Origin of the sequence: Sporomusa sphaeroides DSM 2875 (genome assembly GCF_001941975.2) — a bacterium.
Lineage (GTDB): Bacteria > Bacillota > Negativicutes > Sporomusales > Sporomusaceae > Sporomusa > Sporomusa sphaeroides.
The window spans coordinates 2630172-2860857 of sequence record NZ_CP146991.1 but is presented as its reverse complement, the minus strand read 5'-3'; the positions used below and the strand labels follow the sequence as shown (position 1 = coordinate 2860857).

At 45.9% G+C, this 230686-nt stretch carries 212 protein-coding genes, 2 pseudogenes, 4 riboswitches and 1 other annotated feature (2 of these 219 only partly in view); of the genes and pseudogenes, 156 read left to right on the top strand and 58 right to left on the bottom strand.

Annotated features, from left to right (window positions below; genetic code table 11):
* The 18 genes from SPSPH_RS13485 to SPSPH_RS13400 form a co-directional block, all read left to right on the top strand.
* Positions 1-361, top strand: the 3' end of a protein-coding gene (locus SPSPH_RS13485; RefSeq protein WP_075756671.1) for an acyl-CoA dehydrogenase family protein. It extends 779 nt beyond the left edge of the window; the window shows 361 of its 1140 coding nt (coding positions 780-1140); its start codon lies off the left edge, out of view; its stop codon occupies positions 359-361.
* Between the two features lie 64 nt (positions 362-425).
* On the top strand, positions 426-1202 hold the full coding sequence (locus SPSPH_RS13480; protein WP_075756672.1) for an electron transfer flavoprotein subunit beta/FixA family protein: 777 nt from the start codon (positions 426-428) through the stop codon (positions 1200-1202).
* Positions 1203-1223: 21 nt separating this feature from the next.
* Positions 1224-2156, top strand: coding sequence for an electron transfer flavoprotein subunit alpha/FixB family protein (locus SPSPH_RS13475; protein ID WP_075756673.1), 933 nt, complete (start codon positions 1224-1226; stop codon positions 2154-2156).
* Positions 2157-2183: 27 nt separating this feature from the next.
* Positions 2184-3467: an FAD-dependent oxidoreductase gene (locus SPSPH_RS13470; RefSeq protein WP_075756674.1), complete on the top strand. Its 1284-nt coding sequence runs from the start codon at positions 2184-2186 to the stop codon at positions 3465-3467.
* On the top strand, positions 3464-3754 hold the full coding sequence (locus tag SPSPH_RS13465) for a ferredoxin family protein (protein WP_075756675.1): 291 nt from the start codon (positions 3464-3466) through the stop codon (positions 3752-3754). The genes SPSPH_RS13470 and SPSPH_RS13465 overlap by 4 nt, the downstream gene beginning before the upstream one ends.
* Before the next feature lie 44 nt (positions 3755-3798).
* Entirely contained in the window at positions 3799-4617 is an 819-nt protein-coding gene (locus tag SPSPH_RS13460; protein WP_075756676.1) for a methyl-accepting chemotaxis protein, read from the top strand.
* Positions 4618-4888: 271 nt separating this feature from the next.
* A complete protein-coding gene (locus SPSPH_RS13455; RefSeq protein ID WP_075756677.1) occupies positions 4889-6172 on the top strand; it encodes an MFS transporter in 1284 nt (427 codons plus the stop codon).
* Between the two features lie 75 nt (positions 6173-6247).
* On the top strand, positions 6248-7705 hold the full coding sequence (locus SPSPH_RS13450) for an S-layer homology domain-containing protein (protein WP_075756678.1): 1458 nt from the start codon (positions 6248-6250) through the stop codon (positions 7703-7705).
* Positions 7706-7813: 108 nt separating this feature from the next.
* Positions 7814-9175 carry an MFS transporter gene (locus tag SPSPH_RS13445; RefSeq protein WP_075756679.1) on the top strand — a complete coding sequence of 454 codons (1362 nt, stop codon included), beginning with the start codon at positions 7814-7816 and terminating at the stop codon, positions 9173-9175.
* Between the two features lie 119 nt (positions 9176-9294).
* Positions 9295-9852 (top strand): DUF2284 domain-containing protein, encoded by a 558-nt coding sequence (locus SPSPH_RS13440; protein ID WP_075756680.1) that lies wholly within the window; start codon positions 9295-9297, stop codon positions 9850-9852.
* 264 nt (positions 9853-10116) lie between these two features.
* On the top strand, positions 10117-10920 hold the full coding sequence (locus SPSPH_RS13435; protein WP_075756681.1) for a methyltetrahydrofolate cobalamin methyltransferase: 804 nt from the start codon (positions 10117-10119) through the stop codon (positions 10918-10920).
* 66 nt (positions 10921-10986) lie between these two features.
* Positions 10987-11616, top strand: coding sequence for a cobalamin B12-binding domain-containing protein (locus SPSPH_RS13430; protein ID WP_075756682.1), 630 nt, complete (start codon positions 10987-10989; stop codon positions 11614-11616).
* 66 nt (positions 11617-11682) lie between these two features.
* Positions 11683-11949 carry a hypothetical protein gene (locus SPSPH_RS13425; RefSeq protein WP_075756683.1) on the top strand — a complete coding sequence of 89 codons (267 nt, stop codon included), beginning with the start codon at positions 11683-11685 and terminating at the stop codon, positions 11947-11949.
* A 160-nt stretch (positions 11950-12109) separates the two neighbouring features.
* Positions 12110-12706, top strand: coding sequence for a GTP-binding protein (locus tag SPSPH_RS13420; protein ID WP_158027095.1), 597 nt, complete (start codon positions 12110-12112; stop codon positions 12704-12706).
* A complete protein-coding gene (locus tag SPSPH_RS13415; protein WP_075756685.1) occupies positions 12699-13094 on the top strand; it encodes a hypothetical protein in 396 nt (131 codons plus the stop codon). The genes SPSPH_RS13420 and SPSPH_RS13415 overlap by 8 nt, the downstream gene beginning before the upstream one ends.
* A gap of 122 nt (positions 13095-13216) precedes the next feature.
* Entirely contained in the window at positions 13217-15052 is a 1836-nt protein-coding gene (locus SPSPH_RS13410) for an ASKHA domain-containing protein (protein WP_075756686.1), read from the top strand.
* A 230-nt stretch (positions 15053-15282) separates the two neighbouring features.
* Complete coding sequence (locus SPSPH_RS13405; protein WP_198930942.1) at positions 15283-15654, top strand: CidA/LrgA family protein; 372 nt, start codon at positions 15283-15285, stop codon at positions 15652-15654.
* Positions 15645-16334: an LrgB family protein gene (locus tag SPSPH_RS13400; protein ID WP_075756688.1), complete on the top strand. Its 690-nt coding sequence runs from the start codon at positions 15645-15647 to the stop codon at positions 16332-16334. The genes SPSPH_RS13405 and SPSPH_RS13400 overlap by 10 nt, the downstream gene beginning before the upstream one ends.
* Before the next feature lie 27 nt (positions 16335-16361).
* Here SPSPH_RS13400 and SPSPH_RS13395 read toward each other — a convergent pair whose 3' ends face one another.
* Positions 16362-17243, bottom strand: a complete 882-nt coding sequence (locus SPSPH_RS13395; RefSeq protein WP_075756689.1) for a LysR family transcriptional regulator — start codon at positions 17241-17243, stop codon at positions 16362-16364.
* A gap of 186 nt (positions 17244-17429) precedes the next feature.
* Here SPSPH_RS13395 and SPSPH_RS13390 point away from each other — a divergent pair, with 186 nt between their 5' ends.
* The 3 genes from SPSPH_RS13390 (at position 17430) to SPSPH_RS13380 (ending at position 20227) form a co-directional block, all read left to right on the top strand.
* A complete protein-coding gene (locus SPSPH_RS13390) occupies positions 17430-18767 on the top strand; it encodes an aspartate aminotransferase family protein (protein WP_075756690.1) in 1338 nt (445 codons plus the stop codon).
* 17 nt (positions 18768-18784) lie between these two features.
* Positions 18785-19600, top strand: a complete 816-nt coding sequence (locus SPSPH_RS13385; protein ID WP_075756691.1) for a 3-keto-5-aminohexanoate cleavage protein — start codon at positions 18785-18787, stop codon at positions 19598-19600.
* Positions 19601-19732: 132 nt separating this feature from the next.
* A complete protein-coding gene (locus SPSPH_RS13380; protein ID WP_075756692.1) occupies positions 19733-20227 on the top strand; it encodes a YajQ family cyclic di-GMP-binding protein in 495 nt (164 codons plus the stop codon).
* 92 nt (positions 20228-20319) lie between these two features.
* Here SPSPH_RS13380 and SPSPH_RS13375 read toward each other — a convergent pair whose 3' ends face one another.
* Complete coding sequence (locus SPSPH_RS13375) at positions 20320-20646, bottom strand: STAS domain-containing protein (RefSeq protein ID WP_083945615.1); 327 nt, start codon at positions 20644-20646, stop codon at positions 20320-20322.
* Positions 20647-20680: 34 nt separating this feature from the next.
* Positions 20681-22624 carry a methyl-accepting chemotaxis protein gene (locus tag SPSPH_RS13370; RefSeq protein ID WP_075756693.1) on the bottom strand — a complete coding sequence of 648 codons (1944 nt, stop codon included), beginning with the start codon at positions 22622-22624 and terminating at the stop codon, positions 20681-20683.
* A 247-nt stretch (positions 22625-22871) separates the two neighbouring features.
* On the opposite strand from SPSPH_RS13370, the gene SPSPH_RS13365 reads away from it, so the two are divergent.
* Positions 22872-24083 (top strand): divergent polysaccharide deacetylase family protein, encoded by a 1212-nt coding sequence (locus SPSPH_RS13365; protein ID WP_075756694.1) that lies wholly within the window; start codon positions 22872-22874, stop codon positions 24081-24083.
* Positions 24084-24105: 22 nt separating this feature from the next.
* Positions 24106-24756: a DUF3786 domain-containing protein gene (locus tag SPSPH_RS13360; protein ID WP_075756695.1), complete on the top strand. Its 651-nt coding sequence runs from the start codon at positions 24106-24108 to the stop codon at positions 24754-24756.
* A gap of 86 nt (positions 24757-24842) precedes the next feature.
* Here the strand turns inward: SPSPH_RS13360 and SPSPH_RS13355 are convergent, their stop codons facing one another.
* The 4 genes from SPSPH_RS13355 to SPSPH_RS13340 all read right to left on the bottom strand — a co-directional run bounded on the left by SPSPH_RS13355 (position 24843) and on the right by SPSPH_RS13340 (position 28130).
* Positions 24843-25280, bottom strand: coding sequence for a hypothetical protein (locus SPSPH_RS13355; protein ID WP_075756696.1), 438 nt, complete (start codon positions 25278-25280; stop codon positions 24843-24845).
* A gap of 101 nt (positions 25281-25381) precedes the next feature.
* Positions 25382-26170 carry a tRNA 2-thiocytidine biosynthesis TtcA family protein gene (locus SPSPH_RS13350; RefSeq protein ID WP_075756697.1) on the bottom strand — a complete coding sequence of 263 codons (789 nt, stop codon included), beginning with the start codon at positions 26168-26170 and terminating at the stop codon, positions 25382-25384.
* 3 nt (positions 26171-26173) lie between these two features.
* Complete coding sequence (locus SPSPH_RS13345) at positions 26174-26941, bottom strand: DUF4130 domain-containing protein (protein WP_075756698.1); 768 nt, start codon at positions 26939-26941, stop codon at positions 26174-26176.
* A complete protein-coding gene (locus SPSPH_RS13340; protein WP_233139096.1) occupies positions 26904-28130 on the bottom strand; it encodes a putative DNA modification/repair radical SAM protein in 1227 nt (408 codons plus the stop codon). The genes SPSPH_RS13345 and SPSPH_RS13340 overlap by 38 nt, the downstream gene beginning before the upstream one ends.
* Positions 28131-28350: 220 nt before the next feature.
* On the opposite strand from SPSPH_RS13340, the gene SPSPH_RS13335 reads away from it, so the two are divergent.
* Genes SPSPH_RS13335 through SPSPH_RS13325 form a run of 3 tightly spaced genes read left to right on the top strand, consistent with a single transcriptional unit; the run spans position 28351 to position 32015 of the window.
* On the top strand, positions 28351-30720 hold the full coding sequence (locus SPSPH_RS13335; RefSeq protein WP_075756699.1) for a cache domain-containing protein: 2370 nt from the start codon (positions 28351-28353) through the stop codon (positions 30718-30720).
* The gene (locus SPSPH_RS13330) at positions 30717-31013 is read left to right on the top strand and encodes an Hpt domain-containing protein (protein WP_075756700.1); all 297 of its coding nucleotides are present in this window, start codon (positions 30717-30719) and stop codon (positions 31011-31013) included. Before SPSPH_RS13335 ends, SPSPH_RS13330 begins: the two co-directional genes overlap by 4 nt.
* Positions 31014-31031: 18 nt before the next feature.
* Positions 31032-32015 (top strand): GGDEF domain-containing response regulator, encoded by a 984-nt coding sequence (locus tag SPSPH_RS13325; RefSeq protein WP_075756701.1) that lies wholly within the window; start codon positions 31032-31034, stop codon positions 32013-32015.
* Positions 32016-32028: 13 nt separating this feature from the next.
* Here SPSPH_RS13325 and SPSPH_RS13320 read toward each other — a convergent pair whose 3' ends face one another.
* The gene (locus tag SPSPH_RS13320; RefSeq protein ID WP_075756702.1) at positions 32029-32916 is read right to left on the bottom strand and encodes a LysR family transcriptional regulator; all 888 of its coding nucleotides are present in this window, start codon (positions 32914-32916) and stop codon (positions 32029-32031) included.
* A 331-nt stretch (positions 32917-33247) separates the two neighbouring features.
* Between SPSPH_RS13320 and SPSPH_RS13315 the strand changes: the two genes are divergently transcribed.
* From SPSPH_RS13315 to SPSPH_RS13240, 16 genes are all read left to right on the top strand, one after another.
* Positions 33248-33484 carry a DUF3343 domain-containing protein gene (locus tag SPSPH_RS13315; RefSeq protein WP_075756703.1) on the top strand — a complete coding sequence of 79 codons (237 nt, stop codon included), beginning with the start codon at positions 33248-33250 and terminating at the stop codon, positions 33482-33484.
* Positions 33485-33605: 121 nt separating this feature from the next.
* On the top strand, positions 33606-35828 hold the full coding sequence (pcrA, locus tag SPSPH_RS13310; protein WP_075756704.1) for a DNA helicase PcrA: 2223 nt from the start codon (positions 33606-33608) through the stop codon (positions 35826-35828).
* Between the two features lie 24 nt (positions 35829-35852).
* Positions 35853-37883: an NAD-dependent DNA ligase LigA gene (gene ligA, locus SPSPH_RS13305; RefSeq protein WP_075756705.1), complete on the top strand. Its 2031-nt coding sequence runs from the start codon at positions 35853-35855 to the stop codon at positions 37881-37883.
* Positions 37884-37975: 92 nt separating this feature from the next.
* A complete protein-coding gene (gene gatC, locus SPSPH_RS13300; protein ID WP_075756706.1) occupies positions 37976-38266 on the top strand; it encodes an Asp-tRNA(Asn)/Glu-tRNA(Gln) amidotransferase subunit GatC in 291 nt (96 codons plus the stop codon).
* Between the two features lie 17 nt (positions 38267-38283).
* Positions 38284-39744 (top strand): Asp-tRNA(Asn)/Glu-tRNA(Gln) amidotransferase subunit GatA, encoded by a 1461-nt coding sequence (gene gatA / locus SPSPH_RS13295; protein ID WP_075756910.1) that lies wholly within the window; start codon positions 38284-38286, stop codon positions 39742-39744.
* 4 nt (positions 39745-39748) lie between these two features.
* Positions 39749-41185 carry an Asp-tRNA(Asn)/Glu-tRNA(Gln) amidotransferase subunit GatB gene (gene gatB / locus SPSPH_RS13290; protein ID WP_075756707.1) on the top strand — a complete coding sequence of 479 codons (1437 nt, stop codon included), beginning with the start codon at positions 39749-39751 and terminating at the stop codon, positions 41183-41185.
* 346 nt (positions 41186-41531) lie between these two features.
* Positions 41532-43856 (top strand): pyridine nucleotide-disulfide oxidoreductase/dicluster-binding protein, encoded by a 2325-nt coding sequence (locus SPSPH_RS13285; RefSeq protein WP_075756708.1) that lies wholly within the window; start codon positions 41532-41534, stop codon positions 43854-43856.
* A 9-nt stretch (positions 43857-43865) separates the two neighbouring features.
* Entirely contained in the window at positions 43866-44081 is a 216-nt protein-coding gene (locus SPSPH_RS13280; RefSeq protein ID WP_233139099.1) for a DVU_1557 family redox protein, read from the top strand.
* Between the two features lie 14 nt (positions 44082-44095).
* On the top strand, positions 44096-44557 hold the full coding sequence (locus SPSPH_RS13275; RefSeq protein WP_075756912.1) for a DVU_1555 family C-GCAxxG-C-C protein: 462 nt from the start codon (positions 44096-44098) through the stop codon (positions 44555-44557).
* Between the two features lie 8 nt (positions 44558-44565).
* Positions 44566-44871 carry a hypothetical protein gene (locus SPSPH_RS13270; protein WP_075756709.1) on the top strand — a complete coding sequence of 102 codons (306 nt, stop codon included), beginning with the start codon at positions 44566-44568 and terminating at the stop codon, positions 44869-44871.
* A 32-nt stretch (positions 44872-44903) separates the two neighbouring features.
* Positions 44904-46304: a radical SAM (seleno)protein TrsS gene (gene trsS / locus SPSPH_RS13265; RefSeq protein WP_075756913.1), complete on the top strand. Its 1401-nt coding sequence runs from the start codon at positions 44904-44906 to the stop codon at positions 46302-46304.
* 233 nt (positions 46305-46537) lie between these two features.
* Entirely contained in the window at positions 46538-47212 is a 675-nt protein-coding gene (locus SPSPH_RS13260) for a CPBP family intramembrane glutamic endopeptidase (RefSeq protein WP_075756710.1), read from the top strand.
* Between the two features lie 250 nt (positions 47213-47462).
* Positions 47463-49874 (top strand): Lon protease family protein, encoded by a 2412-nt coding sequence (locus SPSPH_RS13255; RefSeq protein WP_075756711.1) that lies wholly within the window; start codon positions 47463-47465, stop codon positions 49872-49874.
* Positions 49875-49929: 55 nt separating this feature from the next.
* Positions 49930-51399, top strand: coding sequence for a 23S rRNA (uracil(1939)-C(5))-methyltransferase RlmD (gene rlmD / locus SPSPH_RS13250; RefSeq protein WP_075756712.1), 1470 nt, complete (start codon positions 49930-49932; stop codon positions 51397-51399).
* Positions 51400-52055: 656 nt separating this feature from the next.
* Positions 52056-53768: a methyl-accepting chemotaxis protein gene (locus SPSPH_RS13245; RefSeq protein WP_075756713.1), complete on the top strand. Its 1713-nt coding sequence runs from the start codon at positions 52056-52058 to the stop codon at positions 53766-53768.
* 572 nt (positions 53769-54340) lie between these two features.
* Positions 54341-54637 carry a carboxymuconolactone decarboxylase family protein gene (locus tag SPSPH_RS13240; RefSeq protein ID WP_075756714.1) on the top strand — a complete coding sequence of 99 codons (297 nt, stop codon included), beginning with the start codon at positions 54341-54343 and terminating at the stop codon, positions 54635-54637.
* A 400-nt stretch (positions 54638-55037) separates the two neighbouring features.
* On the opposite strand, the gene SPSPH_RS23545 is transcribed toward SPSPH_RS13240, so the two are convergent.
* The gene (locus tag SPSPH_RS23545) at positions 55038-57695 is read right to left on the bottom strand and encodes a LuxR C-terminal-related transcriptional regulator (protein ID WP_075756715.1); all 2658 of its coding nucleotides are present in this window, start codon (positions 57693-57695) and stop codon (positions 55038-55040) included.
* A gap of 573 nt (positions 57696-58268) precedes the next feature.
* Entirely contained in the window at positions 58269-58871 is a 603-nt protein-coding gene (locus SPSPH_RS13225) for a hypothetical protein (protein ID WP_075756716.1), read from the bottom strand.
* A 1062-nt stretch (positions 58872-59933) separates the two neighbouring features.
* On the opposite strand from SPSPH_RS13225, the gene SPSPH_RS13220 reads away from it, so the two are divergent.
* The 8 genes from SPSPH_RS13220 (at position 59934) to SPSPH_RS13185 (ending at position 68468) form a co-directional block, all read left to right on the top strand.
* Entirely contained in the window at positions 59934-61352 is a 1419-nt protein-coding gene (locus SPSPH_RS13220; RefSeq protein WP_075756717.1) for a putative bifunctional diguanylate cyclase/phosphodiesterase, read from the top strand.
* A 235-nt stretch (positions 61353-61587) separates the two neighbouring features.
* Positions 61588-62964: a sensor domain-containing diguanylate cyclase gene (locus SPSPH_RS13215; protein WP_083945619.1), complete on the top strand. Its 1377-nt coding sequence runs from the start codon at positions 61588-61590 to the stop codon at positions 62962-62964.
* Between the two features lie 493 nt (positions 62965-63457).
* A complete protein-coding gene (locus tag SPSPH_RS13210; protein WP_075756718.1) occupies positions 63458-64261 on the top strand; it encodes a penicillin-binding transpeptidase domain-containing protein in 804 nt (267 codons plus the stop codon).
* Between the two features lie 270 nt (positions 64262-64531).
* Positions 64532-64666: a hypothetical protein gene (locus SPSPH_RS13205; protein ID WP_269147946.1), complete on the top strand. Its 135-nt coding sequence runs from the start codon at positions 64532-64534 to the stop codon at positions 64664-64666.
* 287 nt (positions 64667-64953) lie between these two features.
* Positions 64954-66024: an acyltransferase family protein gene (locus SPSPH_RS13200; protein WP_075756719.1), complete on the top strand. Its 1071-nt coding sequence runs from the start codon at positions 64954-64956 to the stop codon at positions 66022-66024.
* Complete coding sequence (locus SPSPH_RS13195) at positions 66021-66620, top strand: alpha/beta hydrolase (protein ID WP_075756720.1); 600 nt, start codon at positions 66021-66023, stop codon at positions 66618-66620. The genes SPSPH_RS13200 and SPSPH_RS13195 overlap by 4 nt, the downstream gene beginning before the upstream one ends.
* A gap of 248 nt (positions 66621-66868) precedes the next feature.
* Positions 66869-67858 carry a CobW family GTP-binding protein gene (locus SPSPH_RS13190; protein WP_075756721.1) on the top strand — a complete coding sequence of 330 codons (990 nt, stop codon included), beginning with the start codon at positions 66869-66871 and terminating at the stop codon, positions 67856-67858.
* Positions 67842-68468: a GTP-binding protein gene (locus SPSPH_RS13185; protein ID WP_075756722.1), complete on the top strand. Its 627-nt coding sequence runs from the start codon at positions 67842-67844 to the stop codon at positions 68466-68468. The genes SPSPH_RS13190 and SPSPH_RS13185 overlap by 17 nt, the downstream gene beginning before the upstream one ends.
* 130 nt (positions 68469-68598) lie before the next feature.
* Here the strand turns inward: SPSPH_RS13185 and SPSPH_RS13180 are convergent, their stop codons facing one another.
* From SPSPH_RS13180 to SPSPH_RS13135, 10 genes are all read right to left on the bottom strand, one after another.
* Positions 68599-70023, bottom strand: a complete 1425-nt coding sequence (locus tag SPSPH_RS13180) for a Na+/H+ antiporter NhaC family protein (RefSeq protein ID WP_075756723.1) — start codon at positions 70021-70023, stop codon at positions 68599-68601.
* 403 nt (positions 70024-70426) lie between these two features.
* Positions 70427-71560, bottom strand: a complete 1134-nt coding sequence (locus SPSPH_RS13175) for a YibE/F family protein (RefSeq protein WP_075756724.1) — start codon at positions 71558-71560, stop codon at positions 70427-70429.
* Between the two features lie 99 nt (positions 71561-71659).
* On the bottom strand, positions 71660-73141 hold the full coding sequence (locus SPSPH_RS13170) for an alkaline phosphatase (protein ID WP_083945620.1): 1482 nt from the start codon (positions 73139-73141) through the stop codon (positions 71660-71662).
* Positions 73142-73481: 340 nt separating this feature from the next.
* Entirely contained in the window at positions 73482-74384 is a 903-nt protein-coding gene (locus tag SPSPH_RS13165; protein WP_075756725.1) for a nickel/cobalt transporter, read from the bottom strand.
* An 11-nt stretch (positions 74385-74395) separates the two neighbouring features.
* The gene (locus tag SPSPH_RS13160) at positions 74396-74941 is read right to left on the bottom strand and encodes a DUF1007 family protein (protein ID WP_075756726.1); all 546 of its coding nucleotides are present in this window, start codon (positions 74939-74941) and stop codon (positions 74396-74398) included.
* A gap of 404 nt (positions 74942-75345) precedes the next feature.
* Complete coding sequence (locus tag SPSPH_RS13155) at positions 75346-76410, bottom strand: alpha/beta hydrolase (protein ID WP_075756727.1); 1065 nt, start codon at positions 76408-76410, stop codon at positions 75346-75348.
* Between the two features lie 148 nt (positions 76411-76558).
* A complete protein-coding gene (locus tag SPSPH_RS13150; RefSeq protein WP_219930488.1) occupies positions 76559-77080 on the bottom strand; it encodes a cyclophilin-like fold protein in 522 nt (173 codons plus the stop codon).
* Positions 77081-77091: 11 nt separating this feature from the next.
* Complete coding sequence (locus tag SPSPH_RS13145) at positions 77092-77631, bottom strand: flavodoxin family protein (protein ID WP_075756728.1); 540 nt, start codon at positions 77629-77631, stop codon at positions 77092-77094.
* 25 nt (positions 77632-77656) lie between these two features.
* Complete coding sequence (locus tag SPSPH_RS13140) at positions 77657-78787, bottom strand: MFS transporter (protein ID WP_422397035.1); 1131 nt, start codon at positions 78785-78787, stop codon at positions 77657-77659.
* 648 nt (positions 78788-79435) lie between these two features.
* Positions 79436-80764: an IS30 family transposase gene (locus SPSPH_RS13135; protein ID WP_075756731.1), complete on the bottom strand. Its 1329-nt coding sequence runs from the start codon at positions 80762-80764 to the stop codon at positions 79436-79438.
* Between the two features lie 211 nt (positions 80765-80975).
* Here SPSPH_RS13135 and SPSPH_RS13130 point away from each other — a divergent pair, with 211 nt between their 5' ends.
* The 9 genes from SPSPH_RS13130 to SPSPH_RS13090 all read left to right on the top strand — a co-directional run bounded on the left by SPSPH_RS13130 (position 80976) and on the right by SPSPH_RS13090 (position 96338).
* A complete protein-coding gene (locus tag SPSPH_RS13130) occupies positions 80976-82109 on the top strand; it encodes a DUF362 domain-containing protein (RefSeq protein WP_075756732.1) in 1134 nt (377 codons plus the stop codon).
* 414 nt (positions 82110-82523) lie between these two features.
* Positions 82524-85160, top strand: coding sequence for a rifamycin-inactivating phosphotransferase (gene rph, locus SPSPH_RS13125; protein WP_075756733.1), 2637 nt, complete (start codon positions 82524-82526; stop codon positions 85158-85160).
* Positions 85161-85285: 125 nt separating this feature from the next.
* On the top strand, positions 85286-86185 hold the full coding sequence (locus tag SPSPH_RS13120) for a macrolide 2'-phosphotransferase (protein WP_075756734.1): 900 nt from the start codon (positions 85286-85288) through the stop codon (positions 86183-86185).
* 225 nt (positions 86186-86410) lie between these two features.
* On the top strand, positions 86411-86812 hold the full coding sequence (locus SPSPH_RS13115; protein ID WP_198930946.1) for a DUF4180 domain-containing protein: 402 nt from the start codon (positions 86411-86413) through the stop codon (positions 86810-86812).
* 562 nt (positions 86813-87374) lie between these two features.
* Positions 87375-88673, top strand: coding sequence for a group II intron reverse transcriptase/maturase (ltrA, locus tag SPSPH_RS13110; protein ID WP_075753482.1), 1299 nt, complete (start codon positions 87375-87377; stop codon positions 88671-88673).
* An 864-nt stretch (positions 88674-89537) separates the two neighbouring features.
* Positions 89538-90626: a sugar phosphate nucleotidyltransferase gene (locus SPSPH_RS13105; protein WP_083945622.1), complete on the top strand. Its 1089-nt coding sequence runs from the start codon at positions 89538-89540 to the stop codon at positions 90624-90626.
* Positions 90627-90643: 17 nt separating this feature from the next.
* A complete protein-coding gene (locus tag SPSPH_RS13100) occupies positions 90644-93133 on the top strand; it encodes a glycogen/starch/alpha-glucan phosphorylase (protein ID WP_422396892.1) in 2490 nt (829 codons plus the stop codon).
* A gap of 447 nt (positions 93134-93580) precedes the next feature.
* A complete protein-coding gene (gene ald / locus SPSPH_RS13095; protein ID WP_075756735.1) occupies positions 93581-94696 on the top strand; it encodes an alanine dehydrogenase in 1116 nt (371 codons plus the stop codon).
* A 241-nt stretch (positions 94697-94937) separates the two neighbouring features.
* Positions 94938-96338: an amino acid permease gene (locus SPSPH_RS13090; RefSeq protein ID WP_075756736.1), complete on the top strand. Its 1401-nt coding sequence runs from the start codon at positions 94938-94940 to the stop codon at positions 96336-96338.
* On the opposite strand, the gene SPSPH_RS13085 is transcribed toward SPSPH_RS13090, so the two are convergent.
* From SPSPH_RS13085 to SPSPH_RS13075, 3 genes and pseudogenes are all read right to left on the bottom strand, one after another.
* Entirely contained in the window at positions 96335-97891 is a 1557-nt protein-coding gene (locus SPSPH_RS13085) for a sigma 54-interacting transcriptional regulator (RefSeq protein ID WP_075756737.1), read from the bottom strand. The genes SPSPH_RS13090 and SPSPH_RS13085 overlap by 4 nt on opposite strands.
* Positions 97892-97990: 99 nt before the next feature.
* Positions 97991-98203, bottom strand: coding sequence for a hypothetical protein (locus tag SPSPH_RS13080; RefSeq protein ID WP_075756738.1), 213 nt, complete (start codon positions 98201-98203; stop codon positions 97991-97993).
* Positions 98204-98492: 289 nt separating this feature from the next.
* A pseudogene (locus SPSPH_RS13075) lies at positions 98493-99032 on the bottom strand (IS1634 family transposase); the annotation flags it as partial.
* 1284 nt (positions 99033-100316) lie between these two features.
* On the opposite strand from SPSPH_RS13075, the gene SPSPH_RS13070 reads away from it, so the two are divergent.
* From SPSPH_RS13070 to SPSPH_RS13050, 5 genes are all read left to right on the top strand, one after another.
* Positions 100317-100844, top strand: a complete 528-nt coding sequence (locus SPSPH_RS13070; RefSeq protein ID WP_075756740.1) for a hypothetical protein — start codon at positions 100317-100319, stop codon at positions 100842-100844.
* Between the two features lie 277 nt (positions 100845-101121).
* Positions 101122-101466: a GIY-YIG nuclease family protein gene (locus SPSPH_RS13065; protein WP_075756741.1), complete on the top strand. Its 345-nt coding sequence runs from the start codon at positions 101122-101124 to the stop codon at positions 101464-101466.
* The gene (locus SPSPH_RS13060; protein WP_075756742.1) at positions 101463-101921 is read left to right on the top strand and encodes a DUF6530 family protein; all 459 of its coding nucleotides are present in this window, start codon (positions 101463-101465) and stop codon (positions 101919-101921) included. Before SPSPH_RS13065 ends, SPSPH_RS13060 begins: the two co-directional genes overlap by 4 nt.
* 8 nt (positions 101922-101929) lie before the next feature.
* Positions 101930-103963, top strand: coding sequence for an AAA family ATPase (locus SPSPH_RS13055; RefSeq protein ID WP_075756743.1), 2034 nt, complete (start codon positions 101930-101932; stop codon positions 103961-103963).
* Positions 103964-104166: 203 nt separating this feature from the next.
* Entirely contained in the window at positions 104167-105714 is a 1548-nt protein-coding gene (locus SPSPH_RS13050; RefSeq protein ID WP_075756744.1) for an IS1182 family transposase, read from the top strand.
* Between the two features lie 265 nt (positions 105715-105979).
* Here the strand turns inward: SPSPH_RS13050 and SPSPH_RS13045 are convergent, their stop codons facing one another.
* From SPSPH_RS13045 to SPSPH_RS13035, 3 genes are all read right to left on the bottom strand, one after another.
* Positions 105980-108376 carry a glycogen/starch/alpha-glucan phosphorylase gene (locus tag SPSPH_RS13045; RefSeq protein WP_075756745.1) on the bottom strand — a complete coding sequence of 799 codons (2397 nt, stop codon included), beginning with the start codon at positions 108374-108376 and terminating at the stop codon, positions 105980-105982.
* Positions 108377-108531: 155 nt separating this feature from the next.
* A complete protein-coding gene (locus tag SPSPH_RS13040; protein ID WP_075756746.1) occupies positions 108532-109848 on the bottom strand; it encodes a lipase family protein in 1317 nt (438 codons plus the stop codon).
* Between the two features lie 188 nt (positions 109849-110036).
* Complete coding sequence (locus SPSPH_RS13035; protein WP_233139105.1) at positions 110037-110609, bottom strand: TetR/AcrR family transcriptional regulator; 573 nt, start codon at positions 110607-110609, stop codon at positions 110037-110039.
* Positions 110610-110849: 240 nt separating this feature from the next.
* Here SPSPH_RS13035 and SPSPH_RS13030 point away from each other — a divergent pair, with 240 nt between their 5' ends.
* Positions 110850-110978, top strand: coding sequence for a hypothetical protein (locus tag SPSPH_RS13030; protein WP_269147947.1), 129 nt, complete (start codon positions 110850-110852; stop codon positions 110976-110978).
* A 656-nt stretch (positions 110979-111634) separates the two neighbouring features.
* The gene (ltrA, locus tag SPSPH_RS13025; protein WP_075756749.1) at positions 111635-113053 is read left to right on the top strand and encodes a group II intron reverse transcriptase/maturase; all 1419 of its coding nucleotides are present in this window, start codon (positions 111635-111637) and stop codon (positions 113051-113053) included.
* 44 nt (positions 113054-113097) lie between these two features.
* On the opposite strand, the gene SPSPH_RS13020 is transcribed toward ltrA (SPSPH_RS13025), so the two are convergent.
* From SPSPH_RS13020 to SPSPH_RS13005, 4 genes are all read right to left on the bottom strand, one after another.
* The gene (locus SPSPH_RS13020) at positions 113098-113619 is read right to left on the bottom strand and encodes a CBO0543 family protein (RefSeq protein ID WP_075756750.1); all 522 of its coding nucleotides are present in this window, start codon (positions 113617-113619) and stop codon (positions 113098-113100) included.
* Positions 113620-114151: 532 nt separating this feature from the next.
* Positions 114152-114496: a L,D-transpeptidase gene (locus SPSPH_RS13015; protein WP_223226318.1), complete on the bottom strand. Its 345-nt coding sequence runs from the start codon at positions 114494-114496 to the stop codon at positions 114152-114154.
* Positions 114497-114672: 176 nt separating this feature from the next.
* The gene (locus tag SPSPH_RS13010; RefSeq protein ID WP_075756752.1) at positions 114673-115680 is read right to left on the bottom strand and encodes a zinc-dependent alcohol dehydrogenase family protein; all 1008 of its coding nucleotides are present in this window, start codon (positions 115678-115680) and stop codon (positions 114673-114675) included.
* A gap of 82 nt (positions 115681-115762) precedes the next feature.
* Positions 115763-116893, bottom strand: coding sequence for an HD-GYP domain-containing protein (locus SPSPH_RS13005; protein ID WP_083945623.1), 1131 nt, complete (start codon positions 116891-116893; stop codon positions 115763-115765).
* Positions 116894-117300: 407 nt separating this feature from the next.
* On the opposite strand from SPSPH_RS13005, the gene SPSPH_RS13000 reads away from it, so the two are divergent.
* The 5 genes from SPSPH_RS13000 (at position 117301) to SPSPH_RS12980 (ending at position 119931) form a co-directional block, all read left to right on the top strand.
* Entirely contained in the window at positions 117301-117975 is a 675-nt protein-coding gene (locus tag SPSPH_RS13000; protein WP_075756753.1) for a TMEM165/GDT1 family protein, read from the top strand.
* Between the two features lie 67 nt (positions 117976-118042).
* Positions 118043-118372 (top strand): TIGR04076 family protein, encoded by a 330-nt coding sequence (locus SPSPH_RS12995; protein WP_075756754.1) that lies wholly within the window; start codon positions 118043-118045, stop codon positions 118370-118372.
* 5 nt (positions 118373-118377) lie between these two features.
* Complete coding sequence (locus SPSPH_RS12990) at positions 118378-118914, top strand: pyruvate kinase alpha/beta domain-containing protein (protein WP_075756755.1); 537 nt, start codon at positions 118378-118380, stop codon at positions 118912-118914.
* A 298-nt stretch (positions 118915-119212) separates the two neighbouring features.
* Positions 119213-119578, top strand: a complete 366-nt coding sequence (locus tag SPSPH_RS12985) for an MBL fold metallo-hydrolase (RefSeq protein ID WP_198930954.1) — start codon at positions 119213-119215, stop codon at positions 119576-119578.
* Positions 119575-119931, top strand: coding sequence for an MBL fold metallo-hydrolase (locus SPSPH_RS12980; RefSeq protein WP_198930955.1), 357 nt, complete (start codon positions 119575-119577; stop codon positions 119929-119931). The genes SPSPH_RS12985 and SPSPH_RS12980 overlap by 4 nt, the downstream gene beginning before the upstream one ends.
* Positions 119932-120033: 102 nt before the next feature.
* Here the strand turns inward: SPSPH_RS12980 and SPSPH_RS12975 are convergent, their stop codons facing one another.
* Positions 120034-120396 (bottom strand): EamA family transporter, encoded by a 363-nt coding sequence (locus SPSPH_RS12975; protein ID WP_075756756.1) that lies wholly within the window; start codon positions 120394-120396, stop codon positions 120034-120036.
* A gap of 235 nt (positions 120397-120631) precedes the next feature.
* On the opposite strand from SPSPH_RS12975, the gene SPSPH_RS12970 reads away from it, so the two are divergent.
* Positions 120632-121042 (top strand): cupin domain-containing protein, encoded by a 411-nt coding sequence (locus SPSPH_RS12970; protein WP_075756757.1) that lies wholly within the window; start codon positions 120632-120634, stop codon positions 121040-121042.
* Positions 121043-121181: 139 nt separating this feature from the next.
* Here SPSPH_RS12970 and SPSPH_RS12965 read toward each other — a convergent pair whose 3' ends face one another.
* Complete coding sequence (locus SPSPH_RS12965) at positions 121182-121319, bottom strand: hypothetical protein (RefSeq protein ID WP_158027097.1); 138 nt, start codon at positions 121317-121319, stop codon at positions 121182-121184.
* Positions 121320-121361: 42 nt separating this feature from the next.
* Positions 121362-121694 (bottom strand): CGGC domain-containing protein, encoded by a 333-nt coding sequence (locus SPSPH_RS12960; RefSeq protein ID WP_143559012.1) that lies wholly within the window; start codon positions 121692-121694, stop codon positions 121362-121364.
* A gap of 470 nt (positions 121695-122164) precedes the next feature.
* On the opposite strand from SPSPH_RS12960, the gene SPSPH_RS12955 reads away from it, so the two are divergent.
* The 5 genes from SPSPH_RS12955 (at position 122165) to SPSPH_RS12935 (ending at position 127247) form a co-directional block, all read left to right on the top strand.
* Positions 122165-122776, top strand: coding sequence for a DUF1836 domain-containing protein (locus tag SPSPH_RS12955; protein WP_198930956.1), 612 nt, complete (start codon positions 122165-122167; stop codon positions 122774-122776).
* 168 nt (positions 122777-122944) lie between these two features.
* On the top strand, positions 122945-123370 hold the full coding sequence (locus tag SPSPH_RS12950) for a MarR family winged helix-turn-helix transcriptional regulator (protein ID WP_075756759.1): 426 nt from the start codon (positions 122945-122947) through the stop codon (positions 123368-123370).
* Positions 123371-123609: 239 nt separating this feature from the next.
* A complete protein-coding gene (locus tag SPSPH_RS12945) occupies positions 123610-124341 on the top strand; it encodes a DUF169 domain-containing protein (RefSeq protein ID WP_075756760.1) in 732 nt (243 codons plus the stop codon).
* 688 nt (positions 124342-125029) lie between these two features.
* On the top strand, positions 125030-126319 hold the full coding sequence (locus SPSPH_RS12940; RefSeq protein WP_075756761.1) for an ArsB/NhaD family transporter: 1290 nt from the start codon (positions 125030-125032) through the stop codon (positions 126317-126319).
* Between the two features lie 97 nt (positions 126320-126416).
* Positions 126417-127247, top strand: coding sequence for a nucleotidyltransferase domain-containing protein (locus SPSPH_RS12935; protein WP_075756762.1), 831 nt, complete (start codon positions 126417-126419; stop codon positions 127245-127247).
* Between the two features lie 28 nt (positions 127248-127275).
* Here the strand turns inward: SPSPH_RS12935 and cydB are convergent, their stop codons facing one another.
* Together cydB and SPSPH_RS12925 are read right to left on the bottom strand one after the other, a co-directional pair.
* Positions 127276-128520 carry a cytochrome d ubiquinol oxidase subunit II gene (cydB, locus tag SPSPH_RS12930; protein ID WP_075756763.1) on the bottom strand — a complete coding sequence of 415 codons (1245 nt, stop codon included), beginning with the start codon at positions 128518-128520 and terminating at the stop codon, positions 127276-127278.
* Positions 128521-128533: 13 nt separating this feature from the next.
* On the bottom strand, positions 128534-129883 hold the full coding sequence (locus SPSPH_RS12925; RefSeq protein WP_075756764.1) for a cytochrome ubiquinol oxidase subunit I: 1350 nt from the start codon (positions 129881-129883) through the stop codon (positions 128534-128536).
* 336 nt (positions 129884-130219) lie between these two features.
* On the opposite strand from SPSPH_RS12925, the gene SPSPH_RS12920 reads away from it, so the two are divergent.
* From SPSPH_RS12920 to ppsA, 3 genes are all read left to right on the top strand, one after another.
* Complete coding sequence (locus SPSPH_RS12920; RefSeq protein ID WP_075756765.1) at positions 130220-131497, top strand: Y-family DNA polymerase; 1278 nt, start codon at positions 130220-130222, stop codon at positions 131495-131497.
* A 356-nt stretch (positions 131498-131853) separates the two neighbouring features.
* On the top strand, positions 131854-132501 hold the full coding sequence (locus SPSPH_RS12915) for a Vat family streptogramin A O-acetyltransferase (protein ID WP_075756766.1): 648 nt from the start codon (positions 131854-131856) through the stop codon (positions 132499-132501).
* A gap of 88 nt (positions 132502-132589) precedes the next feature.
* Positions 132590-135241, top strand: coding sequence for a phosphoenolpyruvate synthase (gene ppsA / locus SPSPH_RS12910; RefSeq protein WP_233139108.1), 2652 nt, complete (start codon positions 132590-132592; stop codon positions 135239-135241).
* A gap of 5 nt (positions 135242-135246) precedes the next feature.
* On the opposite strand, the gene SPSPH_RS12905 is transcribed toward ppsA, so the two are convergent.
* The 3 genes from SPSPH_RS12905 to panC form a co-directional block, all read right to left on the bottom strand.
* Positions 135247-137970 (bottom strand): PAS domain S-box protein, encoded by a 2724-nt coding sequence (locus SPSPH_RS12905; RefSeq protein ID WP_075756767.1) that lies wholly within the window; start codon positions 137968-137970, stop codon positions 135247-135249.
* A 257-nt stretch (positions 137971-138227) separates the two neighbouring features.
* A complete protein-coding gene (gene panD, locus SPSPH_RS12900; protein WP_075756768.1) occupies positions 138228-138611 on the bottom strand; it encodes an aspartate 1-decarboxylase in 384 nt (127 codons plus the stop codon).
* Positions 138602-139462, bottom strand: a complete 861-nt coding sequence (gene panC / locus SPSPH_RS12895; protein ID WP_075756769.1) for a pantoate--beta-alanine ligase — start codon at positions 139460-139462, stop codon at positions 138602-138604. Before panC ends, panD begins: the two co-directional genes overlap by 10 nt.
* 512 nt (positions 139463-139974) lie before the next feature.
* Here panC and SPSPH_RS12890 point away from each other — a divergent pair.
* From SPSPH_RS12890 to SPSPH_RS12875, 4 genes are all read left to right on the top strand, one after another.
* A complete protein-coding gene (locus tag SPSPH_RS12890) occupies positions 139975-140301 on the top strand; it encodes a DMT family transporter (protein WP_075756770.1) in 327 nt (108 codons plus the stop codon).
* A gap of 174 nt (positions 140302-140475) precedes the next feature.
* Positions 140476-140655 (top strand): hypothetical protein, encoded by a 180-nt coding sequence (locus SPSPH_RS12885; RefSeq protein WP_075756771.1) that lies wholly within the window; start codon positions 140476-140478, stop codon positions 140653-140655.
* Positions 140652-141134, top strand: coding sequence for a hypothetical protein (locus tag SPSPH_RS12880; RefSeq protein ID WP_181382922.1), 483 nt, complete (start codon positions 140652-140654; stop codon positions 141132-141134). Before SPSPH_RS12885 ends, SPSPH_RS12880 begins: the two co-directional genes overlap by 4 nt.
* Positions 141127-141234, top strand: coding sequence for a TMEM165/GDT1 family protein (locus SPSPH_RS12875; RefSeq protein ID WP_075756772.1), 108 nt, complete (start codon positions 141127-141129; stop codon positions 141232-141234). The genes SPSPH_RS12880 and SPSPH_RS12875 overlap by 8 nt, the downstream gene beginning before the upstream one ends.
* Before the next feature lie 145 nt (positions 141235-141379).
* On the opposite strand, the gene SPSPH_RS12870 is transcribed toward SPSPH_RS12875, so the two are convergent.
* The 5 genes from SPSPH_RS12870 to SPSPH_RS12850 are packed head-to-tail and all read right to left on the bottom strand — an operon-like array spanning position 141380 to position 145440.
* Entirely contained in the window at positions 141380-141655 is a 276-nt protein-coding gene (locus tag SPSPH_RS12870) for an arsenic resistance protein (RefSeq protein ID WP_269147948.1), read from the bottom strand.
* Between the two features lie 52 nt (positions 141656-141707).
* On the bottom strand, positions 141708-142907 hold the full coding sequence (locus SPSPH_RS12865; protein ID WP_075756773.1) for a tungsten cofactor oxidoreductase radical SAM maturase: 1200 nt from the start codon (positions 142905-142907) through the stop codon (positions 141708-141710).
* Positions 142908-142950: 43 nt separating this feature from the next.
* Positions 142951-144687 carry an arsenical pump-driving ATPase gene (gene arsA / locus SPSPH_RS12860; RefSeq protein ID WP_075756774.1) on the bottom strand — a complete coding sequence of 579 codons (1737 nt, stop codon included), beginning with the start codon at positions 144685-144687 and terminating at the stop codon, positions 142951-142953.
* A 35-nt stretch (positions 144688-144722) separates the two neighbouring features.
* Positions 144723-145097, bottom strand: coding sequence for an arsenite efflux transporter metallochaperone ArsD (arsD, locus tag SPSPH_RS12855; protein ID WP_075756775.1), 375 nt, complete (start codon positions 145095-145097; stop codon positions 144723-144725).
* Positions 145098-145116: 19 nt separating this feature from the next.
* Positions 145117-145440, bottom strand: coding sequence for an ArsR/SmtB family transcription factor (locus SPSPH_RS12850; RefSeq protein WP_075756776.1), 324 nt, complete (start codon positions 145438-145440; stop codon positions 145117-145119).
* A gap of 570 nt (positions 145441-146010) precedes the next feature.
* On the opposite strand from SPSPH_RS12850, the gene SPSPH_RS12845 reads away from it, so the two are divergent.
* From SPSPH_RS12845 to SPSPH_RS23540, 15 genes are all read left to right on the top strand, one after another.
* Complete coding sequence (locus tag SPSPH_RS12845) at positions 146011-146793, top strand: hypothetical protein (RefSeq protein ID WP_181382923.1); 783 nt, start codon at positions 146011-146013, stop codon at positions 146791-146793.
* 18 nt (positions 146794-146811) lie between these two features.
* Positions 146812-147348, top strand: a complete 537-nt coding sequence (locus SPSPH_RS12840; protein WP_075756777.1) for a hypothetical protein — start codon at positions 146812-146814, stop codon at positions 147346-147348.
* Complete coding sequence (locus SPSPH_RS12835) at positions 147329-148126, top strand: hypothetical protein (protein WP_075756778.1); 798 nt, start codon at positions 147329-147331, stop codon at positions 148124-148126. Before SPSPH_RS12840 ends, SPSPH_RS12835 begins: the two co-directional genes overlap by 20 nt.
* A gap of 482 nt (positions 148127-148608) precedes the next feature.
* On the top strand, positions 148609-151272 hold the full coding sequence (gene mgtA, locus SPSPH_RS12830) for a magnesium-translocating P-type ATPase (RefSeq protein WP_075756779.1): 2664 nt from the start codon (positions 148609-148611) through the stop codon (positions 151270-151272).
* A 15-nt stretch (positions 151273-151287) separates the two neighbouring features.
* On the top strand, positions 151288-151791 hold the full coding sequence (locus SPSPH_RS12825; RefSeq protein ID WP_075756780.1) for a winged helix-turn-helix domain-containing protein: 504 nt from the start codon (positions 151288-151290) through the stop codon (positions 151789-151791).
* Positions 151792-151971: 180 nt separating this feature from the next.
* Positions 151972-153033 carry a GNAT family N-acetyltransferase gene (locus tag SPSPH_RS12820; RefSeq protein WP_075756781.1) on the top strand — a complete coding sequence of 354 codons (1062 nt, stop codon included), beginning with the start codon at positions 151972-151974 and terminating at the stop codon, positions 153031-153033.
* The gene (locus SPSPH_RS12815) at positions 153030-153908 is read left to right on the top strand and encodes a hypothetical protein (protein WP_075756782.1); all 879 of its coding nucleotides are present in this window, start codon (positions 153030-153032) and stop codon (positions 153906-153908) included. Before SPSPH_RS12820 ends, SPSPH_RS12815 begins: the two co-directional genes overlap by 4 nt.
* A gap of 40 nt (positions 153909-153948) precedes the next feature.
* Positions 153949-154692 (top strand): MtnX-like HAD-IB family phosphatase, encoded by a 744-nt coding sequence (locus SPSPH_RS12810; RefSeq protein WP_083945625.1) that lies wholly within the window; start codon positions 153949-153951, stop codon positions 154690-154692.
* Between the two features lie 2 nt (positions 154693-154694).
* Positions 154695-156080 (top strand): aspartate aminotransferase family protein, encoded by a 1386-nt coding sequence (locus tag SPSPH_RS12805; RefSeq protein ID WP_075756783.1) that lies wholly within the window; start codon positions 154695-154697, stop codon positions 156078-156080.
* Between the two features lie 22 nt (positions 156081-156102).
* Complete coding sequence (locus tag SPSPH_RS12800; RefSeq protein ID WP_075756784.1) at positions 156103-157059, top strand: alpha/beta hydrolase; 957 nt, start codon at positions 156103-156105, stop codon at positions 157057-157059.
* Positions 157056-157421 (top strand): hypothetical protein, encoded by a 366-nt coding sequence (locus SPSPH_RS12795; RefSeq protein ID WP_233139112.1) that lies wholly within the window; start codon positions 157056-157058, stop codon positions 157419-157421. Before SPSPH_RS12800 ends, SPSPH_RS12795 begins: the two co-directional genes overlap by 4 nt.
* Positions 157418-157816: a DMT family transporter gene (locus SPSPH_RS12790; RefSeq protein ID WP_075756785.1), complete on the top strand. Its 399-nt coding sequence runs from the start codon at positions 157418-157420 to the stop codon at positions 157814-157816. Before SPSPH_RS12795 ends, SPSPH_RS12790 begins: the two co-directional genes overlap by 4 nt.
* 617 nt (positions 157817-158433) lie before the next feature.
* A complete protein-coding gene (gene mgtA / locus SPSPH_RS12785; protein ID WP_075756786.1) occupies positions 158434-161193 on the top strand; it encodes a magnesium-translocating P-type ATPase in 2760 nt (919 codons plus the stop codon).
* A 17-nt stretch (positions 161194-161210) separates the two neighbouring features.
* Complete coding sequence (locus SPSPH_RS12780; RefSeq protein WP_075756787.1) at positions 161211-161399, top strand: conjugal transfer protein; 189 nt, start codon at positions 161211-161213, stop codon at positions 161397-161399.
* A 183-nt stretch (positions 161400-161582) separates the two neighbouring features.
* Positions 161583-161735: a DUF6440 family protein gene (locus tag SPSPH_RS23540; RefSeq protein WP_219930484.1), complete on the top strand. Its 153-nt coding sequence runs from the start codon at positions 161583-161585 to the stop codon at positions 161733-161735.
* 431 nt (positions 161736-162166) lie between these two features.
* Here SPSPH_RS23540 and SPSPH_RS12775 read toward each other — a convergent pair whose 3' ends face one another.
* Positions 162167-162748: a cyclase family protein gene (locus tag SPSPH_RS12775; protein ID WP_075756788.1), complete on the bottom strand. Its 582-nt coding sequence runs from the start codon at positions 162746-162748 to the stop codon at positions 162167-162169.
* A gap of 178 nt (positions 162749-162926) precedes the next feature.
* Between SPSPH_RS12775 and SPSPH_RS12770 the strand changes: the two genes are divergently transcribed.
* The 5 genes from SPSPH_RS12770 (at position 162927) to SPSPH_RS12750 (ending at position 167067) form a co-directional block, all read left to right on the top strand.
* Complete coding sequence (locus tag SPSPH_RS12770; protein WP_075756789.1) at positions 162927-163436, top strand: MarR family transcriptional regulator; 510 nt, start codon at positions 162927-162929, stop codon at positions 163434-163436.
* A gap of 101 nt (positions 163437-163537) precedes the next feature.
* Positions 163538-164077 carry an HlyD family secretion protein gene (locus SPSPH_RS12765; RefSeq protein WP_075756790.1) on the top strand — a complete coding sequence of 180 codons (540 nt, stop codon included), beginning with the start codon at positions 163538-163540 and terminating at the stop codon, positions 164075-164077.
* Positions 164031-164492, top strand: coding sequence for a hypothetical protein (locus tag SPSPH_RS12760; protein WP_075756791.1), 462 nt, complete (start codon positions 164031-164033; stop codon positions 164490-164492). The genes SPSPH_RS12765 and SPSPH_RS12760 overlap by 47 nt, the downstream gene beginning before the upstream one ends.
* A gap of 102 nt (positions 164493-164594) precedes the next feature.
* Complete coding sequence (locus tag SPSPH_RS12755; RefSeq protein ID WP_075756792.1) at positions 164595-165188, top strand: rubrerythrin family protein; 594 nt, start codon at positions 164595-164597, stop codon at positions 165186-165188.
* 517 nt (positions 165189-165705) lie between these two features.
* Positions 165706-167067 (top strand): hemolysin family protein, encoded by a 1362-nt coding sequence (locus tag SPSPH_RS12750; protein ID WP_075756793.1) that lies wholly within the window; start codon positions 165706-165708, stop codon positions 167065-167067.
* Between the two features lie 20 nt (positions 167068-167087).
* Here SPSPH_RS12750 and SPSPH_RS12745 read toward each other — a convergent pair whose 3' ends face one another.
* Positions 167088-167363: a hypothetical protein gene (locus SPSPH_RS12745; RefSeq protein ID WP_075756794.1), complete on the bottom strand. Its 276-nt coding sequence runs from the start codon at positions 167361-167363 to the stop codon at positions 167088-167090.
* A 130-nt stretch (positions 167364-167493) separates the two neighbouring features.
* Here SPSPH_RS12745 and SPSPH_RS12740 point away from each other — a divergent pair, with 130 nt between their 5' ends.
* The 4 genes from SPSPH_RS12740 to SPSPH_RS12725 all read left to right on the top strand — a co-directional run bounded on the left by SPSPH_RS12740 (position 167494) and on the right by SPSPH_RS12725 (position 170287).
* Entirely contained in the window at positions 167494-168711 is a 1218-nt protein-coding gene (locus SPSPH_RS12740) for a benzoate/H(+) symporter BenE family transporter (protein WP_338735577.1), read from the top strand.
* A 113-nt stretch (positions 168712-168824) separates the two neighbouring features.
* On the top strand, positions 168825-169124 hold the full coding sequence (locus SPSPH_RS12735; RefSeq protein WP_075756796.1) for an MGMT family protein: 300 nt from the start codon (positions 168825-168827) through the stop codon (positions 169122-169124).
* Between the two features lie 51 nt (positions 169125-169175).
* On the top strand, positions 169176-169523 hold the full coding sequence (locus SPSPH_RS12730; protein ID WP_075756797.1) for an antibiotic biosynthesis monooxygenase family protein: 348 nt from the start codon (positions 169176-169178) through the stop codon (positions 169521-169523).
* A gap of 224 nt (positions 169524-169747) precedes the next feature.
* Entirely contained in the window at positions 169748-170287 is a 540-nt protein-coding gene (locus SPSPH_RS12725; RefSeq protein ID WP_075756799.1) for a MarR family winged helix-turn-helix transcriptional regulator, read from the top strand.
* A gap of 181 nt (positions 170288-170468) precedes the next feature.
* Here SPSPH_RS12725 and SPSPH_RS12720 read toward each other — a convergent pair whose 3' ends face one another.
* Positions 170469-171146, bottom strand: a complete 678-nt coding sequence (locus tag SPSPH_RS12720) for a hypothetical protein (RefSeq protein WP_075756925.1) — start codon at positions 171144-171146, stop codon at positions 170469-170471.
* 458 nt (positions 171147-171604) lie between these two features.
* Here SPSPH_RS12720 and SPSPH_RS12715 point away from each other — a divergent pair, with 458 nt between their 5' ends.
* The 7 genes from SPSPH_RS12715 to SPSPH_RS12685 all read left to right on the top strand — a co-directional run bounded on the left by SPSPH_RS12715 (position 171605) and on the right by SPSPH_RS12685 (position 179815).
* Complete coding sequence (locus SPSPH_RS12715) at positions 171605-172474, top strand: LysR family transcriptional regulator (RefSeq protein ID WP_075756801.1); 870 nt, start codon at positions 171605-171607, stop codon at positions 172472-172474.
* Positions 172475-172834: 360 nt separating this feature from the next.
* On the top strand, positions 172835-173725 hold the full coding sequence (locus tag SPSPH_RS12710; protein ID WP_075756802.1) for a LysR family transcriptional regulator: 891 nt from the start codon (positions 172835-172837) through the stop codon (positions 173723-173725).
* Positions 173726-173912: 187 nt separating this feature from the next.
* Positions 173913-175514: an IS1182 family transposase gene (locus SPSPH_RS12705; RefSeq protein WP_109298165.1), complete on the top strand. Its 1602-nt coding sequence runs from the start codon at positions 173913-173915 to the stop codon at positions 175512-175514.
* Positions 175515-175935: 421 nt separating this feature from the next.
* On the top strand, positions 175936-176883 hold the full coding sequence (locus tag SPSPH_RS12700) for a metal ABC transporter solute-binding protein, Zn/Mn family (RefSeq protein WP_075756803.1): 948 nt from the start codon (positions 175936-175938) through the stop codon (positions 176881-176883).
* Positions 176884-176891: 8 nt separating this feature from the next.
* Positions 176892-177602 (top strand): metal ABC transporter ATP-binding protein, encoded by a 711-nt coding sequence (locus SPSPH_RS12695; protein ID WP_075756804.1) that lies wholly within the window; start codon positions 176892-176894, stop codon positions 177600-177602.
* A 154-nt stretch (positions 177603-177756) separates the two neighbouring features.
* Positions 177757-178788, top strand: a complete 1032-nt coding sequence (locus SPSPH_RS12690) for a metal ABC transporter permease (RefSeq protein WP_075756805.1) — start codon at positions 177757-177759, stop codon at positions 178786-178788.
* A complete protein-coding gene (locus SPSPH_RS12685) occupies positions 178682-179815 on the top strand; it encodes a metal ABC transporter permease (RefSeq protein WP_075756806.1) in 1134 nt (377 codons plus the stop codon). The genes SPSPH_RS12690 and SPSPH_RS12685 overlap by 107 nt, the downstream gene beginning before the upstream one ends.
* Positions 179816-179829: 14 nt before the next feature.
* Here SPSPH_RS12685 and SPSPH_RS12680 read toward each other — a convergent pair whose 3' ends face one another.
* Positions 179830-180330, bottom strand: a complete 501-nt coding sequence (locus SPSPH_RS12680) for a metal-dependent transcriptional regulator (protein ID WP_075756807.1) — start codon at positions 180328-180330, stop codon at positions 179830-179832.
* A gap of 293 nt (positions 180331-180623) precedes the next feature.
* On the opposite strand from SPSPH_RS12680, the gene SPSPH_RS12675 reads away from it, so the two are divergent.
* Together SPSPH_RS12675 and SPSPH_RS12670 are read left to right on the top strand one after the other, a co-directional pair.
* Entirely contained in the window at positions 180624-180809 is a 186-nt protein-coding gene (locus SPSPH_RS12675; RefSeq protein WP_075756808.1) for a hypothetical protein, read from the top strand.
* Positions 180810-180825: 16 nt separating this feature from the next.
* On the top strand, positions 180826-181080 hold the full coding sequence (locus tag SPSPH_RS12670) for a spore coat protein (RefSeq protein ID WP_075756810.1): 255 nt from the start codon (positions 180826-180828) through the stop codon (positions 181078-181080).
* Positions 181081-181171: 91 nt separating this feature from the next.
* Here SPSPH_RS12670 and SPSPH_RS12665 read toward each other — a convergent pair whose 3' ends face one another.
* Positions 181172-181867: a YetF domain-containing protein gene (locus SPSPH_RS12665; protein ID WP_075756811.1), complete on the bottom strand. Its 696-nt coding sequence runs from the start codon at positions 181865-181867 to the stop codon at positions 181172-181174.
* Between the two features lie 186 nt (positions 181868-182053).
* On the opposite strand from SPSPH_RS12665, the gene SPSPH_RS12660 reads away from it, so the two are divergent.
* From SPSPH_RS12660 to SPSPH_RS12600, 13 genes are all read left to right on the top strand, one after another.
* Positions 182054-182176: a hypothetical protein gene (locus SPSPH_RS12660; RefSeq protein WP_269147949.1), complete on the top strand. Its 123-nt coding sequence runs from the start codon at positions 182054-182056 to the stop codon at positions 182174-182176.
* 202 nt (positions 182177-182378) lie between these two features.
* A riboswitch (Fluoride riboswitch) is annotated at positions 182379-182441 on the top strand.
* A 48-nt stretch (positions 182442-182489) separates the two neighbouring features.
* A complete protein-coding gene (locus SPSPH_RS12655; RefSeq protein ID WP_075756813.1) occupies positions 182490-183332 on the top strand; it encodes a hypothetical protein in 843 nt (280 codons plus the stop codon).
* Positions 183333-183395: 63 nt separating this feature from the next.
* On the top strand, positions 183396-183614 hold the full coding sequence (locus SPSPH_RS12650; protein ID WP_075756815.1) for a hypothetical protein: 219 nt from the start codon (positions 183396-183398) through the stop codon (positions 183612-183614).
* A 116-nt stretch (positions 183615-183730) separates the two neighbouring features.
* The gene (locus tag SPSPH_RS12645) at positions 183731-186676 is read left to right on the top strand and encodes a DUF5752 family protein (RefSeq protein WP_075756816.1); all 2946 of its coding nucleotides are present in this window, start codon (positions 183731-183733) and stop codon (positions 186674-186676) included.
* Positions 186677-187031: 355 nt separating this feature from the next.
* The gene (gene gdhA / locus SPSPH_RS12640) at positions 187032-188387 is read left to right on the top strand and encodes an NADP-specific glutamate dehydrogenase (RefSeq protein ID WP_075756818.1); all 1356 of its coding nucleotides are present in this window, start codon (positions 187032-187034) and stop codon (positions 188385-188387) included.
* A gap of 385 nt (positions 188388-188772) precedes the next feature.
* Positions 188773-189240: a hypothetical protein gene (locus tag SPSPH_RS12635; protein ID WP_075756819.1), complete on the top strand. Its 468-nt coding sequence runs from the start codon at positions 188773-188775 to the stop codon at positions 189238-189240.
* Positions 189237-189680, top strand: coding sequence for a DUF4280 domain-containing protein (locus tag SPSPH_RS12630; RefSeq protein ID WP_198930958.1), 444 nt, complete (start codon positions 189237-189239; stop codon positions 189678-189680). The genes SPSPH_RS12635 and SPSPH_RS12630 overlap by 4 nt, the downstream gene beginning before the upstream one ends.
* 92 nt (positions 189681-189772) lie before the next feature.
* Complete coding sequence (locus tag SPSPH_RS12625) at positions 189773-189952, top strand: transcriptional regulator (RefSeq protein ID WP_075756820.1); 180 nt, start codon at positions 189773-189775, stop codon at positions 189950-189952.
* A gap of 214 nt (positions 189953-190166) precedes the next feature.
* Positions 190167-190568 (top strand): MerR family transcriptional regulator, encoded by a 402-nt coding sequence (locus SPSPH_RS12620; RefSeq protein ID WP_075756821.1) that lies wholly within the window; start codon positions 190167-190169, stop codon positions 190566-190568.
* 232 nt (positions 190569-190800) lie between these two features.
* Positions 190801-190863, top strand: a riboswitch (Fluoride riboswitch).
* 76 nt (positions 190864-190939) lie between these two features.
* Positions 190940-191287, top strand: a complete 348-nt coding sequence (locus SPSPH_RS12615) for a DUF190 domain-containing protein (protein ID WP_075756822.1) — start codon at positions 190940-190942, stop codon at positions 191285-191287.
* Between the two features lie 36 nt (positions 191288-191323).
* Positions 191324-191698 (top strand): fluoride efflux transporter CrcB, encoded by a 375-nt coding sequence (gene crcB / locus SPSPH_RS12610; RefSeq protein WP_075756823.1) that lies wholly within the window; start codon positions 191324-191326, stop codon positions 191696-191698.
* 39 nt (positions 191699-191737) lie between these two features.
* Positions 191738-192211, top strand: a complete 474-nt coding sequence (locus SPSPH_RS12605; RefSeq protein WP_075756825.1) for an HAD family hydrolase — start codon at positions 191738-191740, stop codon at positions 192209-192211.
* Positions 192212-192304: 93 nt separating this feature from the next.
* Positions 192305-192814: a pyridoxamine 5'-phosphate oxidase family protein gene (locus SPSPH_RS12600; protein WP_075756826.1), complete on the top strand. Its 510-nt coding sequence runs from the start codon at positions 192305-192307 to the stop codon at positions 192812-192814.
* 328 nt (positions 192815-193142) lie between these two features.
* Here the strand turns inward: SPSPH_RS12600 and SPSPH_RS12595 are convergent, their stop codons facing one another.
* From SPSPH_RS12595 to spoIIP, 4 genes are all read right to left on the bottom strand, one after another.
* Positions 193143-193433, bottom strand: a complete 291-nt coding sequence (locus SPSPH_RS12595; RefSeq protein WP_075756827.1) for a zinc-ribbon domain containing protein — start codon at positions 193431-193433, stop codon at positions 193143-193145.
* 180 nt (positions 193434-193613) lie between these two features.
* Positions 193614-194480, bottom strand: coding sequence for a nickel/cobalt transporter (locus tag SPSPH_RS12590; RefSeq protein ID WP_075756829.1), 867 nt, complete (start codon positions 194478-194480; stop codon positions 193614-193616).
* A 20-nt stretch (positions 194481-194500) separates the two neighbouring features.
* Positions 194501-195055: a DUF1007 family protein gene (locus SPSPH_RS12585; protein ID WP_075756831.1), complete on the bottom strand. Its 555-nt coding sequence runs from the start codon at positions 195053-195055 to the stop codon at positions 194501-194503.
* Between the two features lie 342 nt (positions 195056-195397).
* A complete protein-coding gene (spoIIP, locus tag SPSPH_RS12580; RefSeq protein ID WP_083945627.1) occupies positions 195398-196438 on the bottom strand; it encodes a stage II sporulation protein P in 1041 nt (346 codons plus the stop codon).
* A 496-nt stretch (positions 196439-196934) separates the two neighbouring features.
* Between spoIIP and SPSPH_RS12575 the strand changes: the two genes are divergently transcribed.
* Genes SPSPH_RS12575 through SPSPH_RS12565 form a run of 3 tightly spaced genes read left to right on the top strand, consistent with a single transcriptional unit; the run spans position 196935 to position 197983 of the window.
* Positions 196935-197330 carry a hypothetical protein gene (locus SPSPH_RS12575; protein WP_075756832.1) on the top strand — a complete coding sequence of 132 codons (396 nt, stop codon included), beginning with the start codon at positions 196935-196937 and terminating at the stop codon, positions 197328-197330.
* Between the two features lie 45 nt (positions 197331-197375).
* Positions 197376-197828, top strand: a complete 453-nt coding sequence (locus SPSPH_RS12570; protein WP_233139118.1) for a Fur family transcriptional regulator — start codon at positions 197376-197378, stop codon at positions 197826-197828.
* Positions 197829-197839: 11 nt separating this feature from the next.
* Positions 197840-197983 carry a hypothetical protein gene (locus tag SPSPH_RS12565; protein WP_158027098.1) on the top strand — a complete coding sequence of 48 codons (144 nt, stop codon included), beginning with the start codon at positions 197840-197842 and terminating at the stop codon, positions 197981-197983.
* 134 nt (positions 197984-198117) lie between these two features.
* On the opposite strand, the gene SPSPH_RS12560 is transcribed toward SPSPH_RS12565, so the two are convergent.
* On the bottom strand, positions 198118-199011 hold the full coding sequence (locus SPSPH_RS12560; protein ID WP_075756834.1) for a LysR family transcriptional regulator: 894 nt from the start codon (positions 199009-199011) through the stop codon (positions 198118-198120).
* 126 nt (positions 199012-199137) lie between these two features.
* A riboswitch (cobalamin riboswitch) is annotated at positions 199138-199323 on the top strand.
* 410 nt (positions 199324-199733) lie between these two features.
* On the opposite strand from SPSPH_RS12560, the gene SPSPH_RS12555 reads away from it, so the two are divergent.
* The 10 genes from SPSPH_RS12555 to tyrS all read left to right on the top strand — a co-directional run bounded on the left by SPSPH_RS12555 (position 199734) and on the right by tyrS (position 212514).
* Positions 199734-201041, top strand: coding sequence for a hypothetical protein (locus tag SPSPH_RS12555; RefSeq protein ID WP_075756836.1), 1308 nt, complete (start codon positions 199734-199736; stop codon positions 201039-201041).
* Positions 201042-201080: 39 nt separating this feature from the next.
* Positions 201081-202703 (top strand): ABC transporter substrate-binding protein, encoded by a 1623-nt coding sequence (locus SPSPH_RS12550; RefSeq protein WP_083945628.1) that lies wholly within the window; start codon positions 201081-201083, stop codon positions 202701-202703.
* A gap of 86 nt (positions 202704-202789) precedes the next feature.
* Entirely contained in the window at positions 202790-203773 is a 984-nt protein-coding gene (locus tag SPSPH_RS12545) for an ABC transporter permease (protein WP_075756838.1), read from the top strand.
* Positions 203770-204636 (top strand): ABC transporter permease, encoded by an 867-nt coding sequence (locus SPSPH_RS12540; protein WP_075756840.1) that lies wholly within the window; start codon positions 203770-203772, stop codon positions 204634-204636. Before SPSPH_RS12545 ends, SPSPH_RS12540 begins: the two co-directional genes overlap by 4 nt.
* A gap of 12 nt (positions 204637-204648) precedes the next feature.
* Complete coding sequence (locus tag SPSPH_RS12535) at positions 204649-205584, top strand: ABC transporter ATP-binding protein (RefSeq protein WP_075756841.1); 936 nt, start codon at positions 204649-204651, stop codon at positions 205582-205584.
* Positions 205574-206185, top strand: coding sequence for an ABC transporter ATP-binding protein (locus SPSPH_RS12530; RefSeq protein ID WP_075756842.1), 612 nt, complete (start codon positions 205574-205576; stop codon positions 206183-206185). Before SPSPH_RS12535 ends, SPSPH_RS12530 begins: the two co-directional genes overlap by 11 nt.
* A gap of 241 nt (positions 206186-206426) precedes the next feature.
* Positions 206427-208130, top strand: coding sequence for a methyl-accepting chemotaxis protein (locus SPSPH_RS12525; RefSeq protein WP_075756843.1), 1704 nt, complete (start codon positions 206427-206429; stop codon positions 208128-208130).
* Between the two features lie 385 nt (positions 208131-208515).
* Positions 208516-208603, top strand: a riboswitch (cyclic di-GMP riboswitch).
* Positions 208604-208670: 67 nt separating this feature from the next.
* Entirely contained in the window at positions 208671-210350 is a 1680-nt protein-coding gene (locus SPSPH_RS12520; protein WP_143559013.1) for a PAS domain S-box protein, read from the top strand.
* 304 nt (positions 210351-210654) lie between these two features.
* On the top strand, positions 210655-211185 hold the full coding sequence (locus tag SPSPH_RS12515) for a TetR/AcrR family transcriptional regulator C-terminal domain-containing protein (protein WP_075756845.1): 531 nt from the start codon (positions 210655-210657) through the stop codon (positions 211183-211185).
* Between the two features lie 86 nt (positions 211186-211271).
* Positions 211272-211497, top strand: a binding site (T-box leader).
* A gap of 51 nt (positions 211498-211548) precedes the next feature.
* A complete protein-coding gene (tyrS, locus tag SPSPH_RS12510) occupies positions 211549-212514 on the top strand; it encodes a tyrosine--tRNA ligase (protein WP_198930959.1) in 966 nt (321 codons plus the stop codon).
* Here tyrS and SPSPH_RS12505 read toward each other — a convergent pair.
* The gene (locus SPSPH_RS12505) at positions 212504-213829 is read right to left on the bottom strand and encodes a hemolysin family protein (protein ID WP_075756846.1); all 1326 of its coding nucleotides are present in this window, start codon (positions 213827-213829) and stop codon (positions 212504-212506) included. The genes tyrS and SPSPH_RS12505 overlap by 11 nt on opposite strands.
* A 346-nt stretch (positions 213830-214175) precedes the next feature.
* Between SPSPH_RS12505 and msrB the strand changes: the two are divergent.
* The 5 genes and pseudogenes from msrB to SPSPH_RS12480 all read left to right on the top strand — a co-directional run.
* Positions 214176-214616: pseudogene (gene msrB, locus SPSPH_RS12500) on the top strand (peptide-methionine (R)-S-oxide reductase MsrB); the annotation flags it as partial.
* A 214-nt stretch (positions 214617-214830) separates the two neighbouring features.
* The gene (locus SPSPH_RS12495) at positions 214831-215814 is read left to right on the top strand and encodes a methionine ABC transporter ATP-binding protein (RefSeq protein ID WP_075756849.1); all 984 of its coding nucleotides are present in this window, start codon (positions 214831-214833) and stop codon (positions 215812-215814) included.
* Between the two features lie 39 nt (positions 215815-215853).
* The gene (locus SPSPH_RS12490; RefSeq protein WP_198930961.1) at positions 215854-216492 is read left to right on the top strand and encodes a methionine ABC transporter permease; all 639 of its coding nucleotides are present in this window, start codon (positions 215854-215856) and stop codon (positions 216490-216492) included.
* Between the two features lie 16 nt (positions 216493-216508).
* Entirely contained in the window at positions 216509-217330 is an 822-nt protein-coding gene (locus SPSPH_RS12485) for a MetQ/NlpA family ABC transporter substrate-binding protein (protein ID WP_083945629.1), read from the top strand.
* 27 nt (positions 217331-217357) lie between these two features.
* Positions 217358-218179, top strand: a complete 822-nt coding sequence (locus tag SPSPH_RS12480; RefSeq protein ID WP_075756851.1) for a DUF169 domain-containing protein — start codon at positions 217358-217360, stop codon at positions 218177-218179.
* Between the two features lie 97 nt (positions 218180-218276).
* Here the strand turns inward: SPSPH_RS12480 and SPSPH_RS12475 are convergent, their stop codons facing one another.
* Positions 218277-219068 carry a putative hydro-lyase gene (locus SPSPH_RS12475; protein ID WP_075756852.1) on the bottom strand — a complete coding sequence of 264 codons (792 nt, stop codon included), beginning with the start codon at positions 219066-219068 and terminating at the stop codon, positions 218277-218279.
* A gap of 238 nt (positions 219069-219306) precedes the next feature.
* On the opposite strand from SPSPH_RS12475, the gene SPSPH_RS12470 reads away from it, so the two are divergent.
* From SPSPH_RS12470 to SPSPH_RS12435, 8 genes are all read left to right on the top strand, one after another.
* Positions 219307-220530: an NRAMP family divalent metal transporter gene (locus SPSPH_RS12470; RefSeq protein ID WP_075756853.1), complete on the top strand. Its 1224-nt coding sequence runs from the start codon at positions 219307-219309 to the stop codon at positions 220528-220530.
* Between the two features lie 66 nt (positions 220531-220596).
* The gene (gene pxpB / locus SPSPH_RS12465; protein ID WP_075756854.1) at positions 220597-221349 is read left to right on the top strand and encodes a 5-oxoprolinase subunit PxpB; all 753 of its coding nucleotides are present in this window, start codon (positions 220597-220599) and stop codon (positions 221347-221349) included.
* The gene (locus SPSPH_RS12460; protein WP_075756855.1) at positions 221346-222377 is read left to right on the top strand and encodes a biotin-dependent carboxyltransferase family protein; all 1032 of its coding nucleotides are present in this window, start codon (positions 221346-221348) and stop codon (positions 222375-222377) included. Before pxpB ends, SPSPH_RS12460 begins: the two co-directional genes overlap by 4 nt.
* A gap of 2 nt (positions 222378-222379) precedes the next feature.
* A complete protein-coding gene (locus tag SPSPH_RS12455) occupies positions 222380-223150 on the top strand; it encodes a LamB/YcsF family protein (protein ID WP_083945630.1) in 771 nt (256 codons plus the stop codon).
* Positions 223151-223475: 325 nt separating this feature from the next.
* The gene (locus SPSPH_RS12450) at positions 223476-224324 is read left to right on the top strand and encodes a GNAT family N-acetyltransferase (protein ID WP_075756856.1); all 849 of its coding nucleotides are present in this window, start codon (positions 223476-223478) and stop codon (positions 224322-224324) included.
* A 98-nt stretch (positions 224325-224422) separates the two neighbouring features.
* Complete coding sequence (locus tag SPSPH_RS12445; protein WP_075756857.1) at positions 224423-225550, top strand: MBL fold metallo-hydrolase; 1128 nt, start codon at positions 224423-224425, stop codon at positions 225548-225550.
* A 290-nt stretch (positions 225551-225840) separates the two neighbouring features.
* Positions 225841-226245, top strand: coding sequence for a hypothetical protein (locus SPSPH_RS12440; RefSeq protein ID WP_233139120.1), 405 nt, complete (start codon positions 225841-225843; stop codon positions 226243-226245).
* Complete coding sequence (locus SPSPH_RS12435; protein ID WP_233139124.1) at positions 226191-227375, top strand: hypothetical protein; 1185 nt, start codon at positions 226191-226193, stop codon at positions 227373-227375. Before SPSPH_RS12440 ends, SPSPH_RS12435 begins: the two co-directional genes overlap by 55 nt.
* Positions 227376-227544: 169 nt before the next feature.
* Here SPSPH_RS12435 and SPSPH_RS12430 read toward each other — a convergent pair whose 3' ends face one another.
* From SPSPH_RS12430 to SPSPH_RS12420, 3 genes are all read right to left on the bottom strand, one after another.
* Positions 227545-228393 carry a serine hydrolase gene (locus SPSPH_RS12430; protein WP_075756858.1) on the bottom strand — a complete coding sequence of 283 codons (849 nt, stop codon included), beginning with the start codon at positions 228391-228393 and terminating at the stop codon, positions 227545-227547.
* A 51-nt stretch (positions 228394-228444) separates the two neighbouring features.
* The gene (locus SPSPH_RS12425; RefSeq protein WP_075756859.1) at positions 228445-229839 is read right to left on the bottom strand and encodes an MATE family efflux transporter; all 1395 of its coding nucleotides are present in this window, start codon (positions 229837-229839) and stop codon (positions 228445-228447) included.
* 141 nt (positions 229840-229980) lie between these two features.
* A protein-coding gene (locus SPSPH_RS12420) for a helix-turn-helix domain-containing protein (protein WP_075756860.1) crosses the window boundary here: on the bottom strand, positions 229981-230686 show its final stretch. Its footprint extends 1274 nt past the window's final position; the window shows 706 of its 1980 coding nt (coding positions 1275-1980); its start codon lies beyond the right edge, outside the window; the stop codon is at positions 229981-229983.

The window sequence follows — 230686 nt, the reverse complement described above, 5'->3', positions numbered from 1 at the left end:
TGCCGTGAAATACGGCAAGCAGAGAATTCAGTTCCGGCGTCCTATTGCCAGCTTCCCGGCAATTCAGACCATGCTGGCTGACATGGCTGCCAACATTCATCTGCTGCGCCTGGCTGTCTATGATGCTGCCAGTCTGCTGGAAAAAGGCGAACCGTTTGCCAATGAGGCGGCCATCATCAGGCTGTTTGCCGCCAGGGCCGGGCAAAGCGCGCTTATTGATGTTATTCAGGTGGAAGGCGGTTATGGTTACAGCCAGGAAATGCCGGCCTCCCGCCTGTATCGCGATGTCAAAGGCGTGGTTATTAAAGACAGTTCACTGGATTTCCCGGAAAAAATCATTGCCGGCAACCTGCTGGCCTGATATTGGCAAGTCGACTATGAATTGGAAGGAGAGGCTCTCTCCTGTATCAAGAAAGGGGTAAACCATGCAAAAGCTTCTTGTCTGCTACAAGTGGGTATTGGACGAACAAGATATAAAAATAGCGGGAGATCTGTCTCTCGACACCGGCAGGGCCAAATACAAAATCAGCGACTATGACAAAAATGCAATTGAAGAGGGTGTACTGTTAGCGGAAAAGCATGGTGCCGGCGTTGAAGCCCTTACCTTTGGGACTGAGGCGGCCAGACAATCACTGAAAGACGCTTTATCCAGAGGTCTTGACAAGGTGTATTGGATTGGCGATGAAGCGGGCAAACAGGCGGACGCCTTTGTAACGGCCAATATATTGGCCGCCGCTGTCAATAAAATCGGGTCCTTTGACCTGATTCTGTGCGGCGAAGGCAGTTCTGACTCCTATAGTCAGCAGACAGCCCCACGGCTGGCTGGTTTACTCGGGGTTCCGGCCATAACCTATGTTCAACAGCTTACTGTTGTTGACGGACGCATTGTGGCAATCCGTAAGCTGGGTGATTGCACCGAAGAAATAACTGTAACCGGCCCGGCCGTAATCAGCGTCCTGCCGGAAATTAACAAGCCGCGTATACCCGGTTTGAAGCAGGTTATGGCTGCCGCCAAAAAGCCTTCCGAGGAAATAAAAGTGACCGACCTGGGACTTGCCGCCGAAAAATTGACGCCTAAAGTGCGCTCTACCAGTCTCAAGGGCTACAGCATGGATCGGAAAAAGGTCATTTTTAAAGAAGCCAATCCAGCCGATAATGTCGCCAAATTAGTTGCCAGTCTTGCCCAAGAGGGACTGTGCTAAAGGAAAGGGGTAGTTTTGAACATGCCAGGAATTTGGATTTATTCTGAAGACAGCGCAGTTGTCAGGCAGCTTTTGACGGCAGGCCTGGAATTAAAACAAGTCATGCAGCAGCCTGTTAATGTAATTACACTTAACCCTGAGGCTGCGCCAGGTTTCGCTAATGCCGGCGCCGACAGGGTATATGTGCTTGCAGGCACCAATCCTTGGCCGGAAAGCTATGCTGCGGCTATCACCGGTATTTTGGAGCAAGAGCAGGCAAGTGTATTTTTGGCCGGGGCGACCATGCGCGGCAAAGATTTGGCCGCACAGGTTGCGGCAGGTCTCAATACCGGTCTGGTTACCGATGCGTTGAGCCTTCAATATCTTGACGGTGCAATTGAGACCACACGTTTGCTGTATGGCGGTTTAGCCGTGTGCACGGAAACGGCTGCCTTACCGGCCCTTGTGACCATTCCCCCCCGGACTTTCGCTGAAGCTGCGGCTCAGGCCGGACAAGGGGAAATACGTACCATTGAAGTCGAGAATACAGATGACAGAGTGACGGTCAGCAATGTCTGCCCGATCCTTCGCCAGGGCGCCGATATTGCCGCCGCCGGCCGGGTGGTGTGCGTGGGCCGCGGCTTGGCCAGACAGGAAGATCTGACAATGGCAGAGCAGCTTGCGGCTGCCGCCGGCGCCGAAATTGGCTGCACCCGCGGTATCGCGGAAGATTATCACTGGCTGCCCAGTGATCGCTATATCGGCATTTCCGGCCAGAAAATCAAGCCGGAGCTGTATATCGGGATGGGTATTTCCGGCCAGGTGCAGCATGTTGTCGGTATCAGGGACGCTAAAATTATTGTCGCCATTGATACTAATGAAAAAGCTCCGATTTTTGAAGCAGCCGATTACGGCATAGTAGGGGACATGTACGAAGTCGTTCCCTTGTTAACCGCCGCTTTGCAGAAAAAATAGAAACAGGGTTACAGTAGGGGGGATATTATGTCAGACGATGAAAAATTTGATGCCATAATTATCGGTGCCGGCCCGGCCGGCACCGCCTGCGCCTACGTTCTGGCGAAAAACGGAAAAAGTGTTTTGCTGGTAGAACGGGGCGTAAGCGCAGGCAGTAAAAATGTTACCGGCGGACGCTTATACACCTATGCACTGGAACTGGTTGAACCCGGCCTGTACAGGCACGCGCCGCTGGAAAGAATTGTGGTACGCGAGCAAATTATGATGCTGGGAGAAAATAGCGCAACAACTATTGATTATGTGAATTATGATTTCGGGCAAAATGTTCCCCAATCTTATTCTGTGCTGCGGGCGCCTTTCGACGAGTGGTTTGCCGCGCAGGCCGAAGCCCGGGGAGCCATGCTGGCGCCGGGAGTTCTTGTTGATGAGCTGATTGAAGCTGACGGTAAAATTGTCGGGATAAAGGCCGGTGAGGATGAAATTTATGCGACGGTAGTCGTTGCCGCCGACGGAGTAAATTCCTTTATCGCACAAAAGGCCGGACTGCGCCGGGATATTGACGCCCATACCGTCGGTGTTGGCGTCAAAGAGGTCATTGAATTGCCGGCAAACGTCATTGAAGACCGCTTCCAGGTAACCGGCGGCGAAGGTGCGGCCCGGGTGCTCATCGGCTGTTCGGACAATGTCCTCGGAGGCGGCTTTCTTTACACCAACAAAGAGAGCATTTCGCTGGGGCTTGTGCTGAATCCGGCCGACCTGGCCGGTCAGGGCAAACAAATTCACGAGATTATGCAGGAACTGAAAATGCATCCGGCTATTTATCCGCTGATTAAAGATGGTACAACCGTCGAATATAGTGCGCACCTTGTACCGGAGATCGGCTATCATGCCATGCCAGAAAAATTATACCGGGACGGTTTGCTGCTGGTTGGTGATGCCGCCGGCATGGTTGTCAATACCGGCACCATCATCCGCGGTATTGATTTGGCCATTGTGAGCGGTGTGGCGGCGGCGCAGGCAATCCTTAAAAATGAAAACAGCAGCAATGTCGGGCCGGCCTACCGTAAAGAACTGGAAACCTTGGAACTGCTGGCAACCATGAAGCTTTATGCGAAATTTCATGAACTTATGAGCAACCGGCGGATGGTATCCACCTATCCGGCCATGGCAAATGACATGCTGCAGGTTTTGTTTGCGGTAGACGGCAAGCTGCCTGAACGGATGGACAAGGCTATGCTGAAAGTATTGAAAAAGCATGTTACCTTCGGCCAATTGCTTGCCGACGGTTGGAAGGGGTTTAAAGCGGTATGACAGTAAAAAAACTTTCGCCGGAGGAGCTTCTTGGCATTAATAAGTTCGTCGTTGATGAAGAAGAACCTCACATTGTTCTTGATAAGTCTATTTGCGCAGGCTGTAAAGAAAAACCCTGTCTGGTTGTTTGTCCGGCGGTGTTATATACCCTGAAAGACGGTGAAGTCAACTTTGACTATGCCGGCTGCCTGGAATGCGGCACCTGCCGGATTGTCTGTAAAAATAAAGGGATAATCAAGTGGACTTATCCGCGCGGAACGATGGGAGTCTCTTTTCGCTACGGTTAAGGTTAAACAAAAGTGGAGAACACTTTTGTTTTGGAGATGATCTTATGAAAAATTTAGAAGCAGTAATTACTGCCGCAAAATTTTATCGAGATACTAGTGTGCTTGATTGTGATATTGTGGTCTGTGATTCGGAAGGACGATTTCTTCATCATGAACATCCAATAACTTTCTCAACTGCAAATATCAAAATCGGCAATATTGCTTCAGGCGGACCAATAAAGGAATGTATATCTACTAAGAAAGTCGTTAAAGGTATGATTCCCGAACATGTTTATGGAATAAAGCTATCTTCGATTATTTATCCGATTTTTGAGGATAATGGGGAATTTGCAGGAATCCTTGGTATAGCTACTAGTTACAAAACGCAAGCCATATTACAACAAGCTACTCGGTCTATTGCAACGACTTCCCAGGAAATAAATATGGCTTTGGCTGAACTGTCCAATTCAGCCAACCAATTGTCTGATTGTCTTCTTAATGTAAGGCAAGGCGGAGAGAATGTCCTGTCATGGGTTAATAAAACTAACAATATTTTAAAGTTTATTAGTGAAGTGGCGGACAATTCTAATTTGCTAGGACTTAATGCCGCAATTGAAGCTGCTAGGGCAGGCGAGCAAGGCCGTGGATTTTCTGTTGTTGCCAAAGAAATTCGGCAAATGGCTGTAAATAGTGCGCAATCGGTAAACGAAATTAAAACTATTTTGCAAAATATTCATAATGAGGCGAAATCAGTAGTTGATACAATGATGAATACTGCAGAATTAGGTGAAAGACAAGCGGCTTCTACAGAAGAAATATTTGCGTCGATGCAGCAATTAACAGCTTCATTAAACGAGATTGATCAAATTTCAAAAACATTGTAACGGTTCAGCAATAAGTAGCAATTATTTTGTAATACGGGAGAAGAGTTGTCTGCGTTAGCTAATGAGACTGCTTTTCTTTAAAGAAACATATTTTTCTGAAATGTCAGAGAAAGCGATTGACAAACATTCTGACATCGTATAGCATATACATATAGATGTATATACATAAAATGCATTTTAAATTGCCGGGATGGAATTTGTTCATCGTCTGCCCTTCATTGGCCAATAAGAGAGTTGCGCGCTGAAAAATTTTATTATGGGAGGTTTAATCATGGAGAATGAGCAAAAGTTTTATGGTTGGAAACTGGTTGGTGCCTTGTGGTTCCTGTATCTGCTGAATATGGGATTTCCACTGTATGGGGGGGCTGTAATTAACTCCTATATGATGAAGGAAATAGCAATGGACCGCACTACTTTTGGGTTGGGTTTTTCGCTCTTGAATTTATTTGTTGGTCTGTCTGCCATACTTGTCGGAATGACAATTACCAAATGGGGAGTTCGCAAGACATTTATAATTGGTTCAGGTTTACTTGTTATAGGGGCTTTCTGGTTATCTCAGGTTGCCACTCAACCTTGGCATTATTTAGTGGGTTTTGGCGTTCTGGTAGGCAGCGGTATTGGGTTTAGTACAATTGTCGCTCTGTCGACAACGATTACCCGCTGGTTTGTTAAATTCCGGGGAAGAGCAATGGCCATGGCTATGACCGCGTCCGGATTTGCCGGTTTTATCGGTGCCCCGGCTATGAACAAATTAATAGCATCAAGCGGGGGTGACTGGCGGTTAGCCTGGATGGTGGTAGCAGGAATTGCCGTTGTTAGTGCAATTGTCGCGTGGCTCTTTGTAAAAGAACGCCCGCAAGATCTTGGGCAAATTCCTGATGGAAAAGTTGCGGAGGAAACTTCAACCGCAGTAACTGCAAACAGTGCATTAGTTACAAAACATGTTTGGGAGCCGGCCGATGTATACAAATCAGTTACATACTGGATGACCGTGTTGGCCGCGGCGGCCAGTCAATGGCCATTTTTCTTCTTTACCGCTCACTGGATTATGCATTTAAAAGGCAAAGGAATTTTACCGGCAGATGCCGCATTTGCTATGGGCATGTTTACCATGGGCGGGATTTTTGGACGGTTGATCAGTGGTTGGTTAATGGACAAAATTGCTGCTCGTTATGTCTTTATGCTAGGTATGTGTTGTTATCTTGTTGGGTCATATCTCGCTGTGCAGGCTGGACCTGGTGCGATGCTGTCAGCTTATATAGCAGCTGTATTGTATGGTGCCGGTTTTGGCTGGACCTTTGTAGCCCAAAACACGATGCTGGGCAACTTCTTCGGTCCTGCCGCTTTTCCGAAAATTAATGGTTCGCTACAGGCAATCACCGCAGTCATTGTTTCTTGCGCCGGCGTAGTTGGCGGGAAACTATTTGATATGTTCCATAGTTATACTCCGGCTTTCCAGCTTAATTCAGCTATCGTTTTTCTAGGTGTAATTATAGTAATTTTTGCATCCATGCCTAAGCCGCCTACCAGTTCGCAATGTTCTAAAAGTGTATAAGTAGCTGTACTTTACACGTAAGGATAAATGAGGGAATGGCTTTTAGTAATTAAATGAAAAATGGGGGAGATTTTCATGAAGAAAACAAAATCATTGAAAAAATGGGCAGCTATCGTACCATTGGCACTTATGTCGATTACTATGGCTGGAATTCCGGTACTCGATAGCCCTGTTCATGCTGCTGTAGCGACATCTTTCAGCGATGTTCCGGCTGGCCATTGGGCTTATGGTGCAGTAGATGATTTAGTTAAGGCCGGTATTGTTGACGGATATGGCGATAATACCTTTAAGGGCGACAAAACCATAAGCCGCTATGAATTTGCCATCATTATTGCCAAAGCGATGGATAAATTTGAAACAGCGGATGAAAAGAATAAACAGCTTATTGATAAGCTTTCCGCCGAATTTGCCGGTGAACTCAACCGTTTGGGTGCCAGGGTGGCAAGAGTGGAAACCAAGACCAATACCTGGATCGGCGGCGAAACCCGCTTCCGGGTGGTGGGCAATGATCCTAGCATAGGCAACAAGCTGTCCGGTTCGGATACGTTTGAATTTAGGCAGCGGATTAAATTCTGGGGCAATGTCAATGATAATATGACTTTCTTTGGGCGTATCGCCACTACCGGCGGCAATAAATTCGGCAATGCCGAGTATGCTTCCGGCTCGGAAATCGCGCTTGATCAAATGACAGTGACCGCCAAGGATACGCTTGGGTTTGATTCCATCCGCGTCGGCCGCAGCGCGTTGGATTTTATCACCACCGGCCTGATTGGTAAGCCGATGAATGTGGACGGCATTTTGCTGACCAACAGCTGGGATAAGCTCAGCTTTAAAGGATGGACCGGCAATATTAAAACCAACAAATGGGATGCGGCTAATGCCAGATATGGCGATAATGACTCCTACCAGTTCACCACCGGCCAGTTAGGCTATAAACTTTCTAAAAACTTTACGCTCTATGGCGGCTACTACTGGGCGGATGTTCCGGGAAGCAGCGACCCGAGTGGCAAAGGCTTACTTAATACCAATCGCGGTTCTTTTGACAGTTCCCAAGGCTGGACAAGCTCTGTAGTTTATAAAATGGGCAAATACACGCTGCTGGGCGACTATGTGGGCAGCAAACTGGACAGAGCGGTCGATTTACCTGATAATCCCAAAGGCTGGGCTGTCCAGTTTAGCAACAGTCAGGCGCCACCGGCCATGTATCAGGCAGTCGGTCTGGTCAATCCGGCCAAAAAAGGCACAGATGCCTGGATGGTATCTTACCGCAGTGTGGATGCGGGCGCTCTGCCGTCCGGTGCGGGCGGTTTTGACACTACCTCGGTAGCTAACCCCGGCCAGCCTTACAACGTGTTTACTCACAGCACCGACAATGTTAATGCCTGGTTCCTGGCCTATCAAAAGGTTGTCGCCAAAAACGTGGTATTGTCTCTCGAATATCAGGATTACAAAATTAAGGATAGAGGCTTAACCTCCCTGACCAAGGACAGACTGGATAAAACCTACATGACGAAACTCGAATTCTTCTATTAAAATGCAATAAAGCCTGGCAAAGTGCAGCCGGGCCGGTTTAAGGGCCCCGACTTGTTCGGGGTCGTCTTCTGCCCCTATCACTAACGCTCAAAGGAGGTTTTAGAAATTTTGAAGAGCTTTACCGTTTCTGAGGTAATTGATTCTTTGGGGGTCAACAAGTTTACCTGGTCCGTATTTTTCTTTCTCGGCATGGCAATGGTCTTCGATGGTTATGATTACATGGTCGTATCCTACACTATGCCGCAAATATCTGCTGAATGGGGTTTAGACAAGATACAAACCGGTAGTCTGTCTTCCTGGAGTCTCTTCGGGTTGATCATTGGTGGAGCGCTGGCTGGTATCATCTCTGACAAAATTGGTAGAAGGAAAACTTTGATATACTCAATCGCCGCATATTCACTTTTGACCATTCCGATCTACTTTGTCCAGAGCTTTGAGTGGTTTGCGTTTTTCCGTGTGTTGACTGGAGTGGGATTAGGCGCTTGTATCCCTGTTGTTACTACAATATTTTCTGAAACTACACCGACCAATCGTCGGGCTTTGTTTATTACATTTGGTATGGCGTGGATGATTGTTGGTTGGGTGCTGGGCGGGCTTATACCCACCCTGCTTGTTCCCCTGTACGGATGGAGAATATGTTATCTGATAGGAGGGCTACCTTTTTTATATGCCATTTTCCTGCATTTCAGGATGCATGAAACTGCTCACTGGCTGGCCAATAATGGACAGAAGCTAGAAGCTGTAAGAGTTCTCCAGCATATTGAAAAAACTGCCGCAGGAAGAGTTACTGAGTGGGATCCTAATGCCTTAATAGTTCCGCCAAAGTCCAAGATTGTCGGCCCTAAAGCCCTTTTTTCCAAAGATTATAGAGTGGCAACTGCCGGTGTCTGGATCACCTATTTCTGCGGTTGCTTCATCGTTTATGGCATCAATGCTTGGCTGCCTTCTCTAATGCTGGAGAAAGGTTTAAAGCTATCGTCTGCCTATGGGTTGGCAATCGCCAATAATGCTGCGGCAGTAATCGCTAATTGTTCGACTGGCTTTGTCGCTGAAATAGTTGGTCGCAGAAAAAATCTCATTTTTAGCTATTTTATTGGTGGTGCTGCTATTCTTATTATGACCTTCGTTCCCAGTAATTTTGCTGCCATCCTGGCAGCCAATATTTTTATGGGTTTTGCTATTAACTATGCGATTACCGCTGTTCAACCTCTGATGGCAGAGAGTTACCCGACCGAATTTAGGAATACAGGGGTATCCTGGTGTCAGGCATTTGGTCGGCTTGGGGGGGCTTTGGCGCCTATTGTTGCCGGAATAATAATGACAATGAACCTAGGACCTCAGATGTCGTTTCTATTTTACATTATTCCGGCAGTTATTGGTGGGTTAGCAGCCTATGTTTTTGTTAAAAGAGAGACTAAGGGGAAATCCCTTGATCAACTAGCTCAGGAACACGTTAGTATTATACTATAAGAATAACAGGGCATATGAGCAAGGATTATCCGTTAGTTTTTTGCAAGGTACAACTTGCTATTTAGTTAGAGTGGGACAAGGGACCTGTCCCCTTGTCCCAAACGCAAAGGGGAAAATGTATGGAAACTGTTTATGATGAATTAGTGCAGGCGGCCTTAGCGGCTAAAGCCGATTATGCTGCCATTGCAGAAGTGTCAGCCATCAAATTTGTCGAGGAATTCCGGCAAGCCTGTGAGCAAAATGTATGCAGGAAATACAATACCAACTGGGTTTGCCCGCCGGCTGTCGGAGCTTTTGCCGAATTAAAAGCCCGGGCTTGCCGGTATGCACACGGACTGTTGTTTCAGACCGTGCATCAAATGAAAAGTTCATTTGACTGGCAAGGCATGATGGCGGCTAAGAAAATGCATGACAAGGTGTTCAGAGACATCCTGGCCGCTGTGAGAAACAAGCACAACCTCCGGGACATTCTGCCTTTGAATGCCGGCGCCTGTGAATTTTGCGCCAAATGCTCCTATTTGGACAACGAGCCCTGCCGGTTTCCGGAAGAAGCCTTTGCCTCGGTGGAAGCCTACGGAATTGATGTTATTCAATTGGAAAAGGCCTGCGGGATTCCGTACTATAATGGAAAAAACACTGTCTCATACGTTGGTCTTATCTTGTTTAATCCGATATGAAATCAAATAAAGATTTTTTCTACAGCAGGGTGTTAGTAATGTTTTGCCGCTGGCGTTTAACCGGCGCTCTTACTAACACTCTGCTGTAATCTTTATTGGCTTAGAATACTGGATAGTAAGTGCTTGTATGGTATGATTTGTTCCGCTTTTGCGGCAAATATGATTTATTTGAAATATAAGAAAATAGTGTTGACAAAATAGCAGAAGAGAGTTACTATACATATAGATGTATATACAACATACCGAATTGGAGGAACAGTTCATATGTTAATTATCGGAGAACTTATTAACACCAGCCGTAAAGCCATTCGTGAAGCTGTTGAAACAAGGAATGCCGCATATATACAAGAGGTTGCCAGACAGCAAGAGGCTGCAGGCGCCAATTATCTGGATGTAAACTGCGGTACCATGGTTGGGCAGGAAATTGAATGCATGGAGTGGCTGGTAAATACCATTCAGGAAGTTACCGACATGCCGCTTTGTATTGACAGCCCTGACGAAAATGCGCTGCGGGCCGGGTTGCTGCTGGCGAAAACGGCTAACGGCAAACGCATGATCAATTCCACAACAGCGGAAGAAAAGCGTTATCAGGCGGTGATTCCGCTGGTAAAAGAATTCAATGCCAAGATAGTGGCTCTTTGTATTGAGGATGCCGGTATGCCGGAAACGGCCGAAGACCGTTTGCGGATTGCCAGCAAGCTGGTCGACGATATGGCAAAAGAAGGAATTGCGCAGGATGATATCTATCTGGATCCCCTGATTAAACCATTAAGTACCAATGATAAATATGGAAAATCGGTATTGGATGCCATTTACGCCATCAAGAAAAAATACCCTGCCGTACATCTCACCTGTGGCCTGAGTAATATTTCCTATGGCCTGCCTAACCGGGCGGTTCTCAACCGGCTATTTGTGGTACAAACCATGACGGTAGGGATGGACGGCTATATCCTGAACCCGACCGATAAAGCCATGATGGGTGTGGTATATGCCTCCCGGGCGCTGCTTGGCAATGACAGATACTGCAGCAAATATTTGAAAGCCCATAGAAAGGGTCTGTACGAATAATTGCAGTCCGGTGAACTTACTTGCATGAACTTTGTGGGAAAAATTAAGAATATGGGGGAATGTAAAATGGCAAAAGTTGATTTGGTAAAAGCGGTAACCGAGCTGGAAGAAGATTTGGTAATTGAGGCAGTGAAGGCGCAGCTTGCCGACGGTGTGCCGGCGGTTGAAATCCTCGGCCAGCTGCAGGAAGGCATGGAAGGAGTCGGCAAGCTTTATGAAGCCAATGAGTATTACCTGTCCGAATTGATTATGTCTGCCGAAGTATTCTCCAATGCGGCGGCGCTTTTGGGTTCGGCCCTTGCGGAAGGCGGCGATCAAAAGGCAATTGGTACCGTCATCCTGGGAACAGTAAAAGATGATATACATGACATCGGTAAAAATATTGTATCAACAATTCTTAGCTGCAATGGATTCAAAGTAGTGGATATCGGTGTAGATGCTCCGATCGAGACCTTTGTTGAGGCGGTAAAAACCCATAAACCTGATGTAGTCGGCATGTTCTGCCTGCTGACAACTGCATTTGATGTGATGAAAGAAACTGTGGCGGCGGTAAAAGCCACCGGCACAAGTGCCACTGTTTTGGTTGGCGGCGGTCCTGTTGATCCCAATGTTGCCAAATGGTGTGCGGCCGACGGATATTGTAAAAATGCCTATGATGCTGTGGAAATGTCGAAACAGGCTTCCGGCGCTAACTAATACTGCAGTATCCTTAGGCATGTGCGGGTTTTACTAACTAAACTGATATAAGGGGGGATCACTGCTATGAAATATGAAGCACAAGCCGGCAAGCCCAAGGCTGCCGCCGGCAAAGCTGAATCAGGAAATACCGGTAATGCGGGCAGCGCCGATAAGCAGAAGATCCTGCCTGACGGTCAGAATGGGCAGGAAACGTGCGGCGCTGAAGAGGTACGCCAGATTATTGACAGGATGTTAACCATTGCGCAGGAAATTGGCTGGCTGAGTGAACGCAAAGTCCCGGTGGAAAATGATAACATGGAGACGGCAGCGCCGGTTACATCCCGACAGTGAAAATGTTTCTTTAGCAGGAATCCGGGTTGTATGGCAATCCGGATTCCTGCTAAGTGCAGTTACAAAGAATTTTTCTCAGTGGAATTTCCATAAATATAAATATGGTATACTTATTTTAATCGTGCAGGCTGCTTGCAATGCAAGCAATCAGGGGAGGGATATGATGCGTATTTTGCTTTTTGGCGGTTTCCTGGGCTCTGGCAAAACAACTACCATACTGCAAATTGCCAAATATATTACGGTAAACAAGCAGGAAACGGTGGCAATTATTGAAAATGAAATTGGCGAAGCGGGGATTGATGATCAGCTTTTGAATGATAGCGGCTTGCAAGTAAAACCGCTGTTTGGCGGGTGCGTATGCTGCCAGATAACCAGTGATCTCGTAACTGCCGTCAGAGAGATAAAAGAAACCATCCGCCCCGACTGGCTGATCATTGAGATGACCGGTTTAGCCATTCCGGGTAATATTGCCAAACTGATTCATGAATATTGCAACTTTTATACCGGTTTCAAAACAATAACCATTGCTGATATGGGACGCTGGCTGGAACTGAAGGAAATGATCGGGCCGCTGGTTACCGGGCAGGTGGAGAAAGCCGATCTTGTGCTTGTTAACAAAGCTGATCTTGCCGGTGCCGATGAGCGGGAAGTTATGGAGGACATCAGGGAAATTGCCGGTGGTGCGCCGGTTATGATTACCAGTGCGGCCGACAGGCTGGCGCCGGCGGTAATCGAGGAGGTCATTCGTTTTGAATAAGCTGGATGATGCGGTGGTGTTCAGTAAAAAGTACAATATTGTCTTTGCCAGGCTGGTTGCCAGGCCGGTTATTGAAAAGCTTGCCAATTGCCTGATTCAGGATATCGGCAGGCCTTTAGCCCACAAAGGGGTTATTATGGGGCATATTAAAGTACTGGCAAAGCTGACAGAGGAAGAATTTTTATTTTTGTCACTGACAAGAATGGACCGGGTGGATAGCAAAACTTCTTCCCGCTGGCCTGCTGGGGCAGATGATTCACGGGATGGTATTGATTTGGATATCAATGTCTTGGTTTTTGGGCATGATGACAAGACGATTGAAACAGTGGTGGAAGATTCACTGGCTGTTTTCCGCAAGAATGCGATTGGATACGGGCTTGCCAACTAAAAGCTGTTCCGATGCCTGCCTTAGACAGGCACGCTACATACATTTCACCAGAAAGAAGAACAATCATATAACAGTTCTTCTTTTTTGGTTTCTATTATACCGACCGAAAGAAGGCTGATCCAATGAACACAGATAAGAGGTATAAGCTGTTGGTGGAAGGCAGCGACCGGGTTCTGGCCTGCAGCCGGAACCAGACTGTTTTGCAGTCACTCATCGCCGGCGGCGTATTTGTAGAAGCTAACTGTGGTGGCAGAGGCACGTGCGGGAAGTGCAAACTGCAAGTGACCGGCGGTCAGGTGGCCGGTAAAGACAGGTCGCCTGTCGAGCCTGACGGCGAGAATAGCTACCTGGCCTGCCGGATTTATCCGCAAACTGACATCACTATCTGCCTGAAGCAGGCCGGGGCCAGTCAAAAAGGACAGACTGCCGAAATCGTTGTGGAAGAGGGCAGCCCGCTGATTAGTAAGGTGGTGCTCACTCCCGTATATCCTACGGTAGAACAGCATTATTCCTTGCAGGACATGCTTGCGCAGGCGTTGGCTGACCGGACAGGCGGCTCCGGTGATGCGTTCTTTGCAACCCCGGACCTGCTGCGCAGGTTAGACCAGGTGGCGGCAGAGAAGCCTGCGTGCATTACTCTTACTTTGCTTGACAGGCAGGTTATCACCATTGAAGCCGGTGATACAGCCGGCCGGCTCTATGGCGTGGCCTTTGACATCGGCACCACCACGGTTGTAGGTATGCTGGTGGATGTTAGTGCCCGCAAGGTGGTTGCCGTGTCTTCAAGAAATAACCCCCAAGCCTCAATGGGTGCGGATGTTATTTCCCGGATTCAGGCCACACACGAGCTGGAAGGCGGGCTGGAGCGCCTGTCCCAGCTTATCCGGCATTGCCTGAATCAGATTGTTGCCGATTTATGCGCGGCGGCTAACATCGTGTCACAGGATATTTACGCGGTAACCATTGCCGGGAATGCCACCATGGCGCATTTGGTATTGGAGATTTCACCGTCAACCTTGGTACGCAAGCCTTATGCGGCGCTGTTCAAATATATAGCGCCGCTCAGCCCGCAGGAGATAGAACTGGCGATAAATCCCCAGGGAAAAATTATCGTATTGCCCGGTATTGCCAGCTTTATCGGCTCCGATACAACGGCTGCCATTGTGGCTGTTGACCAGGATAGAGCGGCAGCTCCCCTGCTGCTGGTGGATTTGGGCACCAACGGCGAGATGGTTATCGGGGACGGCAGGAGCCTGTACGCCTGCTCCACTGCTGCCGGTCCGGCTTTTGAAGGTGCTCATATCCGGGACGGCATGCGGGCGGCAGAGGGAGCGATTACCGATGTGGTCATTAACCGGGATGAGGTTGTAATCCGAGCCATTGGCCATGCCAGGCCTGCCGGAATCTGCGGCTCAGGGATTGTCAAGGCCGTTGCCGAACTGGTAAAGCACAGGATAATAAATGCCGGCGGGCGGTTTGACAAAGCGGTGATGGAAACCTTACCGGCACAGCTGCGGCAGCGCCTGAAAAATCAGGATGGACAATGGGAGTTCGTGCTGGTTAACGGGGAAGACAGCGCTACCGGTACCGACATTTCGATTACTCAGGCTGATGTACGCCAGATTCAGCTGGTGAAATCATCTATATGCACAGGTATTCAATTTTTATTCGATAGGGTGGACGCGGACCGTGAACTAAAGGTATACTTGGCAGGCGCTTTTGGCAACTATATTGATATTGACAGTGCCTTGACAATTGGCCTGCTGCCGGGAATCAGGCAAGAACAGGTTTTCTCTGCCGGGAATGCTGCCGGGACAGGTGCTGTGCAAGCCTTGTTATCACGGGAAAGAAAAGAGCGCTGTATTGCGACTGCTGCCAAAACCGGCTATGTAGAACTGGCAGCGCAGCCAGGATTTCAGCAACGCTTTTTGGAAAATCTGAATTTCCCGCAAAGATAACCGGTTAGTGTCCATATTTACTGTAATCGAACAAATTAGCTGCTGAAAAAATGCACCTGGGCGGGCAGGTGCATTTTTTTTACTCCAACAGCTCACCATTGCCAAAGCCTGGTGCAAGCCGTGTTTTCTTTATGACGGTGTGATCAAATCAGTTGACAGAATTACCCGGCGTCATATACGCTACTATAGTAGGAATGTAAAAGCAATCACCATGACGAAAGTAGGAGGCTATGATGTTGAAACTACTGCAAATGACTGGACAAGTTATGTTGTTATGGATTATTTACTGGCTTGGCAATCAAATTACCGTCATTACCGGTTTGCCTATCCCCGGTACCGTATTTGGGATGGTGCTGTTATTTCTGCTGCTTTTGTGTGGAATTATTAAACTTAGTTATATTCAGGAGGCTGCTGATTTTTTACTTAAACATATGTTGTTTTTCTTTATACCGATAGCTGTTGGCTTAATGGACTGGGGAGCTATGTTTTACAAACATGCCGCAGTGTTGACGCTGGCCATAGTGGCCGGGGCGGTCTTGCCCTTTTTTACCGTAGGGATTATTACCCAGCTTGTATATAAGGAGGACAAGAAATGCAAGTAATGCTGTCTGCCGGATTTATTATTCTTACCGTTGGCATTTATTTGATTTGCCGCTATTTGTATTTTCGCTATAACCATCCGTTAATTAATATTGTGCTGTTGAGCGCTGCGGTGATTATCGCCATCCTGGTTGTGGGCAAACAGGATTATGCGGCATACACTCCGGCCAAAGATGTGATGACTTTTCTGCTGGGGCCGGCTACTGTTGCACTGGCGGTGCCGCTGTACCGGAACCGGCATCTGTTAAAGCAATATGGTATTGCCATATTCACTGGTGTTGGTCTGGGAACACTGGTGTCGATGGCATCAGTGCTGTTTATCACGCAAATCGGCGGTTTATCAAGGGAAATTATCGTTTCGATTATCCCCAAATCCTCAACCGTTCCTTTTGCGGTTGAAGTGGCGGCACTGGCAGGGGGAAATCCGGCGCTGGCGGTCGCTTTTGTGGTAGCTACCGGGACATTTGGCTCAGTTATTGGGCTAAGTCTGCTTAGCCGGTTCAAAATTTACAATCCTGTCGCCAGGGGGCTGGCTATGGGGACGGTGTCACATGGCCAGGGAACGGCCATGGCGCTCTTAGAGGGGGAGCAGCAAGGTGCCATGGCGGGAGTGGCCATGGCTTTGGCCGGCATCTTTACATCAGTGTTGGCACCAGTGCTTATCGCTTTGTTTGTAGGATAACAATTCTCTCTGCTGCTGCTTGGCTCCTTACTTTCCCATGGTCTCACATAACTCCAGGAATGCCTGGATGGCGGGCGACAGCCACTTATCCCGGTGATAGATTAATTGTGTTTTGACATCAAGTGGCGGGCCGAGCCAGTTAAGTTCGATAAGTTTTTTACGCAGCAGTTCGTCATGTACGGCGATTTTTGGCAATATGGCAATCCCCAGGCCGCAGGCAGTGCATTCCTTGATAGCGCCGACACTGGAAAGCTCCATGATGGCGCCGGGTTTAACCTGCTGATGTTCTAATGCGGCGAGCACAACCGGGCGGTAGCCGCAGCCTTCGGTAGTAAGAATGAGGCACTCTGCGGCTAAATCCACTGGTTCCAGCTTCTGTTGCTGTGCAAGCGGGTGGAGCGGGCTGATTACGACAGTCATTGCTTCCTCATAAAGGGTTCTCACGATCATATCCGGCTGCTGAATATTACCGGCCAGAGCTAAAGCAATGTCAACACTATTGGTCCGCAATAATTGAAAAAGCTGATAACAACTCTCGGTTTGAACTCTGATTTCAATCCGGGGGTATTTTTTTCGGTATTCCAGTAATATTTTGGGCAGGCGGTTTACACAAAGTGTTTCGGCTGCTCCGATGGTGAGCACTCCCTGAAATATATCAGGGGTTAGTTCGCTCTTGGCCTTTTCACATTGCTCCAGTATGTTTTCTGCGCTTTGGTGAAAATGTTTGCCTTCGCTGGTCAGACGGAGGCCTTTGCCAAACCGTTCGAATAGTTTTACCTGTAATTCTTCCTCCAACTGGCGAACTTGGCTGGTAATGTTTGACTGGGTATACCCTAGTTTCATGGCTGCCTTGGTAAAATTGAGGGTTTGCGCGGCAGTAACAAATATTTGCAGCTGTCTTAATTCCATAGCCATTCCTCTCAGGTATTAATAAAAGTAATTAATACCATAAAAAACAATAATTTTTGCTCATATATATAACATGATATACTGCCAGTAAACAGAAGTCTATACCAAAATGAAAGCAGAACAACAGGTCTTGGAGGATGTGGATTTTTTTAGATGTGGGGAATTTACCTGGAGGGAGGAAAAATAATGGATAATGTATTCTACCGGAATATCAATAAAAATTATCTGGAAGTTGAGCGTGGCGAGGGCATCTATCTGTATGATACTGAAGGCAACCGCTATATTGACGCTTGCTCAGGGGCTGCCGTAGCTAATCTGGGGCATGCCCATCCACGGGTTATTGAGGCTATGACGCAGCAAGCAAACAAAGTTGCTTTTAGCCACCTTTCCCGCTGGACTTCCGCCCCGATCAAGGAATTGTCCGCCTTAGTGGCCAAACTGGCCCCCGGTTCTCTTAATAAACTGTATTTGGTGTCAGGGGGTTCGGAAGCTACCGAAGCTGCTCTCAAGATGGCACGCCAGTATTACCTTGAGCGGGACGGCAAATCGGGTAAATACAGGATTATTTCCCGCTGGAAGAGTTTTCATGGCAATACCATCGGCGCTTTATCCATGACTGGCGATAAACGCCGCAAAAAATATACGCCGCTGTTATTAGATTTCCCCCATATTGCGCCTGCCTATTGCTACCGCTGTCCTTTTGGCAAAAATCAGGAAAGCTGCGGCGTCGAATGCGCTCTGGATTTGGAACGGGCTATTAAAATGGAGGGGGCCGACAATGTGGCCGCCTTTATTGCCGAAAGCGTCGGCGGCGCAGCCTGTGGGGCCATTGTTCCCCATAAAGACTATTTTAAAATTATCCGCCAGATTTGCGATCATTATGATATATTGTTTATTGATGATGAAGTCATGGCAGGTTTCGGGCGTACCGGCACTATGTTCAGCATTGAGGACTGGGATGTAATTCCTGATATGATTTGTGTCGCTAAAGGCATGAGTGCAGGTTACTCGCCGCTGGGCGGAGTCATTGCCAAAGAAGAAATTTACAATGCCTTTAAGCAAGGTTCGGGTATTTTTGTGCATGGACACACCTATGGCGGCAATCCGCTATCGGCGGCCGTGGCCGTAGCTGTAGTCAAAACTCTGGTTGAGGATGAGTTGGTAGAAAAATCACGGGTAGTCGGGGCTTATCTGCTGCGCCGGCTGCAGGAAGAATTGCTGCCTTTCTGGTATGTGGGCGATGTTCGTGGCAAAGGCATGATGCTTGGCGTGGAACTGGTCAGGGATAAGGTTACCAAAGAGCCATTTGCGGCTTCGCTGGGGATCGCGGAAAAATTAACGCTGACTCTGGTAAAGCACGGTGTGATTGTTTATCCGGGTACAGGCAATGCTGACGGTGAAAACGGTGATCAGTTCCTGTTGGCTCCGCCGCTGACCATGACGGCAGAACAGGCCGACGAGCTTGTGGCAGCCCTGGCTGCCGGGTTTGCCGAATTTGAGAAAAAAATTGCCCTTCCTATGTAGGGATAAGGAGACACGCTATGGAAAAACTGATTATTACAATAGCGCCAACCGGAAATGTGCCGACAAAAAGCATGACACCCTATGTACCGGTAACGGCTGACGAGATTGCCCGGGATATTTCAGCCTGTTACGCCCAGGGGGCTGCCGTAGCGCACATTCACGCCCGGGACGAAGAGGGAAAGCCTGCCTCGGAGCTGAAGTATTTTGCCGAAATTGTGCGGGCCATTGACCAAACGGCCTGTCCTGTCATTAAGCAGATATCTACCGGTGCCAGGGCGGGAAAAACAGCCGAAGCCCGTGCCGCGGCGCTGGTACTCAATCCGGTTTCCGCCAGTTTGTCCACCGGGTCGTCCAATTTCCCCAATTCGGCCAATCTGAATGAGCCTGCATTGGTAGAGTACCTGGCGAAAACCATGCTGGCAAGAAACATTAAACCGGAAATCGAAGTATTTGATGCCGCTATGATACATAATGCGCTGGAACTAAAGAAAAAAGGCCTCATTAAAGACCCGTTGCAGTTTAACCTGGTACTGGGCGTTAAAGGCTCATTGCCGGCTACGCCCAAAAACCTCTTCTTTCTGGTAGAGAGCCTGCCGCCTGCCGCTGTCTGGAGTGTCTCGGTCATAGGCCCCCAGCATGTTAATCTGTCGGTTATGGCTATGTCCCTGGGCGGGCATGTCCGGGTGGGAGTAGAGGATAATATCTATTATGCCAAAGGCATTCTGGCCACCAATGCTGCGTTAGTAGAACGCATAGCCAATATAGCCAAAGCCATGGGCCGGGAAATTGCCACCCCGGAGGATGTTAAAAGAATATGGGACATAGACCAATAAGTATGTTAGGGGCAGACATTATGTCTGCCCCGTGTTTATTGAAGCTTCCATTAGCAGGTTTTTTTGGACAAAATAGAGAAATATGGTATTATATTTTTGACTAATGTTTTTGGATGAAAGGGGTTACTGGTTATGGCGAAAGATTGTTCCTTTGATATTGTGTCAGAAGTGGATATGCAGGAGATGGATAATGCTGTCAATCAAACTACCAAGGAGATTGGACAGCGCTATGATTTTAAAGGCAGCAAAGCCGAAATTATTCTGGAGAAGGACTCTTTAAAATTATCGGCTGAAGATGAATATAAGCTGGGGGCCATGCTTGATATTCTGCGCACCAAAATGGTGAAGCGCAATGTTCCCTTGAAGTGTCTGGACCCCGGGAAAATTGAATCAGCTTTCAGCGGCACAGTCAAGCAGACGGTCATGATTCAAAAAGGTATCAGCAAGGAAAAGGGCAAAGCCGTAGTTAGCTACATTAAAGAACAGAAGCTCAAAGTACAAGCACAAATTATGGATGACCAGGTGCGGGTAATTGGTGCGAAGAAAGATGATTTGCAGGCTGTTATTCAAAAGCTTAAAGAAAAAGATTTTGGGATAGAATTACAGTTTATTAACTTCCGTTCGTAAATATGCACACACTAAGTAAAAAAACGGGATTGCAAGTAAGCAATCCCGTTCTTTTACTTTGAAGATACTGTCTGTATGAACTATACTGCTGTCTATACTATTGCATGCTGATCCTCAAAGATGTTAAAAGCACGGGTTAGGCGGGTACGTTCAAAAGCTGCTTTTACGATGCCTGTGAGACCGTGAATCATAACATCGCCACCGTTTTGGAAGGCTCGTTTTTGAATATTAACCAGCATACCCAAACCGGTCGAGTTAATGCCGTCAACGTTGGAAAAATCAAGCTGAAAAGTCGAGTAACCCTTATCGATATAGCTGAGGATCGCCTCTCTGATTTGAGCGGCCAATTCACCTTGCAGGTCGCCGGTCAGGTTAATAATGACCTGACTGTCCATAATTTGAAACTTTTGTTTTTCCATAAAGCAGTTCTCTCCTTTATTAACAATATAGTTATTACCGGTCAGCGTCGGTTTTAAATTGAGTCATGGCCAGTTTAAGATTGGTAGCCATATTATTGGTTTCAACAGAGTTAGCAGACAAAAATTCCATAACGGTTGAGGTCTGCTTAGTAGCAACGGAAACTTCTTTGGCCCGGTGAGCAGTGTTTTCAATTACTGTGGCAAGTGAATCAATCAGATCAATCAGTTGGTCGGACTGCGTAACTTCTTCATCGGTAATTGTCAGTACTGCTTCGATATCGGTAACTGTGTTGTTTACGGCGGTTAAAATGTTTTTTAACGCCTGACGGGCCTGAGTAGCGCTGGCAACTCCGCCATCAACCTCGATCCGGCTGCTTTGCATAGCTGCTACAGCAGCCGCTGTGCTTTGGGTCACCTTGCCAATCAGCGCAGCTACTTCAGTTGCGCCTTGTGTAGACTGCTCGGCCAGCCGCTTAACTTCTTTGGCTACTACAGCGAAGCCACGTCCCGCCTCGCCGGCGCGGGCGGCTTCAATCGCAGCGTTAAGTGATAAGAGATTGGTTTGGGATGCAATGTTGGTTATGGTGTCAGTGATAGCACTAATTTGCTTTATATATTGGTTGAGTGTGGCAATTTCCTGTTCTGTTTCCAGTGTTTTATTTTTGATATTGTCCATACAAGTTACTGTGTGAACAACGGTCTGCTGCCCTTCAAGCGCTGCGGTCAGTGTTTCTCTTGATCTTGCTGCACCAGAGGTTGCTTCCCGTTTGGCAATATCGGTCAGCGATGACAATTCCAGCAGGGATTTAGAAACTTCGACGACAGATACAGTACCGATTTCAGCGTCGCCGGCAAGCTCGGCGCTGCTAGCGGCTATAGCTGCGGCGGTGCCTGATACCTGCTCAACTGAAGCTGCCGTTTCTTGCGACGCGGCTACAACCTGTTCAGCAGATTGTGATACCGTTTGCACTACCGAACGCAGATTTACCACCATGGAATTGATCGCTGTACCTAGCCGGCCGACTGCGTCATGAGAGGTAACCTTAATTTCCGGTATTGCTAAGTTACCTGTGGCGACTTCTTCCACACAGGCGACCATGACATGAATTTCTCTGAGGGTCAGCTGCAGGATGAAGAAAGCTAAGCCAATGGCCATGATGAGTCCGGCAATAATGATAGTACTAAATAGGATTAGTAAAGAATGATATCTGTTATCTGCGTCTTGATATTCCTTATTGGCAAGAGTGAGCTGCAAACTCAGTAACTCGGACAATTTGCCGGATACCGGTTCAATACTTGAGTACATTTCCTCGACCATGAAAGCGGATAATGCATCTTTATCTTCTTTGACCATAATATCAGCGGCTTTGGCGATTGCGCCGTCAGCTATACCAAAAAAGCCGTCAATTTGGGCTACCATACGTTCTTCCTCAGCTGTAAGTGTTTTGTTTTTGTAAGCAGCCCATTGTTCTTTAATTATTGCGGTACCTTCGTTAAGTTTATTGCGTCCTAACGCCCAGGCCATGTGTCCGTTTTTTACTTTATGGCAGGTGTCCACAATGTTTACGGTGAAACTGTCTGACATTAGTTTCAGTTCCTGCAGTGACACGATGCGGTTGTTGTACATGGCTTTCAAAGAGTCATTGGAATTTTTTATTCCATGCAGGCCGATAACACCAACGCAAATTGTCAGCAAGGACATAATTGCTATAACTGTAGCTAACTTGGCTTTAAGGCTGAGGCTGTAAAAGCATCTTTCCAAAGGTTTCAGGCGGAAGCCTTTGTTATGTGCGCAAACAGCCAAGCTATTCCACATGCCAGTCAGTTTTCGGCGGTAGTTCGAAGCAGGTGCAGGTGGTTTCAATGATAATTTAAAGCCGCTAAGTGCTTTGGTGCCGAAGGGGTTAGGGAGTTTACGCAATTTAATTTTGTCACAAAATTTACCGAAAATGGCTGCGAGCTTTTTGAAATTTTTCACATTATACTCCTTATGGTATACTTTGTGGGATGGGACTTTTTACCTAGTGTCCTTAAAAGAATTAGTTCAGGATGAGTCGTTTTCCTCCCGGGGATTTTTAAGATTATGTTAAGATTATGTTAAGAATGGCACTGCGTGTGTTTAGGAGACAGTAGACAATAGGTAGTTTACAAATATATAATTTAGTTACCAGGTGAGTGGGTATGTGGGTATATTAATTTGATAAACGGTATATAAGGAGAATTTAATGGCAAAGAAACGAAGCAATCATTTTATCTGGATACTCGCGCTTATGGGTGTTTTGGCAGTTATTATGTATTATCAGTTCGGCCAAAAGCCGGCTCAGCCTCCTGAGCCCGGCTACAATATGGAAAAAACAGGAGCCGGGGTAATACTTGACTTTTCCGAGCAGTCATTAAAACTTCATGCGGCGGTTGACAGCGGTTTGGCAAATAGTAAGGTAACTCCCCGGGAGGTAAAGGAAGCCAAGCGGGAAGTTCCCCGGACAGGTGTAGAGGGGATTATCCGCTGGCACACCCGGAATATTTTGCTGGAACTGCCGGAAACCGTATCGCCTGAAACTCTGGAACAAGCCATCAAGCCGCTTGCTGCCAATGCCGGCGGCAAGGTCATCGGCACAGAACCGGACAACTATAACGGCACATCGGCGGTCCGCATTGATGTTGGCATTCAAGATAGCCTGAACAATGAACCGCTTACCTTAGTAACTGACCGGATATATATTATCAAAGAGAAAAAGGCAGTGCCGTCCAAACCTAAGCCTAAGGTTGAGCGGAAATCAGGCAGTATGGCCATTATCATTGACGATTTTGGCTATACCAGAGAACCGATTGCCGGTTTTGCCAACATGGGGCGCCCGATAACCTTTGCTGTGCTGCCCTATCGTGCGTACAGCAATGAAGCCGCAACACGCGCTTTGAGCGCCGGCCATCTGGTGATGCTGCATTTGCCGCTGGAACCGCTGTCGGCCGCCGAGGAGACTGAGCCCACAGTAATTACTGTTGCTATGAGTGATGCGGAAATCAAGGATAAGGTGGCAAAAGCCATTGCTGCCACACCTGGGGTGAAGGGCGTCAATAACCATCAAGGTTCGAAGGCTACGGCGGACCGCCGGGTAATGAAAACCGTGCTTGGGGTGATCAAAGCCAACAATCTGTTCTTTATCGACAGCCGCACCAACGGGCAGACCATTGCTGCCGAGACTTCGCGGCAGCTGGGGCTCAGGACCGGGGAAAACGAACTGTTTTTAGACAATAGTTCTGATATTGAACTGATAAAAGACCAACTGCGTAAAGCCGTGAAAATGGCGCAAAAAAATGGCAGTGTGACAGTTATTGGCCATGCCCGGCCCAATACGGTTACTGCCGTGCGGGAAATGATTCCCGAAATAGAAGCCGGCGGTATCCGGCTGGTATATGTGAACGAATTGCTTGATTAACTAACTAATGGAGGTGGGGAAGATGGCATCAAGCTATCAGTTTGCCTATGATAAGGCGGTCGCCGACTTAAAAGAAAAGAAGCCGGCAGTTGTATGTCATAATGCTGTGGCCGAGTATTCGGCAATTTCCGGAACCTATGTAGTTCCTTTTTTCCAAAAGCCTTATGTGGTGAATGTTGCCGGCGGTGAGGTTTATGAGCAGGCAACCGGCCGGCGTTGTGCCTTGGGCACCGGGATGCTGATTCTGCATTATCTGGCTTTTGCCCAGGATGTTGAACCGTCCGGGAAATGGATAACCTTAAAAGAAGTACCCAATGGCGGCATGGTTTTTTTTCCAGCCTTTAAAAAAGAGGTGCTGGACGGTCTGGTAAATACCTTTCAGCATGACTTGCCCGCCTTTGACCGCGCCGCCGCTGCCTTTGGCGGCGAAAAGCTAAAAATGGCGCATAGTGCTTACTCTTTCCAGGCTTTCCCCCGGGTGCCGCTGGCGGTATTGCTGTGGGAAGCCGATGAGGAGTTTGGCGGCAACGCCAATTTCTTATTTGACACCACGGTGGAATACTTTTCACCGGTGGAGACCATTATCTGTTTTGGCTATTATCTGGGGTATAAGCTGGCACAGGCATCCGGGCTGCCCATTGCAGGCCGAAAGGAAGACCCGTTATGGGATTAAACCGGTAGCTAAATAAAAGCGGAAAATACGGAAAATGCCCTGCCGGGTTTACGGCAGGGCATTTTCCATATTTTCCTATCAGGAGGTTAGGGGCGGGAACTCTCAAAATCGGCAGATGAAAAGGAGATTGACTGTGGTTCAGGCGCTTTTAGCACAATGGTAAAATTCGCATTGTTAGGAGAAACCCTGCGCTTGGAAACATAGGAGAGGGTTTGCAGTATGATGTCATCATGCTGCAATTGGATATTGAGGCGGGCATGATAGCCTCGCGGCACGTCAATTTCCAGGGTATCGGCATCAGTCATGGCCGGAATGGAAAAGGTTTTACCAAAGCTGGTAATTGTGATGCCGGTGAGTTGCTTTCCTAAAAACGGATACTGCCAGAAATAATCCGGCTTTTCGATTTTTACTGCGACTGTTACTTTGGTAAGATCACTGCTGCTGGCCGAGGCTGCTGCCGGCAGCATGCTTAAGCCTGCTATAATCATACAAAGCAATAAACAGAGTTTATTTTTCCAGGTCATAGACATCCCTCACAATCAGATAGTTTTGAAGTAGAGGTATTCTTCTATGCTTATCCAAACTTTTCCTCTTTTTTGAGGAATTTTACAAGCTTTTCTACTGTTTATTGCCGGTTTTGCCGCCAAAAGGCGTCATGCTTGACTTTGAGCTGGCGGCGCTCGGGTGGTTCCGGCCAGAGTTCGGCAGCCTTGCCGCCGCGCATGGCGGCGGCAAGGTGGGCGTAAAACGCCGGGTCGGCTGCTTCCAGCGCGGCAATCCGTTCTTTGATTTCCTGGCGTTTGGTTTTACCGTTCATCGGGCAGGGACTGGCAATGGGTGTTAAGCCGTGCAGGCTGACGCTTTCCCGGAGCTCTTTTTCCCGGAAGTATACCAGCGGGCGAATGACGGTAAGACCGGTACGGCTTAAATAGGTTACCGGAGCAAAGGTTTTTAAGTGACCGGCGTACAGCAGTCCCATATAGAAGGTTTCTACCGCATCATCGTGATGGTGTGCCAGAGCTACTTTGTTGTAGCCGTGTTGTTTGGCATAATTATTTACGGCACCGCGCCGGAAAAAGGCACAGGTGAAACAAGGGTCCTTCCCGGCGTTATTCTCAATGATACCGGCAATATTGGCTTGGCTGGTGCCAAAAGGAATCCCCAGCCTGGTACAAAAATCCAGCAACGGCGCAGGGTCAAAATCAGTAGTGAACAGGGGGTCAAGGGTAAAGGCGCCCAGCTCAAATTTTACCGGTGAAATGTCTTTGAGAACTGCCAGGGCATAGGTCAGAAACAGGCTGTCTTTGCCGCCGGACAGGCCGACAAGGATTTTGTCCCCGTCCTGGAGCATGTCAAATTCGATAATTGCTCTGACAAACCGGCTGAAGTACGGTTGCGGCAGGTGTTTATGCATGGGTTATTTAGAAGCCTCACTTTCCAGTATTTTGCCTTCGGCCAGCCAATTCCAGTATTTTTTCGGAATGACATGCTGGGCTAGTTTGATGTTTTTGCGGGCGGCAATATACTGTGACTGATAATAAGTTTCCCAGGCGGCGGCAAAATCCTGATTTTCCAGATAAGGCAAGTAAGGGGCGGCGGCAGTCTGTGTTAGCTTGCCCTCCATTAATACCAGTGCCGTATCTTCCAGCAGGAAAACAAGCCGGGTGTTCGGGTAACGGGCAACAAACTTTTTTAAAATGAGATCAGCGGTTTGATGAAACAGTTTTGGCCGTGCCACCAGGGTATTGTCCGGAGCCGGGTGAAAGCGGATAAACCCCAGCATCTTGTGCACTTCGTGCGATACTACCTTGGCGCGGGAAAGAAACATCCGGCTGATATCACCAATACCGCAGAAACAATAGGAATGTCCGTAACGGATAGCCTGTTCGGCTGCCGCAAAAATGACAGCCGACCGGTCGGCCGCCTGATAACGCAGATTGGCCGCCACCAGCCGTGTGAGCGTCTGCCCAGGGCTGTCCAGCAGCCAGGCGGCGTTCAGACCGCAGGTGTCAGATACCTGTTTGAGCAAGGCTGCCAGGGGTATTTCGTCCGCATTATATACGGTGGTATCCTTAAACAGGCCGAGACTATCCTGTTCGCTGTGGAAGCAAGGCAGGTCATTATGTATTTGAGCCAGCAGCGCGGCTTTAATGATCGGCCATGGCGACTGTGAGCAGATGATCACGTGTGTCCCCCCATAAACTGAGTTGCGTATAATTTTGGCGGTTGGGTTTGGCGAGTTTGATGCGGTCGCCATAAAACCGGCCATCGATGGTAATGAAGGATAATGCGCGTTTAAGCACTAACCCGGCATTTTTTAATTCTGCCGGCTGTGTGAAGCGGTATTCACGGCGGACCCGGACAATTTTGGCGGCCGAGCGCGGGCCCAGGCCGGGCACTTTGAGCAAGTCCTGAAACGAGGCCTTATTTATTTCCAGTGGAAAGATTTCAGGATGATGGAGCGCATAGGCCAGTTTGGGATCAAGGTCCTGATCCAGATTGCCGCAGGTATCAAAAACCAAATCACTGTAGCGAAACCCGTAGAGGCGCAGGAGAAAGTCAGACTGGTACAGGCGGTTTTCCCGCAGCAGCGGTGTCTGGCCCACGGTGGCAAGCGGTGTACCGTCTACCGGCTGAAAGGCGCTGAAATACGCGCGTTTCAGGTTGTACTGGTGGTAGAGGCTGGTTACCGACTGCAAAATATCTTGGTCGGCTTCCTGGGCAGCGCCCACAATATATTGGGTGGAATGACTGACTCCCGGATGATTTCTCAGGTGGCGGCTGATTTTGGCCATACCGTCAAGTATCTCGCCGGTAAAGTTCTTGCTGCTGCTAAGCCGGGCCAAATGAGCGGCGCTGGGAGCCTCCATATTCAGCGATACCCTGTTGGCAAACCGCATGGCGGCGGCCACATCGGCATCGGCGGCACCCGGCAAAATTTTAAGATGGATGTAGCCGCCAAATTTGTAGCGGCTGCGGAGGACTTCCGCCACTTTAAGGATTTCACTCATGGTATGGCCGGTGGAGTGGGTAACACCTGAACTTAAAAACAAGCCTTCCACATAATTGCGGCGGTAAAATTCCATAAATAGTCCGGCCAATTCATCGGCAGCAAACTTGGTGCGGGCGACATCGCGTCCGGCGCGGTTGGGACAATAGGCACAGTCTTTTTCACAGTAATTTGTCAATAGCACCTTAAACAGGGAAATGCAGCGTCCGTCAGGAGTAAAGGAATGACATATGCCGCTGGGGGCGGTTGCCCCAATATTCCATTGTCCGGGCTTTTTTACTCTGGTGGCGGTTGAGGCACACACATCATATTTAGCCCCTTCGCCCAAAATTTTCAGCTTAGCCAGTGGGTCCAGCGTTTTCATGGTTTCACCACCAATATGTATTGTAACGTACGGCGCGTACAAACTCAACGAATGTGAACGGAAATACTAGCATAATTATAACATAAGAACATATGTTCTGCAAACGTTTGTTCTTTCAACTGGCTGATAAATAAGCTAATACGGCAGGAATGGCAGGAATAATAGGGGTAATTGTCGAATTATCGAATGTAAGAAACATTTATTTTTTCCGGAGGCTGTTATGCAGGTACTTGGCCGTTTGTTTAATTGCATCAATGCTCTGCTTGGGCTTAATACCCTCAAGTCGTTGCTGCGGTTTTGGGGATTTATGCTGGTTTTGCTGCCTTGTATTACGTTAATGCTTATTTTTACTTATTACGAGCTGCAGAATACCAAGCGGGAAAGCGCCGAGAATCTCGAGCAGATGATTACGATGCAGCAGGATACCATTGATAAGTGGTTTCATGAGCGCGCTGCCGTCATTAGAGATATGGCCAACTGGCCGGTGCTTAAAGCCGAAACAGAGGATATTGAGTCTATCGATGCAAGAATCCGGCAGTTCCTGCAAAGTCAGGATGAATTTTCTGCTGTCATTTATGTAAATAAAGCGGGAGTTACGGTTGCTGCCCCGTTTGCGACGGCAGGAATTGATATATCTGACCGTCCTTATTATCAGAAAGCCGCCCAGGGACAGGAATATATAAGTGATGTGCTGACAGCACGGGGGGCCGCCGACGGGCAGCCTGTAGTTGTTTTTTCAGCACCTGTCTTTGACGAACACCGTCAATTTAAAGGTCTGATGCTGGGAGCGGTCAAGCTTGCCACCATTGACAAGATTATGAAGCAGTTTCAGTTTGGACGTACAGGAGAAACCTATCTGATTAATCAACAGGGGTTAATGATTACCGAGTCGCGGTTTATTGGTCAACTGGTAAAAAACGGGGTTGCCAAGGATAATGCCAGGCTGAGTTTCCCGATTAACGGCGAAACGCTGCAAGTGGTCAGCCAGGGCAAAACAGGTACTGCCGCCTATACCAACTACCGCGGCCAAGAGGTTATCGGTGCCTATCGCCAGCTGATTAACCGTGACTGGATTATCATTGGCGAGGTTGAAAAAGGGGAAATATTAGAGTCCTTTTACCGGCAAATCAGCATTATGCTTATCTGTTTCCTGGTATTAATGCTGGCGACCCTGCCATTAACCATGGTGCTGGAAAAGCGGCTGGCAACTCCCATCAGGCGGTTGATCGCCGGGGCAGACGCCATGCGGGCCGGTGATTATAGCTACCGGGTTGAGCAGAGCCTTATTGATGTTTCGGTTTCGGAGATCAAAACCCTATGCAATGTTTTCAATTATATGGCGGAAAACATCCGTACGAAAACAGAAACGCTGAATGATGCCAATCAGGCGCTTACTGTTGCCAGAGATGCAGCTCTCGCAGCCTCGGTGGCAAAATCACAGTTTTTAGCCAATATGAGTCATGAGATCCGCACGCCGTTAAATGCAATTTTAGGAATGGGCGAGCTGCTGGGAGAAACCCCGCTTACGCCTGAACAGGAAAAATATGTGCGGGTGTCCCGGTCGGCCGGAGAAAATTTACTTAATCTTATCAACGATATCCTGGATCTTTCCAAGATAGAGCTTGGGCATCCAACTTTAAATAAAAGCGAGTTTGATTTATTTATCGCGGTGGAAGAGACTTGTCAGATTATACTGCTGCAGGCCCAGCAAAAGGGCATTGCGCTTCACTGGCATATCAAGCCGGAAACACCTTCCCGTCTGGTTGGTGATCCGGTTCGCTTGCAGCAGGTGCTCATCAACCTGCTGGCCAATGCCGTTAAATTCACGGAAGCCGGTGAGGTTACGCTTGAGGTATCGCAAAGAAGCCAACCGGAAGCCGACTTTGTCGAATTGCTATTTGTTGTGCGCGATACCGGTATTGGCATTCCTCAGGACAAGCTCGGACCTATTTTCGAGAGGTTTACACAGGTTGACGCTTCCGATACCCGGAAATATGGCGGCACCGGCTTAGGGCTGGCCATTGCCAAGCGTTTGGTGGAATTAATGGAAGGCCGTATTTGGGTGGAAAGTATGCTGGGAGTGGGCAGTACTTTTTACTTTACCGTAATAGTTGGTCAGGGAAATGAAACTACAGAAGCCGCTCACCTGTCCTGCACCGGGTTTATCACCTGTCAGCAGCCAATGCCTGAAGCCATCCGGCAGGAGCCTCTGAATATTTTGCTGGTGGAAGACTCGGCAGATAACCAGCTGCTGATTGAGGCCTATCTCAAAAAGACTCCGTATAAGCTGGATATAGCTGACAATGGCCAGATTGCTGTGGAAAAGTTTATGGCCCGCCAATATGATTTAGTGTTTATGGATATGCAAATGCCGGTGCTGGATGGCTATCAGGCCACCAGAACCATCAGAAACTGGGAACAGGAACAGGGCCGTACCCGTACACCCATTATTGCCCTGACAGCGTATGCGTTGCAGGAAGATGGCATAAAAACACGTGATTCAGGCTGTGATGCCCATCTCACCAAACCCATTAAGAAGCGTGTTCTGTTGGATGCTATAGCACATTTTGCGAGGAGGAACCTGATGTGAAATACAGTGTTGTTATTGATCGTGATCTGGAGGATTTGATTCCAGGATTTCTGCAAAAGCGGCAGGAAGATATCAACGCTATTGTAACTGCCGCAGATAGTAAGGACTCTGAGACCATACGGGTGATTGGGCATACACTAAAAGGTATTGGCGGCGGCTATGGCTTTGACAGAATCACCGAGCTCGGGGCAGCCATTGAACAGGCCGGAAAACAACAGGAACCGGTTAGAGCCCGCGAATTAGCCCAGGAATTGAAGCAATATCTCGAGGTTGTTGAAATCTGCTATGAATAGGCAGGGAGGAGTACTCAGATGGCTATCTTAATTGTTGACGATTCGGCAGACAGCCGGGTATTGGTTAAACGCTTATTGGAGAAAAATGGGTTTAGTGAGGTAATTACCGCCGAAACGGCATTCGCCGCTTTTGACTTATTGGGAATGGACCAGCCGGCCTGTGTATCCACGCGCATTGATCTTATTCTCATGGATGTAATTATGCCGGACATGGATGGGATTGAAGCCTGCCGGCTGATAAAAGCCAATCGATGTTTAAAAGATATTCCGATTATTGTCATCACGGCCAGTGATATCACAGAGACGCTGGAAAGGGCATTTACCGCCGGGGCTATGGATTTTATCACCAAACCGGTCAAGCCGCTGGAACTCAAAGCAAGGGTGCTTTCGGCTTTGAAAATCAAATATGAAATCGATCAGCGTAAAGCGCGGGAGGCTGAATTGGTAAAGGTGCTGGAAGAACTGGAAAATGCCAATAGAGAATTAAGCCGCCTGTCTTCGCTGGACGGTTTAACCGGCATTGCGAACAGGCGGCATTTTGAACAAATCTATGATATGGAGTGGCGGCGGGCGGCAAGAACAGGCAGCGAACTGTCGGTTCTGTTTCTGGATCTTGATTTTTTTAAATACTACAATGACACCTATGGGCACCAGGAAGGCGACGATTGCTTGAAACAGGTGGCGGCAGCCGCAGGCCAGGTTTTAAAACGGCCGGGTGATTTAGTGGCACGCTATGGCGGTGAGGAATTTGTTGTTATTTTGCCGGAAACCTCCATTGCCGGCGCTGTCGAGGTTGCGGAAGCCATTCGGCAAGCTATCGAGCGGTGCAATATACCGCATAGCGCTTCGCCGGTGGCTGCGCATGTGACGGTGAGCGTAGGTGTGGCAGGCGGCCGTGTAACACTGGCGGACAAGCCGTCCGACTTTATTGCCCGGGCCGATAAGGCGCTGTATGAAGCCAAGCACAGCGGCCGCAACCGGGTCAAAGTGGCTGAATGCTAGTTCTGGAAGACTGCTAATTCTGTTTGATTAAATACTGCCAGAAGGTCTCCAGACATGCCGGGCGCAGCGGCTGACGGCTAAGGGCATAGAATTGGCGTTTGATGGCGGTACCCGGCAGTGGCAGTGCAATAAGCTGACCGGAGGCAAGCTCGCTCTCCACGGCCCAGGCAGAGATAAAGCCCACGCCGATTTTGTTCATAATGGCGGCTTTAATTGCTTGATTACTGCCGGCTTCCATCACGACAGTAAGGTCAGCGGCTGTTATGCCCAGCCGTGCCAGTGCATCCAGCGCCGAGCGTGCCGTGCCGGAGGATTCTTTGCGCAAAATAAACGGTAAGGCAGGCAGCCAGTCTTTGACCGGGGATGTGCCGCTGACCGGTTTAAAATCCGGATGGGCGGCAAGTACCAGGGCATCTGTCCATAAGGGCTGACTGATAAGGCTGTCATCGGGTTTCGAGCCGATGACGGCAATGGGAAATTCGCCCTGGGTAAACCTTTTCAAGATGGTTTGGCTGTCGCCTGTTACCAAAGACAGCGTCAGTCCGGGATGTTCGCTGAGAAACCTGGCCAATAGCGGCGGCAGGATATAATCTGCCGGGATTGTGCTGGCACCAAGCAGTATCCGGCCTCTGGAACCTTGTGTCATGGCCTGAATTTCACTATGGGTGCTGGCAACCAGGCCGTTAATTGTCCGGGTAGTTTCGTATAGCTTTTCTCCGTAGATAGTTAGTGATACCCCTTTGGAAGTCCGGGTAAATAACGGGCAGCCAAAATTTTTTTCCAGGTTGTCGATATGAAAGGAAACGGTCGGCTGGGTTAGGGCGAGTTTTTTTGCAGCGGCGGAAAAGCTGCCTTCTTCGGCTACTTGTAAAAATACGGTTAATGATTGAATATAGGACATATGCTCACCTCAGATATAAATAGATATTCCAAATGAAATTTTTAACGTGTGTTGTATAGCTGTATAATTCGGAAACTAAGATACAATTTCCTCTTAAACAATGTCTTAGCAGGAATATTATTATAAGCATGTAATATTTATTGTACCGATAAGCAAAGGAGTTTGATGGACTGTGGCGAATATATTTGATCTAAAGGACTTATTATTAAATTTGCCAAGTCGCAGAACTTCCGGCCGGAATGTTCTGAGGCCGGCGGTGAGTATACTATCCATATAACAAAATAATCTAATCATAGTATACTTTGCGAGTGCATAGGGAAAGGGTTAGTAAATGCTCAGTTGTGTAATTACATTTCCGTCAGTATATCACGCCTTCCGGGCGAAAAAGATTTTAAAAGAACACAGCATTGTCGCCGAGCTTGTGCCTGTACCGCGTGAACTGAGTGCCTCTTGTGAAGGTTTGGCAGCCCAGGTTGCGGAACAGGACGTTGACAAGGCTGTTGAAGTGTTGGGGGCCAAGGGAATCGTTATGCTGCAAAAAGGTGTCAAGCTGGTACAGGCGTATTGATACCGCATTTTTTAAAGAGTCTGCATAGGCAGGCTCTGTTTTTTTTCTAAAAATCAACAGGAAAAGGCAAACATATGGAGAAAATATTAATGTTTATCCTACTTAAGACTTGGAGGAAGCTATGAATAACATATTTGACCGCTTGAACCCGGCGCAGCAGGAAGCTGTTGCCCATGTAAACGGGCCGCTCCTAATCATGGCTGGAGCCGGTTCAGGCAAGACCAAGGTCCTGACAAGCCGGATTGCCAATCTCTTAGCACAGGGAGTGGCACCTTATAATATTCTGGCCATAACCTTTACCAACAAAGCGGCTGCCGAAATGAAAGCGCGGGTGGCCGGGATCGTTGGCCTGGTTGCCAAAGATATTTGGCTGAGTACCTTTCATGCCTTCTGCGCCAAATTCCTGCGGATGGAGATTGAAAACCTGGGCGGCTATACCCGCAATTTCGTCATCTATGATGCCGGCGATTCGCAGTCGCTGATCAAAACCTGTCTGAAGGAACTCAACCTTGACGAAAAGCAGTTTACGCCCGGCGGCGTGCAATCCACCATCTCTAATGCCAAGAATGCGCTGCAGGATGTGCGGGAGTTCACTTCGCAGGCCGACAATTTTTACAATCTCAGAGTAGCCGAAGTGTACAAGCTGTACCAGAGCAAACTCAAAGTCCATAATGCGCTGGATTTTGACGATCTCCTGATGTTGTCGGTGGAACTACTGGAATATAATGCCACGGTTCGGGAAAAATATCAGCAAAAATTTCACTACATCCTAATCGACGAGTATCAGGATACCAACCGTGCTCAATACCTGCTTGCCCGACGTCTGGCGGCCAAACATCGAAACATCTGCGTGGTAGGTGATGTTGACCAGAGTATTTATGCCTGGCGGGGTGCGGATATTCAGAATATCCTTGATTTTGAATCCGATTATCCGGATGCCAAAGTCATTAAATTAGAGCAAAATTACCGTTCCACCCAAACGATACTCGATGCCGCCAATGCTGTCATCGAAAACAATTGCAACCGCAAGCCCAAATCATTATGGACAGATAACCAGGCAGGCGATACCATAACTCACTATCTGGCAATGGATGAACGGGACGAAGCCCGGTATATCACCGATAATATTGTGAAACTCAATACGGTGTATCGTACACCTTATAAAGATATCGCCATATTGTACCGTACCAATGCCCAGTCACGCACCATTGAGGAAGGCCTGCGCAATGCCGCTATTCCTTATACCATGGTGGGCGGCCTCAGGTTCTATGACCGTAAGGAAATAAAAGACATCATGGCGTATATCAAGGTGCTTTTCAACCCGGCAGATGCCGTCAGCCTGCTGCGTATTATCAATGTGCCCCGCCGGGGGATTGGCAATACTACCATTGGCCGGCTGGAAGAATATGCGGCCGGGCAGGGTGTGCCGCTGTTCGATGCCGTGTCCAACCCTGACTTGGTGCCGGGACTTACTAAGCGGGCTAAGCATCAGCTGGAAGGGCTGGCCGAATTGATTTTCAATTTGATGTCCTGCCAGAATACGCTGCCGGTGCCCGAACTGGTGGATAAAGTCATGCGCGATTCCGGTTATCTGGCCGAGCTGGAAGCCGACAGCGACCCGCAGGCGATGAGCCGCATTGAAAACTTAAAGGAACTTGTCAGTGACGCCAAAAAATTTGCCGAGACCGAAGCGGAAAATACGCTGGAAGAATTTTTAAGCCATGTGTCGCTGCTGACAGATCTTGATAATAATGAATTCTCTGATGACAAGGTGACCCTCATGACCCTGCATTCGGCCAAAGGGCTGGAGTTCCCTGTCGTGTTTCTTGCCGGACTGGAAGAAGGTATCTTCCCCCATGTCCGCACCCTGATGGACGAGCGGGAAATTGAGGAAGAACGGCGGTTGTGTTATGTCGGTATCACCCGGGCTGAGCGCAAGCTGTATATATCCAATGCCCGGCAGCGCATGATTTACGGGAATACGGTATGCTATTCGCCGTCCCGGTTCCTGGATGAAATACCGCCTGAGCTCATGGAACGCTATGCGCCTGGGCGCCCTGCCTATTTGTCATCCATGCCCGGCAGCCGTCCGGTTGCCGCCGCTTCGCTGCCTAAGGCAGCGGTCAAACCAGAACTCACTATCCTGAAAAGCCCGGTGCAAAACCCGGCTAAGCCACAGAACCTGGAATGGAAAGCCGGGGAAAAGGTGTATCACGCCAAGTGGGGCACAGGCACGGTGGTGGCCGTCAGCGGCAGTGGTGACAATATGCAGCTTAGCATTGCCTTTCCTAATGAAGGCATCAAAAAACTGCTGGCCCAACTGGCGCCAATCAGCAGAGTCTAATATATTCTTCGGGGGTTTTACGACATGAATACCGCGATACCGGATAGCCTGACGGCTGCTGCGGAGGAAATTGAAAAATTAAAAAAAACCATCCACTATCACAGTCACCGCTACTACGTGCTTGACAATCCTGAAATCAGCGATGCCGAATTTGACAAACTGCTGAGGCAGCTTATTGACCTTGAAACCGCCTATCCTTCGCTGATTACCCCCGATTCCCCCAGTCAGCGGGTGGGGGGCGCGCCGGCCGGCGGTTTTGCGCGGGTGGCCCATTTGACGCCGATGCTTAGTTTGGGCAACGCCTTCTCCGCCGGGGAACTGCAGGCGTTTGACGCCAGAGTGCGGGTCAGCCTTGACGGCCAGGCTGTGGAATATGTTGTTGAACTCAAAATTGATGGCCTGGCCATGAACCTTGTCTATGAACATGGCCGGCTGACCCGGGGAGCTACCCGGGGTGACGGCGTTTATGGCGAAGATGTGTCAACCAATATCCGTACCATCCGCTCGGTGCCATTGGTGTTGAGCGAGACCGGCGGCATTCCGCCGCTGTTGGAAGTACGCGGGGAAGTGTATTTGCCCAGGCGGGAATTTGACCGGCTGAATACACTTAGGGAAGCTGCCGGTGAGCCGCTTATGGCCAATCCCCGCAATGCCGCCGCCGGTTCCATCCGTCAGCTTGACCCCAGGATCACGGCAGAACGGGCGCTGGATATTTCCATGCATGGTTTGGGGACCGAAGAAGGTCTTGGGGTCACTACCCACTCGGCCATGCTGGAGAAACTGCAGGCACTGGGTTTTAAAATCAATCCCCATTACCGGACCTTTGACAATATTGACGAAGTGGCACAGTACTGCGAAAGTTGGGCGGAAAAGCGGGTTGATTTGCCTTATGACATTGACGGCCTGGTAATCAAAGTCAATAGTCTGGCCCAGCAGCGCCTGCTTGGTTCCACCGCCAAAGACCCGCGCTGGGCCATTGCCTATAAATTTCCGGCAGAGCAGGCGACGACCATTCTGGAAGACATCTTTGTGCGGGTTGGCCGTACCGGGGCGCTGACACCCACTGCCGTACTGCGGCCTGTCAGACTGGCAGGGACTACGGTGAGCCGGGCTACCCTGCATAATGCCGATTTTATTCAGGAAAAGGATATTCGCCTTGGCGATACCGTCATTGTTCATAAAGCCGGGGAAATTATTCCTGAGGTGGTTGCGGTTGTGGAGAGCCGGCGCACAGGGCAGGAACAGCCCTTTATTATGCCTGCCAGCTGCCCCGAATGCGGCAAGCAGATTGTCCGCGAAACCGGAGAAGCAGCCCATAAATGCGTCAATCCCCGCTGTCCGGCGTTACTGCGGGAAGGACTTATCCACTTCGTTTCCCGTGATGCGATGAATATTGACGGACTGGGCCCGGCGGTCATCACCAGCCTGCTCGAGGCCGGACTGGTAAAAGACGCGGCAGATTTGTATACGCTGCAGCCGGCAACGCTGGCGGTGATGGAACGTATGGGCGAAAAATCGGCAGGCAATCTGGTGAAAGCCATAGCAGCCAGCAAAGAGGCCGGTTTATCCCGGGCGCTGTTTGCTTTGGGCATACGGCATGTCGGCGCCAAAGCCTCGGCACTCTTAGCCCGGTACTATGGTGATATTGACAGGCTGGCTGTGGCCGGCGTCGAAGAACTTACGACAATTGGTGAAATCGGCCCCAAAATTGCCGAAAGTGTGGTAAACTATTTTGCCGATCCCGATAATTTGGCGTACATTGGGAAGCTCAAAGCCGTGGGCGTGAAACTGACCGAAGAACGCCAGGAGCCTCTGAGTCAGGAATTGGCGAGCAAAACCTTTGTCCTGACAGGCACCTTGACCATGCCGCGCAAAGAAGCCGAAGCCCTTATTGCTGCCTGTGGCGGCAAGATATCCTCATCTGTCAGCAAAAAGACCAGCTATGTCGTAGCCGGTGAGGAGGCCGGCAGTAAGCTGGATAAGGCCAATGAACTGGGTGTTCCGGTCCTGAATGAAGAAGAGTTCCTGATGCTGGTACAAAAGCCGCAAGCATGATATAATAAAATTTATTGGAAAATGGTGACACACCCTGCCGGGTACTTGGGGTAAGGTGTGTTCTTACGTAACCTTATAGGAAGGTGATACTTATGAAAATAAACCGTCAAGATGTTGAAACCGTAGCCCTGTTATCCCGTCTGGAAATGACGCCGGAGGAACTGGAGGCATATGCCGTTCAGCTTAATGCAATCTTAGAGTATGCCGATATCCTCAATAAGCTTGATACCAAAGGCGTGGAACCCACAGCCCATGTGCTGCCGCTCAAAAATGTCATGCGGCCTGATGAAGTCAAGCCTTCGCTGCCGCGGGAACTGGCTCTGGCTAATGCGCCTGAGGCGGAAGACGGCTATTTCAAAGTACCTAAGATCATGGAAGGGTAAGGATGGGAGGTCAAGAAGTGGAATTATTTAAACATACTGCGCATGCTCTGCATGACATGCTGCAAAGCAAACAGATATCGGCAGTCGAACTGACCAATGCCGTATTCGCCCGCACCGATGCTGTCGAGCCCAAGCTGCGCTCTTACATAACAGAAACCAGGGAACAAGCGCTGGCTCAGGCCGCCGCCGTTGACAACAAGATTGCACGGGGCGAGCAAATTGCGCCACTGGCCGGTATTCCCGGCGCGCTGAAAGACAATATTTGCACCAAAGGCGTTAAGACTACCTGCGCCTCCAGGATTCTGGCCAATTTTGTGCCGCCCTATGATGCCACCGTTGTAGACAAGCTGGCAGCACAGGATGCTGTGCTTGTGGGTAAAACCAACTGCGACGAATTTGCCATGGGCGGTTCAACGGAAAACTCGGGCTTTTTCATTACCCGTAATCCCTGGGACACAGACCGGGTTCCCGGCGGTTCCAGCGGCGGTTCTGCGGCGGCAGTAACGGCCGGACAAGCCATCTGGGCGCTTGGCTCAGATACCGGCGGTTCTATCCGCCAGCCGGCAGCGTATTGCGGCAATGTCGGCCTTAAGCCAACCTATGGCCGTGTATCCCGCTATGGGTTGGTAGCCTATGCCTCGTCCTTGGATCAAATCGGCCCTTTTGCCAAAGACGTTACCGATTGTGCCCTGGTGCTTAATGCCATTGCCGGGCATGACGCCAAGGATTCCACCTCCATCAATGCCGCGGCGCCGGACTATACCAAGGCGCTGGTACAGGATGTCAAAGGTCTCAAAATTGGCCTGCCGAAAGAGTATTTCGCTGCCGGTATCCAGCCGGAAGTGGCGGCCGCTATTCAAAAGGCTGTTGACCAGCTTGTCGCCATGGGGGCGGAAGTCAGGGAGGTTTCCCTGCCGCATACCGAGTATGCCCTGCCTGCCTATTATCTCATTGCTCCGGCGGAAGCCAGCTCCAATCTGGCCCGCTATGACGGTGTCGGCTTTGGTCATCGCGCTTCTGGCAGTGATATTATCGATATGTACAAAAAAAGCCGGAGTGAAGGCTTTGGCCCCGAAGTCAAGCGCCGGGTCATGCTGGGAACCTATGCCTTAAGTTCAGGCTATTATGATGCTTATTATCTTAAAGCATTGCAGGTGCGCACCTTAGTGAAGCAGGATTTTGATAAAGCTTTTGCCGAAGTCGATGTACTTATTGCCCCGACAGCACCGACTACCGCCTTCAAAATCGGCGAACTCAGTGACCCGCTGGCCATGTATCTGCAGGATATTTGCACCATTCCCGTCAACCTTGCCGGTTTGCCCGGGATCTCAATACCCTGCGGTTTTGCTCAGGGCTTGCCTGTCGGCATGCAGATCATCGGCAAACCGTTGGCCGAGGCCACCATTATTCAAGCTGCTTACGCCTTCGAACAGGCCAACGATTATCATACGCGTTTTGCGCCGCTGGGGGAGGGTTAATGCCATGAAATACGAAACAGTCATTGGACTTGAGGTCCATTGTGAGCTTAAAACCGAATCGAAAATATTCTGCGGCTGCAGCACCAAATTCGGTGCCGATCAAAATACCAACGTGTGTCCGGTCTGCCTCGGCTTGCCTGGTGTATTGCCTGTCATTAATGAAAAAGTTGTGGAATTTGCCGTGCGGGCCGGCTTGGCTCTTAACTGCCAAATACTGCCGTTTAGCAAATTTGACCGCAAAAACTACTATTACCCTGATCTGCCGAAGAACTACCAGACCTCCCAGTATGATCTGCCGATTGCCGTTAATGGCTACCTGGATATCGAAGTCAATGGCGAAACCAAACGTATCGGCATTACCCGTGTCCATATGGAAGAAGATGCCGGCAAACTGGTGCATTCAGGCACAATCAGTAATAGCGAGTATGCTTTGGTGGATTACAACCGTACCGGCGTGCCGCTGATTGAGATTGTATCCGAGCCGGATCTCCGCTCGCCGGAAGAGGCCAAAGCCTATCTGGAAAAAATGAGAAGCATTCTTCAATATATCGATGTTTCCGACTGCAAAATGGAAGAAGGCAGCCTGCGTTGTGATGCCAACATTTCGCTCCGCCCGGCAGGTACCCAGCCGTTTGGCACCAAAGCCGAACTCAAGAACCTCAACTCCTTCCGGTCGGTGCAGCGCGGCCTGGAGTATGAAGTGGAGCGCCAGACCGACGTGCTGGAAGATGGCGGACGGATTATCCAGGAAACCCGTTCCTGGGATGAAGCCAAAGGTGTGACCCGGTCTATGCGCAGCAAAGAACAGGCCCATGACTACCGCTATTTCCCCGAACCGGAACTGGTTCCGATTATGGTTGATCCGGCTAAAGTAGAAAGCATCCGCGCTCAATTGCCGGAGCTTCCTGATGCGCGCAAAGCCAGGATGATGGCCGATCACGGCCTGTCGGCCTATGATGCCGAAACCATTACCGCCAGCCGCGCCATGGCTGATTATTTTGATGCTGCCGTCAAGGCCGGAGCCGAGGCCAAAGCAGCGGCCAACTGGCTGATGGGCGATGTATCCAAGCATCTTAATGCCGCCAATATACCTGTGGAAGCTTGCCCGGTTACCGCGGCAAAGCTTGCAGGGCTCATTGCCTTAATTGACAAAGGCACAATATCCGGCAAAATTGCCAAAACCGTGTTTGAAAGCATGTGGGAAAGCGGTAAAGACGCTGAGACTATCGTCAAAGAGCAAGGACTGGTGCAAATCAGTGATGAAGGCGCCATTGTTGCCATTGTTGACGGTGTTATTGCCGCTAACCCGCAATCGGTCGCTGATTTTAACGCCGGCAAGGAAAAAGCCATCGGCTTCTTAGTCGGTCAGGTTATGAAACAAAGCAAAGGCCGTGCCAATCCTGAACTTGTTAACAAGCTGTTAAAAGAACGTCTGACTTGAGGTTAAGATAAGCCTGACAGGGAGCTGTCGCACCAATTGGTGCGACAGCTCCCTGTTTTCATAGCTTCGGTTACTATTGTACCAAAGTGTACCGGGAATGAGGCAGTTTGATACACACCTGTATCTGCTGAGTGAATTCTGTGACTGTTGGATATTTTGAAGCGGTTTTCTCAATAGTGCAGAATGCTGCCAGTTAGGGTGTAAAGCAGCAGGGGAAACAGGGAGGCTTGTCTTTGGCATAGTATTTGCAAGGTCTACTAGTAGTGTTAGTCATATAGAGAGTGTTCTGCTTATATAGAATTACTGATTTTTACTATTCACAATTCTAACGAAACGGGAGGGGAAAATGGATTTACAGCAATTACATGCCATGGAAGCCAACTGTACGCAGGAAAACCTGCCTCGTTGCACCGCTGCCTGTCCGCTTCATGTTGATGTACGGGGAATGATGGCGGCCATTCGCAAGGGGGATTTTTCGGCGGGCTACGACTTATTTGCCAAAATGGCGCCGTTTCCGGGCATCATAAGCCGGGTTTGCGATCAGCCCTGTCAGGAGGCTTGCAAACGGGTGGAAGCGGGAGACGGGCTGGCAATTAATGCGTTGGAGCAGGCTTGCCGGAACTTCAATACCCAGCCGCTGCTTAAAAATAACCTGATTCCGAACAAAAATAAAAAAGTAGCGGTGGTGGGGGCCGGCATCAGCGGTCTGACGGTTGCTTTGAACTTGGCGAAGAAAGGCTATAAGCTGACAGTATTTGATACCGGGACCGAATTTGGCGGCCGTCTGCTGGAATTTCCGGAGGCTAAGCTGCCCAGGCAAATGATGGCCGATGATTTTGCGATACTGGCTAAGCTGGGCGTGCAGGCCAAGCTTGGGGTTACCGTAGGTAATCATGCCGGTGCCGGGGTATTGTTTAACGATCTGTTAGCGGAATTCGATGCCGTATATCTCGGTCTGGGGCAGATCAAGGCGGCCGATTTCGCCCTGGGACTGGAAATGGATAGTGATGGCTGTATATGTATTGATCCGGTAACCTTTGGCACCAGCAATCCGAAAGTATTTGCCGGCGGCAGTTATCGTCAGGAGCAGGGCAAGCTGTCTTTGATCCATTCGGTTGCCGCCGGTCAGTCGGCAGCGATTTCCATTGACCGGGCCTTGCAGGGGGTAGCGCTTACCTTCAGCCGTTCTCATGAAGGTCCGCAGCCGACCAGGCTTTTTACCAGCACGGAAGGCGTCGAACCGCGGCCGGTGGTGGTCATGGCTGATTCCGGCCTGGGCTATACCAGGGAAGAAGCAACGGCAGAAGCCGAACGCTGTCTTGATTGCCAGTGTATGGAATGTGTAAAGCTATGTGAGTATCTGAAGCATTACCGGGCTTATCCCCTCAGCTATGCGCGGCAGATTTATAAGAATATGACCAGTGTGGTCCGTAAATCTAATCAGATGATCAATTCCTGCAGTATGTGCCGGCTGTGTGAGGAAGTGTGCCAGGATAATTTCAGCATGGCGGATCTCTGCCGCGAGGCGCGGGAGACCATGGTCAGCACCGGGAAAATGCCGCCCTCGGCGTTCGGTTTTGCCTTGCAGGAGTTAAAATACAGTAACAGTGATCTAGCTGCCCTGACCAGACATGAGCCCGGGTTTTCTCAAAGTCAGGTTATGTTTTATCCCGGGTGTCAATTAAGCGGCTCCGCACCCGGGCAGGTTATACAGACTTATAATTATCTGCGGGAAAAAATCAAAGACGGCGTCGGACTTATGCTTGGCTGCTGTGGAGCTCCGGCAGACTGGGCCGGTGAAAAGGAAAAATTTATTGCTGCAATCCAGTCGATAAAGTCCGAGTGGGAGCGTATGGGAACCCCCAAAGTAATACTAGGCTGTCCGACTTGTTTTATGATCTTTAAAAATAATCTGCCGGATATTCCGGTTGAGTTTTTGTGGACCTTTATGGACCAAATTGGCCTGCCGGAGGTACCGTCGGCCGGGTCGTATACTCTGGCAGTGCACGACTCCTGCACCACCCGGCATGAGCGGGAAATTCACGACAGTGTCCGAAATATTTTACGGCAACTGGGACATCGTGTGGAAGAATTAAAAACCAGCCGGGAATTTACCGAGTGCTGTGGCTTCGGGGGGTTAATGCAAATTGCCAATCGAGAGTTGGCCCGTATGGTTGTGGACCGGCGGATTGACGAAAGTGACAAAGACTATGTGACTTATTGTGCCATGTGCCGTGATAATTTTACCAACCGGGGGAAAACGACCTATCATTTGCTGGATTTGATTTTTGGTGATAAAAACGGGAAAATGACTGCCCGCCCGCCGGTTGGGTATTCACAGCGGCACGAGGAGCGCGCCCGGTTAAAAACCACTGTGCTGCGGGAGATCTGGGGTGAAGCCGTACAGGATAAACCGGCGCTGGTAAACTTGGTTATTGCCGACGAGGTAAGAGCGCTTATGGAAGACAGTCTGATATTGACTGCCGATTTGCAGCAGGTAATCGAATATGCGGAACGCACCGGCAATAAGTTCCGAAACAGTACTAACGGTCATTTTCTTGCTTGCTATAAGCCGGCGTATGTGACGTACTGGGCAGAATATTCAGTTGGTGAAACCGGTTTTGTCATTCATGATGCGTACAGTCACCGTATGGAAATACTTGACAAGTGAGGGGTTTTTATGAGCAAAGAAGACGTGATGCTAGGCAATGGTGAAGATGTCATTTGTGCAAAATGTGATATTCCGCTTACTGTGGGGTATGTTACTCTCGGGTATTTGGGCCATACCTTTCCGGTTGAACTTTTTAAATGTCCGGAATGCGGGTTGACTTATATCCCGCCGGGCTTGGCGCGCGGTAAAATGTTACAGGTTGAGAAGGCCCTGGAGGATAAATGAGGGGAGACAGCCGGATGAATATACATACGGAAGACTATTTTCACTTATTAGAACTGGCTCATCAGGAATTTTCCTGTAGTCAGATTTTATTGCAGATGAGACTTGACGAGCAGGGTAAGGAAATTCCGGAATTAATCCGGGCTATGGCCGGATTGGTCGGCGGCCTGGGGTATTGCGGAAAAATCTGCGGGGCGTTAACCAGCGGAGCCTGTTTGTTGGCTTTGTACGCGGGAAAGGGTTCGGCCGAGGAAGTGGAGGACAGCCGGCTTAATGCCATGATTGAAGAGCTGGTGAAGTGGTTTGAGCAGGAGGTCGGTTCCCAATACGGCGGTACGGACTGCAGTATTATTTTGGAAGAGAATCTCCAGAACCGTATCCAGCGATGTCCGCAGATTCTTCTGAAAACCAATCAAAAGGTGAAAGAAATTCTTATCGCCAATGGTTATGACTTATTATCTGGCAAACTGGAGGCTTGAACAGCTGGATGAGTTCTTTTGAGTGCAAAAAAGTTGAAAACTGTTTTGTCAACAGCGCCAGTTTCCAATACCGACTGGGTTTTAAAGTAGATGATGAATTTTTAACCCGGCTGGAAAAAATAAGTGCCACCTTCAAATGCCGGCGTGATTTTCCCCGGCCGTATTTTAACGCGACTTTGGCTGACGGCACTCAGGTTAAAGGAGTAATTGGCGATATCGTTTTAAAGGCGGTGTATCCGGAAACCGATGCAGTGCTAAGTAAAGAAGCCTTTGAACAACTTTTGCGGCTAATCATAAATGCAAGAAACTCATAGTTGATGATAGCTTGCGGGAAAGGGTGTATTTTGTGGCACCAGATGAAAAGCTTTTAAAGCATACGGAAAGTGTGTGCCCCGAATGTCTTAAACGAATTCCGGCCCAAAATGTAAAACGCGGTAATGATGTTTATCTTATTAAGGAATGTCCGGACCATGGACGGTTCAGCACGGTAGTCTGGCGGGGGGAACCGGCTTATGAAAGCTGGGCTTATCCCCAAAAAGCTGCCCCGCCGCCGGTTTGCGCGACAGGAATGAACCGGGGCTGTCCGTTTGACTGCGGTGTGTGTTCAGACCATCAGCAACCGCCTTGCGGGGTACTCCTGGAGGCAACATCCCGCTGCAATCTGGGTTGTCCGGTTTGCTTCGCCGGCAGTGACGCGGAAACTGCCGGCGAAGATCCTGATATATCAGTCATCGAAGGCTGGTACCGCACCTTGTTTGCCAGCAGCGGACCCTGTAATATTCAATTATCGGGCGGCGAGCCGACGGTGCGCGATGATTTGCCGGACATTGTCGCCCTGGGGCATAAACTGGGCTTTCCTTTTATTCAGCTTAACACCAACGGGGTACGGCTGGGCACAGAGCCGGAATATGTTAAAAAGCTGAAAGCAGCCGGACTCAATTGCGTATTTCTACAGTTTGACGGTACTAATGATACGATATATGAACATATCCGGGGGGCGGCCTTGCTGGAACTGAAGGAAGCTGCAATCAGCCATTGCGCTGACAATGAAATTGGGGTGGTGCTTGTTTCCACTCTGGTACCGGGGATTAATACCGGTAATATTGGTGAATTGATACATTATGCGTTACAAAAAGTGCCTCACGTTCGGGCAGTGCACTTCCAGCCCATAGGGTATCTGGGGCGTTATCCTAAGGCGCCGCGGAATGAAGACCGTTTTACCATCCCGGAGGTCATCCGGGCTCTGGAAGCTCAGACCGGCGGTAAAGTAAAGGCGGCTAATTTTTTGCCGCCGGCTGGTGAAAACGCGCATTGCTCCTTTCACGGCAACTTTATTTTAATGCCGGATGGCAGTTTACTACCGTGGACCCTTGATCGTTCCGATTATTATTGCGTCAAAGAACCCCGCAGTGCAGGGGCGGTATATGCCCGGGATTTCATGAATAGACAGTGGCGGGCTCCGCAGGCGCCGTCAAAGTCAGTTGAGCGCCTTACCGCGGTCACAAAAAGCAAACCGGTAATCAATGTAAGCAGCCTGGATGATTTTTTGGAACGGGTAAACACGTATACGCTCAGTATTTCCGGCATGGCGTTTCAGGATGCCTGGAATTTGGATTTAGACCGGTTACGGGAGTGTCATATTGGTATCGTAAGCCCCGACCGCCGGGTTATACCATTTTGCGCCTATAATTTGACTTCCCGCGCCGGCCAGACTTTATACCGCGGTAAGGGAACAGAGAATGATTAATATTACCGATTGCTGTCAGGGGGGAAAGCTGCTGCCGATTGACTACTGTCAAGGTGGCGGCATTTTTTTTCCTGATAGAAAGTATAACTTTCGCCTGGATAAGGGCAACATCGGCTTTCGCCTTCGCTGGGCTCGGCGTAAGCCGTGTTTTCTTTATCGGAAAAGTTTTCTTGAATTAAAGCCGGTATCAGCGCGCATAATGGTATTGATACGCCAAAAAAAGAGGTTATGCCATGTTAAAAGCTACCTGGAATTTGAAAGCCGTCTTGGCTGTCCATGTTTTGCGGCTGGCTGCCGGAATCGTTGTTGTGCGCTTGGTGTATCCGTTGTTTTTTGAAGCCAGTCCGTTGGTTATTGAACTGACAGACCGGACCCTTGTACTGGTACTCGTGCTGTGGGCAATCCGCAATACCCGGGGTGATTTGGCAGCCTTAGGCTTGTCGCTGGCCAATTGGCCGCGCAATGTAGTGAAAGGGCTGGCAGGCGGGCTGGTGCTGTTATTTATCAGTCTCTATAGCGAGCGGTTGTATACCACAGTCTTATTAGTATCGCCCACCCAGCATCCGATAGTGCTGGAAGTGCAGGCCGCCATATCCTGGGAGCAGCTTCTAATCCCGCTGTTTCTGGCCGGGGTGGCCGCACCGGTTACCGAAGAAGTGCTGTACCGGATGTTTACTTTTTTGCCGTGCAAAGATAAATGGGGGCTCTGGGGGGGCGCGTTAATCAGTGCCGGCATATTTGCTCTTTTTCATTTTAATGCCTACTGGCTGGCAGAAATGATCATTGTCGGCATCGGCTTTGCACTGCTGTATTTTTGGACCGGGTCATTAATCACCTCCATCACGGCGCATTCTTTTATTAACACCAGCAAAATTGTCATGATGTATCTGGGTGTGCCGCTTTTGTAGCAGGAATTTTTCCTTGGACAATAGAATTCATCTGTGTGGAAAAATTTGCATAGATGGAGTGATAACAAATGAGTGACCAACAAGCAGTGAGCTGTCTTAAGCCTGAGGTGAACTGTCCGTGCCCCAAAACCGAATGCGACAATCATTCCCAGTGCTGTAAGTGCGTAACAGCTCACCGCAGCGCTGGCAGCCCGACAAACTGTATGGCCCAGCTTGTAAAAAACTAGTCACCCAAGGGAGGACTTTTTTCATGACCATAAGCCAAGGATTAACGGCCGAAAAGCTCCGCTTTACCTGTGATGAAAATGTTTTTGACTTTGACACAACCGAAACGGTGCCGCCGCTTGAAGTAATGATCGGTCAGGAACGGGCGGTAAAAGCTGTCGAATTTGGTTTGTTTACCAAAAACCCCGGCTATAATATCTTTATTTCAGGCTTAGTTGGTACTGGCAAAATTACTTATGCGGAAACGGCTGTTAAAAAGGTTGCCGGTAATCAGGAAGTCCCCAATGATTGGTGTTATGTAAATAATTTAGAAACTCCCGGACAGCCTATTGCCCTGGCATTACCTGCCGGGATGGGCTATAGTTTTAAACAGGATATGCAGGAACTGGTGGAAAACCTGAAAACCGACATTCCTAAAGTGTTTAGCAGTGAAGATTATGAACAGGCCAAGTCCGAATTGGTCAAACAATACCAGGAACAGCGGTCAGTCATGGTGGAGGAATTCACCCAGTATGCCGAAACCCAGGGCATTTCGCCGCAATGGAGTTCGACCGGGTTTGTCGGGCTGCCGATGGTGGATGGCAAAGCGGTAGGTCCGGAAGACTACCAGAAACTCGACAAGCAGCAACGGGATATTATTGAAAAAAACATGCTGGCCGTACACGAAAAAGGAATGGATGTTGTCCGGCGGGTGCAGCTTTTGGAGCGGAGTGTTCGCGAACAGCTGAAGCAGCTTGATATCAAAATTGGCCTGTTTGCCGCCGGTCACCTTATTGAGGAATTCAAAGAAAAGTACCGGGATTATCAGCCTGTTGTCGACTTTTTGGAAGCCATTAAACAGGATGTGTCCAAAAATATCAATGAATTTAAACCCCAGGCCGAGGAAGAAAATAATCCGCTCATGTTATTTAAGCGGCCGGCCCAGGATGCCAAAGATAAATATAATGTTAACCTGCTGGTAGATAATCGTGAAACCCAGGGTGCGCCGGTGATTGTTGAGATTAATCCGACATACTATAATCTGGTGGGCCGGGCTGAATACGAAACCCGCATGGGTGTTGTCAGCACTGATTTTACGATGATTAAACCGGGAGCCCTGCATAGGGCCAATGGCGGTTATCTGATTTTAAACGCCCGCGATGTATTGACCAATATTGGCGCCTGGGAAGCACTGAAACGGGTGCTCAAAACCAAGAAGCTGCAAATCGAGAATTTGGGAGAGCAGTATGGGGTGCTGGCCATGGCTTCGCTCAAACCGGAACCCATTCCCATCAATGTAAAAGTCATACTGATTGGCAATCCCTACATTTATCAGCTGCTATACAACTATGACGAAGACTTCCGGAAATTGTTTAAAGCCCACGCCGATTTTGACGTAGTGATGGAGAATAATCCGGTCAATATTCAAAAGCTTGCCGGTTTTATCAGTTCAACGGTAAGCCGGGAAAAACTCAAGCATTTTGATAAAGCAGCGGTGGCCCGGGTAGTTGAATACAGTTCACGCCTGACCGGCACCCAAACCAAACTTACCACCCGGTTCAACGAGGTTGTCGAACTACTGTGCGAAGCCGATGTCTGGGCTACTCTGGATAACAGCCAGGTAGTTACCACCGGGCATATCAAGAAAGCCATTGAAGAAAAACGCTATCGTGCCAACAAATACGAAGAACGCCTGCAGGAGATGTTTGCCGAAGGCCAGCTCCTGATTGACACCGAAGGGGAAAAGGTCGGTCAGGTAAACGGCCTGGCGGTACTGTCTGTCGGCGAATACATGTTTGGCAAACCTTCCCGTATTACTGCCAATACCTATCTTGGCAAAAGCGGTGTAGTCAATATCGAACGCGAAACCAAGACCAGCGGCACCAGCCATACCAAAGGCGTGCTGATTCTAAGCGGTTATCTTGGCCAGAAATATGCCCAGAAGCACCCGCTGACCCTGACTGCCAGTCTGACCTTTGAGCAATTGTATGACGGTGTTGACGGCGACAGCGCCTCCAGCACCGAACTGTATGCGATTTTATCAAGCTTATCCGGTTTGCCGATTAAGCAATATATTGCCATTACCGGGTCAGTTAACCAAAAGGGCGAGGTTCAGCCGATCGGTGGCGCAACCGAAAAAATCGAAGGCTTTTTCGCAGTTTGTAAGCTAAAAGGGCTGACTGGCAAGCAAGGGGTAATGATTCCTCATCAAAATGTCAGCAATTTGGCGCTAAGTGATGAAGTTATCGAAGCCGTGCGTCGAGGAAAGTTCCATATCTATCCGGTTAAGACCATCGATCAGGGGATTGAAATTCTGACAGGCACACCAGCCGGTGAGCCTGGTGCCGACGGCAGCTATCCGGCCGGTACGGTGAATGCCCTTGTCAGTCAAAAACTGAAAGAATATACCGATACGCTAATCAAGCTGAGTAAGTCTTCTGAGGATAAGAACGATTGAGCAAAGAGGGCGGATAATTCCGCCCTCTATTTAATGTAAAGAAAAGGTGAAACATGTGCCGAAACAGATTCATAAGCCGCCGGTAGAGACTGGCAAAACCTACACCATTGATATTACCGGTCTGGGGCATAGCGGCGAAGGCGTAGGGCGGTATCAGGACTTTACTGTATTTGTACCCAATGCCCTGCCGGGAGAGAAAATAACGGCAGTTATTACCACCGTCAAAAAAACATATGCTGTTGGCCGCCTTGATGCCGTACAAATCACGTCACCGCACCGGACAACCCCTGACTGCGGGATATACCGGGAGTGCGGCGGCTGTCAATTACAGCATCTGAGCTATCAGGAACAGCTAAAGGTCAAGCGCAGTCAGGTCGTTGATGCCGTAACCCGTATCGGTAAATTGCCTGACGTTATCGTCCACCCTACTATCGGCGCGGAAAATCCCTGGTATTATCGCAATAAAATGCAGTTTCCGGTGGGCCGCAAGAACGGCAAAGTGGTCATTGGCTGTTACTCACAGGGAAGTCATGATATTGTCGATACCGATAATTGTCTAATCCAGCATCAGACTAATAACGATATTGTCCGTGCAGTCAGGGGTGTTGTTGATGAACTCGGTATTGCCGCCTATGAGGAACAGACCGGACAAGGCGTACTTCGGCATGTCCTGGGGCGGGTTGGCACAGCCACCGGCGAGGTTATGGTGGTATTAATAACGGCAACCGAGCGTCTGCCGCAGCGCGGTGCATTGATTGAACGCCTCAAAAGCAAAATTCCCGGACTTGTCAGCATTGTTCAAAATGTTAACCCCCGGCGAACCAATATCATCATGGGGGATAAGACAATTACCCTATGGGGGCAGGATACCATAACCGATAAGCTGGGTGAATTTACTTTTGCCATATCGGCCAGGTCGTTTTTCCAGGTAAATACCGCTCAGGCTGAAGTCTTATACAGCCAAGCCGTTAAATACGCCCAGCTGACAGGCAGCGAAACCGTCATTGACGCCTATTGCGGCACAGGTACCATAACCTTATTCCTGGCCCGGCAGGCAGCCAAAGTGTATGGCATCGAGATTGTCAAGCCTGCCATCATCGACGCCCGGCAAAATGCTGTTAATAACAAGGTGGACAATGTAGAATTCCTTGTTGGCGATGCCGTCGATATTATGCCAGACCTGTTTAAACAAGGCATACGGCCTGATGTCATCGTGGTCGATCCCCCTCGCGCCGGCTGCGAGCAAAAAGTGCTGGAGACTTTTGTAAAGATGGAGCCTCAGCGTATTGTGTATGTATCATGCAACCCGGCTTCCTTAGCGCGTGACTTGGCTGTTCTGGACGGCTTGGGGTATATAACGCAGGAGATTCAGCCGGTGGATATGTTTGCACAGACGAGTCACGTGGAGTGTTGCGTTTGGCTGAAAAGAAAACCCAGCCTTGATGAAGCCAGGCGGGGACTGGGTTCAAGGGCTGTGGGGAATTATGGAATATATTCTCGCAGACAAAGGAAGAAAACATCATAAAAATGCAAATATAGGCGTTGGGGAAAACCTACGGTACGATTACCAAAGCACATATCACAACTTCCAGTAGAAAATTTGATATGTTTGATGATTGGGTCTTCGTAATAAAACCGCAAATACTTTTTGCCTATCATAACGGTAGAAATCGAAAGTGTTCAGATGAATTTTATTATGATATAAAACGGTAGGTGCATGACTGTACGTGCGGAAAAAGAGAAACTAAATGAGGCTATTTATTCAAGAGATTCGCGGGAACCCTGTCGTTTGGTACCGTCAAGATAGTTTCGCAAAATTGTTTGCAATCCACATTAAATAAAGTCAGGTTTTCTCTCTTTTTAATATCCGCTCCTCCGTAGAAATTAATTTCGAAATCTCGAAGTTACCCTTGCTGGATACCACCCATAACATATAATATCTTCCAATCAAATTTCAGAGAATTGCACATGTAAAAAAATTCTAAGATATTCCCTGATGGGGAATATCTTTTTTTTTGACAGAAGCCGATACTTTATAGAAAAGGATAAGTATTTTACAGAGCATGTTTGATAAAGGAGGGCTAACGATAAAAAACAACTAGAAACTCTGCCACATAACTTGAAATGCAGCAAGTAAATGTACCATTGTTTTGACAACGAAGATGAAGGAGTGAAGTTGACATGGGTTTTTTTTCTAAAATAAAAATCAGCACGAAACTAGCGATTGGCTATTTAATTTTATGTTTATTGTTGGTCGGCATCGGAACCATGGGCTTGCGCAAAATAGACAATATGGTCACCAACACGAATGCGCTGTATGATGATTCTTTATTGGGAATTAGCAATTTGAAAGATCTTGTTACTGAAATAGTAGAAGTGCGCTTGGCATTGCAGCGGATTGTCCTGCCAGAATACAAAGATCAGATTTCCACACTAATTGCTGATGTTGACAAACGTGCAGAACGCGCCAATCAATTGCTTATAGCGTATGAAAGTGCGATGACAGATCCGGATGACCGGGCGATGTTTCAAACGCTCAAACAAATTTTGGGCGACTATCGCAAAGTGCGCGTGCAAGCCATTGACGCGGCTGTAAGCGGTGACTACGTAATGGCGAACCAATTCTATCAAAACAACGTGCTGCCGACTATCGGCGAATTGTCGACCCACACGCACAAAATGGTTGAATGGAATGATCGTACAGGCAGGCAATATATCGAAACCTGTAAAAAGGACTATGAAAATGCACGATTGGAACTGTTCGTCCTAATGGGTGTCAGTCTTGTACTGGCAATTCTGGCAGCCATTCTCATCACTCGTTCTATCGTCAAACCATTGGGGGATTTGGTCAAGGTATCCAACCGCATCGCTAAGGGAGACCTTTCCGGTCAACTTATCGTCAAACGGCAGGATGAAATCGGCGAATTGGAAACAGCAGTAGGCAACATGTTGACCAACTTGCGTACCGTAATTCTTGGCGTGCAAAACGGTGCTGATAATGTAGCGGCTTCCTCGGAAGAACTCACCGCCAGCGCGGATCAGTCTTCACAAACTGCCAACAGTATTGCCGTTTCCATCATAGATGTCGCGCAGGGCATGGAAAGACAACGCAGCATTGTTGGCGATTCGGTTGACACTGCACAAAAAATATCGGCGGAAGCGAATCAAATCGCCGCCAACGCCAAGTCGGTTGAAGCAACTTCAGATAAGACGGCACAGTCCACAAAAGAAGGCTTGAAAGCGGTAGAGACAGCTACAAACCAAATGACTTCCATTCAAAAGACAGTCAAAAACCTGGAACACGAAATTACCGGTTTGGGTGTACGTTCCAATGAAATCGGCCAGATTGTCGAAACCATTTCCGGCATTGCCGGCCAGACTAACTTACTGGCATTGAATGCCGCCATCGAAGCGGCCAGAGCCGGAGAACAAGGGCGCGGTTTTGCCGTAGTTGCCGAAGAAGTGCGGAAATTGGCCGAGCAATCGCAAGAAGCTGCTAAGCAAATAGCAACTTTGGTGGGCGATATTCAACAAGACACCAATAAGGCGGTACAGGCGATGCAAGCCGGTACAAGAGAAGTAACGGTAGGAGCGGAACTGGTGGGCAGTGCCGGATCTGCCTTTAGAGAAATTGCGGAACTTGTCGGTCAGACCTCAAGTCAGGTCAGGGAAATCTCCGTACTGATTAGGGCGATGGCGACAGGCAGTCAGGAAATTGTCGTTGGAGCAGAAATCGTGAACACCGTCATCCAAGAGACAGCCGGCCAGACGCAGAGCGTTTCAGCGGCGACTGAACAACAATTGGCATCCATGCAGGAAATTGCTGCTGCTAGTCAGGCACTGGCCAAACGCGCAGAAGAATTGCAGGCAATTGTGCAAAAGTTTATTTTGTAGCGAAACGCAGATACATACATATTAAAAAATAAGGGGCTGCTCTGAAAACATAGCTCAACAAGAAAGTTACGAGAGTACACCAAAGACGGAGGAACCGTCCTGGCATCTTCCGGCGTCATTCCGCCAAGCTGGATTTCTGTGGCTGGTGGAACCTTCCTTGAACGGGTGGATTATGTGGGCGGACATAAAAGGAAAAGTGAATGATGTAAAAAGGACCGATTGCCTGACTCTCATCAGCACGATCATGTGACTTGAAAGAAATAAAGTGGAATAGCCTATGCCTTTGCACATGTAAAAAAACTCTAAGATATTCCCCGATGGGGAATATCTTTTTTCGACAGAAGCCGATACTTTATAGTGGGGATAAGTATTTTTACGGAGCAAAAACAGTGAGGATGATGTAAAAGTCTGTGTTGAGCTTTTTTCCGGCTTTGGGAAAGAAGCCTTTTATAAGAATTTTCGATTTTATAAAAAACTGGATGGGTTTGTAGTCTATTGGATGATGAATTTAGAATCAGGAGAGAAAAATGGAGTATAAACTATAGTCTAAATTTTATTTAGGAGAGTGTCTCATGAATAATAAAGCATTTGAGGTATTGCAAAAAGAGGCTCCAGAGGTAAGTGAAGTATGGCAGCAATTTCTGCTGAAAGCCAGTGCCTTAGATGAAAAAACACAGAATCTTGTATATCTTTCGGTGTTATCGGCATTTCACTTGGAGAATAGAATTCCCTTTCATGTAAAGATGGCTAAAATGCACGGAGCTACCAGAGATGAAGTCATTTCGGCGGTTCTTGTCGGGTTACCTGCTTTGGGCAATATTGTCACAACCGCATTATCTGTCGCAATTGAGGCGTTTGATAAAGACTAATGATTATCAAACTTGGTATGCCAGTCGATAAACACATGATATTTTTGTTCTCACACAAAGAGGTATCCGATAAAAATCCTGATTATTGCTGGAAACCCTCTATGGCAGAATAAGAACGCTCGCCGGTGTGATGGTTGAGGCGGTCAAAATGCCCTGCAAGCCATATCCACAAGTATAGGCAGAATAGGCAAGTTGGCAAATTTCCTGATGGGGGTAGTTCGTTGGTCTTTACGGCGGGCGCGTTCTACCACAAGCTAAAGACGAAAAACCGTGCGGTCATTGGCTGCATCATTGGCAGCGTGACTATAGATTAACTCAATATCAGAGCAAGGAAAAGAACCGGCCTGTGAAAACCACATGGCCAGTTCTTTTCTTTGGGATCATCCAGTGTGGGACAGAACTAAAAATCGATGTATTGTAGCTGAATGCGCGATGTCAGATTAAGCTTAGTAAATATATGTTTCATAAACTTTTTTACAGTTTCATCACCAATGGATAGCAGTTCCGCTATCTGGTGGTTGGATAACCCTTCCTTTGCCAATAATGCAACCTCCCGTTCTCTTTTGGTGAGCTCCGGGAAGCTTTCAAGGGAGAGTTTTTTGATTGTAGCGATTCCACTTCCAAGTGTCTGGGAGAGAGTTCGTATTTTTTGGATATCCTCTTTGTAGATCGCCTCAATTCCCTCCGTCAGCAGAGGGGTTATAACATCCCCATGCTCGGCAAAAGGCATGTATACTTTATCGGGGACTGCTAGAGCCAGCGCTTTCTGCAAAGCATCTTTCGCCTCCGCTCTCCGATTCAGCCGATTCAGGGATACTGCCCGGAAAATAGCGAAGTAGATGTTTGCGAGCTGAAAACGATCCGGCCTGGTGGCTGCCTCGCTAAAGATATCCAGCAGGCCAAGCAGCTCGGTATATCTTTTCTGTAAGAGCATCCATTTAGAATAGATGACAAACGCAAAGGGAATGGAAATAGCAGATACATTAGCCTTTATTTCCTCAACAGACATGAGACGCCGAATGACCTCGTCGTCTCCGAGCAATGTCATAATAAAAGAATGAGCCATTCTATAAACAACCTTATGCTTCTGTGTGTCATGTGCAAGCTGATACTTCTCCATATTTTTCAGAGATTGAGTCAGCATGGCGTAATCTCCCCTTAATATGGCGATCCGTGACAAGGTCAGCTCGGCCGCATAATAAACGTAGCTGCTGTCGGTAGAACCTGCATAATAAAAACATCTGTGACAGAGGATTTCTGCATCGACGTCATTTCCAAACAATAGTTGAGCTTCGGCCTGTATTGCAAAGTTTGCGCCCAAAGCCCTGTGGGGCAGCAAATTTTGAATGGCAGGGTTTGCACACTCATAGCCTCTCAGCGTATGCTGAAGCTCTCCAGGTTTTGCCCAATACAGATACAGCACCGAGGGCTGCTTGAAGACCCCCAACTGTTCGACGTACTTCAGTGGCAAAGGTCCCTTCAAAAGCTCATAGGCTTTTTTATACCCCTCTCCAATCTTATAGATGTCATTGAAACCCATGTATGCCCGCAGCACTGCGGTCACGGCTTTGATTTCATTCGTATCCGGAGCATCGTCATTCCACCGGGCGGTGTTTTGAAGCGCCAAGTCTATCACACGAAATATTTTGTCCGCTATCTTACGAAAATTTCTGCTGACCAACAAATGAAATGAAATTGAAAGCACCAGCAGAGGTTTCTCTGACAATATTTCTTCCGGACAGCCGATGATGATCTCCCGAATCAGATCGCCCGTTTCAGTACTGCTGTAGAGATTGAGATCGTCTTTTTCAAAGGGCAAGGCGAGAATAGAGGGATAATCCGGTATGCGGAAAAAGCATTGTGCTGCACGGAAGAACTTTTTTTCCTGTGCGAAAGCAGCGCCAGCCCGCTTCCACAACCTATCGGTCAAATTGGAGGACTGTTCCGCAAAAACGCTTTGGATGAAGTTGCATAGCAAATGATGCATCACATAGGTATCCGCATCGGACATATACCGGATGAAGCTATTTTCCCGGAGCATTGTTTGGATTTTGTCGGGAAGCGTGTCACAGCCGGATAAAATCTTCGCTTGGCTGGAGGTAAAGCCCTCCATCAAAGAAGCCGCCATCAAAAATTCCTGCTGCTGAGAATCAATCCGGCTCCAGATCATGGATTGGATCAGGGGGCCTACGGCTTTTGTTCCCAGCAGTTCTCTCGTTTCCGAATAGTGGATTCGCTCAAGCTTTAGCGCGGAAATCCAGCCCTTTGAGGTGTGGAGCAGATACTCCAGCTGCTCATCCCTGAGCTTTATATCTATCTTTTGAAAGTATAGATTGATGTCATTCTTGTTGAATGAAAAATAATTCTCCGGGATAAAATATATTTTTTCATTTTGCGGGGTACGGTTCGGTATAACATCATCCTGGCTGATGATAATTGTATGCAAATTGGTGGGGTGATATAGGGAAATCATATCTATGACCTTACCGGATATTTCTCTGATCACATATTGGTAGTTATCGATAATCATAAAGGTTTCTTTTTTACATACACAATCCTTGAAAATACAGGCGATCTCCCCAAGATTATCCATTTCAGGAGGCCCCAGCTTCGCTAATCGTTCAGCCGTTTTCTCGTTGAACTGCTTATACATATGACATAGCCCCTGCCAGAACTGTGTAAAAGGCTCGCCTAGGCAGGTATACCAATAGATATTGGCCTTGGGTGTGATCGTCTTGCAGTATTCCTCGACTGCGGTCGTCTTTCCAATCCCGGAAGGGCCGGTAACGATGGTGAGTGGATACATTGTGATTGCCTGCAACTGCTTTTTCAGTGCGGTGGGGATGTGGAGCGTCTCCTGCGCCTTTTTTATCGGCTGCCTGACGGTTGTCTGCAACTTGCGCCTCATCCCAGACGGCGGTTCAGCGTCAGCGGGAATCAGCCATAGGTTTCCCTTTTTGAATGCGCCTTTGATTTTGCTTGCCTGGCAATAATAGCTTACCATTCGGTCGCTGATTCCCCATTTGTGTCCTGCTTCTTTTAAAGTAATGTAGTCCAATAATAGACTCCTCCGGTGGAAATTAATTTCGAAATTTCGAAGTTACCCCTTCGATGTTACTATATGTGGGATAATTTCCAATCAAGAATTTCAGAGAATTACCCATATAAAAAAAAAAACAAAATATCCCCCGATGGGGAATTCTTTTTTTCGACAGAAACCGATACCTTATATTAAGGACAAGTATTTTTCAAGCAATAATTTGAATTGGACACAATACATATCTTCGATGATAGGGCTTAAAACGGAAGAAAATAAAATAGGCAGGTTTTGGGAGATGAAAAAGAACTGAGAGATCCCCGCTTTTGACAAACGCTCAGTTGGAGCTTACCCATCAGGTTCTGATTGCTCAAATGCGTAATTTGCAGGAGCTTTCTGCAATTTACGCAGCTTAGAATCACAGATTATAGCGATGGGACTATTTCAAACAATCCAAGCAGGGTCCAATTGATATGCTTTAATCTCAATGTGCGTGGAGACAAAGGAAGAAAACATCACTGGCTTTTTTAAATATTTTTGGAAGCATACCCCCGCTTTGTGTGCTTATGTAACAACCGATTTGTTTTCCCTAATCTATTTTATCTTCGCAAAAGAATTTATCATAGTCTGGAGAGTATTGATATGCCCTTCCTGTTGTTTCCTGAATCTTTCCGGGTCCATCCCGCTAGAGTTTCCTTGGCGTAGCATCTCTTTTTGCTCATCTAGTAATTCAATCAAAAGATCCTGACAAGAACTCGCGGAAGCCGAAAAAGAAGTGAAAGCCCGTGCTAGGCTGGTAAAATCCTCTATTGAAAGACCATTTTGTTCCCGCATTTGATGAATGACGCTCCATTTTAGGCCAGGTATTTCACTTTCTTTACCTTCGATCTCTAATTGCTTCAGCCCGTCGATCCACGCCTTCTTTACCGCATAAGGAGCGCTTTGAGGCGGAAAATATAAATCTGTTCCATCCGGCAAAGTCGCAATTCCACAATATTTTTCATATTCTGCCTGGCTGATTGCCTCTTCATTTTGATTAGAACAGGATTCTGGGGTCAAAGACACGTTTGTTTTCATATAGTAATCTTGCCGCTGTACGCCTGTGGTATTTTCCGCCTTTACCTGATTAGCAGACTGATACGTATTTTGGGGTGCTACTCTAAGCAGATAATTTAAACCATTAAAATATGGAATCATGGAAAACCATCCTTTTTACTTGATTTTATTTAATCATGCTTCTTCTATCAGCGTAGGGGAATAAAAATAACAATTACCGCTTTTAACGAAAAGCATTTAGTAATTGATTTTTTCAAACAAGACATTACAAACAACTTTATTTTACTATATTTCAGTAATTACTTATTTTCAATTGATCATTTGGTATAAAGTGGAAGGCTCAAAATTATATCAAGAGGTTATGTACACAAGCTATCTTGCCCTCTTGTTTTCGGAGTTAATACCAACGCTCACATATTTGCGCTTACTAAGCTGATAGTAGAGCGAATGAACAAAGAGAATTGAACACAAAGAATAGTAGGTTGAACGATATATTTTATATCAGACAGCAAATTGTAAATTAGGGCATTGTTCATTACAATGGCTAAATAGATTTTATGATGTATACAATTGTTCAGAGCCTGTCTGATAAAGGAGGGTTAATGATAAAAAAACAACTAGAAACTCTGTCATATAACTTGAAATACAGCAAGTAAAATGTACTCATTGTTTTGACAACGAAGATGAAGGAGTGGAGTTGACATGGATTTTTTTTCTAACAATGGCAAATGAAATTTATCAAAACAACGTGCGGCCAAATTAAATGCAAACGCAGGTGATTATTAGTTTGCTTGATGGTGATTGAGTGTAAAAGAAAAGCCGCCTAAGGTGGTTTTTCTGACCATCTTAGGCAGCTTTATTTTCATTCCAATTGGAATAAACTACCGCTTCCATCGGTATTTACACGGGACATATGTTCTGATAATGTGCAAGTGGCGGTGAATAGCGGTGAGTGAGCACACTCGATTGTACTCTGACCAGCAGCCCGAGGGTTAAATTGGAATATAATATTAACACTGGAAATCGACTCTTTGAAATTCCTAAGCCTTTGCCGATTATGGTAGTAGAGCCAAATATGGCACTATATATCAGCGTGAACCAGGAAATACAGATATATTCCGCCGATTCGTAACAAATGAAGAGCTACACGTTATAGCATAGACAGTATTGCGACACGTACCAAGGAGTAAGGAGAAATGTAAGGTGGAGAACATACAGGAAAAGCACAAGGCAGCAGTAGGGTACAAAGTTGAGAAAAATCAGACCATCGACTTTCTGACAAACCTGCCCAATCGCTACGCTTTTGTGCGAGAGATGGAAAAAGCGTTATATGAAGCGGAAACCGAATGTTTCGGTTATGTTATTCTCGTTGATATTGCAGACTTTAGGGCGATTAATCAAGGATATGGATATGAAACCGGAGATGATCTGATCATTGCTCTCGCGCAGTTTCTTATACACAATTTTTCTGCTGAAAACTATTCCATATATCGCATGAACAGCGATGATTTCATCGTGCTGTGTCATAACCCGGATCATCCCGGACAGCTCAATCAGGATATAGAGGCCATCATCAAGCGATTCCAGTTTTTGTGGGCAATTCAAGGCAGGGCCATTTACTGTTCCGTCAACATCGCGGCCGTCTATTATCCTGTCGACGGAAAATCAACCGAGGATATTTTTCGTAACCTGGATAGTGCCCTTTATCAGGCCAAAGAGAACGGGAAAAATGGATTTACGATTTATTGCGAGGAAATTGAAAATGTTTCCCATATTGTTTTGAAGAACCGGGAAATTGAGAAAATGCTCCGCATTGCGGTAAAAGAGAATTTTGAGGGGCTGGTGGTCCACTACCAGCCGATCTACAGTTCTGTTGCAAATAGTATGATTGCCTCGGAAGCCCTCCTGCGTTATATCACAGAAGAAGGGAGAATGATTTCGCCCGCTCAGTTTATTCCGATTGCGGAAAGGTCCGGCTTGATCATACCCATTGGCGAATTTGTATTGAGATCTTCCGCCCAGTTCTGTAAGGAAATGATTGAGGCTGGGAATCCAGATTTCCGTGTCTCAGTGAATGTGTCCATTCACCAATGGAAAATGCCCGGTTTTGATGAAGCAGTTATGCGGATTCTGGACGAGGTGAATGTCCCCTGTAAAAACATTGTCCTGGAAATTACGGAGGGGATGGCCGCAACCAACATCAATCGGATTTACGATGCCTGTAGGAAGCTGCGTGAGCAGGGCGTGAAAATTGCCCTGGATGATTTCGGAACCGGTTATTCTTCTCTGAATATGATACGCACCATGCCTATCGACCTTATAAAAATAGATCAGACATTTACAAACGACGTAGCGACGGACGAGTACACGCATCTGTTTATGCGGTTGATCACGATGCTGGGGCACCAGTTGGGAATCGCCGTCTGCGTGGAAGGCGTGGAGGAAGAGGATCAACTGGCAAGCTGCAAAGACATGGGGGTAGATTACATTCAGGGGTATCTGTATCACAAGCCGGTTCCAGCTTATGTGCTGATGGAAATGATACACAAAGAGCGAGGGCTAAACCTGGTACATATCTCCGATGATAGAAAGGGCTTAAAACGGAAGAAAAAAAGCAGGTAGGTTTTGGGAGATAAAAAAGAACTGAGAGAACCCTGCTTTTGACAAACGCTCAGTTGGAGCTTACTCATCAGGTTCTAAGTGCTCAAATGCGTAAATTGCAGGAGCTGTTTCTGCAATTTACGCGGCTTGAAATCACGGATTATAGCGAGGGGAACTATTTCAAACAATCCAAGCAGGGTCCAAACGCCGCTGAATGAGGATGTGGTGCATCTGAGGAAAGGAGGGGATTATCCTATTGAACAATACATGGAAGCTTAAAAAAATATCCAAACGGATAGTGTTGATGTTTTTTCTTACCGTAACGCTTTGTTCGACCATCATCATTATTTCGGTCAACAACCGGTACAGCGCAGACAAAATACTAATGGATCAACTGATACAGGAAAAGAGCAACCAGGTAAATACGGTGATAACGAGGCTATTGTATAAAACGGAAACTCTTTCGGCCTTGGTTGTTCAGGCTGATGGTAACACTCAAAATTTTGATAAAGTTGCGGCTATCATTTTTGACAGTCCTGCGCTTGTAAACGTCTTGCTTGCTCCAGACGGGATAGTGCGCGACGTATATCCACAAAAAGGAAACGAAGGCGTGATTGGTTATAACCTGTTTGGCGAAGGAGAAGGTAACATTGAAGCGACCATGGCAAAGGAAAGCGGAAATCTCGTATTCGGCGGTCCATTTAATCTCATGCAGGGCGGTCAAGCTTTGGTGGGCAGGCTGCCAGTCTATTTGGATGAACCTGATGGCAATAAACGTTTTTGGGGACTTGTATCCGTTACATTGGGATACCCCCAATTATTGGACGAGGTTCGTTTAAGCGAGTTTGAATCAGCGGGTTTTTTGTATGAAATATGGAGAATCAGTGCCGACACGAACGACAAGCAAATCATCGCCAAGAGCGCAGGAAGCATCGGTGAACATATCCATTATATTGAGAAATATGTGCCTATTCTGAATGCACAATGGTATTTTCGTATTGCGCCGGCTCGTCAATGGTATGATTATCCAGAAATATGGTTAATGATTATTGCGGGAATCAGTATTAGTTTTTTAGTAGCACTTACCTCGCAACAAAACGTAGAATTAAAACTGATGGGTACTGAATTGGAAAATATGTCAAGGATTGATGCAGTAACTCAGGTTTATAATAGACGCTACTTTATGGATATTGCTGCTATACAAGCGCAAAGATCAATGAGACTGAAAAATAGCTGTTTCATTGTCATGATGGACATTGATTACTTCAAAAAAGTAAACGATACATACGGACATACAGCAGGAGATAAAGTTTTAGAAACCGTTGCGCAAAGGATGAAACATTTAACCAGGCCCTATGATTTAATTGGCCGATATGGCGGCGAAGAATTTATCATGCTTATTTCGGATTTAGATAAACAAGCTTTGTTAAATGTTGTAGAGCGCATTCGGCTCAGTATAAGCGAAAACCCGATGGAAATTGAGGGGAACTATATAAACATTTCTGCAAGCTTTGGAGTTGCTGATGTCACGACGTTAAATGATCTTGATAATGGAATAAAGCTTGCCGATTCGGCACTATATACTGCCAAAGAAAGTGGAAGAAATGCAGTGATTTTTTACAAAGACGAATAGGAGTCGGTTGGTCCTTTCAACTGTAGACAAAAGGCCCTTCATTGTTTGCCCAGGCGGAAATCTGGCACAAGGATGATAAGACTGCATCACCTTTTCGGCTATGTATTTCTATTTTCAACATAATAGTTAGACGCTTGACAAAGGAAAAGTATACAAATTAGATAGGATGAGTCGGTTATTAGACAAATGCTGCAAAACGAAAAGCTCACCGGGGAAATGCTGTCGTTAGTTTGCCTATGGACCCTTGATTTATAAGGGCTATAGGCTTTTATATTTACGGGAAAGAAAACACATCAGACCAGGATTTGGCAAAGGTGCCGGCTGCTCTGCGTAAGCGGTCCTGCTTGCTCGCGTCAGTAAGGAGGTGCACCGCCACGGCGCCTGAACCCGCGCCGCCGACTGTACTCCTAACGCGTAACCCCTCTTCAACTAGTAGAATATACCAGGAAGTGCTATACTGAGCTTAATTAGCAAATTTGGGGAGGCATTTAGAGTGAAAAAGATATTTCTGGCGTTAATGATTACGGCGTTCTTTTTTATGAGTGGTGTAGCCAGTGTGGATGCGGCTGATTTCGTGGAGCGCCGCGACTTTGAAAAGTATGCTTCAGGCTTTACCGGTACGTTTATCCTGTATGATGAAGTGCAAGACCAATACACCGTGTTTAACCAAGTGCAAAGCACAGTCCGCTTATCCCCGTGTTCCACCTTCAAAATTTACAATTCCTTGATTGGCCTGGAAACGGGTGTCTTGGATATGGAAGATGTATACACCTTGTTTCCCTGGAATGGCAAGCAATATTCCTTTCCCTCCTGGAACCGTGACCAAACCCTTGCATCAGCCACGCGAGATTCTGTTGTCTGGTATTTCCAGGAGCTCGCCTCCCGTATTGGCGAACAAAGAATGCAGGAATATCTGGATAAGATTGAATATGGCAATCGGGATATTTCCGGCGGACTGACTACCTTCTGGCTACGTTCCTCGCTTCAAATTTCAGCGCGTGAGCAAGTGGAGCTATTACGTAAATTGTATGCTGGCGAATTGCCCTTTTTACCGGAACATATTGAGGTTGTCAAGAGAAATATCACGGTATCGGACAACAAGGAGATACGCTTGCTGGGCAAGACCGGATCGGGTTTTGAAGATGGAAAATGGGAGTTGGGCTGGTTTGTCGGTTGTGTGGAAAAACCAGAAAACCGGTATTTCTTTGCAATCAATATTCAAGCGCCCGATGGTGCAACCGGTGGTAAGGCCAGGGAAATCGCCAAAGCTATTTTAAGAGACCTGGAAATTTTATAATGCCCATATCAGAGTTAACATGGCGATTCAGCCCGTGAACCAGGCGGGGTCTGGGTTCAAGGGATGTGGGAAAAAATGGTTTATGTTTTTTCCGCAGACAAAGGAAGAAACCATCAGGTTAGAATCTTAAAAATACAATATGGTAATACCTTGTCAATCGCGAAAGAGTTATTACACAGCATTTGAGCAAGTTAGAAAAACATTCGTAAGGGTTTGGTCTTCGCCCATGATATGCTTTTTGCCCATCGGGGACTTGCCCAGAATTTCAGCATGGAAGGAATTACGAACGAAACCGATACCGCCAAACGTATTTATCCACCAGAGCATCCCTATTTAGAAAACACCATTGCGTCAATGGAAGCCGAAATTATGGACCGGGCAAATGCAGCCGAACAGCAGATCTGATATTACGAACCCCTGTCCGTACATTCTCTTCCCACCAACCGTCGAATACTGCTAGAGCAGGCGGAATATATTGCCATCCGCTCAAAATCAGTAAAGAAGAAAGCAATTGAGATAAACTCTAAGCCAATAAACGCCCTTTTATGAGCGGGCAAAAGTATTCAAAAGCCAAGGTGATATAAGAGGAGGCCGACTTAGCCGAGTGGTTACTATTGCATTGAACCGGGATGTGGGAAAAAGTATATGTTTCCTGACGAAAAACTAGAAACCATAAGGGAGGAAGAGAAATAATGTCCGGCAATACCGCTCTGCCAAGGAAAAAATACTTTGATAATATCCGTTCCGCAACAATTGTACTTGTGATCATTTATCATGTGATTTATATTTTTAACAGCGCGGGGGTTGTCAGCAATATTCCCATACAGGGAATCCAGGCGCTGGACAGTATATGTTATTTTCTTTATCCCTGGTTCATGTGCCTGCTGTTTGTGGTTGCCGGCATCAGCGCCAGGTATTCCCTGCTGACACGCAGCACCAGGCAATTTGCGCGGGAAAGGGTGCAAAAACTGATCGTTCCGTATTTAGGCGGCGCGTTTTTACTCGGCTGGCTCAACGGATGGGTCACGGCGCATTATGTGGATATGTTCGGCGGGCATGTGGTTCCGGGTTTTGTAAAATATCTGGTGTATAGCCTGAATATAGGCCCGCTGTGGTTTCTGTTGGAGCTGTTCGTGATTTCCATGATTTTGCTGCTTATCCGCAGGATTGACCGCCGGGACAGGCTTTGGACACTGGCGGGGAAAGCCGGCCTGCCGCTTATCATTTTGCTCGTCCTGCCGGTATGGGGTTCTTCGTTTGTGCTCAATCTACCTGTTGTCGTTGTCTTCCGCAACGGAATTTACTGGCTGATGTTCCTGCTCGGTTACTATGTATTTTCCCATGACACCGTTTTGGCGAAGCTTAAGCAACACGCCGTTCTTTTCTTCATCATTGCTGTCGGGTTAGGAATCGTTGAAGTCTGGTATTTCTTCGGGCAGAACTATGCATCCGATGCCTGCCTGCAGCATCCGTTCACAAACCTGTACCTGTGGATGATGATCCTCGCTGTTCTGGGATGTGCGCAGAGGTGGCTTGATTTCAGCAATTCCTTAACAAAGTATCTGCAAAAACGCAGTTTCGCGCTTTATGTGTTCCATTATCCGCTTCTGGTCACGGCGGCGTATTGGATCACGACTTATGCCGAGCTGCCCATGGCGGTAGTTTATCTGATTTTGCTGCCGTTCACTTTCGTTGCGACTATACTCTTCTATGAAATCATCAGTAGAATACCGGTCATCCGCTATCTTTTATTGGGAATATGAGGGCCCACTATGGCCGCATTTTCAAAGGCCATCAGCGCGGGCTGCACAGAGCTTCAACCAGTGACTACCCAGTGATTAACATTGATGTGCGGGGCCATGGAAATTCAAGACCCACAAGTGAATTTAGCGTGAAACTGGCGGCAGAGGATATTCATACCATCATAAATTCAGAAAAGCCTGGGCAATATTTACTGTGCGGGCTGTCCATGGGTGCCTTTGTCGTACAGGAATACGCCTTCCTTTTCGGGGGGGGGGCCGTTGGTTATATGCTGACAGGGGTTACGCCGTTATTCATACCTTACCCCAAGTGGGAAAAGATGCTGCTCGCATACTCCGGGGTAATGATGAAGTATCTTTACACCTGGAAGGGGCTGAAAAAAGCTATGGCCAAAGGCAGCACCTATACAAAACTGGCGTTGCTGCGTGTTACGCAGATGTTTGAGGAAATAGACCGGCAGGAGTTTCTAATTTCGTGGAAGGGTTTTACAACCTGCCTGCATGAAGAATCGTTCCAGTTCGACGCGCCTTTTCTGGTTGTTGCCGGTGAGCAGGATACGCGAGGAACCAAGGTATTACAGGAGGAACATGGCGATTAATCTCGGCTTTGTGACCGGGTTGTTAAACACAGATGGTTTCCGTATCGATTGACCGTGTGCCGTTAATTAGAGTTAAAGTGATACAATCCTTCTGAAACTAGATCAGGATGTGTACGGCTAGAATAGCAGCTTTTTGTTTAAAGGTCATTTGTTTTAGTCATAATTAGCAAGCTTTGGAAATAACATTAAATAAGAATGATACTATTTAGTATTTTTCTTATTTAATGTTATTTTTTAGGAGGAAAACCATGGGGCATAAAATACCATTAGATATTGTATCAGGATTTTTAGGAGCTGGTAAAACGACTTTGATATTAAAAATGTTAAAGGAACGTAAAGGGAATGAAAAAATATTCATTTTGGAAAATGAATATGGGAAGGCGGGCATTGACGGGAGTTTGCTGTCCGGCAACAAAGCCGAAATCAAAGAAATTTATTCCGGATGCATATGCTGCTCATTAAAAGGTGAATTTACACAGGTTTTAAAGCAGGCTATTTCTAGCATAAAGCCAGGGAGAATTTTGATTGAGCCAACCGGCATCGGCAAGTTGTCCGAGATATTGCAAATTGTCCAACAACCTTGCTTTCACGGAACGATCGTTACTGACCATGTGATAACCGTAGTGGATGTACACGAAGTACATAATTATTTGAAAAATTTTGGTGAGTTTTATAAAGACCAAATTTATCATGCCAAAATCATAGTGCTTAGCAAAACTCAGGAATTTCCATATCCTAAAATTCAAGAAATCGTAAATTTGATTCGGGAACATAATTCAACGGCTAAGATAGTAACCAGTCCCTGGGATCAGTTAGATATCCAGGAGATTTTACAAGAAGACAAACCATATGAGAAACTAAGCAAGAACGAGGATGTTATTTCCCCTAAAAAACTGAATTACACCAGAAAACAACCTGCATCTTCCCGAACTTGCCATCACCATTCAGGAGCGGATATATTCGATAATGTTTCATGGAAAGGGCTGCGCGTTTTTTCTATTTCCTCGCTAAATGCCGTGCTCTCGGCTGTTAGCACAGGACAATATGGTAAGATTTTGCGGGCCAAGGGGATCGTTGCCGGAAAAAAAGAATGGATTCATTTTGAGTATGTGAATGGACAATGGAAATGCAGTACTACGGAACCATTAAAGCTCGGCCAAGCGGTGTTCATAGGGCAAAATTTGCTTTCTGAGAAACTATTGGAGCTGGTTGAAGGGGCCAATGCCAAAAGTTGTTGATATTGTTCAGGGCTTTATTGGATCGGGAAAAACTTCACTGATAAACAGTCTTATTGAAAACGTTTTTCCGAATGAGAGCATTCTTGTTGTTTTAACTGAGTGGGGGAACACTCAGGTGGTCCAAATGGATTCACGGATTACGACGTACTCATGGAATTATGAAAAAGGGTTTTCTCCGGACGCAGTGCGGCAAATTGTTAGAACTGGATCCTACCAAAGGATAATCTTTGAGGTAAATAGACTGGCTACGGGGAATGAGCTCATTGATGTTTTACTGCAGCTAGCCCATGAGGGCCATATTTGTCTGGGCGCAAAGATGGCGGTTTTTGACGGGAGAAAACATGATCTATTAGGTGAATCTCTAAAAGATATTCTTTATCAAGCCGCAGTAACTAGTGATGGCTTTTGGATCAATCATGCCAATAAGAATATATGTAAGTGGTTGGCCTCAATTAACCCAGGGGCTCATCAAAGCACTGGAGATGACTTAACTAAGTGGTACGATCAAGTTGCAAACGCGGGACCTAAAAGTAGCATAAAGGAGCTTGCCTTATGTATTATTGTCCCTGTGGTAGTGTATTTAATTATTTACCTGTTAATCTTTAAATAAAAAGCAACTGTTGGCCTCCATGATAAATGTTAAATAAGATTACTATTAAGTATAAAAAAACAAGAATTGCTCGAAAGCGCATCTTGTTTTTTTATTATATTAGGAGGAGATTGCACTTGTGACAAGCTGGTCATAATAGATAGCCAGCGATCAGATAACCGCCTGCTGAAACAATAAATGCGAGCATTCCATAAGGAACACAGTAGCGTATATGATCGATCACGGGAATATCGATCGTGCTCGCCACTAAGATAGGGTCTTCCCCCAAAGGAGATATGTTGTCACCCACAGAACCACCGGCCATAACGGAGCCAAGTATTAACGGTAGATTAACGTCAGCGGCAACTGCGGTTGACAGTGCAACCGGTAAGAAGAGAGCCCACGTTGCCCATGAAGAACCGATAAAATACGATGTGATCCCCGTTGCCAAAAAGAATAAAACAGGTAGAAGTTGGCGGGGTAAATAAGAGTTAAACAAATTAGAGGCGATATCATAAAACTCCAAGTCGCGGGACACCAGAATCATTGCCCAGGCCAGGCTGATGATAATGATTGGCGGCAGCATTTCCACGCCGCCGGCAAAAAAGGCTTTTTGCAGCGACTTTGCCGGGACTTTTTGCATCAGATACAATAAAATAGTCAGGCTGAGGGTGATTATTGTGGCGTTTAAGACGGCCAGTTCGTAGTCGGCAAATATCAGGGCTTGACTTAAGGAGGTGCCTCCCCGGCTAACGCCGGAACGCCATACCAGGTAAAACAGGGCCGAAATCATAATCAGGAGTGGCAGGACGAGATTGAAAAGACGCGGTGGGAGTTTTTCTTCAAAGGTATGCTGATGCTCGGCTTCGCCTTGAGTATGTTTACCTTGTTCCGACAGCATTGGTTTATAGGCGGGTCGAAAAAGTTGCAGCGGTTTAATCTCCGTAAAAGTCAGCATTCCGCTGAAAAGAACCATAATGATGGAATAAAAATTATAGGGGATAGCCTGAAGATACAGTGTATAAGGGCTGGTGTTCACATTTAATTGCAGCAGCATTGGCAATAGCAACCCCAAAATATAGCCAATATACGTAGTGGCAAACGGAATCAGCGGGATTAGCTGGGACGAGCTGTTGATGATGAAGGCCAGCCGGTCTTTTGAACCGTTGGTTCTTTCCAAGACGGCCTTGGAAATAATGCCGCTGGAAATTATGCGAAAACAACAGTCGAGGAAGGTGAGGGGAGTTATCAGCCAAACGCTGAGGTAGGCGCTCCGCTCGGATTGCAGTCGTTTTTCTGCAAGTCTGGCAAAGGCTGAAATTCCTCCGCCTAGCTTGAATATTTCCGACAGAGCACCAAACCCGAATAAAAAGACCAGAATAATGGCATTGGATTCATCCGTAATAGCGCCGGTAATATATGAACTAAATAAGTCAAGTGCTTCCAACAGACTGTTGTCGGATCTTAAAAACGCCCCGATCATTAGTCCAATGATAATTGAAGGGATGATCCATCTAGTTAAAATGGCAAAAACTATAATGAATAAAAAAGGCATAAGGCTTAGGATAATTTCCATATAGTGCCCCCTAAATAAGAATATTCCTAGTTTGTACCAGACTATAGAAAACAATGTACAGACCTAGGTGAGGTGTACATGAAAAAATCCTGGGGTCTCAAACTATATGACTTTTATTGGCATACTGGTTTTTTAACCTAGTAATCGCGGTTTGTCGGTGTCAATAAGCTTAGAGTTATATGAATTTACATAAAACAAAAGCGACATACCAGGCTTTTTTAGCTGGTATGTCACTTTTGTTACTGGCCAGCAGGCAGTCATTTGCCTGTTTTTTTTATTGCCTCAGCCGTAAAGATGTGCCAACATGTTTGCATAACATGTTGGATTCGGCCTAAAAGGTGTATATTGAGCAAGTGGATAGAATAGCTGCGAGGGAGGGGCTGGCTTGCTCGAACCTCAATTTTTAAATTTCAGCTCCGGTGTCACCATGATGGACCAGCAGCCAACCAGATAGTAACGCAGTAAATGGAGCAACAAGCACGACTCCAAGGCTGCCGACAAGAGTGTGGAGAACCTCTGCTGCAATATAAGTCAGATTTAAAATGTTTATGACCGGTGTTCCTTGAGCCAGGAATACCATCATCAATGCAGTAAATGATCCGGAATACGCCAATAGCAATGTTGTCGTCATGGTTCCGACTACTGCCCGGCCCACATTCATACCTGAAGCAACAGCTTCTTTACGGGTAATATCCGGTCTTTTTTCTACCAGCTCGGCAACCGAGACAGCAATATCCACAGCCACATCCATCATTGCGCCTGAAGAGGCCAGGAATATTCCGGCTAAGAAAACCTTTGTTAAGTCGATTTGACTAAAACCTACATGGAGCAGTGTCTCCGCATAGGGAACTACCGCACCGTGTACCTTAAACAGTTTGCCGAATATGACGGCCATAATACATGCGGTAATTGCGCCGCTCATCGTGCCAAGAAAAGCGGCGAGCCCTTGCCGTGTAAGTCCGGTGACAAGAAAGATAACACAAGCGACAATTGCGCACACAGCAAGCAGTGAAACAATAATTGGGTCCCAGCCTTTTAAAAACAGTGGCCACAGTACTTTCCACAGTACTAAGATGGTAAAGATAAATGACAATAATGATTTTACGCCCGTCCAGCCGGCATACCAAAATAGCAAAAATGCAAACAACGCAAACAGGATTGCCTCAATATCCAGACGGTAATGATCAAGAAGATTGGCAGCTTCAATTTGTCCGGACTGTCCTTTTATTACCACTAAGGCTGTATCACCTGCTTGAAAGATTTTGTCAAGTTCAAGTTTGCCAAGCAGGGGATTGGTAGTTTCAATCTGCTGATCACGAAACGGTCCGTTGACTACTACCAATTGTACTACCTGTACTCCGGTTTTGACTACGCCGCGCTGATGGACATTGGCATTATCCACTGCCAGTACTCTGGCTTTACTGCGGACGTAATCGTCATTCTGATCAGGAAAACCGGTGGGGAGAAAATACAGGAGCATGGAAAGGATTGTTACCACTAAAACTAAAGTTTTATCGCGCGCAGTTTGCTGTATCATGGCAAGTTCCTTTCTGACCTATTATACAGATAAGAGTAGAGCGGAACAATCTTCCGCTCTACCTTACCTAATGTGAGAGTTGAATATTTTAAACTGTTATTACTGGAATTTAACACCCATAATACTCATCATTTTTTTTGCAATATCTGTATTGTCATAGTATCCCTGGAACATTTCTCCACCAGTGCCTTGAGCAAAAACCGGAATCGCAACGCCCGTGTGGGCATAAGTCGTCCAGCCAATGCCGGCTTTTTGGTTAAGAATATGGGTCACGGTCATCGAGAATGGTTCATAGCCGCCATATAAGAGATAACTTTTTTCGTCTTTGGTGCGTTTTTTTGCGTCCAGCATGCTTTGAGCAAGGGCATCGGCTAAGCGCTGCTGATCATAGGCAGTCAATTCGGTCAGTCCAAAATCCTTAGCGAGAATCGGCAGCCAATCTTGAAGGTTTGCGCCGTTTTCGCCAACAATTCCGCGATAGGCTTTGATTTTCTTGTCAAGTTCTTCGAAAGACATGGTTTGCTTGTTGATTTTATTATAAAAGGTTTCATATTTTGTACCGGAGAAACCTACAGACATACCACCTGTTTCATGGTCACCGGTAACGACAATAAGCGTTTCATTTGGATGTTTCGCATAGAACTTAAGAGCTTCAGCAATGGCATTGTCAAAAGCCATTACATCCCGGATGGTTGTTGCAGCATCATTGGCATGGCAAGCCCAGTCCACTTTACCGCCTTCGACCATCATAAAAAAGCCGTTAGGGTTATCTAGCAGCTCAATCCCTTTTTTAGTAAAGTCTGCTAACGACAATTGGTGGGTGCGGTCGATTTCATATTGCATAGCCTCCTCGTTTGCCAAGCCAGGCTGAATAGCAATTACTTTACCATCATTGCGGCTGAGATTCATAATCTCATTTTGATTATTGACTACCTTATATCCTTTTTGTTTAGCGATCTCCAACGCATCCGGGCGGTCTTTCTTCTTTCCGGTAGGTGCTAATAAGCCGCCGCCGGCAAAATAATCGAAACCGCTGTCGCTCATTGATAATGCAATTTCGTAAAAGTTATTGCGACTGGCTTCATGAGCATAGAATACGGCAGGAGTTGCATGGTCGAGAGATACACTGGAAACAATGCCAACTTTCATGCCTTTTTCTTTCGCCATTTCAGCCATTGATTTATATTTTATTTTGTTGGCAGGATCTACACCTAGCACGTCGTTGGCTGTTTTGTGCCCACTTGCCAGAGCGGTGCCGGCAGCTGCAGAGTCAGTGATGAAACTGCTGGTAGAGTGGGTTGTCTGCATCCCCTGGTGGGGAAAAACAGTAAAACTCAGTTTTTCTTTGTACATAGGGTCACTGCTGGAAAGAGTACCTTTGAAAATTTCAGTTGAATTAATCTGCGGCATCGCCATACCATCACCAATGAAATAAAATACGTACTTTGCTTTTTTCCCATAGTAGCCATTCTCTTCACCGGCAACTGCAGATGTAGGATTGGGTACTGCAAAACTTACCATTGCTACAACGAGAGCACCAACAACTGCAGCCAGGAAATACCAGCTCTTTTTCTTACTCACTTCAACAATTCCTCCTTACAATTTTTAAATATGTACAAATTCATTATCAAGTAAAAAACGCAGTTTATTGTTATCTTAATATTAAAATTGGGTTAATTTTACATACGGAGAAGAAATGAAGAACTTGTATCGTGCATTGTCAGCCTGTTCTGAATAAAGTAAACGGGGGTGTATCAATGTTATTGAGACACCCCCGTTCTTATTAACTGCGTATCAACAAGCGCTTCTAGAGAACTGAAGAGGGATGAGGAGGGAAAACATCAGCATCAATAGTAGAGCCAAGCAAAAGTCTTGTATCCGGTGATACACCGGATACAAGACTTTTGCTTGGCTCGTAATGTTATAACAGGGAATAGAGTATAGCCGACCCAATCGTAACCAGGAAGATTCCTCCGATTGCAGGAAAGACGTGGGTGACCACATGGTGAAATCCGGAAAGCTTTTTTGGCGTTATTTTTTCTTTACACGACCATACCAGAAAAGCAATGGTGATAAGACTTATTCCCATACCGGCAGCGAAAGAAAGGACTAGTAAGAGCCCCTGCCAAATGAGACCTAACGTCAGGCAGAATATTAGCACTACACTTGTAACGGGGCAAGGTACAACCCCAATAGAGAGAGCAACAACAGATGGACTTTCCCAGGGGCTGGGCAATGCTTGTCCCAGATCAGACCGGCTTTGGCTGAAACGTCCATGAACCAGGCGAATCAGCATTGCCAAACCCATCCCAATTATCAGGATGGCTGCAGCGATTTGCAAATAGACATTTAACTTTTGTGTACTTACTGTTGCAAATTTGCCCAATAGTACGTAAGTGCCACCCACGATCAGAGTGGCCGATAGTGCATGCGCGGCAGCGGCCAAGCCCGAAACAAAGATCACCGTACTTAATTTTCGCTGCTGTGCAATAATCCAGCTCGAAATAATGGATTTGCCATGACCAGGGCCGATAGCATGAACAATACCGTAGATAAAGGACATGAATAAAAGGGAAACAAGCAGCAACGGATCTTCTTGCTGTTTTAGTTCCTTTATTTTCATGGCAATATCTTTATTTAAACTCTGTTGTAACTTGGTAAGCTGAACAAGCAAGGCGTTATGCTGGAATACATCGCTTACTTGCTGTGAAATTGTGTCGACGTGCGGTTTGGCTTCCGCCTGGGAGAATAACGCAGGCGTTGCAATGACCAGGCAATAGATAAAAAAAACCAGTAAAAGAATAGAGGTTATTCGTAGTTTCATAATTTCTCATGCTACCATGACAGTAAAATTTTATCAATATAGTTTTCAGTCTGCTTTTCCAACACAGGAATGGCTCCATTTTGGGCAAGAACCTGAAAATTTCCTCTTTGTATATCGAAATCATTATAGTTTGTAGGATCGCTAAAACCAAGTTTCATTGTATTCCCGACCGTTTGGTTTATGTTGAGCGTGAATCGACAGCGTAAAACTTCATCGATAAATTCCGCTGTAAAACCAGTCGGAACTAAATTATCAATGATTCTCCCATCTATTTCGACATAGGCATAATATCCGGTTCGAGCCGTTTGACCGCCATTTGCCAGCAATTGTGTTTCGGGAAAGACTAGATTCCATATTTCTGTAGTGTTAGAACCAACACTTTCTAAAAACAGTGATGAAGACATAGCATCAAACTCCCATTCCACATTGATCTGTGAAACAAAATGATCATTTGTGATCAACGTTGCTTTCGGGGTAATGAACACGTGTGGGTGGGCTTGGGCGTGAGGAGTAATGAATAAGATTGTAAAAAAAACAGCAATTAGCCATGCTTTCAATAAAGTAGTCTCCAATCAATCGTTTTTTTATAAATCTGTCAGCTAATAAATAGGAATGTTACTATTTAAAAATTATACGCTAATAGTTTAGAACTGACAATATAAGAAAATACCAATTCAATTAAGTACTCGGCACAAATTGTATCGAACTATTCAAGTTAAAAGAAATTACCAAATACGTTGACGCATTTCCACAATGCGGAACATATTTTCTGGCATTGTGGAAATGGAGGTAGATACTCGGCAAAACCTTGTAAGGGTATGATGGCATGGGATAATTGAAGGACAAATGAAAAGAAAATACATCCCGTTAACAGGTATTAGTAAATTTATGTATCTTAGTGAACTGAATAGATGAATAAACAGGCACGCCGGAATTTATCCGGCGTGCCTGTTTATTCATCTTATTTCAGATACTGGGAAAAGAAGGAGGTAAGCTTATCAAAGGGGATAAGATTCACCCGGTCGTACAAATCTACATGACCTGCGCCAGGAACATAATATAATTCTTTGGGCTCAGCCGCACGCTTGTAAGCATCTTCGCTGAACTCCTTGGAATGGGCCTGATCGCCGGTGATGAACAGCATCGGACGGGGAGAAATGGTTTCTATGTCATTGAACGGATAGAAATTCATGAATTTGATGTTGCTGGTCAGTGTGGGGTGTGTCGTGAGTTTAGGTGACGAGCCTTTGGGAGTGAACTCACCCCTTGGGGTGCGGTAGAAATCAAAAAACTCTCGCTGGATGGGGTGGGTGTCTTCGTTCAGTTCATGCACAGTGCCGCTGGTGTATTTGGTTTCACCGCCTTTGAATTCCACATAGCGCTGCTCGGCTGCTTCGGCGATGATAGCTCTGCGCTGTTCAAGGGTTAAAGAATGGTTAAGAGCATTACGGTTGGCAGAACCCATATCATACATGCTGACTGTGGCAATGGCTTTCATGCGCGGGTCGATCTTGGCTGCGCTGATAGCGAAGCTGCCACTGCCGCAGATCCCGATAACACCAATTCGCTCTTTGTCAACAAACGGCTGGGTGCCCAGGAAGTCTACCGCAGCACTGAAATCTTCGGCATAGATGTCTGGCGAAACAACATTGCGAGGCTGTCCCGCACTTTCTCCCCAGAAAGACAAGTCCAAGGACAAAGTAACGAAACCTTGTTCAGCCATTTTCGTGGCATATAGATTGGCGCTTTGTTCTTTTACTGCACCCATGGGATGGCCGACAATGATTGTAGGATTTTTGGTGTTCTTACTCATAGCCTTAGGAATAAAAAGATTCCCTGCAACCTTCATATTGTATTGGTTTTTAAATGTAACTTTTTGCACAGTCACCTTGTCGCTTTTGTAAAAGTTATCTGCGCCATTTAACATGTCTGCAGCAGCTGCAATGCCAATGCTGGCAGTGGATAAAACCAAGCCCAGTGTCATTGCTGTGAGCATTTTGAACCCACGAGTAATCATTTTTTTCATTTTTATAGGACCCCTTTCCACGTTTTTGTGATTGTAATTATGCTTTTCTGAATTACATAATTTTTTACAAAAGGTATGTACAGGCATTCCCCCCTTTCAAGACAAACCTTTGCTTGTCTATATAAAATATATCTACTAAGTCTGGCATCTACGGTGCGCTAAAAGTTACCTGTACACTCCCACTGCCAAGCGCAGCCGCTAACCCGTTGGCATCTTCAACATACCCAAGCCTTGTATAGCTGTACGAAGTGGAAAAATTCTTATAGAACAGCACCAAACAGTCAGAACCATAGAGCATTAAATCACCGGTTTTGATACTTCCTCCTTGCTCGCTATTGGTAGGAAATTTTTCCGGAAAAAAGTAGAATTTTTCATTGCCATTCAGTTCGTCCATGTTCAAGGTCAGGGGCAGCTTCGCCGTGAGCGCCCGTGTAGAATCATTGTCATATAGGGTTGCTCTAAAATTTTTATTACCAACCCGTATAGTTATAGTCCGCATGGTATTACCTTTTGCTTGTGAAGTCTGCCCGGAGGGCAGCGGGTTTTTCAATATGCCCGGTTCTGGCGGAGGAGAAGAGGGCGCTAAAGGAGTGGTTGAACAGCCAGCCAAAGCAATCACACATAGAATGGAAAGCAATATAGATATTGTTTTTTCATTTCCTTCAGCCACTCCTTTACAGATTAAAGTGCCGTTCCTAATACATAGGCTTCCTGGAGAGCCGGTTTTTCGGCAATATCCCCGACATCTGTTACTCCGATGCTGCGCACAACACCTTTTAAGCTTGTTTTTGCAAAGCAATCAATCCAACCCGTGAGGCCCTTAATGGCACCGTCCATTGCACTTTCTTCATCCTCCGCCGCAGTTGCCAGCAAATAGATATCACGGAAAGCATAGTCGGCGGGGAATAGCGGATTGGAGCGATCCAGCATGGTTTTCATCTGCCCGCTCATTTCGTAAAAATAAATGGGTGTGGCAAAGGCAATGACCTCAGCGGTCAGCATTTTTTGTGCGATGATGTCGGCATCGTCATGGATGACACAACGCTGTGTTTTTTGGCAAGCAAAGCAGCCGATGCAAAAGCCAATAGTTTTATCATGCAGGCAAACTATCTCTACCTTGTGTCCTGCTGCTTCGGCACCGTTGGCAAACTCCTTTGCCAAGGTTTCAGAATTGCCGCCCTTACGGGGGCTTGTTGAAATAATCAAAACTTTTTTACTCACTGTTTTTCCTCCCATATCTTTATTGTTAACCGGCAAGCGGTTTTGCAGAACTCATGTGGACTTTTAGGAAGCTGAATACAGCGCCTACCAGTAAAAATAGAAGTCCCCCCAACAAGATGTATTGCATACCCATTTCTGATATGAATAATCCGCATACCGCCGCGCCAATGGTTGTTCCTAAGTTAACGGCTGTTAAAAATAAGCCGTTAGCAAAATCTGGAGCCTCCGGTGCTGCCGACATAATCAAATATTGTGTAACATTGGCGTTTATACCGGCTAAAATTCCCCAAACCAGGATAATTACGCCCATAGGCAGAGCGGTGAACGTCCCCATTAATAACAGGATGTAAACTGCTCCCAAGGCTAAAGGAATGAGCATTATCGTTTTCGCAGCACGTTTTACGAGCAGCTTTCCGGCGATAATATTACCAATAATATTTGAGCTGCCATATATTAGCAGCAGCAAACTAATGATATTCCAGGAAAGTTTCGTAACACTTTCAAGATACCCGGCAAGATAACTAAACACCCCAAATACTGCACCATTCATCAAAAGGGCAGCGGCGATGGAAACCCAGGTAATTGATTTTCTTAAAACACGCACTTGTTCTCCGTAAGAGAGTCTTTCGTGAACAGGCATAGACGGTACAAAAATAAGGGTAGCAATGAATGCTACAGCATTCACAGCCGCAAAGAATAACATCGCCATTCCCAAGGAAGTTGTACTGGCAATAAAGCTGCTGACCGGCACTCCCAGCACCATACCTGCTGATACGCCAATAAACACCTTGGAAACAGCTTTAGGAGCTTCTTCTTTATTGACTGACGCAGCAGCTACCGTAAAAGCCAAGGAAACATAGATTGGGTGAAAAAAGGCCGGAACCACGCGGGCAATTACTGCGATGGTAAAATCCGATGTAAATATTGAGACGGTGTTGCCTATAAGGAAGCCCCCCAACGCAAGCAGCATTACCTGTTTCCGGTTTATACCGGAAAACAACAACGGCAAAGTTGGGCCAGATATGGCAACCGCAAGGGCAAAGAGACTCACCAGGAGTCCTGCCTGGGATATACTGACATAAAAATGTTCAGCAACCAAAGGCAATACCCCAATAATCCCCATCTCAGTATTCAAAATACTGAAAACTCCTAACATCAGTATCATTATCAGTAAATTATTTTGCTTATCCACAGCATATATATATCCAATTCTGTTATAAATTTGATGCGATCACTCCTTTTGATTTATTATAGGTTGGCAGAATATAAATAACAAATACCTATAAAGAATACACTTCTATAGTTTTTAGGAATGGATTAAGATTGTATACTCTTACTAAGAACTATTGGGGGCGGATTTATGGAGCTCAGAGTTTTACGATATTTTTTGACGGCGGCAAGAGAAGAAATAATCTGATTTACAATGCCGCACTTATCATTTTTCCCGTAAGGATAATTGAGCTGCTCTATGAAGCGAAAAGTGACCAGCAGATTGGCGAAGAGCTATATAAACATTTGGGAATCTTATTCTCAGTATCTTGCCAGTTTCGGAAAGAACTATTTACTGATGGTTAAATGAAAAGGTAACTTCAAGAATCGATCAAAGCATTGAGAATGCAAGGCTAAGGTCAATTCAGTTTATTTACGAAAGAGAAAAAAATCTGGTATAATGCCATTAAAGAGATTAATTTTCCTGTTTTTACACAGGGAAAACAGACATCTGAAACAGCGTGCAAAACTCAGTTCCACATGTCGTTTTCGTGCAAGACTAAATTCGGCAGTGGATTTTCCTGTATGATGAGTGTTATTTTAAGAGTGAGGGTTTTAGAGTAACCTCGTCCGGAGGAATTGCAACTAGTTTCAGAAGTTCATGCAATTTTGGATTTAACAGCAAAAGAGACAGCCTGAACGGAGTGCAACCGTTCAGGCTGTCTCTTGCTTCACTGTTGATGTGGTTCATTAAACGAGTAGCATCACGCTGGTTATAAGTATCTAGGCTTTGCCCTTTGGGAATGACATAGCGCAGGTATTCATGGTTCTTCTCAAGCATCCCTTTCTGCCAGGAACTGTTTGGATTACAGTAAAAGATGCTTGTCCGACTTACGCCGTGACGATCGCATTCTAAGCGTTGCGGATTTTGAAACTCAGTTCCGTTGTCGGTAAGGATGAGCGGGAAAAGTTCCTGAAAGATTTGGATCCCCAGCTTTTCTGAAAGGGTATCAAAGACTTCGATGACGCATTCCTGCGTTTTTTCTGGGATAACAAAGATAAGCATCAGGGAACAGTTCCGGAAAAATAAAGTTAAAAAAGCCTGCTTACTATTCCCGCGTCCGCCCTCCACAGTGTCCATCTCGACCACCAGAGAAGAAGGAGCTTTTTTCAATAGGGCACAGAAATCGTCATACGTACGGTTGATGCAGAATTCTCTGGCCGAGAGGCTCACTCGGGTTGCTTTCTTCCGTTCTTTGCATTGATAACGGACGCGGCGTCTTAAATCAATATTTCTTGCGGTAAAGACTCCTTGATCGATGTAATTGTAAAGTGTTCTGCGGCAGCAAGGAATCTCATGTCCGTGATGGGCATAAATGTGAGCCAGAGATTGCCCTTGCTTTAATAAAGGTGAAATGAGGTCATTGAGCAGGGCGATGTCGGCCGGAGACTGGTTAATTCCACTGCGGCAGGAAACCAGAAGATCCTGGGCTGCTTCATCTGCCTGCTGAGCGGAATAGAAGGCATGCTGAAGCGAGCAGCGTTTAACCTTAGAGCAAGCATTACAGACATAAGGTGCTTTCTGGATTTTAGAGCAGACGGTAGCTGCGTAATCGGGGCAGATTTCATGACAATCAGCCTCACGCGAGGGATCATAACAGGTCTTGCAGAGTTTAACACAGTCCTTTTTGTCACAGAGAAAACGAAGCTGACAGCTTTTTTTAAAAAGGCAGGGAAGCTTTTTGGCAGAACATTCCCTCTCGGGAAAGTAGCGGTATTTTTTGATTTCCTTAGCCACAGTACTGGGATGTTTAGTGATTTTTCTAGCAATAGAAGCTAGAGATTCACCGTCCAATAACCCTTTCTCAATCTTAATGCGATGGGTGGTTGTCAAATGTTTGCCATCATAATTAGTTTTAGCCATAATGACCTCCTAGCTTGAGGAGGAATCCACTGCCTATTCATTGTACCAAAAAGTAGTGCAAGACTAACATCATGAAACACGAATTTACCCTTACAATCATGAAGTTACCTTTTCATTTTACGAACTATTTACTGATAAAAGCTTGACATGGAGTTAACACTAGGGATTAAAATAATGCATGAGAAGAAAGTAGCAAAAGGAGCAAATTAAAATGGAAAAAGCACAGGTTTATTTTACCGATTTCCGTACAGTGGCTTTCGGAGACGGACTGCCTGCCAAACTAAAAAAGCTAATCAAGCAAGCCGGTATCGGACAAATTGATATGGAGGGCAAGTTTGCCGCTATCAAGCTGCATTTTGGCGAGCTGGGCAATATCAGCTATCTTCGTCCCAATTATGCCAAGGCCGTGGCAGACGTAGTAAAGGAGTTGGGCGGCAAGCCATTTTTGACTGACTGCAACACTATGTACCCTGGCAAACGAAAAAATGCCCTGGAGCATTTGGAATGTGCATGGGAAAATGGGTTTACTCCGCTGACAGTAGGCTGTCCTATTCTGATCGGAGACGGGCTGAAAGGCACTGATGATGTCGCGGTACCTGTTGTGGGGGGAGAATACGTGAAGGAGGCCAAAATTGGCCGGGCCGTTATGGATGCAGATGTGTTCATCAGCCTGACCCATTTCAAGGGCCATGAGATGACCGGTTTTGGCGGTGCGATTAAAAACATTGGCATGGGCAGCGGCTCCCGCGCCGGAAAAACCGAACAGCACAGCAGCGGCAAACCCTACATAAAAGAGGATTTGTGCCGGGGCTGCAATAAATGTCATAAGGAGTGTGCCAACTCAGGTCTGCTGTTTGACACCTCCAGCAAAAAGATGACAGTTAATCCAGAAAACTGTGTTGGCTGTGCCCGCTGCCTGGGGTCGTGTAATTTTGATGCCATCAGGTTCAATCTCGACAATGCCAACGAACTCTTAAACTGCCGCATGGCAGAGTATACTAAGGCGGTAGTGGACGGACGTCCTTGCTTCCATATTTCTTTGGTGGTGGATGTGTCTCCCAATTGCGATTGCCACGGGGAGAACGATGCACCGATTCTGCCTAATCTGGGGATGTTTGCCTCTTTTGACCCGCTGGCATTGGATCAAGCCTGTGTAGATGCTTGTCTGAAGTCTGAACCGCTTCCGGGTAGCCAATTGAGCGATAACATAACAAAACCAGGCTTTGTTGACCGGCATAACCATTTCAATAACTCTTCACCTGAGTCCGAATGGCGTACCTGTTTGGAGCATGCGGAGAAAATCGGTTTGGGTACTCGGGACTATGAGCTGATTGTTGTTAAGTGAATTGAATATATAAAAAAACAAACAGGCACACGGGAATTTGTCCTGCGTGCCTTTCAACCCGCGAAGTTCGCGGGTTTTTTGATGACAATAGCGATTGCAATGGATTGGTCTATTCTACCCAGTGTATTGTAAAGAGCTTGGACTGAACAGTTTGACCTCTCTTTGCAGAACCAGGTTCATAGAATTGAAGCAATATAAATTTGAGCCGGTTGGTGGATGAAAATCATCTTGACCGGCTCAAATTTATACATTTTATTTAGGTATCCAGGATTACTAATAGGAGAATAGTATTACAGTGAGAATAGTCAACCTTTACAGAATAGAGGGTGTGGCTATTCTTGTGAAACAAGATGCCTTATAATTCTTTTAAGATATTAATTTTTAAGTCCACTATTGTAAGAAAGGAGTGCTAGCATGAATCAGTATGTGCTTTATTTCTCGGAAACGGATAAATCAAGTCTTGCCCTGGTTGGCGGAAAGGGAGCCAATCTTGGTGAATTGTGCCATATTCCAGGGGTTAATGTGCCTACAGGCTTTTGCATTACTACTCAGGCTTATACCGATTTTGTGAACCGAAGCGAGGAGTTCGCCAGACTACTAGAGGCTTTGCGGGACATAGAGGCTGAAGCGCTGGAAACCATCAAGGAAGCAGGCCGGCGTATAAGGACGTATCTGGAAAACCTTGATATTCCTTCCCCTATCAGCCAGGAGATTATTCAAGCTTGGCAGAAAACGGGCAGTCAGCATGCCTATGCCGTCCGCTCCAGCGCGACAGCGGAAGACCTGCCGGGAGCATCCTTTGCCGGGCAGCAAGATACCTATCTGAACATCAAGGGAGAAAATGAGCTGCTTGTCCATGTCCGCAAATGCTGGGCATCACTATTTACCGACCGGGCCATCACCTACCGGGCGAAAAACGGCTTCGATCATCGCAAGGTGCTGCTGTCGGTAGTCGTGCAGCAGATGGTTTTTCCCGAGGTGTCCGGCATTATGTTTACCGCTGATCCGGTGACAGGCAATCGCAAGGTGATTTCCATCGACGCCGCTTTTGGTTTGGGAGAGGCATTGGTATCGGGGCTGGTCAATGCCGACCTTTACAAAGTGCGGGCCGAGCGGATTGTTAAAAGACAGATTGCCGTCAAAAAACTGGCCATCTATCCTTTAGCCGGTGGCGGTACGGAAGAGCGGGACATCCCTTCGCAAGAGCAAAGCAAGCAAGCATTGCCAGATGAGGCCATTCTGGCGCTGGCCCAGGTTGGAAGGCGAATCGAGGAGCATTTCGGCAGGCCGCAAGATATCGAGTGGGGCTATACTGACGGTAGGATTTATGTCGTTCAGAGTCGTCCGATAACCACCTTATATCCTTTGCCGGAATTGCCCGACGCAACGTCGGGAGTATACGTTTCCTTTGGGCACGTGCAGATGATGACCGACCCGATCAAACCGTTAGGGATGTCTATTTGGGCGAAAACGATGGCGACGATCGACAGCCAGTACAGTATAGTGCCGGCAGGGGGACATCTGTACTTCGATATAACCGATACGCTGGCCTCGTGGCTAGGGCGGAAGACAGCGCCGGCCCTGTATAGCAAGTCGGACGTGCTACTCAGCAGCGCTATCGCCGAGGTCATCCGCCGTCGCGATTTCATCGCCACACTAAAGCCGCGCAAACGGGCCGCAGGTACGAAGTCGTATATGAGAAAAAGCATGGGTACGATGGCCGGAGGAATGTATGAGATGCTGTTCAGGGAGAAGCTCGAAGCTCCTGACGTGACGGCAATCAGCAGCCAAATCCTCAGCGAGTTGCAGAGTGAGCTATCCCGGCGCTCGGGCCGGGATAGGCTGGAGTTTCTTGCCAATCATTTCGGCAAGGTTTTTATGGTCTTTATGGACACGATAGGCAAGCCGGTGTTTGTGGCCTGGCTGGCGTCGCTATTGATCGGCCGGCTGGCGCGCCGCTGGCTGGGTGAATCCTCAGTACTGGACGAACTGACCAAGTCGGCGCCGGGCAACGTGTCGACAGAAATGGGCCTGGAACTGGGTGACCTGGCTGATGTTATCCGGCCTTATCCGGCCGCGCTGGAGTACATGAAGGGAGCGGATGACGCCACTTTCCTGGACGGCCTGGAGCGAGTCGAGGGGGGCGCGGCGATCCGGCCGGCATTCACAGCCTTTTTAGCTAAATACGGCATGCGTTGTCCGGGTGAAATTGACATCACCCGGCCCAGATGGCGGGAAAAGCCAACCCAATTGGTGCCATCCATCATAAGTCATATCCAGAGCACAGAGCCGGGCGAACATCGACTCAAGTTTGCTCAAGGAAGGGTGGAAGCCGAACAGGCAGCGCAAACGTTGCTGCTGCGGCTGCAACGGAAGCTGGGGGGCAGCTTCAAGGCCCGGCTTATGGGGAAACTCGTCAGAACGTATCGCGAGTTCATCGGTCTTAGGGAATACCCCAAATATCTGATGGTAAGTCTGCTCGATGAGTATAAGCGGGTCATCATGGAAGAAGCGGCAAGGCTGGTAGAGCGAGGCACGGTGGACCGGGCAGAGGATGTTTTCTACCTGACGCTGGAGGAACTGACGGCTGCGGTAGCCACCGGTCGGGCTGATCGGGATAAGATCACCGCGTTGAAGGAGAAGTATGCAAAATATGAGAAACTGAAGCCGCCGCGAGTACTGACCAGCGAGGGTGAGGCGATTGTCGGCTCGTACGCTCAGCGTGACTTACCTGAAGGAGCCCTGGCGGGAGCTCCTGTTTCAGCCGGGGTTGTGGAAGGACGGGCACGGGTTGTCACCAAGCTGGAAGAAGCCGTCTTAGAAAAAGGCGATATTCTGGTAGCCCCTTTCACCGATCCCGGGTGGACACCCTTATTCGTTTCGGCCAGCGGTTTGGTTACGGAAATCGGCGGGCTTATGACCCATGGTGCTGTAGTAGCCAGAGAATACGGTCTTCCGGCAGTCGTAGGCGTGGAAAATGCTACTAAGCTGATTAAAGACGGTCAAAAAATCCGGGTGAACGGAACGGACGGGTATGTAGAAATTCTGTAACAAGGCATTTTCCTGCGGCTGGAAGCATGGGGACGTTTTTTTGCTTGAATAGATGCATAATACAAAGTCACAATAGAACCTATATTAGGACAACTCTATTTAGATATTTGAGGATGTGAAGGCGGATGGGGAAAACCAAAGAACGAGTAATGGATATCATGGAGAACTATAAAATAAAACTAAAAGATGACACGCTGGTATTTAACGAATCAGGTCTTGATTTTCAGGTTGTGTTTGCCACTGACCATCTCGGAGATGAGTGGGTATTACGCTTTCCCAGGCGGCAGGATGTCATTCCACGGACCAAGATAGAGAAGAAGGTATTAGATATTGTAAATCAATGTATCAGTATTTTTCAGTCTCCACACTGGTCGATTTATACAGAGGAACTAATTGCCTACAAGAAGTTAAAGGGTGTTCCCGCAGGCACAATAGATACTGAAAAGCAGGCATATGTATGGGAGATTGATATAAATAATGTTCCAGCGGTTTTCCATCAGACACTGGGAAAAGCACTGGCAGCTTTACACCGCATTCCCAAGGAAAGAGCCATTGAAGCGGGATTGGTTGTTCATACACCGGCAGAAGCGCGTCAATCAATGAAAATGCGTATGGATACCGTGAAAGAAAAGTATGGAGTGGGTGAAGCCTTGTGGCATCGATGGCAGACTTGGCTGAATGATCATGAGGTTTGGCCTAAAGAAACCGGTTTTATTCATGGAGATGTTCATGCTGGTCATATTTTGATTGATAAAAAGGCAAGGGTAACGGGATTGATAGATTGGACAGAAGCAAAAGTAACCGATATATCGAATGACTTTGTTGCTCATTACAGGACATTTGGTGAAGAGGGGCTTGATTCGCTTATTGAGGCATATAAGCAATCAGGTGGATATGTTTGGCCCAGGATGAAAGAACATATCCTTGAGCTTGCAACCGCTTACCCAGTTGCGATCGCTGAGTTTGCTGCAATATCGGGGCTCGATGAATATGAGCAAATGGCAAGAAAAGTATTATTTGAATAATAACAAAGTTAAGATGATGCATGTAAAAAGGGTTATGCTGAGACGCAGTTTGACATAACTCTGATTTTTTTGTGGGGCTTAGATGTGTGTATATTGTAAACCGAAACGAAGAAATATATAGATGAATAAGCTATTAATTGAATAGGCCATATTGACAAATCCTGATTGGCCGTTGGCGAATATGCTTGATACGATTGCCTGATATAATGAAATTCGGAAGAATCCATGAAGCAGCAAGAAAGTGAATTGGAGGGAAATATGGAAATAAAAACAATAAAAAAGAATGATGTAGAAATTGCCATTGTAAATAGTAACGAGATACTTATAACTGATGTGCAGTCAGCACTAGACTTTATTGCAACAGTAAATTTTGAAACAGGTTGCAATTCTATAATTTTGAATAAATCGGCAATCTGTGAGGATTTCTTTCACTTGAAAACACGACTGGCAGGAGAAATTTTACAAAAGTTCATTAATTATCGCATGAAACTTGCGATAGTGGGTGATTTTTCTATGTATTCGAGTAAGAGTTTGAAAGATTTCATTTACGAAAGTAATAAAGGGAAAGCTATATTCTTCATGTTCAATGAAAAAGAAGCTGTTGAAAAACTAATATTGGCTAGCTGATAAGAGTGGGGCGGGAAGCGCGGGGACGTTCTTTTTGCTTCTTTTTTTATTGCATTTTGCGAAGCAAAATGTACGTCCCGTGCGCCAAGAAGCGCACGGAGTAAAGCGGGTGGAAATCCCGTCTGGGAAGGTCTAGCCAACCACCCAGTATCCAGCCTTGGGACTGAAGCGGTAACGCCAGGTCTAAGCGTAGGCAGGAAAGGTAGTAGGCCGAAAGCACAAGCTGAAGATGTAGAATCCCGAAATCATCAATGGTCAAGGTCGATGCATGGGACGAGCAGAAGACAACACCGCAGTTAGCGATACAGGCGAGCTAATCGCGGCAGCCCGGGATCGTAGGTCTTGGCATGCTACACACTGTTACTCCGTGTGAACTTGGGAGACCCTGCCGCTCTCAAAGGAGTATGGCGGACAAGTCGAAGATGAGGAAGCCAAATAAGCGACAGGGAGTCGGATTACGTCGTAGTACCGAAGAAGCCGGGTAATGCCAGCGGAGGGAAGGACGTAACATAGTAGTGGCCTTGGAAAAAGAAACAATGCTGCACTGGAGGCAGAGAACCCATTGGAAACAAAGCTGACAAGGATAGCTGAATTAGCCAAACAAAGACCGAGAGTCAAGTTGCAAACCCTTATCCATGCTATTGACGAGGAAAGCCTGAACGCGGCCCATAGTATTCTGTCAGCAGACAAGGCAGTAGGCGTTGATGGTGTAACCAAAGAAGAATACGGTGAAAAGCTACAGGAAAACATCAAGAATCTCCTGGAAAGAATGAAGCGGCAAGCGTACAAGCCGCAGCCAGTAAAGAGAGTCTACATCCCCAAAACGGATAAGAAGAAACGCCCACTAGGGATACCTGCCTATGAGGACAAACTGGTGCAGAAAGTACTTAATGAAGTCCTGACAGCCATCTACGAACCGGAATTTCTGGACTGCTCCTACGGTTTCAGACCAGAGAGAAATTGCCATGAAGCGCTGAAGGAAATCACCAAGATTCTCGAAAGCAAGAAGGTCAGCTATGTAGTGGATGCGGACATTAAAGGATTCTTTGACAACGTAGAACACGGGTGGATGGTGAAGTTTCTACAAGAACGAATCCAAGACCCGAATCTATTGAGACTGATAGTACGATTTCTTAAAGCAGGTGTCATGGAACAGGGGAAACTAGAAGAGGCGGACACCGGAACGCCGCAAGGGGGAATCATATCCCCAACCCTGGCGAACATATACCTGCACTATGTGCTCGACCTGTGGTTTATGGTAAAGATAAAGCGGGAATGCAGAGGCGAGGCCTATTTAATTCGGTACTGTGACGACTTTGTATGCTTCTTTCAATACCAAGAAGATGCCGAAGATTTCTACGGTAAGTTGATAGAACGATTGAGGAAATTCAACCTAGAAATAGCAGAGGAGAAAACAAAGACTATCGAATTCGGGCGCTTTGCTGAGGAAAGACGGAATAACCAAGGGGCCAGCAAACCGGAGACATTCGACTTTCTTGGGTTCACGCACTACTGTAGCAAGAGCAAGAAGGGAAAATTCCGCGTCAAAAGGAAAACCAGCCGGAAGAAATTGAGAGCAAAGCTAAAACATTTCGCTGGATGGCTCTATCAAAATATGCATACAGAGATAGGAAAATTGATTAAGCAGATAAACATCAAGCTGGTTGGTCACTTCCGCTACTATGGAGTAACCGACAACAGCAGCGCTATCAATACATTTGGATACTATATACGGCGTAAATTGTTTGAAGTACTTAATCGAAGAAGCCAAAAGAAGAGCTTGACCTGGGAAGGATTTGCAAAACTCAAAGATAGATTCCCGCTAGCTAAAGCGAGGATCTATGTAAATATCTATGGCTAAACGTAAGTAAATGCTGCTATGAAGAGCCGGATGCCTTAATAGGGCACGTCCGGTTCTGTGAGGGGGGCGTGCCGCGAGGCGCGCTTCTACTCGACTATGCTTCCGTCCCTTTGCTTCCGCGGACGGATAACAGGGTGCTGTGTTAATCGATAACACGGCACCTTCTTTTATATCCGGCAAGATTATGGTTCCTGTAGCTTTGGATATTTATTGCTAGATAAAGCAACAATTGGAATAGAAGAAACATAAAACGATAGAAAAAAAGATATGTTAAATCAAATTTGCAATAATAAATAGGCATTTTTTAATTATCAGTCGTCGTGACAACTATATAGTTATTGTAAATAGGCATATCCCATTGTTCCTATTATTGGTCAGAATATTTTTTAAACACGAGATAATACTACATTTACAGCTTCAGGTAGTATTGCAAATCGAAAGCTAAAATTGCACCTTAATTAAAGAGCGGATTGTGGTCACTATTGGCAGCTTTGGAAGTATATCTTAAAAGATAAATTGGTATTGGGAATAAAAGCCGAACGTCAAAGTCATTGGGGTTGAACCATGTTAAGAGATCGGTTCCGGTTGGCATCATAATTGTCAATACTTAAACAGGTGAGCATTGTATTAGGGTAGTATCAAATAATTGACTTTTACAATCATAATTGTCATGACAATTATGATTGTTGCTGTATAAGTGATTTACTACAGCGGCTGATATCATTCCTACATCCAGGCTTGGCGAAGGCATGGGGTATTATGGATTAACTAATACGCTTCCATAGCACTGGCACTTACATGGTTTGTTCCAAAGCTCGCATGTAAGCAACTGGCTGCGGGATTACTACATTAGGAGACGTGATTATGAAGCGAGCACAAATTATTGCCTTGGTTTTAGCAGGCGGTGCGGGTACTCGCCTAGCGCAATTAACAAAGAGCATTGCCAAACCGGCGGTACCGTTCGCCGGTAGTTATCGCTTAATTGATTTTACCTTAAGCAACTGTTGCAATTCGCAGCTTGATACAATTGGCGTGCTAATGCCGCGTAACCCATTTTCCTTGCCTGACACCATCGGACAGTCGACGTTTCAGGCCCAGATATATCCTTTGCATCCCGTTTCTTGGGAACAGGGCGGCTATAGCGGAACGGCAAACGCAGTGTATGCGAACATCCCATTTATCGAACAATTCAATCCGGACTATGTTTTAATCACATCAGGCGATCATGTCTACAAAATGGACTACCGGAACTTGCTGTTGTTTCACCGTGAGCGAAATGCGGATGCAACCATCGCGGTTTCTCCCGTGCCCTGGTCTCAGACCTCTCGTTTCGGCATTGTATCCGCCGCCGCCGATGGAGCGATCAAGGAATTTAATGAGAAGCCGCTTCATGCAGGCAGCAACCTGGCTTCCATGGGAGTCTATGTATTTTCCTGGCCTCAATTAAAGCAACAGCTTGAGGCTGACGCGGTAGACGGAAATTCCTGCCATGACTTTGGCAGAAATATCATCCCCGCTATGATGAGTCAAGCAAAGCGTCTGTTCGTTTATTCGTTTTCCGGCTATTGGCGGGATGTCGGCACAGTCGAGGCACTGTATTCAGCCCAGATGGATTTGCTGCAAAATCCGGAATTGTTATCTCTGCAAGATCCACAATGGCCGATATATTCTCTCGAAACCGCACCGACTAACAAATCATCGGTATATAGTAATGTCAACCGTTCAATAATCTTTGCCGGCGCGCATATTAGTTCACAAGCAACGATTAAAGACGCTATAGTCATGACTGGAGCCCGTATTGGGCCGGGAAGCTTCGTTGAACGGGCAATTATTGGACCCTACGCTGTTCTCGAAACCGGCAGTATTGTCCGTGGCGGAGAACCCGGATATCCGCCGGTTGCAGTTATCGGAGAAAACCTGGTTGTTTCAGCAAACATGGTCCATAGTTATTGAACGGGAGAGGTGCAAACATGCAGAGAGAAAGTCAGATAACCGGTACTAATTTCGATTTTGTTGATGCGATGTCAGGAGAAGAAGACTTTGCAATAGCTTTTACGGCTAATGTGATGAAACTGCACGGCAAATCGCTGGATTCAGCAAGCAACCGCGAGAAATATCTCGCTCTCGCCGATTTAGTGCGCACTTTTCTCAGCAAACGGCTGGCCGATACTGAAGCAGCCTATCGGCAGGAACAAAAAAAGCAGGTTTACTATCTTTCGCTAGAGTTTTTGCCTGGCAGACTGTTGGCAGCCAATCTGCTAAACCTCGGCTTGCAGCAAGTTTGCGAGCAAGGCTTGCGCCGCCTGAACATCAACCTTGCCGAATTAATTGACCAGGAAGAAGATCCGGCGCTCGGCAACGGCGGATTAGGGCGGTTAGCTGCCTGCTATTTAGATTCTATGGCTTCGCTGGGCCTGGCGGGTCACGGCTGCGGGATTCGTTACCGTTACGGATTATTTGAGCAAAGGGTGACCGACGGTTATCAGCGCGAGTTTCCGGATAATTGGCTAAAGGAAGGCCGGAATGAATGGGAGTATCGCCGTCCAGAGGAAACGATGAACGTCCGGTTTGGCGGCCGGGTAAGAACAATCGCCAACGGCAAGCTGCATTTCATCCATGAAAACTATCAGCAAATCTCCGCCGTTCCTTATGACATACCGATTGCCGGCTATCAAAATGAGATTGTCAATACCCTGCGGCTATGGAGTGCGGAAGTTGATGTCACATACCAGGCGTGCACATTTGACAGGCATGGCAAAGGCTGCATTAATGTTATCGCCGATAAGCATGCAACAGAATCGCTTACCGATACCCTCTACCCGGATGACAGCGTGTACGAAGGGAAGCTTCTCAGGCTAAAACAGCAGTATTTCCTTGTTTCAGCCAGCCTGCAGAGTATCTTGCGCAAACACGTTGTCAACAAAGCCGATTTGCGATTGTTGCCGGAAAAGCTGTCGATTCACATCAATGACACTCATCCGTCTCTGGCGGTAGCGGAATTGATGCGTCTATTACTTGACGAATACGGGCTTGGCTGGGCGGAGAGCTGGGACATTACAACCAGGACAATTAGTTACACGAATCATACTGTTTTGCCCGAAGCGCTTGAAAAGTGGCCGATAGATCTGTTTCAAACCCTGTTGCCGCGCATTTACATGATTGTTCAGGAAATCAATGAGCGGTTTTGCCGCGAGTTATGGGACATGTACCCTGGCGACTGGCAGAAGATTAAAGCCATGGCGATTATTGCCGACGGCACTGTTCATATGGCGGCGTTGGCTATTGCCGGCAGCCATCGTGTAAACGGCGTATCAGCGATTCATACGCAGATTCTCAAACAGAAGACGATGAGCGATTTCTACCAGCTGACGCCGCAAAAGTTTCTCAATATCACCAATGGAGTAACCCACCGCCGCTGGATGCTGCTGGCTAACCCGGATCTGGCGCAGCTCATCTGTGAGGCGATTGGCGACCGCTGGATCGCCAACCCTGACGAACTGCAGCATTTGTTGAATTTTGCTCATGATAATTCATTTTGTTGCGCTATGGCAAAGGTTAAGTTTGCCAACAAGCTGCGATTGGCAAAGTACATTCAAGCCAAGTACGGCATTGCGATAGATACTTGTTCGCTCATTGATTCACACATCAAGCGGATTCATGCCTATAAACGGCAGTCGATGAATGTCCTGCATATCATGGACTTGTACAACCGCATCCTGGACAACCCCCATGCCGATATCGTACCGCGAACGTTTATTTTTGCAGGCAAGGCGGCACCGGGATACTATAAGGCGAAGCAGACTATCAAACTAATCCATGCCCTGGCGGAAAAGATTAATCATGATCCGTTGGTAAAGAACAGAATCAAGGTTGTCTTTCTGCAAAACTATAATGTATCCCATGCCGAATTGATCATTCCCGGCAGCGATGTCAGCGAGCAAATCCCGACCGCCAGCATGGAAGCCTGCGGGACAGGCAACATGAAGTTCATGATGAACGGGGCAGTGACGATTGGTACGTTGGACGGTGCTAATATAGCGATATGGGAAGCGGTCGGCGACGACAATATTTTCACTTTCGGCCTGACGGCTGATCAAGTGCTGGCATATTACCGCAACGGCGGTTATAATCCTTGGGACATCTATCATCAGGACTTGCGGGTGAAGACCGTGATGGAGCAACTAGTCAATGGCTTTTTCCCTTACCCTGAGGAATTTCGGGCGCACTATGACGCATTTCTCAATCAGGGCGATCATTACTTCGTCCTGAAGGATTTCGCGCAATATGTGGAAGTGCAGAATAAGCTGGCCAATGAATTCATCAACACCGAACTGTGGCAAAAAAAGTGCATTGCCAATGTAGCTCATTCCGGCATTTTTGCCGGTGACCGGGCGTTTGCCGAATATGCGCTATCTGTATGGGATCTTGCAGAGCGACCGCCGTGTTTGAGACAACACTAGTAAAGAGCTAATTGGACCAAGGGGCTGTGCTTTCACACAGCCTCTTATACTTGTGTGCCCGGCATGAGTGCTTACTAGTCGGTGAAAGTTCGGTACGGATTGATAAGTACCAGCCGTTAGCTGAAGGCAAGAGTATCCTTCGTGAAGGTGGGATCTGCAGGAATCCGGCGGCAAAGCCTCGGTCTGAGGAACACGAACTTTGTTTTATTGCATTTTGAGAAGCAAAATATACGTCCCTTTGCTTCTGTTGGTGGCTTTTTTCATTTGGCCTGTGCTTTTGCATTGCGGAATGCTGGGTTTCCAGTTGGAAACCCAGCATTCCGCAATGCGTAAACCGTAGTTTCCGGAAAATAATAATCCTGCTGAAAATTAAGTGCTCGTGCTTTTGGCATAGATTTTGCAATGATAAAGGACAGAAGCTTAATTTAATTCTGGAGGGGATAATGCATGATTATTGGAGTGGTAAAAGAAATTAAGAATAACGAAAACAGGGTGGGACTTACTCCGGCGGGAACCGACGCTTTGTGTAAAGCCGGTCACACCGTGCTGGTTGAAAAAAGCGCCGGTATTGGCAGCGGCTTTGCTGATGAGGATTATCGCAAAGTTGGCGGTCTGATTGTGAGTGATAAAAAAGCGCTGTTTGCCGAAGCCGATATGATTATCAAGGTCAAAGAACCTTTGCCGGAGGAGTATGATTTATTTCACGAAGGCCAGATCCTATATACTTATCTCCATTTGGCTCCGGAACCGGCGCTGGCTAAAGCATTACTGGATAAAAAGGTAATCGGCATTGCCTATGAAACGATTGAAGGCCCCAACCATTCGCTGCCGCTGTTGTCACCAATGAGTGAAGTTGCCGGCCGTATGGCGGTGCAAATCGGCGCGCAATTTCTTGAAAAGCCTTATGGCGGGAAAGGCTCCCTGCTGGGCGGTATTCCGGGCGTTGAGGCTGCGCAGGTGGTCATTATCGGCGGTGGAATTGTTGGCACCAATGCAGCTAAGATGGCCATCGGCCTGCGGGCTAGAGTAACCATTATTGATTGTTCACTGGAACGTCTGCGGTATTTGGATGATATTTTTGGCAGCAGCGTGGTAACCGTGATGTCCAACAGCTATAATATCGCCCACTGGGTACGCAAAGCAGATCTGCTGATCGGTGCGGTACTGATACCCGGCGCCAAGGCGCCTAAGCTGGTAAGCGAAGATATGGTCCGGAGCATGGAGGACGGCTCGGTGATTGTGGATGTAGCCATTGATCAGGGCGGCTCCATCGAAACAGTTGACCGGGTCACCACTCACAGTGAACCCACTTATACCCGGCATGGCGTTATCCACTATTCGGTGGCCAATATGCCTGGCGCTGTGGCCCGTACGTCAACCTTCGGCCTGACTAATGCCACCTTGAACTATGCGCTGCAAATCGCCAATAAGGGTTGGAAAAAGGCTATTCTGGACAATCCGGGCCTGGATAAAGGGGTCAACGTTTTTGATGGGAAAATCACTTATAAAAGTGTTGCCGATGCACTGAACACATCCTACTATCCATTGTATGAACTGTTATAAGTACGCGGCAGGGGCGTCTATTTATGGCAAAGTCCTGTGTCAGTGGAAAGAACGCTGATCTGTCGATTGACATAGGATGAAATTTAGTCTTAAATAATTAAGGGAGAGTCTGCACGATCGATTAAACTGTTTTAGGGCTGAGACTCGCCGGCGCTGTACCGCAGCAGTGGCAGCTATGGCCGGCATGGCTGCTGCGGTACCGGCCCGGTTAAATTAAAACTAAATAATGAGGAGAATGTGTATGGACTTATTCAGAACAAAAAGTATTGAAACGTTAAGGTCGATGGCTGAAGTGTCCGGGATGAAAAAAAGCCTGGGCGCAACTGATCTGGTGCTTCTAGGTATCGGCTGTGTCATTGGAACCGGCATTTTCGTACTTACGGGAGTTGCTGCTGCCAAGTACGCCGGGCCGGCGGTTATGTTATCCTTTGTGCTTTCCGGTCTGGCTTGCACGTTTGCCGCGCTGGCCTATGCGGAATTTGCATCGATCGTTCCATCAGCCGGCAGTGCTTATACCTATACTTATGCTTCGCTTGGTGAGTTTGTGGCGTTTATTGTCGGGTGGAACCTGATTCTGGAATATACCGTAACATCCAGCGCGGTAGCGGCCGGCTGGTCGGGTTATGTGGTCGGGTTATTAAAAGCCGGCGGTATTGATTTACCCACAGCATATACACTGGTGCCGGCAGACGGCGGCATCATCAATATCCCGGCAATTTTAATCGTTATGTTTTTAAGTTTTCTGCTGGTGCGCGGCACCAAGGAAAGCGTCACATTGAATAAGGTTCTGGTTATCATTAAGCTGGCTGCCGTATTCATCTTCCTGTTCCTGGCCGGGCCTAAAGTCAACCCGATGAACTGGGAACCGTTCATGCCTTTTGGTTTCGCCGGGGTGGCCGGCGGGGCGGCTATTGTCTTCTTTGCCTACATCGGCTTTGATGCAGTCGCTACATCAGCGGAAGAATGCCGTAATCCGGGCCGGGATCTGCCCATCGGGATTGTCGGTTCGCTGCTTATCTGCACCATTTTATATGTAGCCGTTTCCGCTGTGCTGACCGGTGTTGTTCCTTATGCCCAGCTCAACAACCCGGAACCGGTGGCCTATGCTCTGCGCTATATCGGTTATAATATCGGATCAGCCCTGGTGGGGGTTGGCGCTATTTGCGGCATTACCACTGTATTGCTGGTGCTGTTGTACGGGCAGGCCCGCGTGTTCTTTGCGATGTCCCGGGATGGTATGGTTCCGGCATCCGTCTGTAAGATTCACCCGGTTTATAAAACACCGTATATGGTCACTATTGTTGGCGCCATTCTGGTTGCAGCTATTGCCGGCTTTGCGCCGATCGGCTTAATTGCTGAAATGGCCAATATTGGGACGTTAAGCGCCTTTCTCATTGCTTCTGTTGGTGTGCTGGTACTCAGGTACACCAAGCCGGATATTCCGCGCACGTTCAGATGTCCGGCTCTGATTGTCGTAGCGCCGCTGGCAGTGTTATCCTGCGGTTTTCTGATGTATAACCTGCCGCTGGATACCTGGATTCGCTTTGTTGTCTGGTGTCTGGTTGGTTTTGCGGTATACTTTGGCTACAGTTATAAAAACAGTACATTGAATAAGGATGAAGCTGCGCATGCCGAAGATTAAGCTGGGGTGAAATGATTGAGTGACAGGCCGTGCTTACGCAGTTTTTTGAGTACTGTGGTATGAGACAGTCCCAGCATTTTACCAATTTGGCGGGAGGTGTGGAACTGCCGCATCGCCCGGCACAATAGTTCGCGCTCCGTTTCCTCCAGCGCCTCCTCCAGCGTATGGTGCAGGACCGGCAAGTGTACTTTGGCGGCAGGTGCACTGTGCTGCAAAATAATATGATCAGTCAGCAGCGTCGGGCCGGTAACAATATTAACGGCGCGCTCAATTACGTTTTCCAGTTCGCGAATGTTGCCGGGCCAGGTGTAGGCACATAATTTTTGCAGGGCTGTTTCGCTTACCGTATCCACCTGCTTATGCAGCTTGGTCGAGAAGCGGCGCAGGAAAAAATCAACAAGCAGGGGAATATCCTCCCGGCGCTCACGCAGCGGCGGTAAAAACAAAGGAATAACATTAAGGCGGTAATATAAATCTTCACGGAAGGTGCCTCCGGCGATCATATCCTCCAGATTGCGGTTGGTTGCCGCCAGGATGCGGACATCGACCGCTATTTCCCGGCTGCTGCCAATCCGTCTTACTTTGCGATCCTGGAGTACGCGCAGCAGTTTGGCTTGCAAATGCGAAGAGGTTTCGCCGATCTCGTCCAGAAACAGCGTTCCGCTGTTGGCGAGTTCAAACAGCCCTTGTTTGCCACCCTTGACAGCCCCGGTAAAGGCACCTTCCTCATAACCGAACAACTCGCTTTCGAGCAGCGTGTCCGGGATGGCAGCGCAGTTTACCGGTACGAATATATTATCGGCCCGCGGCGAGGCCGCGTGCAGTGCCCGGGCGAACAGCTCCTTGCCTGTACCGGTTTCCCCCCGGATTAATACAGTTGAACCGCCCCGGGCGTAAGCTTTGGCCAGCGCGATCACCTGCCGCATCGATTTACTGCGATGGAGTATTTCCTGAAAAGTCATGGCCGGCTGTTCGGTAAGCTGCTGAAAGAGCTTGCGTACATCCCGGATGTCTTTCAGGATTGCCATTGCCCCGGTTATCTCACCGGATTGATCAAGCAGGGGGCGGCTGCTGACCAGATAATGGCTGTTGGTTTCTTCGACAAACATTTCACGGTTGGTATAACTTAATCCTTTTTTCATTGATTCCATCAGCGAGTGGCAGTAGGGGAATACAGTAAGCAGCTCCCGGCCAAGAGCCTCAGCACAGGGAATATGCATGATTTTTGCGGCGGCGGGGTTATACTGGGTAATTCGTCCATGACGGTCAATAGCCAAAATTCCGTCATTGGCGGCAGCAAGTACTGCGGCAAGTTGCTCGGCTTTTTCCTGGTGGGGCATCAGATCAACCGGAACAATATCCAAAATGTCGGGAATTGTGCGAAGCTTGTCAAAAAGAGTCAAGATATTTTCTTCTGACAACGGCGCGGTTTCCAAATAAACTATTTCTAAGTCGACCTCCATGGAGATAATGTTGATGTGCTGAGCAGCAAGTACCCGGGCAATATCAAACACCAGCCCCACGCGGTCAATATTGGGAATTTTAATGCGCATTTTTGTCCACCCTTTTCTTAAAGAATATTCGCATAATTCAAGTTTAACATAAATATACATTTTGTTCTATATTATTACAATACTAGGATCAGGGCATGTTCATGAAAAAAGAGAAGGATTGCCGTCGCGCAAAACGAAAGTCGCTCCGTCGGAGCCGGTAAGTTGGCGTACCGAATGACGGACAATATCCATAACAGATTGCAAATCGTGTGTGGCGGAGAGCTGCTGTACAACCTTGAGCAGTTTTTCCATCACCCGGATTGACGGAGGGCAGGCGTCCATTCCGGCAAGCATCGGATTACGGTTCATCATATCAATAAAACTAGCTCCTTTCGGTAGTTTTTATAGCGGTTGCCGCCACTTGCCGCAGCAGGCAGACCGGATAAGATGGATTGTTGGCTTGTCAAAGTTTACAAGTTAAGTATACCATTAATTGCTTGGAACCAATAGTCTTGTTGAGTGTAATTGAAAGTTTAGGATTTGACAAGTATACTCTCATCTTTGACAGATATTAAGACAAAAAGAGCCTATCAAGCCTTGAAAAAAAATCAAGGCTCGGTAGGCCTTTTATATTTTCGAAAAAAGTGAGTAATGTTTTGAGTCATTTGGAATCTTTAAAAATTTTTTTCATTTGTTTCAAATGGACAATCTGATAGTCAGTGCGAAAGGCAAAATTATCATGAAGATCATCAGTAAAATCAGTTCTAGTGTAAGTGGGAATGTATCCTTCCCCATTGACTTCAAAAAAATTCATGCCTCTAAGTCCAGATACAATCTCGCTCACGGTATATTGATCTGAAAGCTTTTTTTCCAGCAGGCGGTAAATCATCAAAGAAATAAAGCATGTTGCAAAATGAGCCTTAATCCTATCATCTCTCTGCAAAAATACGGGTCTTGCTTTGAACTCTGCCTTCATAATACGGAAAGATTCTTCAATTTCCCAGCGTCGTCTATTAATATTAATAATACTAGAGGCATCCTCTTGCAGATTGGTGCATACGGCATAAAAACCATCATAAATAGCTTTTTTTTCAATTAAATCATTGTCAATATCATAGACCTCTTTGTCAGCCATTTCGCCGTCAATGGTAGAAGAGAACGTAGCAATGAAGCGCTTGTAATCATTGGCATTGCATTTTTTTAGTTTTGGAGAGAAGCGTGGGGACGTTCTTTTTGCTCCTTTTTGCGTTTTGCGAAGCAAAATGTACGTCCCCACGCTTCCCCGCGCTTCTGTCCGTCCCTACGCTTCTGTCCTAAATAAATATTTTTTAATTATAGCCGTAGTGGCAACTATATATATTGTAATAGGTATACCCCATTGTTCCTATTATTGGTCAGAATATTTTTTAAACACGAGATAATACTACATTTACAGCTTCAGGTAGTATTGCAAATCGAAAGCTAAAATTGCACCTTAATTAAAGATCGGATTGTGGTCACTATTGGCAGCTTTGGAAGTATATCTTAAAAGATAAATTAGTTCATTCCGGCATTTTTGCTGGTGACCGGGCGTTTGCCGAATATGCGCTATCTGTATGGGATCTTGCAGAGCGACCGCCGTGTTTGAGACAACACTAGTAAAGAGCTAATTGGACCAAGGGGCTGTGCTTTCACACAGCCTCTTATACTTGTGTGCCCGGCATGAGCGCTTACTAGTCGGTGAAAGTTCGGTACGGGTTGATAAGTACCAGACGTTAGCTAAAGGTAAGGGTGTCCCTCGTGAAGGTGGAATCTGCAGGAATCCGGCGGCAAAGCCTCGGTCTGAGGAACACGAACTTTGTTTCCATTGCATTTTGAGAAGCAAAATCTACGTCCCTTTGCTTCGTCCATTTGCTTCTTCGAGTATGGTTCGCTGTCACACGAATGGAAAGTAAAAATGATCTTCACAAAGTTAAATGCCCAACCTTATTGCTAATTGGTGATCATGATAATATGACTAATTATCAGCAACCGTATATGCATAAGCATATATACCTAATTCAAAAATGAAAATTATTGCCAATGCTCATCACGGAACAAACTTTGATAATCCTAAAGCTGTAAATCAAGCAATATTTGAATTTATCAATAAAATCAATTGATAAGGAGAATTTATTGCTATCAATCGAAAGAATTTACGGAGTGTTATTGTTTTTTATTGTGTCGACATGTTTTGCTAAAAAGCGTCCGCCGTGGATTGTAAAATGGACGTATAAAATGGTGCCGCAAACAGTATGGAAACTACGGACGCTGACCGCGTTGGGGGTATATCCAAAGGGTACAATGATGATAGCAATGTTTAAATTTTAAAATGAGTGCATAAAATGAACTGTACTATATAAAACTGCCCAATCAGTAAATTTATTTAAATGTAGTTTTAACAATATAGATTTCTGTACAGAAGCAAATATTAGACAGATTTTTAAGATTGTAGGGGGGGAACTTTATGATTGAGATTCCACAAGACTCATTTCGTTTGTATTTTCGGGATGTGTGCGGTGTGTTCAAATGGCAGAAGTTGTTCCAAGGAGATATTATCTGCGATAAGAATTTGCTGTTTGAATTCCTCGGCAATGCGATAACCCATAATTTAATTTGGACAATGGATCATTTCGATATATTCTATGAAAACTGTAGTTCCTTTACTTTTGATACCCCAACCGAAGATCAAATTTCCTATGCTATAAGGACGGCAACTACAGATACCATTCAGGAGATTGGTAAGGCAGGGATGCCGTTTCAGGTGCTTTTTCGTCCGGTTGGTGAAAATAAGTGGATTTGGATGCCTAAATACAATTCGATTGTGTGTGATCTCAATCATATAACAGAACTCACTTTATATGGCCTGATGAACGGCGTGTTAAGTAATCTGGACCGGTTTGACATTTACTACAAAGACAGCCCAACATTACCTGAAAAAGTAAATGTGGATACTTTAGTGGCGGCAATTCAAAAAGAAGCAGAAAAAAGTTAATCGTTTTCTGCTTCTTTTTTTATGGGCGGGAAAGGAGGCAGCGACCTATGGCAAACGAGTGGGGCTGCTTTGACGCTTACGGTAATCCTGACAAGTCTTCATAATTGACTGGGTAAGTGTATATAATAAAATCACGATTCTTGCTCTTTTTTGTCCGGAGTTAACAATGAATGATGAGAGTGCTTTTGAAAATAATAGCGTAATCACTTTCTGTCTACGGAGCGTGGATTGCGGAAAGTATGGTTTGCTCCTACAATGAGAAAGTGAGGTGAATGAAATGGATACAGCAAGAAAGAAACAACTCCTTGAGGAGTATAAAAACAGAAAACCCGAAATGGGTGTAATTTCAGTTCGTTGTATTATGACTGGAGAAGCCTTCTTGGGCATTTCTAAAGATACTAAGACGGATTTCAACAGCACTCGTTGTAAACTGGCGACCAGCTGGCATCCGAATAAACGTCTGCAAGAGCTTTGGAACCAATACGGTGAAAAAAGTTTTGAATTTTCAGTATTAAAGGTTTTGAAATATGAAGACCCCGCCGCGGATCATACAGACGAGCTGGAAGCATTATGCGAACAGTGTCTGGCGGCAGATAAAGGAGCAAGGAGGATTTGGCGATGAATGAAAACATTGTCATGACTGTGGACGGCTATGACCGCATTGACGGCAGAAACGCCTACCGGTCTGACATTAAAAGATTGACTCTGGGTGCGCCCCTGCTGGAAGAAAATAAAAAGATGCAGATTGCCGCGCAAATCTGGAAAGCAAACGCTGACGGCCAGCCGGAAATTCATATGGAATTACCCATTCATCAAATACTTGATCTGATGATTTTTCTCAGCCGTACCTTATTGTATTTCCGGGAAGCCTACCGGCTGCCGCTGTTATATGATCCGGACAAGCCCACGGTAGAGCGTATCGGTGTACAGGGCGGCGTTATGCCGGTGGCTGTCTGTACGGATAATCCGAATATTAACGAGGCTATTCAGACTTTTTCCCAGGCGCTTAACGATTTGGGCGAAATAAACGGTGAGCGCCTGCGTGTGCTCACCCGGATTTTGCAGGAAATGGAGTAGCATTAGACATGGAAAATCAATGGCTTCTGTCTCCGCACAGACAGTTGACAGAGGCAGAGAAAATGCTTGTCTGGAAAAAAACGCCGTCGCATATCGAGAGTGAAGCAGAACGCCGGATTTGCGCTGAAGTGAAGCGGAACTGGCAGCGGGGAGAAATGCGGATTACCAACATTTTATTGGAGGGGGATGCCGGATCAGGCAAGACGCAGCTGGCAAAGGCGCTCTCGGCTGACTTTGGCCTACCCTACACCAAGATCACTTGCTTTGCGGATATGGATAAATCGGATGTGCTTGGCTCTATCCTGCCAGTCTTATCAGAGGATGGCCATGACGCAAAGGAAGTACGCTATCAGTTCTATCCATCGGAAATTGTCCGCGCTTACGAAAACGGCTGGCTGCTGGAAATACAGGAGCCTACCGTTATTCGTGACGCCGCGGTGCTGATGGCGCTGAACTCTGCGCTGGAGCCGGACGGCAGCATCAACCTTCCTACCCGCATTGTCCATCGGCACCCGGACTTTATTGTTGTCATCACCACCAACCGGGGATACAATGGCTGGCGCCCGCTGAATGAGGCTCTGCGGGACAGGGTCCAGCACAGCGAAAAAATGGATTTGCCGCCCAAGGCGGTCATGATGGAGCGAGCCGCCGCGAAAACCGGCTATGGCGATGAAGCGGTGCTGTCCCTGCTGGCAGATACTATTATCACGCTGGATGCAACAGCTAAAGCGAACGCCATAAAGGGCGTGGCCGGTATGCGTTCCTATTTGTTCTGGGCGGACGCGGTTGCAAACGGCGCTGCCCTCCGGGCTTCCATGTATCACAAGGTGATTTATAAAATCACAACCGAGCCGGAAGAGATCACTATTTTAGAGCAAGCTCTTACCGCGAAGGGTCTTATGAAACAGCTGGAACAGGCAGAAACACACAGGTGCGAAAGTCAAAATTCCGCTGTGATGGAATTGCACCTTGCCGACGACGGCAAATACTTTGCGGGTGAAGAGCGACCTGGGGATCAAAATGCTGTACGTTTACGCAAATCCGCCGACAGCGAGGGGCATTCAGATCAAGCCTCTGACAGCGCGATCGAAACGCAAAGCAGCGATAACGGCGACGATGGAGCTCCCATGTATCACGAAATGGCGCTGGAAAACCCTACGGAACAGCAAAAGCAGGCATTCCGCAAACAGTTAAATCAACAAGCCAGAGAAAGTGTCAAGGGCAGTTTGCATCGACAAGTAAAGCTGATTGTCCACCGTCCGGAAGCCACCGGGGAAAACAGGGCGGAATACCTGCAGCAGGCTTCTGTATTGATGCCTGTCATCCGGGAACTGGTGCAAAAAACCATGCCCCTGCTGGAGCATGAAACCACCAGTGAATTTGCCCGGGGACAGTTATATGGCACAACGTTTTGTGCCGATAGAGTCGCGGCCCAGGACTTTCGCTATTTTGCCCGTAAGCGCCCGCCGGCAGAAAATCCGACTCTTGCCGTGGCGCTTCGGATTGACGAGTCGGCTTCCATGACTGCATTTGGCCGGCTGGAAGCGGCACGGCAGGCGGCAATTGCTTTGTATGAATTTTGCACCGGCTGCGGCATTCCTGTGCTGATTTATGGCGATACAGCCGACCGCTCCCGTATCGAGCAGATGTCGCTCTACTCCTACGTGGATTTTGCCAGTAAAGACCCAGATGAAAAATATTCTTTGATGGGCATTCAAGGCAGGAGTAATAACCGTGACGGCATGGCATTGCGGATCATCGCCGATCGCTTGCTGCAAGCAGCCCAGCAAACCAAGCTGTTTATCAGCATCAGCGACGGACAGCCCAAAGCCATGCCTGATTATACAGGCGATCTGGCAGTCGCCGATATGAAGCAGACTTTGCAGGAATATCGCCGCAAGGGTATCCTTTTTCTTGCTGCCGCTATCGGCCAGGACAAAGAGGTAATCAGTGATATTTACGGGAAAGAAAACACATTGGATATCACTGATCTCAAACTGCTTCCCGCCCGGTTGGTGCAAATTATCGCCAGATACCTGTGATATTGGCAAGACAGGTAACAATCAGCCTAACGGCGGTTTGAAATAATTCAAGCCGCCGTTTATTTTTGAAAAGAGACTGCTCAAAAAATGTAGGAAGCATAGGGACATTAGAAACCACTGAAAAAGTCAATAAATAGAGCAACATCCCTCTATTATGGTAAAATATAACTGTAGATATTTGCCGGAAAGGAGAGGGATTTGCTTTGCTTAGACATGTGCCTCACCAATTAAGTATATATAGCGTGTTATATGACAGAATTCCCAATGACCATATTCTGAAGACAATTGGAGCCCATGTTGATTTTAGTTTCATTAACGATTTACTGAAAGATTCATACTGTAAGCACCTGGGGCGGCCTGCTAAAGAGCCGGAAATGCTAGCAAAGTTACTTATTTTGCAATATCTATATAACTTATCCGATGTTAGAGTCATTGAAGAAGCTAAACTAAACTTAGCCTATATGTGGTTTTTGGGACTAAATCCCGAAGATGATTTGCCAGAAGCCAGTCTACTTACCAAGTTTAGGAGACAACGATTAAAAGAAACAAGTGTGGATGATATTATTCAGGAAGTAGTCCGCCAGTGTATAGAAAAAGGCATTATAAAAGGGACCGGACTGAGCATGGACGCTACTCACACCCATGCCAATACAATAAAAAAAGTACCAGAAAGAATCATGAAGCATCTAGCCAGAAAAATCATAAAGGCTATTGAGGAAGAAAACGGAGAAATCCCATCTGAGCTAATTGGCGAAGTTCCTAACTACAAGCTCATAGAGGACCACAACGAAGCGAAGCAGATTATGAAGACATATTTAGAAACCATAATCAGTAAAGCGGAAAACCATGTAGATCTCTCCATTCTGCCCAGCAGCCAAAAAGCTGTTAACGAAGCAAAGGAAGTATTACAAGATCCTAAATTTATCGCGCAAAAAGGAATCCGGTCACTTGTAGATAAAGATGCTCGTGTGGGGTACAAATCGCAAACAGACAGTTTTTACGGATATAAAGTAGAATTTGCAATGATTCCAGAAGCGAGGATTATTACCGCAGTAACAGTTGATAACGGTGCCTATGTAGATGGTAGCAAATTTGATGAACTCTATCAGCGAAGTAAAGCATGTGGATTGACCATACAAGAGGTGTATGGAGATAAAGCTTATTTTCGAAAAACAATTTTAGATACCCTACAAATCGATTCAGTTAAAGCTATCATTCCAGTAAATCCTTGCGTCTACAAAATAGACGAGGGCAGATTTACTTACAATAAAGACAGTGATCAATGGTTTTGTGAGATGGGTAATAACACCTATAAAAAGGTGTATCAAAAATATAAAAATAGAAGTAACATTTATAAATATCATTTTGATAAATCACAGTGTATTCAATGCCCCAAACTACTCGAATGTGCAGGCAAAAACGTTAAGAAAAAAGTACTAGGCGTCGGTGAACATAATGCTCAATATTATGAACATAGTCAAATGACTAAGACTACTCAGTTCAAGCTTAAGTACAAAAAACGAGCCAGTCATGAGTGGAAAAATGGGGAAATGAAGCGTTTCCACGGATTAGATCGTGCCCGAGGGTACGGTCTAAAAAGCATGTCAATGCAAGCCAAATTAACGGCCTTAGCCGTGAATCTTAAAAGGATAGCAGCACTACTATCCTTTTGTGACCATGTATTTTGGAAGCAAATAGCCAATTTTATAGCATATCACAGATTAACTCCGCTATTTATGCAGATAAGCTAAAAAACATGGATATATCAGTGGTTTCGGACATTATTTTTGTTTCCTTGTTTTATTGTATTTTGCGAAGCAAAAAGTGCGTCCCCTTGCTTCCGTCTGGGTGATAATCATAAAATACTGAAAGAAAAGCGGGATAGTGCTGTATTGGCACCATTCCGCTTTTTGCTTGGTTACATTATATCAAAAGGTATGTCAATCATTATGGTGGTTAACTGAATACATCAGGGAGGGAAACTGAACGGTTGCCGATTAAACAGGGAAATATCGCTTAGATCAGGCTAGCAGGAGACTCAGACGGCCGGATGTGCCAGATCGCATCAGCATATTCCGTAACAGTGCGGTCACTAGAAAACCGGCCGGAGTGAGCGATATTTGTGGTTGCCACCTGCCAGCGGGCGCGGTCGTTGCGGAACAGGCGGTCCAGCCGTTCCTGGGCTTCCAGATAGGCGGCAAAATCCTGCAGTTCCAGAAAAGCGCCGCCCGGATGCAGTAAATAGTCGTACAGCGGTTTGAATTCATCGCCAATGACAGGCAGACTCCCGTCGATTAGTTGATTCACACAATGCCGTATCCGTTCGTTCTGGTTATAGACGGTTAAGGGATTGCACCGGCCCGTTTGATAGCAGGCCGCCACCTCCTCGGCGGTGAGGCCGAAGATGACGATGTTTTCATCACCTACGGCTTCGCGGATTTCCACATTGGCGCCGTCTAAAGTGCCGACGGTAACCGCGCCGTTCATCATGAATTTCATGTTGCCGGTGCCGGAGGCTTCCTTGCCGGCGGTGGAAATCTGCTCGCTGATATCGGCGGCGGGAATAATCAGTTCCGCCAGCGACACATTATAGTTTTCCAGAAATATAACTTTAAGCTTATCCTGAATGGCGGTATCGCTGTTGATTTGTTTGGCTAGGGTGACAATCAGTTGAATTACTTTTTTTGCCAGGTAGTAGCCTGGCGCCGCTTTGCCGGCGAAGATAAAGGTACGGGGCAGGATGTCAAGTTGGGGGTTATCCTTTAACAAGCGGTAGAGATCCATAATCCGGAGCGCGTTGAGGAGCTGGCGCTTGTAGGCATGAATGCGTTTGACCTGGATGTCGAAAAGAGAACGGGTGTCAAGGGCAAGGTGATACCTGTCAAAGATAAATTTGGCCAGGGCCTCCTTCCGGTCCTGTTTCACGGCTGCCAGTTTTTGCTGGAAAGTGGTACTTGTCGCAAAAGGCAGTAACTCTGTCAAGTGATCCGGCCGGTGCAGCCAAGTGGGACCGATGGTGCCGGTGATTAAGCCGGCCAAGCCGGGATTGGCGGTGAGCAGCCAGCGGCGGTGGGTAATGCCGTTGGTTTTGTTATTGAATTTTTGCGGCGCATGCTGATAAAACAGGTTCAATAGATCGTTTTTGAGGATATCGCTGTGCAGTGCGGCCACGCCGTTGACGCTGTAGCTACCAGCTACAGCCAGGTGGGCCATCTTGACGAAGCCGTCGGCGATGACGGCCATGGCGGCAATGCGGTCCCAGTCGCCGGGGTAGCGCTGCCACAGCTCGGCGCAGAACCGTTCGTTGATCTCGTGGATGATTTCATAGATGCGGGGCAGCAGGCTTTGCAGTTGGCCGACCGGCCATTTTTCCAAAGCTTCCGGCAGGACGGTGTGATTGGTATAGGAAATGGTATGAATGGTAATGTCCCAGGCCTCGTCCCAGCCCAGGCCTTCTTCATCCATGAGAATGCGCATCAATTCGGGGATGGCTAAAGCCGGATGGGTGTCATTGATGTGCACGGCGATCTGGTCGGCCAGGCGCCTTAGATCCGAGCCCTGCTTGCGCTTGATATGGCGAATAATGCTTTTAAGTCCGGCCGACACCAGGAAATACTCCTGGACGAGGCGCAGCTGGCGTCCTTCCTCATAGCGGTCGTCCGGATAGAGGATTTGCGAAATGGCTTCCACCCCGTTCTTGTATTCCAGCAGTTTGCGGTAATCCTCAGGGCCTAAGCTGGAATAATTGACGCAGAATTCGTCCCGCACTTCGGCGCTCCATAACCGTAAGGTATTGACGGTCCGGTTGTCAAAGCCAATGACGGGGATGTCATAGGGGACGGCTTTGACAATCCCCAGGGGCGGGGCAAACTCTACCAAAACGGCTTTGCCGGTTTTGCGGTACTCCCAGATATTGAGGTCTTTCAGCCAGGAATCCGGTTTTTCCACCTGAACGCCGTCGACAATAGCCTGTTCAAACAGGCCGTAGGTATAGCGGATGCCGCAGCCGTGGCCGGGCAGGCCGAGGGCTGCCAGGGAATCGAGAAAGCAGGCGGCCAGCCGCCCCAGGCCGCCGTTGCCAAGGCCGGCGTCGTGTTCGGCGCTCAGTAGCTCGGTGTAGTCGATGTCGAGTTCGGCCAGGGCTTCCCGCCAGACATCGCGGATGCCGAGATTCGAGAGATTAGTGTCCAGCAGGCGCCCCGGTAAAAATTCCATGGAGAAATAGTACACCTGCTTTTGCCGTTGGTCATCGTAGCGGCGGGTGGTGTCCACCCAGCGCTGGCCGATGTAGTCGCGGACCAGGCTGGCCAGTGCGGCGTATTTGTCCGAGGCCGAGGCTTCATCCAGGCTTGTGCCCGCCAGCGCCAGCAACCGCTCCTGAAGGGCCGTCTTGCAGTGTTCTTTGGTTAACAATTATCTCGCCTCCCTTAGAAATGCTCAAATTCTTTTACTCCCTATGCTTGCAGGCGGGCGGTAGACAGCCGATAGCCGTCCACCGAACGCTGCCAGCTATGGTCGGACTTCATGGCGCTTTAAGCAGCAAGAGTAAGCAGGTAACACTTCGGGGGTTATTGGGTCATGACACTGTTCAGATGGTCGCTAATTCCCCGGAAAGCATGAACAAAGGCCTCCAACGGAGTCAGACTGTAAGTGCCGGTAGAAAAAACGGCGGTACTGGCGACAGCGCCGGTTTGCGTGTCATAGATAGTCTGATGCACGGTGATGTAATAGGTGTTTTTTTGTTCTTTAACGAGGCTGGCACTTACTTCGGATACAATGGCCCAGCGGCAGCCGGCGGCAAGGGCTGCCTGCTGCCAATCTTCCGTCCGGGTATTTGCAGCGACATACTCCGCAAGAGTATTCTGGTATACATCCTGTAATGCTTCCTGCATATACCAAAATTCAGCGGTCAAATTTGTCGGCAACTGGTTGGCCAGCGGCAGAATGTAGACGCGCTGCTTATGATCTGTCTGCTTTTTTGCAGGCTGAGCAGGCAGCTGTATGCCAGCTTCTACAGCCAGGCGGCGTTTATCATAATAATTTTTCAGGGCCGAATCGATATAACCGGTTAATTGGTGGGCATCGCGCACAGTAGTGCCAGGTTTCCATTTTATTTCCCGGCCAAACTGCCGGTAACCGCCGACCAGGGTTTGCAGAACGCCGGTAATCGGGTCGCCAGTATGAACAATCCGGGTGAGGGGCAGGCTGGGTTCGTATTTGGCGGCAAAAGCCGCATTGCCGACGGCGGGAGCGCCGAAGGTAATGACTTCCAACTGGTCCGGGCTGACTCCCGAGCTTAGCAGTCTTGCCCCAGCCAACGTGGCAGCGGCACCGCCGAGACTGTGGCCGGTCAGGAGCAGCTTGCGGGTTTGGTCGGCGTGGAGCAGATCGGGAAGGGAAAGACTGACCTGCCGGGGATTACGTAAGACGGCCGACGGACCGGCCTGGACAAACTCGTCGAAGCCCTGGTGAACCTTGGGTTCAGTGTTGGGAATATTCTTTTTGGCGGCATTGGCGGCGAATTCGGCGGGATTACTGCCAGCGAAATAGACTTTGCTGACTTTCAAGTCGGTTTTTATGTCCCGTTTATTTTCTGTGCCGACAATGGCGACAAGGTAAAATGGAACACCGGCTTTCCGGGCCACCAGGTAGCGGGCGCCGGTACGGCCTTGAGCTTGCCGATAATGATCGATTTGCCAGCCGTCCTGCTCCAGATAGCGGTTGGCCAGTTCGCCCAGGCGCCCGCTATAGGCGGCTGCGCTGGCGCCGGCGGTCAGATACAGCTTGTAAGCCTCCTCGTAGTCTTCCTGGGGACCGGCTAAGCTGATGATTGGTATACATAGCAGCAACCCGGCGGTCAGCCATACCAGCAGGAAGCGTTTCAACAGATATCACCCCGCTTTCGTTTTGGGCGACTGGATGGTTACCTGGATGTTTTAAAGAACCTTTAAGGCAGCTAATCAATTCAAGCTGGAGAATAAAGGATTTAGTACCGAATTTTCTTTCTGGGTACTGACGGTCGAAGGAGGTATATTAAAATCGCGTGTGAGCCCGCGATTTTAACGAAGTCCACTTATTCTTTTTTGGGCAGTAATCCGTTGACTAGAATATCTGACATGGCGGTCAAGGCATCCGGGATGGTCATATTGCTTTCAGAGAGAAACCGGTAAGAGAATAAATCATCGAGAGTGCTGGCAATGATTTGGCGAAGTACTTTGGTATTGATCGGCCGGAGCGCTTTGGTTTCGATACCCTGAACAATCAGGGATAAAAAGCGCTCTTGGCGTTCCTCATTAAATTTTTGGGTGATCTGAAATTCGTTGGGATAATAGAGCTGGAGGTCGTCTTTCAGCCGAAAATTGTTAATAGATCCCAACATTGTTGGCGCAACTTTAAGTATGGCTGCTATTTTTTCAGCAAAAGTCAATGTGGCGTTATTACAGATCGCTTGTTCCTGCTGCTGAATATCTTGAGTTACTGATATTAAAATACTGTGAATCAGCTCGCTTTTCGAAGAAAAGTGTTCATATATGGATGTTTTACTGACACTCAGCCGTTTGGCAAGATCATTCATTGTAAACCGGACGCCATGGTAATTTATTTCTTCAATAGCTGCCATCAAAATACGGTCACGCAAAAAAAACACCTCGGTTTTGTTTAGTACTAATTTGACAAAATTAGTACTGCTGGTTTTATAATGTTATATTATTCCACTTTTTTTTCTTTGTCAATAATCGTTTGTGGTTTGAAATGGAAACAGAAAAGAAAACACAGCCCTTGAGACCAGGCCTGGCCTCAAGGGCTGTGGGAGAATGTGTATATGTTTCCTCAGACAAAGGAAGAGGAAAACTATAGAAATCAATTCAAACCTGGGAGGAAGACTAATATGATTAAAGTGACCTTGAAAAATGGCGATATATTGGAATTCAACGGAGCATGTGTAGAAGCGCAGGGACGCTCTTTTTGCTTCTTTGTTGCATTGTATTTTTGCGAAGCAAAATGTCCGTCCCCTTGATTCCGTCCCTTGAGAAGGAATGGATGGAAAAGCCGCCTCAGGCGGTAGACCGTAAGGAACTAGCATTATCAAGGTAGAAAAATCTATCTAAATCAAAAAACATGGCAAGAAGAAAAGGTACCGAATTGCGGTGCCTCAGCTTGTAGACAAAGTCCAGGCTGTTCAAAAACGAGCTCTGAGGAGCAACGAAACTAGGCGATTACAGCCTGAAGCTCCCTGCAATCAGGGAGCTTTTTCTTGTGCGCCCAGCATGGGCGCTTACTAGTTGGTGAAAGTCCAATGCGGGGGTTGATAGTGCCAACCGCTAGCCTAAGACAAGGGTGTCCACCGTGAGGTGGAATCTGAAGGAAGTCGGCGGCAAAGCTCCGGTCTGAGGAACACGAACCACATAAAAGGCATATGTTCGCTGGGCGAGTTTGCAAGACAAAACAAAGCCCTAAACTATCCGAAGTGAACGATGTAAATGTGGCAGATAGATGGAGTGAAAGTAAGCGTTCTTACCTGGGGAGATCTGACAGTAGGCAGTGGACATGAACTTGAAAGCAGCAAGCCTTGCAGCGATGCATGGCTAAACTGTCAGAAGTCAGCAGAGGCCATACTACCAGGATGGATATATACACCCTGGGAAGGGCCGAACAATAGGAGGTTTCTGAATTTTGCAAGGTACGAGGAAATGCGTAGAAAGCAGACAACTTCATAATGAAGACTACCTGCAGGAGGAAAGGGTGGAACCCGGAAGTATTGCAGGAGTGCCGAGCATCTCTTCTATGCCTGAAGAAGGAAGAAACGATGGCGATGAATACACCAGTGAACTGTTGGAGGATATCCTTCACCGGGACAACCTTAATCTAGCCTATAAGCGAGTGAAGGACAACAAAGGGAGCCATGGAATCGACGGGATGACAGTAAATGAACTTTTGCAATTTCTGAAGGAAAATGGCGCCCAACTCCGACAGTCTATACTGGAGGGGACGTATACGCCCCAACCCGTCAGACGAGTAGAAATACCAAAACCCGATGGCGGTAAGCGACTGCTTGGGATACCTACTGTAGTCGACCGTGTGATACAACAAGCCATCGCCCAAGTACTAACCCCGATCTATGAGATGCAATTTTCAGTGAACAGCTATGGATTCAGACCCGGAAGGGACGCTAAACAAGCGATTCGGAGATGCAAGGAATATATCGAAGCCGGGTATACCTGGGCGGTTGATATTGATCTAGCAAAATACTTCGATACAGTGAATCACGATAAACTCATGCGCCTGCTGTCAGTGACAATTGAGGATAACCGAGTACTATCGTTAATTCGTAAATATCTTCAATCTGGGATCATGGTTAATGGCGTGGTAGCAGAAACCGAGGCGGGTGTCCCGCAGGGCGGCAACCTCTCGCCGCTGCTTAGCAATGTTATGCTGAACGAACTGGATATTGAACTCACTAAACGGGGGCTGAGCTTTTGCCGTTACGCCGATGATGCGAATATTTATGTCAGAAGCGAAAAGGCGGCAAAGCGAGTTATGGCAAGTGTCACGCGCTTTCTTGAAGAAGAGCTAAAGCTCAAGGTCAATAAAGAAAAGAGTGCGGTAAACAGACCCTGGAAGCTGAAATTTCTAGGATTCTCGTTCTACCCTAAGAAAGGTGGAATGGGAATACGAGTACACCCAAAACCTGTGAAGAAATTCAAGCAAAAGCTGAAAGAAATAACAGGGAGAAGCAACGCCATGAGCGTGGAAGAACGCAGAGAAAAGCTCAGGCAGTGCATCGTTGGCTGGGTGAACTACTTTGGCATGGCAGACATGAAGGCCACTGCCAAAGCATTGGATGAGTGGTTGCGTAGAAGAATACGGATGTGCTACTGGAAGCAGTGGAAGAAAATATCCGCAAAGCGTGATAATCTTGTGAAACTTGGCATGGACGAGCGAACAGCACGGAAATATGCTAATACGAGAAAGAGCTATTGGCACACAGCCAACAGCCCTATTCTTACAAGAATACTTACTAATGAGCGCCTAAGGAAGATTGGCTTTATAACAGTCAGCGAAAGGTATTCGATAACCCATTCATCCTGTTGAACCGCCGTATACCGAACGGTACGTACGGTGGTGTGAGAGGTCGGCTACTCAAATAATGGGTAGCCTCCTACTCGATTTTCCAGAACTCCCATTGCTTTGTCACAGCCCCGGCGATAAAAGGCGATAAAACCCCGGGAAAGTAAAAAAGTAATGGACAACGTGACATAGGTGGTGAGCCAGCTCCACTGAATATAGCGAATCAAGTTGGTATGAAGCTCCAAAAAATACTCGATTACGGTGATGCCGGCGCTGAATAGCAGGGCATAACCCAGGATGACGCTCAGCCCTTTATCCCGTGTTATTTGATTGTAGAGGATGCACAGCACCGGAAACACCCACAATTCAAACAGCAGGCTGGTATCGTACAAGTTTGGCAGCAGCCGGTCGGGATATTCGAGCAGACGGAGTTCCACGGTCGGACTGCTGACAACAAAGTCCAGCAGGCTTTTAAACAGATACACCACCACCCAGTCCCGGAAATACCGCCAGTCGACCGCAAAGATCAGCAACAACAAAGTGATCACTGCTGCGGCCAGGGAAATAAACATTTCTACGCTAATGCTCATGATACACCCTTCCTGCGTCGGCAACGACGCTTAGGCTTCCGGGTAAAGCCGGTTCCTTGAAGCACTCTAATCCTGGTGAATACAAGCGGTCTATTGTCCGTAACCCTGTGTTGTCGTCAAACGGCATATGGCCGGTATGCCTCATGCCTCTGCTGTGTTACGGGAAATAGTCGTCATAATTCTCCCGTTTTAAGGTTGTGAAGGTACAGGGACTTTTATTCCGGACGAGAAAAGGACTTGTCACTTTCTCACCTTATAGCAGAGTCTGGCAAAGGTGGCATGTTTAGTTTGTAGGGCCTAGCGAAACCGAAAATGTACCGAGAGATACGGAGCATGCGTGGGCCGATGGTAGCGGATAGAAGTGTACTAGGTTGTATGCTGCTGAGCATCAGAGTTGGAAGGGCAACAGTGAAGTCAGTCGCCTCACTCTTATACAAATATAAAGAGGCTGCCGTGATGACGGTAGCCTCTTTGTATAAGAAAGTTTCACGCTAGGCGTTGGGAACAGCCGCTTACCGCTGGTTGCTTGACATTACTGTATCATAATTACCGGTGTACCGATTTCCACCTTTTCAAATAGTTCCTCAATATCTTGATTATACATTCTAATGCAGCCACCGGAGACATATCCCTCTACCGGTCCGTTCCATGACCCATGCAAACAGGATTTATCCGTTGACAAAACCAGCCTGCGAGAACCAAAATCAAATTCGCCTTGCTTTTCATAACGAATTTTTTCAATGACTTCGTAGCTGCCTGGCGGAGTAGGTGTTTCCGGCCTGCCGCTGCCGATATAATACTCTTTGATCAATTTGTTGTCTTCTAGATAGCCGGCCCGGTGGGCAGTCAGATTTACAATGATTTGTTTTTTCATCATTATCCTCCTCAAACATAATATTATATATATAATATTATGATGTTTCACCAATGGTGGCTATTTGGATCAATGAGGGGGAAAAGAATTCTACCCCGGATTGCTATATCGATGGGATTAAAAAATGCAGCGACATCTACCTTTAGAGCATCCGCAATATTACTTGCTTTATCGTTGATTTAAGAGAGAGGATTAAACGAGTTTACCAATGATATTTTTCCGATAGCCTTACCGGCTTCCAAATACTCATGAGCCTTAGTAATCTCTTCAAAAGTAAACTGTTGTTTATCTCTCTTGATACGCAATTTTCCCTGTTCGATTAAATTACTTATATGGTCCAGTATCCTGCCATGTCGCTCACGCTCAATATTGAAAAGCATAGGTACGGTCATCAATAGAGCATGTAAAGTCAGGGCTTTCGCATGCATCGGTCCAATATCCAGAGTGGCTCTGGCGTTAGTAGTGCAGATTACACCCTTTAATTTTGCTGCTTTGAAACTGTTAGTTAAATTATTTCCCCCTACTGGATCGAATATCGCATCAAATCCTCTACCGTCTGTATATTTCTCTACATAGTTTTCAACAGACTCAGTATTAGAAAAAATAACATGGTCCGCACCAAAGGCTTTCGCTACATCGGCTTGCTCTTGATTTAAAACCGTACCATAAACAATTGCACCTTGTTGCTTTGCTAATTGTACAGCTATATGTCCAACTCCTCCGGCAGCACCATGTATCAATAATTTTTCTCCTGGTTTCGCCAAGGATTTTTCCATAATTCCTTCCCAGGCAGTTATAGTGACTAACGGAAATAATGCTGCCGTGTAGTGATCAATGCAAGTAGGCTTTTTCGCAATTAAATTAGCATCTGCTAGCATAAATTCAGCCAATGCTCCTTGTAAATTCCCAACTCCACCAGTACAGCCGAATACTTGATCACCAACTTTCCATTGACCTGCTGCTTCGCCAACAGCTACAATCTCACCTGAAACATCCGCATTAAGAATAGCGGGTAATTGAGGTCCGATAGCAGCAGCCAAACCTGAGCGAATTTTCGTTTCTAGCGGGTTAATACTACTAGCAGCTACCTTCAATACTACATGCCCCGGGATTGGTTCAGGCTTGTCCACCTCTGCGACTTCAAATACTTCCGGACCGCCATACTTACGAATTATCATTGCTTTCATTTAAAACACCTCCAATGCTTAATTCATTATACTAAGTATTTTTGACACATTGGATTATCCGTAACCCGTCTCGCAGTGAACGCTACTGCGGGGGTTGGTAGTTTTTCTCCTTGATCAGCCGTACCAGGGCGGCGACAGCAGCGGCATCGTACAGCGTGCCGCTATGGCGGGTAAGCTCATCGAGAGCAGCCTCCAGACCCAGTGACGGACGGTAGGGCCGGTGAGAAGTCATTGCCTCAAACACATCAGCGACAGTCACGATCCTGGCCTCTGGCAGGATATGCTCCGCGGTCAGGCCGTGCGGATAGCCGCTGCCGTCCAGGCGCTCGTGATGTTGGCAGATAATTTCTGCTATCGGCAGCAGAAGCTTAATTTCCTTCAATATATCATAGCTCATTTGAGCATGCGTTTGGATCAAGGCAAATTCCGGTGCGGTCAATTTGGCCGGTTTGGCAAGCAGTTCGCCGGGAATGCCGATTTTGCCGATATCGTGGACAATGGCTGCACGGCGCAAGGCTTCACAACGTTTGATGTCCCAGCCCATCTCGCGGGCGATGTCAAAGGCAATAATGCCTACACGCCGCTGATGGCCGGACGTATAGGGATCTTTCAGTTCCACCATACTAGCTACGGCAAGCAGTGTTCCGTCAATGGCTTCTTCCAATTGCCGGGCCTGACTGGCGATATTTTCACGATAGCCGATGTTATCAATGGCAATGGCTGCTGTGTCGGCCAGCACCTGCAGCACTTCGACTTCCTCCAGCGTAGGAGTGCGGGATTCCGACCAATAGCAGCCGATAGCCCCGACAGGATCATTGGACTTAATCGGAACCATGGCCAGGCTGCGCACGAACGTTTTTTGGTATACGCCGATAGGTATGCGTTTGTCTTCAAAAATATCCTCAATAATAGCGGGCTGACGGTTTTGCATAACCCAGCCGCTGATGCAGATTTCCATTGGAAAGCGTAGGCCCTTCCACAGCGGACTGATCGCGTCTTCCTCCGCGTAATAACAAAAATTGCCGTCGCGCAAAACGAAAGTCGCTCCGTCGGAGCCGGTAAGTTGGCGTACCGAATGACGGACAATATCCATAACAGATTGCAAATCGTGTGTGGCGGAGAGCTGCTGTACAACCTTGAGCAGTTTTTCCATCACCCGGATTGACGGAGGGCAGGCGTCCATTCCGGCAAGCATCGGATTACGGTTCATCATATCAATAAAACTAGCTCCTTTCGGTAGTTTTTATAGCGGTTGCCGCCACTTGCCGCAGCAGGCAGACCGGATAAGATGGATTGTTGGCTTGTCAAAGTTTACAAGTTAAGTATACCATTAATTGCTTGGAACCAATAGTCTTGTTGAGTGTAATTGAAGGTTTGGCGATTTGACAAGTATAACTGGATATGCTATTATTAGAATAATTTAACATTCCTAAAGGGGAGTAGCTAGCGAGATAGGGTCAACACACTGGCAATAGCCTGGCCTTATTGTTGGTACAAGCCAATTAGCGAGACCTTTAGTATAGTTTGCAACTATACTAGAAGTGTCTCCTTTTTTATTTCTATGAAGACCTTCGGTATAGTTGTATCGAAGTTTTTTGTATGTAAAAAAGGAGGATAAGCATGGAGGCTTTTATCACAGCATCGCTCTTTGTTGTACTGGCGGAAATGGGCGATAAAACACAATTACTGGGGATGGCCTTTGCGACAAGATACCGCTGGCAGACGGTATTGTGTGGTGTTTTTGTTGCGACAGTATTGAACCATTTATTTGCTGTAGTAGTAGGAAGCTATATTACCAACTACGTTCCGATGAGCACTGTCCAAATTATCGCCTCACTATCATTTATTGTGTTTGGGCTTTGGACAATCAGGGGAGATCAACTTGAAGGAGAAGACCGGGAACGTTCAATGAGTCCGTTTTGGACGGTTACCGTAGCCTTCTTTATCGCAGAGATGGGAGATAAGACACAACTGGCAACTATTGCGTTGGCGGCTAAATTCCCCAATGAGATAGTTCCGGTATGGATGGGAACAACAATTGGGATGATGATTGCAAATGCAATAGGTATTCTCATCGGCGTTGTACTTGGCAAACAAATTCCTGAGCGCATAGTAAAATGGGGAGCTTCGTTAATTTTTATTTTCTTTGGGATACTCGGGCTTTATGATGCCCTGCCGAGAGAATATTTAAGTGTTACGCGGGTTAGCTTATTTATTGCTGTACTCATAGCCCTAATTTATTTTGTTGCGAAATGGGGCAATCAATCCTCTAAGCCTACTCCGGAAGCTGAGTAATAGCGTTTCCTATGTGGTACATAGCCGGGCGCAACTGTTCGGCAATAAACGTCAGGAGAGCATGAGCATGGAACACAAATGTAAGATAACCGTACTGCGCAAGGAATGCTATCAAGATTTGCAGGAACAGTATTTGGCTGATCCCCGGTCGGGAAAATGTCCTTTTTTTGAAGAAGGTCAAGAGTTTCTGCTGGAAGGCAATGATTTCTTCCGGATGCTGCATGGAAAATTCTGCTCAGAGGCATGGGATGCCATCAGCCGTTATGTATATGCAGCATTGCAGGGCGGGTCGATTATGAAAGGCTGGACAAATGACGAAAAGATGATGATTGCCTGTTGTAACGACGGCACTCGTCCCGTCATTTTTAAAATTGAACGTATTGATGTAGAGGAGTGATGAGCATGTATTGGAAATCTGCAGGTGACGCCCATACTGAGAAAACGGTGGAATTGGCCTTGAGTAAAGCAAAAGAGTATGGCATCAAGTCCGTTGTTGTAGCCTCCAACACCGGCAAAACCGCTCAATTGCTGGCAGGAAAAGTTGAAAACGTGGTCTGCGTTACCCATGCCAATGGCTTTAAGGAGCCGGGTGTTAATGAATTGTCTGCCGAGCAGCGTGAACTATTAGTGAGTAAAAATGTAAAAGTACTAACAACCACCCATGTACTGTCCGGGGCGGAACGGGGTATTAGCCGGAAGTTCGGCGGGGCATATCCAGTGGAAATTATGGCCAATACGCTGAGAATGTTTGGGCAGGGAGTTAAAGTTACTGTAGAGATTGCTGTTATGGCGCTGGATGCCGGACTGATCCCCTATGGTGAAGATATCATTGCCATTGGCGGTACCGGACGAGGCGCTGATGCAGCGGTGGTCATACGTCCGGCCCATGCCGCCAATATCTTTGATACCTATATCGCCGAAATTATTTGCAAGCCGTAAGCAGTAACTATAACGAACAGGCACGCAGGAATTTGTCCTGCGTGCCTGTTCGTTATAGACAATAGAGACAATAGGGGACGCTCCTTTTTTGTCATCTACACTTTGTCAGGGGGAAAATAACTTTGATTTCCATTATTACCTTGAGTGGCGGCAGTCTGCTGGATGGATTCATCTGAATGGAAACAAAACGGAGCACAAATACTTATACGTACAAAATCGCAGCACATGCTGACGATAAGACGGATGAAGGCCTTTCAGTAAGGTTGTGGCGTTAATCGAAAGGAGATTGAGACTATTTATGGCAAAGAAAATCCGTAAAATGCGATACAAAATTCTGCCGCTGACCATAACTATGCCATTTGGCGATACTCAAAACACGATACACCCCACTCTGCTGTGGGATCAGCAGAATATTATATTGGTTGATGGCGGATTCATTGGTTCGTGCCCCATGCTTGATCAGGAATTGCTGTTACATGGAATTTCGCTACAGCAACTGACAGGACTTGTCCTGACCCATCATGACCACGACCATATAGGAGCGGCTGCCGCATTGAAAAGAGTGAATCCAAACTGCAAATATACAGTTCAGCGGAGGAAGCACTCTTTATTTCCGCACAGGAAAAACCGCTGCGGTTGTGTCAGGCAGAAGAAATGCAAATGACCCTTCCACCCGACCAGCAGGCGTTTGGAAAGGCATTTTGTAAGATGCTTCGCAGGGTTGAGCCGGTTCATGTAGACAGAATGTTACATGATGGGGAGTACTTGAATTGGTGCGGAGGTTGCCAAGTTATTGCAACCCCAGGGCATACGCCCGGACATATTTCGCTGTTCATGGAAGAAGCTTCGATTGTTATAACCGGTGATGCCATTGCTTTAGAGAATGGCTTGCCTGTTATCGCAAACCCTCAATTTACATTGGATATTGAACAGGCCGCAGAATCAATGGAGAAATTACTTGCAATGAAAGCCAAGACCTATTATTGCTATCATGGAGGCATTTATTCACTGACATAACCAAACTGCTCGTAATGCGGCCAGGTAAGAGGGGAATAAAGCCTATGAAGCAGGTGGCACCTAACTTCATAGGCTTTGAACAATGAGGAACTGGCATCGGCATCAACAGGAGGTTTCAGACTTTTTGCCTATATTCCAGGAAAGCAGTTTTCCCCATAGTCCATATCCAACCAGATTAGCCACCAAAGCCAAATAAATAAGCGAGCCAATGCCTGTCCAGGTAGGTGCCTGCCAGGCTGACAGCCAGGAATCGTAGCCTTCCAGCAGCAACGACAATACCGCTAACGGAAGAATAGCTAAAAAACCCATCCAAACAATCAGCGACAGCATAGGAAAAGCCGGTACACCTTGAGTAGCCCGGCGCATGATGACATTGCCCACACCCCAGCAAGCAGCGGCGGCTGTAACCAGCCAAAATCCGGCTGTCGTCATCTCACCGCCCTGTTGAGAAGCGATAATTGCCATCCCGATGCCTGCTACTAAAAGCCCTGCCAGATGGTTCCAGCGCCATTTTCCCCCGAGCCATACAACGCCTACCAATAGGGCCCATCACGAAGTTACCTTTTCATTTTACGGTAAAATTTCTATAAAATGCTTGACTTGGTGCTAACTCCAAGTGCTATCCTATCACCATAAGGCGGTGAAACCACATGCCGATTATAGTACAGAACACGCAAGAGCAGGAGGAGAACCCAATAAGATGAAACCAGCAGAGTTGAGCGTATTTCCTATGGGGGAAAAGAATGAAGCGTATGCCCGGTATTTTGTTGGACAGAGTTATTTGAATATGCTGTCCACAAGCGATGTTGTGATCGGCAATGTGACCTTTGAGCCGGGCTGTCGCAACAACTGGCATATTCATCGGGCTGCAAAAGGCGGCGGACAGATTTTGCTTTGCACTGCCGGCAGAGGCTGGTATCAGGAGTGGGGGAAGCCGGCGCAGGAACTAGGGCCCGGAGATGTAGTAAACATCCGTGTCAGTGTCAAACACTGGCATGGCGCGGCCAAAGATAGCTGGTTTGCCCATCTTGCAGTGGAAGTGCCGGGAGATGAGACCGCCAATGAATGGCTGGAAGCGGTCAGTGATGAAGAATATAGTCACTTGAAATAGGAGACAGAATAAGAAAGAATGGGATGTGCAGACCGGTTACACGGTTGGGGATTTGGCACTCTGGACGCCGGGTGATTTATTCGCCATGTATTTTGCCAAACCGATAAAGACTTTGTTTAACTTTTTAGTTAGGATCACTTCAGCGGTTCGAATCTTTTTTCTTGCTATCCGTATTCGTGATTTTTAGTTTCCCAAGCATTTTGTTGCTGCGATAAATCGTTGCCCCTATCAAACCGGCAGTTACGGCAATTAATAAGACTATTTCCTCTATACTCACGTAGATACCTCCATTTATGAAATCTGTGTGTTTACTGACAGGTTAAGCGCCAGCGCCATTACGGCAGTCAATAACAATCGTCGTTCTTAACTTTTTAGACAGTTCTTCCAGGATATGCTCATAATAAGGACAGGCATTTTTATCCGCGGTGGTACTGCTCATGCAAGAGGACATCGCAATTATATCGGCGCCACATTTTATCAATAATTTAGCTCTATTTACTACTTGCTTGCCTGGACACCCAGCGCAGGCAATACAGCCAACTACTGCAGCCGGGCCTAAATTTCTAAATGCACCCGCTCCTGTTTTTACTGCTGCAAACTCTTTTGTTTCCCAAGTCATGTCGCTACAGTGCGGACAAATGATAAATCCCACTTTAACCAAAGATGTTCTCTCCCTTTCAATTTAAATTTCCGCTAAGTTTGCGCTAGCATTGATAATTCGTTCTGTCGTGATATAGTATTCACAGTAACTAGCCAAAGTGACTGTATTTCGCCAAAAACACATGTTATCTTTAAATTACTCTCTTTTTCGTTTCGTTTTTTTGTTTAACTAATATATATATAATGGATAATAAAACACGAAACATTGTATATACAAAACCAACGTGCGACATACCGGGTAACATAGTAAACAAAATGATATGCAGTAGTTTCTAAAACAAGAAACTACTGCATATCATTTTGCATAATAGCAGTTAATCGCTTTATTCGTGTCATAGAGAAGGTTATATGGAATATATTTTTAATTAGGGGCCGTCTAACACCCGGTGTGTATCTACAGACTGGTTCCCCAAAACAAATAGGGATTTTATTCTGTTTTGTGCCTGGAACGGAGCGAAAGGAATGGATATAATCATGGAATATAACAAGGAAACCATACAAACGATCATCGAAAGTCTTGGCCTGACCGAAGATATTCAGGTGGACGATATCCCTGATATAAATCTTTATATGGACCAGCTATTAGAGTTTCTTAACAATAGGCTTTATTGGCTAAAAAGAGAGTCAGCTGACAAGGGTCTAACAAAAACCATGATCAACAATTATACCAAAGATCAACTGTTGATACCGCCTCAAAATCGAAAATATGGAAGACAGCATATTATGCTTCTAATATTGATTTCCCAATTAAAAAGCATTCTTTCAATTAGTGATATCAAAAAAATCTTTGCCCCTATTTTGAACGATATTAATACCCCTGATGATGATGTTATTCCTCTCCAAGAGATATACATAACCTTCCTGGAGTTAAGAAAGGAACAGTTCGCAGAATTCTACGATACTTTTGAGGAAAAAGTCAAATATATAGAGAGCAAAACAGCTGCTATAGAAACAACTAACCGGAATGCGGCTGAGCTTCTTTTAATCATCTTGATGCTGGTTGCTCAGGCCAATGCTTCGAAACGTCTGGCAGAGAAAATGATTGATACCTTTTTTACCGATAAGGAAGAATAAAAGCGGCATGTCAACAACAACGTGTCCAAGGCGTGCCGGTGCGGCAGTATAGCGCGGACAAGCTGTAGCGCATCATCAGCTCTCATAGCTGGAAATTAGGTACATGTTGACTAAAAATTGTTAAATAAGTATAATATAGTTGTCACAACAATCATAATGGTGGTATAAATGGAATTTAAATTGAATGACTCCTTGGGGTTTATCTTAAATAAGACGAATGCAAAACTCAAAAATGAATTGCTGCAACGACTCAAAGAATATGATGTTACACCAGAGCAATGGGCCATACTTAATTGTTTATGGGAACAAGAAGGTGTTACCCCTAAAGAGTTGTCAGACAGAATCGACAAAGATAAACCCAATACAAATCGCATTTTAGAGAAATTACAAATGAAAGAATTGATTGTCCGAAAACCTCATCCTGTAGATAAAAGGGCTTTTCAAATATTTCTGACTGACAAAGGGTGGGCAGTGAGGGAACAATTAATTCCCAGGGCTAAAGAACTATTAGATAAAGCAACAACAGGAATCGATGAACATAAAGTGACAGAATTGAAAAATATGTTAAATCAAATTTACTATAATATTAAATAGGTTTTTTTTGCAGTTATAGTTGTCATGACAACTATAACTGCAAATAGTATATTCATTATAATGTATGAATTTTAATATGCTATTTTGTGTTATTTGAAGTTGCAGCTAAATAGAAAGGGGATGATAGGATGCACTGTGCAAAACGGTTCGAATAAAAAGGGAGGAAGGGAGAAATAATTCTTAGAAGGTCAGGACAGCCCTGCGAAAGAGTATGCATAATGTTAGGAGGAAAACAGACTATGAAAAGTGAACTGGCAAGTAGGCTAAAGCTTCGTTATTCGCCTGTAGCTGTTTTATTTACCAATGAAAAGCCTGAGAAAGCACTCGAATTTGCCGAGCAAAAATGGGGTTGTGTAGCGGCAATGCTTACAGCAGCGACTAAAGGCAGGACAGTTGTATTTAGCCGTAAAACTTTTGGATGTCTAGGTGGTGGAGTTGGACTAGGGTTGGGGAATCTTTACAGTGGCTTTCCAGGCGGTATTACTAATTTTCTTTCTACAGGAAGTGGGGAGGGATACCCGCCTGGCGAGGCCTATAAAAAGACACCGGCAATGGCTCAAAGCTTTGTAGATCACCTGCCGATAACTGATATACCTGAACAGTATGTGGTATTTAAGCCGCTGGCAGAAGTAGACGAAGATAAGGAAAAACCAGAGGTTATTGTATTTTATGTGAATCCCGATCAGTTATCTGCCATGGTGGTCTTGGCTAATTATGGCCGATCAGAAAGTAGCGTCAAAATTCCGTTTGCGGCAGGCTGCCACTCAACCTGCTTATTACCTTGGAGTGAAGCGGCCCAAGAGAAACCTAATGCAATAGTAGGAATGATTGATATTTCCGCTCGTCCTGTTATTGATGCCGATTTGCTCTCTTTTAGTATGCCTTTAAGTCTATTTAAAGAGATGGAAAGCAATGCTCATGGTAGTTTTCTCGATAAAGAAGCTTGGAATAAAGTCGCCAAGCGTCTCTAGTACCTGCTGGAATATTATCATTGCAAAACAGTTCGCTTGTTGCAGGCTAAAGATTATGATTATCAAGCTAACGGGCTGCCTCGTATATGGTAGTATAAAATAGGTTACTCTTACAACTGTGGTTGTTGTGACAACTACAGTTGTAAGAGTATTATGAGGGTTGTTATCTAAGTGATTTATTATACAGCCTTGCTTGGCTATCGTGAGCCGGAACAAGGGTGTAGTAGCTTGTAGGTCATGACGCCGGCAAAGAGGCTTGCGTTTCTATTGTGAGATATGATATAATTATCTAAAAGTAAATATTGATTGGGGTTCTAGGAGGAGTCTGTTCAACAACAGGCTCCTTATTATTTTTTTTCTGGAAAATAATAACAGAGGTGAGCGGCTATGCTAGAATTTTTATGGTGGGCATTAATTACTGCTATTGGTATTGGTATAGGAGTTTACGTTCTCGGCTTTCGGGGAGCGCTATTGATGGCATTGGTAGGAGTGCTTGGAGGAGCCTTTATGTGGTTTGAGAGGAAGAATCATCCATGATTAAATTGCCTTTGATGTGCTATTCATTATACATTATGATATAGTATATATTAGAAAATTAAATATCTTTTGGATTTTTGGAGGAGCCTGTTCACAATGGGGTTCCTTTTTGTTTTTGGGGGATGATAACAATGAGACAGGAGGATGAATTATGGAAAAACAAGCAATCTTGGCAATTAGTGTATTTTTATTGACTTATGCATTTATTATTTCTGAGAAGGTACACCGCACTATTGTAGCAATGATCGGTGGCATAATCATGTTGGCCTTGGGGGTTGTTAGTCAGGAAACTGCACTTCATCATATCGATTTTAATACATTAGGCTTATTGACTGGTATGATGATTATTGTTGCCATAACAGGTGAAACGGGATTATTCAAATATATAGCTATCGTAGCTGCAAAAAAAGCAAAGGGAGACCCCTTAAAAATTCTTTTTTTATTGGCTATCATTACCGCTGTATCTTCTGCATTTCTTGATAATGTCACAACTGTATTGCTGATGGTTCCAGTAACCTTTAGCATCACTAGGCAGTTAAAAGTCAATCCTGAACCTTATCTCATTACCGAGATTATCGCATCTAATATAGGTGGTACGGCTACTCTAATTGGAGATCCTCCGAACATTATGATCGGCAGTGCGGTAAAGGAGCTTTCATTTATGGCGTTTATTAATAATTTGGCGTTCATTTCAGCGGTAACCTTAATTATAACCCTGATTATTTTACTCTTAATATATCGTAAGCAGCTTAAGACTACAGAGGAGTTAAAATCAGGACTCATGAGTTTGGATGAAAAAAAGGAATTAAAAGACAAAGTTCTTCTAAAGCAGAGTTTAATAGTTTTAAGCCTAACTATCCTCGGCTTCTTTCTACACCAGCTTCTTCATTTGGAGTCGGCAACAGTAGCACTGGGGGGAGCCTTTATCTTGTTATTGCTTACAAGTAAAACCGATCATGACCTTGAGCATGCTTTTAGCCGGGTAGAATGGAGTACAATTTTCTTTTTTGTAGGTCTTTTTGTAGTAGTCTCTGGTCTTATCGAAACAGGGATTATCAGTAGTTTGGCTCGAAGTGCCATCGCGTTTACCGGTGGGGATATTAAGGTTACGGCTATCTTGATTTTGTGGTTAAGTGCAATTGCCTCCGCATTTGTGGATAATATCCCATTTGTTGCTACAATGATACCAATGATTCAGGACATGGGGTTAATGGGAATTGCGAACTTAGAACCTTTGTGGTGGAGTTTAGCATTAGGGGCTTGTTTTGGTGGAAACGGCAGTTTAATTGGTGCTAGCGCAAACCTAATCGTGGTAGGATTAGCTGCACAAGAGGGAGTCCATATTTCGTTTATGCGATTTTTTTTCATAGGTTTTCCGATAATGTTACTATCTGTACTTATAGCGACTGTTTATGTATATATTCGCTATCTGGCGGTGTAGGTTCAATTTTAAATTATATAATAGCCGTTAAACAGTAATTGGCAAGCTTCTCATAGTCCTTAAGGCTTTGAGAAGCTTGTTTGGGAGGTAAATGAAAATGGATCAAATAGAAACTATATTACAATCGGTTCGCAATACTCTGACCCCTATTATGGGGATAGCGGGTGTTGTGTTGGGCGGTTCAAGAGCAAGAGGAACTCATACTCTTGAATCCGACATTGATATTGGAATCTATTATCATAGCGATACCCTTGATTTAACCGTTCTGGACAAGGCAGCTACGGTGTTGGACAGTGAACACGGGACCGGTTTGATCGCACCTCCCGGGGCGTGGGGAAACTGGGTTAATGGCGGTGGCTGGCTTATGATTAACGGCTGCCATGTAGATTTCATTCTGCGGGATATTCTGCGAGTGGAGCAGGCTATTGAGGATTGTCGGGAAGGCAGGATTACTGCCCACTATCAAACCGGGCATCCTCATGCTTACCTAAATGCCATGTACATGGGGGAACTAGCCATTTGCAGAATACTCTTTGATCGCGATGGGAAACTACAGGAGATGCAGAATAAAACCCAGCCTTACCCACAGAACATGAGGGAGGCAATAATTCGCTTTTTTATGTTTGAAGCCGGATTTTCTCATATGTTTGCTGATAAGAACAAAAATAAGCATGATGCGTATTATGTAGCAGCGCATCTGGTCCGTTCGGTTTCCTGTCTTAACCAGGTACTGTTCGCACTCAACGGTGAGTACTGTATCAATGAGAAAAAAGCTGTCCGCATGATTGACGGATTTCAGGTCAAACCGCCTGAGTATGGGCGGAGGATAGAAAATTTATTCTCGTTAGCTGGACACGAAGAAGAACAGGCATGTACATGCCTGAAAAAATTAATCGATGATGTAGAAAAACTGGTTCGAGAGGTTTAATGAAACTGCGGCCAAGAGTAAGTATCCCTTAGTTTCTCAATCTATTTATCATCTTGGCAACTAGCTGTGCCACTTGACGACCGTAGCGTATTAACTCCCGGAATTTCTGCAGCTCATTTGCTGTTGCTGTTTCCGGAACTTTGTCAAGGCTATTCACACTACTACCTAAGGTTTTCTTTCCTTTCTTGATAATAGTAATAAGATTACGTGAATGCGTTATTAATTGCTGTAATTGCCAATGCAATTGTTCCCATAATAGCTTATGTGACTCAATAGTAGCGTTGTTGATATTTACCCTTTCTCTGAAAATGTGATATTTCCAAATCTCGAATGCAAGCACAGCCGGTAACACGATTGCCATTGTGACAGCCATGATTTTTAAGGTTAAAGGGTTAGAAGCCGAGTTATAAACAGTGAGGCTCCAATCAGGGTTCAGGCTGGACACAATCAACCTGGGAAACAAGCCGGTGAAGATGGCAGCAACAGTGGAAATAATTGCAGTGGTACTAAAAATAAAACTGAGTACATATTGGTGATCCTTTAAGTACCGGCAGCAAAAAAGTAACGCTAAGAATAGTGCGGCCAAGGCCACGGCAGGAACAAGTTTTGCTGTCAGGTCGGTACGCAGAAATGACAGGAGGATGAATCCTGCAGACAAAAGTATTGCGTACTTACTGGTAGTGAGACCGATTTTTCTGACCTGCGGCGTAAAGCGATGATCCAATCGCAGGGTGAGGAAAACTGTTCCATGGAGCAGGAACAGGAGGGTGAAAAATAGGCCACCGGTCAGTGAATATATGCTTAGTAAATCGCCGAAAGTACCCACATACTGCTTTTCACCGTCTATGGGTAATCCGTACAGCAGGTTGGCAAGGGCGATTCCCCAGAGCAAGGCGGGTATTATACTGCCGAGAAATATGCTCCAATCCCAAAACTTCCGCCACGCCGGGTTGTTATCCTGATTACGAAATTCAAAGGCTACGCCTCGCAGAATCAACGTCACGAGGATGAGCAGCAACGCAAGATATAACCCGGAGAATAAAGTGGCATAAACGTCAGGAAAGCCGGCGAACAGTACTGCGCCGGCGGCAATTAGCCAGACTTCATTTCCTTCCCATACGGGAGCTATGGTTTGGAGTATTGCTCGTTTCTCACTTTCCGACTTGCCAAGGAAAGGGTGAAGCATGCCAACGCCGTAATCAAAGCCCTCCAATAACAGATAACCCAAAAGCAAAAAACTGAACATGATAAAACATACCGTGTTTAAATCCATTGATTCACCTGTGTTATTCCTGGGCGTTGCCAGGGCCTTTAAGGATAATTTTACGAGCAATATAAAGGGCTGCTAAAGCGACGCCGGCGTATACTACCGCGTATGCTAGTAAAGAGGTCCATATACTCGCCGAAGACACGACCTTAGAGACGCCTTGCTGCGTCAACTGCAACCCGTAGACAAGCCAGGGCTGCCTGCCCATCTCAGCCATTATCCAGCCCAGGGTGCTAGCCAGGTACGGCAGGGGTAGGCTCCACATCGTAGCTTTCAGCAAAACCGGACTGCATTCGAGCTGCTGCTTTCGGCAATACCATGCATTGAGAGCGGTAAGAAAAACCAGCCAGAAGCCGATAGCGACCATGCCCCGGAAACTCCAGAATAAAAGCGTCACCGCCGGTATATAGTATCCTGGACCGTACCTTTCTACAAACTCGGACTGCAGGTCATTCATCCCTGTCACGGGAGCGTTTAAACTATTATAGGCCAAGGCGGAGAGTCCTGACGGCAGCGCTAATTGATAAGTATTTCTTCGATTCTTCTCATCGATCAGTGCGAAAAAAATGAATGGGGTTGGCTCGATGGTTTCCCACAGAGCCTCCGAGGCCGCCATTTTCATGGGCTGGGTATGCGCAAGATACTGATTATAAAAATGACCGGTACCAACAACTGAAACAGTAGATATCATGGCGCATACCAGACCTATTTTAAAAGATCGCAGGAATAAGTCCAGATGCTCCCTGCGCAGCAGGTAGTATGCGCTGACAGCCATAACAAAATATCCGGCCAGCACTAGGCCGGATAGAACGGTGTGGGAATATTGATAGAAGAGATACGGATTTGTTATAAACGCTGCCAGATCGTTCAGTTCCAGGCGTCCGTTGTTAAATACGTAGCCCACAGGATGCTGCATGAAGGAATTGGCTGACAGAATCCAGAACGCCGAATAGTTGGCAGCTATCGCCACCACCCAGATGAGGCTAAGGTGGACACGCCGGGAAACTTTGTTCCAGCCGTACACCCATATTCCAATTGCCACCGATTCCACGAAGAACGCGGTTAAGGCTTCAAACGCCAAAGGCGGCCCAAATACGCTGCCGACAAACCGGGAGTATTCTGACCAGTTCATACCGAACTGAAACTCGTTGACAAGGCCGGTTGCGATGCCGACAGCATAGTTGACCAAAAACAACTTGCCCCAGAATTTTGCCATTAACTTGTAATTTTGCTCTCCCAGGCGAACATAAAATGTTTCCATCAAGGCTACTAGGATGGATAACCCGAGGGTAAGCCCCACAAACCAGAAATGGTATGTCAGCGTAAGGCCAAATTGTAATCTTGCCAATATCAGTGCGGTATCGTCCAAGGTGCCCTCTTAGTGTAAGACGTTTCTTTTAAGTATTTACTCTTTTGGTATTTTCTATGAGGCAATGGCTTCCGGGCTGAAACCATCTTAACTGGCTTTATTTCCATTCAATTTAGCAAAAATTAACAACTCCATCAACATTTACACAGAACATATGTTCTGGTATTATGTAAATGGAGGTGGCTGTGATGAGCGATCATACTATCGATTTACTGAGTATCCCTATTTACCGGCAGATGGCTCGGATAGTTTACGTTGACCGGTGTATGGTGAAGTGGGCGGGAATGCTCCTGTCTGAGCACAACGAGCAGATGAAAGAGAAAGAAGACAAAAGCGATGGGGCTCGTTGATTTTTCTCGTTTTCCCCGCAGGAGCGTATTGTGCATTGACGCAAAGTCATTCTTTGCGTCCGTAGAGGCGGTGCGACGGAAGCTTGACCCACTGGAAGCCTATATTGCTGTAGTATCGGATGTAAGGAGAGCCGGTGCGATTGTACTGGCCAGCAGTCCGAGGGTTAAATTGGAATATAATATCAAGACCGGAAATCGACTCTTTGAAATTCCCAAGCATTCGCCGATAATGGTAGTAGAGCCAAATATGGCGCTGTATATCAATGTGAACCAGGCGATACAGAATATATTCCGCCGCTTTGTAACAGATGAAGATATGCACGTTTATAGCATTGATGAGTCTATATTGGATGTTACCGCATCGCTAAATTTGTTTGGACCGGCGGAAGCGATTGCGGAGGCCATCTTAAAGACGGTAAAGGATGAATTAGGTCTTATTGTGACGATAGGCATTGGCGATAATCCGCTTTTGGCAAAGCTGGCCCTGGATAATGAAGCTAAAAAGCGTCCGCCGTGGATGGCAAAATGGACGTATGAAATGGTGCCGCAAACAGTATGGAAAATACAGCCGCTGACTGCGTTTTGGGGCATATCCAGAGGATATGATAAGAAACTTAAGCAAATGGGCATTTATACGATTGAGGGGCTGGCTCACGCCGATCCGGTGTGGCTGCAGAAAACTCTAGGCGTAATGGGGTTGCAGTTATATTACCACGCATGGGGCTTGGATGCCAGCATCATTAGCCAGAAGGAACGGCCGAAAAGTAAATCCTATAGTAAAAACCAGATATTAATGCGGGATTATTATGTAAAAGCAGAAATTCTAATGATCATCAAGGAAATGGTGGGAGATGTATGCGCCAGGCTGCGTAAGCACCAGGAAAAATGCCAGGAGATATATTTGGGAATAGGGTATTCGGATCGGAATTTCAGGTCAGGTTTTACTGCGCGAATTAAACTGATTCGCCCGGAACACTCAACAGATATCATTAGTGAAGCGGCACGCCAGGAGTTTTGTGAGCGGTGGCAGGGTGAACCGGTACGATCGGTAAATATTACTGCCGGGAAAATCGTGTCACAAGGACATGAGCAGTTGGAACTGTTTTTTGCAGGAGCAGAAAAGAACCATGCTATAGATAGAGTAATAGATGAACTGCGGCAGCGATTTGGCAAAAAAACGATCTTTTATGCTGGGTCGATGGCTGGTGGAACCTTCCTTGAACGGGCAGATTATGTGGGCGGACATAAAGGAAAAAGTGAATGATCGTCTTTTTCTCGTTGATTATGCAGACCAAAGCCCGCATTGCGGACTTGTGGCCTGCATTTTTTATTGCCTAGATAACTATAAGCATGTGTATGATAATTAAGAAAATGATTACACAAGAATGAGATGAAGAATACTAGGAGGTAACAGGCTATACTATATCTTTTGATAATCCTGTTCAAATCGCAGGATATTCCTGCGGTAAGCGACAAAACTGCGATTTAACAGGAGGATTATAATGGTATTACTGATTAAAGCAAAAGACATGCCCTCTATTCAAGGGCTTACTGCTTGATGGATAACCAGGGTGCCCTTTATGGCGTAAAGAGATAGACGAATTGAAAGGAAGTGCCAATATGCCGATAGCGCCAGATAAAACCAAGCTATATCCCAACGAAAATATTAAAACAGTTTGCTATATCAAGAACCTGCCAGCTAAGCCAAATGTGGAGATTGGCGATTATACGTATTACAGTGACAACAAAAACCCTCCCGAGAATTTCTACGAATGTATCCAGCATCATTATGAGTTTCTTGGGGATAAACTAATCATTGGGAAATTCTGTGCTGTTGCTGAAGGTGTAACCTTTATTATGAATGGAGCGAACCATCGTATGGACGGTATTACAACCTATCCGTTCAATATCTTCGGCGGCGGCTGGGAGAAGGCGGCACCTGCCGTGGAGCAGCTGCCGTTTAAAGGGGATACAGTGGTCGGCAATGATGTATGGATTGGGCAGAAGGTTACGATTATGCCGGGAGTTAAGATTGGTGACGGCGCAATTATTGCCGCCAATGCGACCGTAACAAAAAATGTAGAACCTTATGCGATCGTCGGCGGCAACCCGGCCCGATTGATAAAAAAGAGATTTAGCGACGAAATGATTGAACTGTTGTTAAAGCTTCAATGGTGGAATTGGGATGAGCAAAAGATATTTAATAATCTTGCGTTATTGGTTTCCGGTAATGATATTGTTACAGTTAAAAAGTTGTTGGTGAATTAAAGGCGCAGAAACTAGAATTGGCAGGTCTGCAACAATAACTCTCATAGAGACTGCAAGCGTTTATCGCCTGGTAAATGCGGCTGCCTGATTGGTTTTGACAACAAACAGCGAAGGGGGAATCTGTACGAATTCGTATGTGCTTGGTTTGCAGGAGATTGATAAAACAAAGCTTATGGCAGTCGGTGGCAAGGGCGCTAACCTGGGGGAGTTATCCCGGATTGAGGGGATACGGGTACCGGATGGTTTTTGTGTTACTACCGAAGCGTATAAAAGAATAATTGATCAATCGCCTGAGTTTAACCTATTGCTGGATCAATTGTCCCTTCTAAAGGCAGACGACAGACAGAGAATCGCTGAAATCAGCGTCAGGATTCGCCAAGTCATCGAAGCGATAGCCATCCCTAAAGATATTAGTGAAGACATCACTGGCTTTCTCTCCAGATTTGGTGAAAAAGATGCCTATGCAGTACGATCCAGCGCCACGGCAGAGGATTTACCGACAGCCTCCTTTGCCGGCCAGCAGGATACGTATTTGAACATTATCGGCAAGGAGGCAATCCTAAAGCATATCAGCAAGTGCTGGGCATCGCTGTTTACCGAAAGGGCAGTAACTTACCGCCTTCAAAACGGCTTCGACCACCGTAAAGGCCACCTGTCTGTGGTTGTTCAGAAAATGGTTTTTCCACAGGCGGCAGGCATTTTGTTTACTGCCGATCCCCTCACTTCGAATAGGAAGGTGTTATCCATTGATGCCGGCTTCGGCCTTGGCGAGGCCTTGGTCTCCGGCCTGGTGAATGCCGATATCTATAAAGTGTGTAACGGCAAGGTTATCGATAAAAAGATATCCGCCAAGAAGCTGGCTGTTTATGCCTTAAAAGCTGGCGGTACGCAAGTGCAGGAGACCCCGCCTGAACGGCAGAATAGCCAAGTGCTGACAGATGAGCAGATTTTGAGTCTCACGCGCATGGGCAGAAAGATCGAGGAACATTTCGGTCATCCCCAGGACATTGAATGGAGTCTGGCTGATGATAGCTTTTATATTGTCCAGAGTCGGCCAATCACCACTTTATACCCCATCCCTGAAGCGAAGACCCAGGAAAATCACGTCTATGTATCTGTCGGTCATCAACAAATGATGACCGATCCCATGAAGCCATTGGGATTATCTTTTTTTCTGTTAACGACTCATGCACCCATGTGTAAAGCTGGTGGAAGATTGTTTGTTGATGTCACAGATAATCTGGCTTCATCCGATAGCAGAGACATTTTATTAGAGGCTATGGGACACTCCGATCCGCTCATAAAAGACGCACTCATGACCATAATTGAGCGAGGAGATTTCATAAAATTATCACCAGCTGATAACAAAGACCAAAGTTCCGGTAACAACAAGCAAGATATGCTGTCTTCGGGTTCTCTTGCACAAATAGAATACGATCCGACCATTGTTTTTGATTTGATTAAGCGTAGTCAAGCATCGATAGCAGAGCTAAAACGAAATATCCGAACAAAATCAGGCTCAGATTTATTTGACTTTATCCTGGAAGATATCCCGCAGTTAAAGAAGATTTTATTTGACTCACAAAGTTTGGCTGTGATTATAGCTGCTATGGAAGCTTCAGCATGGATTAATGAAACCATGCTGAAGTGGTTAGGTGAAAAAAACGCAGCCGACACACTTTCTCAATCTGTATCAAACAATATTACTTCGGAAATGGGTCTGGAACTATTGGATGTTGCAGATGTGATTCGTCCTTATCCGGAAATAATCGAGTATTTGCAACATATAACAGAAGATGACTTTTTGGAAGAAATAGTTAAATTTGATGGTGGTCAGGCAACCCAAGACACCATCTATGCTTATCTCAATAAATACGGAATGCGATGTGTCGGGGAAATCGATATTACGAAAACTCGCTGGAGTGAAAAGCCAACTATACTTGTCCCCATGATTCTCAGCAACATCAAAAACTTTGAGCCTAATGCCAGCAAGCGGAAATTTGAGCAAGGGCGAAGGGAAGCTTTGAAAAAAGAACAGGAGTTATTAGACCGATTGAAGCAATTACCGGATGGTGAACAAAAAGCCGAAGAAACAAAACGAATGATCGACCTGATCCGGAACTTCAGCGGGTTTAGAGAATATCCAAAGTACGGAATGATTAATCGCTATTTCGTTTATAAGCAGGCCTTACTGAAAGAAGCCGAACAACTGGTGCAAGCAGGCGTTATTCAGGACAAAGAAGATATCTGCTATCTTACTTTGGAAGAACTTCGCGAAACCGTACGCACCAATAAACTGAACTATCCGATCATCAGCCAGCGAAAAGACGAGTACAAGGTATATGAAAAACTAACTCCCCCACGTGTTATTACGTCTGATGGCGAAATCATCACAGGTAAGTACAAACGAGAAAATCTCCCCGCCCAAGCTATTATCGGGCTGCCTGTTTCTGCCGGAGTGATAGAAGGGCGGGCACGTATCATCTTAAATCTGGAAGCTGCTGATCTGGAAGCTGGAGATATATTGGTCACCGCTTTTACTGACCCCAGCTGGACACCCTTGTTTGTATCCATAAAAGGACTAGTCACCGAAGTTGGTGGACTGATGACCCACGGAGCAGTAATCGCCCGTGAATATGGCTTACCGGCAGTTGTCGGAGTAGAAAATGCTACCAAGCTGATAAAAGATGGAGAGCGAATTCGTGTGCATGGAACAGAAGGGTATGTAGAAATCTTATAAGTGCTTTATTGGAAATTTTCAGTCGGAAAACTGATGATAAAAGTCGTTCCTGCCGGCGAAGTCTCCACATCGATCTTCGCACCGTGCCGCTCGACGATACGGTAGCAGACCGCAAGCCCCAAACCGGTGCCGTTATCCTTGGTAGTCAGGAAGGGGGTACCCAGCTTGTCCAGCACTGATTGTGGTATGCCTTTGCCTCTGTCGCGGACCGAGAGCACCACTTTTCCGTTCGCAAAGCTGGTTGTAATGGTCAGCTCACAGCCGGGCTTCATGGCTTCGAAGGCGTTGCGGGTTAGGTTGAGAAGCAGTTGCCGGATTTCCTTCGCATCCATGACAAAATCCGGAACGTTACCCGCATTGATAGTAAGCTGGTGGCCGGTATGAAGGGCTTCCGCCTGCAGCAGCGGCACCAACGCGCTAATGACAGCATTTAGATTGTGTTTTTTCATCTTGGCAGTCTTGTTCTTAGCCAGGGACAGGAAATCGCTGATAATGGTATTGGCCCGGTCGAGTTCTTCTATCATGGTAGTTAATTGCTCGCGGTATGTGGCGTATTCTTTCTTGAGCATCATTTGCAGGTAGCCGCGCACCGTGGTCATGGGGTTTCTCACCTCGTGACCGATGGCGGCAGCCATCTCGCCGACGGTGTTCAGCCGGTCAAGGCGGTGTAGCTCGGCTTCCAATTGTTTGTCTTTGGTAATATCCTTTAGTATCATTAGTCTGCATTCTTCGACGCCGAGCTTGATGAGATCTGTTGAGCATAACATGTTGATGACTGCACCGGATTTTGCCCGGTAATTCACCGGGAAGTTTTGCAGCTTGCTCTTTTGGCAGGAAGGTTCATCTACGTTGGCAATACAATTCTTATCATCTGCCACAATATTTAATTCTGCAGGTGTCCGGCCAACGACCTCTTCGCGGCTGTATCCAAGAATATCGACAAACGCCTGATTGACATCAATATATTGGCCATCCTTTATACGGACAATAGTAATTATATCAGGGCTTTTCTGGAATATCTGCTGAAAGCGGTCTTCAGACTGACGTAGCAGAAGTTCTTCCATCTGTTTGCGCACGGTGATGTCGTTGAACAGGATAGCCACTTGCCGCTGTTCAGGCTTCCCGACCCGGAAGGCGTAGATGTCGTAGAAACGGCCAAGGGCTACAGACGACTCCTGAAAACGGGTAGATTCACCGGTGAGGGCAATGCGCCCATAAATGTCGAACCAGTATTGCTCATTGTCTGGAACCATATCCCGCATGCAACGACCTGCAGCGTCTAAAAGCCCTGTTTGCCGTTCGAAAGCCTGGTTTACCTCAAGGAAGCGGTAATCAAGCGGGCGATCATTATCGTCAAACAAGACCTCAATGATGCAGAACCCTTCATCGATTGAGTCAAAAAGATCGCGGTATTTTCTTTCGCTATCCCGCAGCGCCTCCTCAGCCCTCACTCTTTCGACCGCTGCCCAGGCGCGCTCGGCGATTTCCATAGCCAATTCCACTTCCGGGTTTGTCCAGGTACGAGGGCTGCATTGTGTAACATAAAGAATTCCAACAGGCTTCCCGCCCTTTACCACCGGTACATTAAGATAGGAATTTACTTTCAATTGAATACAGAGCTGCCTGAGACTCTCATCCACTAGCTCTGATGTATGCACGTCACGGACAGTAAAAGGCTGGCCGGCAGCTATAAGGGCTTTATGGATAGGGAGGTTGCTAAGGGAATATACACCGGCAACCGACGGCAAAGTACCGCAGGCAGCATCCTGCCGGATGACTGCGTTATCATCCTCGATCTCACAGTAGTAGCATCTGTCTGCGCCAAAGTAGTCCATGGCTGTGCGGGTAACGGCGCCATGGATTTCAATCGGAGCAGATAATGGACGCAGTGCGTCACTCAATTTTAAAAGGAATATCTGCCGTTCGTCGCAGTCCTTCAGCTTTTGCCCGGTTCGCTTTTCTTCGGTGATGTCCCTGCATATTGCGACAGCCCCGGTGATATTGCCGAGGCGATCCTTTATAGGCGCACAGTTAAACCTGCGGTACCTCAGTTCGCCTGAATTCAAATGCCGTATGATTTCCTCGCCGTTGATGGTCTCGCCTTTGAGCGCCCGGAGCAAAGGCGTGTTTACCCGCAGACGGGGTGTTCCGTCAGGCTCTAAAATCTCCAGTACATTCACAATCTCTACTATCGGCATGCCGTCGGACTGCAGACCAAGCGCCTTTTGGGCAGTTGGGTTCAAAAATGTCACTTTACCTGCCGTATCGGCAATCCACACCTCGTCGTCAATACTGCCCAGGATAGCTCTTAACCAATCCTTCTCCTCCGCAATTTGAGAGAGCAACTGATCCCGCTCTGCTTCCGCCTGCGTGCGTTCGGTGATATCCTGGAAAAAGACGGCGATGCCGCCGTCTGATGTGGGATAAGCGTGGGCGTCAACCCAAACTTTCAGGTTGGGAGAGTATGCTTTCCAATGGACCGCAATGCGTTCGCAGGCAGCTCGGTGATGCATTTTCCAGCCTACGGTCTCAGGCTCCGGAAAAAGGTCCCAGAGCACGGTTCCCAGAAGCTCTTCCCGAGGACGTTGCCACCATTTTTCCATCCTGTGGTTGATATACGCCAAGCGCCAGTCGGCATCTACCGCATAAAAGGCGTCGGTGGTGCTCTCCAGGATTTCTTCGACAGTTAACCCTATTTTTGGTATTCTCGAAATTTTTTGGGAATTCATTAGAGGCCCCCCTAGTGTGATATTCCATTTTCTTGCTTTTATATTCTGCAATGTTTTGCAAAATCCCTCCGGTGCGTTCTGTATGTTGCGATTCTGCGTTCACTTGCGGGGCTGGTCAGTGCTGTAAACCTTTGTCCAAACGCATCAAAAGAAAACACCGCCCGTAAAGCCAGGTGGTGCCTGGGTTCACGGGCGGTGGAGGATTATGGAATCATTGGAAGGGGGAGCATTTTCCGCTGCCAAACCGAAACATCAGTTTAGGCAGTTTCCCCATGCTGCTCCGTTCCACGGAGTCTAATGATGCGGTTTTTATCGTCTACCATGACGACACGCGGCTGGTAGGTGAGGGCCATTTCCCTCGTCATCATGGCATAAGCGATAATGATGACAGTATCGCCCGGCTGTACCAGCCGGGCGGCAGCCCCATTCAAGCAGATGATGCCGCTCCCCGCTTTGCCGGCAATAACATAGGTTTCCAGACGGTTGCCATTATTATTGTTCACGACTTGTACTTTTTCGCCTGGCAAAATATCGGCAGCTTCTAATAAATTTTCATCGATAGTGATACTGCCCATATAGTTTAGGTTAGCTTCTGTCACTGTTGCGCGATGTATCTTGGATTTAAACATGGTTAAGAACATGTCGCCACCTCCAGCATAGCATTGTCAATCAGGCGGGTTTGTCCAATGCGAACTGCCAATGCCAGAAGCCCTGCTTTTTCTAACCGCTCACGGGGCCTGAGATCATCGGGATGGACTAACTCAACATAGTCGATAACAGCCAACGGTTCTTGCTGAATAAAAGCAGTAACAGTTTCAACAATAGTTTTAGTGTCGCGCTCACCGGCCTCAATAAGATGTCTGGCTTGTTCGAGACTGCGGGATAAAACCAACGCTGCCTGTCGTTCATCCACGGACAAGTATGCATTACGTGAACTCAGAGCCAGTCCGTCGCTCTCGCGAATGATGGGTAATACTCTAATTTGGATATCAAAGCAAAGGTCTTCTGTCATTCGTTTGAGAACTTGTACTTGTTGAGCATCTTTTTGTCCAAAGTAGGCCCTGTCCGGCTGAACTATATTAAACAAGCGGCTGACCACTGTCGTAACACCGCGAAAATGTCCGGGGCGCGTTCGCCCACACAGATTTTCTGTTAACCCTCCAACAACCTCTACCCAGGTAGCATTGCCTGTGTGATAAATCTCTTCTAGCGGTGGATGGAATAGGGCAGTTACCCCTGCCGCCGCCGCTAATCGGGCATCTTCCTCCAAGCTACGGGGATATTTGGAAAAATCTTCATTGGGGCCAAATTGCGTTGGATTCACAAAAATAGTGGCCACCACATTATCATTTTCTGCTGCGGCCGTACGCATTAAGGAAAGGTGACCTTCGTGTAAGGCTCCCATAGTAGGTACAAGCCCAACCGTTTGTTGACGCTGGCGTACCTCTTTCAGAAATGCGCGAAGTTCAGCTCTTGTTTCAAAAAGTTGCATATGTAACAATTCCTTTCTTATATAATTATTTATTGATAAAGTTTTTTACTGCTGCCATAGCTTTCATGGAAGGAACCAATTAGTTTTCCCTCCATACAGTTTCCTTATAAAAATTAAAAGCCTTTCGGCCGAAGCCGAAAGGCATAGAAAACAAAATAAGGACGGTCAATTACCGACATTATCATGAGCTTTCTGAACCCTCCGTCCCGGTTCGTTTGAATCCAAGCAGAGCTCCAAAGGCTATGCAGTTTTAGCCGTCAATAGACTAGAATGTGTAACTCCATATGGATGCTACCATGTCTCTAATCCTATTTGATCATATCACATACAGGAGAATATATGCAAGCAGTAACTGGAAACCATCTGCCCATAAAAAAGGAGTATGTTATAATAATATGTAATTATATGATTACATAATGATTTAGCGATAAAACCATAAACTTGCCTTTAAACAGCAATTTCTCTAACAGATAGGCGCAAACATTTAATTTTTTGACTTAAGGAGAGATAAAATGAACGGGTATGTTTTCTTAGGCATAGCTATTGCACTAGAAGTGTTTTCAACATCTATGCTTAAATATTCGGAAGGTTTTACTAAGCTCTATCCTAGTCTTGCTTTTATAGTAGGAATGAGTGCTTCATTTTATGCAGTTGCTCAAGCTATGACTGTTATTCCGTTAAATATCGTCTATGCAATCTGGGCTGGATTAGGAACGGTTTTGACTGCATTAGTGGCTATCTTGATTTGGCAAGAATCCATCGATCTATACAGCGGTATAGGTATCTTGTTAATTGTCATCGGGGTAGTAATGCTCAACTTAAGAGGACCTGTTCATTAAATTATTTTAATACGTCTAAACCCTGTTCCTTAACCTCTCCCAGACAGTAAAAGGCAGATAAAAACCCGCTTTCCGGCCTAGTGGTCTGAAAACGGGTTTGTTAATATTTATATTTTTAAAAATGGGCGGTAAGTTGAACAGGGCACCAATTATGAAAACAGGAGGGCAATGATTATGCACAGGGAATATGCTTATAAGTATGGTAAGACGAAAGTCCACTTCACCCTGGATGCAGATTTAATAATCGATGAACTTTGTATTAAAGAGTATCCGAGTTTGCCTGACCCTGTGGAGTCAGTCAAAGCGGCAATCCGTAATCCTATTGGGGTAAGGCCGTTGCGGGCCGGTTTGTGAATGAAGTGTATGGAGTTCCGGTTAGGAAGGAAGCTGATCTGGTAATCGCTTCCTGCGGCGGCTACCCTAAAGATATCAACGTGTATCAATTGCAGAAGACTATGGATAATGCCTGGTGTGCGGTACGTGAGGGCGGTGTGGTGATTATTCTTGGTGAATGTGCGGAGGGTTCCGGATCAGCAGCATACGAAAAAACTATGCAGAAATATGTAACACCAGAGCAGGTAGCAACTGCCGTCAAAGCCGATTTCCAGATAGGAGCACATAAAGCGTATGCCGTCACCCGGCTGATGAAAAAAGCCGAATTTATTTTAGTTTCTTCCATGGAGCCGGAGCTTGCCAAGCTGTTACTCTTCACTCCAGCCAAGGATTTGGAGGAAGCGTTAAAAATTGCTTTCACTAAACTTGGATCATCACAGCCTGGTATTATCCTTATGCCAATGGGGAGTCTTACCGTTCCATTAATCAATAATGGGTAAAAACTATAAACACATTGGCTTAGCAGAAATGGGGGATAAGACACAACTTCTCGCTATGGCATTTGCCTCACGGTATCGTTGGCAGACTGTAGTACCTTAGCAGTAACTGCATTTCTGATTTACCTGGTTTCTCAAATGGAATCCAAAAAAGAGACTAAAGGGCAAACGGGAGAATAGAAGAATAGCCGCTGGAATTTTCAGTTTCGCCATACATGTTGTGCCCCTTGTAGTAAATAGGCACTGCTTTATCTGTTATTTATTAGTTGATTATTGCCTGAAAAATATTTCCGGAAACGAAGAGCAACATTAACTAAACCAATCATTACCGGCACTTCAATCAGCGGCCCAATAACTGCGGCAAACGCCTGACCGGAATTTATACCGAAAATGGCTACGGCTACTGCAATTGACAGTTCAAATTTATTACTGGCAGCAGTAAACGATAATGTAGTTGCAAACATCAAAACCGGACCGATTATCCAGTTTTGCACCAATGACAGCAATACAACCTTACTTATCATTGTCTGTCTCTCAACGCAACGATAGCCTCTATAAAATGAATGTAGTATTAAGTCAAGGACAAGCAATTATTTGTCGGGACCAGAGGCACTCAGCACATGAAAGGTGATTGCCCCAGCAATCCATTTCATTGCTTTCCGTATAATTGCAGCCATCAAGCAATCTGCAATCTGTACAGGACGGAAAATCGTAATCGCAGACCTTCTGCCTAAACTGGACATAGTCTGGCTCCATCCATACAGCAGCCAGGCTTTTTTTATTTACATTCCCCAGGTAATACGGATACATTTGTTTTTTTCGTCCATAGATATAACAATGATAGGTGTGCATTAAAGCATAGCAGGGACTAATAAATCCTTGATGGTTGATGCATAAGGCTTTGTCCTGAATAAACTTGCAGTCCCGTTCTGTCCGTAATTTCATATTTGCCATCTGTGCTTTAACCGACATCAACAACGAGTTATGACCGAACAGGCACCCGGTATCATCAATATCGTAAATAATTTCATCTTTCATGGATTCATGATAAGGCAATAAATTGGTGACTATAACCTGGCGGGCATCCAGTTCCCAAGCTAGCCGGATCAAATTCGGCAATCTGGCAAAATTCTTTTTCATTGCCACAAACTCAATACCCAATTCCGGTTTAGTAAGCTTTTGTTCTTTTTTTAGCTCCTGCAATCTGACGATATTGTGATAAACACTCTTAAAATTGGCTCCCGGCCGGATTTCGTTATATTCTTCCTCGTCAGAGCTGTCTAATGAAGTGTACAGAATATCCAGCTTTAGTTCGATAAGCTGCTGGAGAATTTCTTCCCGCAAATACGAACCGTTTGTGATCATCTCGACCTTTAGGCCAAGTTCTTTTACTGCCTGCAGCATATCAAAAATCTGCGGATGCATTAACGGCTCACCAAAACCACCAAAGTGAACCGTAGTCAGCTCCGGCAACTCTTTTAAGCTATTTACTATGTTTTTGAAGGTTTCCCAGCTCATATGGGTCAGTTCATCCTGCCAGGAACTGCGGATACAAGTAATACAGGAAAAGTTGCATTTGGTTGTAACCTCCAAATACACTTTTTTTACATCTGGACGCAATAAACTAATCCTATAGCCATCGGCAGTTCTGACTACCAGAGCCGCTTGTTCCGCGGCCAGCGATATTGGTAATTGAATATGGCCATCTTGGCTAATCCATGCGTGTACCCTCTCCTTCGTCTGCCTAATACCGCTTACCATGTCTGGCCGCTTCATTCCTATTCCCCCCATAGCTTGCAAGAATTCACCTGTTTACCATCTACAAAGCGTGCAGCTTTTCGCCTTGCAATTCATCCGCACTCCAGCCAATTAGGGCAAAGCTGCCGTTTGTATGACTGTCAACCTTGTTGATCCACTCGATTTCATTACTGGCCTTGGCTCTCAGCAAGGCATTGGTGGTACCTGAATGATACAGCGATGCATTAATAACCCACCATTTGCTGTGAATACCGGCACGTTTCAAATCTTCTTCCAGCCGCATGGCCTCATATACAGGGGTTGCTTCGGCAAGGGCAGTAATAATAACCTCAGTTTCTGCTGCGTTCCTCAGGCGGGGCAGCAGGTTTTTCACTGATTCGGGGATTTCTCCCTGTGTCCGTTTTACTTCCTTGTGATAGCTTTGCGTTGCGTCCAAGAGTAGCAGCGTATGGCCTGTCGGGGCGGTATCAATGACGACAACCTGTTCTTCGGACTTTTCAACAATTTGCGCAAACGCCCGGAAAACTGCTATTTCCTGGGTGCAGGGAGAACGTAAATCTTCCTCTACATAGGCAACATCATCTTCAGACATGGTTTCCCGAGCCTTATCTAACACTTCTTGCTGATATTTCCGAAGCTCTTCCTGTTCATCAATATAGCTCATAGTGACACCACTATTTTCATCAAGCACAAATTTAAGGTGGGCCGCAGGGTCTGTGGTAGTAAGATGTATTTTTTTCCCCTTGGCAGATAAGCCTAAGGCAATGGCTGCGGCAACCGTTGTTTTGCCTACGCCGCCCTTGCCCATTGTGAAAATCACCTTTTTGCCTGTTGCTGCCAATTCATCAACAACAGCTTGCAAGCGGGGGATAGATTGTGCATTCACACTCTCACTTTTAACAACAGCATGGTCTTGTGTCAGAAAGGCGCGGATATTTTCTATACCTGTAATATTGTAAGCGCGCAGTGGTATGGAATACCCTGTGATGGTTTTAAGACCGTCAGGCAACCCCGCTAGTGCGGCTTGCTGCTTCTGATATAGCTTTTCGGAAATGGTGTCATCATGCTCTCTAAGCTCACCGTTAATAATTAAGACTTGATTATTAACACCTAACTGCGCCAATTCGTTGGATGCCCGCTCTGCTTCTTTCAGCGGTGTGACTTCGGGGCGGGATACAAGCAGCAAGGTGGTTTTGCTGCCGTCAGCCAGTGTTTCCACTGCTTTTTTATACATATCCTTTTTGTCTTCCAAACCGGCAAGCTGCCCTAAACAGGATGCTCCATGTGTACTTTCACTGATGAAATTACTCCAGGCAGAGGGTAGTTGCAGCATTCTCAGGGTATGCCCGGTGGGAGCGGTATCAAATATAATATAGTCGTATTCCTTTTCCGTAGTTCCGCTTGTGATGAAATTAGAAAATTCATTGAAAGCGGCAATCTCCACCGTACAGGAGCCGGATAATTGTTCTTCCATATTGGCGATAACCGAATCCGGCAGTTTGCCGCGATAAGGCGCGACAACACTTTCGCGGTATTCTGCCGCTGCTTGGATGGGGTCAAGATTTGCGACAAACAGGTTGGGCACTTCCTTAATTGGTTTACCCTTACTGTCAAGCTCTGTTGCAAATACATCCTGCAAGTTGGAGGCTGGGTCGGTGCTGATTAGTAAGACCTTTTTACCGCTATCGGCAAGTGTTACTGCTGTAGCACAAGCGACAGAAGTTTTGCCAACACCACCTTTACCGGTGTAAAACAAATATTTTGTTAATGCTATCTCACGCGGATTAAATGCTTGCATACTCTTGCCCCCTAATGGTTTCAGGTTTTTACTTCTTAACAGCATTTCCCGTCAGAGCAGCAGCAACCACCCTTATTGGCAGTTTTCGGCTCACTCAAATAGCTTTCAGGGATGCCAAGTAGTTTAATGAATTCATCATTGGCAGGGTAGCGGCCTGTTATGATAATTTCGTTATCAAGTAGGACTGCCGGTAATCCCTCCGGGCCTTTTTCATTGATATATTGATTGATTACTTTGTTATTGACAAACTCCATAGGTGCATTGCTCAGGTTATGCCGTTTTACTTCCACACCATTCTTTTTAAGAGCATTCAATACGGTTGATATACGGATTAGCTCAGGATCGATACTAACACCGCAAATACCGGTTTCACAACACATAGCAGGTTCATAGATAGCCATTTTTTTCATAACACATCTCTCCTTGAGTTCATTTCCAGTTACAGACTCCCTCACGGTTACAGATACAATCTGCCTTGCTACTGGTGATGTTGCTTAAAAATGCTTTGAAATCCTCAACTACTTTTTCATCTAACGAATAGTAAGTCCATTTTCCCTCTTTGCGCCCTTTTACCAAGCCAGAGTCACAAAGGATTTTCATATGATGGGATAAAGTCGGCTGCGTGATGTTGAACTTTTCTAAAATTTTACAGGCACATAACTCCCCGCAGGAAAGCATATCAACAATCATCAAACGGTTAGTATCTGCTAGTGCTTTGAAAAGCCCGACATTGCAAACATAGATATCTTCCATAGAATCACCTCGCATAGATGTTTATCTATGTGTTATTGTATGCTGTTATATAGATGAATGTCAATATGTTTTAGCGTATTTTCCCAATACAGGATTTTTCTGCTTATAACACAGAACCGGGCAGGAAAAACGGCGTTCCTACTTTCCGTAAGGGAATTAGTAAACGCCGCGATGGATATGTTTGTGCAGACGAGTCACGTGGAGTGTTGCGTTGGGCTGAAAAGAAAACACAGCCCTTAAAACCAGGCGGGGACTGGGCTTAAGGGCTGCGGAGAAATATGGTTTATGTTTCCGCAGACAAAGGAAGAAAACATCAGGCTTTTGGGCCTGATGTTTTTGTTGTTTTAAAATGGTATATAGCCTTTGCGTCTTTTTTATCTTCGGTTTAAATTCACCGGCTAGTCAGTTAGTTTGCATAAAAATTTCCTTTAATGGAAAAATTAAGAATAATTTATTGGCGCCGACCTGATGAACCCAGCCTATTCTTAATCGGTTTTTATAATATATTACATTAACCCTCGAATAACGAGGCGTTTGGCAGCAGTCCTAGCAAATATGAAAGAGTATAGAATGACTGAAAAAAAACAGCACAAATCCATTAGAAACCGACGTCGCCCAAAAGGAATCGTGAAGCCGATTTCTGTAAATTTCATCCACCTTAGAACGCCGTGGGTAATAACCTGGTGGTCTGCTTCTTACCTTGGCTATGCTTACATGAGCCTGGGAAGTTATGTCAAAGGCTTTATCTTAATATTCCTGGAAGCTTTTATAAATGTCAATGCCAAATTAAATTTGGGGATATTTTATAGCTTTACAGGACACTTTGAGATGGCCAAACAGGTAGTAGATATCAATTGGTTGCTCTTTTATGTACCGATATACATCTTTTGCATTTGGGACGGGTACGGGCTTGCTGTAGACCTAAACAAATATTCCATTTTGGCTGATAGGGAAAATTCCAGCATGATACCCTTTAAGATCAGCAATTGGGAAGTCGCCTTTTTAGATAAGCGAAAGCCTTGGATGGCGATAGCATTATCCCTTTTATTCCCTGGACTGGGTCATTTATACACCCACAGAGTTCCTACCAGTTTCTATACGCTGGTGTGGTGGAGTTTAATCGCTTACAAGGGAAACCTTTTTCCCTGTGTGTACCTCACTGCAATGGGCGACTTTGCTGGCGCCACTACGGTAGCTGATCCTTTATGGCTGCTCTTTCTGCCCTCCATTTACGTATTTGCAATTTATGATGCCTATGTAAACACGATAGAGTATAACAGATTGTTCGAGCAAGAACAGAAGCGATTCTTAATTGACAACTATCAAAGTGCAAATTTCCCAGTACCAGAATAAATATAAGGTGGGTTCTAATTGTACGTTTACGCGTCTTTTGACTATTCGGCCTTTCTTGAATTGGCCATAACCGATCTGGAGAAGCGCGGGATCGCCAGAGAGCATATCTTGGCAGTGCCTTTGGACAAAAGGGTTGAGGAAAGAATGGTCCTGGATACCATTCATCGGGCAGATGGAATGAGCTTATTTGACGGGGCCATGGTTCTGGGAGCAATATGTATGGAGTTAGGCGTTATATATGGCTTTGTCTTAGAGTGGGGGCCAGTTATCTGGGGCTTGATAGGGCTACTGAGCGGAGCCATTATCGGCTTCCTGCTTGATTACTTTTATGGAAGGATATTTGGGCACAAGAAGACAAAATCAGCTCGTAACCGGGTCAAAGCCGGGGAGTGCAATAATACAGAAGTAATACTTACAGTTTGTTGCGACAACAGTCAATACGAAATGGTAGAGAAAGTGCTTTGGGACAATATGGCCTTTGGGGTAGGCAAGTTAGACCGACTGCGTAATACGATAGGAAATGGGGCGGTAAGCGATGGAAAAGAAGCAATCTGAGTCCATAAGAAATCAACGCCGTCCTAAAGGAATTGTAAGTGAACTCACAATTAATCTGCTGCACCTAAAAAACCCTTGGATAACGGCCTTCTGGTCAGCAATGTTTCCGGGCCTAGGATTCCTCATTATGGGGAGTTATATAAAGGGGTTTCTGTTGATTATCGCGGCGACCATCGCAAACTCCATGGGACATATTAACCAGGCAATTATCTATGGGTTTACCGGTCAAGCTGCGTTGGTTAAACAGGTTCTCGATACCAGGTGGTTGCTTTTTTATGTTCCTTTGCAACTTTTTGCTACTTGGAGCAGCTACCAGCTCACTGTTGATTTAAACAAATATGCACTCCTTGCCGCACGAGAGGATTCAGGCATTATTCCCTTTAAAATCGGCACCTGGGACATCGGATTCATCGAAAAACGAAATCCCTGGGTGGCGGCAGCTTGGTCCTTGCTCATGCCTGGCCTGGGTCATCTTTATAGCCACCGAATCCCTACCAGCTTTTATTTGCTAAGCTGGTGGCTCGGCATGGCATACCTGGCCCATCTCCTTCCGGCCGTCCATCAGACACTTTTGGGCAACTTTCCTCAGGCCATTGCCGCGATTAGGCCGGAATGGTTCTTGTATCTGGTGGCCATTTACCCGTTTTCCGCCTATGATGCGTATGTTAATACGGTTCAGTATAATATACTATTTGACCAGGAACAGAGCCGGTTCCTTATTGATAACTATCAAAATCCTAAGTTTCCCATGCCCGCAATAGATAAGTATCATCATTAAACTCGTTCCGGTGTTTGCATACAAACTTTTTGGCCGATGGAAAGGGGCATGCATCTTGCAAAATGCTGTATTTCCAAGGAGTTCCATTGGAAGATGAACAGGACTTCCGCGAAGCAATCGGTATAGTATTTGAAGCGATAGAAAAGAAAACACAGCCCGTGAAGTCAGGTAGTTACTGGGTTTAGTGGCTGTAGGGGAAATATGGTGTAGGTTCTCACAGACAAAGGAAGAAAACATCAGGCCGGTTTGTGCCTGGTGTTTTTTGTTGTTTTAAATCGCAAGAAAATGCAAGAAATTTTCTCAAGACAGTATGTTAAAATAAAAATACATTGATTAATTTGGAAACATGGCTTTCTTAATAGCATATAACACCACCTGTATCTCTCGCCAGGTTTAAAACAATTCGTCCCATAGATGAACTATTTCTGAAAGTAATGGTATACTAAAAAACAATGAAATGAAAGTGGGAAGGAGGTATCACTTTGAATAAAGCATCCCTCTTAAACGATCGTATGAAAAAATATGCTCATAGTGATACGGCCGCTCTATATAACGATTTGGGTATCACACGCAACGGACTTCGGTTGGAACAGGTTGAGGCCATGAAGAAAAAATATGGGGATAACAATATTTTTGCCAGAAAAGCGGACACCATATGGTTTCGAATTCGCCGGGCCTTTATTAACCCGTTCACCATTATTTTGTTCGTGCTGGCCATTGTATCCTTCATAACAGATGTATGGCATACAAACAGTTTAAATAAGAATGCCACAACGGTGATCATTATCAGCGTGATTATTCTTATCAGCGGTGTGGTTCGTTTTATCCAGGAAATTCGGTCTAAACATGCCTACGATCAATTAGATCGGCTGGTACATACCCATATCAATGTAAAAAGAGATGGGGTCATTATCAAAATACCTGCCGAAAACCTGGTGGTGGGTGATCGTGTCTATTTAGCCGCAGGTGATCGCGTACCAGCGGACATGCGCTTGATAAATACCATGGATCTGTTTGTTTCGCAATCCGCCATCACGGGTGAAAGCGGCATCCTGGAAAAAACCAGCAGAAAGCATGACTATATGGAGCAAATGGCCTTTTTACAGTACGAAAACCTTGTCTTTATGGGAACGGGTGTGATCAGCGGAAAAGGCGAAGGTATCGTATTAGCCGTTGGCAAAGAAACACTGTACGGAAATTTTATTCAGCCAAATGCGCTTACTTCCAACAGCTTTGAAAAAGGCGCCAACTCAATTGCTTGGGTTTTGCTCCGGTTTATGATTGTTTTGGTTCCCATCGTCTTTATTATTTCGGGCATTACACAAGGCAATTGGACGGAAGCCTTTCTTTTCGCATTATCGGTAGCGGTCGGACTGACCCCGGAAATGCTTCCTATGGTAATCACGGCCTGTCTAGCAAAGGGCAGTACTGCCATGTTCAAAAAACAAACGATCATTAAAGATATCAATGCCATGCAGGTTTTTGGAAGCATGGATATTCTATGTATGGACAAAACGGGAACGCTGACCAATGTAAACATATTATTGGAATATTATATGGACATCCTTGGCAATGAAAGCAAGGAAGTGCTTCGTTTTGCCTATCTGAACAGCTTATACCACTCGGGTGTGAAAAATCCCATCGATAAAGCAATTTTGGAATGTCGCAATATGCCTCAAAAAAGTGAATACTATGAGACTTTAGCCAAGCAATACACCAAAGTGGATGAAATCCCCTTTGACTATACCCGCAAATATGTCAGTACACTCATCGCCGACGATAACGGAAGTCATCAGCTCATTATGAAGGGCGATGTGGAGGCGGTTTTTTCCCGCTGCACGTTTGTTGAGTATCAAGGAACCGTCCACCCTATTTTAGAAGATGGAAGAAGCAGCGTCGCCGCGGTGGTGGATGAAATGCTGGAAGATGGCATGAAGGTGATTGCTGTAGCGAGAAAAGACTTAGGCAATCAAAATACAGTATCTCTGACAGACGAAGCCAACATGGTTTTGCTGGGGTATCTTGCCTTCTTTGATGCGCCGAAAAAATCGGCGGCTCAGTCCATTGCCAAGCTCAAGAATCTGCAAGTCGAAACGAAAATCTTGACAGGTGATCATCAGCAAATTGCCATCTCTATTTGCAGCAGAATTGGCATCGCCTCTGAAAATATGCTGACCGGAGCAGACGTAAACCGCTTATCCGATTTGGAACTGCGGTACGCCGTAGAAAAAACGAGTGTTTTTGCCGAATTAAGCCCCAGCCAAAAAGTACGTATTGTAACGGCCTTGCGGGAGAATGGACATACTGTAGGCTTTCTCGGTGATGGCTTGAATGATATTCCTGCGATCTGTGAAGCGGACGTAGGCATCTCCGTAGATACCGCCGTTGATGCGGCAAAGGACGTAGCCGATGTCATTTTGCTGCAGAAAGATTTAAATGTACTTGAGGAAGGTATTTTAGAGGGCCGAAAAACCTTTGCGAACATGTCCAAATATATCAAAATAACCGCAAGCTCCAACTTTGGCAATATTCTTTCCATTGTTTGCGCCAGCGCCTTCCTGCCCTTTTTACCGATGGCGGCTATTCAAATTCTGCTTCTGAACCTGCTTTATGATATCCTTTGTATTGTGCTGCCTTGGGATCATGTTGATCAGGAGGTATTTTCCTCTCCCAGGGAATGGTCCGGTAAAACGCTGGGACGTTTTATGCGGTTTTTTGGTCCCATCAGCTCTATCTTTGATGGAATCACCTTCCTGTTTTTATACTTTGTCCTTTGTCCTGCGCTTACCGGCGGGCTGCTCTATACACAGTTAACCGATCCGGCCATGCAGTTTCAATATATTGCACTCTTCCAGACCGGATGGTTTCTGGAATCCATGTGGACACAGGTGTTGATTATCCACATGCTGCGAACGCAAAAAATACCCTTCCTGCAAAGCAGACCATCGACCCCGGTTATGCTGATTACGATTATCGGCATCCTGCTATTCACGGGGCTTACCTTTACCCCTATAGTCAATATCCTGGGCTTAACGGTTCTCCCTCTATGGTATTTTGGGTTCCTGCTTGTTGTTGTTGCCAGTTATATGTTGTTAACGACCGTATGGAAACGAAGCTACGTTGCGAAATATGGTGAGCTCATTTAGAAAGGAGGAATCACATTGAAGAAAAATGCAAGCTTTATCCTGATGGATTCCTCCCTTGCTAAATACCTGTATAATACCCTGCAAGATTTACATCCCAAATCCAGGTATGCCAATGAACTGCTCCAGGGATTAGCGGATTTGATGGAGGGTGAAGTGGCTACCCTCATGCTGGGAATGACCGGTCAGGGAGAACATTTCGTCAATGTCGTAGATGATGGCATTTATGCCGGGGCCCTGGAAATTCACCCCAAGAGCCGTAAAGTGCTGCATAGCGGGATAGAGGTCAGTTTGACACCCAAGGAATTTGACATTCTCTATTTTCTTGCGAAAAACAAGGGGGAGGTTTTCACCAAGGAGCAAATTTACCAGGCGGTTTGGGCGGAAGATTATCTCATGGCAGATAGTAATATTATGGCCTTTATCCGCAAGCTCCGCAAAAAGATTGAGCCAAACCCGGATGCGCCGGAATACATCCTTACCATTTGGGGAATCGGTTATAAGTTTACTGAACGCGAATAGGAAAACGGATTGACTTTCACTGTGGAACAGCTGAAAGCAATCCGTTTTTTTTTGCTATTTGGCAATAAAATTGCAAGAGAATCGCAAGAATTTAGCCATAGGATTTAGTATTGATTCTATTTATACTGATACAGTATCGTTGATCAAGGAGAAAAAGTATGAGTATAACGATTGCCTTTTATGAATAATTCGTATTTCAACTTAGTTGAACCGGACTTTTACCCTGATCTTTTTCTTTATCATCCGCCTCGTGGTTTTACAGCCGGTTATGCGGCTGACAGTCTGTTTTATTTTAAAACCAGATTTGGTCTTCTGACGACATTAGAAAACGATGTTCGAGCTAAGGTTGAGAAATTGCCGTTGTTTCGCTATTGGTCCGATTGGCTGAACTGGTCTGCCTGCTTTATCGGCACCACCATTACCGAATACGCGCCGCTGCCGTCAGGTATTGCTCCTAACCGTCTGTTCGACACCCTAGCCAGTCAGCTTACAGGCAGGCAGACGCTCACTATCTTAAAAGACCTGCCGGTTGATTCGCCCTTGTTAAGCGCGGCAGAAAACGAATACTCGCAGCGCTTGGTGGAGGAAAGTATAAGGCGCGGCTTTTTCGAGCTTGAGGGACAAGCCCTGGCGTATGTGCCGATTGATTTTTCCAGCCTTGACGATTACCTTAGCCGTCTTTCCTCAGGGCGACGGAAGGATTTACGACGCAAGCTAAAAGCTGCCGGTTCGCTATCAACCGACATCCTGCCTACTGGTGATCCGGTTTTTGTGCGCGAGACTGTTTTAGATGAATTTTATGCTATGTACCTCGAAGTATTTCAGCAAAGCCATGTTCAATTCGACCTGTTAAGCCGTGATTTCTTTAAGGCTATACTGAACAATAAAAAGCTTAATGGCCTGGTAATCACCTATCGCCATAATGGCATTTTAGCGGGCTATAACATTTGTCTGGTTCATAACGGCGCCTTAATCGACAAATATATTGGCTTCAAATATCCGCTGGCGCGCCAGCTTAACCTCTATTTCATCAGCTGGCTTTATAACCTTGAACTGGCCCTAAAACAGGGGTGCACGTGTTACATTGCCGGATGGACAGACCCGGAGGTCAAAGCTTCCTTAGGGGCTAAGTTCACGTTCACACGCCACCTTGTATGGATAGAAAACCCGCTGCTCAGGCGTTTGCTCTACCCCTTGCGCCACCTGTTCGAAAACGACCGCAAGGCATTGGCGTCCTTATGAGTTGGAACTCATTACCAGCGTTAGTACTTGATCTTGACAATTCTGTACGACGTGTTGCCGACAGTGAGGTCCGGCGGCCGCTTCAGGACTGGCAGGAATCTGTCCGGTACGGCTGCTCATTAAGAGAGCTGGGCCGGTTGGAAAAGCACCTGACCCTGCCGCCAGAGCATGGTTGTTTGTTTCTGGGAAGCGGCGACTACCATCATCTTTCGCTGATTCCCTTAAAAAGGCTATCCGCGAGTGGTGAAGCGTTTGAAATAGTGGTTTGTGACAATCACCCGGATAATATGCGTTACCCGTTTGGCATTCACTGCGGTTCCTGGATATACTGGGCCTGCCGGCTGCCAGCGGTAAGCCATGTGCATGTCATCGGCATCACTTCCGCCGATATTACTTGGTCTCATGCCTGGGAGAATTATCTTACCCCCTTTCTTGCCAGGCGCCTGACTTATTGGAGTATCGGGCCGGACGCGCCTTGGCTGGGGTGGCTCGGCCGGCGGCAATATTGCCGCCGGTCGGAGACCGCCGATGAACTGTTAGCCGCTTTTGCCGACCGTCTGGCCACAGCCCGCAGGATATATTTATCCATTGATAAGGATGTTTTCCGTCAGGATCTGATCAGGACGAACTGGGACCAGGGCGTGTTTGAAAAACGCCATCTTGCGCAGTTGATACAAGCCTGCGCCGGTAAACTGACCGGTGTTGATATCACCGGTGAAATCTCCCACTATGAGTATAAAGGTATTTTTAAAAAACTATTGACAAGGCTGGACACACAGGTGGAATTGGATATTTCCCGACTACCGGCATGGCAGAGCCAGCAACACCTTTTTAACCTGGAGATCCTGGAATTGCTAAAACAAGCCGGGTATTGACAGGCAAAAACCGCAAACCACAGGAAAAGGATAAAAACATATGAGAAACCTCTCTTTAAGCTGGAAAAATTCCGGATCATTCTCTATCATCTGTGACTTTGACAATACCATTACGTCTATGGATACAACCGATGCCCTGCTTAGCCGCTTCGCTTCGCCGGAATGGGAGGAGATAGAGCGGCAATGGGTAGCCGGGCACATAACGGCCCGCGAATGTATGGCCCAACAAATTGGGATGCTCGACCTCAACCTGGCTGACTTACATAATTTTTTAGATAAAATTTCGCTGGCCAAAGGCTTCAAAGAATTTATCGCTTTTGTCCGCAGGCAAAAAATAGACCTGACCGTTGTCAGCGATGGACTTGATTATGTCATCCGCCATGTCTTAGCCCGCCACGGGCTACAGGATATTCCGATAATAGCCAATCAGCTGCGGATCATAGAGTCCGGGTATGAACTGGCTTTTCCGCACAGTCGTGAAAACTGCGGGTCGGGCGTCTGTAAATGTGCAGCCGCCGCCAGCCAAAGTCCCGTTATTTTAATCGGCGATGGCCGTTCAGATTTTTGTCTTGCTTCCCGCGCCGCTTTAGTTTTAGCGAAAAGGGGCTTGTCGCTGGAAGCTTATTGCCGCGAGAACAGCCTCAACTATTTGCCTTACGACGATTTTTATAAAATTATCCGCATTTTGGACTGCCTGCAGCACAGCCAGTCTTTTCACTACAACGAAATACTACGGCGCTTGAGCTCTGAGTCAGAGACTAAGCTTGCCCAATCAGGAGGTTAATAATGAAAAACGACAACAAAAATCAGAATAGTTTATTGGCCGCTGAGGCCGCATATTGCTCCTACGGCGATACCGTCCACTACATCGACCCGCCTAAGCTCTTCGTCCACAGTCAGGGTTCCTTTGTATACGACGACCGCGACCGGCCTTACCTCGATCTGCAAATGTGGTATTCGGCAGTCAATTTTGGCTACGGCAATGAGCGCCTAAACAATGCTTTGAAAAGACAGCTCGACACATTGCCGCAATTGGCATCACAATATTTGCACCGCGAAAAAGTAGAGCTGGCAACGGCACTGTGCCGGTATATGGAAAACAAGCACCGGGTCAAAGGCCGGGTCCATTTCAATGTCGGCGGTTCGCAGGCTGTTGAAGACTCGCTGAAGTTAGTCCGCAACTTCTGCCATGGGAAAAGTCTCATGCTTGCTTTTGAAGGGGGCTATCATGGTCGTACGCTCGGAGCCACAAGCATTACCTCGTCGTACCGTTATCGACGCCGGTACGGGCATTTCGGCGAGCGGGCGCTATTTGTGCCTTTCCCTTACTGTTTCCGCTGTCCTTATAAGCTGAGCCGCGAGAGCTGCGATATGTTTTGTATACAACAGCTTGAGAGGCTCTTTGAGACCGAATACTACGGATTATGGGACCCCAAAGCCCACGAGGCCGAATACGCGGCCTTTTATGTAGAGTGCATTCAGGGAACAGGCGGCTACGTTATTCCGCCAGATGGCTACTTCCCGGCGCTAAAGCGTATTTTAGACCAGCATAATATTCTCATGGTCGACGATGAAATTCAGATGGGCTTTTACCGGACAGGTAAATACTGGGGTCTGGAAAACTTTGGCGTCACGCCGGATGTCCTGGTGTTCGGCAAAGCGATGACCAATGGTTTAAATCCCCTGTCCGGCCTGTGGGCTAAAGAAGCAATGATCACACCGGATGTTTTCCCTTGTGGCTCTACGCATTCCACGTTTGCCAGTAACCCCTTGGGTACGGCTGTTGCTTTGGAAACCGTGCGGATGCTGGAAGAAATTGATTATGAAACCCGCGTTAACGATAGCGGCCGTTATTTCCTGGAGGGACTCAGGGAGCTTAAGTCCCGTTATGCTATTATTGGCGATGTCGATGGCTTAGGCCTGGCCCTTAGGGCCGAAATCTGCGCTGAAGACGGCTTTACCCCTGATAAGGCGATGATGGATCGCATTGTTGATGAAGCCATGAAGGGCGACCTGGAAGTAGATGGCCGTCAATATGGCCTCGTTCTCGACATTGGCGGCTATTATAAAAACGTCATCACGTTCGCACCGTCATTAGACATTTCCCGGAATGAAATCGATCTGGCTTTCCGTTTGCTCGACCAAGTACTGCACCGGGTAACGAAGAAATGATTGGTGCGGGTGAAGTTATTCAATGACTATATCAATAGACCAACTAAAAACAATGGGGTTATTGTGGCCGGGGGGGCCTGTCGGCGTTATTCTTGTCCATGGTCTGACAGGCACCCCCACGGAGTTGTCAGGCATAGCTAAAGATTTAAACGCCTATGGCTTTACCGTTTTTTGCCCGCTCCTGGCCGGACATTGTGTCGCGGAAGCTGAGCTTTTACAGACAACCTGGGCGGATTGGTCAAAAAGTGTCGAGGAAGCATTCTTCGCTTTTTCTGAGCACGCTGACGTCATTTTTGCCGGCGGCATCTCGGCCGGAGCTGTGCTCAGCCTGCGTCTGGCCCAGACTTTTCCCGGACGTATTCGTGCCTTGAGCCTGTATTCTACTACCTTATGGTGGGATGGCTGGAGCATACCAAGACTAAGCTTTTTACTGCCGCTTGTCCTAAGGCTCCCTTACATTGGTAAGCGTTACCGTTTTGAAGAAGCCTGGCCTTATGGCATCAAAAACAAGCGGCTGCGCGAGCGAGTCCACGCCCAAATGATAAGCGGTGACCCTGCGGCTGCCGGTTTTGCCGGGACGCCGGGCCGGTCGCTGCGCGAGCTGTGGCGGTTAGTGGACCTGGTTAAGGTAAATCTTCCCCAAATTAAGATTCCCACCCTGCTGGTCCATGCCCGCGATGATGATATTGCCAGCATCCGTAACGCAATCTATATCAAAGAGCATATCAGCGGTCCCAGTCGTCTGATCGCGCTGGAGGACAGCTACCATATGATTACCATTGACCAGGAGAGACGCCAGGTTGGCATGGAAACCGCCCGCTATTTTGTCGAACAACTCAGCAGGCAGGAAAAAGAAAAATTGGCGCAGCATGAACGCAAGCCCGGCCAGCTTCAAACCTTGCTTGAAGCTGCTGAATACCGGGAGCGCCCGCCCCAGGAGTTGCTACAGGGACTCAGCAAACGGAGGAATTGGCTATGATGAGCGTATTGGCCCTTTTGGTCTGGCTGGCCAACATTACCTGCGATACGATCGGACAATTGTCCTTCAAGGCGGCGGCGGTCAAAAGCGCTGAGCACAGCGGCCTTAGCCATTGGAAAGACATGGCTAAGGGGCCCTGGCTCTGGGTAGGTATCTTGTTTTACATTGTCGAGTTTGTTTGCTGGGTAGCTTTTTTATCGCTTGTCCCGCTGTCGGTGGGCGTCATGTTGGCTTCTATTAATATTGTCGTTATTATGGTAGCTGGCCGGATATTTTTTAGTGAACAGCTTACCGGGTGGCGGTTGGCCGGCATGACACTGATCTCGGTGGGCGTAGCCGTTGTGGGGCTGGGGGGACAATGAGCAAACGGTTTTACTTTATAGGTTTTTTTGTATTGCTTTGCTTTGATACGCTGACGCAAATCTGTATGAAATATGCCGGCGAGCAAGCTCTGCCTGTAGAGCTTGACACGGTCTGGCTTCTTAGAGTATTAGAGACTGTTTGGGTTTATCTGGCCTTGGGCGGTTATCTCGGCTCTTTCGTAACCTGGATGACTTTGCTTAAATATGCGCCGGTGGGCCCTGCTTTTGCCGCTTCGCATTTGGAAATAGCCAGTGTAACGCTGTTATCCGTCTGGCTATTTAACGAGCCATTGACAACCAATAAGGTATTGGGCGGCGTCTTAATCCTACTGGGTGTAGTCTGTTTGGCGAAAGGGCAGGGAGCTGCGGGGGATGACCTAAAGAGCGGAGAGTAGATTAATTTTTACCCCAACCGGATGGGCCGGAATACATCCTTACTATTGGAGAATTTGGTTATAAGTTTACTGCCAGAGAATAGGAAAACGGATTGACTTTTGCTGTGGCACAGCTGAATCAATCCGTTTTTTCTTGCTATTTGGCAAGAGAATCGCAAGAGTTTAGCCATGGGATTTAGTACTGATTCTATTTATACTGATAAAGCAAACTTGGTTTCAGGTGGGGGGAATCCCAGCTGAAGGTAGTTACAGGATAAAGCACCTTTGAGTCGCTATATTGCCCAAGAAATAGAAGGAGATGAGAGTTCGTGGACAGTTACAGTTGTAGGGGACAAACCAAAACGGTCAGGCAAATTAATATGTGTGGAAGTTATAACAGGTTCGTTATAACTGAAGCTGCGATTCGACTATTGGAATAGTAGAAAAATCGCCATTCATCCATAAAAAATTTGTCCATCGTTTATGTATTCCTCTATAAGCTGCATTTCCGTAATGCGAAGAAACTTTGCAAAACAACTTACGGGTTATGCGCTGGAGAAGCATAATAGCGATGGTTTTTTTATGCCCTTTTTGGCTGTTCCAGGGAACTACGTAATCAAATTAGGAGGTATAGACTCATGAACAAGAATCCAAACAGAGCGGCGGTTGGAAACATCGCAGATAGTCTTGCTCGCAGGGATAGGACCAACGAAACAATAGTTTTCGCCGCAACAAATAAGCTAAAAGATGTTTTTCGGAAATTCAATACCTCTCTGGACGGTCTTTCGGAAAATGAGGTCGTTGCCAGCCGCATGTCCTATGGCAACAATAAGGTGACCCACGGAAGGAAAAAAACACTGTCGCAAAAGTTGGCAGGTGCGTTCATCAACCCCTTTACGGCAATCCTATTTTGTCTTGCTATTGTATCTGCTATCACGGATATTGCCCTGCCGATTATGCAAAACGCATCGGAGGATGTTAGCCTGCGCACGGTCGTCATTATCATGACTATGGTTATTATTTCCGGGACTTTACGCTTTGTCCAAGAGTCAAGATCCGGCAATGCTGCTGAAAAACTCCTGGGCATGATTACCACGACTTTCACCGTTGATCGCCAGGACGGTAAAAGGCAGGAGCTTCCCCTTGTCGATGCGGTGGTTGGTGATATCATTCATCTTTCTGCCGGTGATATGATTCCTGCGGATGCAAGAATTATCCAGGCAAAAGATTTGTTCATCAGCCAATCAGCCCTGACCGGCGAAAGCGAACCTGTGGAAAAAGTGGATACCGTCTGTGAGGATCAAGTTGATACCGTTACTAAGTATGCCAATATTGTGCTCATGGGGACTAATGTGATCAGCGGCAGCGCCACCGCAGTGATTATTTCTGTGGGTGACGATACCCTGTTTGGCTCTATGGCTTCTTCAGTTGCAAGTGAAGCCGTTGAAACCAGCTTTACCAAGGGGGTAAATGCCGTATCCTGGGTACTCATCCGGTTTATGTTCGTTATGGTGCCTATTGTGTTTGTTATTAACGGGCTTACCAAAGGTGACTGGCTGGAAGCGTTCCTGTTTGGTATTTCCATTGCAGTAGGACTGACCCCTGAAATGTTGCCGATGATTGTCACTACTTGCCTGGCAAAAGGCGCTGTAACCATGTCGCAAAAGAAGACCATCGTGAAGAACCTGAATTCCATCCAGAATTTTGGTGCCATTGATATTCTTTGCACGGACAAAACCGGCACATTGACACAGGAGCGTGTGGTACTGGAGTATCACATGGACGTGATGGGCAATAAAGATACCCGTGTACTTCGCCACGCCTACCTGAACAGTTATTTTCAGACAGGCTACAAAAATCTGATGGATTTGGCCATCATCCACAAAACAGAGGAGGAGGAGGCTTCCGATCCCAGGCTCATCGATTTGTCTGAAGCTTATACAAAAGTTGATGAGATTCCCTTTGATTTTACCCGTCGCCGTTTATCCATAGTAGTCAGTGATAAAAGCGGTAAAACACAGATGGTCACCAAAGGCGCCGTGGAGGAAATGCTCTCGATCTGCTCCTTTGTAGAATATCAGGGTGAAGTCGAGCCGCTTACAGACGCATTAAAAGAAAAAATCCTGCGAACGGTAGATGGTTTTAATGAAGATGGGATGCGGGTCATTGCCGTTGCCCAAAAAAATAATCCTTCTCCCATTCGGGCATTTGGTGTAAGAGATGAGTACGACATGGTGTTGATCGGATACCTAGCCTTCCTTGATCCGCCGAAAGATTCCGTTTCTGCGGCAATCAAAGCTCTTAAAGACTATGGTGTTAGAACCAAAATTCTGACCGGAGATAATGACAAGGTAACCCGCTTTATTTGCAAACAGGTTGGCTTGAGAGTCAATAACCTGCTGCTTGGTTCCGATATTGACAAAATGGATGATGACGAGCTGGCAAAAGCAGCCGAGCACACCGAGGTGTTTGCAAAGCTTTCCCCGGACCAGAAGGCTCGTATCGTGACCGTCCTTCGCAATAACGGGCACACCGTTGGCTTCCTAGGTGACGGTATCAATGACGCTGCCGCAATGAAGTCCGCTGATGTTGGCATTTCTGTGGATACTGCGGTAGATATTGCGAAGGAATCCGCAGACATTATCCTTTTGGAAAAGAATCTCATGGTGTTGGAGGAAGGCATCATTGAGGGCCGCAGGACCTATGCCAATATGAATAAATACATCAAGATGACGGCGTCCTCCAACTTTGGCAATATGTTTTCGGTACTGGCAGCCTCCGCCCTGCTTCCGTTTCTGCCGATGATGAGCGTGCAATTGATCTTTCTCAACCTGATCTACGATTTGTCCTGCACGTCTATTCCCTGGGACAACGTAGACGAGGAGTTTCTGAAGGAACCCCGGAAGTGGGATGCGTCTTCTGTTGGCAGTTTCATGCTGTGGCTTGGCCCCACAAGTTCCATATTTGACTGGACCACTTATGCATTTATGTGCTTTATTTTCTGCCCGCTGTTTGTGTCCAACGGTATTCTATATAACGACCTGGCAAGTTACTTTACCGGCGCAGAGTTACTACAGATGCAAGCGAATTATGTAGCGCTGTTCCAAGCCGGATGGTTTGTTGAATCCATGTGGAGCCAAACCTTGGTTATTCACATGATCCGGACACCGAAGCTCCCGTTCATCCAGAGCCGCGCTTCCGCCACGCTTACAATGCTCACCTTAATTGGCGTTGGAGTCGTAACAGTCATTCCGTTTACTTCGTTTGGAACAACGCTCGGATTTCTGCCGCTGCCGGCCGCATACTTTGCTTACTTGATTCCCTGCATCATATTGTATATGGCGCTGGCCACAAGCATAAAGAAGGCATATGTCCGGCACTACGGTGATCTTCTCTAAAAGAAAGGAGCTTAACAATGGATTTAAATAATATTTGGATGGATCTTTTTGGTACAACACAGTGGTATGGCATTGATATGGGCTTTTGGGCTTCTATGGTTGTATGCGTGATTATTGTGATTGTGATGAATGTTGTATTTTGGAGAATGAAACCCAAAGAAAAACCCGTTGAGGCGGTAGTAGACAAGCGAGAAAAAGAACGCTGACATAACGCTACAACAGCCACTTGTTCAAAAACCGTGCTAAGAGGTAATTTTTGGAGGGAAGGGGGGCGTATGGCTATCTATGATTTTGCAGTACGCTTGGGTGTTGCACTTGTGTTTGGGTTCATTACCAATTAGTCAGTTTTTCTGCTAAATGGGAGTAAATTCAATAGTGAGGTGATCCGAATGAAAAACCGACGGTTTAAGGTTATCTACTCGCAAGATGAGCGGGTTTATACGATCAGAATCTTAGAGGATACAGAAACCGGAAAACAATATCTAATGGTATCAGAAGTGTTGGTTTCAGGAGGGTTCAATACATCAATATGCCTGTTGTAAATGAGATTTATCAAATTGCGGCATGACTATTGGCACCCTGTAGACCTATATACCAAGCATGCAAGGTCGCTCTGTTGGTTATGGTTTAGATGTACTTCGGACAGGAGGGGACTTTAAGTGCAAGAGAAGAACTTAGGAATCTTGGCAGTTATTTGGGCTGCGGCTGTGGCCTGCCTTATGAAACCTCAGTGCACGTGGAGTGTTGCATTGGGCTGAAAAGAGAACACAGCCTGTGAAGTCAGGCAGTGCCTGGGATCATGGGCTGTGGGGAATGGGGTAGATGTTCCCGCAGACATAGGAAGAAAACATCAGGTTAAAACCTTAAAAAATGCAATAGGATAATACGGTGTCAACCCGCGAAATTCGCGGGTTTTTTAATGACAGCGTTTTAATGTCAGGATAAACTCAGTTATATATTTAACATCGAGGTCTTACACTTCGGCAACGACCCGGCAGGGGAGCCCTGTCAGTCCTTCATAATTGACCGGATAAGTATGCACTAAAAATGGCTGGCCTTTGGCTGCTGCCAGCAATATTTCCAGATTTGCCAGATTTTCAATAACAAAGACTCCGTTATCGGCGCAATACTGGTCGGCCCGGAAATGTTCGGCAGGCTTACGAATACCTGGGAAATCAATGCCAATCATGCTTACCTTTTTGTTTACAAGATCGGTTATTAGCGCATCAGATAATTCGAGCCGGGTTTTGAGATATTCAGCAGTTCCGAATTTGTTTTCTTGTAAGCAGCCGGTATAAAACATAATAAAATCGTGTTCAGTGATTTTGTCCAGATTGATATCGCTTGCTTCAATTTCTCTTTCTTTTACGTGGCTGACATCAAAGAGTATTCCTCTTCGTTCGGTATTCTCCAGCGGAAATTTTTTGTTCATCACGTCGAAGTGGGTGCCGATATGTCCGAATTGAACAACAGGGGGTATTTGACCAGTAGCAGTCATACTTGACATTAATTGTAGAATTTCTTCGGTAACAGTAACTGACAGATCAATTTTCATTATGCATCGCTCCTTGTAACAATGTTGGTTTCCTTGGAAACAATTTTATTATAAAACGATATTGTTTCCGAGTCAACCAAATTTTATTGACATGGAAACAATTATGCTGGCTTTGGATATTTACATACTGTATAATAAAAATTAAATTAAGATTGACATCTGAAAAGTTGGGTTGAGTATGCAAAATAAAGAACAGAGAGTTCAGAAACTAATTAAACAATTCGAAGTCTTACTGTATCATTTTAATGATGTGGAAGAATATAAGAAGCAAGTTTTAGAAAATAACCTGCTGGAACAGGGACATGAAGAACTGCGTAATGTAAGTGTTTCTCTGGCAGAATGTCATGTCATTGACTGTATTGAACGCAATGAAATGTTCAATACAACGGCTATTGCCAAAAAACTAAATATAACCAAAGGCGGTATTTCCAAGATAGCAGCTAAACTGATAAAGAAGAACATGATTGAAGCGTATCGCCTGGCAGATAACCAAAAAGAAATTTACTACCGCTTAAAGCCGCTGGGAAGAAAAGTTTTTGAACTTCATGAAATCTCGCACAAGGAGGCGGAAGAAGTTTTTAAGCAAATTTTTAGTACATATAGTCAAGATGAACTAGAATTTGCCAGCAGGTTTTTAGCAGATGTAACTGCCGCAATTCGAACTACAACCGGTTCTAAAAAGCGATGATTATGAAATTCGTGAATTAAATTAGGAAGGAACTTTTTCTCCGAAGTGCCTGACTACCGACAATACCTGTTTTAACTGACTAGTAATGAGGAGGACTAGGAATGAGCGAGAATGGAACTGGTACTGAAAAAAAACGCAGGCTGACAATTGGTCTGTTGGTTGTATTTGTGGTGATAGGCATTCTCGCGGGAGGAGGCTACTGGTATTATACGACCCGGTATGTCGGCACTGACGATGCGCGTGTAAGCGGTACGATTGTAACTGTTAGCAGCAAGGTCACCGGCAAGGTCGCCCAATTAATGGTAGCGGAGGGGGATATGGTAAAGGCCGGACAGACAGTGGCCCGCATCGACCCGCAAGACATTCTGGCGCAGAAGGCCCAGGCCGAGGCGGCGCTCGCGGTGGCGAAAGCCAACTATGAGCAGCTTGTGAACGGTACCCGTCCGCAGGAAATCCAGCAGGCCCGGGCGTTCGCCGATCAAGCCAAGGCCAATCTGGACAATGCGACAGTTAATTATGAGCGGATGGACAGGTTATACGCTGACGGGGCGATCAGCGCCTCCCAGCGGGATAATGACGGTGACGGTGCTGGGCATGAACTCAGTGCCCTTGGCCAAGATCAGCCGGGCAAGTTCTCTTAGCAATACCGTTCGTCAGCTGGCCGGTTCTTTTGGCATAGCGATAATGTCGACACTCATGCAAAACAGGGGAATCTACCATCTGGCCCACAATGCCGAAAACATCAACGTGACATCCATTGCCACAAAGAATACTCTGGTGGGAATGGAAAAACTGCTCAGGGAGGCGGGGACTCCTCCGGGAGCAATCCAGCATATGTTTACCTATCTTGATAATGTGTGGCTGCAAGCCGGCTATTCCCCGGGCATTGTTCAGCATAAGGCTATGGCAATGATCAGCGGCTTAGTACAGCGCCAGTCGGTCATCTTCGCTTTTGACGATGTTTTTGTTGTTCTACTGGTGGCCTGTATTTTTATGGTGATTTCTGCCGTATTATTACGGAGCGGCAAAGTGAAACCGAAGGCTGTGTCAAAATAAATTTATGCTGTCTTATGAGGGTTACCATTCATTCCTTTTTTCTTATAAACCAGAGAAATTTGGTAATACTACTAATAAATATACAAAATTAGGAGGAAGAGAATGGTTGCACTAAAGGACAGCGTTACCAAGGAGAACCTTTTACGGGCTTTTGCCGGTGAATGCCAAGCGTGGCGGCGCTACGAATTTGCCGCAGGACAGTCAAAAAAACAAAACCTTCAGGTCTTATACTGGCTTTTCCATTACACCGGTAATCAGGAAAAGGAACATGCTGAGGTATTCTATAATCACTTAAAAGAGTTCCATGGGCAGGAAATCTCACTGACTGCCAATTATCCTATCGATAATTCGGATAACATCCTGGAGCTTTTGCAGCTGTCTGCCAAGCACGAAGCTGCCGAGTATGAGACGATTTATAAATCTTTTGGCGACAAGGCTAAAGAGGAAGGATTTTCCAATATAGCAAACTCTTTTTACCTGATCGCAGAGATTGAAAAAGTACATAGCCAGCGTTTTGCTCAGTATGCACAGCTGGTGCAAACCAATAAACTATTTGAAAACGGAACTCCCACCGAATATATCTGCCTAAACTGTGGCCATATCCATAAAGGTACCGGAGCACCGCAAATCTGTCCGGCTTGCAATCATAATCAGGGATTTTTTGTCCGCCGGGACGATTCGCCATTTGGAAAATAAAAGCGTTACTTATATCATGCGGCCCTTCCTGTCCAATACAGGGAAGGCCGCATTTTCCGTTTTTGTCATCAGTGCGGCAGTCACCGGCCTTCTTGTTAGTACCTTTGTGCATCATTATCCCGAATGATATGCCATATAAACGGTAGTCTAATCTGGCGAACTGCGGGTGAACAGAATATCTTTGCCAGCCGGTCAGCTATGAAAAAGCGAGCTTGACGAAGCCCGAGAGAGCCTGCGTGACAGCCGGCAATCCAGAATGCCGGATTCCCGGCTGAAGGTCTCAGGCTGCTTGACTGAACCTGACAGGAGATTTGTAAATGGCAGGCATTATCGGTATAATAAACATCAATACAAATCTAGTGCGCACCCTGCCACCGCCCGGCGGACGGACAAATTGCGGAAATTGGCTAAGCGGCTGGGATGCTGACAGGAGAGGGAGTCGCCAAGGCAACTCCCTCTTTTGAACTTGAGGTGTAGTTTGAAAACTTTTAATAAAAGGCTTTTATAAAAAGAGGAGGTGAACCAATTCTCCCTGGATATAGGGAGAGTTTGGGCTTTATTGGATACAACATTAGTTGTATGGAATATTTTTCTGGTTATGTTTTTAGTGCTGCTAAACGGCTTTTTTGTTGCTGCAGAATTCGCTATGGTAAAGGTACGCAGTACACGTATTGATACGCTGCTGCAGGAAGGGAATACACGGGCGAAATATGCGAAACGGTTAGTTGATAATCTGGACGCCTATTTATCGGCCTGTCAACTTGGAATTACCTTGGCATCGCTAGGCTTAGGCTGGATTGGCGAACCGGCGATTGCCCGTTTGATTGAGCCGGTGCTGGCAGACTTCGGCTTATCGGGAGCAATAATTCACACTATTGCCTTTGCTATTGCTTTTTCGATCATCACCGCATTGCATATTATTCTCGGTGAATTGGCGCCAAAGTCGCTGGCTATTCAAAAGGCCGACAGTGTAGCCATCTGGACGTCGGTGCCGCTCATCGCATTTTATAAGTTGATGTTTCCGATAATTTGGGTATTAAATAGTATTGCCAACCGGATTTTACGGGCAGTAGGCATTGAAGTGGCAAGTGAGCATGAAGCTGCCCATACTGAGGAAGAAATCCGAATTTTGATGGAAGAAAGCCATCAGCAGGGATATATTAATCAGACAGAACTTACGTATGTCGATAATATTTTCGATTTTGCCGAAAGGCATGTGAATGAAGTTATGATCCCCCGCACTGATATGGTTTGCCTTTATGCCGAGGACGCCTTTGCCGTCAACCTGGACAAGGCTTTGGACGAGCAACTTACCCGTTATCCGGTTTGTGACCCGGATAAAGACAATATTATCGGTTTTGTTCATATCAAGGATTTGCTGGCGGCGCTGGCTAAGGGCGAGACTCCTGCGTTAAGGGAAATAACACGAAATATTATGGCTATACCGGAAACGATGCCGATCAGCAGCTTGCTCAAGCTGATGCAAAAGAATCAGGCGCAAATTGCGCTTGTGATTGATGAATATGGCGGTACAGCCGGTTTGGTGACGGTCGAGGATATTCTGGAGGAAATCGTCGGTGAAATCCAGGATGAGTTTGATGAAGAGCGGCCGGTTGTCGAGATGCGGGCAGATAATGTTCATTCAGTGGATGGGCGTCTGCTCATTGATGAAGTTAATGAAGTGTTCGAAATGGACTTGGATACAGGGGTTGTTGATACGATTGGCGGTTGGATGACGGTTCGAGTAGAGATGCCGCCTCGGATTGGTCAGCAGGTCGATTATGACGAATATACGTTCATAGTTGAGGAAGTGGATAACATGCGGATTACCCGGGTGCTGGTGCGTAAGCTTGCTGCTGAGGCGGAATTGACAGATTAATCCGTGACAGAGCCGGAAGGCTATGAGACGGCAATAAGCAACACAGCTGCAGGGGTTAGAATCTTGAAAATACTATATGGCAATAGGTTGTTGGAGCGTGTCACAAATGCTGTTTTAAAAAACATTTTGTGACACGTTCGCTTTTTTATGCAGTCTTGATCGTGCAGAACCTGTACATCCTCGTCCCGGACCAGCAAATCTTTCGTCAGAGTGCCTTTGATAGTTTGGAGGAAAGCATTGCGGTAGCCGGTGTAAATCTTTGCTGCCGCAGAACGATCGGCGGCTTCAATTTTCATAGTTACTTGTATTTGAACAGTATGCCTTATATAATTACGATACAGGAGGATGTATAACCAAAGTTGGAGAAGATATTCGCTGCCAGTTAGAATATACGGGAAAACTTAAGCAGAGACAACATATGCTTTAATGTTCTGGGGGGGAATATATCTGAACGTTTTTAAGATGGTTACTCAGGCGGAGAGAGGTAACCCTTTACGCGATTTAAATCCAAGAAATATGGCAGCAGGAATTGTTACTTCATTATTAGCCATCGCCGGTCCGCCAGCCATTATTTTAGAGGCGGCGGTGAATGGGAATTTTTCAACCTATCAAACGATACTCTGGTTTTTTGCGATATATGTCGGCGGTGGGATTTTTGGTATTATTTTGCCGCTACGCTATCGCATGCCGATCGTAGGGGCTCATTCCATTACCGGAGTAGCCTTTTTAGCCACAGTTACCAGTCAATTTACTTATTCGGAGCTTATCGGCGCTTATCTTTTATCCGGTTTATTAATACTGGCGGTAGGGACGTTGGGTACTTTTTCTAAATTATTGGATTATGTTCCCAAAGAGATTATTTCAGCGATGCTGGCCGGAATGGTTACTAAATATATGATAAATTTTATTGTGTCCACCAGCCAATTCTTGTTGGTTGGCGGCGGTGCCTTACTGGCTTTTTTGTTTTTCAGCAAAGCCAATACGCGAATTCCGCCAATATTGGCAGCAATTATAACCGGGAGCATTCTCTTGCTTTTGTCCCATAATTTTGGCAATACAGGAATGGCGACCGATTTTATATTTCCCCAAGCTCAAGTTCCGGAGTTTGGCTTGGCTAGTTTCCTCTCGGTTGCGGTTCCCTTGGCATTACTTATTTTAAGCAATGATTGCGCGGTGGGGCTTGGAGCTTTAGAACAAAATGATTATCATCCCCCAGTTAATCGAATTGTTACTTTGAGTGGTATCTTTTCAGTTATTGCCGGTATTTTTGGCGGTCAGTCTGCGAATATCGGAGGAATGATGACTGCGATCTGTGCTGCTGAAGAAGCAGGTCCGAAGGAAGCGCGTTATATGGGGGCGGTTGTTTCCGGCAGCATTATTCTTATTTTTGGATTGTTTGCGTGGAAGTTTGTTCCCTGGATTCAGGCTTTGCCGAGTGCTTTTATTGGAATCCTGGGTGGTTTTGCATTGCTTGGCGTCTATATAAACAGCCTGCAAATTAGTTTTTCCCGGCCATCGATGAAACTTAGTGTAACTTTTGCCTTTATGATTGCTCTGGCGAATATTACAATTTTAAATATTAGCGCTCCGGTATGGTCATTGCTTGCCGGGACCATCATTGCCCGGTATGTTGAAAAGAGTTGATGGACGGTAATTTCCAGCGAGAAAATCGCAGCAACTAAGCTAAAGGTGTTCCGGTCTTTTGGGTATTGAATTTATAATGAAACAATTATAAACAAGTCGAGGGTGAGTTAATTTTGAATTCGAATCCGTTTTTTCAGCAAGTGTACGCCGTTGTTGAGCAAATACCTTATGGCAAAGTGGTATCCTATGGCCAGATTGCCCGGATGCTGGGACGCCCCCGCGCGGCGCGTGTGGTTGGCTGGGCTATGCGTTGTTGCCCGGATCATTTGCCGTGGCAGCGGGTTGTTATGGCAGACGGTTCCATTACAGGCGGCATGTATGCAAATATCCGCAAGGCTCTTTTGGAAGCCGAAGGTGTGCCTTTCCTAATGGACGGCCGCGTTGATATGAAGTCATGCAGTTGGCCCGGATGAACTATTAATCCATTCACACTGCAAATATTTATAGAAAAAAGGTGTATGTAAGTGATATTAGTTTTATTTGAAGTTACAGTTAAAAAGAGTTATATAGATGAGTATCTTGCCTTAGCTGCTGACCTTAAAAATGAGCTTGTAAAAAGTGTAGGATTCATACGTGCAGAGCGTTTCGCCAGTCTTGTAAATGAAGGAAAACTGCTTAGTCTGTCTGTTTGGGAAAACGAGGAAGCGGTAAGTAAATGGCGCAATCAAACAGAACATCGTATGAGTCAGCGACAGGGATATGCTTCAATGTTTGAAAGCTACACTATTACAGTTGCGTCTCAACTTCGCAGTTATAGCAATAGCGAACGGTCAGATGCTCCGGCAGATTCCAATAGGTTACTTAGCCAGTAAATTTGGAATGTGAGACGATGGATAGAAAACTATTTTCTAGGGGCTATAGTAGGAATTATTTATATGTCAAAACGCTCAATCAGCCATTTTAGCTGTGATGAGCGTTTTTTTATATAGCAAGCTAATTATAACGTTATTTTCCAGGGAAAAGATATTGACAAATTATTAAGGTACCTTTATTATGTATTTAAGGTACCTTAATAAAATACAAGGAGCAGATAAGTATGGAAAAAGAAAATATCAGCTTAACTGAAAGATTCATCATGCTTAGTCGTTTATTCATGCAAAAGCACCATCAGATGGGGGCAAGCCATCTTCATGATCCTTATCGCGGGCAAGGCCGAATTCTGTCTTTGCTCAAGATGCAACCGGAAATGAGCCAAAAGAAACTCGCGTATTTACTTGGCATACGACCACAATCTTTGGGAGAATTATTGACTAAACTGGAACAAAACGGTTATATCACCCGCACACCCTCAGCTGAAGACAAGCGCGCCATGGATATCAAGTTAACAGATGAAGGGGCAAAGGTGGCTGCAGAGAATGAACAGCGGCGTGCCCAAAAACTCGCAGCAGACGAGATGTTCCAAAGCTTGAACAAAGAGGAACAAGAGATTTTGGCTGGGTATCTAGACCGCATTATTGCTACGTTAAAAGAAACACTTGGCGGCGAACAACCTGATTTTCACGGACATGGGCCGCACGCGCATTGTTTTGCAGGCCGTCATATGGGGTTTGGCCGGCGTGGTAGAGAAGATTTCTAAAATACGAATTAGCTCATGAAGGTTTTACTAATATTAAAAAGGTTAGGAAATGGAAAAAGCTTATGAACTCTTAATTGCTAAGGATTCATAGACTTTTTCACCGGAGAGATTAAGTTCAGGTTTTTCTTTTTGTCGAGAGTGCAAATAAAATAAATACTATCCCTGGATTTAGGTCTTCTTACTAGTTAAAGGACCTCAGTTGCTTTAGGTCTAATCCAAACATGAGGTCTAATAAGTGAATGCCATTTTTTTCACCAAGATTGATGCCTTTTATACAGGCAGTGCAATAACAGACAACTTCGTGGGAGTTAATTTTATCGCAGTGTTTTTTCATTAATGCTGCCTGTTTCTCTTCTGTATGCGGAATAAAAAGGCCTTCAGCATTTTCAATGAAGCGATTTGGGGCAAATTCTCCATTTTGTTTAGGCAGCGGCTCATAGAGTGAAACTCCGCAAAATCTTGTTTTATTGTAGTTTTCATCTAATTCTTCGATATTGATGTTCATTCTTTGTAAGATTCTACGGACTGCTTTTTGTTGAGCGGCATTGTCATAGCTACGCCAGCAATCCTGCAGAGCCATTTTCCGGTGGTTGTAATCTGGAAAAGAGAAGTGTGTATCTTCTGCTAATAACTCCCAAACAGAGATTATTTTTTCCGCAGCAGAGTCTTCCAGGCAAAATGCAGAACAGGTATTACAAATATAAATCACTGTATCATCACTAGTAAGCTGCTTGTGAAAGGGCCTGCAACATCCCCCGATTTGAATATCATAATTCTCTGAGAGATAGTTCTTTATTCTCTTGCTGGCTTCCGGGGAGTGGGCGGTAAACTTGCAACTGGGTAAATAAATCGCTGACATTTTAAGCACCTTCTTCTTATGCATCATCTTCATGCAATAGCTATTGCTTGTAAGTGTATGCTTATAGTCGGATGAAATCAATGATAATTTTCAAGGTTCTTTTTTGATGGGAGCCTTTCGTGTAACTAACTCACCTTCTCATTTTACGGTTAATTTTTGTACTCTTTTCTTTCATTGCTGGTTTCAACTGCTGAAATATAAATAGCAATTAAATAAAATATAAGCATTTCCATTTTTCATTTCCTCCTCATAATACTTTGTTCTTGATTAAAGTATAGTCCTGCTGCATTGAACTGTGAAATTGGCAATCGTTATTGAATCAATAAGGTTTTCTTAGCAAGCAGATTCACATTACCCAGCAGGAGAAAGCAGTTGGATTTAGAAGAATATAATGAATTATGTCCATCATAGTTTTACGATGGCAAAACTGACAGGCTAATGGGACAAAGAGGTGAAATATGGACATTCAGCTTTTCCAGACTTTTTTGATGGTCGCAAAACTTGGCAACATGACTCAAGCGGCAGAACAATTGAACTTTACCCAGCCAACGGTTACTGGGCAGATACGCGCGTTAGAGCAAGCCTTTGGCGTCATGCTATTTGACCGGGTCGGGAAAAAACTGTTTATTACTGATGCTGGACGGGAATTGATTGCTTACGCGGAAAAGCTATTGGCGATCTATGATGAGGCTCACAAGGCATTAAGCGCTCATCCGGGGAATATCAAAATTGGCATTTCGACAACCACAGTCAATTATATTTTGGCGCCCTATCTCCAGACCTTTCAACAACAAGTACCCCATTGCTCAGTTACTATGGAAATGTGCTCTCATGCAGCCACTGTTCCAAAAGGCATTGCGGAAAATCGCTTTGATTTGGGAATTATTCAAAAAGAACTGTCGTTGGATTATCTGACTGGATTTGAAGTCTTCAAAGAGCAATTGGTTTGGGTCGTACATCCAATGGTTGCTGAAAAATTCAAGCACAGCACGGACATTTTGGAATATCCTCTGTTGGGCTATAAAGCAGGGGGATTATTTCGCTCGTTATATGACAAAACGCTTGGACGGAAAAAAAGTGAACCGTCCATTGTCTACAACGATGCGGAAGCCATGAAAAACTCTATTTTACAGGGATTGGGATGTGGTGCCTTGCCGCTAAATCTGGTCAAAAACCTGCTTGCAGACGGCTCGTTAATTGAGTTTACGAATGTTCCCCGGCCAGAGTTTAGTGTCTGGGTCGTATATCACAAGGAAAAGAAATTATCGCGAGCTGCAATGAAGCTGATTGATATTCTGAAAGGCGAAAAGAGCGGCACGACAGAATAACTTACAGAGAGAACACAATATCCACTGCCTGTTATCAGCTAGACAACAGGCAGTGGATATATTCATACAGAGGTAGATGTCTATGGGCTAGACTATGCCAGCAGCTTACGTGACGAATTTTCGCAGTTTAGCATGTCCTGGTGGGCACGCTGCCCCTAAGGGTCAATATTGCTATCAGTTTTTGTTTATTCACAGTATATAACTCCACTCTGCAATCATCATGAGGTGATTATACCTTTTTAATTGATTATAGATTGGTAAGGCATGAATAACAAATAATTATAAAGAATCCACTCCCATAGTTTGCAAGAATGGATGAAAGATGTATACTATCACTAAGAACTTTGGGGGTGTGGATTTATGGAGCTTAGAGTGTTGCGATATTTCTTGACGGTCGCAAGGGAAGAAAGCATTACCGGAGCAGCGAAAGCACTTCATGTATCTCAACCTACGCTTTCTAAACAGCTTATGGATTTGGAGAAAAAGTTGGGTCAAGTCTTGCTTATTCGTGGGAATAGAAAAATCACCTTGACAGAAGAAGGAATGCTGCTTCGTAAGCGGGCGCAGGAAATTATCGACTTAGTAGATAAAACTGAAGCAGAATTGCATCAATCGGATGAAGTAATTAGCGGCGATGTTTATATTGGCTGTGGTGAAACAGATGCCATGCGTCTGATTGCCCGAACTGTGAAACAGATGCAGATGGTATATCCTTATATCCGCTATCACCTATTTAGCGGCAATGCCGAGGATGTTACCGAACGGATGGACAAGGGGCTATTGGACTTTGGTGTTCTGATTGGAGCCACAGAAATAGATAAATATGATTATATTAGCCTATCGGCAGTAGACACCTGGGGGCTGCTTATGAGAAAAGACAGTATGTTGGCGGCTTCTGCCCACATTAAACCAGAAGCTTTGCGGGACATACCAATAATCTGCTCCAGACAGGCGCTTGCCTGTAATGAATTGTCGGGATGGCTGGGTAATAATCTTGAAAATCTGAATGTCATAGCAACCTATAATCTAATTTATAATGCTGCGCTTATGGTTGAGGAAGGCGTGGGGTATGCCTTAGGCTTGGACAAGCTGGTGAATACTACCGAAAAGAGCAGTCTCTGCTTTATACCATTGGAGCCGCGCGTAGAGGCACACCTGCATATAGTATGGAAAAAGCATCAGGTGTTCTCAAAAGCGGCAGGGGCTTTTCTTAAAAAACTGCAAGAACTTCTGGCGTTACCTAGTAAATAGCGCCGACCTTCTGCCACTGGGAGGGAAAGCGTCCGGCTATACCTATAAGTCATTACACATCTAAAGCAGCCGTCTTCCTGATATAAAAGAGGCTGTCGCACTAAGATAGCCCCGAAAAACAAAAAAAATGGCAACCGGCAGTAGCCGGGAGCCATTTTTTTGTTGTAAAGTCAAGGTTGTGAAGAACATGAAAATACAAGCAAATTATACAACAGACACAAATATATATCAACTAGTCTTGCCGATGGACATCGGCGAGATGATCCCAGAAGATGACTCGGTACGGTTACTCAGCGCAGTGTTAGAAAGGCTGGATTATAGCAAACTGTACACTACGTACTCCCGAATGGGGAGAATCGAGAGATCACCGAAGCGTCTATTTAAAGTTCTTGTCTATGGGTACATGAACGGCATCTATTCCAGCCGCAAGCTAGAACAGTCTTGTCGTCGGGACGTTAACTTCATGTATTTGCTGGGTCGAGAAAAAGCACCCGACCACGCCACCATCGCCCGGTTTCGAAGTGAACGACTAACGGAAGTACTTGATGACCTGTTTGCTCAGCTTGTCGAGCAGCTAGCCGCTGCAGGCGAACTGTCATTGTCGAGTGTATTTATTGACGGTACCAAACTAGAGGCCAATGCCAACCGGTACACATTTGTCTGGAAGAAGTCGACACAAACCCAGGAACAAAAGATGCAAGCCAAAATGAAAGAGAAACTGCCGGCATTGGCAGCGAAATTTGGGCTGCGTTTTTCCATCGGTTCAACGATCAAGGCCCAAAGCTTGAAGAAGCTGCGCAAACGGCTAAAGACGCTGCAAACCCAACAACAGATTGTCTTTGTTCACGGCAAGGGGCAACGGAAAAGCGAACTGCAGCGGGCGGTAGAAATGGTGGAACACTACCTGGCCCGACAGAAGAGCTATGACGACTACAACCACAGCTTCGGGGAACGAAACAGCTTTTCAAAAACAGATCGGGATGCCACCTTTATGCGAATGAAAGAAGATCATATGAAAAATGGGCAGTTAAAACCAGGATACAACGCCACCTTGGCAGTGGATGCCGAATATATTGTAGCTGCGAGCATTACGCAGGAGCGAAGCGACAGCCAGAGCTTGATCCCCATGCTAAAGAAGCTTCAGGGACTGGGGTATACCAAGCCGGTAGCCGATTCGGGATTTGAGAGTGAAGAGAATTATACCTGGTGCGAAGAAAATGGGCAAACAGCCTTCATCAAACCGGCTACTTACGAGGCTAGCAAAACCCGCAAGTACAAAAGCGACATTGGCAGAAGAGAGAATCTGGCATATGATGCCGAAAGCGACAGCTACCGCTGTTATGGAGGCCATCCCATCCAGGCAGCGTATGAAAAAAAGACTCGATCAAAGGCCGGTTATGCCATCACAACAACGGTATACACTTGCACAGAGTGTGCAGGCTGCCAGCATAAAACGCAATGCATCAAAGGAGCAAGCAAAAAGCCGCTGGAAGAGAGGAGCAAAAATTTGCATGTCTCGAAAACCTTTCTGAGGCAGCGCAAAGAAATGCAGGAGCGCATCCAAAGTGAAGAAGGTATTTTGTTACGCGTGAACCGCTCGATTCAGGTGGAGGGAGCCTTCGGTGTACTGAAAGAAGATATGGGCTTCCGGCGTTTTCTTATGAGAGGCAGCATCAAGGTGCAAACCGAGTTTCTATTGCTGTGCATGGGGTATAACCTAAACAAACTCCACAACAAAATCCGAAGTGGTCGCTGTGGAACTTACTTGCATATTCCCAAAGCAGTCTGACAAATACAAATAGACCTTTTTATTGGGGAAGGGGCTTCCTCTGTTTTGCTATGGCCATAAACGGAAGAAGAACTTCCTTTTTCATTCTTTTTCGCCTGGATTTTATCTGCTCAAGAAAAGAAGGCTGCCACAAAGCGCTTTTTTCAAAAAGCATTTTGCGACAGCCCTTTTTATATGGGCAACATTTTTACTGGAAAGGGTTTCAATTCTGTACGGTATTTCTGGAAATAAATAAGTTTATCAAAATGTTAGCCACGGGAACCATTTGTAGCCAATCGCATAATATATTCTACCGGTGTATCGATTAGAACTGGCCTGCAGGCTCAAATATTCAATAAGGAGTGTTGCGTTTAACTACTTATCATTGCAAGTATTACCTTGCAAGACAAAATTTCATATCAATTGAGGAGGTTCGTAATCAATGAAAATAAAAACAATCTGGATATTGGTGCTCCTGCTTATTACTGGGCTATTTACAGCCGCTTGCGGTTCAGATGGTCAACGGTCAGCCCAGTCTGTTCACGCTAAACCTCATATCGTTACAACAACTACGATGTTAACCGATTTGGTGCAAGTCATTGGCGGTGACTATGTGACTGTGGAAGGGTTGATGGGAGCAGGTATCGACCCTCATCTGTACAAACCAAGCGCCGGGGATGTTAACAAAATGAGCAAAGCCCGTTTAATTATTTATAATGGTCTGCATTTAGAGGGGAAGATGAGCGATGTGTTTGCACAAATGCAGAAGGCGGGAGTTGCTACGCTGGCGGTAGGTGAAACGCTTGACAAGTCCAGATTGCTTGAATCTGAAGAGTTTGACGGAAACTACGATCCGCATATCTGGTTTGATGTACAAAACTGGATGTTGGCTGTGGCAAAAGTAAAAGAAGCCTTAATTGCTTTGGAACCGGCTCATAAAGAGCAGTTTGAGCAAAATGCCGCCGCATATATTAGCAAACTGAACGCGCTACATAGTTATGTGCAGGCGCAAGCGAAACGGGTGCCGGAACAGTCCCGGGTGTTAATTACCGCACATGATGCGTTTAACTATTTTGGCAGGGCTTACGGTTTTGAAGTTAAAGGCTTGCAGGGCATCAGCACGGCAGCGGAAGCCGGTACTGCCGATGTGCGGGAGTTGGCCGACTTTATTGTACAAAACAAAATTGCGGCAATCTTTGTAGAGACTTCTGTTCCTAAAAAAACCATTGAAGCTTTGCAGGAAGCAGTAAAGGCGCGTGGGTTTCAGGTGCAAATCGGCGGTGAATTATTCTCCGACTCATTAGGAGAATCAGGCACTCCGACAGGTACTTATACCGGAACGATTGAGCACAACATTAATACCATAGTTAAGGCATTATTAGCGGAATAGGAGGTCCTATGCAAGAAGCAGCGTTAAAAATAGAAGATTTAACAGTCGCCTATCAGGAGCGGCCGGTTATCTGGAATGTCAACCTGGAAATACCTTCGGGAATTTTGATGGCAATTGTGGGGCCTAATGGTGCGGGAAAATCAACTTTGATTAAAACTGCACTCGGGCTGGTTCGTTCGGCGGCAGGGAGAATCTCCTTTTGGAACAAACCGTACCAGGAACAACGGAAAAAAGTCAGCTATGTACCGCAACGGGGCAGTGTTGACTGGGATTTTCCCACCAGTGTATTTGATGTCACTCTAATGGGGCGCTATGGTTCATTAGGCTGGCTGCGCCGTCCGCGGGACTATGACCGGCAACTGGCAATGCGCGCGCTGGAGCAAGTTGGCATGGAAAGTTTTGCCGAGCGGCAAATAAGTCAATTATCCGGGGGCCAGCAACAACGCGTTTTTTTAGCCAGAGCATTAGCACAGGATGCAGAAATTTACTTTATGGATGAACCCTTTCAAGGCGTAGATGCCAAAACAGAGAAAACAATTGTAAAATTGCTGCAGCAGCTGCGGACTGAAGGAAAAACTGTTGTGGTGGTGCACCATGATTTGCAGACTGTGCCGGAATACTTTGACTGGGTCACACTGCTAAATGTCAAACTGATCGCCAGCGGCACCATTGAGGATGTATTTACCGACGACCTCATTAAATTAACTTATCGGTCTTAGCATATCCCAAAGTTTCCCACGCCTAAAAAAGTTTCCCGGTGTAAATCAGGGAACAGGATATTTCAGCAAGGAGCGCGCAGCGCCCTGGGTTCAGGCAGACTGCCCGCTCTCTTGCTGAACTTATGGTTCAGAAGATAAGAATGGAAGTGATACTATGACATTACCCGCCATACTGACCCTGGACTATACTTTTGTGACGGTGGCCCTGGGGTCAGCCATATTCGGATTGCTAAGCGGCACTCTGGGAGTTTATGAGGTGCTGCGTAAACGCAGTTTAATTGGCGATGCGATTTCCCATGCAGCTTTACCGGGTATTTGTCTGGCGTTTATTTTGACCAATACCAAAACAACCTCCCTGCTGCTAATTGGTGCTTTGGTGTCAGGCTGGCTGGCTGCATTGGCTGTATTAGCCGTTTCACGTTATACCAAGGTGAAATATGACACTTCCCTGGGAATGACTCTATCAGTCTTTTTTGGCTTTGGCCTGGTCCTGCTTACTTATATTCAGAAAACGCCCAACGCGAATCAGGCCGGGTTAGAAAAATTTCTTTTCGGTCAGGCGGCGACCCTGCTAAGCCGTGATATCCAGATGATGGCGGGTATCGCCGCTATTGTGCTCCTATTGGTGCTGCTTTTCTGGAAAGAATTCAAGATTTTGTGCTTTGACTATGAATATGCTGCAAGTCTTGGATTTTCTGTAAAGCTGTTAGATGTTTTTTTGACCGGGCTGGTGGTGTTGTCAATTGTCATTGGCTTGCAGAGTGTCGGGGTGGTATTGATGAGCGCTATGTTGATCTCGCCGGCGGTTGCCGCCAGGCAATGGACAGATCGCTTGTCTGTTATGACTTTGTTGTCGGCATTGTTCGGTGCAGCCGCCGGCATCATCGGGACGATGCTCAGTTCGCTGGGGTCCCGGGTTCCTACAGGGCCGGTCATTATTATCGTGGTGACCTGTATTGTAATCATTTCCCTGCTGGCAGCTCCTAGGCGGGGCTGGTTATGGCGCAAATTCGCAGAAACAGGCAAGCGGCTGCAAGCAAACTCCAATACCGGAAACTTAGCAAAAGGAGAGAATTCGTATGAACCAGGCGCAATTGGAAATATTGAATATTGCCATTGTAACCGCTGCCGCTTGTTCCCTGCCAGGTGTATTCCTGATTTTAAGAAAAATGGCGATGATGAGTGATGCTATCAGCCATACCATCTTATTAGGAATTGTTATCGCTTTCTTTATCACGCATGACTTGAACTCGCCCTTGTTACTCATCGGTGCAGCTTTGATGGGACTTGTGACCGTATTTTTGGTCGAATTTATTCAAAAGGTCCAAAAAATTAGTGAAGATTCATCCATTGGCTTGGTATTTCCCCTGTTATTTAGTATTGGCGTGCTGCTCATCAGCCGCTATGCCGGTGACGTTCATTTAGACACAGACGCTGTATTACTAGGGGAACTGGCGTTTGCCCCGTTTGACCGGTTAGTTGTAAATAATGTTGATATCGGACCCAAATCACTCTATGTTATGGCCTGCATTCTTAGCCTCAATCTCGGCTATATCGGTTTGTTTTACAAAGAATTGAAACTGGTTACTTTTGATCCAATACTGGCAGGTGTTCTGGGAATTTCGCCGGCCATAGTCCACTATTCGCTGATGACAATGGTCTCGGTAACCGCGGTAGGAGCTTTTAATGCCGTTGGCGCGATCTTAGTGGTTGCATTAATGGTTGGACCGCCGGCTACCGCCTATTTTATCACAGAGAAACTACAGCATATGATTTTAGCCAGCGTGTTTTTCGGTATCCTTAGTGCGGTGACCGGTTATGCGGCATCTTTTTGGCTGGATGTCTCGATTGCCGGCTCCATGGCAACAATGACTGGGTTAATTTTTTTTACCGTAATAATGACAGCGCCCCGGAAAGGGATTATTGCGGTAATCCGGCAGTCGTGTCAGCAAAAATATGAATTTGCCGGTCTGGCGTTGCTCATTCATCTATTAACCCTTGAAGCTAGGAAACCTGGGGGCGGGCAAGAGCAAGCAGATGACCTTGTAGAGCAACTTCAATGGCAAGCATCTTTCTTCCACAAGGTGCTTGACCGGCTGGTTATAAACCAATACGCTGCATTACAGGCAAATGAGATACGAATTACGGCCGAAGGCAGGAGTTATGTGCAGCAAAGTAAATTATACCGCCAGCTATCCGGCTATGAGGTTTAGAAGGGGGTTAAGTATTAGTTGTCAAGGTCGATAGCCGGCGTGGCTTTGGGCAGTGTTTGGCGAAATTCGGTAAAAGCCTGTAAAAAAGCCGGTTGATTTTCTAAAAACAACAAAAAGATTCGGATAGTTTTCAGAAGCTCCAAACTGACATGATGTTCCAGCATTTCGGTGTCCTGGAGCAAGGTACCTGTCAGTCCCAGTTTTTCTAAAAAGTCTTTCAGCATATTATGACGCTGCAAAAGGAACTTGCCCATAGTGGTTCCCTTTTCAGTCAACTGTATAATTCCATAGGGACGATAGATAAGAAAGTCTAATTCTGCCAGCTTTTGTACAATTTTCGTCACTGAAGACGAGCGGACATTAAGCTGATCGGCAAGCTGGTTCATCCGGACATGACCTTCTTTTACACAGTTACGATAAATCATTTCCAGATAATCTTCCATACTTGGCGTTAAAGCCTGCTGTTGCTGAATGAGTAGTTGATAGCCGCGGAAGGTGTGGAAATCGCTTTTCATAACACCACTTCCCAATTCTTATACTAATAATAAACCCTTAGACCGGAAAGACAGCTTTAGATAAAGAAAGTAAAACATTAAGTCATTGGAAAAAGTATATTCAGTATTGATTTTATGCGGATTATCGGTGAATATTCTATCAAGCCGCTCGCTTAGGAAGTGGCTTGGTTCATAAAAAACCACGTCAGGTTTGAGCCCAAAAACAGGGGATTTGAATTACCTTATTTTACCTGAATAATGAAGAATATTTCAATTAATAATAATCGTGAAATATATGGAAAGGAGTGTTAACATTGGCACAATTAAATCAAATGGATCTTCAACATTTACGACACATGATTGGCGGTCATGAAACGGTGGCCAATAAACTGGAAGCATACGCTCAGCAGTGCACTGATGCACAGCTCAAGCAAATGTTTCAAACCGACGCAACAGCAGCCAGAAGCTCGAAACAGAAACTTATGTCATTTTTACAATAAGGAGGCAAGCCAGATCATGAATGATAAAGATATGCTTAATGATTATTTAGCCATGATAAAAGGCAGTTTAGCGACCTATGCTAATGTAATTGCTGAAACAGGCGACTCTCAATTGCGTTCAACCTTTCAACAAATGCGAAACCAGGATGAACAGCGGCAGTATCAGCTTGCTCAAACTGCTATGCAAAAGGGGTATTACAAGCCGGCTGCTCCTGCTGCACCAAACGATATTCAGCAAGTAAAATCGGAGTTAATGAGTTCTTCCTCGTAAGAATCATACCCGATAAAGTAATTAACCCGCAGCATAAAGCTGCGGGTTAATTACTTTATGGCTGAAAATACATAGGTTAATCGCCTTACAATCAAGCATCGTTTTTCTTATCAACATATAGATTACCCTCAGGAGTAAACATTGCCAGCATCACATCTTCAACACTTTTGATGCCTAGGCTGAGCAACTGGAACTCTAGTTTTTGCAGTGTTAAGCCGCTTTTGGCTAATCCCTGTTCGATGACTTTCCCATCAATTATAACTTCTGTACCGGTTAGGCGGCTTACAGGGGCCTGGCCGCCGGCGTTATTTAGGTCTTTTATTGCCGGGCTTTGGTATTCCGGTTTTTTTAATACACTAAGCTGGCCGTCTGATTCAATCAGCGCTTTTTCGACTTGACTGGGATCGAATATCTCTTGTTCCCGGAGCAGTTCCAGGAGATCATTGATATTATAGTATCGCTTTTGTAGATTACCTTCTAAGATTTTACCCCCGTTGATAACCAGAAGCGGTTCAGCTTCAATCATTTTACGGGCGGGAATGAATTTTAGCGACAACACATTCATGGTCAACGCCCATAATGCTGCAACAACCAGAGCAATTATCCCCTCGCGAATACTGAATCCGTCTGTAATAATTGCAGCACCAACATTACCGAGAATTAGACCAATGACAAAATCATAAAAGGTTAACTCAGATAGAGTTCTTCTCCCTAAAATTCTCGTAATGATAAGCAGACAGAGCAAGGTAATTAATGTTCGAATAATTAGTCCAAAATCACTTGCCAAGTCTTGTCCTCCCGGAAGTATTGTCAGCACTATGGTTACAGGCCCGACCTTCTTATTCTATCCGTTAGCCGCTCATGTTATCAGTCAGGTAGCTTACTTTCGAGAGTAGCAAGTACTAATTGTGGAAAAATTGAAACAAAGGATTTTATTTAGGTCCCTAAATCTATAGTAACAGGAGGCTTTACAATGACCGGGGTAGAAATTGACATGGTTGTTTCCGACAGCCTGAAAGCATTGGAATTATACGAAAAAGTATTTGATCTCCAGCGTGTTGAGGTAGCGCGGGCTGTACAGAGCTTCAGCCAGTGACTGAACTGCCTGATTACGGAGTGACCAATGCTATATTTCTCGATGCTTTTGGCTATCAATGGCTGCTGCATCAAGTGCATAAAGCGGTGAGTTTTGAAGAACGCATACGGTTGTGGGAGGAAAAAAGGAATAGTTTTGCAGAAAATTCATGCCAATAGAGGATTGACATTTTTTCCCTGAGCCTGTTATAATAATAAAAATAAAAGTTTGGGGCGATGGAGTTCGCCCGAATCCTGGCTGGCCAGGTGATGACTCCTACCGTAAAGCGGTAGGAGTTTTTATTTTCCAGTATTAGAGGAAAGAAGGGAGCATCATGCTGTCACTGACTGACGTCTGGGCTCGGCAACTGATCGACTGGGAGGAGATACCCGGACTGTTTCGGCCGTTTGTACCTGCTGATCGGCTGCCGCCGTATCTTATTTATTCGCCACCCGATGGCTGGGGTAGTTGCAAGGTGAATGCCCGGTTAACTATGCTGTGTGATAAAAAAATCAGCGTATTGGAAAATACCGTAGATGGTGTCCAGGTTAGTGAATGGCTGCTTGACGACCTGGACTATGTGGAGCAAGGGGCAGTGCATTTATATTCCTGGCTGCGGCTAAGTGGAGTGGCGGTCGGCAGGCCGGCAGTAGTGCAGGTAGAGTATAATGCGGTGGCGGCGGCGTTATTTACGCAGGTGGTGCAGGCTGTGCGCCAGACGTGGGGTGGGGCGAGCCGAGAGGTCCGGGGGGAGGGACAGGAAGCCCTGGAAAGTTTAGCAGCAATTGATTATAGGTTTTGGAATTATGCTAAAGAATGTGTTTTACCGGGAGAGAGGGTATTCACCACAGTATATCAACCAGAGCTCACTATACCGCACTTTCTGTTTTCCCGTCGTCGGCTGACGGCAGCCTATGTGTGCGTACTGACCGACAGGGAACTGATCTTCGTGAGTGATGCTGGCAGCGGCGGGAGTATGGGGCGGTACGGAGTGGTACGCCGTTATATTCCACTGGCGAAAATCAAGGAATGGCAACTGGAGCCGGCGACATGGGATAAAACCGGAGTTTGGCAATTGAAACTGCCCGGAGAGTGCATAGCCATACATTTCTCGGCTCCAGCGCAATCCTCCCTGTTGGTTCTTGCCGCTCTACTGGATGAAATCAGGGGTGGATGAACGGTACACTGATGGGGAAAAACAGTATTGACAGCGCCAAGGAGGCGCAAAGGGGCGAATGATATGACGGAATGGGAGCAATTGTATGCCTGTCTGGCTGAACTGGAGGGAGAATGCGGCGACCTGCTCCGCGGACAGGAGGGGTATCAGCCGGGGCAGGAAATGCTGTTAATGGCCAAAATGGCCAATTTGTATGCACTGCTATTCGTGCTGGAGTGCCGTGACTGCCAGGAAGCCGTTAAGCCGGTGGCAAGAGAGAGTCAAGCAGTGGATAGCAAGTAAATTAACGCCGGATACGTTTGAAAATTCTGCCTTTGTTGCCGTTTCTAATCGATTCTTAAGCCAATTTAGTATATACTGATAGCAGGGATGATATTTCAAGGAATAGGAGAAGTGCTATGAATAGATTCGGTGATATGAAAGCCCGTTTTTCAGGTATTCATGACCTGATGAAATTCAGGGTCACGGAAATACTGTTGATATCTACTGCATACGACGCATATGTCCTTGAGGAAGATGGCATGTTAATCGAGCAGATTTACCATCATTTCAATGATTTGAGTATTCCTTTTATTCCCAGGATTCATTGGGTAGCTGACGGGGAGGATGCTTGGGAAGAATTAAAATTAAGGCCCATCCATTTGATCATTACCATGTCCCGCATAAGCGATATGAGTTCATTTGAGGTTGAGACAAAAATTCACGAAGCTTACCCAAACATCCCGATTGTTATGCTTTCTTATGACCGGCTCACTCCGGAAATAATTGCCCGGATTCGGGCAATTTCTTGTATAGACAGGGTCTTCCACTGGTCGGGAGATAATAAAGTTCTGGTTGCCATTATTAAATACATCGAAGACAAGCAAAACGTGGAAGCTGACAGTAAGCTGGGTGTTCAGGCCATCCTTTTGGTGGATGATTCTCCGGCATATTACTCGCAAATATTGCCTACTATTTATACGGAAATTTTGACGCAGACCCGCTACCTGGTGCTGCATGCCATGAATATAAAGCATGGTTTGCTCAGGGTACGGCTGCGGCCGAAAATCCTTCTCGCGGAAACCTATGAAGAAGCAATGGAAATTATCAGCAAGTACCGCCATAATTTGCTGGGGATAATTTCTGATGTGAGGTTTCCCAAGAATGGGGTACTGCATCCCCAGGCTGGTATTGAATTAAACAAAATCGTGCGGGAGAACATTCCTGACCTGCCGTTTTTATTACAGTCCGAGGAAGCGGAAAATGCTGCCAAGGCCGAAGCCCTGCGTTTGGATTTTCTCAATAAAAACTCGCCCAAACTGCTGCAAAATATACGTACATATATTCTGGAAAATTACGGTTTCGGCTCTTTTGTATTTAAGTATCCTGATGGCAGAGTCATTGATAAGGCAACTGACATCACCAACCTGGAAAGGATCATCCGTGATTTGCCGGATGCAAGCCTTTACTATCATGCGAAGAAAAATGACTTTTCACGCTGGTTCCGTGCCCGGGCCGAAGTCGAGGTGGCGGATAGACTGAGATTCGTGGATACAGAGAATGTATCCAGTGCCGCTGATATCCGAGCCTATATCCTGAAAGTGCTGAATGGTTATTTTCAGAAGTATCAATCCGGACTGGTTCTTGCTTTTGAAGGGCTTTCCAAAAAAGATATGGAGAATGCCTTTATAAAACTGGGGACAGGTTCTTTAGGCGGGAAGGCCAGAGGGGTCGCCTTCATGAATGGCATGATTGCCAAAGCCCAATTGGCAGATAAGTACGAAGATATGAAAATCAAGGTGCCTCGTTCGTTTGTTATTGGCAGTGATGCTTTTGAAAAATTTATTGAAGAAAATAAACTGTATTCCTTTCTGGCTACTGGCCCGACAGAAGCGGAGATTGCGCAAAAATTTACGGCAAGCCCTTTACCGGCTGGTACGAAGGAAAATCTGCTTGTCCTGACCCAATATATCAAATGTCCGCTTGCGGTTCGTTCGTCAAGCATCCTGGAGGATTCTCGGATACTGCCTTTTGCCGGTATCTACAATACCTATGTGGTGCCAAACTGTCACGCTGACCCCGAAATTCGGGTTAAGCAGCTTGAGGATGCGGTTAAGCTGGTCTATGCCTCGGTGTTTTATGCAGCTCCTGTACAATACGCCAAGAATGCGGATATCCGGATCGAAGAGGAGAAAATGGCTGTTCTGATTCAGGAATTAGTCGGAGAACATTATGGTGATTACTATTATCCAGCCATTTCCGGTGTGGCTCAATCCTATAACTTTTATCCTTATGATCCGCTGAAACCGGAAGATGGAATCGTAAGTCTGGCCTTGGGATTAGGCAAAGCTATTGTTGAAGGTGAGCGGGTATACCGGTTTTCTCCGGCTTATCCTAAGCTCAACCCTCTTGTTTCAGGCCCTAAGGAGTATCTGGAAAAATCGCAGCATGCGTTTTATGCGATAAATTTTAAGGATTCCGCCGACATTACGCTCAGGGCCGATGAAGATTATATTTACAAGAAGCTGTTGATTTCTCAGGCCCATAAAGATCAGTCACTCGAGTATATTGGCAGCACCTATTCGGTAGAAAATGACTGTATCTATGACAACATATATCAACAAGGACCAAAGCTGGTGACATTTGCGCCCATTCTTAAGTATAATAGGCTGCCATTGAGGCAAATTATTAAAGACTTGCTGGGGTTGGGGAAACAGTCGTTTGGCACCGATGTGGAAATCGAATTTGCTGTCAATATTCCTAAGGATAAAAGCAAACCCAAGGAGTTTAATTTCCTGCAGATCAGGCCGATGGTGGTCGGCAGGGAAGCTTTTGAAGTTAATATGGATGAACCGGAGGCATTCTGGTGTTTCAGCCACCACACCATTGGCAACGGCAGTTACCAAAATATTCACGATATCATTTTTGTGGATCCGGCAGACTTTAATTTGCAGAACAGTGTTCAGATTGCCAATGAGATTGGTGAGTTAAACCAGGTGCTGATCAGGGAAGGACGCCGGTGCATTCTCGTTGGCTTTGGCAGAATGGGAACAGCAGACCGCTGGTTAGGAATTCCTTTGACCTGGGAGCAAATGTCCCGGGCTATGATCATCGTGGAAGTCGATCTGAAAAACCTTCGTCCGGAACCTTCACTTGGCAGTCATTTTTTTCATAATTTAACAGCCACCGGCATGGGATATTTTCACATTCAGTACGATAATCAAGCTGCCGGGATGCTTGACTGGGAGTGGCTGCTCAACCAGCCGGTCCTGCAGCAAACCAAATTTGTCAAGCTGGTTAGGAGGCAGGAGCCGTTTAGGGCAAAAATTGACGGGAGAAGCTTTAAAGGTATTATTTACAAATAAGCCTGACTTCCCAGGGCAAAGAAGATTACAAACCTGCAAAGAGGATTAATAAAAAAAATGATTTTGCGAAATATTTTTGATGTTTCCTGTAAAATTACAATATTACTTTTGCAGGCAACAAAAATAGCAGTATTCATCGAATAATTTAGCGATGAATACTGCAAATATTGTTGTTGTTCAGAATTGACCTAATTTTGTTTGCTGGAAAGAAACGTAGTCTTTCAGCGGTGGATTTAAAGAGGAGTATCTGAGTGAAAATTCTGTTAAATTGTGTGTACAAAATCCAAACCAAGGTAGTATAATATAAGTACAGAGAATTGGATATATTATGCAAAATATTAAGGGGGATTGGAACATGACTACAAATGCTCAAAAGTACTGTGATGAAATTTATCGCCGCGTTGTTGAACGAAATGCAAATGAACCTGAATTCCACCAGACGGTCCAGGAAGTGCTTGGCTCTTTAGTACCTGTTCTTGAAAAAAATCCCGAATATATTGAACTAGGAATTGTTGAGAGGATTGTGGAGCCGGAGCGGCAATTTATCTTCCGTGTACCTTGGATGGATGACACTGGCAGGGTGAGAGTGAACCGTGGTTTCCGGGTTCAGTTCAATAGTGCCATTGGGCCATATAAAGGCGGGCTCAGATTCCATCCGTCGGTTAACATCGGCATTATTAAATTCCTCGGTTTTGAACAAACCTTCAAAAATTCGCTGACAAGCTTACCGATGGGCGGCGGCAAAGGCGGATCCGATTTCGACCCGAAAGGCAAATCGGATGCCGAGGTTATGCGTTTTTGCCAGAGCTTCATGACAGAACTGTATCGCTATGTCGGACCCAATACCGATGTGCCGGCCGGTGACCTTGGCGTTGGCGGCAGGGAGATTGGCTATCTTTTTGGACAATATAAGAGAATCATCGGCAGTTATGAAAATGGCGTTTTAACCGGAAAAGGTCTTACTTATGGCGGCAGCCTGGCTCGCCCGGAGGCTACCGGTTATGGTATTGTTTACTTCTGTCAGGAAATGCTGAAGTCCAAAGATACCAGCTTTGAAGGTAAAACCGTAGCCGTATCAGGTTTTGGCAATGTTACCTGGGGAACGGTAAAGAAGGTTACTGAACTGGGTGGTAGGGTTGTAACCCTTTCAGGTCCTGACGGCTATATATACGATCCGGATGGCGTCAGTGGCGAGAAAATTGAATACCTGCTCGAAATGAGAGCATCTTGCCGCGACCAGGTTCAAGACTATGCGGATAAATATGGTGTTAAATTCTTCCCTGGCGAAAAGCCCTGGGGCGTTAAGGTTGATGTTATAATTCCTTGTGCTACGCAAAACGAGATTCTTATCGAGGATGCCGAAAAGATTGTCGCCAACGGCGTGAAATTCGTTTGCGAAGGGTCCAATATGCCTTGCACGAACGATGCCATTGAATACTTCCTGAAAAACGGAGTATATCTTGGACCTTCAAAAGCTGCTAATGCCGGCGGCGTGTCTGTTTCCGGGCTTGAAATGTCTCAAAACAGCCTGCGGATGGCTTGGTCCTTTGAAGAGGTTGACGCTAAACTCAAAACGATCATGCTCAATATCTATAAAAACTCCAGCCAGGCGGCTGAAGAGTATGCCCATAAGGACAATCTGGTTGTTGGCGCCAATATTGCCGGCTTTATTAAAGTTGCCGAGGCTATGAAAGCGCAGGGTGTGGTATAGAGTGCGCCATTAAGTGCAGCTTGAGCATAAAGAGGATATTCGCCGCTTAAGCCGGTTATAGCTACGCAAACTAGTCTGTATAAGCGATTGCTGGCTGGAAAAATTTTAAGTATGTATTTATGTTCGCCTAAACTTATGTTTAGGCGATTTTTTTTAGAAAATTGATACCTGATGAATCATTAGCGCTTATCATATACATTTTGTTTTTGTCAAAGAGGAAGGTTTTTTGCCATGGATTGGAGAATTATGGCTATTGAATTTTTCTTTTAACGCTGACAAGCGAACCTGTACAATGAGTTTTAAGGTAGGAGAATTTCAATATGGAAAGCACTATGTTAATGAAACATTTGCGGTTTGTCATATTTCATAATAAGGGGTTGAAATAATGAATCCTCAGGATAGCCGGCAGGATGAAGGTGAAAAAAATACGGTGAAACGAATCAAGACCAAAGGCGGCCATGAGATTATTTTCGTAGAGGAAGAAGATGAGGAACGTCTGGAGATTCATACCCCGAAAAACCTGAAAATTAGTCTGGAAGATGAGCAACAAATGATTATAGTTCAGGATAAAGACGGCCGAAATATGTTGGAGATCGACGGAAAAAACGGAAAAATTTTGGTAACTGCCGAAAACAGCATCTCTTTTCACGCAGCCGGCGGCAGGGCAGCTCTGGAATTGGGCAACCAGGAAGGGGGGAAAGTCACGCTAAAAGCCGAAACCATTTCGCTGGAGTCCCGGCAGGCTTTACAGATAAAAGGAGCGGTTACGGCGGCACTGACTAGCGGAGCATCCATGAAAATTGAGTCCGCCGGCATCTTGGAACTAAAAGGCGCGATGATCAAAATGAATTGAAAATACACCTTATCAAGCCGGATATGGCAGACAAGCTGGCGATGGGTAAAACATACCGGCCGGAACTGCAGAAACCGCAAGCGAAGGGGGAAAAGCCATTGGGAATGTGTGTGTGCGGCGGTGCCAAGCTGTTGTGTTCTTTCGGTATGGCGCCATCTTCTCTGGTCGTGCTGCCACAAAACAGAGTAATTTCAACTATGCCTGTTGCGAATATTATGGACAATAAGCCGCTGGTCAATGTTATGCTTTTCGGCATGTGCTCATCTCCGGCCAACCCAACGGTGGCGGCAGCTACGGCGGCGGCGCTTGGCGTATTGACACCGATGCCGTGCATCCCTGTCATCCCAGCCCCATGGGTGCCAGGTTCAGCTGCGGTTATGATTGCCAATTGCCCAGCCCTGAACCAGGCGGCTAAATTAATGTGCGCGTGGGTGGTATGATTCAGATTGTCGATCCGGGACAAATGACTATTCAAATCACATAATTTAACTGGGTAGTGGAAAAATAGTAAAAGATTTTAGGAGGTTAGAGTATGAGTGTTAAAAATGCTGTTATTGAAACAATGAAAGCTGCTGGCAAACCTTTAAGCGCAGGTGAGGTTGAGAAACTGTCCGGGCTGGACCGCAAGGATATTGATAAGGCATTTAAAGAATTGAAAGCGGAAAATGCCATCATTTCGCCTGTACGTTGTAAGTGGGAGCCGGCAAAATGATGACTGGTTCCCAAAGAGTCAGGTGTTAATCGGTCATTCATCAGGCGAATGATTGAACTACGACGACAAGGAACTCCCGGTAGGTGCAGCATTAGCTTCCCTATCTGGAGTTCTTTGTCATCATTGCGGCAAAATATAGTATTTTTATAGTTTATACTTGACTTAGAGTCAACTCCAGGTGGTATGCTGTCGGTAGCAGGAGGTGAGAACCCGTATGACAATTACAGAAGTAAGTCAAAAATATGATATTTCCCAGGATACGCTCCGCTATTATGAGCGCATCGGACTGATTCCCCGTGTGAACCGCAATAAAAGCGGGATCAGGGATTATACGGAAGAAGACTGCGGTTGGGTTGAATTCATCAAATGTATGCGCGGTGCAGGGCTTTCGGTTGATGTACTGATTGAGTATGTCAGGCTGTATCTTGAGGGGGGGAGCGAGGAAACACTTAAAGCAAGAAAAGACCTGCTTATCGAACAGCGCAAACAACTTGTAGCAAGACTGGAAGAAATGCAGAAAGTCCTGGAGCGCCTGGATTACAAGATTTCTATATTTGACCAGAAAATACTTGGGGCGGAAAAAACACTGAGCAGACCGACAAAAGCTTATTTTTAGCTGCAACAGGATTGCTAACCCTTTACTTATCCGGCAAATACCGGCAAGCCTACAGGATGATTAATTCATTATCGCGGCTGCCTATGTCGATTTCTTCTCCATAGTGCATTTGGATAGTACCGTCGATATGGGAACGCAAAACATTTTTTTACCTGGCATCGTTATATTTTGAAGTGGAGAGTGATATCTCTATTGACGCTGAATTCGGCGGGCTGGTATAATAAAGTTATACTTGAATAGCGGCGATGGAGTTCGCCCTGAATCCCGTGCAAACGGTAATGACTCCTACCACATATGTGGTAGGAGTCTGTTCTTTTCCCAACAGAAAGTATAAAGGAAAGGGTATACTTAAGTCGAAGGAGGAAGTTACTGTGCCCAAAATTGCAAGTCAGGCCAAACGACTACGGATTTACATCGGGGAAAGCGATCATTGGAAACGACAGTCCTTGTACCATGCTATTGTGAGAAAGGCCAAAGAGCTGGATATGGCAGGGGCGACGGTTTTTCGCGGCATTATGGGCTATGGGGCCAACAGCCGGATTCATACGGCCAGTATTGTGGATTTATCCAGTGATTTGCCTATTTTGCTTGAACTTATCGACAGCGAGGAATATATCGCCAAGCTGTTGCCCTTTTTGGATGATATGCTGGAAGAAGGCATGGTCACAATTGACGATGTGGAGGTTGTCAAATATGGACACAAGCCGCCGAAACGCTAATCCTGGCGAACAATTGCTGCAAATGAGGTGAAAGAGTTGTTAGGAGTAATATTAGTAGCAATCGGTGGAGCTGTTGGTGCAACGGCCCGCTATTTAGTGTCTACCTGGGCTGCTGCCCGGTTTGGCGCAGAATTTCCTTATGGCACGCTGATTGTAAATGTTGTGGGTTGTTTTATTATTGGTGCCTTCATGACGATGACAACAGAGCGGTTAAGTATTAGCCCCTATTGGCGCTTGCTTATTACTGTGGGGTTTGTGGGAGGGATGACGACCTTCTCTTCGTTTAGCTACGAAACGATTCATTTAATGCAAGAAGCAGATATGCTGCGTGCTTTTTATAATGTCGGGCTCAATGTCCTGGTCGGTTTCTCTGCTACATGGCTGGGGATCGGGGTTGCCAGATTATTTTAGTAGCTGACAAATTACCGGAATAAAAGGAGAGTGAAGGCAATGATTTCCATACAGTTGCCCAATGGCAGACAATATGAATTCCGTCATGTAGTGTTTGATTATAACGGGACGCTGGCTGAGGACGGGCGTATGTCCGACGATGTGCGGCAACTACTGGCCGAACTGGCGGCCAAAGTGCACGTGGCAGTGATTACGGCAGATACTTTCGGCTTGGCATGTCAGGAATTGGCAGCCATGCCGGGGGTGGAACTGCTTATATTGGCAAAAGACCAGGATGGAACAGAAAAAGCCCGGCACGTTCAGGAATGGGGAGCTGAGCGCACCGTTGTCGTGGGCAATGGCACCAACGATCAGCCGATGTTTTTCATTGCAGGGCTGAAAATTTGCGTGCTGGGACCAGAAGGAGTTAGTACCGGCGTATTGGCGGCGGCCAATATCGTGGTGCGGTCGCCGGCGGACGCCATTAGGCTGTTATTGCAGCCTAAGCGACTGATTGCGACCCTGCGGGCGTAAGGCTGCCAGCGGTGAAATGTCCGAAAAGCTCATGATAGATATTTAAAACAGGCTGCAGTAAACGCTGTCTGAGATGAAAGCGAGGAAACAACGATGTTTAGAGAAATGAGAAGAGGTAAACAATTATTATTAGTGGAAGACACCGTAGCTGTAATGGATAGATGCACAAATGGTGTCCTTGCGTGCTTAGGTGATGAAGATTATCCTTATACAGTTCCCCTTAGCTATATTTATTTTAATGGCAAAATCTATTTCCATTCAGCGAAATCCGGACATAAAGTCGATGCTATCAGGAAGAACCCCAAGGTATCTTTTGCCGTAATAGATGAAGATACGATTATAAGTGAAAAGTATACTTCCTATTTCCGTAGTGTTATTGCTTTTGGTAAAGCCAGAATTGTAGAAGGTGATGAATGGCTGGAAGCTTTTAAGGCTTTAGTTGAAAAATATTCAGGAGATCAGCCGGAAGCAGCCAAACATAAGGAAATCACCGGATGTACGCAATCTTATATTATTGCAATTGATGTCGAGCATATAACCGGTAAGGAAGCGATTGAATACGTCAAGGCTAAAAGAGATAAGAACATCTTCCATACTAATTAAATTATGCAAGCAAAATAAGTAGCCATACTCAGAACGAGTTTCCAATGGGTGCTGTTATGCCAATCCATAGGCGGATGGAAATACTGAGCTTCCATGCCGAGCGTTCTGGTGGAAACAGGCTTTCTGACCAATGCAGGGGAAGCAGCATTATTGAGAAATGATCGTATCGTTCAAAAATCGTTCAGGGAATTTTTAACGGTGTAGTCTACTACTTGGACAATCGTTAATTGCTCTGCTGACCGGTTCCAGTACAGTGCTTATAGTGCTGTGCAAGGACACTTTTAATCGAAAAACAAGGGCTGCCCCATAAGGCAGCCCTATTTTTTTGTTATCCTTTTCGTTTATAAAAGCAATCTCTGCAATACACAGGGCGATCGCCGCTAGGGCGGAAAGGGACCTGGGTTTTGGCACCACACTCGGCGCAAATTGCATCATACATTTCTCTTTGAGGCCTGCCGGCACTGCCGGATCCTGACTGTCGCTTGCGGGCGGCCCGACACGCGGGGCAACGGCCGGGATCATTGGTAAACCCTTTTTCAGCGAAAAACTCCTGCTCGGATGCTGTGAATACAAATTCAGCACCACACTCACGGCAAGTTAACGTTTTGTCACTAAACATGATAGATTCCTCCTTAGAAACCTCTTGAATAAATCAATAATATTCATAAATAGTAATATTATTGATTAAAGTATAGCACTAAATTACTCCCAGTCAAGAGTTACTTATGATGGTATGATCTGCTGGAGTTACAGAGTTTATTACCATAACTCATGACAGAAATCAACTTGTACACCATGCTTAGAGCAATTTTTGAATATTTGGCAGTGTAATCAATAAGCCGAATAGAATAAAGAATAAAGCGCTCATTAATGTAAAAAAGCGCCCCGGTGTTGCGGATTTGTAAGAGCGAGTAGCCGTATTCTTAATCAGCCAGACAGTCATAGCCACTAAAAAGAGTGTTAGGCCCATTCCCAGTGCGAAGGCTGCTACAAGGAGCAGTCCGTTTACAATCATATTCGTGGTTAGGCAATAGATAAACATGGCAGTCGCGAGCGGACAGGGAACAATGCCGATGGATAGGGTAATCCAAGCGGGATGAACCGATTGCAAGTCATTAGAGGGCGTCTTGGTTGTAGATGGCTGTTTAGAATAGTGCTTGTAATTTTCGGCAAACAATTGCAAGCCAGTTATGGCTAAAATTACTCCTGAGGTGACATTGAGCCAAAGATACATGGTTCCCATCGTTCCGGGCAGATATTTTCCAACAAGATAAAAAATAGAGACAACAATGGCAACCGCACTGAACGCATGAAGAAAGGTTGCGCCTATTGCTACGAATGCAATATCCTTAAGATGACGTCGCTGGGATAGAATCCAGCCCGTGATAATCGACTTACCGTGTCCGGGACCTATCGCGTGGATTGCCCCGTATAAAAATGAAGAAGCAAGTAATGCTTGAAAAAGCTCTGTACTGTAGCTATCGCGCAGCAGTTTAATTTTTACGGCAGCGTCTTTATTAAATTCTGATTGCAGCTTTGTAATGTAATACATGAACTGATCCCACCTATTGAAATTATTGATCTGAAAAAAAACAATCAAAAGAATAGTTACCAGAAATAAAATGGTAAACCTGTTTGATCTGCAGTTTCTTAAATCAATCAGCATGACTAATGCCTCCAATCAGATTACCGCGCAATATTTATCTTATCAATATATTGCTCGGTGAGAATGGTCAAAGACGGGATGGGTCCCTTTAACTGCGAAGTGGTGAAAAAGCCGGAACTTGTTTGATATGCAATAAAGTTGGAACGGTCGTTAAACCATACTTTAACAGCTTTTTTAACCGGATGGTAAACGCCAATGGTGAATGAGTATACCAGCTGCCCTTGATCCACAGTCAGGCTGACGGCAGCGGGAGCCAATACATCAACCGCTGAGCCATCGATTTCTACACGAAAATAATTGGCAAGCTGTGCAGGACGCGGGAACCCTTCCAGTGTGAGAATTTCTTTTTGTTGTGATGTGCTTAGCGATAATGTCGCGTTCAGTGTTTCTGGTCCGACAAATTCCATCGTGGACATATCGTCAAAGTACCATCTAACACTAAAAAAAGTAAAGATCGTACCACTAAAAGCAAAATGGGCTCTAGGCGTGACAAAGATATGAGGATGGGCTGAGGCTGTAATACTTTCGGACAAAATTCCGATCATAATCAATAGGCACAAAATAAACTTTTGCAAAGAACTTACCTCCATTAAAACTGTTCGAAAAAAGTAGAATTTATAAATTTAACTCTGACGCTAAGCATTCTAGGACAACCAACATAAAGACTGATGTAAATATATGCTGATTACAATTAATAATATTCCTAGTTAATATAAAAACTAATTGGCGAAATTGAAGCAGATATGAATTTCTGTATTGAAGGTGCGTAAAGTTGATATTTCCCTACAAAACAAGCAACGACAACTCCCTTGTACTGTTTTAGCTAGGAAGTTGCCGTTGTTTTATAATTTTTCTATCCGAGTTTACTCTGACTCGCGTAAATTTCCGGTTGCAAATTGCAGTTCTGGCAAACCCGATCATTTGGCAAGTATCTCTGCCACAATATCAGCGATAATTTCAATCGTACGGATAGTCTCTTCTTTCGTGTTATATTGACAACCCATCTCGAACAATAAAGCATGAGGATGCAGATGCTGATTATAACGCCAGTCTACCACATCCATTCCAAGGGATACACCCGGATAATACTGATTTAATTTATCATCAATGGCCTTGGCGAACGCATAGTTTTGTTCCCATCGAGGCTGTTCCAACCCCGGCTGGCCCTTTCCGACGATAATCAAAATTCGTGCCATCGGTACACCATTAATGACAACCGTAGTTTCGTCCCGCCTGCCGGCATCTCGATGGATATCAAATAAGGCTTGCAGCGAAGGGTTCTCTTTGACCATTTGTTGCACGGTAATTTCCGACTTATTATAGGCTTTCATGAAACTGGGGTAGTCGTGGATATCACTACTTTGAATGGCGATAACGTTATGTTTAGCAAATTGTTTAACCATTGCTGCGCCGACCTCCACGATATCGCCGCGCTGGCCGCCAGGCGTGTGAGTCACTCCGGAATTTGGAATGAAAGATTCGGAAGTGTGAGTGTGGTAAATTCCCACCAAAGGTTTTCCTCTTTTAGGCAAGTCTGACTGGCTTACCTTAGGGAGACTAGGCAGACTTACGATACTAACTTGTGGAGGTATGGTGAATATGGAAGCAACCGGTATTTCAGCTCTAAATAATGACCGGATATCTGTAATGTCTATTTCTGTGAAGAACAGGAGCAGATTACGCAGCACAGCCTTAACGATATGCGGGGGCTTCTTCGGCGGATGGGGGGGTTCAATTACGGTTTGCAGGCCGGGAATGCCCTGCGATAATACTCCATGCCACTGTGACCGGAAGTGAGTAGTCGGTAGATCAAACGACGATGGAGTTATAACTGGAATGGTATAATTGTTCAGGCAAAAATAAGATAGGAGCAATATCGCTGCCCCGACCAGGATAATGACTTTGCTCCAGTATTGTTTTTTTCTGGTATAGCACTTTCGCTGGGATATTATTAACATTTCTGCCTCCAATTAGATATACATTTGTATTCTATATGCGAGGCGGTAAGTTGATATGACAAGCTGGTTGCAGCATTCCATGCAGCTCTTTTGTCGCTTAATGGAAAGGTAAGGATGCCATTCTTGTAGATTGACTAATTATTTTCGTTTAATGTGCAATAAAAATACTAAAAAATTAATCATAATATTACTATTTAGGTGTGTATTGTGTTATGAAAATATTGACCTTATGATAGGAGTTAGATAGAAAGACTATTACTTATATCCACTTTTTGTAAATTTATTTCCAGGTATTGCTTATCTTGTTCTAAATAGGTAAAATATTAAATAATAATAATCTTAATTAAAAAACTGAGGAAGAGAAACTGTGAACAAAATCATAAAATTTCTTAAAGAAAAAGATTGCCGGGTTACTATGCAGAGGATAGTTGCTATTTTTATTATAGTACTGTTTCCTTTTAATCAGGCCTTTGCCTGAGAGTGTGACTCAGGCCCTTTGTATAAGGGCTTTCCTGTAAACAAAGCCACCGGCTATTTTGCCAGAGAATTCGATAAAGCAGCACCGGTTCCAGGTGTAAATTGGAGCGATGAAGATTATCTTTGGCTGACAGGAGCTGCTCAAAAAGGCTGGATAGTCAAAACGTCGCCACAAGACGTAAAACCGGGAGCTCTTATCGTAGGGGTTGATCAAGCCCGTAACGCCTTAATCGCCATTGTACAAGAAGTTAAGGATGGAAAGATTATTTATGAAAAGTTGGACAAAGCGGGAAAAGTAATAAGATGTATAACTGCTCCAGAATCATTGCAGCGTGAAATAAATTTCTCCGGTTATATTTGGCCTGAGCGAATCAAAAATGGGAGAGCAAGGATGTTGTTGCCGGTTCTACCTTAAATATAGTAAAATGATAAAAAATATTGTTACTAATTAGGAGATGTATTGTCATTGTTAAACGATATTATTGAAAAGCTCCGGACTAAAGGTTGTAAAATAACACCGCAGCGCAGGATAATAATCCAATCCTTACTTAAGCTTGATAAGTTTCCCACAGCGTTAGAGCTTTGCAATGATATCAGACAAACTAATCCCGAGATCGGCTTGGACACTGTATACCGAAATCTAGGTTTACTTGTCAATATGGGGATTGTCAATCAGATCAACTTGCATGGTAAGGATACGAAGGTCTTTGAACTGGCCCTTGGTGAACATCACCATCACCTGATTTGCCTCAACTGTGGGACGGCTAGTTGTTTGGATTATTGCCCGGTGGATGAGAAAGAATTGCAAAAGACAGTGGGATTGAGATTTGAGATCATCGGTCATTCTCTTGAACTATACGGTTACTGTCAAAAATGCAAGGCACTAACTTCATTGCCTCAACGTTTAAAGTAGGAATAACATTGATGATTCAAACTGTTACAGCGATGCAGCCAAATGCCTCGCCGACCGCTGCCGCAGTTGATGATTTGCTCAAAGAAGGCCATGAAGGTCCAAACCGGATGCATGTACATATTATGTGCATCCGGTTTGGACCTTCATTTTTATGATTCGACATAAAAAACTATGGCGGTAGGTAGAATGTAAACCATTCCACCCCAATGTTTATGCTGGTTATCGAGAAGTAGGATAATATTGATACCGCTTTGTGTTCGTAAGTGCACAAACAAAAGAGGAAGAGGGATTAAATAGGTACTGCTGTCAGATCATGCTTACTCATTATGTCAAGCCAGTCACGAACAGGCTGCCGGGTAAGACGCTTGGGATGAACCACAATATATGTCTGCCAGCGGGGCGGCAAAGGTGAGCCAGCAAAAGGAATTTCAACGACAGAATTTCTAATTAAAGCTTTTTTGACAGTAGAGCGGGTTAAGATGGCTGAACCGGTACCTTCCTCAACAAGGGAAACGATAAAAGACGGATTGCCGATGTTGGCGTGAAACCAGCGTGATCCAGGCAATAATTGAGCCATCCAATCGCTGAAAACCCCACCCCAGTTGTGAAACAGCAAATTAATTTTCCCCAGGTCTTTGACCGGCATTTCTGCCTGGCTCGCAAGCGGATCACCTGGCGGACAAACGAAAACAAAATCCTCTTCGTTACATAAAAATGTTGTAAACCGGCGAATTTTTGGTAATTGATAAACGATTGCGATATCAATGACACCATCTACCAAAGACTGCAGAATATCAGTTGAATGGCCGGCGACTGCTTTTACCGAGATACGGGGAAAGCAGCGCAGATATTCGTGATAAACCGGGAATAAGAGATTTGGCAAAGCAGAATATGTATTACCAATGACTAATCGGTCATCGAAGAAGGCTGCAGAATTTAATCGGGCTTTGCCGTTCTCGAAGTCTTCCAATATATGCTGGGCATAGGGAAGAAACATGAGACCGCTCTGCGTCAGGGACACATGCTGATTATCCCTTGTAAACAGTTTTTGTCCCAACGTTTTTTCCAGCTCAGCTATACGGGCGCTGACTGTTGACTGGACAATATTTTGTATTTCCGCCGTTTTTGAGAAGCTTTTTGTTTGTGTTAAAATTTGCATCGTTTTCAAAACTTCAATATCCATTATGTTTACCCCTTATAGACTATATTAAAAATATCGATAGCTATTATCGGTAAATTTCGTTTTACAAATAGAAACTCCTTTATTTATAATAGGATTAATTCTGCGTAGAAAATTTAGAACTTAAAAATTAAATAGGATTAAACAGGTGTCGCTATTGCGACTTAATAGAGAAACCGGTTAAACGCCGGTGCGGTCCCGCCACTGTAATGGGGAGCAAAGCCATGATTATGCCACTGGGAACAAAGATTTCTGGGAAGGTATGGCAGCGTGATGATCCAAAGCCAGGAGAACTGCCTGTATGACAATCACCGTTTAACTTGCGAGCGACAAGGAGGGGATTAAAAACGGCAGTTATATAACCCGTTTACTGATTAACAGCCCTTTCCTTTTTGATAAAGGAAAGGGCTGTTTTATTGCGCAGGTCATATTGGTAATTGATAAATGTAAGTTATTTCTCTGTACAGTGTATTTAATATATCGATAATTATTATCGACATATTTCGTTTTACAAATAGAAACTCCATTACTATAATGAGAACAGTTCTTAATTAGGTGGAAAATTTAAAACTTAAAAATCAAATAGGATTCATAGAGAAAACGATTAAACGCCGGTGCGATCCCGCCGCTGTAATGGGAGGGGAGCAAAGCTATGATCTATACCAAAGCAGTTCATACTCGTTTTGGTTCATAGAGGATACATAATAAAAGAAGGGAAGGAAAGCATGAAAAAAAAGATAATTGCGGGACTTGCATTGACGCTGTTGACCAGTTTTGGAGGGCTATCGGCGGAGGGAAATTCCTATGCCGACGTTCCCCAAAATCACTGGGTTTATGCAGAAATTGATGCATTGGTGCAGGACAAGCTGATTGTAGGCTATGATGCGGCTGTATATGACAAGAATAAAGTAGCTACCCGCTATGAAATGGCTCGGTTTTTAGCAAATGCCCTGAGTAAATATGAGCAGGCTGACACACAGCAAAAGACGAAGATTGACCGGCTGGCACAGGAATTTGCCGTAGAACTTAATACACTGGGCGTTCGGACGGCCCAAACGAAGCAATATCTCCCGCAAGAACCGGTTCAGCCGGCAAAAGAGACGAAAGCAAAGAAAACATCGGTTACAATTGACGGCGAGACCTTAATTGAAGCCATGGATGTGGACAGTGTTGAACACGCCGGCAGCGAAGCCTATAATTGGCGGCAGCGACTGCATATCAACGCCGACTTCAATGACCGGGTCAGCTATAAATCGCGCATTCAGGCCGGCGGTAAATTCGGCAGCGGCAACTCAAGCAATGAAATGCGCTTTACCCGTAGTTTTATTCAAGTAAAAGATTTTTTTGGCGTTAATCAGTTTCAGGCTGGACGCCTGCCGCTGGCTACTGGGCGTTATATGGCCATGGCGCTGCAGGGAGATGCCGACGGCTTTGCGTTGAGGCATCAGTTTGACAAGACCAGACTGGACGGCTATTGGGTGGTTCCGGAAAAAGATACGCATGTACGGGGCGTAAACCTGAATTTTGCTCCGGAAAAATCCTTTGAATACAATATAGGCTATATTGCTGCCGATACCAGCCCCAAAACCAGTACTCCGGCGGCCAATTATGTAGATGCCGGCCTTTCCTGGGAAATGAAAAAAGGTGTTACCAGCGTGCTTAACTATACAAAATCCGATGCCCCGGGCTCACCCAACGCATGGGCGGCACAATTGTCGTATAACTGGGTAAGCGGCAAACGTCAAACAGGCTTTTATACATATGAAGGTCTTGTAAACAACCGCGTACCGCATGATCAGGCCATTGCCATCATCTATCGGGATATTGAGAAGAATGCCTTGCCGGGCCATTACGGAAATTTTGGCGGTTTTGGAAAAGTTGATCAAAACGGACACAAAGGTTTTATGCTTGGCTATCAGAATATGGTGATGGACGGTATCCGTCTGTCCCTGCAGTATCAAAATCTGGAGGAAAAAACAACCGGTGATCGCGACCATCGCTATTACGGAGCCTTTGATATGTATTTTAATTAAATGGCCTGTTTGGATAACAGAAAGGAAGGGGATTGAAAAGTGAGTGACAAGAGTTATAAGAGAATCGTTGCAATAACTATGGCAATGCTTATGCTGGGCAGTGTTCTCCTGACAGGTTGCGGCGGCAGCAAAGAAGAGAAACCACAGGCAACTGCGAAAGACGAGATTGTTGTCGCTATCGGCGGCGAGAAGGCATCTGGTTTTGACCCGGTTACCGGCTGGGGCGCTCAGGGAGGAACTTTATTTCAGAGTAAGTTATTGGATGTCAGCCCGGACAACAAAATAGTCAATGATCTGGCAACCGATTATAAAGTAAGCAGTGATGGACTAACCTGGACTTTTACTATCCGTGAAGGTGTAAAGTTTCATGATGGCAAACTGCTGACTGCTAAGGATGTGGCTTTTACCTTTAATAAGACAAAGGCAGCCGCCAGTTTTGTTGATTTAACCGAGATGGATAAAGCGGAAGCCATTGATGATAAGACTGTTGTTTTCCATATGAAGCATCCGATGTCTATTTTTCCGTACCAGGTTGCAACCCTGGGAATTGTACCTGAACATTTATATGGTGACGGCAAAGCATATGCCCAACAGCCGGTTGGTTCAGGCCCGTATAAGTTTGTCCAGTGGGATAGAGGTCAGCAGCTTATTGTAGAACGCAATGATGATTATTATGGCGGTAAAGCCCCGTTTAAACGGATTGTATTCTTATTCTTAAATAATGATGCCGCTTATGCAGCGGCACAGGCCGGCAAGGTAGATGTGGTAAAAACGACGGAAGCATTGGCGGTCAAACCGATACCGGGCTATAACGTTGTAGACTGCAAGACCTTTGATTTCCGTTCTGTCTCACTGCCTGTCCAAAAGCCGGGCGGCAAAAGCGGGGAAGGTTATGAGGTCGGTAATGAGGTTACCAGCGATATTACAATCAGAAAAGCTCTGGCTATGGGCGTAAACCGAAAGCAAATCATTGACACCGTATTGAATGGGTATGGACAGCCTGTATTTACGATTTCCGATTATCTGCCATGGGAGAATACAGAGATCAAATGGAAAGACGGCGATATTGACGGTGCAAAAGTGCTGCTGGATAAAAACGGCTGGATTGATACAAATGGCGACGGAATCCGTGAAAAGAATGGTTTAAACGCGGAGTTCCATCTCGTTTATGAGGCCGGTGATTCCACTCGTGAATCGATTGCCATGGCATTCAGTGAACAGGCGAAAGCGCTGGGCATCCAGGTTATTGCCGATGGACTTGGGTCTTCCGACCGGGTCAGCCATAAGCATAAAGATGCTTTTCTCCTGGGGGGCGGCGCCTACAGCCCTGTCTATATGCTGAATGCCCTGCACAGTAGGTTTGCGGCCAAAGGTGGATGGTTTAATATTGTTGCGTATAAGAATCCTGTTGTGGACGGTTATCTGGATGCGGCAATTGGCGCGCTGGATGAGCAGACAGCTAATGAGAACTGGCGCAAAGCCCAGTGGGACGGTCAGACAGGCGGCAGCATTCAGGGAGATGCTCCGTATATTTATCTCATGAACATCAGCCACCTGTATTTTGTCCGGGACGGTCTTGATCTTGGCAAACAAAAATGGCATCCTCATGATCATGGGTTTGTTGTGATTAGCAATATTATGGACTGGTCATGGAAAAAGTAAACTAAATTAAATCCGCAATGAGCCCTGGTGCGGCAGCGGTGCTGTCTGCTCCGGGGCCTGGGTTTGTCTGAGAGGAGGAAATACGAATGAATATGGCCACCTATGTAGGCCGCACGTTGATACGGGGTGTCGGCCTGCTGATTGCGGTTGTTATTGTAACCTTTGTGCTTGTCCAAGCGTCGCCGATTGATCCGGTGGAAGCTTATATTACGGCGGAAAATCCGGTGTCTCAGGAGCAAAGGGAAGCAATTGCCGCATACTGGGGTCTAAATGATCCACCCCTGGAACGGTTGGGCAAATGGATCAGCGCACTGGCCCATGGAGATATGGGAACATCCATGTATTACCGGCAGCCAGTGGTGGAAGTGATACAGGTTCATTTTATGAATTCGTTAATGCTGATGGCGGTTGCCTGGATTCTCTCGGGTTTTTTCGGCTTTGCTTTAGGTGTTGTTGCGGCTGCTTACCAACATACGAGAGTAGACAGCTTCATCAAAGTATATTGCCTGCTCATTGCATCTGCACCGGCATTTTGGCTGGGGCTGCTCATTCTGATGGTATTTGCCGTATGGCTGGGCTGGTTTCCCATTGCCCTGGGCACGCCTATCGGCAAGGAGGCAGCACAGGTTACCTTTGGCGACCGCCTATATCACCTGGTATTGCCGGCCCTTACTTTAGCGATCGCAGGAACTTCCCAGATTGCTCTGCATACCAGACAAAAATTAATTGATGTATTAAACAGCGACTATGCTGTATTTGCCACAGCCCGCGGTGAAACGAGATGGCAGATTGTTTATCACCATGGCTTGCGTAATATTTTGTTACCGGCTGTTACCTTACAGTTTGGTTCAATCAGTGAATTATTCGGCGGGTCGGTACTCGCTGAGAATGTCTTTTCTTATACGGGGTTAGGCTATGTGGCAGTCGTTGCCGGGACAAAACTGGATTTGCCGCTGCTCCTAGGAATTGCTTTATGCAGCGGATTTTTCGTCTTTACAGGGAATCTGATTGCTAACTTGCTGTATCCGTTGATTGATCCGCAAATCAGGGAGGGAGGGGATATAGCATGAGTCATACAATTTGCCAGGCTGACCAAAAGGGTGTATCCTTTTGGCAGTTCAATCTTCGTACCCGTACGTTGATAGCTACTGGTGGTGCGCTTCTTATCTTAGCGGTGATTGCCGCTGCCGGCGTACTCCTTGACCCTTCCGCTTATGCACCGCAGTTTCAGCAGAAGAATCTTGCACCATCACTGGTTCATCCCTTCGGAACGGACTGGATGGGACGCGATATGTTTATGCGAACAGTAAAGGGATTATCCACCAGTCTGTGGATCGGACTGCTGGCAGCCACCGTAAGTTCGGTTATTGCCGTTATGCTGGGGGTTGCGGCAGCTACCATGGGACGCAGGGTTGACAGCCTTATCCTGTGGCTTGTGGATTTAATGCAGGGTATTCCCCATTTGATTTTATTAATGCTCATATCCTTCGTCCTGGGGAAAGGCATGCTGGGGGTATGGCTGGGAGTGGCGCTGACTCACTGGCCGATGCTGGCGAGGGTAATTCGGGCGGAAGTATTGGCAGTGAAGAATTCCCAGTATGTGCTTGCAGCCAGAAAGCTGGGATCAAGCCGCTGGAAAATCGCCGTTAGACACATCTTTCCTCATGTTGTACCGCAGTATATTGTGGGATTGATTTTGCTTTTTCCTCATGCCATTTTGCATGAGGCGTCCATTACCTTTTTAGGATTCGGACTTTTGCCGCGTGAACCGGCGGTAGGCATTATTCTGTCCGAATCCATGCGGTATCTGACAGTGGGAATGTGGTGGCTGACCGTACTTCCCGGTGCCTCCCTGCTCATTATGGTACTGCTGTTGGATATGATCGGCGAAAATTTGCGAAAATTGATGAATCCGGCAAGCGCTGAGAACTAGGAGGGAAAAGGGATGGCAAACAATGATACTGTGCCGGTATTGGATATACAAAATCTCTCTGTCAAATTCCGTATGTATGACAAAGGGCTCAGGCAAAGTGAGCTTCAGGTTATTTCCGATATCAGCCTGAATATTAAAGCCGGGGAAATTGTAGCAGTCGCCGGATCATCAGGCAGTGGCAAAAGCTTGCTTGCCCATGCGGTTTTAGGAATTTTGCCGAAAAATGCTATTGTCAACGGCAGTATGCAATATTGTGGAACAGAGCTTACTCCTCAAGCTCAGGCGAATTTAAGGGGACGCGATATTGCGCTGGTGCCGCAGTCAGTCTCTTATCTTGATCCGCTTAAAAAAGTCGGTCCCCAGGTGCAGGGCTTGTATGGTACGAAAGCACAGCAGTCGCAGGTATTTAAACGATTTGAACTGTCTGAAGAAACGGCGGAAAAATATCCGTTTCAGCTGTCGGGCGGCATGGCGCGGCGGATACTTGTTTCCACGGCGGTTATCAGCGATGCAAAGCTTATCATTGCCGATGAACCAACACCGGGACTCAGCCCCGAAATTGCTGAGACGACAATGAAATTTTTCCGGGAATTGGCTGATGAAGGTAGGGCAGTCATGCTGATTACGCACGATATTGATTTGGCTTTTATGTTTGCCGACCGGATTGCAGTATTTTATGCCGGCACAACGGTGGAAGTTGCGCCTGTTGCCGATTTTATTCAGGGCGGTGATGCCCTGCGGCACCCTTACAGCCGGGCCCTATGGAATGCTTTGCCGCAAAACGGCTTTAAGCCGATTGCAGGGGGCCAGCCTTATGCCGGCAGTTTAAAGTGCGGCTGCCCTTACGCAGCACGCTGCTGCCATAGCTCAGTTGAGTGCACTACCGCTAAAACTATAAAAATGCAAAAAGTCAGGGGTGGGGAGGTACGCTGCTGTCATGCTACTTGAGGCAAAAAATATCAGTTTCCGTTACCGGAAGGGGCCGTGGATACTAAAAGATGTTACTTTATCTGTTGGTGAGGGCGAGCGGGTTGGCCTGGTTGGCCCGTCCGGGTACGGTAAGAGTACGTTGTCTAAAATATTGGCAGGCTATATAAAACCGACATCTGGCGAGGTACTGCTTGATGGCAGGGAGTTGCAGGAAGAAGGACACAGTCCGGTGCAACTGATCTATCAGCACCCGGAAAAGGCAATAAATCCTTTATGGCGCATGAAAGATATCTTAAATGAAGGCTGGGTTCCGGACCAACTTACACTCGATTCCATAGGCATTGAACAAGGGTGGCTTGAGCGGTGCCCAGGCGAATTATCAGGTGGTGAAATGCAGCGCTTTTGCATTGCCCGGGTACTTGGCCCAAAGACAAGGTTTTTAATCGCCGATGAAATGAGCACAATGCTTGATGTGATTACACAGGCTCAGATATGGGAACTGATGGTTCGGATTATTGAAGACCGCCGCATGGGTCTGATTGTGGTTACCCATAATAAGGCACTGGCTGAAAAAGTATGCACCCGCATTATTTCTCTGCCGGAACTGAATAAACTGTAACCATATTTGCTTGCCTGCATACTCAGAATGCAGTGCAAGTTCTGATATAAGTTCAAGATATGTAAGACGAGATAACCGACTTAAGAGTTAATTATGTACGGGAGTGCCATTTGGCACTCCCGTACATAATTAACTAAACCTTAACTGTTTTGTAACCTGTACGAAAAGTTACTATGCCATAATAAAACAAGATAGCTATATCTTACCAACTTACTTATTTACTTTTAAGGAGATGGCAAAAATGACGACCAGACGGTATCCGATCATTGTACAGCTTACTGCTATTTTTACGGTGACAATTTTATTTTTTCTCGTAATATTAGGGTATGTGCTATATAGTTACTCAAACACTACAACCGCGATAGTAGAATATAGTGATAAGGTTAACACTGCCTCGGCAAAGCTGATCATGGTCAAAGATGCCCATACTGATTTTACCCGGGCGCTGCTGAATATGCGCGGTTTCCTGTTTTATGCTGACGGGGCAGTTCAATACGAACAAGGTTATCGCAGCAATTTCGGCAACAGTTATGAGACGGTAAAAAAATATAATGAGACTGCCCGGAACAGCGATGAAAATGCCGGCCAATTAGAAAAACTGCTGGCTGAATATCTTGTACTTGGCGATAAAGCGATAGCAGCCAAAAAAAATAATGATCCTGACCTGAACAAAGTGCTTAATGCGGGGCGTCAATTAGTTGACCAGATTGATGCTCAGTTTGTAGTTACAGCCCAAAAACTAGGCAACGCCATCAATGCCGATAGCAATTTTCTAATCAATCAATCAAAGGTACAAAGCCAAATCGGGATGATGGCCGGCATAATTGTGACGATTTTAGCAATACTTGTCGCGGTTATTTATAGCAGGCAAGTAACTATCCGTCTGAATAACCTAAAAACTGAGGTATCGGCGGTTGGTGCGCTGGACTTAAGCAGACCTGATTTCCATGCGACTCGCAATGATGAAATTGGCGATATGGCCGAAGCTATTATAAATATGAAGCGCACACTACGCGGTATTGTTGGCCAGATTAAGAACAATGCCGATACATTGGCGGCATCGTCTGAAGAACTCACCGCGAACTCAGAACAGTCAGCCCAGGCGGCTAACCAAATTGCAGCTTCGATTACCAGAGTAGCCACAGGAGCCAATGAGCAATTAGCGGCAGCCAATGAGGCATCTACTGTAGTTGAGAACATGTCGGCCGGTATACAGCAGGTAGCCGCCAACATAACCCAGGTTGCAGAGCAATCCATCCAGGCGGCCGGGAAGGCCGATGAAGGCGGCAAGGCCGTTGAACAGGCAGTTAGTCAAATGCTTCAGGTTGAAGACACTGTTAACACTTCGGCAGAGGTCGTGGCCAAGCTGGGGGAACGCTCAAAGGAGATTGGCCAGATTGTGGACACTATTTCCGGCATCGCCGGTCAAACCAATTTGCTGGCCCTTAACGCAGCCATCGAGGCAGCAAGAGCGGGCGAACAGGGAAGAGGTTTCGCCGTAGTAGCCGAGGAAGTCCGCAAGCTTGCCGAGCAGTCCCAGGAAGCAGCCAAGAAGATTGCAGAGCTGATTGGGGAAATCCAGGGAGATACCGATAAGGCTGTCGTGGCTATGAACAACGGTACGCGAGAAGTAAAAGCCGGAGCTGAGGTCGTCAATGCCGCAGGAAGGGCCTTCCATGAAATCGTAGAAGTGGTGTCGTGTGTATCCAAACAGGTGGGTGAGAGTTCTGCGGCCATTCAGCAAATAGCAGGCGAAAGTCAGCAGATTGTGGGAACGGTTACAACGATTGACACCCTCAGCAAGATGTCGGCCGGAGAGGCTCAAACCGTTTCGGCAGCCACTGAGGAACAACTGGCTTCAACGGCAGATATTGCGGCCTCCAGCGAAGAACTGTCAAGGCTGGCTCAAGCACTCCAAATGGAAATGGTTAAGTTTCGGGTATAGTGATTTTGAAAAGTAATTAACCTGTTTTTAATTAGAATATAACAATGAATTTTTATTTATTTGTTATGATTAAAATACAGACTGCATAAATCATTCAATTGTCTCGACAAGCGGGAATCAGGAGGTGCTATCAGATAAATGTCGCGAGTTAGATTTAGGGATGTTTTGAACTTGTTGCTTCAGGCTTTTGTTGTTAGTGCCTTGCTATTATTATTGTTTTGGCCAAGAAATTAAATCAATACGGAATTCTGTAAAATTTGCAGAGCTTGGGAAAACAGGTAATCTTGTTTTGTAAGCAGATAATTGGTTTAGGATAATTAAATAATGGAATTTTTCACACATTTAGCAGGATTTTAACGATAGATGTATAAAAGGATTATATAAAAGGAATAGTGGGCAAACTTTCCAAAAGGAAGGGACGCAAAGCCATGGGTCTAAGGATGAGTTACATCTATGATTGCCAGGTTGCATTAAACATGCAATCTGGTTTTTTTATTTGCAGGTTTCAATCTTGCGGTAGTGGTCTTGGTATTAAATTGTGTGGATGGTGAACTTGAATTGATAGTCCTGAATAGCACTAATTCTAGCGGCTCAGCTATTGAATGGTTGACGATATCCCGGGATAACAGCGGCCGTAAGCAGCATGAACAGCGTATACAAGAAATGGAAACCGATTATCGCCAGATTTTTCAGGGCAGTCCTGTGGTAAGTATTATCATTGACCCTGATACAGGCAATATTCTTGATGCCAATCAGGCGGCGGTAGACTATTACGGCTATACCCTTGAAGAATTGCAGGTAATGACGATACGTCAAATCAACATCGCTCCGCGGGGAGAAATAGACGAATGTATAAATAAAGTAAGCAGGAATCATTATAAGGCAATACCGTTCCGTCATAAATTGAAAGATGGGAGCATCAGAGAGGTAGAAATATATTCCGGTCCTGTGAAGCTAAAGGGGCGAATACTGGTTCATTCCCTTATTATCGATGTCACGGCGCGAAGAAGGGCGGAGGCAGATTTGCGGGAAAGCAACCGGCGCCTGCGGGACTTTGCCGAAGCGGTATCGGATGTCAGCTTCATTATTGACGAAGACGGCCGCTACCTGGATGTGTTCGGCGACGAAAAAATGCTCCCTATGCCGGGGACAGAGTTTTTGGGCCAGACAATTCACCAGGTATTATCGGAAGATTCGGCTGATTTCATCTTAAATGAAGTGCAGCAGGCAATTATTTCCGGCATACAGCGGAAAGGAATTTATGAAATACAGATCGGTGGAGAAAAGCAATATTTCTTGGGGCGTACGGTGCCGCTTACTTATATAGTCAACGGCAAAAGGACGGCAGCGGTTATTGCTGCCGATATTTTGGAACAGCAGGAAAACACGTTGCAAATGATCTATGAGCTGCGGCGCAGAAGCGATATTATTAGCAGTGTTCTTGACGGGAAAGTGGATAGTAATAAAAGTTTTGCTTATACTTGCAGCAGTCTGGGACTGGATATAAACCTCCCCTCATTTGTATGCAAAATCTTAAATTATTCATTGGATTCCGGTGATAGCAATTCACAATTAGCTAAAATTAACTGCGACCGGAAACGTAAGGATAAAATGATGATCGCATTAAGCGAAATCCCAAATTGCATAGTTTGGGGTTGTCAGGATGGTATCTATGTTTTATGCTATGCCACATTCGGCAAGCGTGAGTGGGAACGCAGCAAAGAAATAGCTTCACTTATCAGAACTAAATTATTGGAAGATGACTCCAGTATGTCAGTGTTCGTGGGCATCAGCGAAGTACATACCGGTGTTGAAGGGTTGAAAAAAAATTGCCGTCAAGCGCTGAGTGCGGTGCTTGCCGCCCGCAGCAGGGCGGTGGATGGAGGCGGGGTTGTCCATTACCGGGAAGCCGGCTTGTTTCAATTTGTTTCCGAGCCTTTAAGCGGCAACGCTGCCAGAGAATATATTGCGCAACATATCGGCAACTTGCTGGAATATGACCAGACCAAACAAACCAATTATTTGGTGACTCTGGAAGAACTATTGCGCGGTGCGAGTATAAGGGAAACGGCAGAGAAACAGCATCTTCATCCTAAAAGCGTGATATATCGCCACAAGAGCATTGCAAAAATCCTGAATGTCGATCTTAACGACTATCAAACCAGACTGACGCTAGGCTTGGCTCTGCAGCTATATAAACTGAATGCAAACAACCTGTAGAGAAAAACAAGCTGATTATCTCAATTAGATAGTAACCCTGTCTTTTTTATAATCCAACGGCAGCTAGTGCGGCCAATACAGCTGCTTTTAGAAGAAATGGAGATTTCCGCTGCTATCCAGCAGATGGCCAGTGACAGTCAGCAAATTGTAAATTCCGTTCAGGATATAGAGAATATATAGAGCCTTTTTTAAAATATAAGTGTCAGCCTAAAAGGCTGACACTTTCAATGTAAGCTGGTTTTATGTTTCAGCAAACCTTTATGCAGAACCCGGCGCGATGTAGGAGAACTTATAGGAGAATACTATGAATAGTAAACAAATTCTGGCAGACTCACTTGAGAAACTACTGATGAAAAAGAACCTTGATAATATTCAGGTTAGTGAAATTGTAGCTGGTACTTCTCTTTCGAGAAAGACGTTTTACCGTCACTTTAAAGACAAATATGACCTTGCCAACTGGTACTTTGCTCAATTTTATGAAGTCACTTTTGGTTGTATCACAGAGGGGCTCACCTGGGAGGACGCATTGCTGTGCTATCTTAACATTTGTCAAGAAAAATATTGTGTGTTAAAAAATGCCTATGCGAGCCGTGATATTAACGGTCTTCGCGGTTATGACATTGCGGCTACGAAAAAAACATATGAGAAATATCTGATGATTAAGGGGGCTGACATTAATACGGAAACAATGCGTTTTGCTATTGATATAGCCGCTCGTGGCGGCACAGATATGGTTATCGAATGGCTTCTTAACGGAATGAAAATGGAAAAGAGTAAATTGGTATGCTTGCTTAAACAAACGTTACCAAACGATATTCTTAAATATATTGATTGAAAGAAACCTGAAAAATGTCACACATGTATCATTTTGTGACTTTACTTTTACTGCTGAATCAACTAGACTTTAATAAATTGAATTATGCAAGGGCTATGAGAGGAAGAAGTAGGTCAGTTTCACATCATTCAGAGAGCAGCCGGCTGGTGAGAGGCTGTTGACGTACTGATTGAATACATCCTGGAGCCGATGCCTGAATTGATAGTAGGGTTGACGGTTACGCCGGATACAGCGTATGAGTGTTAGCACTCATTGAGGGAAATTCTGTGAGGAATTTCCAAGTCAGAGGTGGTACCGCATTTTGCCCTCTGCTCCAATTGGAGCAGAGGGTTTTATTATAAATTGTGACGAGGAGTTGGTATAATGAAAATTTATGATGAATTGGTGGCTCGTGGCTTAATTGCCCAGGTTACTGACGAAGAAAAAATTAAAGATATTATTAATAGTGGCAATGCAACATTTTATATTGGTTTTGATCCAACTGCGGATTCTTTGCATGTGGGGCATTTTATGGCGCTATGCCTAATGAAACGTTTGCAGATGGCAGGAAACAAACCGGTTGTTCTTCTTGGCGGCGGAACAGGTTATATCGGTGATCCATCTGGCCGAACGGATTTGCGTTCTATGATGTCACCTGAAACAATTCAGCATAATTGTGCTTGCTTTAAAAAACAGATGGAAAAATTCATCGAATTCGGCGAGAATAAAGCAATTATGGTTAATAATGCAGATTGGCTCTTGGAGCTAAATTACATTGAATTACTTCGTGATATGGGAGCCTGTTTTCCCGTAAATAATATGTTGCGGGCAGAATGTTACAAGCAGCGGCTGGAAAAGGGGCTATCCTTTTTGGAATTTAATTATATGGTTATGCAGTCTTATGATTATTATTATCTATATCAGAATTATGGCTGCAATATGCAGTTTGGCGGTGATGACCAGTGGTCCAATATGTTAGGTGGTACGGAACTGATTCGTCGTAAGTTAGGCAAAGATGCCTATGCTATGACAATTACATTGCTAAAGAATTCCGAAGGCAATAAGATGGGAAAGACGGCCAAGGGAGCTGTTTGGCTTGACCCCAACAAAACGACACCTTTTGAATTCTATCAATATTGGCGTAATATTGGTGAGGCCGATGTTCTCAAATGCATACGCATGCTTACCTTCTTGCCACTTGAGCAGATTGACGCAATGGATCAATGGGAAGGCAGTCAGCTAAACGAAGCCAAGGAAGTATTGGCATACGAACTGACTAAGTTAGTCCACGATGAAGAAAAAGCCCAAAAAGCAAAGACCGTTTATGAAGTAGGTTCTGTTAGAGAATAGGGGCGACTTCATCAGTTTGTTCAGCTTTCACTTCGAAACGAAAAATGCTATTTCCTTCAATTTCAACTACTTTAAACCGATAGCCTTCATGAAGAATCTCAGCATTTTTTTCCAGTTTCCCTCTATATTGGTTTATAAACCATCCACCCAAGGTATGAATATTTTCAGTTTCCATTGTAATATTTAGGATCTGCTGAACATCTATAATAGATTCTCGGGCGTCAATTGAATAATGCCCTGCTCCCAGTTCAAAAACCGGAGGTACATCATCAATATCATATTCGTCTTCGATTTCGCCAACAATTTCTTCAAGAACGTCTTCTAATGCCACAACACCTGCAGTTCCACCGTATTCGTCAAGGACAATAGCCAGCTGTTTGCGTTGCTTTTGCATTTGTTGTAAAATTTCTACAGCAGGTGTGAACTCATAAATAAATAAAGGTTCTCGATAAAATTGTTTTATAGAAGTGATTTTTTCATTTCTTAAACAGATTGTCAATAAATCTTTCGTATGAATATATCCAATGATATGGTCTTTATCTTCCAGACAAACAGGGTAGCGGGCAAACTGTTCTTGTGCAATAATCTCAAAATTCTTTTCGATTGGCAGGTCATCAAACATGCATACCATGCTGGTACGCGGAATCATGATATCTACCGCAATTTTCTCGTTCATCTCGAAGATGTTGCTTGTCAATTCAAGTTCCGATTGGTTTATCTCTCCGCCCTCATGACTTTGGAGCAGGAGCATTCTAATTTCTTCTTCGGAATGAATTCCCTGGTGTTCACCTATATTGCGCAGCCCAACCCACCGAATGAGAGTGTTTGCTGCACCATTTAATAACCATATGGCAGGATACATTATTTTGTGAAACCAAATTAATGGTCCTGATACAAATAGGGCAACCCCTTCCGCACGCTGAATAGCAAGGGATTTAGGTGCTAATTCGCCAACAACCACATGCAAAAATGAAATGGTTGAAAAGCCGATTAAGAACGAAACTATACCTACTGCTTGCTTCCCCAGGCCAAGTGATGTTAGCAGCGGCTCTACCAGGCCAGCCACTGTAGGCTCTCCTATCCAGCCTAACCCAAGGGCGGTTAAGGTAATGCCCAGCTGGCAAGCCGATAAATACCCATCCAGGTTATTAATAACATGCATTGCTTTATTAGCCGATGCATTTCCTTCATTAATAAGCTGCTGGATTTTAGACTCCCTGATCTTTACCATGGCAAATTCAGCAGCCACAAAAAAGGCGGTAGCTGCAATTAATACAATAACTATAAGTAAGTTGATACTGTCTGAGACCACCATTCTATTGCACTCCCTGCGATTTTAAATTCCATATCCATTTCTGCGTAACAATTAGACAGAGCAATGAAGAGCATTAACTTTTCTAGGATTCCCTCATGGCCTTCCTCTTTAACCGTTATTTTAATCAAACAGCCATAGCAGTAATAGAAAAATTTGCTTTTCTGAATTTCTTCTATAATCTGGTACAACTTGGGGACTCCTTATTGTTATTTCCCGGGCTCTCATGCTGCATGAACGCGGGGATATTTTGTATAAAGGCATGGCAGACTATAATGATAGATACCTCATGGGGAAAGCTTAACCAGGCAGGTATCGATATACAAGGAGGGCTTGTATGGGCAGGAATCAGAACCATTTAGAGAATAGTGAACAGTTAAGAAAACGCTTAAACCCGCTTCAATTTGCCGTGACTCAGGAAAATGCCACCGAACCGGCTTTTCGCAACGAGTATTGGGACAATAAGCGTGAGGGTGTTTATGTTGATATTGTGTCAGGAGAACCATTATTTTCTTCACTGGACAAATTTGATTCCGGCTGCGGCTGGCCAAGTTTTACCAAGCCGATAGAGGAAAAGGAAATACGGCAGACAACAGATAGAAGCCATGCAATGGTTCGAACAGAAGTGCGCAGTAAAAAAGCCGACTCGCATTTGGGTCATGTATTTAACGATGGACCACGACCTGGCGGTTTGCGCTACTGTATCAATTCCGCCGCCTTACGGTTTATTCCCAAAGAAGAGCTGGAGCAGGAAGGCTATGGCGATTTACTGAGATTATTTGAAAAGTAATTTGTCGATTACCGGCAATTTTAGAGCAAGTCCCATTACTTGAAACTTCAGTAATGGGACTTGTTCCATTTAGAATCGATACGGTAGGCGCAGGAAAACAGGGATGTTTTAGCGTTATCATTAAAATAGTATTTATATAAAAAATATGCTATACTTATAAATATTTTATTTTGCAAAAACGTAATATTTCTCGATAGTAAGGCGGTACGAGACTGTGATACAGGTGCAAAATCTTTGTAAATCTTATAATAATAGTAAGGTGCTGACCGACATCAATTTACAGGTACACCAAGGTGAAATTTTTGGCATTGTGGGGCAAAGTGGTGCCGGGAAATCAACTTTGCTGAGGTGTATCAACGGTTTAGAGACTTTTGATAAAGGAAAAATGATAGTAAATGATACCGATATTTCCCTGCTTTCCGAAAACGAACTAAGGTTATTTCGTCGTAAAATCGGCATGATTTTTCAAAACTTTGCTTTATTAAACCGTAAAACCGTGTTAGAAAATGTTATGTTGCCAATGGAATGCTGGAAATATCCTCAGAGAACAATGAAAAAAAAGGCTGAAGAATTGCTGGATATGGTAGGACTGGCAGGCAAAATGAAATCCCTGCCCAATGAATTGTCAGGAGGACAGAAGCAGCGTGTTGCAATTGCAAGGGCTTTGACGCTTGAACCGGATATTCTCCTGTGTGATGAGGCTACCTCGGCCTTGGATCCTGCGATCACCAAATCGATTCTGGAATTACTTGCTGACGTTAACCGTGAACTGGGTATTACAATCGTAATCGTAACCCATGATATGTCGGTCGTAAAAACTGTTTGTGACCGAATGGCAATTATTACAGGCAATAAAATAGCGGTGCAAGGTTCTGTGGCCAGTATCTTTTTGGACGAACCACCTGCATTAATCGAACTGGTGGGCCGAAGAGAGATTATCGCACCGCCGGGGCGCTCCATTATCAAGCTTGCTATCAGCGATTCCGACATCAATCAATTTCTCTATAGTTTTGCTTTGGACTTGAAAATCGATTTTTCGATTGCAGCAGCGAATATTGAACAGTTTCACAATAATAGTTACGGCCATCTGTATTTGAGCATTGCCAATGAAAATATCGAACGCACTGCGGCCTATTGTGCGAGTCAGAGAATGGATTGTGTGATATTTGAGCCAGGTGTCCGTTCGGGGGTAGAGTAAATGTTTTTTGATCTTTCTTCTACTAGGTTGCTTGAATATTTGCCGAAAATAATTCTTCCTGCAGTTGTTTCAACTTTGCAGATGCTCTTTTTTTCCATGCTGTTTGGTTTTATTATTGGTACTCTTGTGGCCATTTTGCTGGTGATGACTTCACCCTATGGTTTGAAACCCAATAAAAAGATTTATAATACAGTCAGCTTTATTGTGAACATGATCCGCTCATTTCCTGTAATCATACTTATTGTTGCCATATCGCCCATTACCCGGGCATTAGTAGGAACCTCGATCGGTGAAGAGGCCGCGATTGTTCCGTTAACTCTGGCCGCTTTCCCGGTTATTGCCCGCTATATGGAAGCTAGTTTGCAAGAAGTGGATACAAATGTAATTCTGGCTGCAAGATCTTTTGGCGCCAGCAATACCCAGATCATGTTGAAAGTGCTTTTTCCCGAAGCGTTGCCGTCAATAGTATCCGGTTTGACCACAACAGCTATATTGTTCCTGGCCAGTACAACCCTGGCCGGAGCGGTGGGAGCCGGGGGCTTGGGCGCGGTGGCACTGACATTTGGGTATCAGCGCTTTGATGATGTAATGATGTATGCCATTGTAGTGATTTTGTTTATTATGGTATTGGCTATCCAAGGGATTGGAGAACTGATATATAGAAGGGTAAAAAAATAAAAGGAGTTGTAGATACGTGAATTTTAAAAAACTTGGATTGGCAGTATTGCTGGGGATTAGCATGATGGCTATGGCAGGCTGCGGCAGCAGCGACAAAGCCGGTGATGCAAAAGATACGGGTAAAAAGACGGAAATAACCATTGCCTGCGCTGAGACAACTCAGGCGATGGTGGCTGAAGTAGTTCCCGTCATGGCTGAAAAAGGTTATAAAGTTACATACAAAGTTTTTGATAACAATGTAAATACTCTGGTTGCTGCCAATGATGGCAGTGTAGACTGCGTGTTAGTGGTTCATAAACCATTTATGGAAAGCTTTAATCAAGCCAATAAAGGTGATTTAGTTATGGTGCAGCCCTATCTCTATACAGTCGGCATGGGACTCTACTCGGAAAAATACAAGAGTATTGACCAGATTCCTGATGGGGCAACGATTGCGATCATGAATGATGCCATGAATATGGACCGTGGTCTTAGAATCCTTAGTGATGCCGGACTCATTACCCTGAAAGAGAATACCGGCAAAGCTTCGGTGCTGGATATTGCCAAGAATCCGCACAACTTTAAATTTAGGGATATGGATCAAACCCAAACAGTACGTTCTTTGGCAGATGTGGATGCCTCCATTGCTTTTTTTAGTCATATGAGAAATGCCAAAAAGGACTTTAAAGCATATTTAATCCGGGATAAACAGCCCGAACAGTATCCGCAAGGGGTAGTTGTAAAAGCCAAAAACGCAGATGCTCAGTGGGCGGCCGACCTGGTGAGTGCTTTTCGCAGTGAAAAAATCAGAAAGTTTACTGAAGAACATTATGGCGGTTTGTATCAGTATATTAATTAACCGGAATAATTAAGACAGGTGATATAAATGTCAATACATGCTGCAAAATGGCTGGATATTCTTTTGGACTTGCGCAGAAAACCTGTTGGTATCAAGTTTTTACTGACCGAAGCCGACTATGTGCAAAGTTTGGCTAAAGCTCCTCAAAATGGAATGCCATATTGTACCGCAGTCAAATGGGCCGGACAAGGTCGCAGTTATAAAATGGATGCAGCTCATTGTAGCTGTTTTGCTGCTTCCCGTGCGCTGGGGATGGCTGATGTCACGGAAGACGCCGTTTCCGGCAGCAGGCATGCAAAGTTAGGAGTTTATGAAAATCTGGGTGTGAGCCGCGCCGTTGCCAGGGATATGATATATTGCGCCCATAAGTGTGCCGGTGTTGAAATTATGCCGCTTGAGCAATATACAACCAGCAAGCCGGATGTTGTTATCCTGGTTACAACGCCCTATAATGCCATGCGGATTACGCAAGCGTATGCGTATCATCACGGACAGATGAAGGAGATAAAAATGGCCGGGATGTGTGCCATTTGTCAGGAGTGTACATCCTATCCTCACGAAAGGAATATGCCCAACATTTCCATGCTTTGTTCCGGGACAAGATGTGTTGCTCAGTGGTCAAGGGACGAACTGGGAATTGGCATTCCCCACCATTATCTTGAGCTTGTGATCAATGGCCTGCGTCAAACGGTTAATCCCATGGAATTTAATCAGGACAAAGAGAGGGTAGCTCAAAGACTGGCAGAGGCCGGGCAGACAGATACTATGGAAATAGTGTTAAGCCAAAACTACTACACCGGAGCCTATGGGACGCCGGAGCAGATTGCCCGCCGCAACAGGAAAGCGTAGCTGATAAAATAAAAACTGCACCCCAAAGGTTAGACAAAAATCTAACGCTTGGAAGGTGCAGTTTTTTTATATGGTAAATACACCCTGGCAATGAATATTATAAAGCGGCATGTGATTGATCTCTGACATCGCAGATAAACATATAACCAGGTGCGTGGGTAATCATAAGCTCAGGTTTGACGGTCATTGCGACTGCTTGCGGAGTACAGCCGCAGGCCCAAAATACAGGAACCTCCCCGGGCTTGATAGTTACTGCATCACCAAAGTCGGGTTTATCAATAGCTTTTATGCCAATATGAGCAGGATCGCCGATATGGATAGGTGCACCGTGAACTGCCGGGAACCGTGAGGTTACCTGAACAGCGCGAGTCACTTGCCCGTAGGGAATAGGGCGCATACTGACGACAGTGGGGCCATGGAAAATCCCGGCAGGTATGCACTCAATATTTGTTATGTACATGGGGACATTGCACTGCTCATCAATATGACGGATGCCGATTCCGGCGTCTAACAGAGCTGATTCAAAGGTAAAGCTGCAGCCTAACAAAAAAGCCACCAAATCGTCGCTCCAGTATTTTTCAATGCTTGTCGGTTCGTCTGTCAGGATACCGTTTTTATAAATTCTATATTTAGGAACATCAAACCTTAGGTCAGCACCGGGAGCCATTAATTTGGGTTCAGGACAACCGACATCAGTTACATCCAATATTGGACAAGGTTTAGGATTACGCTGGGCGAACAGCAGGAAATCAAAAGCCATAGATTTTGGTAAAATCGCCAAATTGGCTTGTGTATATCCCTTGGCGATACCGGCAGTTGGTTGTATGAGCTTGTTACTGCGGAAAAGCTCTCTGGCGCTATGCGGCGTCATGGCTGATACATTATTCATTGGCAGTCCTCCTTAACATAGCATAAAATTAAGGGCACTTATTTTCCTGATTATAACATAAAATCCAAAAAGTATAAAATTTTATTATTGCTCTTTTTTCGGGTGCTAACTTGCAGCCAATACCAAATTATTGAAATGTATACATATAAACTGTTGCAGGTAATTTGTTAATATTGTAGAAACTGTTAAAAGGTGGCAATACAATTTGGTGGCAATACAATTTTAGGAGGAGATTATAATGGCAGAACCTGTAATTAGTAAACCGGGTGTTTCGACCAAGACGAACTGGTCAGTTCTTCTCGGAGCGGCGTTCATTATGGCTACTTCAGCTATCGGGCCGGGATTTCTTACGCAGACAACGGTGTTTACGGAGAAATTCCAAGCTAATTTTGCCTTTGCTATTTTAGCATCAGTTATTATTGATATTGGCGCCCAGTTAAACGTTTGGCGGATTATTGCCATAAGCCGTATGCGTGGTCAGGATGTGGCCAATAAAGTTTTTCCCGGCTTAGGACATTTTGTTGCATTTCTAATTGTTATGGGTGGTTTAGCCTTTAATATTGGCAATATTGGTGGTACCGGGATGGCGTTAAATGTCCTCTTCGGCATGACCGAACAAACAGGTGCTATCATATCCTGTCTTATTGCAATCGCAATTTTTGCCTCAAAAGAAGCAGGGGCTGCTATGGATACGGTGGCAAAAGTTCTCGGTGGTCTTATGATCTTATTAACGACATATGTCATGTTTATTTCTAATCCACCGGTGGCTGACGCAGTGGTTAAGTCGGTATTTCCGGACAACTATGGTATGCTGATGTTGCCAATGATCACCCTTGTCGGCGGTACGGTTGGCGGCTATATTACTTTTGCCGGCGGTCATCGTTTGCTGGATGCAGGCATTGTCGGCCAGGAAAATTTGAAAGAAGTAAATAAAAGTGCCATTACCGGTATTGTGGTCACCGGTATTATGCGGACAATCCTGTTCTTAGCCGCCCTGGGGGTTGTTGCCGGCGGTGCTGTACTGGCAAAGAGTAATCCACCGGCTTCCGTATTTCAACATGCAGCAGGACAGATGGGTTATAAATTCTTTGGTATTGTATTATGGGCGGCAGCCATTACCTCTGTGGTGGGCTGCGCGTATACCAGTGTATCATTTCTACGCTCTACGTTTAAGGTGATAGATAAGTATAATTCCTACTTTATTATGTTGTTTATCCTGTTTTCCACGCTGGTTTTTGTTATATTGGGACGCCCGGTTACCATTCTGGTTATTGCCGGTTCGCTCAATGGTCTGATTTTGCCTGTAACTTTAGGAGTAATGCTGCTTGCGGCCTACAACACAAAAATTGTGGGTGAATACAAGCATCCGTTATGGCTGCTGGTATTTGGAATTTTGGCAGTCTTGATTTCCGTCTATGCTGGTGCCACCTCCTTACAAGGGATTGCAGCACTTTGGAAATAGGTGAATTAAGCTGCTGAAAAGGCTGCGGCAAGTCTGAGGGTGTTATTTAAATACGAGGTGACGAATATGGAAGGCGTTAGAATTCTAGCAGCCGGTGAACAAGGTTTGGTAGTAGAGTTTGCCAACAAAATAGAGGCCGGGATTAACAGGCAGGTTCACAGGCTAAGTGGTCTTTTGCTGCAGCAAAACCAAGGGGAAATCAAAGAAGTAGTGCCTACATACAGATCCTTATTGGTTTATTTTGATCCGGCACAGATTACCCGTAAGCTGCTGACAGACCGCGTTATCAGCCTTATTCATGCTGCGGCAGATGATGATAGCGGTCTGGCTGTGGCTAAGGTAATCAGCATTCCTGTATGCTATGGTGGTGAATTTGGTCCCGATATTGCTTATGTGGCCCAGCATAACGGCATTACCGAAGCTGAGGTTATTCAGATTCATACTTCAGTACCTTATCTTGTATACATGCTGGGATTTACTCCCGGGTTTCCTTATCTGGGCGGAATGTCGGAAAAGATTGCAACACCGCGGCTGCAGAAGCCCCGCACCTGTATTCCGGCCGGTTCAGTAGGTATCGCCGGCAGTCAGACCGGATTTTATCCGGTGGAGAGTCCGGGAGGGTGGCAGTTAATTGGCCGTACCCCGGTTAAAGCCTTTAATCCTAAAGCCGATAATCCGTTCTTGTTTGCAGCCGGTGACTATTTGCAATTTCAGCCAATTGGGGTTAGTGAATATGAGGAAATTGCGGCTAAGGCGGCGGCAGGCCTGTATCAGCCTGTTATCAGGGATTTAAAGGTGAAAGGTGGTTTGAATTCATGATCACAACCATTCACCCCGGTCTGTTTACTACCGTCCAGGATGAAGGTCGATGGGGGTATCAGGCCTTCGGTATGCCTGTCGCCGGCGCTATGGACCGTTATGCTTATTACGCTGCCAATATTCTTGCAGGTAACAAACCGGCGGCCGCAGTTTTAGAGATGACGCTGCGGGGCGGGCATTTCCGTTTTGAAGCAGATTATTATGTCTCAATTTGCGGTGCAGATATGCAAGCCCGGCTCAATGGTACTCCTGTTAAAAGCTGGTCAGGATTCTTGGTAGGTGCCGGCAGCGAATTGGTTTTTGATTATGCGATCAGTGGCTGCCGGACCTATGTAGCCATTAACGGCGGCATTAACACACCGGTGGTCTTAGGAAGCAGATCAACATATACGCGCGCTGCAGTAGGCGGGTTTGACGGACGCGCTTTACAGGCAGGCGATGTAATTCCTATCGGCAAAGACGCAGATGCAGCGCCCAGGAATCCCCGTTTATTGCCGGCTGAGTTTATACCCGCCTATCGCGACCAAATTGAATTGCGTGTGCTGTTAGGCCCGCAGGATGATTACTTTTCCGAAGCCGGCATAACGACCTTCTTTAACAGCACCTACTGCATTTCAACAGAGGCTGACCGGATGGGATACCGGCTGGAAGGCAGTATTATTGAGCACAAGGAGAAGGCCGATATTATTTCCGACGCATTGTGTCAAGGCGCTATTCAAGTACCGGGACACGGTATGCCGATAATTATGATGGCTGACCGACAAACAACAGGTGGATATACGAAAATCGGCACCGTTATTGGGCCTGACCTGAGCCTGCTTGCTCAAGCCAAGCCTGGTGATAGTATTGTTTTTAAAAAATGCAGTGAAGACGATGCTGCGGCCGCGTTCGCATTAGAACGCGATGCCTGTAGCAGATTGCAACAGGTAGTGGCTTATAACGAGCAACAGCCGCCAGGCCCAGCCAGACATTTCAAGATAACAGTCAATAAACAGCTTTATCATGTAGAGATTAGGGAGGTTAAGTAAAAGTGATTTCTATTGATTTAAACTGTGATATGGGTGAAGGCTTTGGTGTGTATACCCTGGGTTATGATGAAGAGGCGATGCCTCATGTATCGTCTATTAATGTCGCCTGTGGTTTTCACGCTTCCGATCCCGCCAACATGTGGAAGACCGTTCGTTTAGCCAAACAATACGGTATCGCGGTTGGGGCTCACCCCGCATTTCCTGACCTGGTAGGTTTCGGGCGGCGTTCCATGGCTGCATCGACGGAAGAAATAAAAGCAGATGTTATTTATCAAATCGGCGCATTATGGGCTTTTTGTCAGGCCGAAGGCATAAAAATGCAGCATGTCAAAGTGCATGGGGCTATGTATAATCAGGCAGAAAAGGATATCCAGGTGGCGGTGGCAATAGCTGAAGCCATTAAAGCCGTAGACCCTGGGCTTTATATGCTATGCCTGGGGAACTCCACTATGGTTGAAGGGGCAAAACAGGCAGGCGTTAACTATGTCGAAGAAGCTTTTGCCGATCGTGCCTATACTGCGCAGGGAACTTTGGTTCCGCGTAAGCAGGCCGGAGCTGTCATCCATGATGTAAGCCTTGTCTCCGAGAGGGTGTTGTCTATGGTTAAGCATAAAGAGGTCGCCGCCATTGACGGCAGCATCATACCTATTACTGCCCAGACTATCTGTGTGCATGGCGATACTCCCGGTGCTATTGATATGATTAAAGCCATCCGCCATAAATTGGAGCAAGAGGGGATAGCTTTAAAACCATTTGGTTTAACATTGAAATAGCACATGCATCAATCATCCCTCTGGTTGATGAAGACTTAGGTGTTTGAGAAGATCGTGCCAATTGGGTATTCGTAAGTGTCACAGCCAATGTGAACCTATCCGTATGATTGAGTTTGGTCACTTTGATCATACACGGGTTCTCACATTGGCTGTTTTTTGGCAAAAGGGCAAAAAAATACTTGACTTAGAGTTCACTTCAAGTGATAGTATCAATTTATGGGAGTAAAATAGAGTAGTGTTTCCATAAGCAAACAGGTAGCTTTGGCAAATTCAAGCTGATGTTCTGAAACAGGAGCTTTTTGACCATAAAACCAGATTAGCAGGAGTGAGTTCAATAGAAAAACAAGCACAGCAACTGCGCATCACCCCAGCCGTTCACCGAGATTGGCCGGTTATTGAAAAAATGTTCGCAGATGCTTTTCAGACCGACATATACTTTTACTTGATGAAACGCCGACTGGATTTAGCCAAAACATATTCTCGCTTTTCTACATCAATTGCAGCCCTGTTTGCCGGGAATACGTACTTATTACGAATGAGTAACCAGCCGGCAGGCTTCATTATGCTGAAAAAAAACAGCGACAAGTTGATGCATTTGCACTACCTCGCAATCGCACCGGAATTCCGCGGGCAAGGATTGGGCAGGGAACTGGCAGGCTTCGCCCTTACAATGGCCCGTGAATGCGGAGCCGATATATTTTTGGAAGCAGAAGCAGACAGTGCTGCTATGACACTTTACAGCAGCTTAGGGTTTAGCGCTGATAATCAATTTCACATCTACAGTCTGGTGCCGCCGTCGGTTCCACCTGCCGGATCAAAAAAAAACATTGAGTTGATACCCCTGGAAGATACTAAGGGAATGCTTATGCGGGCTAAAGAATGGCTGTTAGGCTATCAGGCCACGGTCCTGGCGTACAATCCACAGGCAGGAAAAACACTTAGTTTTCGTGTTTGCAGACCGACTTCGGGCAGTGCAGTAATCATCCACTGCAATCCCGGTAACAGCAGCAACGAAGTGCTGCAACAAGCTTTGCCACACTTGGCCTGCCACGTAAATAACCCCTGCGGCTCTTATTTGGTCCTAAGCGGTATAGACCGGACCCAAATAGATTCGCCCTGGCTGCGCGACCGTGCCGACTATGTTACTATGAGCAAGAAGCATGGTGTTGAATAGCGAAAATAAATTTGTGTGGTAAAAAACAAATTGCACATTGCAACTTGAGAAAACAAGCAAAATAAGATTACCTCAAAATTGTGCTTTGGGAGAATTACATGAAAAGAAGGTTAAGAAAAATGGTAGTAGCAGCAGTAATAGGCTTAGGCCTGTTAGCTTTAGGTATAACTCTTTATCTACAGCAGCCCAAGTTTGGCGTATTGCCGGAAGGAGCCCGTCTGGATAGAATCAAACAATCCCCCCATTATGTTGACGGGCAATTTCAAAATATAGTCCCCACTCCTAATTTTAGTGAAGGGAACAGCGTAGCTTCCGTCTGGTGGAGTTTTCTTGTTACCAAAAAAGAGCAGCGGTTAATACCGGTGGATTCCATTCCTGTTATAAAAACAGATCTTATGGCTCTGAATAAAGATAAAGATGTAATTATTTGGCTTGGTCATTCTTCGTACTTTATGCAACTTGGCGGCAAAAGGCTGCTGATTGATCCTGTATTTAGCTCATACGCAGCACCTTTGTCCTTTCTAAATAAGGCTTTTAAAGGAACAACCAGTCAATACACAGCCGAAGATATGCCGGATATCGATTATTTGCTGATTTCTCACGATCATTGGGATCACCTGGATTATCCCACTATTACTGCACTAAAACCAAAAATCAAACATGTAATCTGTGGGTTGGGGGTAGGCTCATATTTTGAACAATGGGGATTTGAAACAAAACTCATACAGGAGGCTGACTGGTTTACAGTAATAAAGCTGGAAGATAATTTTGACATCCACGTGTTGCCTGCACGTCATTTTTCCGGCCGTATGCTAAGCAAAAATAAGACTTTGTGGGCTGGTTTTGCATTTGTCACCCCTGAGCGCCGGATATTTTTCAGTGGCGACGGTGGATACGGGCCTCATTTTAAGCAAATCGGAGAAATGTTACAGGGATTTGACCTGGCAATTATGGAAAACGGCCAGTATGATCAAAGATGGCCCTATATACACATGATGCCGGAGGAAGTGGTCCAGGCTGTTGAAGAATTGAAAGCCAAAGCGTTATTGCCAGGACATGCCGGCAAGTTTGCAATTGCCAACCATCCATGGGATGAGCCGTTCAAACGGATAACCAACGCCAGCCAGGATAAGAACTATGAACTCCTTACTCCCATGATCGGGGAGCCGGTAGAACTTGATAATCACCAACAGAGTTTTTCGCGCTGGTGGGAAAGGCTTGAATAGAGGACAGAAACAGAAGCAAGCGGTGACAAGTTTCCCGTTTTATTGGGATTCTTCCACAGCTTTCAACGTTAGAATAAATGCAGGAAATCTATCATGAAGGGGCCATGCTGAAATGTAAAAGTTCAGCATGGCTCTTTAACTATTTAGACTTTCTTGTCAGCAGAAATTCGAATTGAATCATGTCAAAAATAGCATATGGGACTTTACAGGTATTCTCCTGATTAGGTAATTTACTATGGTATAAAAATAGTACTAGGGTTGCTCTTAAGTCGCAAATCGCATATGTTAATATGAACATCTTATTTGAGAGGGGAATATTATGGGTTATCTTAAAGATAAAACTAAACGACACTGTTTTTCAAAATGTAAAAAACACTGTTACCCTTCTATTCCATGGAAAACTTGTAACAGTTGTGGAACACACTGCTTTATTCCTGGCCCAACAGGAGCTACAGGAGCTACAGGAGCCACAGGAGCCACAGGAGCCACAGGAGCCACAGGAGTTACAGGAGTTACAGGAGCTACAGGAGTTACGGGAGCTACAGGAGCAACAGGAGCAACAGGAGCTACAGGAGTTACGGGAGCAACAGGAGCTACAGGAGCTACGGGAGCTACAGGAGCCACGGGAGCCACAGGCGCAGTGGGAGAAACAGGTGCCGCCGGAGTTACCGGAGCAACAGGAGCCACGGGAGTAACTGGCGAGACTGGAACCACGGGTGCTACCGGAGCCATAGGTGTAACCGGAGCCACTGGCACTACCGGAGCTACAGGTGTAACCGGAGCCACAGGCACTACGGGAGCTACGGGAGAAACAGGTGCCGCCGGAGTTGCCGGAGCAACAGGAGCCACGGGAGTAACTGGCGAGACTGGAGCCACGGGTGCTACCGGAGCCATAGGTGTAACCGGAGCCACTGGTACTACCGGAGCTACAGGTGTAACCGGAGCCACAGGCACTACGGGAGCTACGGGAGAAACAGGTGCCGCCGGAGTTGCCGGAGCAACAGGAGCCACGGGAGTAACTGGCGAGACTGGAGCCACGGGTGCTACCGGAGCTACAGGTGTAACAGGTGTAACAGGAACCACAGGTGCTACCGGAGCCACAGGAGCAACCGGAGCAACCGGAGCTACAGGAGAAACAGGTGCTACAGGGGCTACTGGAGCTACAGGAGAAACAGGTGCCGCCGGAGTTGCTGGAGCAACCGGAGCTACAGGAGAAACCGGTGCCGCCGGAGTTGCTGGAGCAACCGGAGCTACAGGAGAAACCGGAGCCACAGGTGCTACCGGAGCTACGGGAGAAACCGGAGTCACAGGGGCTACCGGAGCTACAGGAGAAACCGGAGTCACAGGGGCTACCGGAGCTACGGGAGAAACCGGAGTCACAGGGGCTACAGGCATTACCGGCCCCGAGCTTAGTTCTAGTCTTATAGATGTCACATGGCTTAGCGGCGGAGCATCTTCACTGCCAGGTGGAGCTTCCGTACCTTTCGATAGCATTCGAGCAAGTAATGGTGCTATTTCTTATGTACCAGGCTCCGGAGATTTTATCATAAGCGAACCCGGCTATTATCTGGTAAACTGGTGGGTTGCAACAGATGGCGCTCAGGCTGCAATAAGCATTACTTTTGATCTTCTATTAAATGGTAATCTGGTCTCGCAAACATCTTCGCCAATCGTATCCGGCCAGGTTGTGGGTACGGCTTTGATTGGAGTTACGGTCATTCCTTCGACATTGGAATTGATTAATAGTATGAGCGAAACTATCTTTATACCCTCAACGGCGGTACAGGGAGATATTACAATTACAAGAGTTTCATCTTTAGTTTGATGAGTATTTTCAAAAATGAAGGTCCTGCGGTTTTCCCCAATTTTTCGATCCCGCCGGAGATACTGGTGCCGCAGGTACCAATATTAACCCGGCTGTAGCTTATGCTGCGAATCTATGTGTATGTAAATATAAAATGATCAGGACACAGCAACAAGCGTGTCCTGATCATTTATCCCTTGGTGCGAAGCAAATTATAAGCTTTGGCAGAAATATTGGCAATAAAGTTACTGGCATACGGAGGCGGGCGTTGTGTGGATGTGTAAGCACTAATGAGTATCTGATCACGTCCGTCGTCGATAATGCCAACATCACATTGTATCCCGGGTAACTCGCCTACTTTATGCAGCACTTTGGTATTTTGCATAAAACGGGGGATTTCGTCATTAAAAATGGTTTTAGCCAGTTCTTCTTTTAAAATGGCTGAAAACTCTTTGCCCAGATAGGCTTCATTATAGATTGTTTCAAAGACAGCGGCCATTTCCGCAGGTGTTGTCACGCTGTGGTAACCGTATTTGGTAAATGCCTCGCGGCTATGGATTCGTGTATGGACAAGCTTGAGGTCTGTCAATACGCGAGTAAGAGCATCAGGCTTTTTTTTCTCAATATCATCTAAGAGTTCATAAAAAGCGGGGTTGTCGCTGATTGTCAGCATTTTTTTTATGTTGTTATCATAACGCTGCTTATCAGCGAGTGAAGCTTCTGAATACAAGTACTTGTACACAGCCAGTGAAACCAGCAGTTTATGGGTTGACGCCGTAGGAAAAATAGTATCCTGGTTGAAGCTGAAGGTTTGTCCGGTCTTTAGATTCCTGGCATACAAGCCGGTTTTACCGTCAAACTGATTTAATTTATTGTGAAGCTGTTTATTCCAATCAGGCTGAGATGGTGACGACGGATTGGCGGCAGGGGGAGGCGGTGCAGCAGGTGCCGGTTTTGACTGTGGCGTATTGAGGGTTCCACAAGCGCTTACAGTAAGTAAAAATAGCAACAGAAATATTGTTGTCGCTGTTTTCAACATATATCACCCTGTTTTAGTATGACGCCGACAGTGGCAGGATATGCTGGAATTTTATTGATAGACCTCAACCAATCTTCTTCTTGCACTTTTTGTCTGGCTCTTTACTTTGCTGTTTAATTTATGTTCTTCTTCTCTAAGCAGCATATAGGCTGACAGACTGGCTACTATATCTGACAGCGGATAGGATAACCAAACCCCTACAGCACCTAACTGGAAAACCTTTACCAGGATAATGGCGAGTGGCAGCATGATCATTAATTGTTTAAGCACCGACATCCAGATGGAAGCCTTGGCCTTTCCCATGGCTTGCAGATAAAATATAGCCACATAATAAATGCTGACCACCGGAAATACTGCGATCATAATTCTAAAAGCGGTAACCGATTCCCTGATTATTGCCGCATCTTCTACAAAAATGGCCATTAGCTGAGGGGCAAAAACCATGGCGATAATCCACAACAGGACAGAGGTAATAAACGCATACATACTTGTTTTTTTGATTACAGACTGCAGCCGTTTATAATTTTTTGCTCCCACATTGTAGGCCGCTATGGGCTGCATGGCTGAAGCCATGCCGAACATGGTTATAAACAGGAACATATAAACTTTAGAGACAACGCCAAGTACGATGATACCGTTATCACCTACGGCGTCAAATAGCAGGTGGTTTTGTACTCCCATCAATATACCGTCGTCTGATTCCATAACAAAGGCGGACAGGCCTACTAAAATAATCGGCAGGACCACCTGTTTATTGAAGGTAAGACCGGAGGGTATTTTATATACCTCCTTAACCTTTACATAATGGTAGTAGGCATAGAGGAAGCCGATGATTTGAGAAATGGTTGTCGCGATGGCGGCACCCTTAATCCCCATTTCCCAGTGAACGACAAAAATATAATCCAAAAATATGTTGATTAGGGCGCCGATACTGGTGCTGATCAAAGCAACTTTATTGTTGCCGAAAGATACCATGATATCTGAGATAAATACGGTCAGGCTTAAAAAGGTAGCCCCAAATATGATTATACTTAAATATTCCTGAGCATAAGGCAATATTTGCGGACTTGCGCCAAGCAGCAGCAGGATTTTTTCCGAGAAGAAATATACAATTACCGTAATGCTTATCATCAACAGACAGGATAACGAGAAACCATTATTGACAACTTTACGGGATTGCTCAACATCATTCTGGCCGTTGGCTCTGGCAAATGCGGTGGATGTTCCCACCGCGATCATAACACTTAAAGCAAGTAGAATTCTTTGTATCGGAAATACCAGCACCAGTGCTCCGATCCCCTGGGCACCGACATTTCTTCCCACAAATATTGTATCCACCATGTTGTACAGTTCGGACACTAAGAATGCCATGATTATCGGCAGCGAAATTCTAAGTAATAATTTCCCAATTTTTTCTTCTGCGAATAATTTATTATTCTCACTCATAAGAAAACCTCCATTTGTCTTACATATATTAACATAAATGGAGGTTCTGCTTCATTCACTTGTTTATCTGATGTTCTGGATTATTTTTGGTTTTTCTCAAAAACGTTTTTTCCGGAAATCTTAATTTAATCCGAAAAACTATCAATTCAGTACATTATTTAGGAGAAAAAGTACCGCCCCATAGGGTTTGATGGTGGCAACCGTATGGTATACTATAGAATTTTTTCCATAATAGAAAGATATATCAGGATGTACATACTCCTTTAATAACTCCCAATTGTCATTATCCAGCCTTTCCGGCTTGTTTAGCGCCAGCCATTTATCATAAACTGAGCCGAAGCTCCTGTCCAGGGTATATTTAGTCACTTGAAAATCATGTTTCATATTTAGAATATTTAATGATACTTTTCGTTCTTTCATTTTATCTGCAGGCTTGTTTCCATATAGTACATCCTCAGCTATTTCTGTCGGATTAAAAAGCATTATCTGGTATCCATATTCGGATTTGGTGACAATATAACCATCGCCTTTGGCAATTACCTCGTCTCCCAACAGGGATAACAGCATATAGGCGTAGTAGGAGGGTTTCTTTAAACAGTTGGAGGTAAATATGCCGGCGCCGCCAAAGAAGGTATCATTGCACAGAATGATATCTTTGGATATTTCATCTGTCATATGTAAAACCACTCTGTTTTTTAAATGAATGTAGTTATATAAAATATAAGGCACCATTAAGATAGTATCCTGCATGGCACTGAGTCTGTTTGGCGGGAAATATGGTTTAAAATCCTCAGCCTTTGCGTTCAGCCACTCTTCAATGTCATCTTCCTCGTAAATGTTGGAAAAA

What these genes read in the sequence shown, in the direction of transcription:
- SPSPH_RS13480 (WP_075756672.1), top strand. Translation starts at nt 426, where the DNA reads ATGCAAAAGCTTCTTGTCTGCTACAAGTGGGTATTGGACGAACAAGAT.
- SPSPH_RS13475 (WP_075756673.1), top strand. Translation starts at nt 1,224, where the DNA reads ATGCCAGGAATTTGGATTTATTCTGAAGACAGCGCAGTTGTCAGGCAG.
- SPSPH_RS13470 (WP_075756674.1), top strand. Translation starts at nt 2,184, where the DNA reads ATGTCAGACGATGAAAAATTTGATGCCATAATTATCGGTGCCGGCCCG.
- SPSPH_RS13465 (WP_075756675.1), top strand. Translation starts at nt 3,464, where the DNA reads ATGACAGTAAAAAAACTTTCGCCGGAGGAGCTTCTTGGCATTAATAAG.
- SPSPH_RS13460 (WP_075756676.1), top strand. Translation starts at nt 3,799, where the DNA reads ATGAAAAATTTAGAAGCAGTAATTACTGCCGCAAAATTTTATCGAGAT.
- SPSPH_RS13455 (WP_075756677.1), top strand. Translation starts at nt 4,889, where the DNA reads ATGGAGAATGAGCAAAAGTTTTATGGTTGGAAACTGGTTGGTGCCTTG.
- SPSPH_RS13450 (WP_075756678.1), top strand. Translation starts at nt 6,248, where the DNA reads ATGAAGAAAACAAAATCATTGAAAAAATGGGCAGCTATCGTACCATTG.
- SPSPH_RS13440 (WP_075756680.1), top strand. Translation starts at nt 9,295, where the DNA reads ATGGAAACTGTTTATGATGAATTAGTGCAGGCGGCCTTAGCGGCTAAA.
- SPSPH_RS13435 (WP_075756681.1), top strand. Translation starts at nt 10,117, where the DNA reads ATGTTAATTATCGGAGAACTTATTAACACCAGCCGTAAAGCCATTCGT.
- SPSPH_RS13430 (WP_075756682.1), top strand. Translation starts at nt 10,987, where the DNA reads ATGGCAAAAGTTGATTTGGTAAAAGCGGTAACCGAGCTGGAAGAAGAT.
- SPSPH_RS13425 (WP_075756683.1), top strand. Translation starts at nt 11,683, where the DNA reads ATGAAATATGAAGCACAAGCCGGCAAGCCCAAGGCTGCCGCCGGCAAA.
- SPSPH_RS13420 (WP_158027095.1), top strand. Translation starts at nt 12,110, where the DNA reads ATGATGCGTATTTTGCTTTTTGGCGGTTTCCTGGGCTCTGGCAAAACA.
- SPSPH_RS13410 (WP_075756686.1), top strand. Translation starts at nt 13,217, where the DNA reads ATGAACACAGATAAGAGGTATAAGCTGTTGGTGGAAGGCAGCGACCGG.
- SPSPH_RS13405 (WP_198930942.1), top strand. Translation starts at nt 15,283, where the DNA reads ATGATGTTGAAACTACTGCAAATGACTGGACAAGTTATGTTGTTATGG.
- SPSPH_RS13400 (WP_075756688.1), top strand. Translation starts at nt 15,645, where the DNA reads ATGCAAGTAATGCTGTCTGCCGGATTTATTATTCTTACCGTTGGCATT.
- SPSPH_RS13395 (WP_075756689.1), bottom strand. Translation starts at nt 17,243, where the DNA reads ATGGAATTAAGACAGCTGCAAATATTTGTTACTGCCGCGCAAACCCTC.
- SPSPH_RS13390 (WP_075756690.1), top strand. Translation starts at nt 17,430, where the DNA reads ATGGATAATGTATTCTACCGGAATATCAATAAAAATTATCTGGAAGTT.
- SPSPH_RS13385 (WP_075756691.1), top strand. Translation starts at nt 18,785, where the DNA reads ATGGAAAAACTGATTATTACAATAGCGCCAACCGGAAATGTGCCGACA.
- SPSPH_RS13380 (WP_075756692.1), top strand. Translation starts at nt 19,733, where the DNA reads ATGGCGAAAGATTGTTCCTTTGATATTGTGTCAGAAGTGGATATGCAG.
- SPSPH_RS13375 (WP_083945615.1), bottom strand. Translation starts at nt 20,646, where the DNA reads ATGGAAAAACAAAAGTTTCAAATTATGGACAGTCAGGTCATTATTAAC.
- SPSPH_RS13365 (WP_075756694.1), top strand. Translation starts at nt 22,872, where the DNA reads ATGGCAAAGAAACGAAGCAATCATTTTATCTGGATACTCGCGCTTATG.
- SPSPH_RS13360 (WP_075756695.1), top strand. Translation starts at nt 24,106, where the DNA reads ATGGCATCAAGCTATCAGTTTGCCTATGATAAGGCGGTCGCCGACTTA.
- SPSPH_RS13355 (WP_075756696.1), bottom strand. Translation starts at nt 25,280, where the DNA reads ATGACCTGGAAAAATAAACTCTGTTTATTGCTTTGTATGATTATAGCA.
- SPSPH_RS13350 (WP_075756697.1), bottom strand. Translation starts at nt 26,170, where the DNA reads ATGCATAAACACCTGCCGCAACCGTACTTCAGCCGGTTTGTCAGAGCA.
- SPSPH_RS13340 (WP_233139096.1), bottom strand. Translation starts at nt 28,130, where the DNA reads ATGAAAACGCTGGACCCACTGGCTAAGCTGAAAATTTTGGGCGAAGGG.
- SPSPH_RS13335 (WP_075756699.1), top strand. Translation starts at nt 28,351, where the DNA reads ATGCAGGTACTTGGCCGTTTGTTTAATTGCATCAATGCTCTGCTTGGG.
- SPSPH_RS13325 (WP_075756701.1), top strand. Translation starts at nt 31,032, where the DNA reads ATGGCTATCTTAATTGTTGACGATTCGGCAGACAGCCGGGTATTGGTT.
- SPSPH_RS13320 (WP_075756702.1), bottom strand. Translation starts at nt 32,916, where the DNA reads ATGTCCTATATTCAATCATTAACCGTATTTTTACAAGTAGCCGAAGAA.
- SPSPH_RS13315 (WP_075756703.1), top strand. Translation starts at nt 33,248, where the DNA reads ATGCTCAGTTGTGTAATTACATTTCCGTCAGTATATCACGCCTTCCGG.
- pcrA (WP_075756704.1), top strand. Translation starts at nt 33,606, where the DNA reads ATGAATAACATATTTGACCGCTTGAACCCGGCGCAGCAGGAAGCTGTT.
- ligA (WP_075756705.1), top strand. Translation starts at nt 35,853, where the DNA reads ATGAATACCGCGATACCGGATAGCCTGACGGCTGCTGCGGAGGAAATT.
- gatC (WP_075756706.1), top strand. Translation starts at nt 37,976, where the DNA reads ATGAAAATAAACCGTCAAGATGTTGAAACCGTAGCCCTGTTATCCCGT.
- gatB (WP_075756707.1), top strand. Translation starts at nt 39,749, where the DNA reads ATGAAATACGAAACAGTCATTGGACTTGAGGTCCATTGTGAGCTTAAA.
- SPSPH_RS13285 (WP_075756708.1), top strand. Translation starts at nt 41,532, where the DNA reads ATGGATTTACAGCAATTACATGCCATGGAAGCCAACTGTACGCAGGAA.
- SPSPH_RS13280 (WP_233139099.1), top strand. Translation starts at nt 43,866, where the DNA reads ATGAGCAAAGAAGACGTGATGCTAGGCAATGGTGAAGATGTCATTTGT.
- SPSPH_RS13275 (WP_075756912.1), top strand. Translation starts at nt 44,096, where the DNA reads ATGAATATACATACGGAAGACTATTTTCACTTATTAGAACTGGCTCAT.
- SPSPH_RS13270 (WP_075756709.1), top strand. Translation starts at nt 44,566, where the DNA reads ATGAGTTCTTTTGAGTGCAAAAAAGTTGAAAACTGTTTTGTCAACAGC.
- SPSPH_RS13260 (WP_075756710.1), top strand. Translation starts at nt 46,538, where the DNA reads ATGTTAAAAGCTACCTGGAATTTGAAAGCCGTCTTGGCTGTCCATGTT.
- SPSPH_RS13255 (WP_075756711.1), top strand. Translation starts at nt 47,463, where the DNA reads ATGACCATAAGCCAAGGATTAACGGCCGAAAAGCTCCGCTTTACCTGT.
- SPSPH_RS13245 (WP_075756713.1), top strand. Translation starts at nt 52,056, where the DNA reads ATGGGTTTTTTTTCTAAAATAAAAATCAGCACGAAACTAGCGATTGGC.
- SPSPH_RS13240 (WP_075756714.1), top strand. Translation starts at nt 54,341, where the DNA reads ATGAATAATAAAGCATTTGAGGTATTGCAAAAAGAGGCTCCAGAGGTA.
- SPSPH_RS13225 (WP_075756716.1), bottom strand. Translation starts at nt 58,871, where the DNA reads ATGATTCCATATTTTAATGGTTTAAATTATCTGCTTAGAGTAGCACCC.
- SPSPH_RS13205 (WP_269147946.1), top strand. Translation starts at nt 64,532, where the DNA reads ATGGAAGGAATTACGAACGAAACCGATACCGCCAAACGTATTTATCCA.
- SPSPH_RS13200 (WP_075756719.1), top strand. Translation starts at nt 64,954, where the DNA reads ATGTCCGGCAATACCGCTCTGCCAAGGAAAAAATACTTTGATAATATC.
- SPSPH_RS13195 (WP_075756720.1), top strand. Translation starts at nt 66,021, where the DNA reads ATGAGGGCCCACTATGGCCGCATTTTCAAAGGCCATCAGCGCGGGCTG.
- SPSPH_RS13190 (WP_075756721.1), top strand. Translation starts at nt 66,869, where the DNA reads ATGGGGCATAAAATACCATTAGATATTGTATCAGGATTTTTAGGAGCT.
- SPSPH_RS13185 (WP_075756722.1), top strand. Translation starts at nt 67,842, where the DNA reads ATGCCAAAAGTTGTTGATATTGTTCAGGGCTTTATTGGATCGGGAAAA.
- SPSPH_RS13180 (WP_075756723.1), bottom strand. Translation starts at nt 70,023, where the DNA reads ATGGAAATTATCCTAAGCCTTATGCCTTTTTTATTCATTATAGTTTTT.
- SPSPH_RS13175 (WP_075756724.1), bottom strand. Translation starts at nt 71,560, where the DNA reads ATGATACAGCAAACTGCGCGCGATAAAACTTTAGTTTTAGTGGTAACA.
- SPSPH_RS13165 (WP_075756725.1), bottom strand. Translation starts at nt 74,384, where the DNA reads ATGAAACTACGAATAACCTCTATTCTTTTACTGGTTTTTTTTATCTAT.
- SPSPH_RS13155 (WP_075756727.1), bottom strand. Translation starts at nt 76,410, where the DNA reads ATGAAAAAAATGATTACTCGTGGGTTCAAAATGCTCACAGCAATGACA.
- SPSPH_RS13140 (WP_422397035.1), bottom strand. Translation starts at nt 78,787, where the DNA reads ATGTTAGGAGTTTTCAGTATTTTGAATACTGAGATGGGGATTATTGGG.
- SPSPH_RS13135 (WP_075756731.1), bottom strand. Translation starts at nt 80,764, where the DNA reads ATGGCTAAAACTAATTATGATGGCAAACATTTGACAACCACCCATCGC.
- SPSPH_RS13130 (WP_075756732.1), top strand. Translation starts at nt 80,976, where the DNA reads ATGGAAAAAGCACAGGTTTATTTTACCGATTTCCGTACAGTGGCTTTC.
- rph (WP_075756733.1), top strand. Translation starts at nt 82,524, where the DNA reads ATGAATCAGTATGTGCTTTATTTCTCGGAAACGGATAAATCAAGTCTT.
- SPSPH_RS13120 (WP_075756734.1), top strand. Translation starts at nt 85,286, where the DNA reads ATGGGGAAAACCAAAGAACGAGTAATGGATATCATGGAGAACTATAAA.
- SPSPH_RS13115 (WP_198930946.1), top strand. Translation starts at nt 86,411, where the DNA reads ATGAAGCAGCAAGAAAGTGAATTGGAGGGAAATATGGAAATAAAAACA.
- SPSPH_RS13105 (WP_083945622.1), top strand. Translation starts at nt 89,538, where the DNA reads ATGAAGCGAGCACAAATTATTGCCTTGGTTTTAGCAGGCGGTGCGGGT.
- SPSPH_RS13100 (WP_422396892.1), top strand. Translation starts at nt 90,644, where the DNA reads ATGCAGAGAGAAAGTCAGATAACCGGTACTAATTTCGATTTTGTTGAT.
- ald (WP_075756735.1), top strand. Translation starts at nt 93,581, where the DNA reads ATGATTATTGGAGTGGTAAAAGAAATTAAGAATAACGAAAACAGGGTG.
- SPSPH_RS13090 (WP_075756736.1), top strand. Translation starts at nt 94,938, where the DNA reads ATGGACTTATTCAGAACAAAAAGTATTGAAACGTTAAGGTCGATGGCT.
- SPSPH_RS13085 (WP_075756737.1), bottom strand. Translation starts at nt 97,891, where the DNA reads ATGCGCATTAAAATTCCCAATATTGACCGCGTGGGGCTGGTGTTTGAT.
- SPSPH_RS13080 (WP_075756738.1), bottom strand. Translation starts at nt 98,203, where the DNA reads ATGATGAACCGTAATCCGATGCTTGCCGGAATGGACGCCTGCCCTCCG.
- SPSPH_RS13070 (WP_075756740.1), top strand. Translation starts at nt 100,317, where the DNA reads ATGATTGAGATTCCACAAGACTCATTTCGTTTGTATTTTCGGGATGTG.
- SPSPH_RS13065 (WP_075756741.1), top strand. Translation starts at nt 101,122, where the DNA reads ATGGATACAGCAAGAAAGAAACAACTCCTTGAGGAGTATAAAAACAGA.
- SPSPH_RS13060 (WP_075756742.1), top strand. Translation starts at nt 101,463, where the DNA reads ATGAATGAAAACATTGTCATGACTGTGGACGGCTATGACCGCATTGAC.
- SPSPH_RS13055 (WP_075756743.1), top strand. Translation starts at nt 101,930, where the DNA reads ATGGAAAATCAATGGCTTCTGTCTCCGCACAGACAGTTGACAGAGGCA.
- SPSPH_RS13030 (WP_269147947.1), top strand. Translation starts at nt 110,850, where the DNA reads ATGATTAAAGTGACCTTGAAAAATGGCGATATATTGGAATTCAACGGA.
- SPSPH_RS13020 (WP_075756750.1), bottom strand. Translation starts at nt 113,619, where the DNA reads ATGAGCATTAGCGTAGAAATGTTTATTTCCCTGGCCGCAGCAGTGATC.
- SPSPH_RS13015 (WP_223226318.1), bottom strand. Translation starts at nt 114,496, where the DNA reads ATGATGAAAAAACAAATCATTGTAAATCTGACTGCCCACCGGGCCGGC.
- SPSPH_RS13010 (WP_075756752.1), bottom strand. Translation starts at nt 115,680, where the DNA reads ATGAAAGCAATGATAATTCGTAAGTATGGCGGTCCGGAAGTATTTGAA.
- SPSPH_RS13005 (WP_083945623.1), bottom strand. Translation starts at nt 116,893, where the DNA reads ATGATGAACCGTAATCCGATGCTTGCCGGAATGGACGCCTGCCCTCCG.
- SPSPH_RS13000 (WP_075756753.1), top strand. Translation starts at nt 117,301, where the DNA reads ATGGAGGCTTTTATCACAGCATCGCTCTTTGTTGTACTGGCGGAAATG.
- SPSPH_RS12995 (WP_075756754.1), top strand. Translation starts at nt 118,043, where the DNA reads ATGGAACACAAATGTAAGATAACCGTACTGCGCAAGGAATGCTATCAA.
- SPSPH_RS12990 (WP_075756755.1), top strand. Translation starts at nt 118,378, where the DNA reads ATGTATTGGAAATCTGCAGGTGACGCCCATACTGAGAAAACGGTGGAA.
- SPSPH_RS12985 (WP_198930954.1), top strand. Translation starts at nt 119,213, where the DNA reads ATGGCAAAGAAAATCCGTAAAATGCGATACAAAATTCTGCCGCTGACC.
- SPSPH_RS12980 (WP_198930955.1), top strand. Translation starts at nt 119,575, where the DNA reads ATGACCCTTCCACCCGACCAGCAGGCGTTTGGAAAGGCATTTTGTAAG.
- SPSPH_RS12975 (WP_075756756.1), bottom strand. Translation starts at nt 120,396, where the DNA reads ATGGCAATTATCGCTTCTCAACAGGGCGGTGAGATGACGACAGCCGGA.
- SPSPH_RS12970 (WP_075756757.1), top strand. Translation starts at nt 120,632, where the DNA reads ATGAAACCAGCAGAGTTGAGCGTATTTCCTATGGGGGAAAAGAATGAA.
- SPSPH_RS12955 (WP_198930956.1), top strand. Translation starts at nt 122,165, where the DNA reads ATGGATATAATCATGGAATATAACAAGGAAACCATACAAACGATCATC.
- SPSPH_RS12950 (WP_075756759.1), top strand. Translation starts at nt 122,945, where the DNA reads ATGGAATTTAAATTGAATGACTCCTTGGGGTTTATCTTAAATAAGACG.
- SPSPH_RS12945 (WP_075756760.1), top strand. Translation starts at nt 123,610, where the DNA reads ATGAAAAGTGAACTGGCAAGTAGGCTAAAGCTTCGTTATTCGCCTGTA.
- SPSPH_RS12940 (WP_075756761.1), top strand. Translation starts at nt 125,030, where the DNA reads ATGGAAAAACAAGCAATCTTGGCAATTAGTGTATTTTTATTGACTTAT.
- SPSPH_RS12935 (WP_075756762.1), top strand. Translation starts at nt 126,417, where the DNA reads ATGGATCAAATAGAAACTATATTACAATCGGTTCGCAATACTCTGACC.
- cydB (WP_075756763.1), bottom strand. Translation starts at nt 128,520, where the DNA reads ATGGATTTAAACACGGTATGTTTTATCATGTTCAGTTTTTTGCTTTTG.
- SPSPH_RS12920 (WP_075756765.1), top strand. Translation starts at nt 130,220, where the DNA reads ATGGGGCTCGTTGATTTTTCTCGTTTTCCCCGCAGGAGCGTATTGTGC.
- SPSPH_RS12915 (WP_075756766.1), top strand. Translation starts at nt 131,854, where the DNA reads ATGCCGATAGCGCCAGATAAAACCAAGCTATATCCCAACGAAAATATT.
- SPSPH_RS12905 (WP_075756767.1), bottom strand. Translation starts at nt 137,970, where the DNA reads ATGAATTCCCAAAAAATTTCGAGAATACCAAAAATAGGGTTAACTGTC.
- panD (WP_075756768.1), bottom strand. Translation starts at nt 138,611, where the DNA reads ATGTTCTTAACCATGTTTAAATCCAAGATACATCGCGCAACAGTGACA.
- panC (WP_075756769.1), bottom strand. Translation starts at nt 139,462, where the DNA reads ATGCAACTTTTTGAAACAAGAGCTGAACTTCGCGCATTTCTGAAAGAG.
- SPSPH_RS12890 (WP_075756770.1), top strand. Translation starts at nt 139,975, where the DNA reads ATGAACGGGTATGTTTTCTTAGGCATAGCTATTGCACTAGAAGTGTTT.
- SPSPH_RS12885 (WP_075756771.1), top strand. Translation starts at nt 140,476, where the DNA reads ATGCACAGGGAATATGCTTATAAGTATGGTAAGACGAAAGTCCACTTC.
- SPSPH_RS12875 (WP_075756772.1), top strand. Translation starts at nt 141,127, where the DNA reads ATGGGTAAAAACTATAAACACATTGGCTTAGCAGAAATGGGGGATAAG.
- SPSPH_RS12870 (WP_269147948.1), bottom strand. Translation starts at nt 141,655, where the DNA reads ATGATAAGTAAGGTTGTATTGCTGTCATTGGTGCAAAACTGGATAATC.
- SPSPH_RS12865 (WP_075756773.1), bottom strand. Translation starts at nt 142,907, where the DNA reads ATGAAGCGGCCAGACATGGTAAGCGGTATTAGGCAGACGAAGGAGAGG.
- arsA (WP_075756774.1), bottom strand. Translation starts at nt 144,687, where the DNA reads ATGCAAGCATTTAATCCGCGTGAGATAGCATTAACAAAATATTTGTTT.
- arsD (WP_075756775.1), bottom strand. Translation starts at nt 145,097, where the DNA reads ATGAAAAAAATGGCTATCTATGAACCTGCTATGTGTTGTGAAACCGGT.
- SPSPH_RS12850 (WP_075756776.1), bottom strand. Translation starts at nt 145,440, where the DNA reads ATGGAAGATATCTATGTTTGCAATGTCGGGCTTTTCAAAGCACTAGCA.
- SPSPH_RS12845 (WP_181382923.1), top strand. Translation starts at nt 146,011, where the DNA reads ATGACTGAAAAAAAACAGCACAAATCCATTAGAAACCGACGTCGCCCA.
- SPSPH_RS12835 (WP_075756778.1), top strand. Translation starts at nt 147,329, where the DNA reads ATGGAAAAGAAGCAATCTGAGTCCATAAGAAATCAACGCCGTCCTAAA.
- SPSPH_RS12820 (WP_075756781.1), top strand. Translation starts at nt 151,972, where the DNA reads ATGAATAATTCGTATTTCAACTTAGTTGAACCGGACTTTTACCCTGAT.
- SPSPH_RS12815 (WP_075756782.1), top strand. Translation starts at nt 153,030, where the DNA reads ATGAGTTGGAACTCATTACCAGCGTTAGTACTTGATCTTGACAATTCT.
- SPSPH_RS12810 (WP_083945625.1), top strand. Translation starts at nt 153,949, where the DNA reads ATGAGAAACCTCTCTTTAAGCTGGAAAAATTCCGGATCATTCTCTATC.
- SPSPH_RS12805 (WP_075756783.1), top strand. Translation starts at nt 154,695, where the DNA reads ATGAAAAACGACAACAAAAATCAGAATAGTTTATTGGCCGCTGAGGCC.
- SPSPH_RS12800 (WP_075756784.1), top strand. Translation starts at nt 156,103, where the DNA reads ATGACTATATCAATAGACCAACTAAAAACAATGGGGTTATTGTGGCCG.
- SPSPH_RS12795 (WP_233139112.1), top strand. Translation starts at nt 157,056, where the DNA reads ATGATGAGCGTATTGGCCCTTTTGGTCTGGCTGGCCAACATTACCTGC.
- SPSPH_RS12790 (WP_075756785.1), top strand. Translation starts at nt 157,418, where the DNA reads ATGAGCAAACGGTTTTACTTTATAGGTTTTTTTGTATTGCTTTGCTTT.
- mgtA (WP_075756786.1), top strand. Translation starts at nt 158,434, where the DNA reads ATGAACAAGAATCCAAACAGAGCGGCGGTTGGAAACATCGCAGATAGT.
- SPSPH_RS12780 (WP_075756787.1), top strand. Translation starts at nt 161,211, where the DNA reads ATGGATTTAAATAATATTTGGATGGATCTTTTTGGTACAACACAGTGG.
- SPSPH_RS23540 (WP_219930484.1), top strand. Translation starts at nt 161,583, where the DNA reads ATGAAAAACCGACGGTTTAAGGTTATCTACTCGCAAGATGAGCGGGTT.
- SPSPH_RS12775 (WP_075756788.1), bottom strand. Translation starts at nt 162,748, where the DNA reads ATGAAAATTGATCTGTCAGTTACTGTTACCGAAGAAATTCTACAATTA.
- SPSPH_RS12770 (WP_075756789.1), top strand. Translation starts at nt 162,927, where the DNA reads ATGCAAAATAAAGAACAGAGAGTTCAGAAACTAATTAAACAATTCGAA.
- SPSPH_RS12765 (WP_075756790.1), top strand. Translation starts at nt 163,538, where the DNA reads ATGAGCGAGAATGGAACTGGTACTGAAAAAAAACGCAGGCTGACAATT.
- SPSPH_RS12760 (WP_075756791.1), top strand. Translation starts at nt 164,031, where the DNA reads ATGAACTCAGTGCCCTTGGCCAAGATCAGCCGGGCAAGTTCTCTTAGC.
- SPSPH_RS12755 (WP_075756792.1), top strand. Translation starts at nt 164,595, where the DNA reads ATGGTTGCACTAAAGGACAGCGTTACCAAGGAGAACCTTTTACGGGCT.
- SPSPH_RS12745 (WP_075756794.1), bottom strand. Translation starts at nt 167,363, where the DNA reads ATGAAAATTGAAGCCGCCGATCGTTCTGCGGCAGCAAAGATTTACACC.
- SPSPH_RS12740 (WP_338735577.1), top strand. Translation starts at nt 167,494, where the DNA reads ATGTTCTGGGGGGGAATATATCTGAACGTTTTTAAGATGGTTACTCAG.
- SPSPH_RS12725 (WP_075756799.1), top strand. Translation starts at nt 169,748, where the DNA reads ATGGAAAAAGAAAATATCAGCTTAACTGAAAGATTCATCATGCTTAGT.
- SPSPH_RS12720 (WP_075756925.1), bottom strand. Translation starts at nt 171,146, where the DNA reads ATGTCAGCGATTTATTTACCCAGTTGCAAGTTTACCGCCCACTCCCCG.
- SPSPH_RS12715 (WP_075756801.1), top strand. Translation starts at nt 171,605, where the DNA reads ATGGACATTCAGCTTTTCCAGACTTTTTTGATGGTCGCAAAACTTGGC.
- SPSPH_RS12710 (WP_075756802.1), top strand. Translation starts at nt 172,835, where the DNA reads ATGGAGCTTAGAGTGTTGCGATATTTCTTGACGGTCGCAAGGGAAGAA.
- SPSPH_RS12705 (WP_109298165.1), top strand. Translation starts at nt 173,913, where the DNA reads ATGAAAATACAAGCAAATTATACAACAGACACAAATATATATCAACTA.
- SPSPH_RS12700 (WP_075756803.1), top strand. Translation starts at nt 175,936, where the DNA reads ATGAAAATAAAAACAATCTGGATATTGGTGCTCCTGCTTATTACTGGG.
- SPSPH_RS12695 (WP_075756804.1), top strand. Translation starts at nt 176,892, where the DNA reads ATGCAAGAAGCAGCGTTAAAAATAGAAGATTTAACAGTCGCCTATCAG.
- SPSPH_RS12690 (WP_075756805.1), top strand. Translation starts at nt 177,757, where the DNA reads ATGACATTACCCGCCATACTGACCCTGGACTATACTTTTGTGACGGTG.
- SPSPH_RS12685 (WP_075756806.1), top strand. Translation starts at nt 178,682, where the DNA reads ATGAACCAGGCGCAATTGGAAATATTGAATATTGCCATTGTAACCGCT.
- SPSPH_RS12680 (WP_075756807.1), bottom strand. Translation starts at nt 180,330, where the DNA reads ATGAAAAGCGATTTCCACACCTTCCGCGGCTATCAACTACTCATTCAG.
- SPSPH_RS12670 (WP_075756810.1), top strand. Translation starts at nt 180,826, where the DNA reads ATGAATGATAAAGATATGCTTAATGATTATTTAGCCATGATAAAAGGC.
- SPSPH_RS12660 (WP_269147949.1), top strand. Translation starts at nt 182,054, where the DNA reads ATGACCGGGGTAGAAATTGACATGGTTGTTTCCGACAGCCTGAAAGCA.
- SPSPH_RS12655 (WP_075756813.1), top strand. Translation starts at nt 182,490, where the DNA reads ATGCTGTCACTGACTGACGTCTGGGCTCGGCAACTGATCGACTGGGAG.
- SPSPH_RS12650 (WP_075756815.1), top strand. Translation starts at nt 183,396, where the DNA reads ATGACGGAATGGGAGCAATTGTATGCCTGTCTGGCTGAACTGGAGGGA.
- SPSPH_RS12645 (WP_075756816.1), top strand. Translation starts at nt 183,731, where the DNA reads ATGAATAGATTCGGTGATATGAAAGCCCGTTTTTCAGGTATTCATGAC.
- gdhA (WP_075756818.1), top strand. Translation starts at nt 187,032, where the DNA reads ATGACTACAAATGCTCAAAAGTACTGTGATGAAATTTATCGCCGCGTT.
- SPSPH_RS12635 (WP_075756819.1), top strand. Translation starts at nt 188,773, where the DNA reads ATGAATCCTCAGGATAGCCGGCAGGATGAAGGTGAAAAAAATACGGTG.
- SPSPH_RS12625 (WP_075756820.1), top strand. Translation starts at nt 189,773, where the DNA reads ATGAGTGTTAAAAATGCTGTTATTGAAACAATGAAAGCTGCTGGCAAA.
- SPSPH_RS12620 (WP_075756821.1), top strand. Translation starts at nt 190,167, where the DNA reads ATGACAATTACAGAAGTAAGTCAAAAATATGATATTTCCCAGGATACG.
- SPSPH_RS12605 (WP_075756825.1), top strand. Translation starts at nt 191,738, where the DNA reads ATGATTTCCATACAGTTGCCCAATGGCAGACAATATGAATTCCGTCAT.
- SPSPH_RS12600 (WP_075756826.1), top strand. Translation starts at nt 192,305, where the DNA reads ATGTTTAGAGAAATGAGAAGAGGTAAACAATTATTATTAGTGGAAGAC.
- SPSPH_RS12595 (WP_075756827.1), bottom strand. Translation starts at nt 193,433, where the DNA reads ATGTTTAGTGACAAAACGTTAACTTGCCGTGAGTGTGGTGCTGAATTT.
- SPSPH_RS12590 (WP_075756829.1), bottom strand. Translation starts at nt 194,480, where the DNA reads ATGCTGATTGATTTAAGAAACTGCAGATCAAACAGGTTTACCATTTTA.
- spoIIP (WP_083945627.1), bottom strand. Translation starts at nt 196,438, where the DNA reads ATGTTAATAATATCCCAGCGAAAGTGCTATACCAGAAAAAAACAATAC.
- SPSPH_RS12565 (WP_158027098.1), top strand. Translation starts at nt 197,840, where the DNA reads ATGATTCAAACTGTTACAGCGATGCAGCCAAATGCCTCGCCGACCGCT.
- SPSPH_RS12560 (WP_075756834.1), bottom strand. Translation starts at nt 199,011, where the DNA reads ATGGATATTGAAGTTTTGAAAACGATGCAAATTTTAACACAAACAAAA.
- SPSPH_RS12555 (WP_075756836.1), top strand. Translation starts at nt 199,734, where the DNA reads ATGAAAAAAAAGATAATTGCGGGACTTGCATTGACGCTGTTGACCAGT.
- SPSPH_RS12545 (WP_075756838.1), top strand. Translation starts at nt 202,790, where the DNA reads ATGAATATGGCCACCTATGTAGGCCGCACGTTGATACGGGGTGTCGGC.
- SPSPH_RS12540 (WP_075756840.1), top strand. Translation starts at nt 203,770, where the DNA reads ATGAGTCATACAATTTGCCAGGCTGACCAAAAGGGTGTATCCTTTTGG.
- SPSPH_RS12535 (WP_075756841.1), top strand. Translation starts at nt 204,649, where the DNA reads ATGGCAAACAATGATACTGTGCCGGTATTGGATATACAAAATCTCTCT.
- SPSPH_RS12530 (WP_075756842.1), top strand. Translation starts at nt 205,574, where the DNA reads ATGCTACTTGAGGCAAAAAATATCAGTTTCCGTTACCGGAAGGGGCCG.
- SPSPH_RS12525 (WP_075756843.1), top strand. Translation starts at nt 206,427, where the DNA reads ATGACGACCAGACGGTATCCGATCATTGTACAGCTTACTGCTATTTTT.
- SPSPH_RS12515 (WP_075756845.1), top strand. Translation starts at nt 210,655, where the DNA reads ATGAATAGTAAACAAATTCTGGCAGACTCACTTGAGAAACTACTGATG.
- tyrS (WP_198930959.1), top strand. Translation starts at nt 211,549, where the DNA reads ATGAAAATTTATGATGAATTGGTGGCTCGTGGCTTAATTGCCCAGGTT.
- SPSPH_RS12505 (WP_075756846.1), bottom strand. Translation starts at nt 213,829, where the DNA reads ATGGTGGTCTCAGACAGTATCAACTTACTTATAGTTATTGTATTAATT.
- SPSPH_RS12480 (WP_075756851.1), top strand. Translation starts at nt 217,358, where the DNA reads ATGTCAATACATGCTGCAAAATGGCTGGATATTCTTTTGGACTTGCGC.
- SPSPH_RS12475 (WP_075756852.1), bottom strand. Translation starts at nt 219,068, where the DNA reads ATGAATAATGTATCAGCCATGACGCCGCATAGCGCCAGAGAGCTTTTC.
- SPSPH_RS12470 (WP_075756853.1), top strand. Translation starts at nt 219,307, where the DNA reads ATGGCAGAACCTGTAATTAGTAAACCGGGTGTTTCGACCAAGACGAAC.
- pxpB (WP_075756854.1), top strand. Translation starts at nt 220,597, where the DNA reads ATGGAAGGCGTTAGAATTCTAGCAGCCGGTGAACAAGGTTTGGTAGTA.
- SPSPH_RS12460 (WP_075756855.1), top strand. Translation starts at nt 221,346, where the DNA reads ATGATCACAACCATTCACCCCGGTCTGTTTACTACCGTCCAGGATGAA.
- SPSPH_RS12445 (WP_075756857.1), top strand. Translation starts at nt 224,423, where the DNA reads ATGAAAAGAAGGTTAAGAAAAATGGTAGTAGCAGCAGTAATAGGCTTA.
- SPSPH_RS12440 (WP_233139120.1), top strand. Translation starts at nt 225,841, where the DNA reads ATGAACATCTTATTTGAGAGGGGAATATTATGGGTTATCTTAAAGATA.
- SPSPH_RS12430 (WP_075756858.1), bottom strand. Translation starts at nt 228,393, where the DNA reads ATGTTGAAAACAGCGACAACAATATTTCTGTTGCTATTTTTACTTACT.
- SPSPH_RS12425 (WP_075756859.1), bottom strand. Translation starts at nt 229,839, where the DNA reads ATGAGTGAGAATAATAAATTATTCGCAGAAGAAAAAATTGGGAAATTA.